Source organism: Halohasta salina (genome assembly GCF_024178165.1).
Taxonomy (GTDB): Archaea; Halobacteriota; Halobacteria; order Halobacteriales; family Haloferacaceae; genus Halohasta; species Halohasta salina.
Genome location: NZ_JAMZIE010000002.1, coordinates 55,962 through 279,641 on the forward strand (window position 1 = coordinate 55,962; position 223,680 = coordinate 279,641).

Here is a 223,680-nt window from a genome sequence, read left to right on the forward strand (position 1 = left end):
CCAGCGCCGCCTGAGGGGCGGCGGTCGTCACTACTCCGACCCGGTCTTTCGGAGCTATTGCGTCCAAACCGACGCTCGGAGCCGGATTTGAACACTGTGGAACGGAGTTCCACAAGCTCACGCTCGCTTCGCTCGTGTGAACCTCACTCGCAGCAAAGCTGCTCGCTGGTTCAAATCCCTCTTGAGGTATTTGCGGCTCACGGCGATCCTCGCACACGTTCCGCTCACGGCTTCTTTCCGCGGGCCACCGGCCCGCTCAAATGGTCCGCGGAACTCCGTTCCGCGCTATCGCCGTTCGCTGTCGTGGCGCTACGCGCCACGCTCGCGGTGCTCGGAGTTGTTGTTCGCCACAAAAGTACGCCCGGAGCGGGATTTGAACCCGCGTCACGACCGTGACAGGGTCGTATGATGGGCCACTACACCATCCGGGCTTGCTGCAATCATTCGTTTCCCGGGGAGACGTTTAAGCCTTGTTAGTTGGCCCGACGCCGTCGGCTCGTTTTTTACCCAAATGTTTGTTCACGACCATTATTGTTAACTAATTATTGGCAAGGAATAAGTGGTCACTAGCAAAACGTTAGCTACCCACACGATGGGGGCACTATCATGTCTGACAAACACAGTCAATTCTCACGTCGTACTGTTCTCAAAACGAGCGGTGTCGCTGCAGCTGTCGGATTGGCGGGCTGTACCGGTGGCGATGGCGGTGATGGCGGCGGATCGGGCACCGAAAACGAAGTCGAGGTCGTCCACTGGTGGACCGCAGGCGGCGAAAGCGACGCCATCCAAGCGTTGATCGAGGGGTTCGAATCGGAGTACTCGGATCTCAGCGTCAACAACAACGAAGCGCCGGGCGGGGCTGGCTCCGCGCTCAGTACCGAGATCCAGGACCGCGTGCTCCAAGACAACGCTCCGAGCACGTTCCAGATCTGGCCCGGCGGCTCGCTCCAAACGTACACCGAATCGGATGTCTTGGCCGACATCAGCGACAGCGTCTGGGACAGCGAGATGGAAGATGCCTACAAGGAGGGCGTCAGGGACCTCTCGCAGGACGACAACGGCAACTACGTCGCCGTCCCGCTGAACATCCACCGCCTCAACAACCTGTTTTACAACGTCGACGTCCTCGACAGTGCGGGCGTCGACCCCTCGACCCTCTCGTCGCCGGCGGACCTCCTCTCGGCGATGGAGACCATCGACGCCGAGACCGACGCCGCGCCGATGGCCCAGTCGACCCAGTCGGCCTGGACGGTCCTCCAGCTCTGGGAGGACGTCCTCGTCGGCGAGGCGGGCGTCGAGACCTACGAGGCCGTGCTCGAATCCGGCGTCGAGGAGAACGAAGACGCGGTTCGAAGCGCCCTCCAGACGGTCGTCGACTACAGGGAGTACTTCAACGCCGACGCGGGGTCGGTCGCGTGGGACGAGGCGAACAACGACGTGATCAACGGCGAGGCGGCGTTCATGCATCAGGGAGACTGGGCGGCCGGACAGTACGAATCCAGTGAGGGCTTCGACTTCGAGGACAGCTGGGATCACGTTCCCTTCCCCGGCACCGAGGGCGTCTACCACATCGTCACCGACTCCTTTGTCAAACCCGAACCCAACCCCTCGCCGGATGCGACCGATGCGTGGCTGAGCTACGTCGGCTCGGTCGACGGGCAGGAGCGATTCAACCCGATCAAAGGCTCGATTCCGGCCCGGACCGATGTGCCCGACGACGCGTTCGGGCCGTTCCTCTCACGGCAGCGCGAGGACTTCGACAACTCGAACGCCCAGCCGGCGACCATCGCCCACGGGACGGGCGTGAGCCCACAGGTCAAAAGCAACTTTGAGGAAGCCTTCGCCTCCTTCGCCGGCGAGTGGAACGTCGACAGAACCTACAGCGATCTGACGGACGCGTTCTAACCGCTTCGGTCGCCGCTTGATTTCAATGGATACAAACCAATCACCGGATTCCGACCCGCCGACGGAGACGGTCAGTACTGACGGTGGCCTGCCAGTCGAGGCGACGGAATCGACCGAGTCGACCCTCCAGCGGTGGAGGCGAAGCGAACTCGTCAAATCCCTTCCGTTCTGGCTTCCGGCGACGCTCCTTGTGGGGTTGTTCGTCTACGGCGCGATCGGCTGGAACTTTATCATCTCGTTGACGGACTGGCAGGGGCTGCGCCGGGTGACCTACAACCCCGCCGAGTTCGATCTCGACAACTATTTCGAGTTCTTCGGGAAGGTCGCCGAAGGTGGCCTGCTCGGCGGGCCACAGGAGTACTGGGCGTTCCGGAACACGTTCGTCCTCCTGATCCTCTTTACCGTGGTCGCGCTGATCGTCGGCCTCCTGCTCGCACTGTTGGTCGACCAGAAGATCCGCTTCGAGAACTCCTTCCGGACGGTCTTCCTGTTGCCGATGAGCCTCTCGTTCGTCGTGACGGCAGTGTTCTGGGCGTGGATGTACAACCCCTCCTCGGGAATGATCAACGAGGGCCTCCGGCTCGTGGGGTTGGGCGCGATCACGCAAAACTGGATCAGCGATCCCCAGTTCAAGCTGTTCGCGGTGATCTTCGCGCTGATCTGGCAGTTCAGCGGCTACTGTATGGTCGTCTATCTGGCCGGCCTGCGGGCGATCCCGACCGACCAATACGAGGCGGCCAAAGTCGACGGCGCGAACACCCTCAAGATGTACTGGCGGGTGATCATCCCACAGCTCCGGGCGTCGACGACCAGCGCGGCGGTCGTGCTGATGGTGTTTGCGCTGAAGGCCTTCGACTTCCTGTTCGTCATGTTCGGCACCCAGCCCGGCCGGTCGGCCGACATCCTCGCGCTGATGATGTATCGTGAAGCCTTCGCCGGGACGGCCAACTGGGCCTACGCTTCGGCGATCGCGACGATCCTCTTCGTGATGGCCCTAGGGGTCATATCGCCGTATCTCTACCGGCAGTACAAACGAGGTGCACTCTGATGTCCACGTTTTCAGCACTCACCGACAACCGCCCCGACTGGAGTCGTATCGCCCTGTATGCCACCCTGCTGGCGATGATCGCGTTCTATCTCTCGCCGCTCGAAAGCGGACTGATGACCTCGATCAAGACACAGGCCGGCTTCCAGCAGACCTCGCCGTTCGTCCCGCCGCTTCCGGGACAGTTCGCGATCGAGCCGTGGATCGAGGCCTTCGGGCGGCTGCAGTCCGGACTGGTCAACAGCGTGCTGTTCGCCATTCCGGCGACGATCCTCTCGGCGACGATCGGTTCTATCACGGCCTACGGCCTGACCAACACCAAGTGGCGGGGCCAAGCGCTCGTCCTGATGGTGCTTATCGCGGGGATCTTCATCCCCTACCAGTCGGTGCTCGTCCCGCTGTCGCGCTTCTGGACGATCGTCGACCTCGGGAGCCTACTGGCGGTGATCCCGCCGCTGGCCGACCGCTCCGAACTGATCGCGCTGACGATCACCCATACGGCCTACGGAATCCCGATCTGTACGCTGCTGTTCCGGGCCCACTACAAATCGATCGACTCCTCGATGATCGAGGCCGCGCGGCTGGATGGGGCGACCATCGCGACGATCTACTACCGGATCATCCTCCCGCTGTCGATCCCGATGTTCGCGGTCGCGCTCATCTACCAGTTCACGAATATCTGGAACGATCTGCTGTTCGCGATCGTGTTGATCAGCGACAACAGCAACGACGTGGTGACGATGTCGCTCCAGAAGCTGACCGGGTCGATGGTATCGCAGTACAACATCCAAATGGCGGGGGCGTTCATTACGGCCCTGCCGACACTGCTGGTGTACATCGTCTTCGGCGAGCAGTTCGCCGAGGGTGTCGCCGGCGGAGGTACCTAACAATGGCCGAACTACAACTCGATCACATTACCAAGACGTTTCACGATGACGACGAGGGCGAGATCGTCGCCGTCGACGACGTGAGTATCGACATCGCCGACGGAGAGTTCCTCATTTTGGTCGGCCCCTCGGGCTGCGGGAAGTCGACCACGCTCAGAATGGTCGCCGGACTCGAATCGATCACCGAGGGGGAGATCCGCCTCGGCGAGGCAGTCATCAACGACAAACGCCCACAGGAACGCGACACCGCGATGGTGTTCCAGAGCTACGCGTTGTATCCGCATATGACCGTCCGCGAGAACATGTCGTTCGGTCTCGAAGAGTCGACCGATCTCTCCGATGAGGCGATCGACGCCCGCGTCACCGAGTCGACGCGGATGATGGGCATCGAGGACCTGTTGGACCGCAAACCGGCCGAACTCTCCGGCGGCCAACAACAGCGAGTCGCGCTCGGCCGGGCGATCGTCCGGGAACCGGAGGCGTTCCTGATGGACGAGCCGTTGGCGAACCTCGATGCCAAACTCCGCTCGCAGATGCGGACCGAACTCCAGCGGATCCAAGAGGATCTGGGCGTAACGACGATCTACGTCACCCACGACCAGACCGAGGCGATGACGATGGGCGACCGGATCGCCATCCTCAACGACGGGATTCTCCAGCAGGTCGGCACACCGCTCGAATGTTATCACGAGCCCGAAAACCTGTTCGTCGCGGGCTTCATCGGCGAGCCCTCGATGAACTTCTTCGAGATGCGCCTTGAGGGAGACCGACTCGTCGACGACGGGTTCGAATACGCACTCACCGAGGCCCACCGCGAGTCGATCGGCACGACCGACCGTGTGGTCCTCGGGATTCGACCCGAGGACATCGAGGTCGGCGTCGACGGCTCCGGATCCCACCACTACGAGGTCGGTATCGACGTGATCGAGCCACGCGGCGACGAGAACAACGTCCACGTCACCTTCGAGCCGGCGGCCGCCGACCCAGAGACGTTCGTCGCCACGATCGGCGGGATGCGACAGGCGACCCCCGGTGAGACCATCACCGTCGGCTTCCCACCGGAGGCGATCCACCTGTTCGATGCCGCGACCGAACGGACGCTCCACAACCGATCGCTCGAAACGATCGAGGACGTCGAGGTCGTCACCCAACAGTGACTCGCGGTCGGCGGGATTCCCAACGGTCTTGGGCCGCGGCTGACTGGGTCGAGTACGAATGATCCCTGCGCCGTTTCGGTACCCGTTCCGAAGCGACCGTGGGGTCGACACGCTTCTTATCGGTGGTGGACTCCACCTCGCAGCCGTCTACATCCCGATCGTGCCGCTGATCGTCGTCGCTGGCTATCTGGTGACGGTACTGGCCGAGACCGCAGGGAGGGATCGACTCACACGGTTCGAGTCGCTTCCACCGTTCGAGGACGTGCGCTCGATGACGCGACTCGGTATCGGTGGCTGCGCGATCGCCATCGCCTTTCTCCTGCCGGCGGGTGGGATACTCCTGGTCACAGTGTTCGGGATCACGAACCAAGCTCCCACGCCCACCACCGTCGACTTCGGGACCTCGCTGGGCTTCGTCGCCGGGTCGACGGCCTCGCTGTTGTTGGCACTCTCGGTGCTGTATGTTCTCCCGGCAGCGCTCGTCAGCTACGTCAGCCGCCGTCGCCTCCGCGCTGCCTTCGATACACGGGTGTTGGTGACCGCGGCCACGGATGGCACGTACTTCTATAACGTGACCGTCGGCCTCGTCGTTGGCGCGCTGCTGCTCACGCTCGCGAGTGGGCTGGTCGACGTCGTCGTCGGCTTCTTTCTGGCGTTTTACGCCGAGTTGGTGATGGTGGGCTACTGGAGCCGCGGGGCCAGTCTGGCCCTCCCTAGCGACGCCTCGTGACGGTCAGTCGTCGAACGACCGGAGCCCCTCGAAACAGGCCCCGATCGGGTGATAGCCCGGCTCGACCTCGGGACCCGGTTCGGTGTCGGCGGGCTCGCCGTCGACGCGTTTCTCGTACCAGTTGCCGCCCGGCGCGGTCAGGTTCGCTTCGGCGTACTCCCAGAGCCGGTCGTACCACGTCCGATACTGGTCGTCACCTGTGCGCTCGGCCAGTGCGGCGGCCGCACCGATACCCTCGGCGACCGGCCAGCCGTATCTGTCCTCGACGAGCGGCGCCCCGTCGCGGTCGAAGCTGTAATAAAAGCCGCCGTCGACGTCGTCCCAGCCGTGCTCGATCGCGGCCGCGAACAGCTCCTCGGCGCGGTCGAGTGCCCAGTCGGTATCGGTGTCGCGGTCCAGCACCGCCAGCAGTTTCGCCCACTCGATGTGGTGGCCCGGCTGGTAGCCCCACGGCCGGAACTGGTGGCGCGGGTCGTCGCGATTGTAGGCGAAATCGTGGTCCCACTCCGTGGTGTAATGCTCCCAGAGTAGGCCGTCGGTCTCGGCCGCAAGCCGGACGGTCAGCGCGTGGGCGACCTCGCGGGCCCGATCGAGATACCGGAGGTCACCGGTGGCCTCGTAGGCCGCCAGCATCGCCTCGCAGGTGTGCATGTTGGCGTTCTGGCCGCGGTAGGGCTCGCTCTCGGCGAAATCCCCGCAAAACTCGCTTTTGCAGAGGTCGTACTCGGGTTCCCAGAACCGGTCGACCAGCAGGTCGTAGGTGTCTTCGAGCGCCGCCTTGGCGCCGTCGACGCCGGCCTCGTGGGCGCGGGTGTACGCCAGCAGGACGAACGCGTGGCCGTAACAGACGCGTCGGTCGTCGACCGTCTCGGTCCCGTCGAGGAGCCAGTCGTAGCCGCCGGTCTCGGCATCGCGGTGGTGCTCCTGGAGGAACCTGACGCCGCGTTCGGCCGCCGGGAGCGCCCATTCGGGGCCGCCGTGGCGTGCGGCCAGCGAGAAGTTGACGACGAACCGGCTGGTCGCCACGAGGTGTTTCGAGCCGGCATCGTAGATCGCGCCCGTCTCATAGTCGAGTTGGGCGATGTAGCCGCCGTGGTCGTCGTCCAGACAGTCGGGGTAGTAAAACGAGAGGATCTCGTGGAGACGCCCGGTGAGCCACTCGTCGTCGACATACGGAGAGTCCATACCCTCACAGTTTCGCACACAACACCCTGTAGATTTCCCCCGCCGTGGTCGACTCGGAGTTCGGGGCGTTGATCGGGAGCGGTCGACGTGTAACATCGGCCGGAGCGGGATTTGAACCCCTGTCGTTCAAATCACTCAGTGAATCGTTTTCCGACTCACGGTGTTGCTGAGCACATGCTACGCAGTGCTCAGCGTGTTGTTCGTCGGGAAAAGCGCCCGGAGCGGGATTTGAACCCGCGTCACGACCGTGACAGGGTCGTATGATGGGCCACTACACCATCCGGGCTTCCTGTATCGATACTGGCCGGGTGAGATAAATAAGCCTTCCTTTTCACCCGCCGTGTGGGTGGCGGTGGCGAACCGTCGACCACATCGCCGGCCGACCAGTCGAACGACAACGACAACTGGTATATCCGTCGCTGTCCTATCGCCGGCCGTCCGCTCCCACGCCGCTGCCGGACGGTCGACGCCCGGGCGTGGGGGCTCGCTCCATCATGTCCCGACCCGTCGTCATCGTCGTCGCCCTGTTGCTTGTCACCGCGGGTCTCGCCCCGGCGGTCGCAAGCACACCGGCCGCCGCGTCGACCGCCGCCCACACCACGGCGGTCGATCACGGCTCGATCGCGTCGACTGCCCCGGCCCCGCCGACACAGCTCACCGAAACCGAAGACGACCGGATCGGCTGTGTCGACGGGGTGTGTCACGACGACGATCTCGACTTCGAGACGACGACGAACCTCTCGGCGGCGGAACTCGACGTGCTGGTCGACCGGACGATGGCCCGCGTCGAGGAACTCCGCGGCGAGGAGTTCACCGAGGACGTGTCCGTCGAGGTCCAGAGCCGCGCGGCGTTCCGCAAGGAGGGGCTGGTGGGGAACACGCCCGCAAACGAGACGTTCGATCGGTGGAACGACGTGGTCTGGAAGGCGCTATTCGTCGTCGGCGACGACCGCGAGGCCGCCGACGCGATCGATTCGACCGTCGGCGGCGCAGTCAACGGGTTTTACGACCCCAACGAGAACCGGATCGTGATTATCACGCCGAACGCCGAGGCGCCGACCGTCTCCGAACGCACCCTGCTGCACGAACTCACCCACGCGATGCAGGACCAGCGCCACGACCTCGGGGCCGCGGCGCTCGCCCGTGACACACAGGATGCCGACCTCGCGGTCGACGGCGTTGTCGAGGGCGAGGCAGTCTACCTCGAAACCCGCTACGAACAGCAGTGTGAGGACGGCAACTGGGCGTGTTTCGACGATCCCCGAACCGGCGGTACCGACGACGGGGGCGGAAGCAACTCCGGGCTGTTGTTCCTGCTGCTCCAGCCGTACTCCGACGGCCCCGGCTACATCCACGAGACGGTCGACACCGAGGGCTGGGACGGCGTCGACGAGCGACTCCAGGCTCCCCCACGGACCACCAGCGAGATCATCCACCGCGAGCCGGTCGAGTCGACCCGGCTCGACGTTCCCGACGAGTCGACCGCCGAGTGGGAGCGGTACCCCGCCCATGGGGTCGGCGGCGCTGAGGTCGCCGGCGAGGCGTCGATCTACGTGATGTTGTGGTATCAGGCCCGCACCTACGACGCCGAGACGATCGACCCCTCGTCGATCCGCGACACCGACAGCGAGTTCGACCGCTACAACTACGTCTCCGAGCCCTCGGATGGCTGGGTCGGCGACGAACTCGTCCCCTACCGCCGGGGCGACGACGACGGCTACGTCTGGACGACCGAGTGGGAAACAGCCGCCGACGCCGCCGAGTTCCAGCGCGCCTACGGCGCGATCCTCGATGCCCACGACGCGACCGAAACCGAATCCGGCGCATACGAGGTCTCGAACGGCTCGTTCAGCGGGGTCTACGCCGTCGAGACCGACCGAACGCGGGTCCGGATCGTCCACGCCCCCACCGAGGCGGGGCTGTTCGAACTCGACCCGACCATCGAACCCACCGACGTCGACGACCGGGGGTCGACCGACGACATCGTCCCGGGATTCGGCGTTGCGGCCGCGGTGGCGGCGCTGCTCGCGGTTGCAGCCGCGGGTCGACGGCTGTCCTGATGTCGGGCCGGACAACACCCCTTTTTGAGACGCCCGACCCAATCGGCTCGTATGACCGACCTCGACTTCGATATCGTCCCGCCGTCGGCCGTCCGGTCGGGCCGGGCGACCGACGCCTACTTCGACCGCACCGAGTCGACGCTCCGGGCGGCCGACCGGAACCCACGGGTCACCGCCGAAGTGACGGCCGACCAGTTCCCCGACGGCGAGTTCGAACTCCTCGCCGGTGTCAAAGACGCCGCCGCACTGCTGGCCGACCGCGCGGTCGACGTGGATGCGATCCCGCCGGGCCGGCTGTTCGACGGCGGCCCTGTGCTCCGGATCGAGGGGCCGTATCTCGAATTCGCTCGCCTCGAAACTTCGTTGTTAGGGCTGCTCTCGCATGCCTCGGGGATCGCTACCGCCGCCCTCGAAGCCCGACGGGCCGCCCCCGACTCCTCGGTGCTCTCGTTTGGCGCGCGCCACGTCCACCCTTCGATCGCGGCGGTCGTCGAGCGCAGCGCGCTCCTCGGCGGCCTCGACGGCTTCTCACACGTCGCCGCCGGCGACGTCATCGGCCGGGAGGCCGGCGGCACGATGCCGCATGCGCTCATGCTCTGTTTCGGCCGAGGACATCAAGAGGACGCCTGGCGGGCTTTCGACGAGACGGTCCCGGAATCCGTCCCGCGGATCGCGCTCTGTGACACCTTCAGCGACGAGAAGGACGAGGCGATCCGCGCGGCCGAAACTCTCGGAGATCGTCTCGACGGCATCCGGATCGATACCACCGGCTCCCGGCGTGGCGATTTCCGGCACATCATCCGTGAGGTACGGTGGGAACTCGACGCCCGCGGCTTCGAGGACGTCGACGTCTTCGTCAGCGGTGGCCTCGGCCCGGCGGACCTCCGCGAGCTTCGAGACATCGTCGACGGCTTCGGCGTCGGCGGCTACGTCTCGAACGCCGATCCGGTCGACTTCGCGCTGGATATCGTCGCCGTCGACGGCGAGCCGATCGCCAAACGCGGCAAGCTCTCGGGGGTCAAATCGGTGTACCGAACGGCCGACGGTGGCCACCACGTCGGGCTGGAGGCGGCAGCCGCCCCGACCGATGGCGAACCGTTGTTGGAGCCACTTCTCCGGGACGGGACGGTAGCCGACAGCTTCGACTACTCGCTGGAGACTGCGATCGAACGCGCAGAACGGGACGCGTCGCTCGTCGGCTTCTAGAGTTCTTCGACGCTACCACCGTCGGGCCGCTCGCGGTAGACCTGCCCTTCGAACAGCGTGATCATGGTGTCGTCGTCCTGCCACGCCATCGGCGAGACATCGGCTTTTCGGCAGACGAGGGAGAGGTACTTCTCCTTGCTCCAGTTCTGTTCGACCGGCAGTGTCGGATACAGCCACGCGTGTTTGTTGCCGGTGTCGATGGCGACGCCGTGGGTGCCGAGTTCAAGGTCTTCGAGCGGGTCGTTTGTAAGTAGGGTGTTGCTAACGACACAGACCGAAATCGAGAGGTCGTCCAGTTCCTTCGAGCCGATCTCCGAGCCCGCCGAATCGGCCGAGGCAGCCTGAATGGCGGCGTCGACGATGGCGTGGCCGAGCTGATCGGAGCCCTGATAGGCCCCGGCACAGCCGCGGAGTCGTCCCCGTCCGCGTGTCGACTGGATCCGGACGAACGCGCCCGTTCTCGCATAGAACGCATCCCGCATACTACCGGGCTGCTCGCGCTGACCGTGGAGAACGTACGATTCTACCGCTTCCCGTGCAAGCTCGACTGCTCGTGCACCGTCATCATAGCTCAGCTGAACGGTCTGTGCCTCGGACATAACAGTATCGATGACCGGCACCGACTTCAATTCTTCCCATTTGTTTAGAACAGAGTAACCGGCCTCGGATCGCCCGACCGAACGGGTTATGTAACGCCTACTCGTAGTATCTCCGGGTAGAGAGAGCCCGACTCCCGTGGGGGTTCAACCCCTATGAGGAAAGTCCCCCCACCGTTCGGACAGGTGACCGGGCCCACGCCCGGAGTCGGAGACGGCTGGCACTGAAACAGAAACGAGACCACCCGTGTCGACCGATGATGTGCGTCCGGCCGCCGACGGCGGCCGACGGCGCTTGCGGCCCTGCCGCGAGCGCGCGAACCGACCCGTAAGGGAAGGGAGTTAACCCACAGAGGGCGTGGTGCCACGCACCACGTTTGCGAGCGGGCTTTGCCCGCGAGCCGACACACGGGAACGGATGGAACGGTGAATCCTCACCGGTGCAAGTCCGCGTCAGACGACCGACCGGCCGTTTCGGTCGGTCGTCGAGGTAGTCCGAACACGACGACGGACGCTCAGCCGAATGTCGGGTCGAAACAGAAGGGGGCTTACTCCTCTCAGCCCGTTTTACTCGCCGAGCGGCCGCACCGCCAAACGGACGTGCTTTTAGGTATGCACCAGCTACCTACGGAATATGATTTTCGAGAGCCTCCCGACGACACCCCGGTCGGAGGAACTCATCGACAAGGCCTTCTCACGGGCCGCCCGCTCGGGCAAGGCCAAAGGCGGCCTCGAAGCCCAGCAGTCGATGCTGACGATCGCGGTCAACATCACCTCCGACAACCTCGAAAACGTCGTCACCGCGTGGCCGGATTTCGACTACGTCGACCCCTTCTACTACGAGTTGGCTGATGCCATCGTCGACGTCGACGAACTCCGGCAGTCACTGTCGGAGGTCACGTGGGCGAGTCGACAGATCGAGGAGCTCGGCCGGGAGTACCAGCCCAAACTCCGGAAGACCGATCCCGAGGTCGCGCGCAAACACCGCAAGCAGGCCTTCGCCCGGATCGCCGACATCATGGACGAGATCAAAGACGACCTCCGGGCGGTCGGTGACGCCCGCGATGCGCTCAAAGACCTCCCCGATATCCGCCCGGACGAGCCGGCCATCGTCATCGCGGGCTACCCCAACGTCGGCAAGTCCTCCTTCGTCAACCACGTCACCCGGGCCTCCAACGAGATCGCCGAATACCCCTTTACAACGCGGGGTGTCCAGATCGGCCACGTCGAGCGTGACCACATCCGATACCAGCTGATCGACACGCCGGGGCTACTCGACCGACCCGAGGAAGATCGGAACGACATCGAGCGGCAGGCTGTCGGCGCGATCGAGCATCTGGCCGATACGATCCTGTTTTTCCTCGATGCCTCCGGCGACTGCGGCTACCCCCTCGACGTCCAGTTGGAACTCCGCGACTCGGTCGAAGCCCGGTTCGCCGAGCGTGACATCCCCGTGTTGACGATCTGTAACAAGAGCGACCGGTCGACCGACGTCGCGGCCGACGCCTACATGAGCGTCACCAACGACGAGGGTGTAGAGGAGGTGCTCGATCTCGCCATCGAGGCGGTCGGCTTCGAGCCCGACCTCCCCTCACGCGAGGAGTAACGTTTCGACCCCTATCCGACAGCAAAGCCCTGCTTACTCCGTCCACCGGTGCGGGTGAGCACGCGTAACGGGGGACCACTGATCGGCCGGACTCCCGATATCGCGTGGCTATGCAGGTTCTCGCTTACTCGACTGTCGCTGCGGTTGCGACGTACAGGTGGGTGTTAACAAAACCCATGGGTCGACAAGCCTCCACGGCATGTGTGACATCCACCCCGTCGAGCGACGAACGGCACGTATCGCCACCGCTGGATACCACGCTGCAGTGATCACCCCGGCTGGAGGTGAGCGCCGATGACGTCCGATGTGGCGGTCTCCCAAGGGACGGTTCCGTCGTGGCTGCAGGAGGCCGTCGGGTCGACGCTGGCGTTCGTGCCCCGACTGATCGGCGCGGTCGTCATTCTGCTGGTCGGCTGGGTCGTCGGCCGGGCGGTCGCCACAGTCGTCGGTCGGCTGGCCGATGCGGTCGAACTCGACCGGGCCGTCCTCAGCACCCCGATCGGCGATATGTTGGGTGGGACCGAACAGTCCGTCTCGAACGCCTTCGGCACGTTATCGGCGTGGTTCGTCTACGCACTGGCGGTGTTGGCGGCCGCCAACGCGTTGGCCATCGAGACGCTGTCGACGTGGGTTGCGACCGCGGTCTCCTACCTTCCGGCCTTTATCGCCGGGCTGCTGGTTATCGTCCTCGGCTTCGTCGTCGCCGACTTCCTCGGTGACGCGATCAAGCGGACCCAAGCCGCAACCCAGAGCGCCTACGCCGGAGCGTTTGCGGCCGGAACCAAACTGTTCCTCTACTTCATGGCCATCGTCATCGGCCTCGATACGATGGGGATCAACGTCGAAATCCTCTACGTGTTCGCCCGCGCCCTCGCGTGGGGTCTCGCCGCCGCGATCGCTATCGGTGCCGGCATCGGGTTCGGATTGGGCGGTCGGGAGTACGTCGAAGAGAACATCGCCCGCTGGATGGGCTCGGCCCGCGAGGCCGCGCCGACCTACGGCACCCACCAATCCGGCGCGGAAGGCTCGACGGCGGACGACGACTGACTCGCTTAGCCCACGGTTTCGACCTGTACGAACTGTACTTCGACGGAGACCTCGTAGCCCAGCGCTCGAACCACCGCATCGTGGACGGGATCGGCGACCGATGGCAGTGGCTGATCGGTCGGGACCGAGATCCGGATCAGCACGTGGTCGACCTCGCTGAAGACGATTTCGTCGGTGCGGCTCACCGTGATCTCGTCGACCTCTGCGGTATCGTAAGGCGGCTCCGAAAGCACGTTTCCAACCGCGTCCTCGACGGCTCGTTCTTCGACAGCGGTCCTGTGGGAGTCGTAGGTGATCCCACCAAGAAACACCGAGAGGAGCAGAATCGAGACGACCAGCAGGACGATCCGCTTGACCACCGCACTCCGAACATCGGACACCCGGAACCACGCTTCGGGACGGTAGCCCGCGTACCACAACACCAGCAGCGCCGCGAGGTTGATCGACAACACATTAACCAACACGAACACGCCGGCACCGAGCGTCAGCGAGGGCAGGCCGTAAGCGATGCCGATTCCCATCGCCGCGGCGGGCGGAATCAGTGCCACCGCAATCATCACCCCAACAAGTGAGACCGAGACGCCGGTCATCAGGCTGAGGATCCCGGCTACCCCCGAACCGAGGGCGATCGCCAGCGCGAGGATGTTCGGGGCGAGCCGCTCGCGGACCTCGCCGATCGTCAGCGGATCGAGCCCGGGCGGCACGAGGTTGCCGAAGCGGAGCGCCGCCGCGAACAGCGCCGCACTACCGACCGCCACCACCATCCCGGTGATCTGGAGCCGGACCCCACGGACGAACAACGCGTGGTCGTCGACCACGGTGCCGACGCTGGCGGCCAGCGCGGGGCCGATCAGCGGCGCGATCACCATCGAGCCGACGACGGTGGCCGCCGAGTCCAACAGCAGGCCCGCGGTGGCGACCACCGAACTGATGACCGTCATCACCAGATAGGTCCGTGGTCCCGACACCAGGTTCTTCGCGTCGGTCTGGATCTCCTCGCGGGCGACCTTGTTCTCACCCGACTCCCTTTGGATGTACTCCTCGGTGAGTTCGTCGAAATGCCGCGAAATCACCGTTTCAGCCTCGACGATGACGGTGTAGGTGTTCTCGTCGATCCCCACCTCTCGGAGGTCTGCCAGCACGGATTCGACGGCGTTCGTCGGCAGCGGAAAGGTGACGATCGCGCTGAACTCCCGGCTGCTGATCTCGTCGGTCACGACGTAGTCGACGTCGGCATCGTCGAGGGTCTCGGTGACCGCCTGCTGGCTCCCTGACGGGATCCGAACCTGGACGAGTCGCACAACGCAGCACTCCATGCGGTCGACTAAAGAACTCAGTGTGCCCTCGGGTGACTGTTCGCAGATTGGACAGCAGGCTATGGCTGGAGCCGACCCAACACGGGGATCTCCGCGATCGTCTCCGCATCGAGATCCGCCCAGTAGAGCCCGGCCGGCCGACGCCCGGTCGACTCAGTCCGGATGGTCCGTGTCGGCGTTACGATCAGATCCAGCGGTACGTCGTGGCGGTCGGTTTCGATGCCGCCGACGACCTGGCAGTCGTGGACAGTCGTGGCGACTGTGGTGGCCTCGTCGACGCGGTCGAACCCCCGCAGAACAGCGAACTCGAGGTCACTGTACCCTTCGCCCTTGCCGACGCGACTTCCCGTCTCGTCTACGGCGACGCTCCCGGAGACGATGAGATCGATCCGTGGCATCTCTGCGGGGTCGACCGGCACCCCGTGTTTCGAACTGCCGGAGACGGTTGTGGCGGCGTCGATGTCGTCGACCTCGTCGGGGTCCAATCTGAGAAACGGCTGCTCGTCGCGGAGCCGCGGGACCGCCATATACACCGTCTTGCCGTCGCGGAGGGCCCGTCGACGGACCGGAAGCTGTGGCGCATCGGGATTACATTTGAGCGTCTCGGCCCGCTGCCACGCTTCGGTGTCGGCCAGTCTATCGGCAGCCTCGCGGTGGTTTTCGAAGTTCGGGATCCGGCCATGGGGCGGAAACGGAAACCGCGCGATTCCCTCCGTTTCGAGGTGGTCCCAGATCCGCTCGCGGAGGTCGTCTTTGGTCATACACACGGACTGTTCGGCTCGTGGAAAACGGTGTCTCTCGAACCGGGTCGACCCCTGACTGGGTCGCCCAGTAGCGTGGTTCTCCGATTAGACAGGTAGCTGCTTGCGGACACACGGGTCGATCAAACCGCCGTTTGGGTCTCCCCTGTTTTTTAGCTCTCTGTGGTAGACGAACGGGGTATGACCGGGGATTCTGAACTACTGCTCTACCTGCTGGTCGGAGGGCCAGCCCTGTTCGTCCTGTTTTTGTTGTTCCTGATGGGCCCCATCGGATGGTTCGTTGCTGCATTTCTCGGGATCGCCGCCATGGTGATCCGCTCGCTCAGCGGTACCGACACCGACTCCCCTTCGACACGAAACTGTCCCGCCTGTGGGGCCCCGAACGAACCCGCCCGAGAGCGCTGTAACTACTGCGACGAGCCGATCTGACGTCCCCTTCCCAGCCGACTCGGTGGACGGATCCCGATCTGTTGATTCGATCCGATCGAACTACGGACCCTATAGAGCAGTATATATTTTCTGAGCGGAATAGCAAAGAGGAGCCCACACGAACCCTCGGTATGTCGACTACGATCGCCTTCGTCTGTGTTCAGAACGCCGGCCGGAGCCAGATGGCAACTGCATTCGCCGAGCAGGCCCGCACGGAACTCGACGCCGAAGACGAAATCGAGATCGAAACCGGCGGCACCCAACCGGCCGACCACGTCCACCCCGAAGTCGTCGACGTGATGCAGGAGATGGGGATCGATCTCTCGGAGCGCACGCCGAAGGAAGTCACTCCCGACGATCTGCGGGCGATGGATCTCGTGGTCACGATGGGCTGTTCGGCCGAGGGTGTCTGTCCGGCCGCGTGGAACGGCGAGAACCGCGACTGGGATCTCGACGATCCGGATGGACAGGATCTCGACTCGGTTCGGGCCATCCGTGACGACATCGAACGACGCGTTGAGGCTTTATTTGAGGAACTCGTGGCGACACAGTAAGATGACCGCCGAACTGACCGAGACGGCGACTGGCCGGGACTGTGTTGCGGAGTCGACCGCCAGCGCGAAGCTGTGTTACACCGTGCTCTGCCACGAGGGCTCCCACACCCAGTCGGCGCTCGCTGCGGAGACCGGGCTCGATCGCAAGACGGTCCAGCGGGCGGTCTCGCTGTTGGTCGACTGCGGGGTCGTCCGCGAGACGGTCGATCCGACCGACGCTCGCCAGAAATGCTACCGACCGATCACGGATCGCTGTTGATTACTCGGAGGGCGACACGCAAGCCGTTTAGCCGCTGGCCGCCCTACCAACCCTATGTTCGAAGATCGCCCCGACCGCGACAGCGAGATCGTGCTCGTCGGCCGGTCGAACGTCGGCAAGTCGACGATTATGCGGGAACTAACGGGTCACGCCGTCCCGACGGGTAAAAAACCGGGCGTCACACGCAAACCGAACCACTTCGATTGGACCGGCGAGAGTTTCATGTTCACCGACCTGCCGGGGTTCGGTTTCATGTCCGGCGTCGAAGGCGATCATCAGGAGGCGATTCAGACGGACATTGTTCGTTATTTGGAGACTAATGCCGACTCGATTCTGGCTGCCGTCCTCGTCGTCGACGGCAAGAGCGTCGTCGACATCATCGACCGCCACAGCGACCGCGGGAACATACCTCACGACGTCGAGATGTTCCACTTCCTCGAAGAGCTGGCTGTCCCGGTCGTCGTCGCGGTCAACAAGATGGACAAGGTCGACGACAAAGACGAGCGGCTTGACGAACTGTGTGATCGGCTCGGGCTCTTTCCGCCGTGGCAGCAGTGGAGCGACGACACAATCGCCCCGATCACGGCGAAGAAAGGTCGGATCAACTCGCTTCGGGAGGTGCTGTCCCACCACCTCCACGAGGCAAAGCGTGACGATCTGCTAAAATTCGTCACAAAGTAGTCGGTGACTACTGAAGCTCAGTCGACCCGGACAGTACAGAGTCTCAAGGTCGTGGCGACACGAGGGCGGATATGGCTCGCAACACGACCGCAGGCTGGTCGCTGATCAGTTCGGGGCTCGTGACACTGCTATTGACCGCACTCCCCGGCGACTCCGTCTGGTGGGGGATCGGGCTGCTCGCTGTCGGGGTGTTCGTGCTTCTCAAGACGTGATCGTGAGCGATTGGTTGCACCCACCATCTCATGGCGGGTTACAGAAGATGGTGGCTCGGAATACGACCTCGTCACACGGGGGTTGGAGGATGGTACGAACCCACTAACAGTTCGAGCGAAAGCATGGTTTGTTGCCTACGCATAATTTATGCAAATAAACAGGCAACTTTGACATTAATTTTCTTGGCACTGTATAGTTAAGCCAATTTGAGAAGTGAGCAGTTCGTGGTTTGAATTGTTGATGCTGTCGCCAGAACTGCTCAGAGAGACGTTGGAAACGGCAAATCTTGAATGTCGGGAGTGAGAGCGGACGGTGACGCCCGTCAGGGCGTTGGCCGTCCGGCTCCACGGGACCGGCTGTTCGCTTAGAGACACAAGCAATTCTTCGACTATTCGGCGTACAACACTCTCATCAGGCGATCTTTCAATGGGTGCATCGAGTAGCTGACAGCGTTCCCGACCCGTCTGAGGCGCAGCCGAAGCGGGTCGCCGTAGACGAGACTGCTGTCAAAATTAATGGCGAGTGTTGGTTGTATGCTGCAATAGACCTCGACACCAAGTTGATTCTGGGTGTCGACCTGTTCGGATCTCATGGGACCGATCCCGCTGCTGCGTTTCTGCATGGGCTCTCTGAGAAACACGACCTCTCCGAGGCCGTGTTTCTCGTCGATGGCTTCGGCTATCAGACTGACATTGTTCGATTAGGACTCAGCGGTCAGCGTGATTATACAGACCGAAACCTAATCGAAAAGTGGTTTCAGATATTTAAAATGAGGATCGACCGCTTCCATAATTCGTGGGTGGGCGGTCGGTCGAGCGTTCGTCGCTGGTGTTCACAGTTTGTACATTATTATAACCGCCAGCGACCGTATCAATCACTCGGTGATCGAACGCCAGCTGAGGAAGTCGTTAACTAGACTGTGCCGACAGTATATAATAATAAATATTACATGAATTTGTTATTATGCATCAGTAATCAGAGGCTACGATCGATCGCTGTCGGCTCTCGATAACGTCGATGAGAAGCAGCGGCGTCGTCCGATAAAAATACCTTGCCGATAGTATTCTATGCTTGTTATCAACATTATCGGAAATTGAATTGTCGACTGTATCTGGTTATGAGATGGTCTTAATATAAGATTATAGTTTGAATTCTTTAGGACTATATTATCAATATTCTTTTACAAAATTGTGAATATATCTATAAAAGAATGAGAATCATACCTGTCCATGGCAGATAGGAATGAGACGCCTACCGCCGACGACACGGAGTACAACAATATACCAACCGATAATCCGAAGGGCTCAGGCTGGCTGCGAAACACAATCACACAACGAATAACCGAGACTGTTGAAGATATTCGAGATCTGCATGATACTCCAGTAGCTGGCAAGGATCGAGCGTCTACAATAGGGACGCTAACTAAGGGTTTTGGGGGATCTCGTCGGAACTTTCTACAGGCTTGCACACTAACAGGGCTTGGTGCCTTTGGGTTACAAATGACTAGTACTGTTGCTGGGGCGACATGTATCAAGGAGGAATGTAATCAAGGGAGACTTGATATCAACGATTATTTTCAGCTCATCGATAACCAGTGGGGAAATCCAGACGCCTCCCAGTGTGTCTGGATAAATGAAGACGGCACGTACGGTTGGGACTTCGACGCTTCGAACACGGAGTCGGGAATCAATTATCCGGAAGTGTTTATCGGAACGCGACCGTGGGGATCTGATACGGGCGTTTCTGAGTTTCCGATTCGGCGTCGGGATATCTCCGAGTTCGTTCTCGATGTCCAAGTTGAGTCATCGATATCTGATGGTGAATGGGATTTCGCACAGGAGTGGTGGTTGATGGAAGAGCCGCCGAGTGTGCAGACAAGAACGTACCAGTACGAGGTCATGCTGCTGCTCGACTGGGGTGGCGGCCACGACCACGGGTCACCGTTATATACTGACCTTTGGACAGATAAATACGGGAACACAATCGATCTCTGGACGATTTATGACTCCGGCGGGACGAGTGCAAAGTTCTATATCTTCCGGGTTCAGGGCGGTCACGACGGTGGCAAAATCGATGCCAAGCGCATTACGGACTGGCTCACACAGCATGAAGGAGTCTCTGAGGATCTCTGGCTCAGTGGCTCGGAACTCGGGAACGAATACTGGCCTCCTGCGGCTGGCCAGACGACGTTTACCGAGTTTGGTGTCACAATAAACGGGTGTACGTACACCAGCACTGGGTCAGCTGAGACGGCTGATAGGACGGCACCGCCAGCTCCGACGACCCTCTCGTCTCCGAGTCACGGCGAAAACACGGTAGAACTTACGTGGGACTCGGTCACTGACTCCGGTGGGTCAGGGCTCGCAGAGTACGTCGTGTATACGGACGGCACTGAAAACCATCGCGTCGACGCCGGAACGACTTCGACGACAGTGTCCGGGCTCGCAGTGGAGACCACGACGCAATTCAGTGTCACCGCGATCGACGGGGCGGGCAACGAATCAGCCACTTCGAACACGATTGCAGTTACCACCGACAGGCCACCAGAGCCCGCTGATATCCAGTCCGGTGGCACCTACAAGCTGGAGAACAAAAACAGTGGACTCGTTTTGGATGTCGGCGGCGATACCGACACCAACGGAGCAACGATCGTCCAGGAGCCGTGGGCAGATACGGAGACAAAGCAATGGGTCGTCCGGGATAACGGCGACGGCAGCTATCGACTTGTAAACAAAGAGAGTGGGAAAGTAGCCGATGTCGAAGCGTGGGCGACGAGCGACGGAGCGGACATCCACCAATGGGAATGGGTAGAAGGCCGGAACCAACGTTGGACACTACTGGACAACGGCGATGGGACGGTTCGGCTACAGAACCGACACAGCGAACTGGCGTTGGAAGTAGCGGACGATTCGACCTCGGCGGGAGCAAACGTACAACAGGGTCACTGGACGGGCGATGACACACAGCGGTGGCACTTCACGCTCCTCGATACCACGGCACTATCTGTCCCGACCGGCCTCGCCTCACCGACCAATGACGATTCGTCAGCCGAGATCGAGTGGGAGGCGTCCACCGACTCCGGCGAATCCGGACTCGCCCAGTACATCGTGTATGTTGACGGTACTGAAGACCATCGTGTCGCCGCCGACACGACCTCGACAACGGTTACAGACATCCCCTCGGAGACCACGGTAGCGCTGACGGTCACAGCGATCGACGCCGAGGGCAACGAATCGGCGGCGTCTGAGCCGATCACCGTCACAACTGACAGCAAGTCCGAATCGTCAGAGATCCAGTCTGGAACAACGTACCGCATCGAAAACAAGAATAGTACCTTGGTGCTGGATGTGGCCAGCGAATCAGCGTCGAATGGGGTGACAATCGTCCAAGAGTCGTGGACGGGGGCGGACACACAACAGTGGGTCGCTCGGGATAACGGCGACGGCACCTATCGACTCGAAAACAGAGGGAGTGGGAAGGTCGTAGATGTCGAATCGTGGTCGGCCAACCAGGGAGGTGACGTTCATCAGTGGTCGTACGTCGGTGGGGCAAACCAGCGGTGGATTCCCATTCGGAACGACGACGGCACGTATCGCTTCGAAAACAAACATAGCGGACTCGTGCTCGACGTGAGGTGGGCCTCAACAGAGACTGGCGCGAACGTCCAGCAGTGGGCGTGGAACGGCGGCGATGGCCAGCGGTGGCAACTCGTCCCCGTTGAAAGCTGAATATGACGGGTTAGTCGTCGTCTAAGCGGATCGTTATTTGCTCGGAGTCCGGGTCGACGATGGTGGATCTAACGGTCTGTGACCTGTCGTCGCTGGTGACCGTGATCTCGTGATCACCATGAAAGACCTGCGTCTCGTACTGCCCGTCTTCGTCTGTGGTGCCTGATTCGTCAGTCCACCACTCATCGAAGACGAGGTCAGTATACACCTCGTAGGCGGGTTTCTTCGACCAGTCGGTGCGGAACAGTGGTGCGTTGTCCTGCCAATGGGCCCCATCCCAAAACCCCCACATCAGGAATCCGACTACTGCGGGGTGACTAAACGCAGTTCGCAACACGATATTGAGATGTTCGGCTTCGTTTGCCTCCGTCCAGCCGTCCCCGTACGTATCGTATTCTGTTATTTTCAGCTCTACGTCTAGTGAGCCAAAGCGGTCGCAGAGTTCACGGAGTCGCTCCGGACTGATCGCCTCCGAGCGGGTGTTGAAATGGCCTTGCATCCCGATTCCATCAACCGGCGCACCCCTGTTCTGTAGATACTGCACCAACTCTTCCATTTTCTTCCGATGGTCTTCATACTCCCCAGTAGTGAGGTTGTACTCGTTGATATAGAACTCCGTCTCCGGAGCGGCGGCTTCGGCTGTCCAGAACCAATCAGCTATCTGTGGGGACTGTTGTGGTGGTTCCTTGGGTGTGATCGCTTCTGTAATGATATGATTGTGAACATGCTCATTGAGTATTTCCCATTCGGTGATCTCGCCCGCGTGCTCCTTGACAATATCCCACGTATGCCCAGTTGTTCGCTCTGTAAGGTAGTCTCCCCGATCGGGATCATCCGATTCTAACTTCGCAACGACATCATCCGGTAGTGTCTTTATATCTAGCCGCTGCCAGAGCACATTATGACCTCGAACATCGATATCACTCTCTAACAGCCATTTGGTCGCACTGTTGGCGACAGCCCGCTTCGTGTCAGATTCCCAATTGTGCCACTTGTGATAGTTTTCGAGCACAGCCGTATTGAATAGATCACGCAGATGAGTCCGGTATGGATCTCCCTCCTCACTGCGATCTATGAGGTGGACAGCGTTGACAGCGGTTCCGAAACAGAACTCGTGGCCCTGCATTGTGATATCGACGAGCGCGTCAGGCACAGGGGCCCCTGTTGGATCCTCAACCGTGACCGAAAGATCAGTTGTTCGAATGTTTTGGATAGCAGCATCAGCTCGTTTTTCCCAGTCGTCTGAACGCTGTGTTTCCTCCTCGGAGCCATGAGACGAAGCCTTCTCGGCGTTCTGGGCGTCACCCAGACAGCCGGTGAGGAGTGGTGTTGGAGTCGTTCCGACAAGCGTGAGGAGTCGACGCCTGTTCACGACAGCCCCCTGAAACGCTTGACAAGTGAAGGATCATCTGCTTTTAACCGCTGAGTTGATACTGACCCACGCTTTGTAGAGCGTATCCCGTCGAACAGTTGGATACAATGATCCCTGATGAAATCAGTTTTGTCCGTATTGATAGGAACTACATCAATACGATCCATACACACAAGTAGTACAGGGTGTACAGTTAGTTAATCATTGGCTATACCAAATATAGTACCAACAAATAATTCAAAATAAACTTTGGTTTATCGAGTTACGCACCTGCTCGGCTCACTCGTGCAGTCGCTAACTAACAAACCTACACAGAGGTTGGTCTCGTCGCTAGTAAGAAGACAATATACTCGTCAGTGACCTTATACTCACAATATAATATCTGTTTCTATGAAACATAGTTACCAAGCAGCATCGGATGGTAGAGTCGGGGAAGACAACGCGCCGATCCGTTCTTGGGATGATAGCTCTCGGTGGGGTCAGTAAACTAGCCGGTGTAACAGCTGGTCAATCAGCAACGACGATCGAACTCACGGGAGGGGTCGGTGGGTGGGAGGGGGTGGCTCCGGACGCCATTGAAGATGAAACCAACCCAACGCTACAGCTGGAGCCAGGAACGACATACAAGATTGTCTGGCGGAACATCGATGGGCTGCCACACAACGAGTGCATAATGGGGGCGAGCACGCCTTCGGCCCGGACGAGTATCTCTATATCGGGTTCGGTGACGGAAGCAGTCAAAACGGTGCTGAAGAAGGGCACGTTGAAGACTGGTACGACGGAAATCCGGGCGGAAACGCCCAAAACGTGACGGAAAATCTGTTGGGGAGCATCCTCCGCATCGACGTTATCGACCAGAGCAACAGCCAACCGTATGAGATTCCGGAAGACAATCCGTTAGTCGGTAGAGATGAGCTCAACGAATACTGGGCGTGGGGGCTTCGAAACCCATGGAAACTCTCGTTTGATTCGACCGGGCGACTGTTCGTCGGAGATCCCGGTGGCCGAAAGTACGAATCTGTGCTCCGCATTGAAAAAGGGAGTAACTACGGCTGGAACGTGAAAGAAGGGACCCACTGCTACGATACGACCGGCCCGGATAGATCGTTCGAAGACTGCCCGAGTCGAACACCTGACGGTGTCCGCGGTGGGGAACCATTCCGTGATCCCATTCTGGAGTATCCACACTGGGACGAACAAGGCAACCCAATCGGTATCGCAACTGTCGGCGGACATGTATACGAAGCCGAAGATATCCCAGCAATAGAAGGAAAATATATTTTCGGTGATTTCAGCCGCTCGTACAAGTATCCTGCTGGATCATTGTTCGCAGCCTCACAGAGAGAAGATGGCAGCTGGGAGATGAGTAAACTCGTTGTCGAAAATAGGTCCAATGGTCAACTGGGTCAGTACCTGCTGGGCTTCAGTAGCGATCAAGATGGACACATCTACGTCCTGACTAACGAAACTGGCGCACCGAACGGAGACTCTGGGTCGGTCCATCGGATTGCTTCGCCGGAGTCTGCGTCTCCAGAGGTCGGTGCGGACACGGATTCGAATCGGCCTGTCGATCGCACTCTCGGAGTAGCAGGTATTCTTGCAGGACTCTCTGGTGTGGCTGGCTATTTCTTATCCAAAAAGGATTCTGAGAATGATTAATTTGCTGAATGGCTGGTAAATAACGGATTGTTGGACATTGGATACTATGTTGTCTCAAGCGGAGTTCTAGAACAGGGAGATCTGCTCGATACTGAGATGAGCACCGTCGGATTCATTCGACGAGAATCGTCAATCGGGTTATGCTAGAACTCGATCAGAATGATTAAGACTGGAGTCCATGCAAGCCATCTATCTGAGTTGATCACTTCTTAATCGTATTCTCTCGATTAACAATCTATGGCTGAGGACCCAGTCAATCCTCTTGAAAACCCCGCGTACAAAGTCGATTTATAGATGGTGGTGGCTCAGTGTGTTACCTCGTCACAAGGGGCTCGGAGGGGGTAACTGTCGTCACTGCCACCACCAGTCGACAGCCGTGGCGGCGATAAAAAGTCGTTTATCCCAAGCGGGCTGGCTCCGAACCGGTCTCGATCTCGGAAATCGCGTCGAGGTCGTCTGCGTCCGCGAAAAAGTGGCTCTCGTATCTGACGATGTAACGGTCCGGTTCGAACTCCTCGGGCGGACTGACCCGCTCGCCGAGCGCATCGCGGATCAGGAGGTCGAACTCGTCGACGCCCGCCGCGACCGTGAGACACGAGGTCGAGGAAAACCGGGGGTTGATCTCGATCACCCGCGGCACGCCATCGTCGCCGACGATCTGCTGGACGTTCAGCGGTCCGGCCGGAGCGAGCGTCTCAAAGAGTTCCCGACAGCTCTCCGCGATCGATGGCGCCCGGCGGGTCGCTCCGAGTACCGTCGACCCCTCCTTTTCGATGGCCTCCTTCGGCACCACGCCGAGCAGCCGGTTGGTCGCGGTGCCGACGACGCTCGTCGTGTATTCGGTGCCGGTGACCCACTCCTGACAGAGGAGTGTCTCAGGGTCGTGTGGCGTCTCCGAGAGGTGTGTCGCCAGTGCGTCGGGGTCTTCGACACGTTCGACACCCCGGCTCCCACGTCCCTGACGCGGCTTGACGACGAGGGGAAACGCATCGGGGTCGATCGATTCGGCCTCCGTCGCCAGCCACGTCTCCGGCACCGGATGACCGGCCGCCGACAGCCGTTCGGCCGTGCGATACTTGTCCATCGCGAGGTCGATCACCTCCTGTCTCGGTGCGACGATCGGAACCTCGCCGGATAGCGCCGCCGCGAGTGACGGAAGGACAGCGAGTTCCTCGTCGACCGTGGGGACGACGACGTCGGCGTCGAACCGATCGACGACGGACGCCATCGTCGCCGGCCACGCCTCGTCGGTCGCCGGCGGGACCGACGCACCGTCGTCGGCGAACCGGATCCCGGCAGCGGTCGGATTCATGTCGACGCCGATGACGCGGTGAGCAGTCTCCGTCGTAAGTGACCGGATCGCACCCAGTCCACAGGCACCGCCGGCCCCTGTCACAACGATCGTTGCCATGGCCGGTCGTGGCGATCTATTTATTTATTTATACACTCACTACCGAGTTTCGTGGCAGTAGGGAGAGGCTACTGAAGTGTCGACCGGTCGAGTGTGGAACAGACGATGGCCGAGGCAATCCTTTTCGATCTCGATGGCACCCTGTTCGACGACCGGCAGTATATCCGCGGCGGCCTGCGGAATGCTAGCAGTGTCCTCGCGGCCCGAACCGGCGTCGACCTCACCGACGAACTGCTCGATGCCTACTTCGAGCGGGGCTGTACGGAGTCGACGTTCGATACCGTACTGAACGAACACGGGCTGTCGACAGAACTGGTGTCGGAACTCGTCGACACATATCACGACAACCACGCCGACCTATGGCCGTTTCCCGACACAGTGCCGGTGCTTGACGCACTCACGGACTCCTGCCGGCTGGGAGTGATCACCGGTGGCACGAACGGACGGGCGAAACTCGATCGGCTCGGGCTGACCGACTACTTCGAGATCGTCTACGTAACCACCGAGCGCGACAGTTCGAAGCGGAGCCCTGCTGTCTTCGAGTCGGCCCTCGATGCGTTCGATGTCTCCCCGACGGCGGCGATCTACGTCGGCGACCGTCCGGCGCTCGATTTCCCGCAGCCGAACCGGCTCGGGATGACGACCGTCCGCATCGTAAGGGGCCGCTACGCCAACGCTGACGCCACCGGGGACGCACGACCGGACTACGCGGTCGACGGGCTTGACGAACTCCTCGCACTCGCTGACGTTTGACTCTATACGGATCCGTCGACCAGCCGTGACCGCGGACGTTCGCCAGAACTACGGCCGTTGGGTCGTTCCGTGCGCGATTGGCGCGCCGGGGTTGGCACGTTTAATCCGAATAACCTGGTAGGATTCGGCGTACCGGGTGTTCGCCTGCCGGCCGCGGAACCGTGCGAGCCCCTTCATCGCTTCGGCTTCCAAATACTTCTTTTCGCTCTGGCTTTCATGGGCCCTGATCGCTTCGATCTTCTGTTCGAGCACGTCCTCGGTCAACGAATTGTAGTACTGGGGATTGAACGACGACCGTGTCGACGGTGACTCGAACGCGAGGACCTCGTCGATGTTTCTCGAAGCGGCGATCGACGACAGCGCGGCCCGGCGGTGGTCTTGGTGGGTGTCCTCCTCAGTGTGGACATAGACTCGATCGGCATTGACCGCTGTGAGGTGGTCGTTGATCCGCTTGATGATCTCGTCGTTGTACGGGACGCGCGTATCCTCGTAGCCGAGAAAGTGGATGTCGTCGACGCCGAGGATGTCGGCGGCGGTTCTGGCCTCACGCTCGCGCTGTGATTGGTCGGAGAGCTCGCCGCCTCTCGTGAGAACGAGAAACCGCACTGCGTCCCCGTTCTGTCGGTGCAGCGCAAGCGAACCGCCAGCCCCGAGTTCGATATCGTCCGGGTGGGCACCGATTGCTACGATATTCATCATCCCAATCGAGAGATCCTATTGTGAAAGTTAATTACCTCTTGTAAACCATGCAATCTAAAATTACTAACCATCTACAGAAGTAGCCTCGTACATACTCGGTGGGGAGCAGCTCCGACACCAATCCGAACGGGATTCAACGCGACCGGAATCCGATCGTCGACCGCCTCCGGCAGCGAGCTCCCACACTGACGTGCTACCGAGGTGGTCTCCCGACCTCGGAGGTTCTTTCCGATCGCCTCGCTCGTTCGTCGGCTGTTGTTTCGTTCTCATACCACTCCATTTCAAAGAACGTATTTTGTTAGTTACTGTTTATTGACCATTTATGCGTGTTAGTTACTGCATACTCTGACGTCAATGCCGTTTGGTCAACTATTTGTTTCCGTCTGAACCACTCTCTCGTTCACCTGTGCGAGACGGACTATCCCCACCGGTCGGATCGGCTGTTAATCGAATCATACTATCTTTTATACAGAGTTATCAAATTCAGTGGCTTTTTAGCTGGTTTGTGGTTGGATAGTATCTACAATCTAACAATGTAGTACCGACATGTGATTTCCCGTTAGGTCATGTACACGGATACCCGGATCGTCGACGCAACTGTAACAGCGACGGCAGTCTCACGGAGGCCGAACCGATGAGTGAAGAGGCCGCAACTGTCCGGTGTGGGATCGTCGGGCTCGGCTACGTCGGGCTCAATCTTGCGGAGCTGTTTACGGCCGCGGGGTACCCGACTGTCGGCTACGACATCGACCGGCAGAAGATCGCTGCGCTGCAGGCGGGCCGAGATCCGACCGGCGAGTTCCCCGACGGAACCTTCGCTGACCGGCCGGTCGAGTTCACGAACACGCCGGCGTCGATCGGCGACTGCGAGTTCGTGTTCGTCGCCGTTCCCTCGCCGCTCGACGAACACTCCGAGCCCGATCTCTCGACGCTCAAAGCCGCCAGCGAGACGGTCGGCGAACATCTCGGGGAGGACGCGATCGTCGTCTACGAGTCGACGCTCTACCCCGGGACGACACGCGAGGAACTCCGCCCGGCGCTTGAACGCGGCGCGGCCCGACAGGGCAGCCCGTCGTTCAGCGTCGGCTACTCCCCCGAGCGGATCGTCCCCGGTTCCGCCGGCAAGCCAGCGGCTGAGATCACGAAGCTCGTGAGCGCCGAAGACGAGTTGACCCGCGATCGACTGCAGGCCCTCTTCGTAGACGCGATTGCGGGAGAGGTTCATCCGACGGAGACGATCGAGGTCGCCGAAGCAGCCAAATGTCTCGAAAACACCCAGCGAGACATCAACATCGCCCTCGTCAACGAGTTCACGATGGGGGCCCACCAGCTGGATTTCGACCTCGATCCATACGCGGTCCTCGAAGCCGCGGGCACGAAGTGGAGTTTCCACGACTACCGGCCCGGGATCGTCGGCGGCCACTGTATCCCGGTCGACCCCCACTACCTCCGGCACAGCTTCGAAGAAGCCGGCTTCGAGCCGGCGGTGCTCAACAGCTCCCGGCGGGTCAACGAACGGATGCGATCCCACGTCGCCACGATCACCGTTGACGCCCTCGAATCGGCGGGCAAACACGTGCCACCGGCCGAAGAGGGGCTTGTGCGCGGCGACGGCAGCGGTCAGCTGTCGCCCCCGCGGCTCCTCCTGCTCGGGCTTGCGTACAAACCCAACGTGAGCGACCTGCGGAACTCACCGGCACTCGGCGTCGCGGACGAACTCCAAGCCGAGGGCATCGAGGTCGTCGGCCACGATCCGCTCGCCGACCCCGAGGTCGCCGCCGACGCCTTCGACTTCGAGATCCAGCCGACCGCCGACTTCGAGGGGTGTGACGGCGTCGCCGTCCTCACACCCCACGACGAACTCCGTTCGCTCGATCTGGAGTCTACCGCCGAGTCGATGGCCGACGAGCCGGTCTTCGTCGACGTCGGCAACGCCTTCGACCGGGACGACGTGGCCGCCGCTGGCTTCAGCTACCGGAGGCCCTGAGATGTACGAGGGTCACTCGGTCGGCGTCGTCGTGCCGGCGTACAACGAAGCCGGGCTCGTCGAGGACGTCATCGACGAGATGCCCGACTACACCGATCGACTCTACGTCGTCGACGACGCCTCGATCGACCGGACGTGGGCGGCGATCCGGGAGGCCGCAGCGCGCCGAGCCGGAACTGCCGGCGTCGACGAACCCGCCGAGCCGATGACGACCGACGGCCACGGCGGGACAGTCGCGGCCGAACAGCTCCCGGAGGCGGCGGCCGAGGCCGGCGGCGGGGCAGGAGTGGTAACCGCCCCGTCAGTGTCGGCGGACGACCCCGCCACGACTGGCCCCGTCTCGAACGGCTCCGCCTCGAAGGAAGCCGTCGACTCCGAGTCGGAGCAACTCGGCGGCCAGCACGCCGAACAGGTGGTCGGTCGGCTTTCGGCCGCTGAGACGATCGGCGAGGTGATCTGTCTCCGCCATGCCAAAAATCGCGGGGCCGGCGGCGCGATCAAGACCGGCTATCTCGCAGCGATCGACGACGGCGTCGACATCGTCGCCACCGTCGACGCAGACGGACAGATGAACTGCGAGACGCTTTCGGAGCTGCTCGATCCACTCGTCGACGACGAGGCCGACTACGCCAAGGGCAACCGGTTCCACGACACGGAGGTCCTGCGGAACATGCCGCCGTTCCGGCTGACCGGCAACCTCTTGTTGACCGGGCTGACTCGGATCGCCAGCGGCTACTGGGGGTTGCGGGATCCACAAAACGGGTTCACCGCCACGACACGGGAAACCCTCGTCGAGGCCAATATCGGGACGCTCTGGACATACTACGGCTACATGAACCAGCTGATGGGCCGGTTCAACGCCAACGGGGTTCGGATCGTCGACGTGCCGATGGAGACGATCTACGATAAAGAAGAAAGCAGCATCGAGTACGGCCCCTATATCCGGAAGGTGTCGCTGTTGCTGCTCAGAACGTTCGTCCTGCGGCTCGTTTCCAAGCGAGGGATCGCCGCCCGAACCACCGCGGCCTGTTATCTGGCTGGCACGTTCACTGTCGGTACCAGTCTTCTCGCGGCTATTCGGGGCGACGACGGCGTCGACGGCTGGGGGTCGCTGGTCGGTGTCCTCGCGTTCCTCGCCGGGATCGTAGTCGACGCCGCCACACCGCCGGGCGTTCTCAGGTGGGAAGACCGATGATCGGCCCGACCGCCGAGTTGGCAGGTCGGTCGATCCGTACTGCCGGAGCGTGGGTCGACCGTCACCGGGCCGATAGGCCGGACGCGTAACCGCTCGCACAACCCGATCGATGATTTCGCTCTCGAACCTCTCGCGGGACGTCACCTCGGAGGCCAGCGCCCGACTCGTCTACTACCTGTCGTCGGCCGCAGTGATCGTCTTTCTCTCACGGCGGCTGGAGCCGTCGGCCTACGGGACGCTGTTTCTGGCGATCTCGGTGTTGACCGTCTTTCGGCTGTTCAGTAGTCTGGGACTGGCGAAATCCGCCGCCAGATACGTCTCCAGCTACACCGGCGTCGACGACGGCCAGATCAGACACGTCGTGGTCCGATCGCTGCGGTACAACCTCGTCACGATCGCCGTCGTCACCGGCGTTGCCGTGGCGGGGGCGGGGCCCATCGCCGCGGCACTCGGGAACCCGGCGCTCGAACCCCTGTTGGTTGTCGGCGGCTGTTACATCGTTGCCGCGACGCTGTACAACTACACCCGCGTCGTACTACAGGGGTTTCAGGCGATCGGTGCCAGCGCAACGGTGTATGCGAGCGAAGGGATCGGCCGGATCGTCGGCGTGCTCCTGTTGGTCAGTTTGGGCTACGAGCTGTTCGGCGCACTGGTCGGGTTCATTCTGGGATTTGCGATCGCGGCGATCCTCGGGGTGTGGCTGCTGTACAGGCGGCTCCCGTCGGCGGCCGACACCGACCCGATCGAGGACGGGCTCGAACGCCGGCTCCTGCGGTACAGCCTGCCGCTGGCGGTCACCCGCGGGGCATGGGTACTCGACCGCGAGATCGACCTGATCCTCGTCGGCTACCTCCTCGAGTCGGCGGTCGTCGGCTACTACGCCATCGGTAAGCAGGTCGTCACCTTCTGTAGCGGGATGGCCGGCTCGATCGGGTTCTCTCTCGGGCCGCAGTTCGACGAGTCGACCGTCTCGAAGAGCACGCGTCACGCCCGACGGACCTACGAGACGGTGTTGACCTATGTCCTGTTGGTCTACGTCCCGGCCGTCGCCGGGCTGGCGATCCTCGCCGAGCCGGTCGTGACGGCGGTCTTCGGTGCGGCCTACCAGGACGCGGTCCCGATCCTTCAGGTCTTCTGTGCGGCGATCATCCTCATGTCGATCACGGAACTCACCGAGGACATCTTGGACTATCTCGGGCGTGCGAACACCCGCGCGGTGTTCAAAATCGCCACCTCGGGCGGGAACGTCGTTCTCAGCGTCCTGTTGATCCGGTCGTTCGGCGCGGTCGGTGCGGCGGTCGCGACGGTCTGCATGCAAGCGATCTACGCCGGTCTCTGTCTGTTCGTCGTCAAAAGCGAGATCGGGCTCCGGACCCGACACCTCCTGACACAGACCGCCCGCATCCTCGGGATCACGGCCGTCATGTCGGCGGTCGTCGTTTTCCTGACCCGATATGTGAGTGGTCCGCTCACCATCGGCGCGACGATCCTCTCCGGCGTCGTGGTCTGGGGGCTGCTCGCAGTGATGACGGGATTCGTCTCGCCGGCATCGCTTGGCAACATCGGCCTCTCGGAGCAGAACTGAGGCGACCGAAGCGATTGGGGCGGTCGACGACTCCGGTAGCCGGTCACTACGACCCCCTCCGGGAGTACTGTTGGAATCGAACCTCCCGCCCCGTCTGCGGCGAAACCTCCCTGTACCGGTGCGTTTCGGACGGTAGTCACTGTTTACTGAACTTGGCGTCGACCACTCGACCTGTGTGTACTGTAGTATCCGCTTCATAACCAAGGTGATCCGTCTCCGGTGGTGACGTATGCAACCGGAACTGACCGTCCCCATCGGCCGGCTGGTTCGATCGACCGCGGCAACCGATTTAGGTGGTACGCGAGGTTTCGATTCGCCATGACTGCGCTGTCGACAGCGCACCGACTGCTGCCGCCCTACCGGCAGCTCACGCGGCTCGTGCCCTATCTCGCCGTTACGGCCGCGCTCTGCGGGACCGCCCTCCCGTTGTTGGTCGGGCTCGACACGTTCGCGATCGTCTCGCTGTATGCGACGGTGCCGATTCTCGTCGCCTCGGCGACCTACTTCGTGACCAACGGCTCCCTCGCGATCGACCAGCCGATGGCCCACCCGCTGTCGTGGCTCGGCATGAAGTTGTTCGTCGCTATCTACTTTGTCGTGCACGCCACCGCCGTCCTTCTGGCGGCGACCGCCGAGGTTCGACCGTTTGCCTACTACGGCCTCATCGCGTTTGCGGCCGGGCTCATCCTGTTTCAGATCCTCCGCTCCAGTCTTGAACGGTCCCACGTTGCGGTGATCCTCCTGCAGACGAGTCTGCTGTTATTGGGGCTGATCTGGTCGGTGACACTGAAGTACGACTACTTCTTCGGCCGGACGGACGTCTTCCCACACCACGCGTTTATCACCGAGCTCCTGTCGACCAACGCCATCACTGCCGCCTTCGAGGCCTACCAACCGTTTCCGCTGTGGCACCTCTTGGTCGGTTTTCAGGCGATGTTGTTCGACGTCGACCCGCTTACGCTCTCGTATCTAACCACTGGCCTGCTGTACGGGCTCGTCCCGATCGTGATCTACGCGCTCACACGCCGGTTTCTGTTTCCCAAGCGGACCGCGCTCGTGGCGGCACTCGGGGTGTGCTTCAACCCCTTTGTGATCCTCTATGGGATGTACTCCATCCCCCGGAGCGTCACCTCGTTTCTCACGGTGTTCTGTCTCCTCGTGCTCCTCGTCGAGGGACGCCGAGCGGCAGCCCTCTACCTCGGGCTGTTGGGTGGGATCGCCGTCTACCACACCGTCAGTCTCCCGTTCGTTTTCGTCGTCGTCGGCTGCTGGTTCGTCGCCGAACGGGTCGTTGCGGCTACCGTCGATCAGTCGGCCGCGTTCCCGACGGTCGTCGAACCGTGGCAACTCCTCGCTATCCCAGCCATACAGGCTGGCTACTGGCTGATTAGCGGCTCAGAGATCGTCAGCCGGCTCGTCGACCTCGTCAGCGGCGAGACCACGTTTTCGGCCGGCAGCGACGGCGCGACGCTGGCGAGCCAGTTCGTCGGTGCACCCTATCAGGAGTTGATTAACTATCTCGTCTTCGGGCTGATCATCTTCTTCGTGCTCGTGGCGGTGACACAGGGCCACACGGCGCTCGACCTCTCACAGCGCGGGAAAGCGTTGCTCCTTGCGGCGCTGGCGTTGGCGACCGTCTCCGTGCCGGGACCTGCGCTGTTGGTCGGTGCCGTCTCAGATATCACGCCGGATATGATGTTCCGGTTCGGCCAGTACACCTTCCCATTTATTTCGATCGCCGTCGGCGTCGGGATCGTTTCAGTAGTCAGAACCAACTGCCCGATCGGCGGTCAACGAGCCAGAACGGCGGTCGTCCTGCTACTCGTGTTCTCGGCAGCCTTCTTGGCCGTCTCGAACGATTTCGTCGCCTCCGACAACCCGCTGGCCGAACGGGAAGACGCCTACTCGTTCCACCTCTCGGAGGCCGAGACCACGAGCCTGACGACACTCGGTGAACGCTCCGAGGGGGCGGTCACCGGTGATTACGTCACCTGCCGGTATCTCGACTACCCCGGCAACAGCGGCTGCGGGATCATTCAGGCCGACCTCACCGACGACCGGCTCCATTTCCCCGCGGAGTCGGTGTTCGTCCTCCGGACGGGCGAACTCGAACGGCGTCCCCTGAGCGTCTACCCAACCAGCGAGCCGGTCGACGAGCCGCCGTACTCGAACAATCGCGACTCCGTGCCGTCGACCGCCGGGCTCTGGAACGAGCTGCCGGACCGGAACAAGGTCTACGATTCGAGCGAGGTGTCGGGGTACGCCGCCCGGTAGCTAGCCGGGCCGTGGCCGCCGATGATGAACCCGGCGTTATGCGGTCGGTATCTATGAATAATTTTGTAGTATCGGATTTGTTTTCCGCACATATATTTAAATATGAACTTATTACAATCTGGTAAAAACGACAGTTGTGGCGAATAATCACGACTACAATACACCTGACGAAGGACGGACCGATTGGCATCTCCCGTTGAACGCCAACTTCGAGCAGTTGGACACCGATGTCGAGATCAGGGACCGCGAGGACGCCCGCGACTCCTACCAGCCGAAAGACGGCGCGAAGTTCTTCGCCGTCGACACGGGGGCGGTGTTCCTGGGGGACGGCGACCAGTGGTCGACAGTGCCCCAAGCGTCGCTGTCGGTCGAGGAATCGTTCCGACTGCCGGTGACGGAGTCGGATCCCGACGCGCCGACCGCCGGCGAGATGTGGTTCCGACGTGATCTCGGCGAGGTTCGGGTCGGCACCCCCGACGGTGTCCGATCGCTTCCGGGCGGGACCGACGAGTCAACCGACGAGGAGCCAGCCGACGACACCGTGAGCTACGACGTCGTCGAGCCGTTCGACGACTCCAGTTGGATCGAGACGTTCGGCGAGGAGTGGGACTACGGCGTCGACTCGAACGCGTCGATCCGAAGCGTCAGCGGGCGGGACGGCAACCAGCTTCAGATGCGGGTTCCCAGCGGGGAGAACCGCGGCGTCTATACCGTCCACAACCACCGGAAGCGAACCGGCTCCGGGCTGAGTGAGTGTTATCACTCGTTTTATCTGCGGTTCGAGCCGGGGTTTTACGACGGTCTCAACGACGACGGGAAGCTTCCAGGCTTCGCCGGACGGGACGGCACCAGCGAGGGCGCTGGCGGGAGTCCGGCACGCGGCACCGGCTGGTCGGCTCGCATGGGGTGGGACGACCCGTGGGACCACAGCGGCTCGGATATTCCGCTCGACTGGTATATCTACCACATGGATGCCGGCGGTTCCTACGGCGAGCACAACTTCATCGCGCTGCTCGAAGAGGGTCGGTGGTACAAAATCGAGCAGTATCTCGACATCGGCGAGCCGAACACCAACGACGGGGTGTTGCGCTGCTGGGTCGACGGGGACCTCGAATACGACCGGCAGGACCTGCGCTGGCGGAAATCCGGCGGCAACGACATCCAGTGGACGTGGTGGGACTTCTACCACGGCGGCGGCAACAGAGCCGGCGACGACATCTACGTCCAGTTCGACGACCTCAAGATCAAACGCGGCGGGATGCCCTAATCGGTCGGGGTAGCCGTCGACTACCCGGTTCGTCAACGGGTCGACCGCGGCAGTAGGCGGCGTACAACAATGGTCGCGTCCGGTCTCGGGGACGGTACGAAACCATGGCGTCTCAGAAACGAACCGAGCCCGAACCGACCGTCCAGATGATCGGGACGCTCCCGCCGTGGAAGGGGATCCCTGCCTACTGCAAGGAGATCTTTCAGGGGATCGACCAACAGTTGGAGTCCTTCAAGTTCACGGGGTGGACCGATCTGTATCCTGCCTCGCTGTACCCCGGCGGCGAGCCGAAAACCGACGAAGAGCCGGTCGAAGCCGACAACATCGAGCGGGAACTCTCGTGGTACAACCCGCTCAGTTGGATCTCGGTCGGCCTCGACAGCGACGTCGAGCTGATCCACGCCCAGTGGTGGTCCTACCCGCTTGCCATCCCCTACGTCTCGATCTTCACGCTCGGCAAACTCCGGGGGAAGACGGTGCTCGTCACGGTTCACAACGTCGAGCCACACGAACAAAACGCCCTCACCCGGTTTCTCAACGATCTGGTGTATCGCTTCGCCGACGAGTACGTTGTCCACAGCGAGGCAAACAAATCCCAGTTCAGCCGGACGAAAGGCGTCGACCCCGACGACATCCACGTAATCGCCCATCCGACGATCGGCCCCGAACCCGAGGGGCTCACCAATGCTGATGGGCTCGAACGGCTCGGACTCGATACGTCGCTGAACACGATCCTCTTTTTCGGCAACATCAGGGAGTACAAGGGGCTCGAATCGCTGATCCGGATGACCGACTCCCTCAACGAGGACCGAGCGGTCGACCTCATCGTCGCCGGCAAATGCTGGGACGACTGGACGGACTATCAAGAGCTGATCGACGCTCGCGGCCTCGACGATCGGGTCCACCGGTATCAGGGATTCATTCCCGAAGATCAACTGGAGGCCTTCTTCGCCGCGGCCGACGTGGTCGCGCTCCCGTACGAGCATTTCGACGCCCAAAGCGGAGTCGCGGGGCTTGCCAACCACTTCGGGACGGTGTCGGTCGGCTACGACGTCGGGGGGTTGGCCGAACAGGTCGACCTCGTGGCGGCCGACCGCACCGAGTTCGAGCAGTTGCTCCGGACCGCCCTGTTCGCCGAGGTCGAAAAGAGGGAGGTTACCGACGACAGCGTCGCGAAACACGTCGATCTCTACGATCGGCTGCTCGACGGCGGCTCCTCCTAACCGCCAGTCGTCGGCACACGCTACAGCAGTCGGTCAACGAGCGATCCCCGCTCGCCGGTGGTCTCCGCGGTCGCGTGGCCGACTGTCTCGCTGGTCGGAATCTCGCTGGGACAGGCCGCCGGTTGGGGGCCGTCGAACCCCTCGACCTGGTTGCCACAGACGATCCCTTGGTCGTCGACGATCGGCGTATCCGATCGAATGATGACGGACTCACGCTCGATATCGCCGATCCGGCAGCCGTAGATGTCGTTGCCGGCCACCGGCTGCTCGTCGGTGGCGGGAGCGAACTCGACGCCGATCGGGCTGTCGGCGATATCGCACCACCGAGCGGTGCTATCCTGACTCTTGAAGCTGATTGCTCCCGGCGTCTCGTCGGTTCCGACGTGGCCGGCGTTGCGGTCGGTCAGGTACTCGACGGTGACGTTCCGGGTGCCCTCCTTCAGGTCGACGGCCATGGCGTGGGGATGGCCCTCGCTGTTGTCGATATGGTGGATCCTGACGTCCCGCGTCTCGTCGAGTTCGGTCCACGGATGCCAGTCGGCACCGAGATTGCTGTGGGAGGTCCCGATGTAGAACAGCTCGCCGTTGCGGCTCTCCTCGCCGCCGAGTTGGTAGTTGCCGCCCGCGAGACCGGATATCCGAGTCGGGCCGAGCTCGGCGCCGACGGTCCGTTCGAGTCCGACGAGGCTCCGCCGGCTGTAGCCGATGGCGTGGGGGGCGACCACGATATCCCGGAGGTAGTCGTCGGTCGACAGCGGCGGACGCGTCTGGACGAGTTGTCCCGTCACATAGGACGCGAGCCGGTCGGGGTGGTCGGGATCGAGGAGCCCTTCGATAGTGAGTCCACGCAGGTGGATGTGACTGTGATTGATGCGGACGATCCCGTAGGCACCGCGTGCGCCGCGGAGAACTGCCGACTCCGGGCCGACGATCGTGATCGGCTCGTCGGCGGTCCCGCTTCGGGCCGTCGTGATCTTCTCGCGGTAGGTGCCGGCGGGAACGGTCACGGTGTCGCCTGCGGTCGCCGCGTCGACGGCCGCCTGAATCGTCTCGAAGGTCTCATCGGGCGTGTGCTCGCCGGCCGCGGTCAGGGTGCGGCCTCTGACGACACCCACCTCTTCGGTCCGGGAACTACACCCCGCCAGTACCGCCGACAGCCCGGCTGCGACTCCGGAGGCAAGCAGCCGTCGACGCGACCGATCGATCCCGGTCATCGTGGCGTCGACCCGCCGGGCGGACTCGTCGTCCACAGGTGTACGTCGTAGCTCGCGGTCTCCGGCGAGGGTTCGGCCGGCGGATCGCCGGTGTACAGGAACCAGACGATACGGTTTCGGTCATCGGCCGTCGGCGTGAACGCGTACTCTCGGACCCGCGTTTCGCCGTCGTCGACGGCCATCTCGAAACGGTCAATCTCGGTTCGTTCGTCGACGGTTCGATCACTACTGTCGCCCGACACCTCTTCGGCAACGACGACGACCGTGTAGGTTAGGTCCCGTCCCTCGTGGTTACTGACGCTGACACCGACGGTCGGACTCGTCGACGACGCGAGCCGTTCGGCGGCCCCGTCGCCGACGATTCGCTCGCCGTCGTCGACGAGCATGAGTTCGGAGTAGCCGTCGGCCGCTGACGGATCCGTCGCCGCATAGCCGACGCTGGCGGCGAAACACACGACCGACAGCACAAGCAGGACGGTGAGAGTGAGGCTCTGATATCCGTCGTAGGCGAGCCACTTCGAGCGGAGTTCGGTCAGCCAGCCGGGTGGCTGCAGTCGGAACCGGACGTCGGCGGGGCGGCGTCGCCGGCGTATCGCGGCGAGGCCGATTAGCGCGACCGTCACGGCGCTGACCGACAGCACGAACGGGGCCAGGCGGACGCCGACCGACGTGCGATCGAGGACGAACCCGACCAACGGTACGAGGACGATACTGGTGGCGATCGCCAAAAGGTATCGCTCGGTCGGGGTGATCGCAGACAGCGGCGTATCGTCGTCCGTCGACACGTTCTCGGTCGGCTCGTCGGTTCGGGACCGCTCGGGATAGAGTGCCGCAAGGAGAGCGTAGCCGGGGACGACGAAGGCGACGGCGAGTCCCAATGGAATCCGAAGGGGGGTCTCGCGGAGTCCCGGCGCGAAGACGGCGAGGTTGAGCGCGATCACGATCACGACTGCGACCGCGAGGTCGGTCGACCAGTGATACCGTCCGGGTCGTCTATCGGATGGGCGGGCGTCCATGTAGCCGCGGGTTCGGTCGACTGGCTAAAAGTATGTCACCGACTACTGACCAGTATGGAGTGCCTTACACTCGCCGTCACTCCATCTCGGGGGTCGTGGGGTACTGCTCGCAGACCATCCGGAGCCCCTCTTCGAAGGAGACCTGCGGCTCCCAGCCGGTCGCCGCATGCATCTTCGCGTAATCGGCACAGGTGTCGTGGACGTACACCGATTCGGGGATCGGGTTTGCGACGTACTCGGGGTCGACGTCGGTGCCGAGGATCTCGTTGAGCGTCGCCACGACGGTGTTGAAATCGTGGCTCTCACCCGTGCCGAGGTTGTAGATCCCCGACAGCTCGTGTTCGGCGGCCGCTTCGAGCCCACGAACGATGTCGGAGACGTGGGTGAAATCCCGCGTCTGGCTGCCGTCGCCGTAGAGAACCGGCGACTCTCCGCCGGCGATATCGTCGGCGAACTGTGCGATCACGTTGGCGTATTCCCCTTTGTGTGCCTCCGAACCGCCGTACCCTTGATAGACCGAAAACAGGCGCATCCCCGCCATCGACATGTCGTAGTGGTTCCCGAAGTACTCCGCGTAGGCCTCTCGGGCCATCTTCGAAGCTTCGTACCCTGTGTTAATCGAAATCTCCATATCTTCCGGCGACGGGTGTGTCTGGCTGCCGTAGATCGACGACGTCGACGCGTAGACGACCGTCTCACAGCCGTCGGCTCGGGCCTGTTCGGCGGTGTTGACGAACCCCTCGACGTTGACCCGTGCGCCCGTGGTCGGATCGTCCTCGTGCATCGCGTACGACGAGAGGGCCGCCAAGTGGAAGACGACGTCAACGTCCGTCGGGAGTGACTCGTCGACGACGCTCCGTTCGAGGAACATCACTTCGTCGTCGAGATTCGTCGGCGTCCCGAGATAGCCGTTGTCGACGACGGTCACATCGTTCCGTTCGGCCAACCGATTGGCGAGGTTCGAGCCGACGAACCCCGCACCGCCAGTGACTAGTATGTCTCTATCTGTAATCATGTGTTTCGAGATGGAACCCGGATACCGACCGGAAGACCATCCCTCTACCACCGATTTTGACAGAAACGAATTAGTTAGATGTCAGCTAATTTGACATTAGCGACCGGTTAGCTAGCGATCACGGTCCGGCAGACGGCCGCTCGGATGGTTTTCGGGGCTGCAGTGGCTGCCGCCGTCGGAGCCGTGGGGCTAATCGAGGACGGTTTCGCGGCGCACCGTCTGGTTGCCGGCGGTGTCGGTGGCGCTCACCGTCACTTCGTAGTATCGGTCGTCGCCGACGTCGACCCGGAACGGCTCGATGCCGCTCGCCGTCGCGCCGTCGGTGTAGACGAGTTCCCACTGGATCGTCTGCCGGTAGTCCGTGACGAGGATGATCACCGACTGGAGGTCACTATCGGCGTCCGAGACGCCCCAGTCGACCAGCAGGTCGGCCTGTCCGTCCGACGCCGGCACGTCCTCGACTGCGAGCCGGTCGATCTCGGGGGTCGTCTCGGCGGCCGCGGGTGTGGTGACGGTTGCGACATCCCCGGTAGCGGTCTCGTCGGCTTCGGCGACCGCCCGGTACTCGTAGGTCGTCGACGGCGAGAGCCCCGAGACCGTCCGGTCGAAGGAGCCGCCCTCCGTCAACTGCTCGGTCGCGGTCGTCGACCAGCCGTCGGCGTCGGCTTGTCGGTACTCGAAAAACACGGTCGCTGGCTCGGAGAGCTCTGCAACGGTCCCCGTGACCGTCACCGACGACGGGGAGGTCGCATCGGCCCCGTCAGTCGTGACGGCCAGCGTCGGCTCGTCGACCGTTTCGTCGCCATCCGAATCGGAGCCAGCACCGGGGAAGCCGAAGCCGCCAGCGCCGTACTGGCCGGTTCCGTACCCCGGTTCCGTCTGTGCGGCGACCGACCCGCCGCCGATAACCGGTGCGGCAGCCCCAGCAGCCCCGGCGGCCGCCAACGAGAGATATCCTCGGCGGCCGATCGTCGTGGCCGATCCGCTGCCGGCAGTGTCTCCATCTGTCGTGTCCGTTTGGCTATGCGTCGACTGTTCGCTGTGGTGCCCGGTGGGATTCACGGGTAGTGGTTCGAAGTGGAATATATAAGGTTTCGGAACAGTGTTTTATTTATGCTACTTTAGGTTATATATGAGGTCTTTTGAGAGTATTTATACAGCACTATAATCACGAAAAATGTGTTTTTAATTCCTCTCATACCAGTTATTACGGTATAAGTAGGTACACAGTAATTACCAGTTGTATACGGATAGTATATCCCGGTAAGCTGCCGTGTTACTATTTATCTGGTATGTATAGCTAATGATGTGTCCGTATGTATGCTGTATCCGATACGTTCGCCGTCGAACCGGCATTCTGGCGCGCGTTCTACTCGTCGACGATCCAGCCGTCTTCGGTCGGGGCGATCGCGCCGGCATCCAACTTGTCGGCGACTTCGCCGAGTGTGAGGGCCTTGGTGTCGCCCGCCGTGGCGTACTCCACCAGTTCTTCGAGGGTCTCCCGCTGCTGCTGATCCGCATAAAAGTAGTAGTGCAGCATGATCACGTTCAGCCCCGAGGCCTCGTTGTTCCGGTCGATTCCTCGTTTCAGCGTCTCGATGTCCCGTACCGACTCGGTATCCCAGTCCTCCATCGAGAGGTTCATCGGCAGATGTGTGAGGTCGCCGTCGAGCTGGTATCCCTCCACGTCGAACTGGTCTTCGAGCGTGTACCAGTTCCCGGAGACGAGGCTGAACCCCTCGTCGGCCAGCACGTCAGCAGTCGTCTCGTCGTAGGTGTTGTACGGCGGGACGAACACGTCCGTGTCCCAGCCGTGGTCGTCGAACAGGTCGGTTGCGGCAGTGATCCGGTCCCGCTGGGCGGCCGCGTTGAGCCCGCCGAACTCGCTGCGGCCGAGGAACTCCGTCTCCTTGGTGTGGGTGTAACCGTGGACCGCGAGGTCGACCAAGTCGCCGTGGTCGGCCCGGAGGTCGTCCAGATACGCCGCAACTGCGTGGTCCGCGTCGAGCCGTTCGTCGGCGTTGTCGTCGGAAACCACGACCGAGTAGGTCACCGGGGTTTCGGTGCGCACGAAGACGTCGGTGACGGCTCGAAGCGTTTCGAGATCCGTCCACGGGGCCGGGTCGTCGTTTCTGAACACCACGATCGAGTCGTACTCCGTCCCGTCGACGGCCAGGGACTCCGAAGACGTCGACCCCCTCACCGGTCCGTCGTCGCGACTGCCGAGACAGCCGGCTCCCGCAACCGCCGTACCGCACAGTGTCGCAAGGAGTCTCCGTCGACCGAGTGCTCGTGTCATCGTCCGTCGTATCGGTCGATAACCGAAATTTAACCAGCCACTACCCGAACAGTAGCCACCTACTTACTTCGTTTCTGTGGGTCGACCGAGACGGCTCAGCGGTCGTCTACCCATTCGGCGTCCGACCGGTGTTGGGCGGCGACAACCGAGATCCCGCGCCCGTCGAGCAGGCCGTCTTCGGTCAGCACGCCCGTCACGAGTTCGCCGGGAGTGAGATCGAAAACGGGGTTTCGGACCGCGATGTCGGCCTCGCCGTCGTAGACCGTGACCGCCGGTCCCGACTCGCTGTGGAAGGTGTCGTCGGTAGCGACCTTGTCGCGGGCGGCAACGACATACACTGGAACGTCGGCGCGGTCGGCGGCCACCGCGAGGGCACGCGTGCCGACCTTGTTGACGATGTCGCCGTTCGGGAGGATCGTGTCGGCGCCGACCAACACGGCCCCGAACTCCCGATTCGACAGTACTGCAGGGAGCGCCGCGTCGGTCGTCAGCGTCACATCGAGGCCTTCGCTGGCCAGCGATTCGGCGAGGTCGACGCCCTCCCGGTCGGGTCGGGACTCGGCGACGGTCACCGGCGCGCTGAGGTCGACCAGCGCGTCCCGGACCGTCCCCGACCACGACAACGTGGCGATCGGCCCTTCGAGCCGATCGGCGGCGGTCGCGGCCGCGCCAGCATCGGCGTCGACGGCGGCCTCGATCTCGTCGATCGCTCGGTCGTGGACCGCCTCGGGTGAACGCTCGGCGGTGTTCATCACCCGGTTGATCCGGTTTTCGAGGACGGCCATGCTCGGCCGGGCGTCCTGCAGTTCGAGCGCCGGATCGATCAGCGCCGCCCAGTCGTCGGCGACCGCTGCCCGATCCCGGAGCACGCCCAGCGCCCGGATCGACAGCGCCGCCGAGCCGTGGATCGTGTCGGCGGCGATCGTCGTCGGCGAGGGGGCGACCCGCTCGTAGGCACTCCAGAGCCCCGGTACCGTCTCCCGATCCAACATCGCCGTCGGCGGTACCCACTCGGCGGCGTCGGCACCCGCTACATCGCCGGTCTCGCGGGTCGGCGTGTCGAACAACACCGGGTAGATCGTCCGCTCGCCGCCGTCCGCCTCGACGGTGAGCGATTCGCCCGCGTACGCCAGCGTGAGCGACGACAGCCCGGTTGTCTCACGGACCAGTCGACGGGCTTCGGCGGCGTGGCCCGCCGAACCCTCGGCGGGGGCCGAAAGGCCGTCCCAGCGCCCGCCCGACTCGGCCGGACGGGTCAACAGCACGGCACCACGGTTTCGAACGAAGGCTGTGACGACGGCAGTCGACGGCCCCCTGGTGTCGTCGGATACCATGAGTTGTCAGCCAACGGTTGGCGCCCCACGAGAATAAAACCAGCCGGCCGACACCGGTTCGACCGGCCCCTACCGGCGGCCTTTTTGAGCCGACACCACCTACCCACTCTATGGAGTTATTCGCCGTCGACGACGTTCCTGAGATCCAACCGGGAGACGATCTCGCCGCCCTGATCCGCGAGCGAGTCGACCTCCAACCTGACGACGTGGTCTGTGTCGCCAGCACAGTCGTCTCGAAGGCCGAAGGCCGGATCGCCGATCTCGAGGAGTTCCCGGCCGGGCCGCGGGCCCGTGAGATCGCCGCCAACCTCTCGGAACTCGACGACCGCGAGAAGGACCCCCGCTTCGCGCAGGCAGTGCTCGAAGAGAGCGTCGAACTCGTCATGGAGTCGCCCTTTTTGCTCACCGAGACGCGGTTCGGCCACGTCGGTGTCAACGCCGGCATCGACCGCTCGAACGTACCGGATGGCGACCTCCTGCTTCTGCCGAAGCGCCCCAGCGAGAGCGCGGCTCGGATTCAGTCCGAACTCCCTGCCGAGCAGGTCATCGTCACCGATACCTGCGGTCGACCGTTCCGCTACGGCCAGCGTGGGGTCGCCATCGGCTGGGACGGGATGCCCGCCAGCCGCGACTGGCGCGGACAGGTCGACCGTGATGGACGGGAGATGGGTGTCACCGTCCAGAACGTGATCGACGAACTGGCCGCGGCGGCCAACCTCGTCGCCGGCGAGGGCGACGGCGGCACCCCCGTGGTCGTCGTCCGCGGCTTTGAGTTCGGCGACCTACCGGGGAGCCAGAACCACTTCCGCGACCTCGAAGGCGACTACGTCCGACAGGCGTTGCGTGGCTGGTCCCACAGCCCAGAAGGAGGGAAAGCCTGATGTTCGGCATCGAACTCACGCCCGAACACCCCATCGAACGACTGGTCGACCTTGGCGTCCAAGCCGAGGAAGCGGGCTACGACACGCTGTTTTCTTCGTGCCACTACAACAACCGCGACGCCTTCGCCGCACTCCACCACATCGGCGCGGCCACCGACGAGCTCCGTGTCGGACCGGGCGTCGCCAACCCCTTCGAGATCCACCCCGTGACGCTGGCCTCGAAGGTCGCCACCATCGACGAGGCCACCGGCGGCCGAGCCGTCTTCGGTATCGGCCCCGGTGACCCTTCGACCCTTACCAACCTCGGCTACGCCGACGACCGTGGCCTCCGGCCGGTGCTTGAGGCGTTCAAAACGGCCCAGAAACTCTGGGCCGGCGAGCGCGTCGACAACGACGGCACCTTCGAGGCGACCGACGCCGGTCTCAACTACGAGCCGCCGAGCGGCGCGGACATCCCGGTCTATGTCGGCGGCGAGGGGCCGCATATGTGCCGGATGGCCGCCAAACACGCCGGCGGGCTCCTGTTCAACGGTTCCCACGAGGCCGATCTGGCGTGGGCCCGCGATCAAGTCGAAAAAGGACTGGCCGACCGCCCCGACTCCCGCGGCGAGTTCGACCTCGCGGCCTACGCCAGCGTGAGCGTCGATGAGGACCCCGAGGCGGCCCGCGAGGCCGCCCGGCCGCCGGTCGCCTTTATTACTGCGGGCGCGGCCCCGCCGGTGCTTGACCGCCACGGGGTCGACAAAGAACTGGCCGGAGAGATCGGCGACCACATCAGCGCAGGCGAGTTCTCCGCGGCCTTCGACCTCGTGACACCCGAAATGGTCGACGCCTTCTGTATCGCCGGCGACGTCGAGGCGGTCGCCGACCGGATGGCCGCCGTCCTCGACCACGCCGACAGCATCGTCGTCGGCTCGCCGCTCGGACCGGATCTCGAAACCGCGGTCGACCTCGCGGCTGAGGCCTACGACCGCGTCGAGTAACCAAGTAGCCACCGCCTACGACCGGCGTAGTCACCGTATTCTCACATACCCCTCTCGGACCGGCGTGCGTCGCCAGCAGCGCCGCGACGGGCAACCGAGTACACATACGGTTCCGTCGACAACCGTCGTCGATGACTGATCTCGGGTGTGCGAACGCGGGGTATCGACGACTGTTCGATTCGTCGGGGCTCTCCTTCGGGCTGGGGTTTCCGCTGACCGGCGAGCGGGAGTCGACACCAGCCATCGACGAGGAGACCCGACTGGCGATCCACGCCGAAGCGGTCGGCTTCGACGGGCTGTGGGTGCGGGACGTGCCGACCTACTGGCCCAAGTTCGGCGACGCCGGCGGCGCGTTCGACACGTGGCCGCTGCTGTCGCATCTGGCGGCCCACACCGACGAGATCGCCCTCGGCACCGCAAGCGTCGTCCTCTCGCTGCGCCACCCGATCCACGTCGCCAAGTCGGCCGCGAGCGTCGACCGCCTCTCCGGTGGGCGGCTCGTCCTCGGGGTCGCCTCGGGGGACCGCGACCCCGAGTATCCGGCCTTCGGCGTCGACCCCGACAAGCGGGGGCAACTGGTCCGGGAGGGTATCGAAGCGATGCGGTCGCTCTGGAGCGAGGAGTACCCGACCCTGGACGGCTCGTGGGGGCAGTTGGACGGCGACCTCGACGTGCTGCCGAAGCCGACGACCGACACCCTCCCGTTGCTTCCGACGGGCTACGCCCGGCAGTCCATCGACTGGATCGCCGATCACGGCGACGGCTGGCTGTTTTATCACTTACCGGAGGACACACTGCAGACGTATCTCGACGACTGGCGGGCCCTCGCGGGCGACAAGCCGTTCGTGATCGCCGTGCAGGTCGAACTGGCCGACGACCCCGCCGCAGCGCCCGAGCACCTCCATCTCGGCTACCGGGCCGGCGTCGACTGGTTTCGGGACTACTTCCGGAAACTGGAGTCGCTCGGCCTCGATCACGTCATCGTCGGCCTGCGAGCCGACCGGCCGCAGCAAGCGATGTCGACGTTCGCCGACGAGATCGTCGACGAACTGTAAGTAGAGCGTATGCGGAGTCTGAAACTCGGTTCCGGCCTTTATTCCCGGTCGCCCGGAAGTCGTCGGTGATGGTAACTCGAACCAACAGATCGGTTCTCGGTATCGGTATCACCGTCCTGCTGCTCGTGACGGCGGGGTGTATGGGGCTCGCAACCGGCGACCCCGACCCCGAAGAGATCGCCTCGGAGATCGAAACCCGACACGAGAACATCGATTCGGTCGAAGGCGTACAGGTAACTGAGGTAGAGACGGACGGCGAGACGGTCCGTACCACGACCGAGATGGTCGAGGTCCCCGGCGAGGTGTCGAAACGTGTTATCACCGAGTCGACCGGCGAACAGATGGGAACCGAAGGATTCGCCACGATAACCAAAGACGGCGTCACGCGGACGTACGACCCCGAAGCAAACACCGTCACCGAGTTCGAACACGACTCCGAGATGGCCGGCGGAATCGCCGGCAACGCGATGGACGCCGACCATATCGAACGGATTCTCAACGACAGCAACGTCTCCTACGAGGGTACGGACACGGTTGCGGATCGGGACGTCCACGTGATCCGGATCGACAGCGACGAGGGCCAACCGACCTCGGCGGTCACGGCCTACGTCGACCAGGAGTTCTGGTATCCGCTCCGCACCGAAACGACGTTCGAGTCACCTGACGGCGAGTCGACGACCACCGTCTCCTACTTCGAGCGCGTCGAGTTCAACGGCGACGTGAACGCGGCGGACGTGACTCTGGACGTCCCCGAGGATGCGACCGTCGAGGAGTTCGAGGGCCCCGACACTCGCGAGTTCGATTTGGCGGCGGCGGTCAGAGAGGCCGCCCCCTTTGCTATCGGTGATCCCGACCTCGGCGAGGCCTACCAGTTCGAGCGCGGGAACGCGATCGCTATGGACGGCCACGTGAGCTACACGCTCACTTACGAGTCGACGGACAGCACGATCCGCTATACGGTCAGCAACCAGAGCGACTACGAACTGGACGGCGAGACGGTCGACCTCAACGGCACCGAGGGGTATCTCACCGAGTACGGCGAGTCGAGGACGGTGCTGTGGGAGCACAACGACCTCCGGCAGACGATCGGCGGCGACGCCGACCGTGATGTGATCGTCGAGGCGGCGACCGCCGTGGTCGACGAATAACAGACGGTAGCAGTATCAATACCGTGTTCCGCACGGCGGAACCGCTCGATCACTCCGAGCGTTACTCAATCCGCTTGCCGGGGCCGCGGCCGAGGCTGGGCAACGGGATGCCGAGGGCGCCCAGAAGACTGTAGCCGAACACGCCGACCGCGCCGAGAATGAAGAGGCTGCCGGTGGCGACGATTACCGTCGAGAGGGGGCTACGGAGCGCGACTTCCGCGAGCATGCCCGGCATCGCGACGGCGTCGAACAGGAGGCGAACGATGAAGTCGATGAACGCGTTCATGATCGTCGATTTGTCTCCCTGGTATTTGTGTGTTGGTGTCGCGGGTCGACCGTGACCCGAACTGCTTTCCTGTGTGGCCGACCTACACAGGGCAATGAGTACGCTCCTCTGGGTTCTCGTCGGCGTGTTGGGCTACTCGCTGGCCGCCGTTGCCCTCGACCGTCGCGGGTTCATCCCCGAGTACATCAACGTCTCCGGGCCGCTGATGACGGTTCATACCGGTCGTGGCCGGGTGTTTTTGACCCGTCTGGCACGACCGAAACGCGGCTGGCGAGCGCTGGCCAACGTCGGTGTCGGGATCGCCCTCGTCACGATGGTCGGCACGTTTCTGCTGTTGATCCTCCAAAGTGTCTCGATCCTCCAGTCGCCGCCGACCTCGACTGTCCTCCAGAACCCCCGGAACGCGCTGGTGATCCCCGGCGTCAACGAGTTCCTCCCGCTGTCGGTCGCTCCCGAGATCGTCATCGGCCTGCTGATCGGGCTGGTCGTTCACGAGGGCGGCCACGGGCTGCTGTGCCGCGTCGAGGACATCGATATCGACTCGATGGGTGTCGTCCTCTTCGCGCTGCTGCCGATCGGTGCGTTCGTCGAACCGGACGAGGAGAGCGCCAACGCGGCCTCCCGCGGGGCCCGAACCCGGATGTTCGCGGCCGGTGTCCTCAACAACCTGATCGTCACTGCGGTCGTCTTCGCGCTGCTGTTCGGCCCGGTTGGCAGCGCGATCGCGGTCGCCCCCGGTGCTGGCGTCGGCGGCGTTTTCCCCGGCAGTGCCGCCGACTTCGCCGGGATCGAGACCGGCGACCGCATCGTCGCCGTCGACGGCGAGCCGATCGAGTCCGACAGCGATCTGTCGTCAACCCTGACAGACAGCGATGCCGAGACGCTGACCGTCACGCTGGCCAACGGCAACGAGTCGGTCGTCGAGCGGTCGGCGCTGATCACCTCGCTGGCCGCGGACTCGCCGTTCGCCGGCGACGGCGGGCTGGCGATCAACGACACCGTCACCGCCGTCGACGGGACCACGGTCGCCAGTGAGCGGGCGATCGCCGATGCTGCGGGCAACGCCTCGGTCGTGACCCTGACCTACAGCGACGGCGAGACCGGCGAAGAGCGGACGACGACAGGGCCGCTCGGTGTGTTGACGACGGTCGCCGAGGACGGCCCGCTCGACGACGCCGGCGCGCCGACCGACGGACGAGTCGTGATTACCAGCATCGACGGCGAGCGGATCGTCGGCTTCGACGACGTCGAGGCGGCGCTCACCGACCGCGAGCCGGGCGAGACCGTCCCTGTAGTCATCGCCGACGGCGAGGCATCAACCGAGTACAGCGTCGACCTCGGGACCCACCCCAACGACGACGGTGCTTACATCGGCATCATCGGGAGCGAGCCCCTCAGCGGGATGGGCGTCGACAGCTTCGGTGTCACCCCCTACCCGGCCGAGAACTTCCTCGGCATCCTCACCGGCGCGGCCAGCGACGGGCTGGCCGGCGCGCTTGCACTGCTGTTGATCCTCCCGTTTGCCGCGGTGATCGATCCCAACCTACCGTACAACTTCGCCGGCTTTGTCGGCAGCAACGCCGGCTTCTACGAAGTGGTCGGCCCGCTCGCCGCCCTCGGTGACGGCGGGGTGTTCCTGCTGGCGAACGTCCTGTTTTGGACCGGCTGGATCAACTTCAACCTCGCGCTGTTCAACTGCATTCCGGCGTTCCCCCTCGACGGGGGGCGGATCCTCCGGGCCGCCGCGGAGTCGGTCGTCTCGCGGCTGCCCGTCGGCTCGAAGCCCGCCTTCACGCGGGCGATTACCACCAGCATCGGACTGGTGATGCTCGTCAGCCTCGTGTTGATGATCTTCGGGCCGCAGCTGTTGAACTAAAACGGTGACTCCACAAGCCTTAGGCGACTACTCGTCGTCGGTCTAGTATGGCAACTCGTTTCGCGCAGGCGGTCGAGGGGGCACAGCTGGACCGCCCGCCGGTGTGGATGATGCGACAGGCCGGGCGCTATCTCCCCGAATACCGCGAGATCCGCGAGGAGTACTCCTTTCTGGAGGCGATCTCGACGCCCGAGATCGCCGCTGAGATCTCCCTGCAACCCTACGAGCGATTTCAGCCCGACGGCGTCGTGATGTATTCGGATATCCTGACCGTCCTCGAACCGTTAGGCTTCGACTACCACCTCGAATCCGGCGTCGGCCCGGTCGTCGAGAACCCCGTCGACTCGGCGGCCGACACTGATCGTCCCCACGGTGACGTCCGCGAGGAGCTGTGGTACGTCGGCGAGCTCATCGAGCGGCTGACCGCTGCCGTCGACTCGTCGACGGCGGTACTCGGCTTCGCCGGCGGCCCCTTCACACTGTCGGCGTACGTCTGTGAGGGCCAGTCCTCCCGGACGTTCATGTCGCTCCGCCGGCTCCGCGCCGAACAGCCGGCGGCCTTCGAGCGGCTGCTGGATGCCTTTACCGACGTTCTCATCGAGTACGTCGAGTATCAAGAGGACGCGGGTGCGGACGTGATCCAACTGTTCGACACCTACGCCGGACTACTGTCGCCGGCCGACTACCGGGAGTTCGTGCTGCCGCGGCATCAGCGGATCTTCGAAGCGGTCGACGTCCCCACCATCGTCTTCGCCCGCAATATGGGCGGCAATCTCGACCTACTGGCCGACAGCGGGGCCGACGTCGTCGGCCTCGACTGGACGGTCGACGTCGAGACGGCCCGCGCCGAACTCGGCGAGACGCCCGTTCAGGGCAACCTCGATCCGGCACTCCTGTACGGCGAGCCGAGCGAGGTCAAAGCCCGAACGAAAGACGTGATCGACGCCGCGGGTGACCACGGACACATTCTGAATCTCGGTCACGGCGTCGACCGCAATACGCCGGTCGAAAACGTCGCGGCCTTCTTCGAGGCCGCCCACGAGTACGCCGACTAAAAAGCAGTGCGGCCGTTCAGTCGCCCGCCTGCGGCGGCAGTTCGGCGTTGAAACAGAAGGTCCCTTCTTTGTTGCGACACTGGCACTGTCGAAGCTGGTAGTAGGATGGCGCGAAGCCCGAGAGGAACGGCTCGGCGACGTCAGCAAGCAGGTCGGGGAACCGTGGGTCGTCGTGGGGCACCGGCACCCGGTAGAGATCGAGTCCGACTTCGGCGGCGTCCTCGGCGAGGTCGACGTCGAGTTCGACCAGCGTCTCCGACTGCTCGTGCATGAAGCTCATCGGCTCGACGATGACCCGTTCGGCGGAGTCGCCGAGGCCGACGACGACGTCTTCGGTCTCGGGTTCGGTCCACTCGATGCCGCGGTTGGTGTGGTTCTGGTAGCCGATCTCGTAGGACTCGATGCCGAGCATCCCGGCGACAGCGGCGGCGTGTTCCTCGACGTACTGGTCGTAGCGACTCCCTTCGTCGAGATACTTCCGCGGCGTGCCGTGAGCCGAGAAGACGAACGTGGTGTCGGGATCGTTGGGGTCGAGGCCCTCCTCGTCGAGGAACGACTGGATCCCTTCGGCGCGGAGTCGGTTGTAGACGGGGGCCCGATGCCAGCCGGTGATCGCGGTGAACTCCGGATCGTAGTCCGACTCCTCGTCGATGGCCTCCTCCAGCGAGTCAATTGAGGAGACGGTCGTCGACGGCCCACACAGGGGGTAGATCGGGACGGCAATGACGCGTTCGATGCCGTCGGCCGCCAGCGTTGCCGGCAGGTTCGTGATCAGCGGCTCCATGAACTGCATGGCGTGGTAGACCTCGACCTCGTGGCCGCGGGCTTCGAGCGTCTCGACGAGGGCATCGGCCTGCCTGCCAGCCTGTTCCTGCAGCGGCGAGCCGCCGATCTCGTTGTACTCCTCCATCAGCCCGGGGAGTCGACGCCCCGCGAGTTCGCGGGAGCGCTCCCAGGCGGCCTCCTCGCTTTCGGCGTCCTCCAGTGAGGCGTTGTCGTAAAAGATCCGAGTCAGATACTCACGAACGACCTCTTTTTCCGGGACTGCGGGTTCGCCGAAATTCAGCAGGACAATCGCTGTTTCCATGTTTTCTCGTTGGTTCTTCGCTGGTAAATGTACTTCGCATAGCGCGTCGACCGCCCGGTTTCGCCGGTCGGTTTTCCCGGCCGGTCGCCGCCGATTTCTCCCCGATTCAGTCGCCGAGAATCGACCCGACGATCCCCTTCGCGCTCCGGATCCGCCCGGGGATCCCCGCCCGGCCGACGAAGTTCGTACAGAAGTGGATCCCGTCGGGGGTCGAGAGGTCGTCCATCGCGGTCCACGAGCCGTCGTAGGCCGGCATGCCGGGGTCCCAGCGGTGGACGCCGATGGGGGTCGCCGACGCACCCGATAGCTCCTCGAAGGCCTCGGCGGCCACCTGCCCGAGTTCCTCGTCGGTGCTCTCGGGCATCGCGGGGTAGCTGTTGGGGTCGACGTAGCAGGTAAATAGCCCCTCGCGGTGCAAGAAACTCGCGTTCCACGTGCTGCCGCTGATCGGGAGTTCGCCGCCCGAGGGGACGAGCGCGCCGATTCCTTCGCGGTCGTAGTCTGATTCGAGGAACACCATCGCGATCGGGTTGTAGTTGAACCGCCGCAGCGTCGCGGCGAGGTCCGAATCGACCGGATCCAAGAGGTCAGCGCTGGTGGCTGCTGGCGTCGTCACCACGACCTCGTCGACGTGCTCGGTGCCCGTGTCGGTCTGTAGGTCGTACCCCTCGCCAGCCGGCTCGATTGCGGTGACGGGTGTGTCGAGCGAAATCGCGTCGGCGTGGGCCTCGTAGAGCGCGGTCGTCAGCGTGCCGAGGCCCTCCTCGAACGTGCAGATCGGCGGCGTCTCCCGGCCGTCGATCAGTCGACGGAGCACCCACACCAGCAGGCTCCGGTCCACACCAGCCGAATCGAGGGCCCGTCCAAGAGAGTACTCCATCAGCATCTCGCGGGGATCGGTGCCGTACAGCCCGCTATAGAGGGGCCCCATATACCGGCGAGCCGCCTGCTTACCGAACCGCCGGACGAGAAAGTCGTCGACTGTCTCGCCCTCGCGGGCGGGGCCGGTCAGCGGCTCGGCGAGGATCCGGAGCTTGCCGAGCGGGCTAATGAGGTCGGTCGTGATCGCCTCCCGAACCGACAGCGGGACGACCCGGAGTTGGCCGTCGTGGTAGATGTACAGCGGCTGGTCGTCGTCGCCGAACCGGAGCTCCTCGCGGAGATCGAGTTCGTCGACCAGCGACTCGATCCCCGGCGTCAGCCGGAGGCGCTGGGGGCCGAGTTCGACGAGATGGCCGTTCATCCGCCAACTGCGGACGATGCCGCCGGGTTCCTCGCGGGCCTCGAAGGCGACGACCTCGGCCTCCCGAGCGGCCAGTTCGTGGACCGTCGACAGGCCGGAGATCCCCGCGCCAACCACGCCAACCCGCACGATCAGGCCCTCCGGGGGTCGACCGCACCGGTGGTCAGTCGGCTGTCGCGTCGGATATCCATTGTGTGGTCAGTTGCCCCGCGTAATCAATAACGGTTCCGTGTCTCGGCCGACCGGCCTCCGGTCGGCGACTACCCGTCGACCGGCTCGAACTCGTGGAGCACGACCTCACTGTCGTCGTCCCACTCGGTGTCGTGGGTCCGTTCGATCCGCTCCTTGTAGGCCGCAAGGTTCGGCGACCCCTCGGCGCGTGCGTCGGCATCGGTCAGCTCGCCGAGCCGTTCGGTCTCGACGGTCGTCACCTCGAAGGTCGTGCCGTCGATCTCGAAGGTATCGCCGGCGTCGGCATACTGTTTTCCGCGGTGGAGCTGTGTTACCTCGCCGGCGAGGACGGCCTGTCTGATCCCCTCGGACGGCAGCAGGTCGGCGGCATCGATCTCGGCCATATCCCTGTTGTGGCGTTCGGACCCAAAGACTCCCGTCGACTGCTTCCACTGGCTGGGAAGACACGTAAACCCCAAACCACCTGAGGCCCTATACCACGCATGGTCGAAGTCCCACAGACGGACGAAGGGTGGTACTCGCTGCACGATTTCCGGTCGATCGACTGGGACGCGTGGCGTGAGGCCCCCGAACACGAACGCGAGCGGGCACTCGCCGCCGGAAAGGAGTATCTCGCGGCTCACGAGTCGCTGGCCGACGTCGACGACGGTGAAGGCGCAACGGCGATCTTCTCGATCCTCGGCGACAAGGCCGACTTCATGATCGTCCACTTCCGGTCGAGCCTCGATGCACTGTCGCGGGCCGAACGCCAGTTCGAACAGACGCCGCTGGCCGGCTTCACGACCCAGCCGACCTCTTATCTCTCGGTGACGGAGGTCTCGGGCTACGTCTCGGACGACTACTTCAAGGGCGACATCGAGGACGTCGACGCCGGGCTCAGAAACTACATCGAAGGTAAACTCAAACCCGACATTCCGGACGACGAGTACGTCTGTTTCTACCCGATGAGCAAGCGTCGTGGCCCCGAACACAACTGGTACACACTTCCCTTCGAAGAGCGCGCCGACATGATGCGCGGCCACGGGAAAACCGGGAAATCCTTCGCCGGGAAGATCAAGCAGATCATCGCCTCCTCGGTCGGCTTCGACTCCCACGAGTGGGGCGTGACGCTGTTCGCCGAGGATCCCGTCGAGATCAAAAACGTCGTCTACGAGATGCGGTTCGACGAGGCCACCTCGAAGTACGGCGAGTTCGACACCTTCTACGTCGGGCGACGGTTCCCCGTCGCCGACCTCGATGCCTACTTCGCCGGCGAGACGGTGCCGACCGGCGACGAGGGCGGCCACCACGGCCACGGCAAGGGTCACGGCGAGGGCCATGGCCATGGCGACGGCCACGGTCACGGCGACGGCCACGGCGAGGGTCACGGCCACGGAGGGGACCACAGCCACGGCGGCGAGGGCCATCACGCCGAACCGGAGACCGAGGATCCGGCCGACGAGGAGTCGATCCGCGGCGAGTTGGCCGATCTGGACATCTACGCCGGCAAACCCCACGGCGAGGACGTGTACGCGACGGTGCTGTACTCGGAAGCCGACACCGAGGAACTGTTCGAGGAAGTAGACGGCCTCCGGGCGAACTTCGACCACTACGACACCCACGTCAAGACCGCGGTCTACGGGGCCCGCGACGGGAGTCGACGAGCGGTTGTCTCCATCTGGGAGACTGCCAGCGCCGCCGACACCGCCGCCGGGTTCCTCTCGGAACTCCCGGAGGTCGTTGAGCGAGCAGGTGAAGAATCCGGCTTCGGGACGATGGGGATGTTCTACACGGTCAAACCCGACTCACGGGAGGAGTTCGTCGACAAGTTCGACACCGTCGGCGAGGTACTCGCCGAGACCGAGGGTCACATGGACACTGATCTGATGGTCAACCACGAAGACGAGAACGACATGTTCATCGCCAGCCAGTGGGCCTCTCAGGAGGACGCCATGGGCTTTTTCGGCTCGGATGCGTTCCGCGACACCGTCCAGTGGGGCCGTGACGTGTTGGCCGACCGCCCGCGGCACGTCTTTTTGGCCTGACGCTCACGGTACCCCCGTTTTATTGCCGCCGTTCGAAGTCGACCTCGATCCGGTCGCGCCGGTCTAACTCCCGAGTGAGTTCGTCGGTTTCGAGCAGCGTTTCGAGCCGCCGCTCGAAGGTCGACTCGTCGATTTCGCCGCGCGCATACCGGTGTTTGAGCCGGTCGACCGGATCGGTGGGCTCGTCTACTGACTCGGTGTCGGCGTCCGGAGCGTCGACCAGCCAGCGGTAGGTCCCGTAGATCACGTACAGTCCGACAATGATCGGCGGGCCGAGCGTGACTGCCAGCGCCGCCGAGACCCACAGCGGAACCCCCGGAATCACCAGCGTCGGGAGGACGAAAAACAGCGTCACCGCCACTCCGGTCCACAGCGGCGACTGCAGTACCCACCGCCCGCCCGCTTCGACGCGGGACTCGATCGACATGTTTCGAGTTCGGCTGGCGTCCACTTACCCGTTTCGTCGCCCGGAACGGCCACCCACAGGCGTTTGGTAGTCGGGATGGAACAGCCGGGTATGAACGGTCTCGAAGTCGGCCTTCGACTGCTCGCAGGGGTGGCTCTCATCGCCGCGAACGCGGTGTTCGTCGCCACGGAGTTCGCCCTCACCCGAGTCCGGCAGTACGACGAGTCGGCGTTCGACGCCCCCGGCCTCCGACGAGCCTGGGAGATGACGACCGATCTAGAGATCTACCTGACGAGCTGTCAGGTCGGTATCAGCGCGACCAGCATCGCCGTCGGGATCATCGCCGAACCCGCGCTGTCGACGGTGCTGTCGCCGCTGTTCGAGAACACGGTGCTCGCGTCGATCGGGGCCGCTGGGCTGGTCGCCTTCGGCATCATCAACCTCCTCCACCTGACCCACGGCGAGCAGACGCCGACCTACCTCGGGGTCGAGCGCACCCGATTCGTCGCCCGCTACGGGACACCGTTTCTCTACTGGTTCACCAAACTGATCTATCCGGCCATCTGGGTCGGCGATGGCGTCGCCAAATGGACCCTCCGACTGTTCGGCGTCGAGATGACCGGCGCGTGGCTCGAGACCAACACTGACCGCGTCCAGTCGCGCGCGGAGCTTCGCCACCGCCTCACCTCGCTGCTCGACAGCGGTGATCTCCCGCGGGAGCGTATGGAAGAGGTTCTCAATGCCTTCACTATCGGCGAGATCCCGATCGCAGACGTGATGACTCACGCCGAGGATGTCGCCTTCCTCTCGACGACCGAGTCGGTCGACGAGACGCTCGACCGGATCGGAGCGAGTCCGCACACCCGGTTTCCAGTGCTCGGTGCGGACGGCGAGCCTGTCGGCGTCATCTACGTTCCGACGATCGTAGACGCCATCGACGACCTCCGGGCGGGAGAGACCACCCTCGAATCGCTCGCGGTCCCACTGCTCGAACTGCCGGCCGAGATGCACGTCAGCGACGCGGTCGACCGGTTGCAGGACGAGGGCCACGAACTCGCGGTCGTGGTCGACGACGGGGAGTTAGTGGGGCTAATCACTGCGACCGACGTCCTCGAAGCGGTCGTCGGCGATATCGAGGATCCACTGGAGATCGAACTCGGCGGGCCGAAATAGTGGGTCGAATCCGTCGGGCTACCCGTCGAGCAGGTAGCCGGCGACGCCGAACAGCCCGAATCCGAGCGTCAGCGGGATCCAGATCCCGGCCTCACGGTCGGTCAGCCGGCTGTGGGCCACCACGGCTGCGGCGAGGATCGTGTGAGTTATCGCCGTCAATTTCAGCAACGAGCGAAGCATACACTTCAGTAGTCGATGAGTACTTTTATACATGCAGTTCGGGCCGATTGCTGGCGTCGACGACGTCCCTAGCCGCCGCGCCACTCGTCGGGGTCACGGGGGCCGTGGCCGGTTTCGAGGCTCCGGGCCTCGTTGAGGAGTTCGCCGTGGTTCATAATGATGTCGGTCATCGTCAGGATGCCGACGAGATCGAACCCCGAGACCACGGGCAACTTCTTGATCCCCTTTTGGCGCATCCGACCGATGGCGACCTGGACGGTTTTCCTCGGCTCGATGGTGACAAGCGGCCGACTCATTACCTTCCGGACCGGCACCTGCTCGAAGGGACGGTTGGTCGCGTAGCCGACCCGGAGGGCGTCCATCTCGGTGACGATTCCGGCCGGCGTCCCGTCGTTGATGACGATCACACAGCCGACGTCGTTGTGGAGCATCTGGCCGGCCGCGCCCTTCATCGTGGCTCCCGCCGGGACCGTCACGACATCCCGACTCATCAGCTCTTTGACGCGCATACCGCCGATGTTGGAGAGCCACTGTCTTCGTTTTTTCTGCCGGTCGACCCCGCATCACCGGTTGATCGGGGTCAGCAGGTGGTGGACGAACACCACGACCCCATTGGTCTCGCCGGCCGCACAGATCGCCCGCTCGTTGTCGCCGGTCGGCGTCGGGGTCGTCCGAACCAGCGCCCGTCGGCCGTCGACCAACAGGAGCGACGAGAGTACGGCTTCGGCCGACGGCAGGGCGACGGGAGGAAAGCCGAGTTCGTCGACCGGCGAGACGTCGATGCCGAGCGAGTCGACGGCCGGAACATCGGGCGTCGAGAGCCCGTCGTCGTCGATCACGCCGGCGGCAGTGGTCACGCCGCGGTCGGCAGCGGCCGCCAACTCGCCGGCTACCGAGTCGTCGACCCCGGTGGCGGCGAGCAACCGGACCTCGCTGTCGGCCGCCGACAGCAGCCGCTCGATTCTGGTGGTGATCGCTTCCGCGCCGGACAGACTCCACACCTCCGTCTCGACGTCGGTCGTCTCTTCGAGAGTGATGGGATCGATCGTTTCCAGCGACTCCTCGACCGACCGGAGCCGCGATTCGTAGGTTCGACGGAGCGTGTCGACGGCCTCGGAGATTTCGACCGCGCGAAACACCTGTGGGTTGGTGTGTTGGACCGTGACGAGTCCGTTCGTTTCGAGGACTTCGACGGCGTCGTACACCCGTGTTCGCGGCACGTCGCTGATCTCGCTGATCTCCCGGGCGGTTGCCTGTGGCACCCGCGAAAGCGCCACGAAACACTGGGCCTCGTACGTCTTCAGTCCGAACTGCTGTAGCTGTTCGACAACGTCTGCGGAGGTACCGGTATCGTTCATGGGTCCCAACCATCGCCGGCTGAACCGGCATGACCTGTGCGTTGTTACCGAATACAAAAATGAGTTGGCTTTCATGACAACACTGAATCAAAATCGGCGCTGGCAGTCGCCCCACACCACGCCGCGTCCGACCGCTGAGTATGTAACTCGAATAATCACATATTAGTGCCCGTTTTGCATACGTTCGCCCGTGGTACGCCGCCGGTATCCCGGTCCCAACCAGCTACCGAGCGTACCACGGGCGTGACTGCCCACCGTACAGTCACGCTTCGACCGGTGTCGACGCCGGCATGCACAACCGAATTCCTTTATATACTCGCGGTCGTTCATTTGTACAATGACGAAGCGACACGTGTCTCTACCCGCGGACGCGGCCGTGGGTGTCCGAGGGTTCATCGACGAGGTCGACGAGCGGTTGTCCTCGGACGAAGAGACCTGCGCGGTCGTCGAGGACGTGCTGGTCGACCTGTTCGGCGACAGACAAGCCTACGAGGCCTGGCAGGCCGGCCAGTCGGTCTCGCCGGCGACCAGAGTTCGTCTCCAGGGGTACGACCCATGCAACGCGACCGTCGAAGCCGAGTACTACGCCGAGAAAAACGAGGAGAAGTTCCAGCGATCCAAACACCTCCAGTGGCTCTGGCGACAGTTCGACGCGACGCCGATGGCCGACAACGTCGAGTTCGCCCTCCAGTTCCGTCGGATGCTCGCCGATCACCTCTTCGAGGAGTGCGGTGACAACTGCCGCTTTTTCAAGGGAATCACGTTCACCTACGGCCACAACATTTCCGTCGGCGACAATACCGTAATCCACGATGACGTCCACCTCGACGACCGCGGCAAACTCACTATCGGCGACCGGGCGTCGATCTCCGACGGCGTCCACATCTACAGCCACGACCACGACGTCGTCGACCAGACTGCGGTTCGGAACTACCACACCGTCGTCGAGGACGATGCCCGTCTCACCTACGACGCGATGATCCGAGCGGGCTGCCGCATCGGCGAGAACGCCATCGTCGGCGCTCGCGCCGTGGTTCAGGGCGACGTGCCCGACCACCACGTGGCCGTCGGGATGGCGGCCAAGAGCGTCAAAATCAAACCCGGCTGGGAGTCGGCAGCCGAACCGGTCGACGACGGTCGACTCCCGAATCGGCAGGCCGACCGCGAGATCGAATACGAGATCGACAACGAGATCGAGATCTTCGACGAGTTCCAGCGGTCGCTGTCGCCGCCGGACGCCGAGCCAGCGATCCCCGACGAGCCGGACCCCAACCAACCGGACGCCGAGTAACCACCCCTGCCCGTGGCCAAAAGTATCGCGATCAACGTCGCTGCCAACACCAACCTCCCGGGGTTTCGTGGCCCGATCTACCCCGACGGGCAGTTCGTCTACCTCCCGATCCCCGAACGCGAACCGACCGTCGAGACGGTGCCGACGTACGGCGACCTCCTCCCGAAGCTCGATCCGCTGCCGTTCTCGGTCGACGACAACCTCCACGACCGGCGGGTTCATCTCGATCCGGAGTTCGCCGAGTATCCCGCCTGCAGCCGGTACACCTACGGCGACGAACACGGCGTCAAAGCCGGGCCGCTGGCGGCGTTGGAGCCGGGCGACTCGCTGTTCTTCTATGCCACGCTCACCCGCCACGAGCCACCCGCCGGGGTCGACACCGGTCCGCCGGTCGACTGGGTGGCTCCCGACTGGGGTGCGTATCTGATCGGCGAGTTCCGCGTCGACCGCGTGTTCGATGCCGAGGCCTGTGCCGACCTCTCGGCGTTCGATCGCCACGGCGTCGCATCCAACGCCCATTGCGAGCGCGACCCCTTCGACGCGAAGGTGCTGGTGGTCGGCACCGACGACTCGCGGCTGTTCGACCGGGCGGTCCCGCTGAGTGCTCCCGAGGCGGGTGCCACCGCCAACCGACTCGTCACGGGCCTCTCGAACGACTCCGGGAAGGGACCGTGGTGGCGTCGACGCCTGTGGTTCGACGCCGAGGCGACCGACCGGCTCCGAGCGATCGTCGACGGCGAGGTCCCGATTTGAGCAGCAAAGAACTATGCCAGTCGTGGCTGAACGGCCGGTATGTACAGCAGCTACGTGTCATTGCTGTCGACCGCCCGATGGAGGCGCTGACTCATGCCGAGTAGCGACGACCTACTTAAACGGCCGGTCGTCCCGATCGCCGGGGAGGACGACGCCGCGGCGACCTATCCCGCGCTGGTCGCCCACGGTGATCCCGCGGTGTGTCGACCGCTCGTGATCCACGTACTTGGCGAGGACGCACCCGAAGCCGAGACAAACCGTGCCCACGAGGCAATCGAGCGGTTCGAGTCGCTGGCGGCCGCCGACGGAATGACGGTCGATTCCGAACTGTCCCACGGCGACTCGATCGTCGACACTATCTTGGAGGCCGCCGAGGCAGCCGACGCCTCGGCGGTCGTCTTCTGTTCCCGCGGCGGTAGCGCGTGGTTCGATCTCTTGGCGGGCGGCGTGCGGACCTCGCTGCTCGCCAAAAGCGACACCCCGGTCGTGATGCTCCCCGTCGAGGGCCAGTAGCCGTCGACTACCGACGCCTCAGTCGGGGCCGCCGACCGGCGGTTCGGTTACGGTTCCCTCGGTTTTGAGCCGGAGATACAGGTAGGCGAAATGGACGATTGCTGGGAGGACGAGCCCGCCGATAGCCCAGCCTGCGGCGACGACGACCGACTTGCCGCGGCGGAGCGCGTCACGAAACAGCCACAGCGAGACGGCGACCGTAATCAGGTAGATCACGGCCAAAATCGGGCGATCGAGGAAGACCGAAACGACGAGCGGATCGAAGGGGTAGTCCATAGCAACTCCTGTTCGGTGAGGGGAAAGAACCCAGCGGTTCGGCGACCGTTAGTCGGTGCCTACCGCCACGGTTGGGACTCTTCGGTGATCTCGCCGGCCAGTGATCGTTCCATCGCCGCGGCGGGATCGTCACGGTTCGCCAGTGCCCACATGAGTTTGACTTTCGCCGTCCCGGGGAGGGTGTCACCGGCTTCGACAACACCGGCGTCGAGGAGATCGCGGCCGGTGTCGTACACCCGGTCGCAGACGCGGCCTTCGAGACACTGGCTCGTCATGGCGACAACCGTCCCGTCGTCGACCAACGCCTCGATCCGCGGGATCAGATCGGTGTGGACGTGGCCGAGGCCGGTGCCCTCGATGATCACGCCCGCCTTGTCGTCGAGGTAGTCCCACGCAGCGGGGTCCATGCCGGGGGTGAACTTGACGAGTTCGACCTCGGGGTCGAGATCGTCTGCGAGTGCGAGGTCGACCGCGCCACGCTCGGCGTATTCGCGGTTGAAATCGAAGGCGTCGGCGGTCTCGCCGTCCGCCCCGTCGTCACGGGCGTCGGCGTAGTCGACTGTCGCCAGCGGCCGGTTGCCGACGGTCTCGAAGGCATCCCGACGCGAGGTGTGGTTCTTGCGGACGCGGGTCCCACGGTGGAGCGCACACTGCTCGTCGCTGGCCGAGGCGTGCATACAGAGTAGCACTTCCGCACAGTCGTGTTTGGCAGCCTCGACCGCACAGACCGCGTTCATCACGTTGTCGGAGGACGGCCGGTCGGCCGACCGCTGGCTGCCGGTGAAGACGATCGGCACGGGGGTATCGAGCATAAAGGAGAGCACCGACGCGGAGTACTGCATCGTGTCGGTGCCGTGCATGACGACGACGCCGTCCGCGCCGGCCTCGATCTCCTCGTGGACCGCCCGAGCGAGTTGCTGCCAGATGGAGGGGTCCATGTTCTCGCTGAGGATGTTGGCGACGACACGCCCCCGGTAGTTGGCGCGCCCGGCGAGTTCCGGAACCGCCCGGAGGACGTCTTCGGCAGTGAACTGCGCGGTGACCGCGCCGGTTCGGTAGTCGACCGTCGAGGCGATGGTTCCGCCGGTCGAAATGAGCGACACGGTCGGCAGATCGTCGTCGAACTCGATCTCCGAGACGCCGTCGTCGTCCGGCTTGTCCTCGTCGCCGACATCGTACACGTCGGTTTCGAGCACGTCGACCGTCGCGTCGTCGCGGTCGATACCGATGTTGTAGCCGCCGTCGAGCTTCAGTACGAGGTGGTCGGCCGTCGAGGAGGGCATCAACACGCCCTCGTTTTCGACGCCCGCGTGGGTGACACGGATCCGGTCCCCTGGATTCATACCGAGGGCTTGCCCAGCGGCCGACTTGAAACCACCCTTTCGAGCCGGCACTCGCCGCCGACCACGGCACAACAGCCATACATCCGGACCGCGAACGGTGGGTATGGCGCGTTCCGACGAGGAGGTGCTCGACGAGATCGTCGACGATGACATCCACAGCGGCGAGGTGGCTGGCGATCGTTCGGGGTCCGACGCCGAAGCCGTCGGCGAGAGCGACGGTTCGGCCGGTCGACTCGCGGGGCTGTTTTCGCTCAAAGCGTTTCTGCTGTCGACGGTCCTGATCGCTGTCGGCGTCGTCGGCGGCGGGGCGATCCCATTTGTCGGCACCCTCGGGTCGCTGGGTGGGCTGTTCGTCGCCGCGTTCGCCATCGGCCTCGTGGCCAGCGAGCGACGGTATCTGGAGACCGCACTCGCCGGCGGCGGGATCGTCGGGCTGAGCTTCGCGGCGAGCCTGCTGACGACCGGCGTCCTCCCGGTCGGGATGCGGTTTTTCAGGGAGTACGGTCTCGCCTTCGGCGGCCTCGGCGTCGGTCTTGGCGTGGTCGTCGCCCTTCTCGGTCACTACTTCGGCCGGGATCTCCGCGATGGGCTGACCCGAGAGATCTGATGGTCCGGGTCGACGCTGCCCGCCGCCTCGATCCAGTCGTCGGGAGCGAGCGGTGGCGGCAGCGCGGCGTCGAACGGACGATCCCGGAGATGGTCTTTGCCGGTGTTCGGATAGCACCAGCAATCGAGGCGGCACCGTGTTCGTCGCCTCCCACGGCGGTGACCTGCGAGCGATCGCGGCCGACGGGACGGCGTCGTCAGCCCCGGATCGTCCACTGCTCGCCGTCCCGCCGCAGGATACCGGCCTCCGCGAGCCGGCGGAGCGCCTGATCGACGGCCTCCGGCGGGGCGTTCAGCGCGGCCTCGATTGCTTCCGTCGAACTGTCGCCCTCGGCGATGGCGGCCAGGATCTTGGCATAGAACCGGCCGTCGGCGTCGATACCGGTACGTTCGGTCAGCTCGTCGAGCGTCTCGGTGAGCCGACCGTGCACCCACCGCTGGGCCAGTGATAGCTCCCGATCGAGCGACTGGAGCCGGCCGAACTCCGCGGCGAGTGACTCGATCTCGCGCCCGTCGTCCCGGTCGTCGGCGTGGTCACCCTCGGCCGGGCCACAGCCGTTTGTGACCACCTCGTCGAGCGAGAGATGAGGACACCGTCCGGACATATCCAGCGTCGAACTCGCCGGATAGGCGCTTTTCGCGCCGAAACTGTGTGGTGAGAGGTCGACCTCCAAGCGGAGGCTCCGGGTGATGTGGAAGTACTTCCGGCGCTGGTCGTCGGTCCGGCTCTCAATCAGCCCCGCCTCCTCCAGCTTGCGGAGGTGGTCGATGACCGCCTTGGGACTGACCCCGAGATAGTCGCTAATCTCGGTGACATAACAGGGTTTCTGGGAAAGCAGCCGGAGGATCCGTCGACGGTTCTCGTTGCCGAGGAGATCCAAGAGTACCGCCGAATCCATACCCGAGATTACGTGACCGCGAATAAAACGTTGTCTACCGTGTGAGTGACAGACGCCACGGGTCGACTACAACCGCCACACTGTACAGCGATTGCAGACTGTCACTGTCCATGATGCGTATCGAACTGCCAGGCCGCCAGCGCGACGACACCGACCGAGAGGGCGACTGTCAGGCTCGGTAACACGCCACCCGGTTCGTAGCGGAGCGGCGGATGGAGACCGAACCCGTAGTCGACCAGATCATTGACACCAAGGAGCAAAAGCGAGAGCCCGAGGGCACCCTTCGTCGTCCGGCCGTAGTGGAGGATTGCGAACGCCAACAGGACGAACAGCAGGTGGGTGCCGATGATGAACCAGTAGTCGTAGAGTGCCGCCGGATCGAAGCCGACGTAGCGTTCGGGGCGAAGATTCAGCGCGATAGCCGTCCAGAGGCCGTACTTGACGAGCCAGACGAACGCCAGCGTGTGGAGATACGCCAGCGGGCGGTTGATCGGAGCCTCACGGAGCCGACTGCCGAGGTTCGGCAACAGGGTCGCCAGCGATAGCGTCACCAGCGCGATGGCGGTCGGCGAATCCGCATACAGCGGCCACAGCAGCGTCGGCACGCCGGGCATGGTGTCGACGTAGAACCGCACGCCGACCAGAAAGGCAGTCGCGGTGACCACCAGCAGGGCGACCAAACTCGGGCCGTCGGAGAGATACGCCTCGGCGTACCGGTATGGGAGGGGTCGACGGGGGGTCGGCGTCCGTGGCTCACGATCCGGCATACGAGTGGGTTCGTGGGTCCGCCTCAAACCCGTTTCCGTCCGAGACAGTCGACGACATGAAGCAAAGGTAATTAATCGCGGCGGGCGAGGTCCACCCATGCGAGGCGCACTTATCGTACTCGACGGCTGGGGACTCGGCGACCACGACCACCGCGACGCCGTCCGCGCCGCCGAGACGCCGACCTTCGATCGGCTCCGCGAGGCAGGGGCGTTCGGCACCCTCCAGACACACAGCCGAGCGGTCGGCCTCCCGGAGGGACAGATGGGAAACAGCGAGGTCGGCCACCTCAACATCGGCGCGGGCCGGGTCGTAAAGCAGTCCTTTACACGGATTCAGGACTCCATCGCCGACGGCAGCTTCCGTGACAACGAGGCGCTCAACGCCGCGTTCGACTACGCCGAGGCCCACGACGGCCGGGTCCACTTCATGGGGTTGGTCAGCGACGGCGGGGTCCACTCCGATATTACCCACCTCGAAGCCCTGATCGAACTCGCCGGCGATCGGGATATCGAGGCGGTCACCCACGCCTTCACCGACGGCCGGGACACCGCCCCCCACTCCGGGGCGGGCCACCTCGAAACCGTCGCCGAGGCGGCCGCCACACACGGTACCGGCGATGTCGCCACCGTCTCGGGTCGCTATCACGCGATGGATCGGGACCAAAACTGGGAGCGAACGAACAAGGCCTACGACGCGATCGTCAACCGCGAGGCCGAGTATACCGCCGAGACGGCCGTCGACGCCGTCGAGGCGAGCTACGAGCGCGGGGCGACCGACGAGTTCGTCGAGCCGACACTGATAGAGGGGGGCCCCGCCCTCGCCGACGGCGATGCGGTGGTCTTCATCAACTTCCGGGCCGATCGAGCCCGCCAACTGGTACGGATGCTCGCCGACATCGACCCCGTCTGGGATATCGAGACCCATCCCCCCGACATCGAACTGGTGACGATGACCCAGTACGACAAAACGTTCGACCTGCCGGTGGCCTACCCGCCACAGCAGCCAGAGAACACCCTCGGGGAGATCGTTTCGGATGCCGGACTCACCCAACTCCGGCTCGCCGAATCCGAGAAGTACGCCCACGTGACCTACTTCCTCAACGGTGGCCGTGAGGTCAAGTTCGACGGCGAGCGCCGCGAGATCGTCAAGAGCCCCGACGTACCGACCTACGACCTCCAGCCGGAGATGCACGCCGAGAAGGTGACCGATACGGCGATCTCGGTGATCGAGTCCGACGACCCAGACCTGTTGGTATGCAACTACGCCAACCCCGACATGGTCGGCCACACCGGCGACTACGAGGCCGCCATCACCGCGGTGGAGGCCGTCGACGAACAGCTCGGGCGGCTGGTTGAGGCCATCCACGCGGCGGGCGGTCACGCGGTGATCACCGCCGATCACGGCAACGCCGACGACATGGGGACCGCCGACGACCCCCACACCGCCCACACGTTCAACCCCGCGCCGGTGATCTATCTCACGCCCGACGGCGACGACGGCGGCCACACCGTCCGGGAGGGTGGCGCGCTCTGTGATCTCGCACCGACGCTGCTCGACGTGATGGATCTCGATCGCTCCGCGGAGATGACCGGCGAATCGCTCCTGCAGTAGCCCGCCCGCAGGCGAGAACCGTCGGGTCGACCGAACAGGCCACTCCGGACGACTATTTTCTCATCTGATGGGAAGCGTACTGATGTTTAACACCTGCATTCCGAACAGTCTAGCCGATGAGCAACGACCGTTCGGCTCGGCACGGCCACGAGACGCGGTCGCCGCCCGCTGGGCGTTCGTCCGCGGAGCCGACCGTCCTCTACGTCGACGGCGACGAGGGGCGGCGCGAGACCGAGACCACGCGGCTCGCAGCGGCGCTCGATCCGGTCGCGGTACGGGCCGCCGAGAGTGGCGCGGCGCTGGGCGAGTCGCTTGCGGCGGCCGACTGCGTGGTGAGTCGCTACGAACTCCCCGATACCGACGGGATCGCGCTCAGCGAGCGCGTCCGCGACCGGGCTCCGGGGCTCCCGTTCGTGTTGGCGGTCGGTGATGGCTCGGAGCGACTGGCCAGCGAGGCGACGGCCGCGGGGGTCACCGACTACGTTCCGGTCGATGGGATCCCCTCGGAGCGGCTGGTCGACCGGGTGGCCGCCGCGCTGGCCGAGCGCCGGCGACTGTCGACCCGTGATGGGATCGAAAACGCCGTCGAGCACGCCGCCGACGCGATCCTGCTCACCGACATCGAGGGGACGATCGAGTACGTCAACCCGGCTTTCGAGGAGCTGACCGGCTTCTCGCGGTCCGAGGCCGTCGGCCGGACGCCGCGGATCCTCAAATCCGGCGCGCAAGACGAAGGCTACTATCAGGAACTGTGGGCGACGATCCTCGACGGCAACGTCTGGGAGGAGGAAGTCGTCAACGAAACCAAGAGCGGCGAGGAGTACGTGGCTCACCAGACCATCGCGCCGGTCACCGACGCCGACGGCGAACTCGAACAGTTCGTCGGGATCCAGCGGGACGTCACCCGACGGTGCCTCCTAGAGGAACAGATCGAACGCTCCGCCGAGACGCTCGAACGGCTCTACGCGGAGGTCGCCGACGAAACCACGGATCTCCAGTCGAAAATCGAGTCGCTGCTCGATATCGGGGCGACCCACCTCGACTACCCGCTGGGGTACCTCACCCGGATCGACGACGACACACAGCGGATCATCGCCGCGGTCGGCGACCACGACGCGATCCAGCCCGGTGCGACCGACCCGATCGAACGGACCTACTGCCGCCGAACCGTGACGAGCGACGAGCCGACGATCGTGAGCGATGCGCCTCGGGAGGGGTGGGCCGACGACCCCGCCTTCGAGCACTTCGGGCTGCGGTGTTACGTCGGCGCGCGGATCGTCATCAACGGCGAGGTCTTCGGAACGCTCTGTTTCGGCGGCGAGGAGCCCCGCGAGGAGCTGGTGTTGGAGGCCCAGCAGTCGACGGTCAAAACCCTCGCCACGTGGCTCGGCTCCGAACTCGAACGGCATCGCTACGAGGCGCGGCTCGAACGGCAGAACACGCAGCTCGAACGGTTCGCCAGCGTCGCCAGCCACGACCTCCGGAACCCGCTCAACGTCGCCTCCGGCCACCTCGAGATGGCACGGGAGACCGGCGCGGACGAACACTTCGAGGCGGTCGCCGAGAACCACGACCGGATGGCGACGATCATCGACGACGTCCTCACGCTGGCCCGTCAGGGGACGTTCGTCGAGACGACCGAGCCGGTCTCCCTGCAGTCGATCGCCACCGAGTGCTGGGAGGGCGTCGAGACGGAGGGCGCGGAGCTGGTCGTCGACGGCGAGACGACGATCCAGGCGGACGCCGGCAAGCTCAGACACGTCTTCGAGAACCTGTTTCGGAACGCGCTCGAACACGGGACGACCGCCGACACCGACCATGCCGGCGAGGGACTGACGGTGACGGTCGGCCCCACCGATGGCGGGTTCTACGTCGCCGACGACGGTCCGGGGATCCCGCCGGCGGACCGCGAGCACGTGTTCGACCACGGCTACTCCGGTAGCGACGGCACCGGCTTCGGGCTGGCGATCGTCGACTCGATCGCCGACGCACACGGCTGGTCGGTCCACGTCACCGAGAGTCGCTCCGGCGGCGCGCGCTTCGAGTTCGTCGTCGACGGCACGGGCCACGCGGATGGGGACTCCCCGACGGCTGCCACCATCGAGTGGCTCCGCTCGTCGCTCGATGAACTGTAACCGCCGACCAAGCTACTCGACGGCCGACGGCGTCGACTGCCGGTCGGCGACGAGCCGATAGCTCGGCCCGGCGAGCAACAGGACCGCCAGCGCCGACATCCCGGCCAGCAGCCACGGGTCGACCGCGCCGGCAAGCGACCCCGTGGTGAGGTGGTCGACCGACCGGCCGACGACGAGGCCGAGGACCGCCCACGGCAGTTCCCCGAGGGCGGTTCCGACGAGATACGGGCGGAGCCGAACCCCGATCCCCCCGGCGGCCACCGAGATCACGTCCGACGGCAGCGGCAACAGCCGGGCGGCCGCGACACCGCGAACCCCACCCGTTTCGGCGAGTAGCCGCCGACCGGCCGCCGTGAGTCGACCGCCTCCGGCCATCGAAGCCCCGAACCAGTAGGGTGGCAGGCTCGTGACCACGAGCGCGGTCAGCGCGAGCGGCAACCCCTCGAGACCGATGGCGTAGCCGACGCCGATCGACACCACGAGCGTCGGCCACGCACACGCCGGGCGGACCAGCGCCACCGCGAACACGGCCGCGGCGAACGCCAGCGGTCGGTCCGCCAGCGCCTCGAAGCCCGCAAGCGCGGCCGCCGGCGAGCCGGCCCACGCCGCCAGACCGACCGCCAGCAGCGTCCCGGCCCCGACCCCGAGACGCGTTCGTCGCTGCATACCTCTCACCACTCGTGTACTGTGATACGCTTTGTGTTCGGCGACACACGAACGGTTATGTGATCGGATTGCGAACGCCGGAGCGTGACCGAGCCGAAGCCATCCTCGCGGCAGGAAACGATCGAACTCGGCGTCGACCTGCTGGCCCATCTCGAAGCCGACGATCTCGATTTGGCTGCGGTTATCGATCGGCTCGAAACCGTCACGACGAACCCAACGCTCACGCGAGAGATCCTCGATACCGCCGACAAACGAGGCGTTATCGACCGCGAAAACGGTCGGATTCGGACCCGCCGCGGCGGCACCTTCGTTCGGTTCGAGAGTCAGGTGACCGTCCGCGAGGGCGACTTCGAGTGTCGACGCTGTGGGGCGGGACTTTCGACGGGCCACTTCATCGAGTTCGAGTCCGGAGAACTCGGCCCGTTCGGCTCGTCGTGTATCAAGAAAGTCGTCGGCCGCGAGGAGTAGACAGTGCCTACCGGCCGCGCCGGAGTTCCTCGATCAGGGTTTCGATCAGCTCTGCCTGTCGGGCGAGCTGTTGTTGTTGGGCTTCGACCGTCTCGGTGAGCGCCGCGAGCTGCGCCGACAGATCGTCCTCGTCGACCGGGCCGGCGGACTCGAACGGCGAGCCTTCGAAGGCGTCGGCCGGCTCCTCGCGCTCGATGACGGCCTGCGACTGGTCGGTCGACCCGGCGTGGTCGATCGATCCCTCGCGGTCGGTCGGCTCGGAGTGGTCGATCGACTCCGTGTTCTCGGCCGGTTCCGCGTGGCTGGCCGTCTCGTCGGTCGAGTCGTCGGCTTCCAGCGAGGCGACGAGCCCCTCGTCGACCGACGACGTCTCGCCGTCGCCCGACTGCGTGCTGTTGGCCGGTTCCGACTCCAACTCACCCGGATCCGCACTGAGTGGATCGGGACCGTCCCCGAAATCCAACCGGTCTACGGCTTCGCCGTCGGCGTCTTCCTGGTTGGCCATCGCCTCGCGAAGCTCCTCGATACTGGTGACGCCGTGGAACTCACAGACCGCCTCGACGATGGCCTCCCGGACCGCTCTGGCGTCGCTGTTGGGGGTTTTGAACCGGTTCTGCCGGCCGTTGTGGGTGAGGACGACCGACGTGGCGACGCTGCCCTCTTCGAAGTCGACGTCGGTCAGGCCGCCGTACTCGAAGGCCTCGAAATCGGTGTCCCACACTGGCGAGCCGATGTGTTTGATGACGCGCTTGCTGGTGACGATCAGCGTGAGATCGCTGAACCGGAACGTCTTGTGGACCGTCTCGCCGGCTTCGGTGATCCCCGCCGCGCTGATGACGCCTGCCAGAATCGGGTGGAGGACGTTGTCGACCCGCTTGGCCGGAAACGACAGCGTCTCGCTGCCGTCGAGTCCGTATTCGAGGGTGAGCTTGGCCTTCCGCCGGCCGACCGAGAGGTCGACCTGCTCGGCATCGTGGGGGTAGCTCTCGACGGACTCGTCGGAGAGCAGTCCGTCCGCGCGGTAGACGACCGTCCGGCTCGGGGTGACGACCAGCACGTCCTCCCCGCCGAGTTGGACCTCCGCAACCGATGGTTCACCGTCCAGTTCGGACTCGAGTAGCTCGGGCAGGCTCATTGTGATGGGGTACCGTCCGTAGCTGATAAATCCGCGGGTATGCGTATCAGTGTTTCGTGATTGTTCACCGCCAGCAACAGCGCCACGTGGCTCCGACTCGGCACTCGATACGGGGGCTGATCGCACGCCACGAAGCCGACCGAGATGAGAAGGTTAAAGAGTATCATCGGGGTATAGGCAGGTGAGGCCGGGTGGCTTAGCTGGACATAGCGCCGCACTCATAGGGTTACTGAGATTCGGTGCGGTCACCGCCTTGGAAGCGTCCGCCCCACAGAGGCCTGCCGAGCCTCGTACCTGGGTTATGCGGAGATCGCGGGTTCGGAGCCCGCCCCGGCCATTCTTTCCGACGACAACCGAAGCGAGTAGCACGCCGACCCCGTCGACGGCGGGTAGTAAGCACTGACTACTGTCGGTCTCAGCAGATAACAATCGGTAACGACTAGCTACTATCGTCAGTTCGACGGTGCTGTGGCGGCGCTAAACCGACCGTCCGGAGCCGCTGGTGCCGAACAGATAGGTCCCGGCGGTCAACAGCAGTGCGGCGACGACCAGCGACGCGAGGACGAGGCCGCTCGATCCCACCGTAGCTCCGGGGATGAACAGCAGCCCCCCGACGATTATCAGTCCGATACCGACCGCCGCCTGGTTCGGTACGTCTACCATACACTGTCGACCGAACCGACCGATATTGAGCTTTCTCCTTCAGTCGATACAGAGTAACGCCGACAGTTACTGGTCGACGATGGATTCGGGCGGGCTCTTCTCGCCGGCCGGGACGACAACGTCCAGCCAGTTTTCCTCGGGCGGCAGCGGGCAGGCGAACGTCTCGGCGTACGCACAGAAGGGGTTGTAGGCGAGGTTGAAATCGAGAGTGACCACGTCGCCGTTGACGAGGTCGTCGTCGGGTTCCATCTCCATGTAGCGCCCGCGGTGGTAGGTCTGCTGACCGGTCGTCTTGTCGCGGAACGGGATGAAGATCGTCCGGTCGTCGTCGCTCTCCTGTCGGTAGCCGGCCATCTGGATCCGTTCGCCGCGGAGTTCGAACTCGAAGATCACCGCCCGGAGATACCGAATCGGTTGGCCCGCAGTCACATCGAGTTCGATCGGATCGGGGTTGCCGTAGACCCGTACGCGGGCGAGGACCCGAAAGTCGGGGTCGGGCTCGAAGTAGTTCAGGCCCTCGAAATCGTCGCGGTAGTCGGGGTCGATCGGCGACTGTGGGTGGTCGGTGAAGAACTCGTCTTTGTCGGCGCGCATCTGTCGTACCTCGGCCATCCACTTCTCGGGATCGGTCGGTCGGTCGCCATCCGGCGTTGTCATACCCCGATTCAGTCCCGAGGGAACCTAATCCCATTGGAACGCCTCGCCCGGCGGGTCGACGCGGTGCGCGCTACTGCTGGTAGGAGTGACCGACGACCAACACGACGACGTGTGCGACGAGCAGCCCGACGAGCATCTCTATCGAGAGGCCACCGACGTCCAATATAAACAGCGGCAGGTAGCCAAGCGGGAGGGCGATCGCAGTCCAGAACGCGAGGCCGCAAGCCGAGGCCCGAAGGCGGGCAACGATCGCTGGGAGACTGTTCGAGAGACGGCCGAGGGGGCCGAACGAGGGCGGGAACGACATCTGTGGGACCACCATACACGAAACGGTCGGCCAAGCGAATATACCCCACACAGCGTTTGCCGTGCTTGTGACTGTTGCAGCGACAGTAGAAACAGCTTACCAGCAACTGAACGAGCCGTTCGTACGGTAATCACGACCTACTAACCCGGCGTCGACGCAGGAGTCGAGTGAAACCGCGGCGGTTTACCCGATCGGCCGCCAACAGTCGGTATGGCGGATCTCAATCCGATCGCGAAACGGATTCACAACCTGACACCGAAGCCGGTTCGGCTCACATTAGCCGACGGCACCGAGGCCGTCTTCGAGATGGCGTGGACCGAGTTCTTCCAACAGGAGTTTCAGGCCGAAGCGACCCGTGAGGACGACGACGCCGACTATCGCCTCGTCTCCAGCGAGGACAACGACGCGGTACTGGTCGGCCGTCAGGCGGTCGACGAAGACGAGTGGTCGATGATCGGCGCGGTTGAGTCGGTCGAGGCCGCCGAATAGTCGGTGACAGTCGGTACCGGGAGTTTCCACGGCTGCCGTCGGGCAGCCCTCGCCAGTCAGTGTCTGTTGACGGCCTCGACCAGATTGAACGCACAGGTGATCTTCTTGTGGGCCGTCGAGAGGTGATCCTCCAGCAACCGTTCGGAAACCCCCAGCAGTTCAGCGGCCCTCGCCGCCTCGATGTTCGCGATCCGACAGAGGGCGTAGGCTTCTTCCTGCCGGACAGTAAGGATGCGGACGTCCTCGAAGGAGGCGACGTTCCGGAGGAACTCGCCCAGCCGGTTCAACGACCAGCAGCTTCCCTCGCGTTCGGTCCGGTGGATATACTCGCCGACCGTCTCCGCCGACAGCTGACAGACGTCGGCTGCCTCCGGGTCGACTGCCGGCGTATCGATCTCGGCGAGCCGGTTGGTCGGGACGTGCCAGTAGACGGCGATGTCGTCTCGCTCGCCGATCCGAAGCGCACCGTCGAACTCGCCGGTCTCGATCCGCTCGGGCAGCCGCAGTTCCGGCCCGTGGTCCGCCATGGTTGGTATAGTATCAAATTTTGTTATAAATCCATTGATGGATTTCAGACCCGCTTACTCCTGTTGGGCGTCGACGACGGCCACCCCCGCCAGATTCACGATGTCTTTGACCTCGTCGCCGCGCTGGAGGACGTGGACGGGTTTGTCCATCCCGACGAGCATGGGACCGATGGCTTCCGCGCCGCCGAGCCGCTGGAGGAGTTTGTAGCCGATGTTGCCGGCCTCAAGATTGGGGAAGATCAACACGTTCGCCGGGCCGTCGAGCGCCGAGAAGTCGTAGGTGTCGTCGATAATCTCCTCGACGACGGCGGTGTCGGCCTGCATCTCGCCGTCGACGGGGAAGTCGACCGTCGAGTCGTCGTGGAGGTCGGCGACCGCCTCCCGGATGGTCGCCGTCGACTCGTTTCTGACACTGCCGAAGTTGGAGTACGACAACATTGCCGCCCGGGGCTCGACGTTGAAACTCCGGGCCAACTCGGCGGTGTGTTTCGTGACCTCCGCGAGTACTTCGGCGTCGGGGTCCTGATTGACCGTCGTGTCCGCACAGAACACGACCTTGTTTTTGAACGTGAGCAGGTAGACACCCGCCGCGTAGTCGGCGTCGTCGGCGGTGCCGATCACCTGCAGCGGCGGTCGCAACGCCGAGGGGTAGTGGTGGGTCAGCCCGGTCAGCATGGCGTCGGCGTCGCCCATCTCGACCATCACGCTGCCGAGGTAGTTCGTGTCCTTCGCGACGAGTTCGGCCGCCTCTCCGCGGGTGATTCCCTTCCGGCGACGGCGTTCGTAGAGTCGGTCGGCATACACGTCGAGACTCCGCTCGGCGGGGTCGACGACCTCCGGATCGAACGACAGCCCCAACTCGGCGGCGATCCGGCTGATCTCCTCGCGGTCGCCCAACAGAACCGGCTCGGCGATCCCCTCTTCTTCCAGTTGGTAGGCCGCTCGAATCATCTTCTCGTCGGTGCCCTCCGCGAGCGCGAGCCGCTTGGGGTCGCTTTTGGCCTTGTTGAGGACGACTCGCATCATCTCGCGGGATTTGCCGAGTCTGGCTTCCAGCTTCTCGGCGTAGGTCTCGCGATCGATCTCTGTCCGGGCGACGCCACTGTCGACGGCGGCCTCGGCGACGGCGGGGGCGACCTCGAACAGCACGCGGGGATCCAGCGGTTTGGGGATCACGTAGTCGGGGCCGAACTGCAGCGGCTGGTCGCCGTAGGCTTTGACCACAGCATCGGGAACGTCCTGTTTGGCCAGCTCCGCCAGCGCCATCGCCGCCGCGCGCTTCATCTCTTCGTTGATGTCGGTCGCCCGGACGTCGAGCGCGCCGCGGAAGATGAACGGGAACCCCAGCACGTTGTTGACCATGTTCGGGTAGTCCGAGCGGCCGGTGGCGACGATCACGTCGTCGTCGCGGGCGGCCTTGGCGTCCTCGTAGCCGATCTCGGGGTCGGGGTTCGCCATCGCGAAGATGATCGGGTTGTCGGCCATCGATCGGACCATCTCTTGGGAGACGATGCCGCCGACCGAGAGGCCGACGAACACGTCGGCACCCTCCATCGCATCCGCGAGGCTCCCATCGTCGACGTCGCGGGCGAACTGCTGTTTGTACTCGTTGAGGTCATCGCCCCGGTCGGTGGTGATGATCCCCGAGGAGTCACACATCGTGATGTTGGACTCGTCGGCCCCCAGCGAGACGTAAAACTGCGCGGTAGCGAGCGCCGATGCGCCCGCCCCCGAGAAGACGATATCGAGTTCGTCGAGTGATTTGCCCGTGATCTCGGCGGCGTTGAGCAGCGCGGCCCCCGAGATAATCGCCGTCCCGTGTTGGTCGTCGTGGAACACGGGGATGTCCATCCGCTCGCCGAGTCGGCGCTCGATCTCGAAACACTCCGGAGCTTTGATGTCTTCGAGATTGATGCCGCCGAAGGTCGGCTCCATGGCGTCGACCGTCTCGACGAGGGCGTCGACCGAATCGAGGTCGAGTTCGATATCGAAGACGTCGATGTCGGCGAACCGCTTGAACAGCACCCCTTTCCCCTCCATGACGGGTTTCGAGGCCTGCGCACCGATGTCGCCGAGACCGAGCACCGCCGAGCCGTTGGAGACGACGCCGACGAGGTTGGATTTGGCCGTGTAGTTGTAGGCCTCGTCCGGCTCGGCGTCGATGTCCCGACAGGGGGCGGCGACACCCGGCGAGTAGGCGAGGCTTAAATCCCGCTGAGTGTTGGTCGGCTTCGTCGTCGCGATCTCGATCTTCCCCGGCGGATCACGCCGGTGATACTCCCGTGCGTCGTCGTCAAGTCCCATACCACAGCGGTTCGCTGGATTCATGAAAAAGCTGTGTGTATGTCGATTGTCAGGTTCGACGGTTGTCGAACTGACGAGTGGAGTAGGCAGCGACTACTCCGCCACCGTCGACGGGTCGCCCCCGTCTGCGGCCGGGAGGAGTCGGAGCTCCTCGTCGGCGGCCCCGAGTACCGACAGCTCGTAGCTGAAGACGTAGGTGAGGACGACGATGTTGATCGGCAGTGTCAGGACGAAGACGATCAACAGCGTCACCGCCGCGATCACGCCGAGGGCGACGAGGCCCGCCGTCGACGCGACGGCCGCGCCAAAGCCGCCGAAGACGCCGAGGACCACCACGAGCGCGGCGATCCCACCGATGATGCCGACGATCCCGAATATGATGAACCCGATGATCGACTGGCCGATTGAGATCGCCAGCAGTACCAGGAAGTGAACGACGACGTAGACGCCGAACTGGGCGAGGTTCCCGCGGAGCACCGGCCAGAACCGCCGCCAGCCGTCGAGGACGCCGCTGTCGGTCACCACCATGATCGGCGTGACGAACTCGGTCGTCGCCCGAGCGACGATCAGGTAGACGAGGCCCGTCACCGCGGCGACAGCCACTGCAAGCAGGCCGCCGACGAGCATCGCGGTTTCGCCGAGTTCTCCGGCCGCTCCGGCGAAGACCGCCACCCCGATGAGGACGATCGGGATCGCAGAGACGACGTTGAGCACGAGCTTAAACAGGAACAACCGGAGCGCCTGTCCGAAGCGTCGCTTGGCCGGCCCGCGGATCCGTACGGTGTCAGTCCGCAGCCCGTCGTAGAAGACCAGCCGAAGGATCTCCGAGAGCAGCGACACCGCGAGCCCGAGGAGCAACAGCCCCGCGACGATGGCGGCGATCACGACCGGTTCGACGGGGAGCATTTCCGGTGTGGGTTCGGCTGGTGCCGGCGCAGGCGCACTGTCGGGACCGGTTCCGGAGGGCGTCGACCCGGCGTTGAAGAGGTTGAACACCGACGAGATCCCGCCGCCGCCGACACCGACGAAGATCGCGATCAGGCCGAGCCGGAGCCACTGGCCGAGGTCGAAGGGAAAGAGGAACGAACGGGTGGCATCGATCGCGTCGTCGACGCTCTCGATCGCGTACCATGACATATCCGGGTGGTGGCCGGGTAGTGGCAAATAGGTTGGTGGTCAGTTTCTCCTCGGGCGACTCGGTTCGCAGGGATTTTTCGCCGTCGACCCCGTGGAGGCCGGTATGGACCCGATCTGCGTCACCGACTCGGCCGACGTGTTCACCTGTAACGCCTACCTCCTCGACGGCGAGGTGACAACCCTCGTCGACGCCGGCGCGATGGCTGGCGTCGAGGACGTCGTCGCCGACCACGTCGACACAGTGGACCGCGTCGTCCTCACTCACCAGCACGGCGACCATGTGGCCGAACTCGACGCCGTGTTGTCGGCGTTCGACGCCGACTGCTATGCCTACGACGACCACCCTCACCGGACCCACAGCCTCGACGACGGCGACCGAGTCGAGATGGGCGACGAAACCTTCGAGGCCGTCTACACGCCGGGCCACGCGACCGATCACCTCTCGTTTGTCGGCGAATCGATGCTGTTCAGCGGCGACGTGGTCGTCTACAACGACGGGGCATTCGACGACGGGAGTTTCGGCCGGACCGACCGGCCCGGCCAGTCCCGCGAGCGACTCATCGAGAGTCTGGAAACGCTGCTGGATCGACTTCCCGACTCGGTGACGGCGATGTACGCAGGCCACGGCGATCCGTTCCATGCCGACGGCGAGAGCGTCCGGACGGTCATCGAGCGCGCGCTCGAACGGGCCGAGCGTCGCGAGCCGAAATATCCCGAGTAGTGACCATCTACGAGCCGTAGTCGGCAACTAACTACAGTCCGTGATTCGGGGAGTTTCGAAACCGAGCTCGCGAACCGTGGCTGTTGGTCGGTCGATGGCCGAGTTGTCGGTAAGAAAGGATCGGTGAGCGATCAGGCTGCGCGTCGCTCTTTGGCCTTCGGGCGGAGTCGGTCGTAGCCGCACTTCCGGCAGCGGTTGGCCCGCGGTGAGTTGCGAGCGTTACAGCGCATGCAGATCTGTTTGTTGAGGGTTCGCTCGGTCGCGTTCTCGTTGCTTGGCATACGGCTCTATCGTCGACGTCGCTGTTTAAGCGTTCCGAGACTTCCCGGCCTCACGCGCCGGCTTCTTCGAGGGCGGCTTCGAGGTCCTCGCGCTGGGTGACGCCGACGAAGCGGTCGACGATGCCGTCGTCGTTCTCGACGACCAGCGTCGGCAGCGACCGAACCTGATACTGGTTGGCGACGTCCTGTTCTTCATCGACGTCGACTTTGGCGAACTCGACGTCCTCGTAGTCGGCTTCGAGCTCTTCGAGGATCGGGTCCTGTGTCTTACACGGGCCACACCAGTCGGCGTAAAAATCTGTGAGTCGAACCGTCATTTGTGTTCCCGCCCTCGTTTTGCCGAGGGTGGCGCATAAGCGTTTCCAAGCGCGCAGTCGGAAGCCGAAACCCTTAGGAGACCAACGTGCAGTAGTTCGACTATGAGCTCAGGCGACAATTCCGGCGGGCTGATGTCCAGTGCCGGGCTGGTCCGGTACTTCGACTCCGAAGACCGGAACGCGATCCGTATCAATCCGAAAACCGTCATCGCGTTCTGTTTGCTGTTCGGCCTGCTCGTCCAGATCCTCACCATTTCGGTGGCGTGATCCCGCGAACGCGGTCTTTTTCCCCACCGCCTTCGGTCGACTAACCATGATAGCTGGCGTCATCGCCGTTCAGGGCGACGTGAGCGAACACGCCGCCGCGATCCGACGGGCTGCGGCCGCACACGATGCCGACTGCGAGGTGCGGGAGATCCGAACCAGCGGCATCGTTCCCGACTGCGACGTACTGCTCATGCCGGGCGGGGAGTCGACCACGATTTCCCGCCTGTTGGCCGACGAGGGGATCGACGACGAGATTCGGGCCCACGTCGAGGCCGGCAACCCGATCTTGGCCACCTGTGCGGGGCTGATCGTCGCCGCCCGCGACGCGAAGGACGACCGCGTCTCGACGCTGGGACTGCTCGATGTGACGGTCGACCGCAACGCCTTCGGTCGACAGAAGGACAGCTTCGAGGCCCCCCTCGACATCGAGGGCCTCGACGAGCCGTTCCCGGCAGTCTTCATCCGCGCGCCGCTGATCGACACGGTCGGCGACGACGTCGAGGTGCTGGCCGACTGGGAGGGCAACCCCGTCGGCGTCCGGCAGGGACCGGTCGTCGCCTCCTCGTTCCATCCGGAGCTTACCCCTGACACGCGGCTCCACCAGCTGGCGTTTTTCGACGAGACGGAAGCCGTCGTGCCCACGGAGGTCGACGGATGAGCGACACCGAAGAACAACTGGACAGCGAGGTGCTCGATGAGCTGTTTGCGACGATCAAACAGCGGCAGGCCGAGCTACCCGAGGACTCCTATACGGCCTCGTTGTTCACCCACGAGAAAGGTGAAAACGAAGTCCTCGAAAAACTGGGCGAGGAGTCGACCGAACTCATTCTGGCGGCCAAAGACGACGATCTCGACGAACTACAGTACGAGTCGGCCGATTTCGTCTACCACTTGCTCGTGTTGTTCGCGATGAAGGGGTTGGACGTCGACGATCTGCGGGCCGAACTCGAATCGCGGTTCTGAGGCTGTCGGCGTGTTCCGACCACTTCGTTAGTCATCGCCTTCGGTGTCGTCCGACCGGAGCCAGTGATAGAGTTCCGCGGACAGTTCGGCCACCACCCCGAGACCTTTGAAAATCCCAATGAGGAGATCGTCGATCATTAGCTACACGCTGTGTAGATCGTCCACATATATCTATTGGTGACTGAAACACGGCACAGACGGCCACTACCGGGAGTATCCGACGCCCGGATCGTGGTGGCTGGATCCTCTCGACGCCGACGCCCTTTTCAAACCAGTCGACCAAACGCGGCCAATGGATGCCGTTACGCTCGGTCCCGCCGGGACCTACTCACACCGTGCCGCCAGCGCTGTCGCCGACGACGTCTCGTTTCGTGAGTCGGTGACCGCCATTATCGAAGCGGTCGACGACGGCAGCTTCGAACGGGGCGTCGTCCCCATCGAAAACAGTATCGAGGGCAGCGTCACCGAGACGCTCGATGCACTCGCCGACCGGGAGGTCGCCGTCGTTAGCGAGATCATAACGCCGATTAGACACGCCCTACTCGCCCAGTCCGACGAGTTCGAAACGGTCGCTAGCCACTCCCAAGCGTTGGCCCAGTGTCGGAGTTACCTCGAAACGAACTATCCGGGGGCCAATCAGGAGGCCGTCGCCAGCACTGCCCGCGGTGTCGAACGCGCCCGCGAGGACCCTTCGATCGCGGCGATCGGCCACCCCTCGAACGCGACCAACGGCACCGAACTGGAGATCCTCGCTGAAGACATTCAGGATCAAGACTCCAACGCGACGCGATTCTTCCTTCTTGCGCCCGCCGCCGAGCGATCCGACGCTGGCGGCAAGACGACGCTGATCGTCTACCCGAACGTCAACTATCCCGGGCTGCTGTTGGAACTGCTGGAGGCCTTCGCCGACCGCAACATCAACCTCTCGCGGGTCGAATCCCGGCCCAGTGGCAACCGCCTCGGCGACTACCTGTTCCACTTCGATATCGAGGCCGGCGTCTACGAGAGCCGCGTCCAGGAGGCGATCGCCGAGATCGAGACGATCGTCGACGACGGCTGGATCCGGAATCTTGGATCCTACGACACGAAACACGTGCTGTACTGATTCTCGGGGGCCGCGGACAGTCCGGTCGTTCCTGTTGGGTTCGTGTCGACAATATTCATGTCTCTCAACGCCCAATTTGTAGGTATGGCTGGACGACCCAACCCGTTCCGCGAACTCGACGAACTGATCGAACGAATGAACCGCCAGTTCGGCGAGCTGAGTGGCGGCTTCGAGGCCGAGAGCATGCTCTCGGACGTGAGCGTCGACGTCGCCGATCAGGGCGATCAGCTGGTCGTCACCGCCGACCTTCCCGGCTTCTCCGGGGACGATATCGACCTCCGTGTCGACCGGGAGAGCCTCACGCTCAGCGCCGAGTACGAGGCCGAAGAGAGCGAAGACACCGGCCAGTTCCACCGCCAAGAACGGCGGCGGGAGTCGGTGCACCGACAGCTCCCGCTGCCCGAGGCGGTCGAGGCCGAAAACGCCTCGGCTAGCTACAACAACGGAGTACTGACAGTGGAGCTCCCGAAGCTCGACCCCGAGGCGTCGAGTGGCTACCGGATCGACGTCGAATAGCGACGCCCCCGTATTTTTCCCCGCGGCGAGTAGCTAGCATGGCTCCATCTCCCTTTAAGCCATCAGCGAGCATATATGTTGGCTGGTGAAACACACGATGAAACGCGCACTCACACCGTTCGATGGATTCGACCAGTTCTTCGGCCAGTTCGGCCGCGGCTTCGAGCCGATGACTACCAACGACGGAACGGGAATGGCCGTCGACGTCGCCAACAACGACGACGAGTTCGTCCTGACGGCCGATCTGCCGGGGTTCGATCGCGAGGCGATCGAGCTCAGGATCGACGACGCGGTGGTGACGATCAGCGCCGAACGTCACAACGAAACCGACGGGACGAACGCGGAGTACCTCCACCGCGAACGCCGCACCGAGTCGGTCCAGCGGCAGCTTCGGCTCCCGGAGGCAGTCGACGACGAGGGCGCGACGGCGACCTACCACAACGGCGTGCTCACCGTGACGGTCCCCAAAGCGTCGACCGACGTGGTCGACGACGGCCGACGGATCGAGATCGAATAACCCGCCGGCCGGTTGGCCGCGGCTACGGCCGCTGTCGGTAGCGGATCGTCCGCGAGCCGCGGAACATCGGGCCCGTACCTGCGGTTTCGAATCCCGCGGCCTCGACGGCCGCCTTCTTGTCGGTCGCCTCGGTTTCGACCAGTACCTCGACGTCCATGTTCTCGCTGGCCGCAAACCGGACGGGCTCGCCCAGCAGGCGCTCGCAGGCGGCTTCGGTGCCGCCGAACTGCGTGACATGTACTGTTCGATCGTGGGCATCGAAGCTGACGAACCCCAAGAGTTCGGTGTCGTCGGCCTCGGTGTCGACGTTCGGATCGCGGTTTCCCTGCTGGCGTTCGGCGACGCGGACGCTCCGGTCGTGGACCAGATTCCGGACGACGTCCGCCGGTGCATCCGCCAGCGCCGCGATCGCCTCGGCGTCGTCTTCGACCGCATCCCGCACGTGCATACCGCCCCTACCATCGCTGCCCGCATAAATCAGGGGGCCGAAGCGAGATTGAAGGCTTTATTTGGGAGCCACCGAACCGTAGCGTATGAGCAAAGCTACCAAGATCGTGGTGGGAACGGTCGGCCTCTCGGCGCTGCTGGCGGTCGGTATCATCCTCTCGTACGTGGGCGCCTGATGTTCAGCGAGCGATCGCTGTCGCCGCCGCTCGCAGCGGCCCGGACAGCGTACGCTCCGGAGTCGACGGTGCTCGATGTCGCACAGGATTTCGAGACGCTACCCCCGGCGGTCGCCGAGGACCTCGGGCTGTTCGCCGACGCGCTCGATCCGGCAAGCTATCCGGTCGACTGGCTGCCGGCCGATGCGCCGACGGCACTCCAACGGTATGCGGGCCCGACATTCACGATCGGCATGCCCGGCGACGGCACGGTCGTCTGGACCGCCCAGACCGAGCCGCCGACGGTGCTGTTGAAAAAGCGTGCCGACGGGACGCCCGAGACGTTTCTCGACTTCCTCGTCGCCGAAGCGTTCGTCCGGATCGACTCCGGGGTTCCCGAGCATTTCGTGCCGTTTTTCGGCTCACAGTACACCGAGCTGGCCGACGCGACCGGACTCGGACCCGCCGACGTCTACCAGATCGCCGCCGCGCTGTTCGACGGCTGGGTCGGCCTCCAGACCCGCAAGGTGTTCCGGTCGTGGGCCGAGGATCCCGAGTTCGAACCGCTGTACGAGGCGTGGGTCGACGCCGGCGAGCGGCTCGAACCGCGGCTCGACGAACTCTCGGCGTCGGTCGCCCGCGGCGAGATGACGTTCCCCGAGGCCACCGAGTACGCCTGTTCGGCGATCAAACACGATCTGGACCTCCCGACGCCGTTCGGCGCGCTTGATACCGATGCCTTCCGGGAGTACGGGGCCGACTACGCGATTCAGTGGGCCGATAAAACCGTCGCGGCACTCGCCGAGTAGGCAGTCTCTACCAGCCAGTAGCCGCTACCTACTGGAAGTCGACGCTCACGCTGCCGTCGTCGCCGAGGTCGACGACGCCGTCGAACAGTTCGGTGAACTCGTCGAGGGTCGACTGATCGTGGACCTCCTTCGAGAGGTGGAAGATACCGACCGCGTCGTGGTCGGCCAGCAGTTCGAGCAGTTGTTTGGTCGCCTCGTAGACGCCTTCGTCGTCGGCGTAGTAGATCATCTCGGTCAGGGAGTCGACGCTGACCCGTACCTTGCCGTCGTGACTCGACAGGAACTCACGGGTCTTCTCGACGATGCCATCGAGGTCGTCCGGCGAGGAGACGTAGTGGACGTCGTCGGCCCCGCGACGGGAGTAGCCCCGCTCGACCGACAGCGTATCGAGGATCACGGCCCGATCTTCGTCGACGTCGTAGTGTTCGAGCTTCTGTTCGACCTCGCGGGCCGTGGTGCGTGTCGAAACGACGAGGAAGTGGTCGGTGTCGGTCTTCAGGAAGTCGGTGTCGATCCGGTCGGTCTCGCCGATACTTGGATGGAGCAACAGCAGCCCCGTCCCGCTCGCAATGGTGTCGGGTGCGTTTTCGATCGCTAGCGTGTAGTCCATATCCATATCTGCGACTGGGTGAACTTAATCATACAGGCCTTCGGTTTGCCCGTCGTCCGCCAGCCACCTTTTTATTCGTCCCATACCCACGTCGAGACGGATGTACGGACAGGATACGGCCAAAGACGTCTACAGAGACGCCCTGCCCGTGATTATCGTCAGTCTCGTCGCCGGACTGTTCGCGGGAACGATACTTGGCAGCGAGACGATGCGCGAGGGAATCGAGAGTGTTCCCGGACTCCTGTTGTTGCTGCCCGCCTTTCTGGCCACCCGTGGCGGCGTCTACGGATCGCTTGGCGCACGGATCTCCAGCGGTCTCCATCAGGGGATCATCGAACCCCGGTTCGAACTTGACGAGCGGCTTTCGAACGCCATCATCGCCTCGTTTATCAACGGAATGACCGTCTCGGTGTTCATCGCTGTCGTCACCTTCGGCGTGCTGACCGCGACCGGTCAGTCGGGGAGCCTCCCCCGGCTGGTCGGCATCATGATCGTCGCCGGCTTCCTGAGTGCCGTGCTCATGTTGTCGGTGCTCGTCTCGGTGATCATCCTCGGCTACCGCCGCGGGCTCGACCCCGACAACATCATCGGACCGGTCGTGACCACTCTCGGTGATGTCTTCGGCGTGCTGTTCCTGCTGGTCGGCGTCTACGTGACGGGGGCGGTGCTGTGAGCACCGGCGGCGACGTCGACGGCGAGTGGGCGATCCGGAGCATGGTCCGGACGATGGTGCCGTTGTTGGCCGGACTGTCGTTGCTCCAGATGGCTTCCGGCTCGGTGCTGGAGTCCTTCGAGGCGACGCTCGTGACCCAACCCTCGCTGCTCGTCCTCGTCCCGGTTCAGATCGGGACCGCGGGCAACCTCGCGTCGATCATGTGTTCGCGGCTGTCGACACAGCTCCACCTCGGGACGTTCGAACTCTCGCCGTCGAATCCGGCGATCAGGGCCAACACCGGCGCGGTCTTCGGGCTGGCGGCGACCGTCTTCGGCGTCGTCGGGGTCGCCGCGTGGGCGATCGGTCGGGTGCTCGGCGGTTCGTTAACTCTCATCGAGGTACTGACGATCTCGCTTGTTAGCGGGATGCTGTTGGCGCTGGTGGTGGTCGTGCTAAGCGTCGTCTCGGTGACCGCCTCCTACCGGCTGGGGTACAACCCCGACGACACGACGATCCCGGTGGTCACCAACCTCTGTGACATCACCGGTGTTCTCATCCTGTTCGGTGTCGTCGTAGTCGTCCTCTAACCGTCTGTAGCCGGTGGCTACTCCCGATCCAATCGTGCGGAGCCCGCGCAGTTCCCCGTAACAGTTTGGAGGATCGACGCCGAACCGTCGGTATGGCAGCGTCAACACCGCAGTTAGAACTCCACAACCTCCAAGGCTGTCCGTACTGCAAGAAGGTCCGCCGCGCACTCGCCGATCTGGAACTCGAATACGAAACCCACTCGGTCCCGCAATCGCGGAGCGAGCGCACCGCGGTCTACGAGGCCAGCGGTCAGTACGGCGTGCCGGTACTGGTCGACCACGCCAACGGTATCGAGGGGATGGCCGAAAGCGACGATATCGTCGACTACCTTTACGCGGAGTACGGCGATGGCGAAACTCCTCCGCCGTCGGGCATTGTTGGGCGGCTGCTGTACCGATTCTTTTGACGGTAGTCACCGATTACTTACAAGACGCTGTCGGCGGTGGCCGCGCCGACGACGCTGAACACCGAGCCGACGCTAATCGCTTTGAACGTGGTTTCGGCGAGTTCGCGTGTCGACAGGCCGTTGTCGCCGAGGAACGTGGCGGGGGCGTCGAACACGAGCGCCAGAATCGCCACCGAGCCAAAGGAGACAACCATCAGGGAAATGAACCGGATCGGGATACCGACGACCTGCTGTTCGCTGTCCGGATCACGCTTGGTGTCGGCCTGATACAGCGCCGCGTAGCCGATCAAGCCGACGATCGTTACCGTGAGGACGGCCTGTAGATTGCTCATGCTGCCCGCCAGCACCCAGACCTCCTCGGTGACCACGAACGGCCCGGCCAGCAGAAAGCCGCCGACTACTTGTTGGGCGGAGTCGGCGATCCTGAATGTCGGCCGTCGGAGCCTCATTCGTGGTCGTGGTCGCATACACCGGCCGAAGTCAGCGGACTCATATAAATGATGAGGCTGCGCCCCGCGCGGTCGGTCCGTAGAGCAACCGATTTAGCGATTCGTCGACCACACCCCGTATGAGCGTACGCGAGGAGTTCGACAGTTGGGCCGCAAGCGGCCGCGACAAGGGGATGGAAGACCGCCACTGGCACACCGCCAAACACGCACTCGCGCGGATGCCGGTCGAAGCGGGCGAGACCGTCCTCGATCTCGGCTGTGGCAGCGGTTACGCGCTCCGGGCGCTGCGAGAGACGGCGGATATCGGCCACGGGGTGGGCCTCGACGGCTCCCCGGAGATGGCCCGCAACGCGGCGGGTTACACCGACGACGAGGCGGTCGACTTCCTCGTCGGCGACTTCGATTCGCTGCCCGTTGCCACCGACAGCGTCGACCACGTCTTCTCGATGGAGGCCTTCTACTACGCGCCGGACCCCGCCCACACCCTCGAAGAACTCCGGCGGATCGTCCGGCCCGGCGGGACGTTCTACTGTGCGGTCAACTACTACGAGGAAAACGAGGCCAGCCACGCGTGGCAGGAGGACATCTCCATCGAGATGACTCGCTGGGACCGCGGGCAGTACCGCGCGGCGTTCCGCGAGGCGGGGTTCCACGTCGCCGAACAGGAGACGATCCCCGACCGCGAAATCGAGATCCCGCCCGTGGATGCGTTCCCGACAGACGACTGGGAGACGCGTGAGGCGATGGTCGACCGGTATCGGACGTGGGGAACGCTGTTGACCGTCGGTGTCGTCCCCTAACTCGGCTCCAATTCGGAGCAATTGGGCCTAATTCGGCGCGAGAAACTCACTATTTTAGGAGTGTCTGGCGACTGGATAGGAACGCAATGACTGACCAGTCACCCACCGATCGAACCAGCGGAGACACAGGAATGGTAAACCGACGACACCTCCTCGGCGTTGGTGCCGGTGTCGGCGTCACGCTGCTGGCGGGCTGTGCGAACCAAAGCGACAGCGGGACCAGCGGTGACGATGGCACGACCGATGGATCGTCCGACAGCGAGACGTCGACGGGTACGTTCCGGCTACTTATCAGCGACCAGCCGGTCGCGATCGACGACTTCGACTCGCTGAACGTCTCCTTCGACAGGGCGCGGGTCTTCCGCGGCGAAGCGGACGAAGACGAGGCGGACGACTCGACGAACGAAAGCGAGGAGACCAACGAGACGGACCCCAACGAAACCGAGACCAACGGGACAAACGAAACCCGAACGAACGAAACGGAGACGGACGACTCCGAGACCGAAACGATGGACGACGAGTCGGACGACGACGACGAGGAGGAAGAGTCCGACGACGGAGCCAGCGGCTTCTCGATCATCGATCTCGATGGCGCGACCGTCGACCTCACGCAGGTCGTCGGCGACAAAGCCATCGGCGTCTTCGAGGGCGAACTCGAAGCAGGCCAGTACTCGAAGATCGAACTCTACGCCAGCGACGTCGAGGGCATCGTCGACGGCGAGACGGCCGAGGTCAAGATTCCCAGCGGGAAGCTCCAGATCGTCAAACCGTTCGAGATCGTCCCCGACGAACCGGTGAGCTTCGTCTTCGACATCAACGTCGTCAAGAAGGGCAACAACGGCTACAACCTCCTGCCGGTGATCTCCGAGAGCGGCGTGGCAGGCAAAGACGTCGACGTCGAGGAAGTCGACGAGGACGACAGCGACGACGCCGATGAGAGTGCCGACGCTGGAAACGAAACCGACGCCGACGAGTCCGGCGACAGCGAGGGCGATATGACCGACGGCAGCGACTCCAACAGTACCGACACTGGCGGTAACGAAACGGACGAAAGCGGCCAGTAGACCCTACGCATCCGGCTCGCCGACCGACTCCGACTCGGGGTTCGAACTTGAGGCCGTGTTGGGTGGTGAGCTTCGCCGTCTAGTGGCCGGTGACGCCGGCGGCGATCCGGTCGCGTTCCAGCACCGCGACTGACAGGCCGGCGTCGACGAGTTGCTTGGCCGCGGTCAGCCCGACGATGCCGCCGCCACAGACCGCCACGTCGACGGTGATTGGCTCGGTCAGCGGTTCGTATCGCGTTTCGGGGTTGGTCGCCAGCCACAGCGACAGCGGCGTTCCGGGCAGGGACGATTCGTCCGACTGGTCGGTGGGGGAAGACTCGTCGGCCATAGTTGCCCACGCCCGTCCCGTCGACACGGCGAGCACCCACACATCGACACACGACTGCGGGGACGATGCGCATCACGGTTCGGCTGCGGAGCGATTAGCTCTCTCGTCCAGTATCCGAGACTGTCTCTGTGAATGATCTGACAATCAAACCCATCGGATGCCGAACTGTTTTGTGGGCCGGTTGCCCTCATTCCGTATGAGCCGTCGACTCTACGTGCTCGGTGGCGTGTTGGCGGCGGTCGCCACCCTCGCGGCCGTCATCCTCTTCGAGGTGTTGGGAACGGTGTTTCTCGCACTCTCGGTGGCCTACCTGTTGGTGCCCCTGCGCCGGCGGCTGCGCGGCTATGGCTTCTCGCGGCTCACATCAACGCTCGCGGTAACCGCAACCGCCGTAGGTGGTGTCCTCGCCCTGTTCGGGCCGCTGGGGTATCTCCTGATCGTCCGGTTTTCAGAGGTGAGAGCGGTCATCCGTGGCCTGCCCGAATCGATCCCGCTAGGTGTTGGGGGCCTCACTTACGAACTGGTCGTCTCGGATGCCATCACGGTTATCAGTCGGGAGCTGACCGCTCTGGCGGGGTCGATCGCCGCGTCGCTGCCCGTCCTGTTGATCAAGCTCACGCTGTTCGTGTTGTTGGTGTTCTCGCTGCTCCACAACCAGCAGGATATCCGTTCCAACGTGCTGACGGTGGTGCCACCGAACTACCGCGATATCGCGGAGGCGCTCCATACGCGGGCCCGGGAGACGCTGTTTGCCCTCTACGTGTTACAGGCGGCGACCGCGGTCGGGACGTTCCTGATCGCGCTGCCGGTCTTCGTCCTGTTCGGATACAGTTCGCCGATCGTCCTCGCAACGACCGCCGGCATCCTCCAGTTCGTGCCGATCGCCGGCCCGAGTCTGTTGATCGTCGTGCTCGTCGGCGGTCGACTCGTCGCCGGCGACGTCGCTGGCGCGCTGGCGGTCGGGTTGATCGCCGGCGGGCTCATCGCGTGGCTGCCCGACCTGCTGATCCGCCCCCGGCTCGCCAGCCGGACGGCCGATCTCTCGGGGAGCCTCTACTTCATCGGCTTCGTCGGCGGCCTACTGAGTCTCGGCGCGATCGGCATCATCGTCGGCCCGCTGGTGGTCGCTCTGTTGGTCGAGGCCGCCAGTCTCGTCTCCCGGGAGTTCGAGCCCACCAGCCAGACGCCGGTCGGCGACGACGAGCCGGGCGTCCCTCCGGAGGGAGCCGAACCGACCGACGCCACCACGTCGACCGGCACCCCCGAGACCGACTGACACCCCCGAGACCGACTGACGCCGTCTCAGCCCAACACGACCCCGGCAATCGGCGGCGTCAGGAACGCCTCGACGAACGCGGCGACGACGAGAACGATCGCCAACCCCAGCAGCACGCGGTAGGCCAATCGGAGCCCCGCGGCGAGTTCCGCCGAGGTCCGGTTACCGCGGAGGACGCCCGCCACGAGCACTGTGAGGTGGAAACCGAGCCCGCCGGCGACGACGATCGCCGGCAGTTCGATCACGCCGTGGGGGGCGACCAGCGCAGCGAACACGAGCGGGTCGACGACCCCCGCGAGCGCGCCGACGATGAAGCCGTTGAGCAGCATGTCGGCGGCCGTCGGGAGCCCGAGGACGACCCCGCCGTAGGCGGCGGTCGCCGAGACAAGCCAGTTGTTGGCCGCGATGGTCACGAAGACGCCGGCCGGGAACGTTCCGAACACCGCGCCGGGATCGCTGCTGGCCGGAAGGTCGACGGCATAGGCGGCGGTGAGCCGCCAGCCGCCGGCGACCGCGAGCCCGAAGAGGGTCGTCGCTGCCAGAATCGGTCCCGGGTGGTGGCGGACGAAGCCGCCGACCGCCGCCAACCCCTCACGGAACGCCGTGACGATCCGGCGTCGGTAGGGCGGACGGGCTGTCGAGTCGACCGGGGTGCCGCCGTCGGCTTCCGCGGCATCGATCGCCGCGATCCGGCCCTCGGCTGCGGCGGCCGGCTCGAAGGACCGCTCGGCGTACAGTGCGGTCTTGAACGCATCGAAAAACGGGATTGCGGCGAGCGGACCGACGATCCCCGAAAGCTGCGAGACGCCGAGCGCGCCGGAGATGCCACCGAACACACTTAGCCCACCGAAAACGCCGAGGGCGACCAGTAGATAGGCGAGAAACGGCACTGGTCGCCGGAAGGGGAAGCCGACGCTCCGCCGGAGAGCGCCCCCGAAACCAACCCCGTCGACGACGACCGACTGACCGGCGAACGCGAGCGCCGCCAGCCCGACGAAGACGATCACGGCCGAGAGGAGTCCACCGACGAGCGTCGCCGCGATGCCGGCGGTCGTCGAGACCGCAAACAGGCTCGCCCCGAGCGCCACGGGGACCACTCCGACGAGGATCACCCCGAATTTAGCGAGGCCGAGCCCGACGAACGGTTTCCAGTCTTGGCCGACGCCGACGACGGCGTCGGCGACCCCATCGCCGCGATAGAGACAGCCGTAGATCCCGTTGATCGCCGCGGCACTGCCGACGCCATTGGCGACGAGGCCGACCAGCAGCGACGCCACCCCCGCCGCGACGATCACGACGACCACCTCCGGCGTGACGAGATCCGCGGCGGCGGCTTCGAGTTCGGGCGGGATCGCTTCCGGGGTGGGTTCCTGTTGGTCCAGCGATTCGAGGTCGACGGCTTCCAGTGCATCGAGCAGTGCCTGCAGCCGGCCGTCGGCCGCCAGGAGGGCGATAACGGCTCCGATGCCGGCGAGGATCGGCACCCGTGTCGCCGCGTTGAGACCGACGACGAGCAGATAGACGGGCACCACGCTCGCCGGCCGGTCGACGAGGACGCGGACGGCGGACTGGAGCGAGGTTCCTACGGTCACGGTCGACCGGTCGTGTTGCTGGGTAGTAATTTCACGGGGTTCGGTTCGCAGTCGGCAACCCCACCGTCGCGGTAAAGTATGGCGGTCCCTAACGTCCGCTAATGAGCGACACGCAGTCGGGACCCCTCCAGCCGGACCGCCCCGGCGAAGATCGCCCGTTCGTGGTCGACGCGCCTTTCGAGCCAGCGGGCGATCAGCCCGAGGCTATCGAGCAGTTAGTCGACGGCTACCGACAGGGGATGGATGAACAGACGCTGCTCGGCGTGACCGGTTCCGGGAAGACGAACACGGTGTCGTGGGTCGTCGAGGAGATCGAACAGCCGACGCTTGTGTTGGCCCACAACAAGACGCTCGCCGCGCAGCTATACGAGGAGTTCCGCAACCTGTTTCCCGACAACGCGGTCGAATACTTCGTCTCCTACTACGACTACTACCAGCCCGAAGCCTACGTCGAACAGACCGACACTTATATCGACAAGGATATGTCGATCAACGAGGAGATCGAGCGACTGCGGCACTCGGCGACGCGGTCACTACTGACGCGGGACGACGTCATCGTCGTCGCCTCGGTGTCAGCCATCTACGGGCTGGGTGATCCGGGCGTCTATCGGGATATGGCCCTCGAACTAAGCGTCGACCAGCAGCTCGACCGCGACGAACTGCTCGCGCGGCTCGTAGACCTCAACTACGAGCGCAACGACGTCGACTTCTCGCAGGGCACCTTCCGGGTGCGGGGCGATACGGTCGAGATCTTCCCGATGTACGGTCGGTACGCCGTCCGCGTGGAGTTCTGGGGCGACGAGATCGACCGCCTCCTGAAAGTCGACACCCTCGCCGGCGAGGTGAAGTCGACCGAACCAGCCGCACTGATTCACCCGGCCGAACACTACTCGATCCCCGACAACACCCTCGAACAGGCGATCGCGGAGATCGAGGGGCTGATGGACGAACGGATCAGCTACTTCGAACGACAGGGCGATCTGGTGGCCGCCCAGCGGATCGAGGAGCGGACCACCTTCGATATCGAGATGCTCCAGGAGACGGGCCACTGTTCGGGGATCGAGAACTACTCGGTCCACCTCTCGGACCGCGAGTCGGGCGAGGCTCCCTACACCCTCCTTGATTATTTCCCGGATAACTTCCTGTGTGTGGTCGACGAGTCTCACGTCACCCTCCCACAGATCAAGGGGCAGTTCGCGGGCGACAAATCCCGGAAGGATTCGCTGGTCGAAAACGGGTTCCGGCTCCCGACTGCGTACGATAACCGCCCCCTGACCTTCGAGGAGTTCGAGGAGAAGACCGATCGGCTGCTGTACGTGAGTGCGACCCCCGGCGACTACGAGCTAGAGAACTCCGGGCAGGTCGTCGAGCAGATCGTTCGGCCGACCCATCTGGTCGACCCCAAGGTCGAAACGGTCCCGGCGACGGGGCAGGTCGAGGACTTGCTGGATCGCATCGACCAGCGTATCGAGCGCGACGAGCGGACGCTGGTGACGACGCTCACCAAACGAATGGCCGAGGATCTCACCGAGTACTTCGACGAGGCCGGGGTCGACGTCGCCTACATGCACGACGAGACCGACACCCTCGAACGACACGAACTGATCCGAAGCCTGCGACTCGGCGAGATCGACGTGCTCGTGGGGATCAATCTTCTGCGGGAGGGGCTGGACATCCCGGAGGTCTCGCTCGTGGCGATCCTCGATGCCGACCAGCAGGGGTTCTTGCGCTCGGAGACGACGCTCGTCCAGACGATGGGTCGGGCCGCCCGCAACGTCAACGGCGAGGTAATCCTGTATGCCGACGAGACGACCGACGCGATGGAAGCGGCTATCGAGGAAACCCAGCGCCGTCGACGCATCCAACAGGAGTTCAATGCCGACCACGGCAACGATCCGACGACGATCGACAAACCGGTGAGCGAGACGAACCTGCCGGGATCGAAGACCGATACGAGCGGGCTGTCTACCGACGCGCCGTCGACCGACGACGAGGCCCAAGCACAGATCGAACGGCTCGAAGAGCGCATGCAGGAGGCCGCCACCAACCTCGAGTTCGAACTCGCCGCCGACATCCGCGACCGGATCAGGGAAATCCGACAGTCCTTCGACGTCGACGGCGGGGATCTGGGCGTCGAACCCGAGACCGAACCGGAGTTCTAAGCCGGTCCCAGCGACCGGTAACAGCGGAAACGTCTTTGTCGGAGCACGACATCGGTGTAGGTATGACCACTGCTGACGCACCGGAGCGCTCGGAGCCGGCGACCGATCCCTCCGAGGTCGACGACTGGCTGGACCTGATCGACTACCTCACCGGCGAGGCTGCGGCCCGCAATCAGGCGCTCGAATGCGAACTCCAAGAAGTGAGCGTCGACGTGCCGATGAGTATGCGCGAGGACGCGAAAACGGCCAACTGGCGGTTCGACGGCGGCCTGACGATGAGCGTCGGCGAGGTCCGCGTTCCGTTACGGGACTGGATGCAGTACTGGGAACGACGCTCCGACTAGCCCTCACTCCGTTTCGACCGATTCGAGTTCGGCCGCGATCGGTTCGTCGTCGGTCCCCACCTCGGCGAGGTCGTCGACATCTAGATTCGTCAGTAGCTCCTCGATGTCGTCCAAGCCGAGCATCTCGCGGGTCTCCGGATCGAACTCGCGGCTTTCGAGTTCGTGGCCATCGGTCGGGATGTCGCCGCCGGTGAGCTGGCCGCCGTACCGACCCACCAGCGAGGTGAGTTCCTGCGGAAGGATGAACGTCGACGAGTCGCCCTGACCGATGGATTCGAGGGTTTCCATGCCGCGTTCGATGATGGCGCGCTCGCCCATCGCTTCGGCGGATTTCGCGCGCAGGACCGTCGAGATGGCCTCGCCCTGTGCTTCGAGGATCTGGCTCTGTTTTTCACCTTGGGCGCGGATGATGTTGGACTGTTTGTCACCCTCGGCCTTCTCGACTGCCGAGCGACGCTGGCCCTGTGCTTCGAGGATCATCGCGCGTCGACGGCGCTCGGCGGAGGTCTGTTCCTCCATCGCGCGCTTGACGTCTTGGGAGGGGCTCACTTCGCGGACCTCGACTGCCTCGACACGGATCCCCCACTCGTCGGTCGGCTCGTCCAACTCTCGGCGGATCCGGCTGTTGATCCGATCCCGCCGCGAGAGGGTGTCGTCGAGTTCCAGATCGCCGATCACCGCACGCAAGGTTGTCTGGGCGAGGTTCGAGATCGCGTTCTCGTAGTCGTCGACCTCCAGAAACGCCTTCTTGGCGTCCATGATCCGGTAGTAGACGACGGCGTCGGCCCGAACTGGGGAGTTATCTTGCGTGATCGCCTCCTGTGGGTCGACGTCGATGATGCGGGTCCGCATGTCGAACCGGTAGGTCCGGGAGACGAACGGCGGCACCAGCTGCAGTCCGGGTTCGAGTAGCTTGCGGTACTCGCCGAAGACGGTCAGCGCGCGCTTCTCGTAGGCGTCGACGAACTCGACGGCGCTGGCGAGGGTGACGCCGGCGACGACCAGCGCCAACAGTCCGACGGCGAAGATCGGCGAGAGGCCCGCAAACAACAGGATGCCAACGATCCCGGCGGCGAAGACGGCGAGGGTCGTCCAGACGATGTCCGGAATCCGCGGCACGTTCCCGCCGATACTGGGTCCCGTGTTCATAGCTACTGTTCGGACCGTGCACACTTACGACTATCCCTCACCCCGATCGGAGCCATTGTTCGGTATCCGCGTGTTTTTGCCCGGTCGACCCTATCGTCGACCGTGTTCAGTCTCAACGTCCCTGTTCCGGGGGCCGTCGCCCGGGTGGCCGCCGAGCTTCACCCCCAACTCGTCGGCTTCGATTCCCGCCGTGAGCAGCACACGCTTGTGGTCAAGCGGTTCGACGAGTCGACGCTCCGGGCCAGCCAGCCCGAATTGCAGTTGGCGACCCTCCAGCAGCAACTTCCACAGAAGCTGACCGGGACCCCGGCATTTGAGGCTGCAGTCCGAGAGATCGACTTCTTCGCCGAGCCAGCCCGCGGCGAGGGGCCGGTCGTCTATCTGGCCGTCGAGAGCCCCGGCCTGCGGGAGCTTCACGAGGAGTTAGTCGACGCCTACGAGGCGATCGAGGGGTTGGAAGGCGTCGACTACGTGCCGCACGTGACCCTCGCGCGTGGGGGATCGGTGGTCGATGCCGAGCGGGTGGCTGGGGAAATTGAAGGGGTTTCTTGGGCCGTTTCCGAACTCGTGATCTGGGATTCACGGTACCGTGAGGCGGTCTCGCGCTACTCGCTTCCGGCCTAACGCAACCGGATCTCACACACAGATTGTACTCTTTCGCAACTAGTTTATTTACTGTAATACGATAGGTAGTATATGGCTGGAAGGAAACTAAACGTCGGTCGCCGCGACCGGATCGCACGAGCGATCCTCACACCGGTTGTCTTAGTCGGTGTGTTCTGGCTCTACAATTCGGCTCCCCGCGACCCGCTCACGCTAGCGGGCATCGGTGTGTTAGCTATGGTTGCTCTCATTCTCGGAACTGGTGCCCTGACCGGTACCTGCGGGGTCTATGCAGCCCTCGGCATCGATACCTGTAGCTGCGAAGACGAGTATAGCGGCGGCAATACGTGGGGCTGACGAACCGGTCAGTCGGCCTCTGATTTCGGCGTCGGATCCGACTCGTTATCCGGCGTCACGGTGTCTTCCTCCAGATCGGAATTCAATTCCAAGAGGGTTTTTGCACTCGCCTTTCCCGGCGTCTTTTCGGTGATCTTGAAATCCGTCGCCGGGCGGAGTAGCCCCCAAAACGCACCAATCGCATGAAGTGTCACAGCGAGGGGAGTCAAGATAAGGAACACCGGCCACACCTCGGGGTATTTCCGGTATTCCATCAGCCCGGAAATCATGTAGACAAACAGCATGCTAAACAGAGCAAGCGAGGCGATTTGGTAGAGGCCGTGTTGGGGCACCAGTTCCGGGTATAGAAACGCCAGTACGGACAACACCGGGATCACCGGCGACAGCGTCCACGTGATGATTCGGGCGAACTGCAGCGGGAGATACCGCCGTGGGAGCCGATACATGTCCCGTAGCGTCCCCGACATCCATCGCCGTCGCTGGTTGAACATCTCCCGAATCGAGGGCGGGGCTTGGTTTCTGAACCGCCGGTTCAGCAGTCGGTATTCGAAGCGGCCGCCCTGCTGGTCGACGTGCTTGGCGGCTCGCCAGATGTAGGTCGTGTCCTCGGTGATCGTCGGCACGTCCCAGGTCACCTCGTTTTCGAGGTCGTGACGAACCGCAACCGCACCACCCCACGCATACAGTGGGTAGGCCATGCGGTGGAACGCACGCTGTTCGCGCTGGTAGCCGACCCGAAACACTTCACAGAGATAGACCCACCACGAGCCGGTTTGCAGCGGGTGTTCGGAGATCTGAATCAGATCGGCCGCCGGGAGCCCCTCGAAGTTGACCAGAATGCTATCCTCGTCGAGATAGAGGATGTACTCCTGGTCGCAGTCGACGTGCCGTCTGGCCCACTCGATAGCCCGGCCCTTCTTTTGGGCTGCACATTCGAAGGACTCGGGGACGACGTGGACGTCCGCGCCGTCGATCTCCATCTCGGCCTCGGCGATCACCTTCGTTTCGGCGATCCCGGCGGGGACCGAGTTCACAGTCACCTGGACGGTCGACGGCGAGTTGTAGGTCAGGATCCGCACTTGGATGTTGTCGAGGCCGATTTCGGTCTCGTCGTCGGCCCGCCAGTTGTACGCGAGCACTGTCACTTCAAGGAGCCACCAGAACGACGAAAAGCCATACAACAGGAGTATCAGCCAAAACACGAGCGCAATCGCTATCCCGACGGGTGAGGCTATCATCGACAGCCCTCACCCACAATCATCGTTCCTCTTGCAGTGGATTCCGTTCCCATTACTTGTCCGTAGTAGCAGATTCGTTGTCTGCCATTTCAAACTACTGTCTAAAGAAGTATGATAGATTCCCTGCGTGACAGTACGGTCTGTGGTAGACTACAGCATGCCAGTGGATAGTAAATCACTCAAACTAACAACATTCCGGCAACATCGCCAAGCGCCTTCGTCGACCTACCGCTCCCGAAGCCGCATCGCAACCGGTTCCTCGGGATGCATCGTCAGCGAGCCGCGAAGGCTGAGATCATCGGAGCCGAGATACTCCATCGTGTACTCTTGGGCCACGATCGACAGAATAACGGTCGCCTCTAACATTGAGAACTGCTTGCCGATACAGTGTCGTGGGCCGCCGCCGAAGGGGAAGAAGGCGAACCGGGGGCGCTCGCTGCTCCGTGCTGACTCCCAGCGATCCGGGTCGAACGTCTCGGGGTCGTCGTACCACCGCGGCGACCGGTGGACGACCCACTGCGGGAGCATGAGCCCCGAGCCAGCGGGCAGTTGGTAGCCGCCGAACTCGGCGTCGACCGCTGCCTCCCGGAACAGCGTATACACCGGCGGATACAGCCGCATCGCTTCGTTGAGCACGTTGGTGGTGTAGGAGAGCCGTCGACTGTCGGCAGCCGTCGGCCTGTCGCCGCCGAGGACGGCATCGAGTTCCGCGTGGAGGCGTTCTTCGACCTCGGGATGCTGGGAGAGCAGATACCACGTATACGTGAGCGTGAGCGCGGTGGTGTCGTGGCCCGCCAGCAGCATCGTCATCATCTCGTCGCGAATGTCGCCGTCGGTCACCTCGCCGTGGCGCTGGGCCCGCAGCAGGATCGACAGCAGGTCCATCGGCTCGTCGCCGTCGCCCCCTTCGGTCCCGCGGCGTTCGGCGACGATGTCGTCGATGATCGCCTCCAAGGCGTCGACCGCGGCGCGAAACTCCCGGTTCTTCTTCGTCGGGGCCCAGTCGGGAACGAGTCGACCGAACGGATCCGGCTCGAACCGTCGTCCGAGCGGTTCGAGGTGGGTCTGGATCGCCTCGACCCGCTCGGGATCGATGTCGGTGCCGAACATCGCCGAGACGATGATCCGCACCGTGAGGCGGGCCACCTCGACGTGGACGTCGACCCGGTCGCCGTCGTTCCAGTCGGCCACCATGGCCTCGGTGTGGTCGACCATCATGTCGGCGAGGGAGTTGATTCGGCCGCTGTGAAACGCGGGGTTGGCGCGCTGGCGCTTGTCCTGCCACGCCGCCCCCTCGCTGGTCAACAGCCCCTCGCCGAGCAGTCGGTCGACCGCGTCGTCGCCCAGATCCCGTTTGGGGAACGACGACGCCTCCGCGACGAGCACGCGCTCGATATCGCGGGGGTTGGTCAGCATGTAGAGCGGTTGGGGGCCGAGATCGATCCCGATGACGTCGCCGTAGGCGTCGGCGCAGGCATCCATGAACGCAAAGGGGTCGTCGGCGAACCGGTTGCTGTTGCCGAACACGGGCACCCCCTTGGGGCCGGGTGGCTGGGGTCGCATTGGCTACAGTAGGGCGCTCACCGACCTAAGGGTTCGGCCGCCGGCTCAAATCTCGTCGTTGGGATCGTGTTCGGCAGCCATTTTCTGGGCTTCGGCGGCGAACCGCTCGCGGTCGCGCTCGTCGACCGCGCTGAGTTCGTCGGCGTCGGCCTCGATGGCGGCGGTCATGGGGCCGCGCCGACGGAGCAGCGTCATCGACAGCTGCTTGCGGAGCTGCCGGCTGCCGTCGGGAGTCGCATACGTAAACGAAACGAGGTTCCGGTCGTCGTAGGCTCGCTCGACGAGCCACAGCCGTGTCATAGCCTCCCTTCGGCCTCCAGCCCGTTGTGGGTGTCGATACCGCGATGTATGTCGGTTCGTTTCGGGCTGCTGTCGGATGGTCGTCGGTAGGGGCAAGCTACTTCTCCCTCACAGCGAAATGGCTGTACACACGTTGTCCAATCGTTCCCCGGTTCCAGCCCCATGTCCTCTAGGGTAGCCCTCCACGCGCTGCTGACCGGACTGCTAGTCGTCCTGCTGGCGGTCTGTCTGAGCGCCGGCAGTGTCGCCGGCCAACAGTCGACCCCCGGGTTGGTCGTCGAACAGCACGGCTCGGGGGTCGCCCTCGAAAACGAATCCGAGACCTACCTCTGGCAGTACAGCCCCTACGCCGTGACGGTCACGTTCTCCGCCGATAACGACGAGACTCACACGGTCTGTCTCTCGGAGGTCGACGACGGGACGGTCGAGGAGCCGCTGGGCTGTCAGTGGACCGCCGTCGACGCTGACGAGCCGACAAGCGTCACCCTCTCCCGGCCGGAGTGGCCCGAGAACATCACCGGCGAGACGACGCTGGCTGTCGAGATCTACTCCGGCCGGACCACCAACGGCGAACCCACCGACCGTGCACACCTCCCGGTGTACATCATCGAAAAGGACGGCGACCTCGCGGGCAACGGGCTGACGAACGAACGCGAGATCGAACTCGGCACCCACCCCGCCCGCGCCGACACCGACGACGACGGCATCACCGACGGGATCGAGGTCATGCTGGGCACCGGTCCGCGGAACCCCGCGACACCCTACTGGATCGCGGCCGTTACGATCGGCTCGATCGTGGTCGGCGTCGTCGGCCTCATGCTCGTAGCGGGCCGGTTCGTGATGGCACTCGAAGCACTCGGCCTCCGATCCGACCACGAGGACGCCGACGAGCCGGTCGACCCGACAGCCGACCGGTCATTCGAGCCACCGATCCGGGACGAAGAGCGGGTCCGTCGGCTGCTATCGGCCCACGATGGCCGGCTCAAACAGTCTCAGATCGTCGAGGCCACCGAGTGGTCGAAATCGAAGGTCAGCCGGCTGCTCTCGTCGATGGAGGACGACGACCGGATCACCCGTATTCGACTGGGTCGTGAGAACCTCGTCTGTCTCCGCGGCCACGAACCGCCGGATATCAACCCCTCGTGGACCGACGACAACGATACCGAATAATCTGCCCGCCACCCGTGCCGGCGGTCGACGGCCGGCTCAGCCACCCGACGCCGACCGCTGTCGATAGGCCCGGTCGAGCAGTTCGTACCAGTCGGTCGCGAGTTCGAGGAACGGCTCGTCGGTGTAGTCTTCCGGTGGGGCCGATGTGGGGTCGTCGAGTTCGTCTCTGACCTGCTCGAATTCGTCTCTGGCGGCTCCCAGTTCCCGCACCGACCGCTTCCGTAGCTTGTGGGCTCCTTTGGAAGTCACGAGACCGGCAAACATCCGCTCGAGGAGCGTGAGCTGCCACGCCTGCTGGTCGTATTTCACTTGGAGTTCGTCCATGTAGACCTCAAGTTCTTCCATCACCTCGCCGAGATCCTCGTGGTGACGTCTCGCCTTCTCGAGTTCCGAGGGGGCGCTGGCGTAGAGCGTCCGCTTGTCGGTCGAATCGATGTAGCTGTAGACCCGGTGGATGAACCGCTGGATCCGCGCGAGATCGCCGATCCGGTCGTCGTAGGTTCGGTACTCCCGGACGCGCTCGCGGTCGGCCTCGGTGTTGGCGTAGTCGCGGGCGTCCTCCCAGAGGATCTCGCCGGCTCGATCGAGATACGCCCGTGCGTTGTTCGTCTCCACATCGGTACTCGGGTAGACGTGAAGAAACGTCGCGTCCTCGATATCGACCGCCCCGGCATACTCAGCCAGCCCGCGGCGATACTGGCGTTCGGCGCGCGCGAGCGCACGCTCCAGCTCGATCGCGTCGTCCGGCGATCCCTCGTCTTCGCTCCCCCCGTCTTCGCTTCCGTCGTCGGACGCTTCCTCGGTCGGCTCCGGTTCGGTATTCGATACCGAGCCGCCGGTCGACTGCTCACCGTCGGGATCGGTGTCCGCCTCCGAATCGGCGTCGGCCTCCGAGTCGCCCTCAAAGAACCCGAGACATCCGGCGACAGCTACCGTCCCGCCTACCGCGAGGTATTTCCGACGGTCCATACTAGGTACGTGTATTACAAATATAAAAGAATCAATGTTACTATCGGATAGTTAGTCGGTTCATACTGCTATCCACGGGCGCTGTCGCTACTCGGTCAGTGTCGGTAAGTTTGCGAGGGAAGAACGCTCCAAGAGCGGTCTTCCGCACTGTTGCCAGTGCGAGGGGAGGGATTTGAACCCACGGACCTCTACAGGAGCGGAGCTTGAATCCGCCGCCGTTTCCGGGCTTGGCTACCCTCGCACGCAGTGCCAATCGTCCTGCGGGTCCTCATCCGGTTTCTGTGACCGCCGTTAATAAAGACTTCGTGGTCGACTCGTCGGTGACATCCAGCGATCAGACCCATTAGCGCACAGGGACGCCGATACCAGTCGGAGGCTTCGTGGTTACCACGCATCGCGGAGGACGTGGTACGGAAAGATAAGCAGCGAAATACAGACCGCGAGAGCAAGGATGCTCCCCGTGACGACCAGCGAGTAGTCGCCGGAGAGATGGACGACCGCAGCCAAGATTAGCAGCACCAAGACACTGTGTGATCCATGATAGTATTTATCAATTCGAAGGGATGGATCTATTTGCCCCGACCCCTCGATACTCCGCGTGTCCTGTTGTGACTCGTCTGTGGTATCGTCAGTCACGACGGTGTCCAGTAGACACGACCGGGTAGTAAAACTGCGCCACCAACAATAGAGGGGTATTGAACGGGTTAGGGCAGTTCGCCGTCGACGATCCCCGCGTCGGTGATCTCGAAGGTCGTCTGTTCGCCGGCGGCTTTCGACCGGTGTTTTTCGAGTGTGGCCCGGCGGTTGCCGCCGCGGAACCGGTCGAGTCTGAGGACGACGCCTGTCCAGTGTTCCAGCGTGTGGCCGCCGAGGGCGCGCGTCCGGTCGCTGTCGGGGTCGGTGAACACCTGATTGGTGACGACGACCGCGATGTCGTGTTTTCGCGCCAGCGACAGCAGTTGGGTGACCTGTCGAGCCACGGCTCGGAGGGAGTCGCCGCCCTGTTCGTCCTCGCCGCGCTGGAGCCGGTAGAAGCCCGTCGCGCTATCCAGCACGATGAGGTCGACCTGCTCGGCGAACTCCGCGGCGTCCCTGACGGCTTCCTGCTGTTCGTCGAAGTCGACGGCATCGGTGATGATGAGCCGTGAGGCGACCGTCTCGACGGGTTCGCCGGCACTCGTCTCGATCAGCTGGCGAAACCGGTCGACCGACAGTCCTTCAGTATCGATATAGAGGGCCTGCCCGCCGTCGGCGGCGACACCGACTGCCGCCGAGAGCGCGACGTTGGTTTTGCCCGCCGCCGGCGGGCCGTAGAGCTGGGAGACGGTCCCGCGCTCGAAGCCGCCGCCCAACAGCTCGTCGAGTGCCCCACAGCCGGTCGAAACTGGCTCGCTCACAGTCGGCCAGTCGACTGGTCGGCGCAAAAGCCCCTCGGTCTCGGGCAGTCGGAGGGGTCGTCCCACCAACTGCCAGCGGGCACGACAGGCTCGGCAATCCCGCCGATGGTGAGTGGTCGACGACGGACCATTCGGGCAGCCCTAACGGTGGTCGACGACCGACTCTTCGGGCAATTGTAACTCGTGGTGCTGACTGGTACGTTCGGCCGCAAATAGACTGATACGGTCCGCGAGCGAAGCCGGAACGCATGACCGAAGAAACACTGCTGTCGATCGAGGGATCCCATGACAGGACAACGATTGCATCGTACTTCCACCAGTTCGCCGAACAGCTCGAAGCCGACGGCTCGGTCACGTTCAGCACGGACAAAAACGAGGTGAGCCTGTCGGTCCCCGAGACCGCGGAGTTCGAACTCGAAGTCGAAAGCGAAACCGAAGAGGAGGGAACCGAGTACGAGGTCGAGTTCGAGATCGAGTGGTCGACCGAGGAAGAAGAGACCGCCGAGGAGGCGGTTCTCGAAATCGGCGGTGAAACTGAACACGAACAAGAGACGATCGACGAGTCGGTCGACGAACCCGAAGGCGGCCAAGAGCCCGCAGCCAGCGACGAGGCCGAAGCCCACAACGAGGAAGGCGAGGCCGGCAGTGACGCGGAGATGGAGCCACCGGACCCGCCGGAGGGCCGGAGCGAAGTCGACGCCGCCGAAGACGACGAGAGTAGTCAGGCGACGGACGAACACCAGTAGGCAGTGCCTAACACGAGTTAGTATCCGTCTTCGAGCGCCGCTTCCGCCCGGCGCATAAGTTCGCCGATCGGTCGACCCGTCTCGGCCGCGACCGCGGCCGCGTCGTCGTATTCGGCGCTCACATCGTAGACCTCGCCGTCGGTCGTGCTGGCTACTTTCACGTCGATGGCGTAGTTGGTGCCATCGACCGTGAGGTCGACTGTCTCGATCCGTCGATCGGCGGTCCAGCGGTGGCCCGCGCCGTGTTCGCGGACGCCCAGCGTTCCGGTCTCCAGCGCCAGCCGATGGGCGACGCGCTCGGCGTCCTCGGGCTTACAGATTACTTTGACGAGGTGGCCCGGTCTGGATTTCTTCATCGTCGCCGGGAGGATCGACACGTCACGGGCACCCGCGTCGGCCAGCGTCTCCTGGAGCCCGCCGAGCAGTTCCGGCGGGGCGTCGTCGAGGTTCGTCTCCAAAACCGTGATCGACTCCCGGTCGAGCCGCTGGCCGTCGTCACCGACAGTCGACCGGAGGACGTTGGGATAGCTCTCGAAGGAGCGGTCGCCAGCCCCGTAGCCCGAGGCCGTGACCGACAGCGCCGGCAGCGTGTCGACGCCGGTGGCGATCTCGGCGAGGATCGCCGCCCCGGTCGGGGTCAAGAGTTCGGCCTCGATCGGCCCGCCCCGGATCGGCCAGTCGGCCGTCTCGGCGATCTCGACGACCGCCGGCGCGGGGATCGGGTAGGTGCCGTGGCCCATCGCCTGCTGGCCGCCGCCGACCGATACCGGCGTGGTGACGATCCGGTCGACGTCGAGATCCGCAACGAGCAGCGCCGCCCCGACGATGTCGGCGATGGCGTCGTCCGCACCGACCTCATGGAAGTGGATCTCCTCGAGGGATTCGCCGTGGACTGCCGCCTCGGCCTCCCCGAGTCGCCGAAACGCCCCGAGGGCAGTGGTTTCGACCGCCTCGGGGAGGCCCATCCCCTCGACGATGTCGACGACCGTCTCGTAGTTCCGGTGGGGGCCGCGCCCCTCCGCCTTCCGGTCGTGATTATGATCATGGTCGTGATCGTGAGTATGACCCTGATCGTCGTCGTTGTCGACCGTCCCGTCTGCGGCCTCTCTCCCGTCACCACCGTCGTCGGTGACGACGACGTCGACCGTTGTCGCGGCGATCCCGTTTGTTATTGTCTCCTCGACTACGTACTCGACGGGGAGGGCGGACTCGACGGGATCGAGCGCCGATCGGTCGGCACCGGCCGCCAACAGCGCGCCGAGAATCATATCGCCACTGGCACCCAGTCGGCCGTCGAACGCGAGCGTTCGCATAGGTAGCGTTCGCCCCGCCAGTCAAAAACGAGTCCGATTTCGGGTCCTGATTCTTTAGTATGCAGTGACTACTCTCGGTCGACGATCGCTCCGAGACGCGATCCCTCGACCGGGGGAGCAGACGCCCATCGTGAGAAACATACACAAACCGAAACTAGTAACCGTTCGTATCGTGGGGCTTTTTTAACTCGTCTTGCCAACTTCGGGGCATGAGAAACGCGAAAATCGTCTGTACACTCGGTCCAGCGTCGAGCGACACCGAGACTATTCGTTCGCTCGCCGAGGCCGGGATGTCTGTCGCCCGTCTCAATGCCAGCCACGGCTCGACCGAGCACCGCGCGACGGTGATCGACCGCATTCGTGAGGTCGACGCCGAACTGACCGAGCCGCTGGCGGCCATGGTCGACCTCAAGGGACCGGAGGTCCGAACCGCCGAGATCGACTCGCCGGTCATGCTGGAGACCGGCTCGGAGGTCGTCTTCGCCGAGGGCGACACCTCGACGCCGGAGTTCGTTGGCCTGACCGTCTCGATCGCCGAGTGCGAGCCCGGTGACACCATCCTGCTCGACGACGGTCGCATCGAGGCCACCGTCGAGCGCGTCGACGGCGAGGAAGTCGTCGCCGAGATCATCTCCGGCGGCAAGCTCCAGAGCCGCAAAGGCGTCAACATCCCCGGCGTCGACCTCGATATCGAACTCATCACCGAGGCCGACCGCGCGGAACTCCAGCTTGCGGCCGACAAGGGCGCGGACTTCGTCGCGGCCTCGTTCGTCCGGGACGCCGAGGACGTCTACAAGATCGTCGACAAGCTCGACGAGTTCGGCGGCGGCGAGATCCCCGTCATCGCCAAGATCGAACGCGCCGGTGCGGTCGAGAACCTCAAAGAGATCGTCAGCGCCGCCGACGGCGTGATGGTCGCCCGCGGCGACCTCGGCGTCGAGTGCCCGCTGGAAGACGTCCCGGTCATCCAGAAACGCATCATCAAAACGAGTGTCGACGCCGGCGTCCCCGTCATCACGGCGACGGAGATGCTCGACTCGATGGTCCACTCCCGGCGGCCGACCCGCGCGGAGGCCTCCGACGTGGCCAACGCCGTCCTCGACGGCACCGACGCCGTCATGCTCTCCGGGGAGACCGCTATCGGCGACCATCCGGTTCGGGTCGTCGAGACGATGGCCAATATCGTCGAAGGTGTCGAGGAGACCGACGAGTACGCCGAGAGCATCGAACAGCGCGTGCCGACGGCCACCGACCAGTCGCGGACCGAGGCACTGGCACGGTCGGCACGCTATCTGGCCCGCGACATCGGGGCCTCCGCGGTGGTCGCCGCCAGCGAGTCCGGCTACACCGCCCGGAAGACCGCCAAGTTCCGCCCACAGGTCCCGATCCTCGCCACGACACCCAACGACAGAGTGCGCCGCGAGCTGGCACTCGTCTGGGGAGTTATTCCGCGGTACTGCGAGTACAAGGAGAACGTCGAGACGATCCTCGAAGGGAGCGTACAGAAGGCGATCGACGCCGGAGCCGCCGAGAGCGGCGACACCGTCGTTGCCATCTCCGGCATGATGTCGAACCTCGAACGGTCACAGACGACCAACATGCTGAAGGTCCACGTCGCCGCCGAACAGATCGCCACCGGCAAGCAGATCGTCGGCGGCCGGGTGGCCGGGCCACTGGCCCGGCTCGACGACGGCGACCTCTCGGCGGTCACCGAGGGAGCGATCGTCTCGCTGCCGACCGACTTCGACGGCGAGTTCACCGGCGACATCGAGAAGATCGGCGGTATCGTCGACAGCCGCGAGGGGATGACCGGCTACCCGGCAGTTGTCGCCCGCGAACTCGGGATCCCGATGCTCAGCGGCGCGACGATACCCGAGCGGATCGACGAGGGTGAAACAATCAGCGTCGACGCCGAACGCGGGATCGTCTTCGAAGGGGACGTCCGCCGAACACCCAGACGGTAGGCCTATGTGTGCGGCGACCCTGTCTCCGGTATGAGTCAGGGCCCCGAATCCCAGTCGGACGACGACCACGAGTGGCGGTTCGGCATCGACGACGTCGGCCCCGAGGCCGAGGTCGACGAACCGGAGCCCGATCCTATCGAACCCGAGCCGATCTCGGTGGAACACGCCGTCTTCGTCGGCCTCGGGATCGCACTCACCGTCGGGCTCATCGCGACCGCTCTCTAGCTGCCACCGCATCCCCGGCATGCAAGCGTTAAACGGATCGAACACCTACAGGTGGTTATGCTCCAGTTGGACCTCGTGAGCCCGGAGACACTCCCCCTGTTGCTCGTGACGGCCGGGCTGTTGATCTCGCTGGTCGAGGCGCTGGCCCCCGGAGCGAACTTCATCGTCGTCGGGATCGGCCTGCTGGGTGCTGGCCTCGCTGGCCTGCTTTTGAGCCCACTGATCGTCCTCAATCCCTTCGTCCTCGGACTGCTGGTCCTGCTGTTCGGCGGGATCGGCTTCTACCTGTACAACGAGTTCGACTTCTACGGCGGGAAGGGCCAACAGCAGACGCGTGACTCCGGGGCGCTGCAGGGCAAAACCGGTCGGGTCACCGAACGGGTCACCCCATCGGGTGGTGAGGTCAAACTCCAAGGTGGTGGCTTCAACCCCTACTACTCGGCCCGCGCGCTCGACACCGAGATCCCCGAAGGCACCGACGTGATGGTCGTCGACCCCGGAGGAGGGAACGTCGTCACCGTCGAGGCGCTGTCGATCATCGAAGACGACATCGACCGTGAGTTGGCCCGCGGCCGCGCCGAGGCCGAGTCGCCGCCCCAACAGGACGAATCGGCCGCCGAAGAGTTCATCGAACGCCAGCCCGACGCCGCAGAACGCGAGCGCGAACGGTAGCTGTTCGTATTTATATTTATCTCTACGTGTCTGAATGAAATACTGAAGCCAACCCTTATGCCCCTGTCAGTCCAAAAACTGGTATGGAACCACTCGTACTACAGGGCGCGCTGACGTTCACGGCCGTCGGGCTGCTGTTCCTGTTTTTCGCCATTATCGTGGTCTGGCAGACCGTCGAGATCGTCGACGCCTACGAGAAGGAGGCGTTGACCGTCTTCGGGGAGTACCGCAAACTGCTCGAACCGGGGTTCAACATCATCCCGCCGTTCGTCTCCCGGACCTATCCGTTCGACATGCGAACCCAGACGCTGGACGTGCCGCGGCAGGAGGCGATCACCCGTGACAACTCCCCTGTCACGGCCGACGCGGTCGTCTACATCAAGGTCATGGACGCCAAGAAGGCCTTCCTCGAGGTCGACGACTACAAGAAGGCGGTCTCGAACCTCGCCCAGACTACCTTGCGGGCCGTGCTGGGTGACATGGAACTCGACGATACGCTGAACAAGCGCCAGCAGATCAACTCGAAGATCCGGACCGAACTCGACGAACCCACCGACGAGTGGGGGATCCGTGTCGAGAGCGTCGAAGTACGGGAGGTCAACCCCTCGAAGGACGTCCAGCAGGCGATGGAACAACAGACCTCCGCCGAGCGCCGTCGACGCGCGATGATCCTCGAAGCCCAAGGTGAACGGCGCAGTGCCGTCGAGAAGGCCGAAGGTGACAAACAGTCCAACATCATCCGCGCCCAGGGTGAAAAACAGAGCCAGATCCTCGAAGCACAGGGGGATGCGATTTCGACCGTGCTGCGCGCGAAATCCGCCGAGGCGATGGGCGAGCGCGCCATCATCGAACGCGGCATGGAAACCCTCGAATCCATCGGTCAGGGCGACTCGTCGACGTTCATCCTCCCGCAGGAACTCACCTCGCTGGTGGGTCGGTACGGCAAGACGCTCACCGGCAGCGACGTCCAGGAATCCGAAAGGCTCGAAGGAAAAGAGTTCGACGAGGAGAGCCGGAAGATGCTCGGTCTCGACGACATCGACGAGATTCTCGGCGAGATCGATCAGGCCGCCGAGATGGACATCGAACAGCTCGAACAGGAGGCCGAACAGGTCAAAGCCGGCGACGCGAACATCAAGGGTGCCGAGGAGGTCATCGACGAGGAGACGCTCACCGAATCCGAGCCCTCGGCCGACGGCGGCCGCGAACGCGAGACCGAGACCGAACAGTAGTCGGTCACTACCGGTCGCCACTCGCTGCCTGTCGGTATGTACACCGACAGTAGTCGGCCGAAAACACGACAGTAGCCGGCCCCTACCAGCCCGTCAGAACGAATTAGGGTCGAAGTACTTTTAGTGTGGATGTCGCCTACGGACGGGTAATGGGAGATCCGGTCGACGAACGAAAACGGACGACACTTCGGCGGTTCGCCGCCCTCGGCGCGACCGCCCCGTTCGCCGGCCTCGCCAGCGGTGCCGAGGGAAGCGGCGAGGAGTCGGCCTCCCGCAGCGAGGTCCCCGACGCGATCCGGGGGTATCTGTCGACCACACCCGGCGCACACTTCTCGAAACTCCGGGACGATCTCAAGCTCGGAACGGGCGAGACCCAACACCACCTTCGGGCGTTGATCGATGCGGAGGCCGTCGAGGCCCGCCGGGACGGCGAGTACCGACGGTTCTTCCCGGCCGGGCAGTTCTCCGAGTTCGAGCGGACCGCTCTCGGCTACCTTCGGCGGGAGACCCCCCGCCGCATGGTGATCGAACTGCTCGAATCGCCAGCGGAGACGGGAAGCGAACTCGCCGATCGACTGTCGGTCTCCCGGGCGACCGTCAGCACCTACGCGGGCGACCTCGAAGCCGCCGGCCTGCTGGACCGCTCGGAGCAGTACGTCGTCGCCGAACCCGAGACCGTGCTGATGCTGTTGCTCAGGTATGCGAACTCCTTCGGCCCGGATGCCGTCGACTTCGCCGCGAGAGCCGACGACCTCATCCGGGTCGACCGCGCCTGACTACTCGTCGTCGGGCGCAGCCGAGAGGTCGACGTCGGCTTCGGAGGCGTCTGTCACGTTCTCCCGTGGGATCACGTCGAGACAGGCGACCCGGTCGCCGTCGTCGAGTTCCATGACGATGACACCCATCGTGTTGCGGCCGACGATCGAGATCCCCTCGACAGGCGTGCGCATGATCTGGCCGGCCTCGCTCATTACCAGCAGGTGGTCGCCCGGGCCGACTGTCTCCATCGCACAGACGTCGCCGTTCCGACCCGCCGTCTTGATGTCGATGAGCCCCTTGCCGTTGCGGGACTGCACCCGATAGTCCTCGATATCCGAGCGCTTGCCGTAGCCGTGTTCGGTGACGGTCAGCACCCAACTGTGCCGGTCGACGTCGACGCCGGCGACGCCCGCGACCGTGTCGTCGTCCTGAAGATCGATCCCCCGGACCCCCCGGGCGCTGCGGCCCATCGCCCGCACGTCGTCTTCGTCGAAGCGGATGGTCATCCCGCCGGCGGTGGCGACGACGAGCGTCCGGTCGCCGTCGGTGACTTCGACGTCGACCAACTTGTCGCCGTCTTCGAGTCGGATCGCGCGAATCCCAGTCGACCGGATGTTCTGGAACTCGTCGACCGAGGTGCGTTTGATGTAGCCGTCCCGTGTCACCATCGTCAGGAAGCGGTCGCCGTCGATCTCCTCGCTTGCGATGTCGTCCATGTTGACGACCGCGGTCAGTTCTTCCTCGTCGTCGAGATCGAGCAGGTTGACCGCCGACTTGCCGCGGGCCGTCCGGCTCATCTCGGGGATCTGGAACCCCCGAAGCGTGTAGATCTGGCCGTGGTTGGTAAAACACAGCAGGTAGTCGTGGGTGTTGGCCACGAACACCGACGACACCGCATCTCCCTCCTTGAGATCGGTGCCAATGATCCCTTTGCCACCGCGGTTTTGCGCGCTGAACGTCGACAGCGGCATGCGCTTGATGTAGTCGTCGTCGGACATGACGATCACCGACTCCTCCTCGGGGATCAGGTCCTCGTGGGCGACGGTGCCGGTGTCCTCGACGATCGAGGTCCGACGGTCGTCGGCGTACTCGTCCTTGATGTCGAGGAGTTCGTCTTCGATGACGCCGAGCAGTTCCGACTCGTTTTCGAGGATCTCGGTCAACCGCTCGATGCGGGCCTGTACCTTCTCGTACTCGGCTTCGATCTCCTGGGCCTCCATCGAGGTCAGCGAGCCGAGTTGCATGGCGACGATGTGGTCGACCTGATCGGCCGAGAAGCCGAACTGCTCGCGGAGGGCAGCCTTGGCGGCGTCGCGGTCCGCGGCGTCTTGGATCGTCTCGACGACCGCGTCGACGTTATCGAGGGCGGTCAACCGCCCCTCAAGGATGTGGGCCCGGTCTTCGGCCTCGTCGAGTTCGAACTGCGAGCGCCGCCGGACGACCTCCCGGCGGTGGTCGAGGTAGTGTTTAATCGTCTCCCGGAGGGTGAGCACCTGCGGCGAGCCATCGACCAAGGCGAGATTGATGACGCCGAAGGTGCGTTCGAGATGGCTTTCGAGGAGTTGGTTTTTGACCACGTCGACCATCGCATCCCGCTTGAGATCGATGACGACCCGAATCCCGTCGCGGTCGGACTCGTCCCGCAAGTCCCGGATCCCCTCTAGTTTGCCCTCGTTGACATCGTCGGCGATGCGCTCGACGAGTCGGGATTTGTTTTCCTGGAAGGGGAGTTCGGTGATGACGATCCGACCGTCCTCCTCGTGGGTCTCGAACTCGGCCCGTACCCGGACCCGCCCCCGGCCGGTCTTGTAGGCGCTGTGGATCCCCCCGCGGCCGACGATGTTCGCGCCGGTCGGGAAGTCCGGGCCCTTGACGTGGTCCATCAGGTCCTCGACGGTCGCTTCGGGGTTGTTGATCAGATGAACCGTGGCGTCGACTACTTCGCCGAGGTTGTGCGGTGGGATGTTGGTCGACATTCCGACGGCGATCCCGGAAGAGCCGTTGACCAGCAGGTTGGGGAACGCCGACGGCAGGACCTCGGGTTCTTCGAGGCGGTCGTCGTAGTTCGCACTGAAGTCGACGGTATCGGCCTCGATGTCGGCGAGCAACTCCTCGGCCATCGGGGCCATCCGGGCCTCCGTGTACCGCATGGCGGCCGGCGGATCGCCGTCAACAGATCCAAAATTCCCCTGCCCGTCGACGAGCGGGTAGCGCATCGAAAAGTCTTGGGCCATCCGGGCGAGGGTGTCGTAGATCGCGCTGTCGCCGTGGGGGTGGTAGTCACCCATCGTCTCGCCGACGATCGAGGAACTCTTGCGGTGGGTCGACCCCGAGGAGACCCCTGCCTCGTGCATGGCATAGAGGATCCGGCGGTGGACGGGCTTGAGGCCGTCACGAACGTCGGGCAGTGCGCGGCCGGCGATGACCGACATGGCGTAGTCGATATACGACTGCTCCATCTCGTCTTCGATCCGGGCGGTGTCGATACGGGCGGCTGCAACGTCGGGTTCGTCGGGTATGTCTGCGCTCATATATCAACCCATTCGGCTTCGGTGGCGTGTTCCTTGATGAACTGCTTCCGCGGTTCGACCGCATCCCCCATCAGAATCGAGAACATCCGGTCAGCGGCGGCGGCGTCCTCGATTGTGATCCGCTTGAGAATGCGGTTGTCGGGATCCATCGTCGTCTCCCACAACTGGTCGGGGTTCATCTCGCCGAGTCCCTTGAACCGCTGGACCTGCGTGGGGTTGCCGTTACATTTCTCGGCGACGATCTCGTCGCGTTCGGCCTCGGTCATCGCGTCGTAGGTGTTGCCACGGTACCGCACGCGGTACAGCGGCGGCTGGGCCGCATACACGTAGCCCGCCTCGATCAGCGGCTTCATGTGGCGGTACAGCAGGGTCAGCAACAGGGTCCGGATGTGCGCGCCGTCGACGTCGGCGTCGGTCATCAGGATGATCTTGTGGTAGCGGGCCTCGTCGATGTCGAACTCCTCGCCGATACCAGCGCCGATCGCGGTGATCAGCGCCCGGATCTCGTCGTTTTCGAGAATCCGGTCGAGCCGGTGTTTCTCGACGTTGAGGATCTTGCCCTTGAGCGGGAGGATCGCCTGATTGTGGCGGTCCCGTCCCTGTTTCGCCGAGCCGCCCGCCGAATCACCCTCGACGACGAACAGCTCGCTGTCGGTGGGATCGCGAGTCTGACAGTCGGCGAGCTTGCCCGGTAGGGCGGTGGATTCGAGGGCGCTCTTCCGGCGGGTGAGCTCCTCGGCCTTCTTGGCGGCCTTCCGGGCGCGAGCGGCCTCGGCGGCCTTGTCGACGACCGCTTTTCCGGTGTCGGGGTGTTCTTCGAGGTAGGTCCTGAGGTGTTGGTGGGTCGCACTTTCGACGATCCCCCGGACTTCGCTGTTGCCGAGTTTGGTCTTGGTCTGGCCTTCGAACTGCGGGTCCGGGTGTTTGATCGAGATGACTGCCGTCAGTCCCTCGCGGACGTCCTCGCCTTTGAGGTTCTCGTCGAGATCCGAGACGAGGTCGCGATCGTCGGCGTAATCGTTGACCACGCGGGTCAGTGCCGTCTTGAACCCGGTGAGGTGGGTCCCGCCCTCGCGGGTGTTGATGTTGTTGGCGAAGGCGTGGATCGACCCCTGTAGCTCGTCGGTCGCTTGAATGGCGATCTCGACCTGAATGTCGTCGGCCTCGTCGTCGAAGTAGATGACGTCCTCGTGGATCGGTGTCCGGGTCTCGTTGAGGTAGCCGACGAACTCCCGGATCCCGCCCTCGTAGCGGAACTGCTCGCTCTCGTCGGAGCGCTCGTCGACGAGTTCGATGGCGACCCCGGAGTTGAGGAACGCGAGTTCCCGGAGCCGGTTGGCCAACGTCGAGTAGGTGAAATCGATCGTCTCGAAGATCTCGTCGTCGGGCCAAAACCGGATCGTCGACCCGGTCTCCTCGTCGGCCTCCAGCGGTCGGACGCGCTCGAATGCCGACTCGTCGGGTTCGCCGTGGTCGAAGCGGTGAGTCCAGAGGTGGCCGTCACGCTTGACCTCGACGGCCAGTTCCTTCGAGAGCGCGTTGACCACCGACACGCCGACGCCGTGTAGCCCGCCGGAGACCTGGTAGGACTTGTTGTCGAACTTGCCGCCGGCGTGGAGCACCGTCATGATGACTTCGACGGCGGGGCGGTCGTACTGTTCGTGTGTGTCGACCGGGATCCCACGGCCGTCATCCGAGACCGACACCGAGCCGTCGTCGTGGATCGTCACCTCGATGTGGTCACAGTAGCCGGCCAACGCCTCGTCGATAGCGTTGTCGACGACCTCGTAGACGAGATGGTGGAGTCCGCGGCCGTCGGTCGACCCGATATACATCGCCGGGCGTTTCCGGACGGCCTCGAGGCCTTCGAGAACCTGTATCTGTCCGGCCCCGTATTCGTTTTCGCCTGACATAGAACTAAACTCTCCTAGTCGTTCCCGTGGCATAAAGGCCTCGCACGCGCGGGCGCGGTATCAATACAGGGTTTCGGACGGGCGAACAAAAGTTTCGAGATCGACAACGTGTGTTTGCTCGCTACGGCTGGCAGGTGAAACGAAGCCGGGTCGGGACCGCGGCGACCGCCGGCAGTCCGCGGGCGACAGTCCACCCGGTGGTGCGGCGGGTCGTAGTCGACAGGTGGCTGTTTCCCCGGCCAACACCGGGGTGTCAAGCCGGCGCGAGGGGGTCGCGGTCGACGCCGTCTCGGCGGTCGGTTTCGCGGCCAGCATGGCAAACACGTTTTAATCCCTCCGTCGAAAAGAGGGTCATAGAATGACGTCATTTCAGGCGGAACTCGGTGCCGACGAGGGGATCGCCGAAGAGTTGGCCAAGGGCCAACGGGAGATCTCCATCGCCGAGTTCTTCGAGAAGAACAAACACATGCTCGGCTTCGACTCGGGCGCCCGGGGGCTCGTGACGGCTGTCAAGGAGGCCGTCGACAACGCCCTCGACGCGACCGAGGAGGCCGGCTTCCGCCCCGACATCTACGTCGAGATCGCCGAGGTCGGCGACTACTACCGACTCATCATTGAGGACAACGGGCCCGGTATCACCAAAGAACAGCTCCCCAAGGTCTTCGGGAAACTACTGTATGGCTCGCGGTTCCACGCCCGCGAACAGTCCCGCGGCCAACAGGGGATCGGGATCTCGGCGGCCGTCCTCTACTCCCAACTGACCAGCGGCAAGCCCGCCAAGATCACGAGCCGGACACAGGAAGCCGAGCAGGCCGAGTACTTCGAGCTGATCATCGACACCGACACCAACGAGCCCGAAATCCGGGCCTCCGAGTCGACCACGTGGGACCGAACTCACGGGACTCGGATCGAGTTGGAGATGGAGGCCAATATGCGGGCCCGCCAGCAGCTCCACGACTACATCAAACACACGGCGGTCGTCAACCCCCACGCCCGCATTGAACTCCGTGAGCCCGGACTCGACGAACCCCTGAAGTTCGAGCGGGGGACCGACCAACTGCCCGCCGAGACCAGCGAGATCCGCCCGCACCCCCACGGGGTCGAACTCGGGACGCTGTTGAAGATGCTGGCGGCGACCGAATCCTACTCGATCTCCGGCTTCTTGCAGGAGGAGTTCACCCGCGTCGGCAAGAAGACCGCCTCCAAGGTGCTCGATGCGTTCCGTGACCGTCACTACGGCCGAGAGGTCTCGTGGCCGACACCCTCCCTCGACGTCGACATCGAGGCGGCAGTCACCGAGGCGGTCTCGAACAAGGGCGCAGACGCCACCGCATCGTTCGCAAGCGAGGTCGAATCGGTGCTGGCCTCCCGCGAGCGAACGGCCCGCTTCGAACTCCGCGAGATCGTCGACAACGTTGCCGAAAGCGTCGCCGCCGACACCGGTCGCACCTTCGGCTCGACGGTCCGCGAGAAAGCGGTCGACGCCGCGTGGGGCGAACTCACCGCCTTCGAGCCGGACGCCGAGGACGGCCGGGACCACCTCACGCCAGCGATCTACACGCTGGTCGACGAGGCCACGAGCACCCGCAAGGACGACGCGACGGTGCAGGCGCTGGCCGAGCGGATCGCCCGGCGACTCGGCAACCGCGAGGGGGCGGCCTTCCGGCTGACGCACACGGAGCTAGAAGGGCTGGTCGACGACGCGGCCGACGCGACCGTCGAGTACGACGACGTGACCGTCGGCGACACCGCCCGCGAGAACATCATCGAGGCACTGTGGAAGGTCTCACGGACGGTGCCGGACGACCCGCCGAAGGTCCGCGAGATCGCCGACAGCCGCGATACCGCCAGCGAACTGCTGGAGGCGATGCGGGAGACCAACATCCTCGCGCCGCCGACCGACTGTCTGTCGCCGATCACGGCCGAACTGGTCGAGGCAGGGCTGAAAAAGGAGTATGACGCCGACTTCTATGCCGCCGCGACGCGCGACGCGGACGTCCATGGCGGCGACCCCTTCATTGTCGAGGCCGGGATCGCCTACGGCGGCGAACTCACATCGGAAGGCAAAGTCGACCTCCTCCGGTTCGCCAACCGCGTCCCGCTGGTCTACCAGCAGGGAGCGTGTGCCATCACCGACGTCGTCAAGGGCATCGGCTGGCGGAACTACCGGCTCGACCAGCCCGGCGGTAGCGGGATCCCCAACGGCCCCGCAGTCATTATGGTCCACGTCGCCTCGACAAACGTTCCCTTCACCAGCGAGTCGAAGGATGCGCTGGCGAACATCCCGGCGATCGAAGACGAGATCGAGCTGGCGATCCGCGAGGCCGCCCGCGAGCTCAAATCCTACCTCAACAAGCAGCGCTCGCTCCAGAAGCGCCAACAGAAACAGGACGTCCTCAGTCGGATCCTCCCGGAGATGGCCGACAAGGTCGCCGAGGTCACGGGGCGAGAACGACCCAACATCGAGGGGGCGATGGGCCGGATTATGAACAACCTCTGTATCGACCGCGAGGTCGACGACGGGACGGTGACGCTGTCGGTGGAAAACTACTCCGACCGGAGCGAGACCCCCGAAATCACCGAGATCGTCAGCGTCGAACCGCAGGATCTCAACGGCGATGCGACCGTCGTCGACCTCGACGGCGAATGGTACGTCCAGTGGTCGCCCGCCGTCTCGGCCGGCGAGGAAAGCGAGATCAGCTATTCGGTCGACGGTGAGGCCGATTTCGAGATCACGGTCGACGGGATCGAAGACGAGAAACTAACCCTCAACGCCTAACATGAGCACACAAACCAACGAAGAGCGAGCCCGAGAACAGCTCATCGACCTCGCCGCCGAGTTCTACGATCAGTTCGCCGGCGGCCAAATCCCCGAGATGACCCTGCCGACCCGGACCAAAAGCAACATCGAGTACGACAAAGACTCCGGGGTGTGGGTCTATGGCGACCGCACTTCCTCGCGGTCGGCCAACTCCGTGCGGGGGGCGCGCAAGCTCCTGAAAGCCGTCTACACCATCGAGTTCCTCGCCCAACAGTTGGACGAGGACCGGTCCTCTACGCTGCGAGAGCTCTACTACCTCTCCGAATCGTGGGACAACACCGAGGCCCACTTCTCCGATCAGGACGAGTCCAATCAGCTGATCGAGGACCTCGAAATCGTCTCGGGGGTCACCCGCGAGGACTTCCACATGCGGCCCGAGGAGTCCGGCGCGACGCTGATGGGCCCGCTGCAGATCCGCGAGCAGACCCGCCGTGGAGAACGCGAGATCCACTGTCAGGAGGACGTCGGCGAGGGTGGGTATCAGATCCCGAACAATCCCGATACCATCGAGTTCCTCGACAACGACATCGACTTCGTCCTCTGTGTGGAGACCGGCGGGATGCGCGACCGGCTGATCGAAAACGGGTTCGACGAGCAGTACAACTGTCTCGTCGTCCACCTCAAGGGCCAGCCCGCCCGTGCCACGCGACGGATCATCAAACGCCTCCACGACGAACTCGACCTGCCCGTCACCGTGTTCTGTGACGGTGACCCGTGGTCCTACCGCATCTACGGCTCGGTTGCATATGGGTCGATCAAGTCCGCCCACCTCTCGGAGTATCTGGCGACGCCGGAAGCGGAGTATATTGGCATCCAGCCGCAAGATATCGTCGACTACGATCTGCCGACCGATCCACTGGCCGATTCGGATATCAATGCCCTCGAATCCGAACTGACCGATCCGCGCTACCAGACCGACTACTGGGAAGAGCAGATCGAACTCCAACTCGACATCGGGAAGAAGGCCGAACAGCAGGCACTGGCAGCCCGTGGGCTGGATTTCGTCACCGAGACGTATCTCCCCGAGCGGCTCGACTCGATGGACGTTATCTGACCCGGTCGACGATCGATGTATCGCTATCGAACGACGGTGACTGGCGCCGGTGATCGCCTCGCAACAGTTTCTGCGACACTGCCGAGGAGCACTCGTGACACACCGGATCGACCGTGGCTCCCCAGAATCACGTGGTCGACGTCGTTGTCCTCGACGTAGTCGAGAATCGCGTCCGCCGGTCGGTTCGGCCCCCACTCGACGGCAATTGTCGACGTTACGTTGGCATCGTGTTCTTCGGCGAGCGCTTCCGCGTCAGCCAGCAACTCCTCGGCGTCGGTTTTGATCCGTTCGTAGGCCTCCTCGGAGTGGATCAACTGCCCCTCGCCGTAGTGGGTTTCCATCGGGTCGATCGCGTGGAGAATCGTAGTCTCGACGTCTGGAAAGACCGAAAGGGAGTATTCGAGCGCTTTGTGTGACTGTTCGGAGCCGTCGATGGCGACGACGTGGTGCGTCGTGCCGATCCGCTGGTGTGGGTGGACGATCGTAACCGGTACCGGTGCTCGGCGAAGGACGCGCTCGGCGACGCTCCCCAAGAGGACCCGTGCAGGCAGCGTCCGACCATGACTACCCATGATGATTTCGTCGACAGCAGCGTTCTCGGTAAAGCGGAGGATCTCACGACTCGGGTGGCCGACACGGACCTCGGTGTCGACCTCGATCTCGTTGCGCTCGGCGGTAGCGAGTAGATCCGCAAATTTCCGTTCCGGCTGTAGCTCGTCGTCGGTAGCCGCAGTGTAGCGGGAGTCGATGACGTACAGGAGCGTGATGTTCCCATCGGGAAACGCAGTGATGGCATGTTCGAGTGCGTCGGCAGCGAGTGGAGAGCCGTCTGTCGGTATCAACACATCCCGGGGCATACCAGACGATTCGGTGCGGTATGTGTTAGGGGTTGTCGCAGTATTGGTGAAATTCTACAACGGTTGGGCCACGGGTTCGGTCGGATCTACGAGCGATCGGGTCGTCATCGAGGAGTCAGTTGGTCGTTGGGACCGAGAAGGATCGGGGTTCTGTCAGGCGATTTAACCCATGAGATCACCGATGGTCTGGGCAGTATCAACCACACGATCGACGACATAGGTCGCCGCACCGCCGACGACTCCAGTCGATTCGATCTCGATTCGATCGTTCGCATATGCGGTTTGGAACGTTCCAACCGGATCATCAGCGGTTGCTAATTCACATGCGGTTCCACGATCCGTTTCGACGATAACGTCCGGATCGGACGGCTCACCGGTTTCGATGCCCGTAACGGTGAACTCGTCGTCGGTCGACACCGTATAATCAGTTGTCTCTGCGCCCTCGATGTGGAGATGAGTCGTGTTCGATGAGAGGGCTGGTTTGATCGCACCCGGGATCTGATCGGTATTCGATTCGAAGAGTGACACAGCGGTTTCGATATCAACCGTTGCCTGCGTTCCATCACAACGGATCTCTGTTGTCCCAGTCGGAGCAGTCTGCCCATAGACGGGCATCATCAGCACACCCGCCGAAACCACGAGCGCGATTCCGACAGCTATCGACTGTCTCATAGATGGGATATTACTTTCCGGTCACATAGTCTTTCTTCGGTACCCGCCTTGCAGTCAAGTGGTTCGAGAAACGATATAGCGTGTTCGGCCCCCTGTTGGAGATCGAGTTTCGTTATACGGCTGTTGGAGACAAAACAGCATTCGGGCCGGGCCAGCAAACGTTCGGTCGGTCGACGCTGTTCGATTGCGGGCCTCGGTGCCATTTGTTGTGGCTGGATTGGTACCCTGTGGCCACCGGTCGACCGAGTCGGCGAGAAGGCTTAGGTGGCGGTTCGTGGTAGCCACCCCCGATGAGCCTCCAAGACGCCATCGAACGACGACTTCACAGGACCGCGCGGGACGACGACCGGTTGCCGGAGAGTTCCCGTGGGATTCATGCGGCGGTCGCGGCGGTTCGCGGCCTCCAAGCGGGGTTCGTGGCGACACTGATCATGACTGCCTTTCGGCTCCCGATCATGCGGTCGCTGCCGCCGTCGACGAACTTCTGGGCACGGTACATCGGTTGTGGTGATACCGGCGACTATCCCGTGATCGGCCTCCTGTTGCACCTCCTGTATGAGACCTGCGGCGGAGCCGTCTTCGGCGGACTGTTCGCGTTGTTGTCCGCGGAACGCACCATCGAACCCGAACAACGGGGGATCGTCTGGGGATCAGTGTTCGGCATGGTACTGTCGGTGTTCGGGACACAGGTCGTCCTTGAGGGGTTGCTGGACAGCCGCCTCGATGCCGACGAACTCACGTTGTTCCACGCCGGCCATCTCGTCTACGGTATCGCCCTCGGCGCGTGGGTCGGCTCCCGAACCGAGGGGGTCGAGAACGTCCAAACCGAGTACGATTACGAACCCGACGCGTAAGCATATACCCTGAAAATCGGTGGCGATCTCCCGGAACACTCGGGCCACGCACGTCGGCAGCCCGTTGGTCGACAACGAATTCAATGAGCCGTCCCCTCGACACCGCGCTCCCCGAATGGCTGCGACGGGTCGACGACGAATGGGTCGACCTCTCGATTGGCAACGAACCTGCCGGAAGGCGTGTGGAATTCGAGAACTAAACCAGACGCTTTTCATCGGACCGAGCAGATGTGTGCGTATGGGTGTAAACCAAACAACGCAGTCGGATAGTCTCATTCAGTGGCCGTCCAATCCGGTCGGCTACGTGGCGATACTGATGGCCCTCATTACGGGCATTATCCACCTCGTGGCGACGACACGAGCCATCGAGATGAGTGTCGTGCTCGCCGTCCTGTTCGTGCTCAACGGACTGGGATTCCTCGGCGGAGCCGCACTGTATCTCACGCAGTTCTGGCGACGCTGGCTGTTCCTCGCGGCTGCGGTGTACTCGCTGGTGACGATTCTCGCGCTGTTCCCATTCCGCGGCTGGGGAATCGAGGCGTTCTACATGGACGGATCGATCAACCCGATCGTCGTCGTCACGAAGGTCGCCGAGGCCCTCCTCGCGGTCGTTTCGATCTATCTGTACCGTAGCACTGCCGAGTAAGACGGATGCCGCATCGGGCGCGTCGACCGACGGAACACGCCCGATCTATCGTGTACTATTCACACAGTACTGGGCCAGTAAAACGGCGGTCGACTACGGGGAATCGGCGTGTTCGGCGGCCGCCTCAGGTGTAGTTCTCGACCAGCGTCGTGAGTTGGGCTTTGGGTTTGACGCCGACGGTCTGTTCGACGGCCTCGCCGTCGCTGAACAGGACCATCGTCGGCACGCCACGGACGCCGTACTGCTGGGCCAGCGGCTGGAGGCGGTCGATGTCGACCTTGGCGACGGCGGCGTCGGTCTCGGCGGCGACCTGTTCGACGATCGGTTCGAGCTGCTGGCAGGGCCCACACCAGTCGGCATAGAAGTCGACCAACACCACGTCGTGACTTTCCGTGACCTCGGAGAAGTGGTCGACGCTCTCGATGTGAATCGGCGTGTCGGGTGCCCCGGCTGCCGAGTCGTCGTCGGCACCGTTGTCGGTGCCGAGCTGCTCCAACAGCTGTTCGCGTCGGCGCTCCTTGATTTCCTCGATGGTATCGGCGTCGCTCATACGGCTACCGATACGTGACTGGACTTTATAATTGTGTCTTTTGAGTACAATACTGTTGCGTGACTGCTCCGAGAGCGAGCGGTGATGAACGGAAGCGAACGGTCTGTGCTGTGGTTGTTGCGTACTCCCCGTGATGTCGTGGATTCGACGCCAGCAGTTATGTGCTTGGGTTACAATACAAAGTCGACAGTACCTGTGGTGGCCGTTGTGGTCGGCGGCGGCACCAACGGGAACCAGTATCGGTCGGTAGGGCGGCAACGATACATATTAACTTTGTTCCCGCGTGGCGACTAACGATAGACGTTATGTCCACCGAACCCACTTTCGGCGAGGAGTTAGAGTCCCTCACCGAGACGTATCTCGACCGGCTCGGCGACTGTATCGGCCTGCTTCCCGACCTCCTCGACCAGTATCGGGCTGGCGAGGACTACGAGTCGACGCTCGACGAGATCCAGGAGATCGAAAGCGAGTGCGACCGACTCAACCGGACGATCAACGGGACGATCACCAACGCCGGCGCGGAGGATATCGGGCTACTCAACTCCCGGGTCCACTTCAACACCTCCTCGCTGATCAGTTTCTACGGCAGCCTCGACGTGGTCGCCAACCTCACCGAACGGATCGGCCAGGAGCTCCACATGATCCAGCCCGACCACGACAACGCGTGTTTCGAGCGGATGGTCGAGATGGCCGAGAGCGCCGCCGACGGGATGGCACCGCTGGCCGACGTCGTCGTCCGGTTCATCCACAGCCTCAGTACGACCGACGAGTCCGACACCCTGACCGAGGAGATCGACGCCGTCCGGCGGATGGAAAGCGAGTGCGACGAACTCCGCAACGGGATCATCACCGACGCCTTCGACGGCGCGGTCGACGACCCACTTCTGTACCGGGAGTTCGCCATCCTGCTGGACAAACTCGCCAACACGATGGAAGACGTCACCGATCAGGTCATCGTGATCGCGAGCAACGAGCCCGGCATCGTCACCGAGCCCGACCCGCAGTGGGAGTAGGCTCCCGTCGACTAACTGGTCGCAATAGCGTCCCGATCCGACGAAAACACCGTTGCTGATGCGGCGACACTGTCGGCTATGGGACGCGACCTCGATATTATCGACCGGAAGATCCTCTCGAGTCTCCAGGAGGACGCCCGCAACAGCACCGCCCAGGAGCTCGCCGATACGGTCGGCGTCTCGGCCAGCACCGTCCGCAACCGGATCGCCCTGCTCGAATCCGACGGGATCATCCGGGGGTACTATCCCGAGATCGACTACGAGAACGCCAACATCCCGCTCAAGATGACGTTCGTGCTCACCGTGCCGCCGACAGAGATGACCGACTACTCCGAGCGGGTGCGCCTGATCCCCGGCGTGATCGACATCCGGGAGATGGTGACCGGCCGCCGGAACCTCTACGTCGACGTGGTGACCGGGGACTCCTCAAAACTCACCACTATCACCGACGAGATGCACGAACTCGGCGTCGATATCGAGAGTTCGGAGCTGATGCGCCGCCGCCGCGTCCAACCGTTCAACTTCTTCCGGCCGGACTCGGCCGAGGGCCGTCGCCACGATGATGCCGGGGACACGACGGTGGACCGAACGTGACAGATCGCAACTAGTACGACGGGATCGAAACGAACCAGCGATCACACAATCCGGCCGACATTCAGGTTCGGATCCTGGCCTTGTCGGTGTGGATTGCACAGAAAACACTGTCCGAATACGACTATTACACAACAATCAGCAAATATTGAACGTTATATTTATCTTCTCAGGAGTGTTCGGATCGATAGGGAACAACGCCGGTATGCGTACGATCGGCAGCCCGATGTCGCTGGTCCGTTCCCACCTCCCCTTCCCCCACCCCCGGTCTCTGCCCCGGGACCCCACCCCCGGTCCCGACCCACCCGCCGGATCAACTCGTTTTCCGCCCTCTTGGACTCGGTTTCCCTGCCGCCAGGCTTTCCAAGTGTCGGTCGTCCGGACTGTCACACGGCCGTCGACTCGGCCTCGTCGCTCTCGGATTCGGTCCGCCCGTCCAACGTCTCGAAGTCGAAGGTGGCGAACGCTTGTGGCACCGTGCCCTCGGTCGCATAGACGTAGAGCGCGGTTTTGACGATCCCCTGGACCGTTCGACCGACGAGGTAGACGCCGACCGAGACGGCCGCGACGCCGACGAGGACGGTCGTTGTCCCGACCCACGGCACGAGGCCGAACAGCCCGACGCCGACGGCGACGACCGCCGCGACGCTGCCGAGCCAGACGACGAACTGCAGCAGGCCGATCCCGAAGTTCGACCCCAGCGTCTCGCCCCACGTGCCCCGAAACGTTGCAGCACTCCGGGCGAACAGCCCGCGGGCCGAGACGTCTTCGAAGACGATCACCGGAACGACGAACAGCGTCGCAATCGTCCAGCCGACGGCGAACACCGCTCCGACGAGCCGCGAGAGCAGCGACTCCGAGCGTTCCAGCGACCGCAGAACCACCCCGACGAACGCCGAGATCGCCGCCCAGACCGCCAGCGGGCGTCGCTTCTCCCAGGCGGCGGCCAGCCCTGCCCGCAGCGTCGGCTCTCGGCCGTGGAAGGCCTCCCCGACCGACGCCACCAGCCCGGCGGTGACGAACGCGGCGACGAACGTCGTGGCGAAATACACGCCGAAGAACCCCACGACCGACTGCCAGCCCGTCGTCAGGTCGACGGTGAAGACGGCGACGTACAGTCCCACCCACAACAGCAGGCTCGCGCTCCCGCCGACCAGCGGGAACGCCACAAGCGTCGGATGGCGGCGGAGGACCTGCAGGCTGCTGCGGGTGAGCCGCAGCCCGGTCGTAAACCGCCGTACCAGTCGCATAGACGATACGTCTCGCGTCGACTACTAAAAGGGTACGTCCAGCCACGGCTCGGAGCCGATCAGTCGGTTACACTCGGGTTCCGTGGTCAAGCGCAGTGTGGGCTGTCGGCGCGGCGGTGACGTCGACGCCCAAGGTGGCTTCGAAAGCTATCGAGCGTGGATCGAAAGCAAGCGGAACAGCCGACGCCTACCCCTGCATCAGGTTCATCACTTCGTCGGCGACCTCGGGTTCGACGGCGATGACGTAGCGACGGCCAGCGGTCAGCGTGGTGTCCGACCGAGCGACGCGGTTGCCATCGTCGTCGGAGACGACCAGTGCGCCGGCGGGAAACCGGACCTTGCTGAGCTGTTTCCCGGCCGCGGGGGCTCCCTCAGTGACACGGACGAGCATGATGTCGAGGGTGCTGGTCACGTCGGCCAGCGTCTGCATGTCGCGGCCGATGATCTCGTCGGCCGCGACCCGTGCACCGGCGTGTTCGGGGAAGACGACCGCGTCGACGAACCGGGTGTACTCCTGGCCGGTCGCCCGTTCGATCCGGGCGACCGTCCGGATCTCGGGGGACAGCTCCGAAGCGGCCAGACAGACGCCGAGGTTGAGTCCCGTCTCGCCGGTGAGTGCAGCGATCACATCGGCCCGTTCGATCCCCGCCTGCTCGATGATGCCCGGATCGGTCGCATCGCCCTCGATGACCGTCGCGACCCACTCGTCGGCGATCTCGTCGACGATACGCTCGTCGCGTTCGATGATCGTTACGTCGTGGCCATGGTCGGCGAGCAGTGCGGCAGTCTCGAAGCCGACGCGTCCGCCACCGGCGATGATGACGTCACGACTCCCTGTCATGGGTCAGCGTTCGGCCTCCGGACCCATGTCGATACCGGTCTCGGCTCCTTCCTCGGCGGGCGTTCGGACCCGATCCAAGAGGAAATAGGCCACCCCGCCCAGCAGGATCCAGCCCGCGCTGAGTCCGAGCGCCAGCGGATCCGTCCGGACGAGATACACCACCAACACCCCGGTCAACAGCAGATTCAGCGCGATCCCGATCAGCGGTGGGGCGGGGTAGAACGGCATCTCGTAGGGGCGGTTCATATTGGGGCGTTCCCGGCGCAGTCGGATGACGGCGACGTTGACGACGATAAACGACAGCAGGAAGAACAGACTTGACATGTTGCCGGCGCTCTGTGTCGGGAGCGCGACCGAGCCGAGCATCACCACCGCGCTCGCGAGGATCGCCACGAAGGGCGTCCCGTAGCGGTGGTGGAGCTGGCCGAACGACGGCAGGAGCTGGCCCTCCCGACCCATCGAGAACGCCACCCGCGAGGAGGCGATGACGACCGCGTTCAGCGCGGTCAGCGTCGAGAACACCGCCCCGAAGACGATGAGCGCCCCGCCGTTTTGGATGATCGGGAGCCCGGTCGGCATGAACTCGGTCGCGGCGGTGGCGATCCCGGCCTCGCCAGCCTCGGCCAACCCCTGTGCGCCGAGAGTGCCGACCGCCACGGCGACGACCGCCAGATAGACGATCACCGTCGCGATGAGGCTCAGGAAAATCGCCTTCGGGATGTTTTCCCGCGGGTTTTCCACCTCTTCGGTGACGGTGGTGATGAGGTCGTACCCTTCGAAGGCGATGAACGTCAGCCCCATCGCCGGCAGGATCGCCGCCGGGCCAGCACCCTCCGCGAACAGCGGCTGGAACTCGGCTTCCGAAAACATCGGCGAGGCCAGCCCGAAGCCGACGAAGACCACGAGGATCCCCACCTTGATGATGGTAAACACCGTCTCGGCGCTCCCGCTGGCAGCCGTCGACACCGCGTTGAGCGCGACCAGCGCGAGGACGGCGACGAACGCCAACAGGAACCCGACCGGAAGAGCGATGTCGACGACCGGGATCGCGAGCGCGTCGACTGCGTCGGGCGGGGCGACGAATCCGTACACGTGGAGCAACTCGAGGAAGTTCGGCGCGAAGCCCAGCGCGTACAGCGCCCCGGCGATCATGTAGGCGAACCAGAGCATCCACCCCATCAGGAACGACGGGAGGTCGTCGAAGATCTCACGAACGAAGGCGTAGCCGCCACCGCTTTTCGGAATCGATGCAGCGAGCTCCGCATACGAGAGGCCAGTAAACGCCGTCACGACACCGTTGAGCGTGAACACGAGGATCGCGGCAGGACCGGCGATCTCGGCGGCCAGTCCCGTGAGCACGAAGATACCGGCACCGATCATCGCCCCCATCCCGATCATCGTCGCATCTAACAGTCCGAGCTCGGCGTTCGGAGAGCGGTTGGAGCCGTCCATGGCGTCCTATGGGCATAGTATCCATCGGCCCTACATGATGGTTCGGAAATCCGCTCTAAATATAGTATATATGTACTGTTCGGACATTTGACCTGTGTTCGTGAGCATGCAGTCGTCCTCAGACAGCGAGTCACCCACTGTCGGACGTCACAGTGGAGTGTCACCACCACGCCGCTGCCGACAACCGCCGACACTCGATCCGATTGCGCGACGCGTCGACGCCGTCGAAAGCCGCCGCAGGGGAACCGATAGCGACGACTCACAGCGGCGCGAGGCGGCGTCGGAAACGTGCGTCGACAGGGGCCATTCGCGGCGGAATCGCGGTACTCGCCGTGTCAGCGGCCGCGGCCGTCACGATGGTCTCGAAAACCGGAGTATTGACTCGGCACCGATCGATAAAAACGGGAGTAACGGACGCGGAGTTAGGCTTCGTCTTCGATCTCTTCGGCGAGTTCGTCGGCGTCGAGGTCGACGTCATCGAGGTCGACGTCGTCGAGGGCCTCTTCGACGTCCTCGCCGCCAGCACCGCCGAGGCCGCCCATCCCGCCCATGCCGCCGAACATGCCGCCACCGCTGCCGTCGAGGATCTCCTGGACGACGATGCGGTCGATGCCGGTCTTGGCGATGACGTCCTGGGCGATCTGGCCTTTCGACATCATCCACTGCTGGTTCATCGTTAGCTGGGGCGTCGACTCGATGTAGAGCGTCTCCTTTTCGACGGTCTGGGTCTCGAATTCGGGCTCTGCGTCCTCGTCATCGTCATCGGAGTCGACGGGGACCTCCTCTTCGACCTCGTCGGTCTCGATCCACAGCGGCGGCGCGTGCTGGAGGTACATGCCGAGCATGCCCTCGGCCTTCCCTTCGTCGTCGTCGACCTCGTCGAGGACCTCGTATTCGTATTCGAGCTCCTCGCCGGCCAGCGGGTGGTTGAAGTTGACGCGGGCGCGGCCGCCGATGATCGTCTCGACGTGGCCCTGCTCGTTGTCGATCTGGACGTTCGCGCCGGGGTAGCGGTCGTCCTCGGGGATCTTGTCGGCGCTGATGGTGCGGACCTGATCGGGGTCGTACTCGCCGAAAGCTTCCTCGGGGGAGATGACGACCGAGCCCTCGTCGCCGACCTCGCTGCCGACCAGCGCGTCGTCGACCGACTCGAAGACGTGACCCTCGCCGATGATGATCGTCCGCGGCTCGAACTCGTGTTCGTCGGTGTCGATGCCGGCCTCTTCGGCGACCTCGAGGATGGTGGTGTCGACCACGTCGTCGTCCTCGGTGGTCCGGAGCGTGTAGTCCAGTTCGACGAAATCGCCGTTCTGGAACCCTGTCTCGGTCTCCGATTCAGCATCTGCAGACTCATCAGCCTCGGCAGCCTCTGCCTCGGCCTGTTCCTCACTCATACCCTGACCAACTGTCGATGCACCCTTAAGAAGCACGGTTCGCGGTGGCCAACCCACAGAAGCTTTCGGGATACAGTGGGAGCAACGGGTATGTACGAAGTCGAACTCAAATGCCGGGCCGACCACGACGCCCTCCGCGAGACACTCGCCGAACTAGGAGCCGACCACGTCGACAGTCGCCAGCAAACGGACACCTACTACGACGCTCCCCACCGCGAGTTCGCCGAGACCGATGAGGCCCTCCGCATCCGCCACGAAGCGCCGGCCGACGGCGAGGCGGTCACCAAACTCACCTACAAGGGGCCACTCGTCGAGAGCGAGTCGAAGACCCGCGAGGAACACGAGACCACCGTCGACAGCGAGTCGGCCCTCGAAGGCGTGCTTTCAGGGCTGGGCTTCGAGCCAGCCGCAACCGTCGAAAAGGACCGGGAGTTCTACGCGCTGGAGGGGTATACGATCACCCTCGACAGCGTCGACGGCCTCGGGGAGTTCGTCGAGGTCGAGCGGGAGGCGACCGAATCGGAGGTCGAGCGTGTGCGGGAGGGCGCAGTCGACCTGCTGTCGAGGCTTGGCCTCGATCCGGGCGAACAGATCCGGACCTCGTATCTCGGCCTGCTGTTGGCCGCCGATGACGCCTGATATTCGTGTGAGTTATTTTAAAAGGATATTAGGTTTCCGCAAGTTATAGAATGGCGGCCTCCGAACGGTCGGTAATGAGTCGGAACATTCAGGTTAGCGAACTCGACCGGTCGGCGGTCGAGGATCAGGCGGTCGAGATCGTCGAGCGGAAGGGCGTCGGGCATCCGGATTCGATCAGCGACGGCATTGCGGAAAGCGTCTCGCGGGCTCTCTCGCAGCTCTATCTCGATCGGGTCGGCAAGGTGCTGCACTACAACACCGACGAGACCCAGCTCGTGGCGGGCCGGGCCGCCCCCTCCTTTGGCGGCGGCGAGGTCGTCGAGCCGATCTACATTCTGATCGTCGGCCGGGCGACCAAGGAGTACGACGGCCAGCAGTTGCCCGTCGACTCGACGGCGCTGGCGGCCGCCCGCGAGTACCTTGCTGAGACGATCCCCGAACTGGAGTACGGCACCGACGTGATCGTCGACGTCAAACTCGGCGAAGGCTCTGGGGACCTCCAGGAGGTCTTCGGCGAGGACGGCGCGACCGTCCCGATGGCCAACGACACCTCTTTCGGCGTCGGTCACGCCCCCCTCACCGAAACCGAAGAGATCGTCGCCACTGCCGAACAGGAACTGAACACCACCTACGCCGACGAACATCCCGAACTCGGCCCCGACGTCAAGATCATGGGCAAACGCGAGGGCGACCACATCAACATCACCGTCGCCGCCGCCATGATTGACGCCTACATCGAGGATATCGACGCCTACGCGACGGCCGTCGACGACGTCGAGGCCTATGTCACCGACCTTGCTGAGGAGATCACCGACCGCGAGGTCAGCGTCGACGTCAACACGGCCGACGATCTCGATGAGGGATCGATCTACCTCACGGTAACGGGAACCTCGGCCGAACAGGGAGACGACGGCTCGGTGGGCCGAGGCAACCGCGCCAACGGCCTCATCACCCCCAACCGACCGATGAGCATGGAGGCCACCTCCGGCAAGAACCCCGTCAACCACATCGGAAAGATCTACAATCTCCTCTCGACGGAGATCGCCGAGTCCGTGGTGGCGGAGGTCGACGGCATCCGCGACCTGCAGGTTCGCCTGCTGAGCCAGATCGGCAAACCCATCGATCAGCCCCACGTCGCCGACGCGCAGGTCGTCACCGACGAGGGCGTTGCCGTAGCCGACGTCGAGGGGGAGATCCGCGAGATCGTCGACCGCGAGTTGGGCAACGTGACCGACGTGACCCGGAAAGTCATCGACGGCGACATCTCGACGTTCTAAAAAAACAGTACGCTTTTGGGCTCCGATCCGTCTGTGTAGCTAGATGCGCCGCCGTCTCAGTGCGGGGACGATCGCCGGAGTCGGCATCGCAACCGCCCTCCTGACGCTGCTGTTCGTCGGCAACCGGACGCCGCAGAGCGACATCGTTTTCGTGACCGACGCCGTCGTGCCGCTGTTGTTTTCGGCGTTGTTGGTCGGCGCGAGCTACTGGGCGCTGTCGGACCGCTCGGACGACCGGGCGATGGTGCGGCTGACGCTGTGGTGTCTCGCCGGCGGGACGGTCGTCGGGGGCTTCGAATTCCTGACGCTGTTCTCCCAGTCGGAGGGCGGGGTCGTCATTCAAAACGAACTCCAGACGCTGAACGCGGGGGTCGCCCGTGGGGCGGTCATGGGGTTGGCCTTCGGCTTTTACGACGTCGAGCGGCAGCGGACCAGACGCCGCGAGCGGCAACTCCAGCGGCAGGTCGACCGGCTCGAGGAGTTCGCTTCGATCGTCTCCCACGACCTTCGGAGCCCGCTGACGGTCGCCCGTGGACGAATCGAGTTGCTGAAGGCGACCCACGACCTCGACGACGAACACGTCGACCAGATCGAGTTCGCCCACGAGCGGATGACCGAGATCATCGAGGACTCCCTCGCGCTGGCCCGAGGCGGCCACGAGGTGACCGATCCCGAGCCGGTGGCGATCGACGAGATCGCCCAGAGCGCGTGGCAGACCGCGGGCTCGGCGTCGGCAACGCTGGTCGTCGACGCCGAGGGGTCGATCGAGGCCGACGCCGATCGGCTCACACGAATGTTCGAGAACCTGTTTCGCAATAGTGTGGAGCATGGCTCCACGAGCAGTCGGCCGCAGGCCGACGACAGCGTGGAACATAGTCTCGACAGCGGCTCGGTGGCCGACGAGCCGGTCGACGAGACGGTCGACCACACCGCCGAAACCGACGTCGACCTCACGGTCACGGTCGGCTGGCTGGCCGACGAGGAGGGCTTTTTCGTGGCCGACGACGGGACGGGGATCGATCCCGACACCCGTGAGTCGGCCTTCGAGGCCGGCGAGACCGGCGGCGGCTCCGGCAGCGGTCTCGGACTGGCGATCGTCCGCCGGATCGCCGAGGCTCACGGCTGGACGGTCGAGATCACCGAGAGCCGTGAGGGCGGGGCGCGTTTCGAGTTCCGAATCTGATACGGTCCGTCGTCGGACGTTCCCGTCTCGACCGCCGCTCTGTGGGCGGTCGAGCGGGAACCGTCTACAACAGACAGGAAACCCAAACCGATTTACTCGGCGGCTGGCTTCTCCCGCCTGTGACTCGTGTCTGTCTCATCGGGGCCGGCGACGCCGACCTCCGCTACGAACTGCTGTCCCGTGAGACCGCCCGCGCCGCCCTCGCTACCTACGATCTCACCGAACCGTACGACAACACCATCGCCCTCGAGACGGTGAGTCTCGGGGCCGCAGTGGCCCTGCTGAACGACCTCCAGTGGTATCTCGTTCGGTTCACCGACGCCGCGCTGGTCAAGGAACCCTCCATCAGCGAGACCGAGTGGCTCTCCCGCGATCTCGCCGCACAGGTCCGCGATCGGGAGCTGCCGCCTGAAGAAACCGATCGCCGGTTGCAGATCTTCGGCGTCGACGACGGTCGGCTGGTCGAACCCATGTATGCCACCCGCGTCGCCGGCTCGGTGCCGAGCTACGACCTCCGTGCGGTCGACGAGACCGTCATCGTCCGGATCACTGACGACGAATTCGGCGGCTGAGCCGCCGGTCGACCGCGAGAGCCGCCCCCATCGATCCCTGCAACCGTCCCGCAACCCCCTCTCCAACGACGGTTTTCTGACCGTTCGTGGTCTGTACACAGTATTCGTGGATTGTTTCTAGAACACAGTCTATAGACGACAAATTACCGAACGTATGTTGTCTATTTAACTCTTACACGTATTATAATTCAGAAAACCATCAATAACTTTATGGTTGCGAACTGTACCTTTTGCAGTATGAAAGCGATACGCTCACACGGGTCGACGATCAGGCCGGGCCACCAGCATCTGTCGACTGTCGGTATATCGTTCCCCACGGAGGGATCCGTATAGTATGCAGCAACCTTCCGAGCGGCTGACGGGCTGTTTCAGGCACTTCTTCGAGGAGCTCAACGACGCCGCCGTGAAGTTCGAACTCGTCGACGGCGAGCCGGTGATCCGAGAGGCCAACGACGCCTTTCGGGACGTCTTCGGCTACGACGCCGGGCCGGTCGCCGGCGAGCCGCTGAACGACCTGATCGTGCCGGCGACCAAACACGAGGAGGCCAAACAGTTCGATGAGCGCACGCGGGCCGGCGAGTCGAACGCGGCGATCGTCGAGCGGATGACCGACGACGGCGAGCGGAAGTTCGTCTACCGGGGGGTCCCCTACCGGGACGACTACGGCTTTGCGGTCTACTCGGATATCACCGACGAACTCCAGCGCGAGCGGCACCTCGACGTGCTCCACCGGGTGCTCCGGCACAACCTCCGGAACGATCTCACGGTGATCCTCGGGATGGCCGCGAAGATCATCGAGGAGGCCGACGATCCCGAGATCCAGTCGACCGCCGCGAAGATCAAGCGGACCGCCGGCGACCTCTCACAGCTCAGCGACGAGGCCAAAACCATCGAGAAGGTCCTCGGCGAGTCCGCCGATCTACAGCCGGTCGAGCTCCGGGCGCTGGCCGAGGAGGTCGCCACGAGCTGTGCAGCCCGCTTCGAGACCGCCGCGATCACCACCGACGTGCCCGCAGGCCTGCGGGTCAGCGCCAACGACAAGCTCCGAATCGTCCTCCGGAGCCTCGTCGACAACGCGATCCGGCACAACGACGCGGCCGATCCGCGGGCCACCGTTTCCGCAACTACGATCGACGACGGAACGGTCCGGCTCGCGGTCCGTGACAACGGGCCGGGGATCCCCGCCGCCGAACAGCGGATCATCGTCGACGACGCGGAGATCACGCCCCTCAACCACGGCAGCGGGCTGGGGCTGTGGCTCGTCAAGTGGATCGTCGACTCTTACGGCGGCACCGTGGGAATCGAGACCCCCACCGACGGCGGCACCGTCGTCGAACTCCGGTTGAACCGCGCCGTCGACTGAGCGTTAGAAGAGTGCCTCGTCCTCGTCGAGGACGTGGGCGGGGCCGCCGACTTCCCAGATGTCGGTTTCGATGCCGATCTCGGCAATGCGGCTCTCGACGCGGTCGACGCCCTCCTCGCGCGTATTCACGTAGACGCTCGCACCCGTATCCGTCGAGAAGTAGACGTCGACGCCCTCCTCGCGGAGTTCCCGGACCGCGTTGAAGACGGCGATCGTCTCGGGCTGCCAGTAGACCCATCCCGAGGGGCCGGTCATCGTCGCGGCGGTCAACGATAGCGAGTCGTGTTCGGCGAGCTCGAAGACGCGCTCGAAGGAGGCTTCCCGCAGGGCGTCCCGCATCTCGACGATCTGGTCAGGGATGTGGGCGACTCGCGACTGAAACATGTGGCTCTCGGCGGCTTCCCGGTGTGCTTCTTCGGTCTCTTTATATGAGGGCACGTGGGCGGCGACGATCTTGAGGTCGTCTTCGAGTTCCGAGTCGAGCCGGTAGGACCGACAGTCCTCGTCGTTGAGTCCCGCATACAGGTGGGAAAAGGCCCCCGTCACCGCGCGGGCGGCCGACGACGAGCCGCGGCGGGCGACCGTCGAGATCTCGGGGAGGCTCATATCGAGTCCGGCGGCCTCGACGAGGGCCATCGCGGCGGCGGCGAAGCCCGACGACGAGGAGCCGAAGCCGATGTTCGATGGGAAGGAGTTCTCGCTTTCGAAGCGAACCGCGTGGTCGAAGCCCGCCAACTCGCGGACGTGGTCGACGACCATCGCGATCCGTTCGGCCGCCCGTCCGTCGACCTCCTCGCCGTCGATCAGGTAGGTATCTTGCGCGCCACCTTCGGCGTCGACGTCGTCGAGCCACTCGACGGTCGTCGTCGTGTTGGTGGGGGCGGTACAGACGCTGATCGAGTCGTGGTACGGCAGGCGGAGTTCGGGGTCGCGCATCCCGTGGTATTTGACGAGCCCCTGAATCGGATGGGCCCGTGCGGTCGCTTTCATGGTCATTGATGGGTATGGCGGACGGTCGGGGGTTAGGCGTTGCGGATCAGTCGTGGAATTCGTCCGGAGTGGGTCGACAGAACCGATAACAAGAGTTTAGGGTCGCCTCATCGAAGCCCGCGGTATGACCGAGTACACCGTCGAGTTCGTCGGGACCGGCGAGACGATCACGGTCTCCGACAAGCAGACGATTTTGAAGGCCTGTCTGGAGGAGGGAATCGCCCAAGAGTACTCCTGTCGCGTCGGCATGTGTCTGGCCTGTTCGGCCGAGATCATCGAAGGCGAAGTCGCCCAGCCGGCCGCTCGCGGATTCACCGAAGCAGAGCGGGAAAACTACGCGCTGACCTGCATGGCCCGCCCGCAGTCGGACCTCAAACTCGAACGTGGTGTCTACCCGCCGAGCATCGAGGACGATATCGCCAGCGGTGCGGCCGACACTGCGGCCGCCGACGACTGACTCAGTTCGCCTCGAAGCGGTGGCGAACGATCTCGGCGTCGTCGTTCCACTCGAAGTCCCCGCCGTGGGCTCGAACCAGCCGTTCTTTGTAGGCCTCCAGATCGGCCGATCCCTCCCGTTGGGCGTCTTCGTCGGTCATCTCGCCTAAGGTGAGTTCGTCGACACCGACCACGACGAACTCCTCGTCGTCGATCTCGAAGGTGTCTCCCTCTTCGGCGTAGGCCTGCCCGCGGCTGATCTGGGTCATCTCGCCGGCCACTACGGCCTGTTTGACGTGGTCGTTGGGTAACAGCGTCTCGGCGTCGATCGTTCCCATAGACTTCGTTAGTCGGCGACTACCAAAATACCCGCGTCTATCTGACACCGATCGGCACATCGTGGGGTCGACCCGCGGGATTCAAGACCGTTGGGCGACCCCACTCAATCAATGCGTCAGGACCACCTCATCTCCGCGAGCCAGCTCTCGCGGGCCGACATCGAGGCGGTGCTCGACCGGGCCGCCGAGATCGACGGCGACCCGGCGGCGTGGGGCGACACCCACGACCGGGCCGTACTGGGCCTCTGTTTCTTCGAACCGAGCACACGCACCAAAATGAGCTTCGACACCGCCATCAAGCGACTCGGCGGCACCACCACGGATATGGGATCGGTCGACTCCTCCTCGGTAAAGAAGGGCGAGAGCCTCGCCGACACCGTCCGCGTCGTCGAAGGCTACGCCGACGCGCTCGTCCTCAGACACCCAAGCGAGGGGGCGGCCAAACTGGCCTCGGAGTTCGTCGACGTCCCCGTGATCAACGCGGGCGACGGCGCAGGGCAGCATCCGAGCCAGACCCTACTCGATCTCTATACGATCCGCGAGAACGTCGGCCTCGATGATCTGTCGATCGGGATCATGGGCGACCTGAAGTACGGCCGGACGGTCCACTCGCTGGCCGAGGCGTTGACGAACTTCGATGTGCGCCAGCACTTTATCAGCCCCGAGAGCCTCCAACTCCCCCGCGGGGTACGGTTCGATCTCCACCAGTCGGGCGCACAGGTCAGGGAACACACCGAACTCGACGGGGTCCTCCCTGACCTCGACGTGCTGTATGTCACCCGGATCCAGCGCGAGCGGTTCCCCGACGAGACCGAGTACGAGAAGGTCGCCGGCGAGTACCAGATCGACACCGAGACCCTGAACGCAGCCAAAGACGACCTCGCGGTGATGCACCCGCTGCCGCGTGTCGACGAGATCGACCCCGCCGTCGACGCCACCGACCACGCGACCTACTTCGAACAGGCGCACAACGGCGTGCCCGTCAGAATGGCACTGCTGGACTCACTCTTGGAGGCTGACCAATGAGCGACCGTGAACTCCGCGTCTCGAAGATCCGCAACGGTACCGTCATCGACCACGTCACCGGTGGACAGGCGCTCAACGTGCTGTCGATCCTCGGCATCGACGGCTCGGAGGGACTGGGCGTCTCGGTCGTGATGAACGTCCCCAGCGACCGACTCGGCCGCAAGGACGTCGTGAAAGTCGAGGACCGCGAGCTGAGCCAGTCGGAGGTCGACGTCATCTCGCTGATCGCCCCCGAGGCCTCGATCAACATCATCCGGGAGTTCGACGTCGTCCAGAAGAACCGCGTCGACCGCCCCGAGAGCGTCGTCGGGCTGCTGTCGTGTCCCAACCGCAACTGCATCACCAACGAACCCGAGCCGGTCGAAACCGACTTCACCGTCGTCGAAGAGGGCGTTCGGTGTACCTACTGCGGAACGATCATCCGCGAGGAGCTGGCCGACCACATCGACCCCGAGTAGCGATCCGGCAAGAAAGAATTTTAACCGGGCCGTGCGTTTGCCAGCGTATGTCTACGAAAGTAAAACTCGTTGCCGTACTGGTCGCCGTCGTCGTTGCCTACGCCCTGTTTTCGGGCGACACTGAACCGGTCGAAGTACAGGTCGAAGAGTAGCGAGTCGAACGACTTACCCACCGCCGCCGCCAACCCTCGGCTATGTACGGGGTCGTCACCCGAAACGTACCCGAGGTCGACTGGCCGGCGTTCGACACCGCTTTCTACGAGGTCAAAGACGTCAGCGGCCGCCCCGCCGACCCGATCGACAGCGCCGTCAACATGGTCTCGTGTTTCGGCGACAACGCCGCTGCGGGCGAGCACCCCGAACTAGTGCCGGTCGACGCCGCGGGCAACGAGGCGACCCGCGACCGACAGTACTTCGACTGGGCCTACATCTGTCCGACCCACGACGCCTACCGCGAGGGGCTCCTCGAAATAATCGGGGACTGCGCCGACGCGAACCCCGATGTCCGGCTCGACGACGTCGGCTTTCCGCGTGAGGGCTACTGCCGCTGTGACCGGTGCGACCGCCGGTTCGCCGACAGCGAGTACGACGACCGAAACGCGTGGCGCGCGTCGGTCATCACCGAGTTCGTCGCCGAAGCCAGCCAGCGTATCCCCGGCCGGACCTACCTCACGCTCTACCCCGACCCGTATCCGGGCCACCTCTACGAGCGGGCCGGTCTCGACCTCGACGCGCTGAGCGACCACGTCGACGAGTTCGTCGTCCCGCTGTACGACACTGAGTACGGGACGACCTACTGGCTCGAAAGCCTCGCCCGCGGCTTTCGCACCGCGTTAGGCGGCGACTACGATGTCAATGGCAACGAACCGGAGACACCCTTCTCGGTGGAACTGTACGCGGTCGACGTCGACGTCGACAACCTGATCCACGCCGCCGACGTAGCCGACACCTACGCCAAGGACGTCCTGTTCGGCTACGACGCCGCACAAGCCGCAGCAGCGATTCGCCGGAAGAACGCCGACGCCCGCGAGGGCGAGAGCCACGGTCCGGATTCCTAAGCGATCGTAGTCAACGCTTACCGCCGTAGCGACCGGACGGCTCGTTTGATCCGCCGACCGGCCTGCCACGCGGTGCTGGCTCCTTCGACGACCCACCCCATCGGCAACTGGTCCGACGGGACCAGCGGCCCGACCCGGGAGGTCGCCACCGTCCGGGCCTCCAGATACCGTTTGATACCCTCATCTCCCTGTCGGCGGCCGATCCCCGAGTCGCCGAACCCGCCCATCGGGGCGTCGGTCGCTCCCCAGCCGACCGCGAAGCCGTCGTTGACACAGACGGTCCCGCAGTCGACCTGCCGGGCGACCCGCTGCCCCCGGCTCCGGTCGCCGGTCCAGACGCTGGCGTTGAGCCCGTAGGGCGAGTCGTTGGCGGCCGCGACCGCAGCGTCGGTGCTCTCGACTGGCTGCACCGTGACCACGGGGCCGAACGTCTCCTCGCAGGCGATCTGTGAGTCGGGGTCGACGCCGGTGAGGATCGTCGGGTCGTAGCAGTAGGGCCCGACGTCGGGGCGGTGGCGGCCGCCCGTGTGGACGGTCGCCCCCGCCTCGCGGGCCGCCTCGACACGACTCCGGACTCGGTCGAGTTGGGCAGCGTCGATCAGCGACCCGATCTCGGCGTCGTAGTCGTACGCCGTGCCGAGGGTGAGCTGCCGGGTGCGCTCGACGAACGCCTCGAGGAAGTCGTCGAACACCGACTCGTCGACGAGGATCCGTTCGGCCGACAGACAGAGCTGGCCGGCGTTCGCAAAACAGGCAGTGGTCGCTCCACGGGCGGCCTCCTCGACGTCGGCGTCGTCGAGGACGATGAGGGGATTTTTGCCGCCGAGTTCGAGCGAGCAGTCGATCAGGTTCCGGCCGGCCCGTTCGGCGACTGCCCGACCGGTTTCGGTGCCGCCGGTGAAGGCGACGTAGTCGACCCGATCGATCAGCGCCGGGCCGACAGCTCCGCCCTCGCCGGTGACGACCCGAAGCACGTCGTCGGGAAGCCCCGCTCGCTCCAACAGTTCAGCCAAAAAGAGCGTGGCGTACGGGGTCTTCTCGTCGGGCTTGAGCACGACCGCATTCCCCGCAACCAGCGCCGGGATCACGTCGGCCATCGAGAGCGTGACGGGGTAGTTCCACGGCGAGATCACGCCCACCACGCCGACCGGCTCGTAGGTGACCGTCGCGGTGGTCAACAGCGGAATCCCGCCGCCGCGTGGCTCGTCGGCGACCGCCTCGGGTCCTCGATCGACGGCCTGCTCGCAAGCCGACGGCACCGAAAACAGCCCCTCGGCGGCCGTCTGTCTGGATTTCCCGGTTTCGAGCTGGAGCAGGTCCAGTAGCTCGGCGCGGTGGTCGACGACCAGCTCGCTAAACCGGTCGATGACCGCTGCTCGCTGGTCGACCGGCGTTGCGGCCCAGTCGGCGTGGGCCTCGCGGGCAGCCGCGACCGCGGCGTCGACATCGGCGTCGGAGCAGTCGGGGACCGACCCGATCCGGTCAGCGGTCGCCGGGGCCTCGACGGCGATGGTCTCGTCCGTGGTTGATCTGACGCGGTCGGTCAGTCTATCGAGACGGTCGACTGTGAGTGACGTGTTCGCGACGGCGACGGACGAACGGCCGGAAGACATTGTATGTTCGTCGGTGATGTCGCTGTAAATACCTGTGGCAACGGGGCCGCAAACCGCCTGTTCACGGCCCGTAGCTGATGTAGTAGATCACGCCGATGCCGAGCAGGAAGACCACGAGTGCGAACCCACCGAGAGCGAACATGAGCGTGATCCCAGCCCCGTTGTCTGAGTCGTCGGAACGCATTGGATTCGGTAGGGGTGGCAGCCACTTAGCTGGTAGGACACTGGCGTCTCTCAGTGGACGGTCCGGTCGTCGCTCAGGTCGATCTCCTCATGTGGCTGGCTGTTGCCGAACGTCGGCGTCGGCCCCTCGCCCGGCCCAGCCCAGTCGACCGCGTTGACGAGCACCTGCTGGATGGCCTCGTTGTGGTAGATCGGATACGTCTCGTGGCCCGGCCGAAAGTAGAAGACCCGACCGTTGCCCCGGCGGTAACAGCAGCCCGACCGAAACACTTCGCCGCCCTCGAACCACGAGTTGAACACGAGCGTGTCGGGGGCTGGAACGTCGAACCGCTCGCCGTACATCTCGGTCTCGTCGAGTTCGATGTATTCCTCGATGCCATCCGCAATCGGGTGGCCCGGCTCGACGACCCAGAGCCGCTCGGTCTCGGCGGCCTCCCGCCACTTGAGCGAGCAGGCGGAGCCCATCAGCCGTTTGAATATCTTCGAGTAGTGGCCCGAATGCAGGACGATAAGGCCCATCCCATCGAGAACACGGTCGTGGACGCGGTCGACGATCTCCTCGCGGACCTCGTCGTGGGCCGCATGCCCCCACCACGTTAGCACGTCGGTCGAGTCGAGAACGTCTTCGGTCAGCCCGTGGTCGGGCTCGTCGAGCGTCGCCGTTTGCGTCTCGAAGCCGGCGGCTTCGAGGGCCTCGGCGATAACGGCATGGATGCCGTCGGGGTAGATCTCGGCGACGACGTCGCTCTCGCGTTCGTGACGGTACTCGTTCCAGACGGTGACGGTAGTCATACCTCCTCAATGCATTCCCGCCTCAAGAGTGATTGTATGTGAACGGCTATCCGATTCCCATCGGTTCACCTTTCCGAACTGAACTGTCTCCACAGCATCGAAACACAGCTAAACCGCCAGTCGTCGTAACTAGCGGTCGACGCCTACGACCGGTATGACCCGATCATTCGTCGAAGTGAACGTCCTGCTACCGATCGCCGACGAGGAGGACGCCGACAACACCTGTGAGGCCGTGGCACCGTATCTGGCGGGCAAAGACTGCCGCGTGTTCGTAATTCATGTCGTCAAGCAGAAGCGAAAACGGGCCGACACCGACGCCGTCGAAGCCCGTGCGGAGATCGTCTTCAAACACGCAACGGCCTGTTTCGACGCCGTCGACATTCCGACGACGGGAGAGATCTGGTACGGCACCGACGTCAGCGAGACCATTCTCGATGCAGCCGCCGAACACGCCGCCGACTCGATCGTACTGACACCACGCAAGAAGTCGGTGTGGCGTCGGCTCCTCTCGGAGAACGTCATTGGGCAGCTCGCACAGCGAGTCGACAAGCCGCTGATCGTTATTCCGGCTGAAGCCGCCGACTAACGCCGGTAGCCACCGGTTACCGCGTATCGACGCTGCCGTAGCCATTGGCTACTCGACGTTCAGTCCTGCCTCGGCGAACGTCGACATCTCGGTGTGGACCGCACAGGCCGCCCGGTAGACGCCGATGGCGACCGCCGCGCCGGTCCCTTCCCCCAACCGCATTCCGTAGTCGAAACAGGGATCGAGGCCGAGGGCATCCAACTGCGCCTCGTGGCCGGGTTCGGCCGAGGCGTGGGAGCCCAGCAGGTAGTCCGCTACTCGGGGATCGATTTCGGCCGCCAGCAGGGCGGCTGCGCCGGCGATGACGCCGTCGACGACCACCGGCATCCGGCGGCTCGCGGCTTCGAGAGCGACGCCGACGAGCCCGCCGATCTCGAAGCCGCCGACCGATCGAAGCACGTCGACCGGATCGGTCGGATCGGGATCGGTCGTCTCGATGGCTCGCTCGATGACGTCGGCTTTCCGTGCTCTGGTCTCCTCGTCGATCCCCGTCCCGTGGCCGGTCACCTCGTCGACCGACCGATCGGTCAGGAGGGCCGTGATCGCCGCGCTGGGCGTCGTGTTGCCGATTCCCATCTCGCCGAGGCCGACGATCCGGGCGGCGGTGTGGTCGGTGACGACCGACCGCCCGGCAGCGATGGCCTCGTGGGCTTGTGTGCGTGTCATCGCCGGTCTCTCGGCGATGTTGGCGGTCCCGTCGGCGATAGCGTGGTCGACGATATCGTCGGGTGTCTCGCCCGCGACCCCCATGTCGACGACGACGTTCTCGATTCCATCGGCGTCACAGAGCGCGTTGACCGCCGCGCCACCGTCCTGGAAGTTCCGAACCATCGCTGCGGTGATCGACTGCGGGTAGGCGCTGACCCCCTCGGCGGCGACGCCGTGGTCGGCGGCCATCGTCACGACGACTGCGGGGTCGACCGTCGGCTCGGCCGTCGATTGCATGGCCGCGATATCGGCGGCCATCGTCTCCAGTCGGCCGAGACTCCCCGGCGGCTTCGTGAGTTGGGACTGCCGATCGGCGGCAGCCGCGCGAGCGTCGGCATCGAGCGGCGGGATCGTCAGATCGGCGGCGAGGTACGCCATAGGTGTTCTTCGTTAGCCGGCGGCTACTAACGTATCGAAACCCCGCTCAGTCGAAATCGGGCAGGTCGTCGGGAGCTTCGTACTCGGTTTCCCAGTCGACGTACTCGTCTTTCAGCACGTCGCAGACGACCTGGCCGAGTTCAGTCAACCCCGCGTTGATCGACGAGACGGTGCCCCACGAGTCGAGGCCGGGGTGGATATCGCGTTCCTGCCAGTCCTCCGGGATGCCGGGGGCGTGGTAGCCGACGCGTTCGGCAAAGGAGTCCCAGAAGAAGTCGTACCGATCGACGAGATCGAGTTCGAGAACGATCTCGAAGACGGCGGCGTCCATCCCGGTGTCGGCGGCCCACTGGTCGAAGGCTGCCTCCCATGCGCCCTCGTGGAGAAACGCTTCCAGTTCGGCGCGTTTGTAGTCGGTGTCGCCGACGATGTCGGCATCGTCGTACTCGTTGGGATCGATCTCGTCGAGTTCGGGTGGCGCAGGCGGGTCGACGTCGAGGCTCATAGCACAACGTAGCCCACCGCCAGCATAAACGTGGCTGGTCCAACCGGTAGCGACCGATCGCCGGAACCGGCGCTCAGGCCTCGGATTCGAGCCGGTCGACGAGCTCCGAGAGCTGCTGTTTCCGCCCCTCGACGGCGTCATCGCGGAGCGCCGCCTCGGCCTCGCTCGGACACGTCAGGTCGGGGACCTCCGTCGGCACGCCGTCGTCGTCGAGAGCGACGAACGTGAAATACGAACTGGTCGTCGCCCGCTCGTCGCCCTCGACTGGGTTCTCGGCGCGGACGTCGACTTTCACGTCGATGCTCGTCCGGCCGACGTTGAAAACGTAGGCCTCGACGACGACGACCTCGCCGATGTCGATCGGGCTAATGAAGTCGACGTGTTCCATCGAGGCGGTTACACACTGCCGATTCGAGAACCGCATCGCGGCGATCGCGCCGCAGATGTCCATCCAGTGGAGCACCGCCCCGCCGAGCGCCCGCCCGAGGTTGTTGGTATCGTTCGGCAACAGGAGTTCGGTCATCTCCGTAAACGAATCGCTCAGCGTCGCAGTCTCGTCCATGATCGCGCTCGGCAGCCGACTACGGAAAGTCCGTCGATCGCCCTGCGACGGCGGGTCGGCGACGCCGGTAGGCAGTGCCTACTCGTCGGGGTCCTCGGAGAAGGGATCGGACATGCTGTCGTCGTCGATCCGACCAACGTCGACCTCATCGGGCGAGCGGCCCGCGGCGTCGAGGATCTCGTCGGAGACGGTGATGGGGCATTCGACCCGGACCGCCAGCGCGATGGCGTCGCTCGGGCGGGCGTCGAAGACGAACCGCTCGGGCTCGCCGTCGTCGTAGCGTTCGGCGTCGATCTTGGCGTAGAAGGTGCCGTCGGCCAGATCGTCGATCCGGACGGCATCGACCGCGCCGCCGAACTCCGTGACCATGTCGACCAACAGATCGTGGGTCAGCGGCCGCTCGAACGGTTCGCCCGAAAGCGCCAGTTGGATCGACTGGGCCTGATCGGCGGTCACGAAGATCGGGAGGTACTCGTCTCTGGCGGTGAGAATGACCGCCGGAACGTTCTCGCCCTCGGGTCCGACACCCATGCCGATCCCCGTGACCGCCGCGGAGTGTGCCATACCGTCCGTTCGGGCGAGGGCTATGAATAACTGTTCCCGGCCGAACCGTCGCTTCCGACACTGGTAAACGGGACCGAACGCTACCGTGGCCAATGAGCGAACCAGCGGACCGACCGCCGGCCCCCGACCCCGGCGACGGCGAGGGCCGAGTGAGCGTCGTCGGGACCGCCCACGTCTCGGAGGCCAGCGTCCGCGAGGTCGAAACGCGGATCGCCGACGACCAACCCGACATGGTGGCGGTCGAACTCGACGAGGGACGCTACCGACAGCTGCAGGGCGAAGAGCCCGAGGACCTCGACGCCAGCGATCTCCTGCAGGGCAACACCGTCTTCCAGTTTCTGGCCTACTGGATGCTCTCCTACGTCCAGACTCGCCTTGGCGACCAGTTCGACGTCGACCCCGGCGCGGACATGATGGCCGCCGTCGACGCCGCCGAGGAACACGGCTGCGGGGTGGCGCTGGTCGACCGGGACATCCAAGAGACGATCCAGCGGTTCTGGGCGCGGATGACGATCACCGAAAAACTCCGGATGGTCGGCGGACTGGCCTTCGGCGTCACCGACAGCCGGGTGGTCGGCATCGTCGTCGGCCTCATCGTCGGCCTGCTTGCGGGGCCCGTCCTCGCGCTGTTCGGCGGCAGTCTCGGCATCACCGAAGCGGTCTATCTACGGGCCGCAAGCGGCGCGTTGCTCGGCCTCGGGGTCGCACTCGTGGTCGACCAGCTTGCCGGCCTCGCCCTCGACGGCGACCAGCGGTTCGCCGCGGCCCTCGGCAGCGGCGGCGCAGTCGGCGTCGTTGCGGCGACCACCGGTCTCGTCGACGGCCTCGTCGGTAGCTATCTGGGTGGCTTTACGGTCACCATCGTCGGCAGCCTCGCCCTCGGCCTCGTCGGCGGGCTCCTGTTCGGGCTGGTTGCGGCCCTCCTCATCGGACTCCGGGGGTCGACCGCGCCCGAGGCCGAGGGGCTCGACGAGATGGACATCGAGGACCTAACTGACGCCGACGTGGTGACGGTGATGATGGAGGAATTCCGCCAGTTCAGCCCCGGTGGCGCGGAGGCGTTGATCGACGAACGCGACGCGTATATCGCCCACCAACTAGTGGGACTCCGGCAGGCCGGCTACGACGTGCTGGCCGTGGTGGGGGCGGGCCACCGGGAGGGGATCGAGCGCTATCTCGCCGACCCCGCGAGCCTGCCGCCGATGGAGTCGCTGACCGGCGAGGAGACGGGCAGTCGACTGCCGTGGGGGAAGATCGTCGGGATCGTGCTATCGGTCGGCTTCGTCGGCTTCTTCATCCTGCTGGCGATGGCCGGGGTCCAGGACGCCTTCCTGCTGCGACTGTTCGGTGCGTGGTTCCTGATCAACGGGATTTTCGCCGCCGGCTTCGCCAAACTGGCCGGCGCGCGCTGGTCGTCGGCCGGCGTCGGCGGCGCGGTCGCGTGGATGACCTCGATCAATCCCGCCCTCGCGCCGGGCTGGTTCACCGGCTACGCCGAACTCCGCCATCTGTCGGTCAACATCGGCGACATCTCGACGCTCAACGACCTGCTGTCCGACGAGACGAAACCGATCGGCGAGATCCTCTCGGAGATGTTCGAGGTCCCGCTGTTCAAACTGATCATGGTGGTCGCGCTGACCAACGTCGGTTCGATCGTCGCCAGCGTCCTGTTCGTCAGCTACGTGCTCCCGCAGTTCGGAACCGAACTCGGCGGCGTCGAGGGCATCTCGCGGCTCATGGTCGACGGGGCGACCAATAGCGCCGAACTCATCTGGGGGGCGCTGACGTGAGCCTCGGCTACCGGATCGCCGGCTACGAGTTCAGTCCGACGGAGGTTCGTGACCTGCTGGTCGCGTGGCTCGCCCTCGGAGTCGCCTTCGCGGTCTTCTTCGCCGGCGGCGGCCCCAACATCGCCACGCTACTGGTCGTCCCGGAACTGCTGGTCGTGAGCCTGCTGACCGCCGGGGTCGCCTTCTTGCTTCACGAGGTCGCCCACAAGGTCGTTGCCGTCCACTACGGCCAGATCGCCGAGTTCCGGGCCGACTACAGTATGCTCTTGTTGGCACTGATGTCGGCGCTGATCGGCTTCATTTTCGCCGCGCCGGGGGCCGTCCACCACCAAGGGTATCTGAACGCGGAGGAACACGGCCACATCGCTCTTGCCGGGCCGGCGACGAACCTGCTTCTGGCGGCCGTCTTCCTCCCGGCGTACCTCGGGGGGACCGGGCTGGGTGTCGACCTGCTGGCCACGCTCGGCCGGTTCGGGATCGTCATCAACCTGTTTCTGGCGGCGTTCAACCTCGTTCCGTTCGGCCCCCTCGACGGGAAGACGGTCAAACGCTGGAGCACGTCCGTCTGGCTCGGCTCGTTCGTCCTGTCTGCGCTGCTGACCGTCGGCTCGCTGCTGACCGTCGGGCTCAGTTTCCGAATCTAACGACGCCACCGGGGTGTTTGCGTACGGACCGGGATTCCAACACGTAGAGTCCAACCCGTACAGTCATACTGTGTTGGGCGAACTGCTACGCATGCGGAGACGTCGGCTCCTCGGCTGGATCGGTGGGCTCGGTATCGGCATCGCCTCGGCGGTCACGCTGGGTTCGATCCGCCTCGACCGCAAGACGGAGCGACGCGTCGACGATCTGCTCGCGGCGGCCGAACCGGTGTCGGCCGGGCGACTCGGAAACGTCGACCGCAGCGAGCTTCCGGCCCCCGTCCGGCGCTACTTTGAGGCCGTCCTCGACGACGTGACCCACGTCCGGTCAGCACGGCTCGAACAGCAGGGGGAGTTCCGACTCGGCGGCCGGTCCGGCTCGTGGAAACCGATGACGGCGACCCAGCACTACACCGTCGACCCGCCGGGGTTCCTCTGGGATGCCGAGATCGCGGTCGCGCCACTGCTCTCGACGCGGGTAGTCGACGCCTACGAAGACGGAAAGGGGTCGCTCCGGGCGGTGGTCGGCTCGCTGGTTCCGGTTGCGGACGCGGCACCGAGTCCGGCACTCGACGAGGGCGAACTGCTGCGGTATCTCGCCGAAGCGGTCTGGTTGCCGACCGCATTGCTTCCGGAAGCTGGTGTCGACTGGGAGGCGGTCGACGCTCACGCAGCCCGAGCGACTATCGAAGACGGTGACACGACCGCCTCGCTCGTCTTTCAGTTCGACGACGAGGGGTTGGTCGACCGCGTGATCGGCGAGCGGTACCGCCAGGAGACCGACAGCTACGCGTCGTGGGTCGGCCACTTCGACTCCTACGAGTGGCATGACGGCATGCGAATTCCGACCGCAGCCGCGGTGGAGTGGTCGCTTCCCGAGGGTGATCTTCCCTACTGGCGGGCCCGGATCACCTCGACAGAGTACCGACGTGCGTGAGCACGTTCCGGTCGCCCGACCCGACCAGCAGTCCTTCCGCCAGTACCGGTTCCAGCCCGTCGACGGTCGAATCACGGTGTTTTTGTGTGCACTCCGCGCCCCTTGAGACATGACTGCCGAAGACGGATCTGCCGACGAGGAGGAACTCACCTACGCCGACTCGGGCGTCGACATCGAGGCCAGCGAGGCCGCCACCGCCGCGCTCATCGGCGCGACCGGAGACAGCGAGGGCGATTATGCGGGCCTGCTCGACATCGGCGACCGCTATCTCGCACTCGCGACTGACGGCGTCGGCACCAAACTCCTGGTCGCCGAAGCCCTCGAAGACTACTCGACGATCGGGATCGACTGCATCGCGATGAACGTCAACGATCTCGTTGCGGCGGGGGTCCGGCCGGTCGCCTTCGTCGACTACCTCGCAATCGACGAACCCGACGAGACGTTCGCCGAACAGGTCGGCGAGGGACTCGCCACGGGAGCCGAGCAGTCGGACATCGAACTCGTCGGCGGCGAAACTGCAGTGATGCCCGACGTGATAAAAGGCCTTGACCTCGCCGGCGCCTGCGCCGGACTCGCGGCCAAAGACGCCCTCTTCGAGGGCGCAGCCGAGCCGGGCGATGTGCTCGTCGGCTGGGAATCGTCGGGCATTCACTCCAATGGCCTGACCCTCGCGCGAACCGCCGCGACGAAGAACCACGAGTACACCGATTCGTTCCCCCACGACGGCTACGAGACGATCGGCGAGGCCCTCCTAGAGCCGACGCGGATCTACACCCACCTGCTCGATCCGATGCGCGAGGCGGGTGTCCGCGGAGCCGCCCACATCACCGGCGGCGGCTGGACCAACCTCGAACGGCTCGGCGAGCACCGATACGTCATTGAGGAGCCGTTCGACGCCCAGCCGGTCTTCGAGTTCGTACAGGCGGAGGGCAACGTCTCCGACGAGGAGATGCACACCACCTTCAACATGGGCACCGGCTTCGTCGCCGCAGTGGAAGACGAATCGGCGGCCGAATCGCTGGCCGAGTCGACCGACGGCCGCGTAATCGGTCACGTCGAAGACGGCGACGGCGTCTCGATCCGCGGACTCGAACTCTAACCGGCTGGCTGAACTAATCGTGCCGGTCACACTCAGCCATCCATGACGGGGTAGACGAAACGACGTGGAACACGTCGCACGTCGATACGGTCCTCTCTTTTATACTCGTTGGCGTGGTGACGTGTGTGATGGTCACACACGAACCGCGACTCACACGGCGTCGGGTGATGGGCGTCCTTGGCGGCACAGCGGTCCTCGGGACGACAGGAGTCCATCGGTCGACCGGGCCTGCGGCTGGCCAGTCGCGTCCACAACAGGACGGGACCGACGTGACGGACGTGAGCCTCGTGGCCGCGAACGGACAGGCCGAGATCGGACCGGATGCAAGCGGCGAGACGTGGCAGTACAGCGACCAGTTCCCGGGGCCGGAAATCCGGCTCAACGAGGGCGAAACGGTCCGAATCGACGTCGACAATCAACTCTCCGAGGAGACGACCGTTCACTGGCACGGGATCCCCGTCCCGAACCCGATGGACGGCGTCCCAAATGTCACGCAGGAACCGATCTCATCCGGCGAGACGTTCACCTACGAGTACGACGCTTCACCGGCGGGTTCCTACGTCTATCACAGCCACGTCGGGCTTCAACTCGATACGGGGCTCGCCGGGCCGCTGATCGTCGAGGAAGACTCGCCCCACGTCGAGTACGACCGGGAGTATACGCTCATGATCGACGATTTCCTCTTCGGTCGACCGACACTCGACTCGATCGAAGCCCCACCCGGAGGCGGGCCGGGAGGGAGCGGCCCCGGAGATGGAGGCCCCGGTAGAGGACCCGGAGATGGGGGCCCAGGAGACGGAGCCCCCGGCGGAGGTGGTCCGGGCGGTGGTCCGGGAGACGGTATGGGGCCTGGCGGCGGTCGAGGCCCCGGCGGGCCCGGAGGCGACGGTCCGGGAGGCGGCCCCGGTGGCCGAGGTCCTGACGGTGGCGGCCCCCCGAGTGGAGATGGACGAGAGGGAAACAACCCGATGCAGGGCCAACGCCCGCCATACGAGGGACTCCTCATCAACGGCCGTCTCCCGTCCGATCCACCGGCCTTCGACGTGCAGGAAGGCGATCGTGTCCGCCTTCGACTAATAAATCCAAGCAGCGCGACGACCTACCGGGTCGGAATCGGTGGCCACCCGCTGACCGTCACACACGCCGACGGACGGCCGGTCGACCCGATCGAGGTCGACTTCCTCGAACTCAGCATGGGCGAGCGGTACGACGTGCTCGTTGAGACCGACACGCCCGGCGAGTGGCCGATCGTCGCCGCACCGGTCGTCGGGACCGAACAGCCCGCAGAAGCGAGACTCCGGTACGAGAACGCCAGCGGCGGGGAGACTGCCGACCGCCCGCAGTTCGACGGCCGAAAGCTCCAGTACGGCGACCTCAGCGCGCTCGACCCCCTCGACGTCGACGGCACGCCCGACCGAACCTTCCAGTTTACTCTCGCCGGCGGGATGATGCAGAGCGACCCCGAAGCGTGGACGATCGACGGCCAAGTGTATCCGGACGCCGAGCCGTTAGCGATCAGCGAGGGCGAGCAGATCCGAGTGGAGATGGTCAACCGCAGTCCGGCGATCCATCCGATGCATCTCCACGGGCACTTCTTCCAAGTGGGTGAGGCGGTCAAAGACACCGTGCTGGTGCCGCCCTACGGCGGGCAGGTTTCCTTCGACTTCCGTGCAGACAACCCCGGCGACTGGCTGTTTCACTGCCACAACGTCTATCACTTGGAGCGAGGCATGGCTCGCGTCTTCGAATACGTATAAAAACAGTCGCGGAACCTCACAGCGGGACGCCCGAAAACGACTGCCCGGCGGGCGTTAGCTCGACGAGGGCGTCATGTCGATGTTGAGGCCCTTCTGGATGACCTGCTGGAACGCCATCGAACACAGGAAGTACCAGACGATCCAGACCTGGATCGGGCCGAGGATCGCGGTCGTCCAGTCGACGGCACCGGCCAGCGGAATGACCATCGACCCCACCTCGTGGTGGGCGACGCCGCCACGGTAGCCGACGACCCAGTACATCCAGAGGAACGCCGGGATCGTGAGGAACATGATCCAGACCATCGGGCGGAACTGCTCTTTGAACATGCCGAGCTGGTCGCCCATCATCTCCATCTGCTCCTCTTGGATCTCGTCGAGGGCCTCATCGTCGCCGCGCTCTTTGGCCGCCTCACGACGCTCTTTGACTTCCTCCATCTGTTCTCTGTACTGTCCCATCTTCTCCATATCCATCAGCGCGACCCGTAGCAGCGTCGAGTAGAGGCCGGTCGCGACTGCGATGATCATGATGACGGCGTAGAACGGGAGGATGCTGAGAACCGGCGCGAGGATGACGTCGACCGCGTTGCCAACGACGTCTCGGGCGGGGGCCCACGCGTAGCCGGCGAACATGGTGAGTGTGACCGCCGCAGCGCCCTTGTCCCACTTCGACCACGTGCTGTCTTCGATCTCCTCGTCGTCGCTCGGTTCCTCGAGCCCGGCCTCGATGGCGTTGGGCTCCTCGAGGCGGAATCCCGACTCGCCGTCGACGAGGATCCCTTTCTCGATCAGCCGACCCCACTGGCCGCTGGTGATCGAGTCACGGACGTCGACCCACTGGACCTCGCCATCGGTGGCGCTGTCGAGGACGGTCCGAATCGCCGATTTCATCTCGGCGTCCGAGCGGACCATCGACCGGACTTTGCGTTCGATCCTGCTCATTACCGGCCGGTAGGCAACGAGCGGTTAAGAAGGTTGTACTCTCGATGTGGCGTTCCGATCAGGCGTCGTCGACGATCTCGCTGATCCGCTCGAAGACCTCGTCGGGGTGGGCCTCGCCGTCGACCTCGACGAGTTCGCCCGTCTCCCGGTAGTGTTCGATCACGGGCTCGGTGTTCTCGTAGTAGGTGTCGAGCCGGTCTTTGACGACCTCTTCGGTGTCGTCGTCCCGCTGGACGAGTCGTTCCTCGACTTCCTCGTCGTCGGGCATGTTGAATTCGGTGTGATAGATGTCGCCCGTCTCGGGGTCCATCCGTCGACCGGTCAGTCGGCGGACGAGTTCGTCCTCGCCGACGTCGAGGAAGATCGCCGCCGTCAGGTCGGTCTGCTCGCTGAGGTACTCGGCCTGCGAGAGGTTCCGTGGGTAGCCGTCGAGGACGAAGCCATCGGCATCAGACAGTGCGGCGTCGACGATCTCGTTGACGACCGGATCCGGAACGAGGTCGCCGGCCTCCATATACTCCCGCGGCGTGCCGTGTTCGGTCTCCATGTCCTTGTTCGCACGGAGCGCGTCACCGGTGGTGATGTGTTCGATGTCGTAGGCTTCGGCCAGCCGCTTGCTCTGTGTCCCCTTCCCCGCGCCGGGTGCGCCAAGCAACAGGATTCGATTGCTCATACCCTCTCTGTCTGCGGCCGGGGTTAAATGCTTGAAGAATCGCCCGTGAACCGACCGGCCCGAGCCGACCTTTTTGAATCCGGTGGCGAATGGGCACGTATGGACCTCACCACATTCGTCGATGACCTCGTCTACGAACCGACCCAAACCGACTCGCCGGGCCTAGATCTGACCGTCGACTCGATCAGTCGGATCACCGAACCCGGCCGCGTGGATTTCGGCGGCGGCGAACTCGATCCCGCCGGGACGGAGCCGGTCGAAACCGAAAAACGCGATCCCGACGACGAGTACGGGTGGTGGGAACTTTCGGCGGGCGTCTATCTGGTCGACTACAACGAGACGCTGAGGCTTCCTGCGGACGTGGGCGTCGTCTGCCAGACCAGAGCCGCTGTCCGGGTCCGCGGTGCGTTCCATCCGACGCTCCACCTCGGCAGCGAGTCGACGCTGGAAGCGGTTCCGCTCACGGTTGGGCAGGGCGGGATCGAAATCAAGGAAAACGCGCGGCTGTCGACGCTGCTCGAGGCCTAACGCTCCCGGCGAGCAGTTCCTCGCGAACGGACACCGCCGTCGACCGATCCACACCCCTTTTGACTGGTCACGCGAAAGCCACTGCCAATGGACGACGAACTCCGCGAGCGTGTGAAACAGGAAGCCGAGAAACACGCCCTGTTCAACGCGCTCAAACACGACAGCGACCCCGACGTGGGCGCGATCATGGGCCCACTGATGGGCGAGAATCCCGACTTTCGACCACACGGCGACGAGGTACCGGGCGTCGTCGGGCAAGTCGTCGGCAAGGTCGGCGGCCTCGACACGGAAGCCCGCCGCGAGCGACTCGCCGAGTTGGATCAAGCGCTCGTCGACGAACTCGACGCCGACGACGAAGCAGACGACCACACCCTGCCCGACCTCCCGAACGTCGAGGACTACGAGACGGTCCGCCTACGGGCCGCGCCGAACCCCAACGGTCCGTGGCATCTCGGCCACGCCCGCATGCCGTCGGTGATCGGCACCTATACCGACCGCTACGACGGCGAGTTCGTCATCCGGTTCGACGACACCGACCCCGAAACCAAACGGCCCGATATCTCGGCCTACGACGCCATTCTGGAGGACATCGAGTATCTCGGCTTCGAACCCGACGAGGTCTACCGGGCCTCCGACCGCATCGAGACCTACTACGACCACGCCCGCGAACTCATCGAGATGGGCGAGGCCTACACCTGCGATCTCCCCGCCGAGGAGTTCTCCGAACTCAAACGCGAAGGTACTCCGTCGCCGAACCGCGACAAGGACCCCGAGACCGTCCTCGAAGAGTTCGAAGCGATGGTCGACGGCGACTACGAGTCCGGCGAGATGGTCCTCCGCGTCAAGACCGACATCGAACACAAGAACCCCGCCCTCCGCGACTGGGTGGCGTTCCGCATGATCGATACGCCGCACCCACGCGAGGAAGCAGCCGACTACCGCTGCTGGCCCATGCTCGACTTCCAGTCGGGCGTCGACGATCACCTCGTCGGCATCACGCACATCATTCGGGGGATCGACCTCCAAGACTCCGCGAAACGCCAGCAGTTCCTGTATGACTACTTCGGCTGGGAGTACCCCGAAGTGCTCCACTGGGGCCACGTCCAGATCGACGCCTACGACATCAAGATATCGACGTCGACGATCAAGGAGTTGATCGACGCCGGCGAACTCGACGGCTGGGACGATCCCCGAGCGCCGACGCTCCAGTCGGTTCGTCGCCGCGGCATCCATGGGGAAGCCATCGTCGACTCCATGATCGGCCTCGGCATGTCGACCACCGACGTCGATCTCGCCATGTCGTCGATCTACGCCAACAACCGCGATATCGTCGACGACGAGGCCAACCGCTACTTCCTCGTTCGCGACGGCCAAGAGATCCCGGTCGTCGGTGACGCCAAGCCCGAGGCTGGCCATCCGCCGCTGCACCCCAACCACGAGGATCGCGGCGACCGCGAGATCCCGGTCGACGACGCCGTGTTGGTCGAACCCGACGACATCCCGGCCGACGGCGAGCGTATCTGGCTCAAAGGCTACGGCTGTGTCCGCTACGAGAACGACGCGTTCGTCGCCACCGGCGACGACATCTCGGTCGTCCGCGACGGCGACGTAGGCGTGATCCACTGGGCCCCGGCCGACGACACGGTGTCGGTTACGATGCGGACCCCCGACGGCGACGTCACGGGGGCCGCCGAGCCGGCCTTCGCCGACACCGCGGTCGACGAGATCGTCCAGTTCGAGCGGATCGGCTTCGTTCGGGTCGACGAACACGGCGAGGAAGGATCAGTGGTCTACTACGCCCACCCGTAGTCCGATTCAGCAGACCGGTTTCGGATTCACTCCCATCGACTCCAACGACTCGGTGTACTCGTCGTAGGCCGCCTGAATCGCCTCGCTGGCTGCGGCTCGTGCGGCCTCCCGCTCATCGTCGGTCCCACAGACTGCCTCGATCAGTTCCGCTCCGCGGTCGATCTGGTCGTCGACGTCGCCGCCGAGATCCCGGAAGACCCCTGCAGTCTGTGGATCGGCATCGCCGACGAAGTAGCCCGTATACTGCTCTTTCGACTTCTTGGCGACCAGACAGCGACCGACGAGCCCACCGGCGCGTTCGACGGTCGACTCGAAGCCCCGGAGCGTCGACTGGATCGCCGGGAGATCGGCGTCGGCCGCGGTCGGTGGGTCGTCGAGTTTCCCTGCAACGGTCTCGTAGTGATCGGCCTCCTGCTCGGCGAGGTCGGCGAACAGGGCGGCGGCCGCCTCGTTGGCTTCGTCGTCGGCCCACAACTCGAACGTCTCGCGGGCGGCGTCTTCGGCGACCGCCGCGGCCCGAAGCACGGTTTCGGCCTCGATATCGCCGCCCGTCTCGGCGTACAGCGATTTCGAGGAGCCGAGCCGCGAGAGGGCTGTTTTGTTCTCAGTGCGAACGTCGTCGACGAATTCGTCGCTGGTCATGGTCGACATCATGCCACGGTGGGCCTTGAGTCTGTGCGGTTTGGCGCTGGCGAATGACAGCGGAGGCGGAATAACAGCAAAGCCGCTTCGGTACTGTGATACTGTGTGGCAATCGATCCGGCCGATTTCACGACCTACTCGAGAGATCTGCTTCGGTGGTTCGTCCTCACCACCACCTACTTTCTGCTCGCCTTGTTCCTGATCGGCCTCTTCGATCTCGGCCTCGGGCTGTACGGGCTCATCGTGACCGGCGAGTACACCGATCCGGTGGCCGTCGTCAGCCTGATCGATACGGTCCTGCTGCTGTTGATCGTTCTCGAAGTCCATCGAACGCTCATCGCCTACGCGGCCGACGATCCGGTGTTGCCGATCGTCGTCAGCGCGGCGATCATCGCCGTTGCTCGGCAGATCATCAGCTTCCGCGTCGACGAGTTCGGGTCGACCGAGAACGTCCTTCCTGCGGCCCTCGGGCTCGCACTGTTGCTCCTCGGGTTGGTGATCGTCTTCATCGCGGTGCGGTGGGACACGGCAAAAGAACGGGAATCGCTGTCGTCGTTGCGGGAGTAGTCAGTAGCCGGGGGCTTTGCTCTCGCGGGCAGAGCCCGCTCGCAGTTTCGAGACTCTCCAGTCGGTCGGGTCTCGCTTCAGTCGTCAGCCTCGCCTTTCTCCGCGGGCCGGCTTCGCCTCCCCGCTTCGATTCGAGGCTTTCTCCTTCGCTACGCTCAGTCGTCAGCCTCGCCCTTCTCGATCGGCGCGCCGACGAGGTTCCCCCACTCGGTCCACGAACCATCGTAGTTGATGGCGTCCTCGTAGCCGAGCAGTTCGTGGAGCGCGAACCAGGCAACCGACGAGCGCTCGCCGATGCGGCAGTAGGCGACGGTCGTTCCCTCGCCGTCGATGCCTTCCTCGGCGTAGAGCTCTTCGATCTCCTCGGCCGATTTGAAGGTGCCGTCGTCGTTGGTCACCGCGGCCCACGAGATGTTCCGTGCGCCGGGGATGTGGCCGCCGCGCTGGGCGGTCTCGTTGAGTCCCGGCGGCGCGAGCACTTTGCCGGAGAACTCCTCGGGCGACCGGACATCGACCAGCGGCAGGCCCTTGTCGATGGCGTTTTCGACGTCGTCGCGGTAGGCACGGATCGACTCCCGCGGCCCGGAGGCCTCGTAGTCGACTTCGGAGAACTCGGGGACCTCGTCGGTCGTCGGGTAGTCGTTGTCGAGCCAGTACTCGCGGCCGCCGTCGAGTAGCTTCACGTCGTCGTGGCCGTAGTACTTGAACTGCCAGTAGGTGTAGGCGGCGAACCAGTTGGCGTTGTCACCGTAGAGGACGACCGTCGAGTCCTCGGTGATGCCGTGGGCACCCAGCAGGTCCTCGAAATCCTCCTTCGTGAGGATGTCACGGGTGGTCTGGTCCTGCAGGTCGTCTTCCCAGTTGAAGCCGATCGCACCGGGGGCGTGGCTCTCGTCGTAGGCTTCGGTGTCGACGTCGACCTCCACGAGTCGATAGTCGGGGTCGTCGCTCTGGAACTCCTCGAGGTGGTCTTCGGCCCAGTCGGCCGAGACCAGCACGTCTTTCGCATACTCAGTCATACACCCACTGGTTGGCCCCCCACCATCTTAGTACTACTATCGACGGTGCTTTCGGCCGGTCCTGAAGGATGCCGGAGAGTATTGCCAGCGGTTGCCGGTGCGGCCGCCACACACCGCCTCGAGCGGTACCGGTGGCCCATCACGGACGGTCATGCCGACAAAAAACCGGCAACAATATCTGGTATCCGGGAACCCCGGCGGCGGTCGACACCGCCGGATGGTTAACCACGCGCGGTCCGTATGATTGGGTATGTCCACAGATCTGCTCGTCGACCCCTCGTGGGTCGCCGACCGCCTAGACGAGCCGTCGGTCCGACTCGTCGACGTCCGTGAGGCGTGGGAGTACGACGCCATGGGCCACCTTCCCGGCGCGGTCTCGATCCCCTTCGACCGCTACCGCGAGGACGACTCGCCGGATCCGGGGACGCTGCCGGGCAGCGAGGCCTTCGTCGACCTGCTCGCGGCCGCCGGGATCGCCCCCGACGACACGATCGTCGCCTACGACGACACCCACGGCGTCTTCGCCGCTCGGCTGGTGCTCACGGCACTCGTCTACGGCCACGGCGACGTCCGACTCCTGAACGGCGATTTCAGCGCGTGGCGACGCGAGTACGAGGTCACCGACGCCACACCCGACATCGAGCCGGCCGACTACGAACCCCGAGGGATCGTGGCCGACGCACCGATCGTCGACCGCGCGGCCGTCGCCGACGCCATCGACGGCGGCGAAACGACGCTGCTCGACACTCGTGAGGCGTGGGAGTACGAAGAGGGCCACCTGCCCGGGGCGATCCGTCTCGACTGGATGGAACTCGTCGACGAGGAGACTCGGGGGGTCAAATCCCGCGACGACATCGAGACGCTGTTGGCCGACCGCGGTATCCCAATCGACCGCGAGCGCCGCATCGTTCTCTACTGCAACACCTCCCGACGGCTCAGTCACACCTTCGTCGTCCTTCGGTCCCTCGGCTTCGAAGACGTCGCCGTTTACGAGGGCAGTATGAGCGAGTGGACCGACGCTGGCGGCGTGGTCGAGACCGAACGCAGTGACTAACCGGGAGTAGTCGACGGCTACTCGAAGCCGCGGTCGACGCCCGCCTCGTCGATCAAGTCGTCGAGTTCCTTCGAGAGGAGTTCGTTGGCGTCCTCGAACGTCTCGGCGAGGTCATCGAGGCGGTCCGGCCGGTCGTCGATGTCGTACTCCATGGGACCGAACGCCGGGCTGTTGACGGCCTCCATCAGATCGGTGAAGAAGTCCTCGGCGGTCGTCGGTGCCTCGGCGTGGACCTTGATCGTCTCTTCGAGCCGGGTGGCCATCGATTCGGCCGCGGACTCGTCTTCAGGTGGCTGCTGGATCGCAAAGCGGCCGTCGTCGTCCGTCCGGCGGGGGAACAGTGGATCGAGCTCGTCGTCGACCTTTCGAGCGACCTGCGTGCCGACGCCCTGTAGCTCGTAGGGGTTTTTCGCGTAGGTCTTGAGCAGGTACACTCCCGCGTCGGGATGGCCGAGATACAGGTCCTCGCCGACGCCTCCTCGGCGGTGGCCGGCGACGGCGCGCCATCCATCCGGGTCACGATCGTCTTCGCTGACGTCCGAAAGGATATCGTCCCAGTCTCTGACGCGCATACCCGACTCATACACCGATGGATGAATGAGCCTGTCGGTCACGGCTGCCGTAGTCACTGGCTACGTCGCGTAGGGTGCGACTACGGTTCGGTTGAGCCAACTGATACCGTGAACCACAGTTTCAAGAGGGATCGTTTCGTTGTCGCCCGCATGGATACCGAGGGGCTCTTCGCGGTCGACCCCGACGATATCCCGCTGCTGGGAGCGACGTTCATGATCGCGGTTGGCTGTATCCTGCTGATCACCGATATCGCGACCGGCCACCCCTTGGTCCCGTTTCTGATCGTTTCCGGGACGATCGCCTTCGTCGCCCTGACGCTCCAACGGATCCCCGAGCGCGATCTCACCGTGGTCGCCGCTGGAGTCGGGATGATAATCGGCAGTACGCTGGTGAGTGTCGACCTCCCGCTGCTGTTCGATTTCGACGGTCCGATCGGCGCGGCCTTCTTCCTGTTCGGCGCGATCGGGCTCTCCCGATATCTCGACGACTAGTTTTCCAGTCGACGTAGCGCCGCGGCGATCCGTGGCGGGGTCGCTCCCTGCCCGTCCCGCACGCGGTGATCGGGGAGGAAAATGGGGATCGGGTTCGCTCGGAGGGCGTCCCGGACCGCTTCGAGATCGTCGTCGTCGCTCGGATCGAGGCCGGCGAGCCGTGCCAGCCGCGAGACGGTGACCGTCGACCCCGTCGCAACCGAGTCGAGGGCTTCGAGGACGTCCCGCTGGTCGGTCGGCACCGTCAGCCCGATCTCGGCGCGCTCGACGGGTGTCGGGTCACCGTGTAGATACGCCTCGACGGCGTCCAGCAACTCGTGGTCCGTCTCGGCGTCGGCTGGGACTTCCTCGGGGAACGAGACATCGATCACCCGGCCACCAGCGACCCCCAGCTGGACGACGCCGTCGAGGGAATCGAACCGTCGCGCGTAGATTCCTGCGGGAGACATTCTACCTCTGTCCAAGCCGCGGGTGGTTTCAAGGGTTCCGTCTCGTGGCGCAAGTGTTATGTACATATACGTACATCAGTGTACATAGATGAACTACACTGCGGAGGAGTTGGCACCAGCGGTCCGGGAGATCCTCGCGTCGGCCGCCGACCGTCCGGGAGGCGACTCGCGGGTCGACGTCGAGGCTCGGTCGCTGTCGGCGGCGTTCGCGGCCGCCGAAGATGACGGCCGCGTGCCGGTGATCGCGGAGGTCAAACCCACGAGTCCGACGACCGAGGGGACGACCGAGGCCGATCCGGTCGACCTCGCCGAGGCAATGGTCGAAGGTGGGGCGGCGGCGTTGTCGGTGCTCACCGAACCAGACCACTTCGGCGGCTCCGTCGAAAACCTCGAACGGATCCGTGCGGCGGTCGACGTGCCCGTCCTGCGCAAGGACTTCCTCCTGCGTGAGTCCCATCTCGACGCCGCCGAAAGCGACCTGATCCTGCTGATCGCCCGTTTCCTCGGCGACGATCTCGAACCGATGCTTCGGGCCGCGGAAGACCGCGGCTTTCAGGCGCTGGTCGAGGTCCACACAGAGGACGAACTCGCGGCGGCGATCGAGGCCGGCGCGTCGATCATCGGGATCAACAACCGGGATCTCGGTCAGTTGGAAGTCGACCTCGCTACCTTCGAAAAACTGGCGCCCAACGCGCCAGCCGACGTGACCCTGATCGCCGAAAGCGGCGTGTCGACGGTCGAAGACGTACAGCGAATGCGTGAGACGGGGGCCGATGGACTGTTGATCGGAACTGCCATCATGGACGGCGATCCAGAAACGAACACACAGCGGTTTACAGGAGCTACCAATGAGCACTGACGGCAAGTTCGGCGACTACGGCGGACAGTACGTTCCCGAGGCACTGATGCCCGCGATCGGGGAGTTAGACGACGCCTACCAGCGGTACGTCCTGAATAACGAAGACGGATTCATGGACGAGTTCCGCGAGCGGCTGGCTGATTTCGGGGGTCGACCCACCCCGCTGCAGCGTGCGGACCGGCTCTCGGAGCGCTACGACCTCGACGTCTATCTCAAACGCGAGGACCTGTTGCACGGTGGCGCACACAAACTGAACAACGCCCTCGGGCAGGTCCTACTCGCCAAATATATGGGCAAAGAGCGGATCATCGCCGAGACCGGCGCGGGCCAACACGGCACTGCGACCGCGATGGCGGCGGCGCATCTCGATATGCCCTGTACGATCTACATGGGCGAACGGGACATCAACCGCCAGCGCCCCAACGTCTTCCGGATGAAGCTCAACGGGTCGGACGTCAAACCGGTGACGGCGGGTCGCGGCACGCTCAAGGAGGCGATTTCGGAGACGATGCGCGACTGGGCGGCGACCGTCGAGTCGACCCACTACGTGATCGGATCCGTCGTCGGCCCCCACCCGTTCCCGGCGATGGTCCGGGACTTTCAGGCCGTCATCTCCGAGGAAGCCCGCAGGCAGGCACAGGAGAAGATCGGCGGCCTCCCCGATTCGGTCATCGCGTGTGCGGGCGGCGGCTCGAACACGATGGGGACGTTCGCCAACTTCGTCGACGACGATGGCGCGGAACGGAGTTCCGCGGACGACCCGAGCGGCGACGAGCCGCGAGGGCGCGTCGACCTCTATGCGGTGGAGGCCGGCGGCTCCTCGCTCGCTGTCGACGAGGAGGCAGGTGTCGCACCCAACTCCGCGTCGCTGTCGACGGGCGAGGAGGGCGTCCTCCACGGCGCACGCACCAAACTCCTGCAGGATTCGTTCGGCCAGATCATGGAGTCCCACAGCATCTCCTCGGGGCTGGATTACGCCGGTGTCGGGCCGGAGTTGGCCCACTTGGTCGACACCGACCGCGTGACGCCAGTGGCGGTCGACGACGACGTGGCGCTCGAAGGGTTCCATCGGCTCTCCCAGACGGAGGGAATCATTCCGGCCTTGGAGACCGCTCACGCCTTCGGCTACCTCGAAGAACACCACGCGGAGCTGTCCGGAAGCGTGATCGTCAACGTCTCCGGTCGCGGCGACAAGGACCTCCAGTCGGCGATCGAGGAGACCGACGCCCGCGACGTGCCGAACGCGCCGGACATGTCGATGTTCGCGGAGGGAATCTAGATGGCCGAAAACGAGGCGATCGCCGCGGCGTTCGCCGACGGCCCCGCCTTCATCCCGTATCTCGCGGTCGGCGACCCCGACTACGAGGCCTCGAAAGCGTACGTCGAGGCGCTGGCCCGCGGCGGCGCGGACATCATCGAACTCGGCCTCCCCTTCTCGGAGCCGATCGCCGAGGGCTCGACGATCCAGAACGCGATCGTTCGGGCGCTGGAAGGTGGGATGACCCCCAGCCGCTTTTTCGAGTTCGTCACCGAGTTGGACGTCGACGTTCCACTCGTCTGCATGACGTATTATAACCTCATTTACCAATACGGACGATCCCGAGGGGGTGCTCCCGGTCCCGACGCCTTCGTCGAGCGCGCCGCCGAGGTCGGGATTTCAGGGCTCGTCGTCCCGGACCTCCCTGCCGAGGAGGCCGACCCGCTTCGGGAGGCCTGCGACGACCACGGGCTGGACCTCGTCTTTATCGTCGCGCCGACGACCGAAGGCGAGCGGCTCGAACGCATGATGGAGCGCGTCTCGGGCTACGTCTACGTGCAGGCTCGACTCGGGACGACCGGCGCCAAGACGGACGTCTCGGACCAGACGACCCGGAGTCTCCAGCGGCTCTCGGAGTGGGACGTACCCAAAGCAGTGGGCTTCGGGATCTCCTCGGGCGATCAAGCGGCCAGAATCGTCGCCAACGGGGCCGACGGGATTATCGTCGGCAGTGCGCTGGTCGACATCGTCGCGGAGGGAGCCAGCTCCGAGCGGCCGGTCGAGGAGACCGCCGCCGAACTGGAAGCGAAGGCCCGCGAACTCGCCGAGGGAACACGGGAGGGGGCGGCCCGACGCTCCCCCGATGTCGACGCCATTTGAAGCCACAGAGTCGCAAGCTACATAGCCCGCGGCTGACAGAGAGTGACACAACAACCATGTCCGCAGGACTCACCGCTCGGCTCGAACGGGTTTCGACAGACGGCCGCTACCTGATCGTCCCGATGGATCACGGGATCACGATGGGGGCCGTCACCGGACTCAAAGACCTCGAAGGCACCGTCGACGGCATTACCAGCGGCGGCGCCGACGCCGTCCTCACCCAGAAGGGGGTCGCCGGCCGCGTCCACCCGCACAAAAACGGCAGCGGCTACATCGTCCACGTCAACGGGTCGACGACGATCGGTCCGGACGAAAACGACAAGCGGGTGACCTGCTCCGTCGAGGAGGCCATCCGTGCGGGTGCCGATGCCGTCTCGTTCCATATCAACGTCGGCTCGAACTACGAGCCAAAGCAGATCGAAGATCTCGCGGAGCTGACGGGGGAGGCCAGCCGCTATGGGCTTCCCGTGTTGGCGATGGCCTACGCTCGCGGGCCGGGTATTCAGGGCGACGAGCCCGAATACCTGGGTCACGCCGTCCGGCTCGCCGAGGAACTCGGTGCCGACGTCGTCAAAACAGGCTACAGCGGCGATGCCGAGAGTTTCCAGCACGTCTGTGAGTCGACGAATCTCCCGATCGTGATCGCCGGCGGAGCCCGGGGAACGGACGCCGAAACCGTCGAGATGGTCCGCGGCGCGATGGATGCCGGGGCGGCGGGTGTCTCGATGGGCCGATCGATCTTCCAGCACGAGGATCCCGAATCGATCACTCGCGCCGTCTCGGCGGTCATCCACGACGATATGGACGCCGAGGACGCGCTGGTCGCTGCCGGACTGACTGTCGAAGCCTAACAGCGTACAGGAACCCTTTTGCCGGATTCCGGTTAGCTTCCCGAGAACACATCAGTCCGCCGAGCAGTGTCACGAGCAGGATCGGAACGACCCACCCCAGCCCCTGTCCCGATTGCATCCGATCAACCGTCGGCTCACCGACCGAAAAGCGTGGTGGAGGGTAAAAGATCGGACCCCCCGATGGCTGTGCTTCCGTCACGTTCAAGCCGTCCCACCTTGACCGACAGGTAATGACGCGAACGGTCTGGTTGAAAGCCGACGACACGGTCGGCGACTGGGAGACACGCAAGCATCGGATCACGGCGGCGATCGAAGCCGGCGTCGACTGGGTACTGGTCGACGAAAGCGACGTGGGGCGGGTCCGCGAACTCGGCGATATCAACGTCGCGGCGTTCCGGTCGGACGCCGATATGGTCGACGAGGCGGAATCCGAGACGGCAGTCGCCGACGCCTACTTCGTCGGCAAGGACGGCGAGGGCGACGGGACGGTCGACCTCCCCTCGGATTTCTCCGGTTCTGCGGATCTGACGACGCTTCGTCACAGCGACGACCGAGCACAGGGGGCCTACGTCCGCATCTTCGACCAGGACTACGAAGCCTTTGCTGAGGCCGCGGCCCGCGATGCCGATTACACGATCGTCATCGGCGAGGACTGGACGATCATTCCCCTCGAAAACCTGATCGCCCGGATCGGCGAGGAGACCGATCTACTGGCCGGTGTGACGACAGCCGACGAGGCCCAGACCGCCTTCGAGACCCTCGAACTGGGGGCCGACGGCGTGCTCCTCGACACCGACAACCCCGACGAAATACGGGAGACCGTCGAGGTGCGGGACGCCGCCGAGCGCGAGACGCTGGATCTCCAGTACGGCGAAGTCCTCGAGGTCGAACGGACCGGGATGGCCGACCGCGTCTGTATCGACACCGGGAGCCTGATGGACCACGACGAGGGGATGTTGATCGGCTCGATGTCCCGTGGGCTGTTTTTCGTCCACGCCGAGACCGCCGAATCCCCGTACGTCGCCTCCCGGCCGTTCCGGGTCAACGCCGGGGCGGTCCACGCCTACGTCCGGACGCCGGACGGCGGCACGAAGTACCTCGCGGAGTTGAAAAGCGGCGACGAGGTGCAGGTCGTCGACACCGACGGCAACACCCGCGAGGCGATCGTCGGCCGCGTGAAGATCGAGAAACGGCCCATGTTCCGGGTCGAACTCGACGTCGACGGCGACCGGATCGAGACGCTGCTCCAGAACGCCGAGACGATCAAGGTCGCGACGAGTGAGGGCCGGAAAGCCGTCACCGATCTCGAAGCCGGCGACGAGATGCTGATCTACTACGAGGACGTCGCCCGCCACTTCGGTGAAGCAGTCGAAGAAAGTATTATCGAAAAGTAAGGTTTTACTGACCACTCAGGCGAGAATCACTGTATTTTATACCCGATTAGCACGCAGAACGCGTATGATGATCGGGGTCTCGAACGCTCAGGAGCCGTCCGACAAGCACGTGTCGGGCGGTTCCTGTCTCCTCGGCCCGATCGACGACGAGACGGCCCGGCGGCGTGCCGTCTCGATCGCTCACGCACTCGCCGCCGACCGCGGCACCGAGTTGCTCGTTAGCGCCACGGACGCCGACGCACCCGGGGTCTTGCCGGAGAGCCACCGCGAGCGCCACTGTTCGTCGGTAACGCCCGTCGAACCTGCGGCGACGCTCGATCCGATCGTCGACCGGTACGATCCGTCGGTGATGGTTGTCAAGCGCCGTACCGATCAGCGACTGTTCGAGGAACTGTTCTCCGACCGCGCCGAACGACTCTCGACGAGCGCCGACGTGTTGACCGTCGACGGTCGCGGCGAGACCGACCGGATCGCCTCGGTGTTGATCCCGATCGCCGGCGGCGACCACAGTCGGCTGGCCGTCGAGGCCGGGGTCGCGGTCGCCCGCGCCAACGACGCCGCCGTCGACCTGTTTCACGTGGTCGACGGCGACGACTCGGCGGCCCGCGATCGGGGGCGTGTCCTCCTCGAGGCGGCCCGCGACGCCGTCGCCACCGACGGAGTCGACGTCGACACGTGGCTCTACGAGGCTCCCGATGCGCCGGCGGCGATCACCGAGCAGTCACAGTACTACGACCTGACGGTGATGGGCGCGCCGACCAACGGCCCGCTCGAACGGTTCGTCTTCGGGTCGACCTCGAAACAGGTCCAACGTGAGGCCGACTCGCCGGTGATCGTCGCCCACGCCGGGGGCGGCACACGGGAGTCGCTTCCGGTACCGGAGCCGTAGCCACCGACTACCGGCGGCGGCAGCCTGTTGCAGTGTTTAGTCGTCGCCTCCGTCGGCCAGTTCGTCGGCGATCCCGGTGTAGCCGGTCGGGGTGAGCGCGAGCAGTTCCTCGCGGACCGACTCCGCGACGTCTAGCGACTCGAACAGTTCGTAGAAGTCCTCGATCGTCACCTGCTTGCCCCGGGTGAGGGCTTTGACTCGCTCGTAGGCCTCTGTGTCGCCCTCTCGTCGGAGGATCGTCTGAACGGCTTCGCCGATGATTTCCGGCGTCGACTCCAACTCCTCGGTCATCACCTGTTCGTTGGGAACGATCTTGTCAAGCCCGGTGGCAGCCTTCTTGTAACCGATCAGGCAGTGGCCGAACGCCGCGCCGATGTTGCGTTTGACCGTCGAATCCGACAGATCACGCTGGAGCCGAGAGGTCGTGATGTAGTCGGCGAGGAAGGTGAGATCCGAGTTGGCCTTCGAGAGGTTGCCCTCGCTGTTTTCGAAATCGATCGGATTGACTTTGTGGGGCATCGTCGAGGAACCGGTCTCGCCGTCGACAGTCTGCTGGCCGAGGTACCGATCCGAGATGTAGAGCCACATATCCCGATCCATATCTGTTAGAACGTTATTGACGCCGCGCAGGGCGTCGAAAACGGCCGCGAGATCGTCACAGGGATTGACCTGTGTGGTGAGGTCGGTGTGATCGAGGCCGAGATCGGTGACAAAGGAGCGCGAGAAAGCTGGCCAGTCGACGTCCGGGTAGGCGGCGTGGTGGGCCGCGTAGGTGCCCGACGCGCCCGCAAGCTTGCCCGACAGATCCTCGGCTGTAGCCTGCAGACGGGCGACCGCCTTGCCGAGCCGCGAGGCGTAGACGGCCATCTCCTTGCCGAAGGTGGTCGGCGTCGCGGGCTGGCCGTGGGTCCGGGCGAGCATCGAGAGATCGCCGTGTTCGTGGGCGAGGTCGACCAGTTCGTCACGAAGCGCCTGCAGTTCGGGGATCAGCACGTCTTCGACGGCAGGCTTCACGAGGAGTCGGTGGGCGAGGTTGTTGACGTCCTCGCTGGTCAGCCCGAAGTGGATCCACGGGTAGAGGCGCTCGGCATCGTCGACCGCGTCGGCCTCTGCCAGTCGGATGCGAAGGAAGTACTCGACGGCTTTTACGTCGTGGTTCGTCGCCGAATACCCATCTGCGCCGTCGACTTCGAGTTCCTTGATCAGGCGGGCGTCGTCGGCGTCGAAGTCCTCGTAGGTCGCTCGCAGGGTGGTCGACTCGGCGTCGGTGAGGTCGATCGGGACCACATTGAGGCCGGCCAGCGCGAGCAGATAGTCGGCTTCGACCTGCACGCGAGCACGCATGAGGCCGGACTCGCTGGCATAGGGGCTGAGCGGGGCCGTCCGCCGGGCGTACCGCCCGTCGAGCGGCGAGACCGCCGCCAGCGGGTCGGATCGTGGGAGTTCGGTCATACCCGATGTGGTGGCGGTGCTCGCAAAAGAATGTCGAAAGAAAAACCCGCAGTCCCGTGCATACTTTTCGGCGTGCGGCGACGATCTACCGTCTATCTATCCACAAACGTGTATTCGACTCGAAGTCGACCGCAACTGTTTTTCGGTCGCCGTGGGTGGCCCACGTATGGTCAAAATCGCCGGTTTAGCCAGCAATCGCGGCCGAAACCTGCTGCATATCGCCGACCGCGCCCCGGGCGGTGCGGAGCTGTCGATCGTTTTGACGAACGAGGACGGCGCCCCCGTGATCGAAGGTGCCTCCGAGCGCGGGATCCCGACCGAGGTCGTCGCCCGCGAGGACGGCGAGTCGCGTGAGTCCCACGAGCAGCGCATCCTAGATACCCTCGACAGCTACGACTTCGACATCGTCTGTCTCGACGGTTACATGCGAGTCCTGACCGAGGAGTTCGTCGACAACGCCCCCACGACGCTCAACATCCACCCCTCCCTACTCCCGGCGTTCCCCGGCATGGACGCCCACGAGCAGGTGCTGGAGTCCGGTGTCCGAATGACCGGCTGTACGGTCCACGTCGTCACCGAGGAGGTCGACGCTGGACCGATCGTCACCCAAGAGGCCGTCCCGGTCTACGAGGACGACGAAGCCGACGACCTCAAAAGCCGGGTGCTCTACGAGGCCGAGTTCACGGCGTATCCGCGAGCGGTCCGGTGGTTCGCCGAGGATCGGGTGACGGTCGACCACGAGGCCGAAACGGTCGCAATCGACGGTGACACCGGCGGTGACTTTCCGCAGCGTCGACTCGTCTCCGACGACTTGGCCGACACGCTCCGATACGGCGAGAACCCCCATCAAGATGCGGCAGTCTACGCCGACGCCACCTGCGAGGAGGCGAGTGTCGTCTCCGCGCCGCAGCTCAACGAGGGCGCGAAGGCGCTATCGTACAACAACTACAATGACGCCGACGGCGCGCTGAATCTCATCAAGGAGTTCGACGAGCCCGCCGCCGCAGTGATCAAGCACACCAACCCCGCGGGCTGTGCGACCGCCGACTCGATCGCCGAGGCCTACGACAAGGCGCTGCGGACCGACGCCAAAAGCGCCTTCGGCGGCATCGTCGCGCTCAACCGCGAGTGTGACGCCGAGACCGCCGAGCAGGTCGTCGACTCATTCAAGGAGGTCGTCGTCGCCCCCGGCTACACCGACGCCGCCCTCGACGTGCTCACCGATAAAAAGAACCTCCGCGTGCTCGACGTAGGCGAACTCGGCGAGGTTAGCGAGCGCCTAACTGAAAAACCACTTGTCGGTGGACGGCTCGTCCAAGAGCGCGATCTCGGCGATCCCGCGATCGAGGACTTCGAAGTCGTCACCGAACGCGAGCCGACCGACGAGGAACTGGAGACGATGAAATTCGCGTGGCAGACGCTCAAACACGTCAAATCAAACGGGATCATCTTCGCCGACGGCACCGAGACGGTGGGCCTCGGCGTCGGACAGGTCTCGCGTGTCGACGCCGTCGAGCTCGCGGCCAAAAAGGCCGAGCGTGACGCCGACGGCAAAACCGCGGAGGGTGCGGTGATGGGATCGGACGCCTTCTTCCCGTTCCCGGACGGGATCGAGGCCGCCGCCGAAGCAGGTATCGAGGCCGTGATCCAGCCCGGCGGCTCGGTGAACGACGAGGACGTGATCGAGGCCGCCGACGAACACGGGATGGCGATGGTGTTCACCGGGATGCGGTGTTTCCGGCATGACTGAACAGAGTGAGGGAATGCCGGAAATCAGCGAACGAGCGTAGCGAGTTCGCGCGATTTTAGACACGATTGAGTGGAACGAAGGAGTGTCTAAAGCCAGTGAGTGAAATCACGCATTTCCAAGAAGCAGCCGCCAGTGGTCGACTTCCATTTATAAATAGCTGATACAGCCGTAGGTGAGTCCAGTAGTCGACGACTACTTATAAACAACCGACAGAAAGTAGTTCAGCCCGTTCAGTCGTCGCCCGTTTTTGGTGTTTCTCCGGAGAGATACCGGTCGTGGACGGCCTCGAAGTCTTCATCGTCTTCGGTGAGGTCTTCCCACGCGGTCAACCCACGGCCTTCGGGGGTTCCTGGAATCGTGAGATCCAGCAGGAAGCCGATTATCCCGCCGACCGCGATGCCGGTCGTGCCGACGACGAACACGGTCTGCGCGACGAGTTCGGTCCCGAGAACGACACCCGCGACGGGCACCTCCGCGAGCAGTGCTTGGATGGCCGCAGCCCCCGAATCACCGGCCAGATTCGAGACGTACGAGGGGATCGACAGCCCGCTGAGTAGGGTAATGCCGATGATGAACACGTTGCGGTTCTCGTTGAGGTCGACGTACTGGAGCTGTGAGAGCCCGACACCGATGATCTGGGCGAACATCACGAGAAAGAGGCCGCCGACGATGGGGCTCGGGATCGTCGTCACGAGGCCACCGACGACGCCGAGATAGCCCGCAATGAGCATGACAACCGCACCGACCTGGACGACGTAGCGGGAGGCCACACCCGTAATCCCGATCGCGCCGATGTTCTCGGAGTAAGAGGTCGAGCCGTTGCCGGTGCCCATGAGCCCGGCGAAGACGTTGCCGATCCCCTCCATGCCGAGGCCGTGGTTGATCCGCTGGGCGCTCGGGGCCTTCTCGCCGGAGATCCGGGCGACGGCGTAGTAGTCACCGAAGCTCTCGATCATCGAGGCGACGACGCCCGCGAAGATACCGACGATGAACGCCGGGGTGAACTGCGGCATGCCCCACTGCAATGGGACGATCGGCTGGAGCAGGCTCGTCTCGGTGGCCCGGCTGAGGTCGACGAACGCGCTTGAATCCGAGGGGATGATTCCCGTTACCGAAAGCACGGCGGCGATGAGCCACGCGCTGGCCAACCCGAGCAGGACTGGATACAGTTTAAATATCCGGCTGGTCTCGCTGAGATACTGCGAGAAGCCGATGATCAACAGGAGTGTGAGCCCGAAGAGCCAGAGGCTCTGCATGCTGGGATCGGTGATCTGTGGCACGTCGAACAGGGCCAGTCCGATGAGCGCGATGATCGGTGCGATGACGACAGGGCTCAGAAACCGTTTGAGATAGCCGAACAGCCCTAGATAGCCGATGAGTATCTGGAGCGCGCCCGCGACGATCATCGCACCCTGGAGTTCGACGATCATCGTCTCCCAGCCGCCGCCGGAGGAGGCGACGACGCCAACGATGGCCAGCGCGGGTGCGAGGATCGCAAAACTGGCCCCCTGAACCAGTGGATAGCGGTTGCCGATCGTGGTCTGGGCGAGCGTGGCGATCCCCGAAACGACGAAGAAGGTGCCGACGAGCCGCGCAGTCGCGTCGGCTGGCATCCCCATCGCGCCCGCCAACACGAGCGGGACGGCGATGTTCGACCCGATCATCGTCAGATAATGCTGGAGCCCCAGCGCTATCGACTGACCCGTTGGTGGTTTCTCCTCGATTCCGTACTCGACCATCTGCCCGTCCGTCGACTGGTGGTCCGATTGATTGTTCACGGTGGCGTACCCATTAGGTTCAGTGATGTGACGACCGGTCGACTCGCCACTAACACTGTCTTGCTATTCGTTCTCGGAGTAGAGTACTTTTATTAATCGCTTTACGATCCGGCAGTAGGACTCCAGAAATGTGACGTTAGCAAGAAATACGGGTCGGAGCGTGCGAGACGGGCGGCAGCCGGCAGCGGCTGGCGTCGGCCCTTACGCACCGGGCACGCCGAACGCACCGATCCCGAGGCCGAGGACGGTGTTGACGACGAACAGGATGAGGAGCGCCGAAATCCACGCCCCGGCACCGATGATCGCGGCCTTCGTCCAGCCGCCGGGGTACCGCCAGTTGATGACGCCGACCCAGACGACCAGCGCGATCACGGGGCCGAAAAGCGGAATCCACGCGGTAAATGCCCAGCCGACCGCGCCGAGAACCGCTGTCACGACCGCGCGGCCGTAGTCGTCGACATCGACGAGGACTCGCGCACTGAGGTAGATGGCAAGGCCGCCGATGAGGAGGGCAATAACAAAGGCAACAATTGAACCAACGAATGGGATTGGCATACCTACCGAACGTCCGCTGGCGGGGAATAGTTGACGTGTATCGGATAGCTACGAGCAGGCGGTCCGATCAGGGCGAAACGGTGGTCGACAGCGTCCGAAGGATACCGGCTACAGGAAGTCTTCGATCGCGTCGGCGACTTCCTCGGGGGTGTCGCCGACCGGGACGCCGGCGTTGTTGAGCGCGTCGATCTTCGATTCGGCCGTTCCCGTCCCGGAGCCGGAGACGATGGCTCCGGCGTGGCCCATCCGCTTGCCCGGCGGGGCGGTCCGGCCGGCGATGAAGCCCGCGACCGGCGTGTCCATGTTTTCGGCGATATACTTTGCTGCTTGCTCTTCGTCTTCGCCACCGATCTCACCGCACATCACGACCGCGTCGGTGTCGGTGTCGGCCTCGAAGGCTTCGAGGGCGTCGACGAACGACGTCCCGATGATCGGGTCGCCGCCGATACCGATCGCCGTCGTCTGGCCGATCCCGCGGTCGGTGAGGTTCGAGACGACCTGATAGGTGAGGGTCCCCGACCGGGAGACCAGACCGACGTTACCCGATTCGAAGATGTTGCCCGGCAGGATGCCGAGTTTGGCCTCGCCCGGCGTGATAATGCCCGGACAGTTCGGGCCGATGAGGTTCGTGTCGACCTCACGGAGTCGTTTGTTGACTTTGGCCATGTCTTGGGTCGGCACGCCTTCGGTGATCGCGACGACGAGGTCGAGATCCGTATCGAGAGCCTCGAAGATCGCATCGCCCGCGAACGCCGGCGGGACGAAGACCACCGAGGCGTTGGCGTCCTCGGCTTCGACCGCCTGGTCGACGGTGTCGTAGACGGGGACGCCCTCGACCTCTTGGCCACCCTTGCCGGGCACTGCGCCCGCGACCACGTTGGTACCGTAGTCGAGCATCTGCTGGGTGTGGAACTTCCCTTCGCCGCCCGTGATACCCTGTACAACTACTCTGGTGTCGTCGTCGACGAAAATACTCATTGGGCCACCTCCGATGCGTTCTCGACTGCACGCTGCACCGCGTCCGCCAGCGTCGCTTCGACCTGCACGAGGTCGGTGTTCAGGATCTCCATCCCCTCTTCGGCGTTGGTCCCCGCAAGGCGGACCACGACGGGTTTGGGGATCTCGTCGAACTGTTCGAGGGCTTCGTTGATCCCTTTCGCGACCTCGTCACCGCGGGTGATCCCGCCGAAGATGTTGAAGACGACGCTGTCGACGTTCTCGTCGGAGAAGACCATATCCAGCGCGTTGGCCACGCGCTCGGCTTTCGCGCCGCCACCGATATCGAGGAAGTTCGCCGGTGTGCCGCCGTAGTAGTCGACGAGATCGAGCGTGGTCATCACGAGCCCCGCGCCGTTGCCGATGATGCCCGTGTTACCCGAGAGCCGAACGTAGTCGAAGCCGTACTCGCCGGCCTTGCGTTCGAGATCGTTCTGGTAGGAGTCCTCCTCCATCTCGGCGAGGTCCGGGTGTCGGAACAGCGCGTCCTCGTCGATGTTCATCACGGCGTCCGCAGCGATCACGTCGTCGTCGCTCGTGATCATCACGGGGTTGATCTCGATGTCGCTGGCGTCGTTCGACTCGTAGAGGTCGTACAGCGTCGAGAGGATCGACGACACGTCGCGGGCGTATTCGGCGGGCACGCCGGCGTCGTAAACGACCTTCCGGGCCTGGTAGGGATGCAAGCCGAAGGCGGGGTCGATGTGTTCTTGGGCGATAGCCTCGGGGTCGTCCTCGGCGACCTGTTCGATATCGACGCCGCCCTTGGTCGAGACCATGGCGACCGGTTTGCCCGCACCGCGGTCCATCGTCACGCCGACGTAGTACTCGTCGACGAAGTCGACGCCCTGTTCGACGAGCACCTTGTCGACGGTGTAGCCTTTGAGGTCCATGCCGAGGATCGACTCGGCGGCCTCGCGGGCTTCGTCCTCACTGGTTGCGATCTCGATCCCACCGGCCTTCCCGCGGCCGCCGACGTGGACCTGTGCCTTGATCGCTGCCGGATAGCCGATTTCGGCAACGGCGTCGAGCACGCCCTCGACACTGTCAGCAAGTTGAGATTCAGGTACTGGAATCCCTGCGTCCGCAAAGATTTCCTTTGCCTGATACTCGTGAAGTCTCATACGTCCATACGGCGGCGTGACAGACGCTTAAATCCCGTCGGTTTCGTGCTGTCGACGGGGTGACAGTCGGCGCGGTATGACTCTCCGGTGTCGCTGAACTGGGCCTTTGGGGCCACGGCCCGAAGAGGGCCGTATGGCATCAGAGATACTGGTCCCGGTCGACGGCTCACCGCTCTCCGAGCGGGCGCTGTCGGTCGCCCTCGAAGAGCACCCTGAGTCGACGATCCGGCTACTGCACGTCATTGACCCGACCGAACCGGGGTACAGCTACGTCTCGCTGGGCGTCGACGCCTACGACAGCCCGCGGCACGGCAGCGACGAGTGGTACGACCGCGCCGACGCCTACGCCGCGGAGTTGTTCGAAGCCGCCCGCGAGACCGCCGCCGACTACGACGCCGACCTCGCGACCGAAACGCGGGTGGGGCGACCCGACCGCGAGATCGTCCGCTACATCGAGGAGACCGATGTCGACCACGTCATCCTCGGGAGTCACGGCCGGGATCGCGAGTCCCAGACGCTGGTCGGCGGCGTCGCCGAGGCAGTCGTCTTCCGGTCGCCCGTGCGCGTGACACTCGTGAAATAGTGGCTCAGTCGGCGGTCGACCACTCGCGAAGAACGCCACCGCCCCCGACAACCACCCCAGCGACGGCGAGGAGCGCGCCGCTGGTAACCAGCGGGTTCACCGAGTGGGTATTGCAGCCGTCGGCGTACTGGATCGAAGCCCCGTCGACGCCGGCGAAGCTGTAGCTCGGGTCGTGGTCCTCGCAGAACACTTCGGTCGACCCCCAGACGAACCCGAAGGCGACCGCCGACAGCAGTGCCACCGCAAGCCCGACACCCACCAGCAGGACGCCAACACGTTCGAGGTCCATACCCAATGCTTCGTCGGTGACACTAAATGCGCTGTGGGTTCAGTCGTCGACATCGGCGTACCACCGAACGAGGCCGCATTCGGGGCAGATGTAGGCGGCGACGTCGAGGGTCTCTTTCGCACCGAGCGAGCCGAGGATGCCCTCGCGGGGTTCATCGGTGCGGAGCCGGACTTTCTCGCGGTCGAGGGCCGTCATGGGTGTGGCGCGTTCGAGACTGACACCGCAGTCCGGACATCGGGGGGTCATGACTGGCGTGTCGGGCGGAACGAGTGTATGTCTGTGGGTAGCCCTGACCAGAGTGAAAAGAAAGGACTATGTAAATCGGTAGCCCGAGTTGTAGATGGAGTCCCGTGGTGTAGTGGCCAATCATATGGGCCTTTGGAGCCTATGACGGCGGTTCGAATCCGCCCGGGACTATCTTCTGCGAGCGGAAGCGAGCAGTAGTAGCCACGACGCGGATTCGAAGCAGGGAGCGACGGTACGGAGCGACCGCGGTTCGAATCCGCCCGAACTATTCGCCGTCGAAGACCTCGGTCACCTTCTCCCGCGGGATCCAGTGGATACCGGGGTCGGCGTCGACCTTGACCCAACTCTGGTAGATTTCGACCGGCACGTCGTTGTACTCGCCCATCTGGGTCTGGACGGCCCCGGACTCGATTCGCGTGACGAAATCCGTCTCACTCATTGGTGTCACCACTGTCCGGTTTCTATTCAACCTACCTTACTGTTTTGCCGTCGACCAATGGGAACGTCCTTTTGTACTGGTCGCCGAAGACGACAGTGACGAATGCCCGCGCCGACCCACCCCGAGACCGCGATCACGTCGACCGCGAGCCACATCGCGGCCGCACTCGCGGCCGGCGTCGATCCCGACCTCGATGCCGCCATCGAGACGTGGTGCGAGCGGCAGGGCCTCGACCGACTCGCAGACCCCCACGAGATCGTCGCCCGGCAGGCCGCTTTCAATACCCTCCTGAAGTCGACGCTGTACGAACGCTACCACCGGCAGGGTCGACTGCCCGAGTTCCCGGCCGACCCGCGAGCCGCCTTCGAGACTGCCCGCGCGGAAACCGATGATCCGGCCTTTTCCGAGTACGTCCTTGACCGGGTGGCCGGCGTCGTCGAGACCGACGCCCTCGCCGACCTGCTCGCCGCGCGCCACGACCTGCTGGCGGCCGACGAGCCGGCCGAGCGGATCGGGTGGTTGTTCGAATCGATCACCCCCCAGTCGGCCCGCCGGAAACTCGGCCAGTTCCGCACCCCGCCGGCGATCGCGGAGCTGATGGCCGCGTGGCTCATCGACGACGGCGACGAAACCGTTCTCGATCCGGGGATGGGTGCTGGAGCGCTGGCAGCGGCGGCCTACCGACGCAAGCAAGAAGCGATCGACCAGCCGCCGCTGGCCGATATCCATGGCGTCGACCTCAACGACCTCGCGGTCGTGATGGCCGCGACCTCGTTGGCCCTGCTGGATCACGGCGGGTCACACAGTCTCCGCGTCGGTGACTTCCTCGATCTCGACCCCGACGACGTCGGGCCGGTCGAGGCAGTCATCTCGAACCCGCCGTACTCGCGGCACCACGAACTCGATCCCGGCTACAAAGAGCGGATCAACAGGCAGGCCGAAGCGACGGTCGACGGGACGGTCAGCGCGCTGTCGCCGCTGTATGCCTACTTCTACTACCACGCCGCCGACTTTCTCGCGCCCGGCGGCCGGCTCTCGTTTATCACCCCCAGCGAGTTCCTCGAAACCGGCTACGGCGAACCACTCAAGCGGTTTCTGGCCGCCGAGTTCGACATCCGGGCACTCGTGTTGTTCGACCGGGACGACGACTCGAAGTTCGACGAGGCACTGACGACCAGTCTGGTGAGCTTTCTCGAACAGCCGGATGGCGACCCCTCGGTGCTGACCCGGATCGTCCGCGTCGACAGTGAGCCGAGCGAGGCCGACCTCCTCGCAGCCATCGACGGCGACCGTGAGGGCGAGACCGACTGGGGATTCATCAACGTCGTCCCGCAGGCCGACCTCGATCCCGCCGAGAAGTGGACCGGGCTGTTCGATCCGCTCGATGTGGAGACGGGCGATCTGGTTCCGCTGTCGGAACTGGCGACCGTCACCCGGGGGATCGCAACCGGGCAGAACGACTACTACTGTCTCACCCGAGATGAGGTCGACGAGTGGAACATCGACGAGCGATACCTCTCGAAGATCGTCCGCAACGCCCGACGGGTGCCGGGGTACGACTACACCCCCGAAGACTGGCAGGCCGACCGCGAGGCCGGCCACGAGGTCTGGGTGCTGTACCACCTGACCGACCTCGACGCCGATGCAGCGGGGATCCAACCGACCGAGACCGGGACGGATCGGACGCTCGCAGCGTACGCGGAGGGGACCGACGACGAGACGAACGAGGCCGATAGCGGCATTGTCGACTACCTGCGCCACGGTCTCTCCGAGGAGGTGGCGGCCCACGACGGCTATCTCGCCCGCCACCGGAGCCCGTGGTACGTCGTCGACCGGCGGGATCTCCCACCCGTGGTCGTCACCTACATGAGCCGCGGCGGGAGCCGGTTTATCGAAAACCGGACCGACGCGCGCACGCTGAGCAACCTTCATGGCCTGTATTTCGACGTCGACCTCACCGACGCCGAGCGGCGCGCCCTGCTGGCCTACCTCAACAGCGAGTTCGCCAGCGAGGTCGTCCGGCGGTCGGGCCGGACCTACGCCTCGGGGATGGACAAGATCGAACCCAACGAACTGGAGGGCGTGCCGGTGTTGGACCCTCGTGGGCTCGCCGACGAGGCAGTCGACGAGTTGGCCGAGCGGTTCGACCAACTGCGGCGGACCGCCCGCGAGGACGGCGACGTCGACGCGGCGATCGCGGCGATCGACGCACTGTTGACCGACCTCCGCTAGGTCGACAGTTCGAAGCTCCACGAGCCGAACGAGAGGATCTCGACGTACCCCACGCCAGCGATCTGCTGGGAGACGGTCTCCTCGCCCTCACCGTCGAGGTTGACGACCGTCAGCGACTCCTCGCCCTCGCGGTCGGTGAGGAAGACCCGGTGGAAGCCCTCGCCACTCACCGAGAACGAAAACTCGGTCGACGACTGCTCGCCGAAGTCGATCGGCCCGATTACGTCGTATTGGTCGCCCTCGCGTTCGATCGGTGGCTCGGTTCCGACGCCGTCCTCGTAGACCGGTAGATCGTAGATCGTCGCCGACCACGACGCGTCGGCCTCTCTGATCCGGAGGACGTACTCACCCGTTTCGATCAACTGGAGCGACCGGCCGTCGTAGGGACCGACCGCCGTCGCGACGGTCGTCACCGGATTCGGTCCCTCCGAGGCCTCCCCCTCGTCGACTGTCTCGCCCGCGGTGACGGTAGCGTTGCCCGTCTTAGAGGTGTTTCCGGTCACGGACTCGTTGTCGGTCGGTTCCGAATCGCCGTCCTCGGTGTCGGTGGCGTTATCGGCCGAGTCCTCGTCGACCGAGTCGGCACGGTCGAGTGTGACGGTGAAGTTGTCGGCACCGTCGTGTTCCATATCGATCAGCGTCGGGCCGCCGCCAGTGATCTCGAAGGCTTCGCTGACGCCGGGGCCGTCGCCGGAGCGTTCGATCGTCTCGCTGTCGGGGTACGGCGGGAACTCCCGACCGTCGCTGGCCGACGTGCAGCCGGCCAATCCCCCGACTACACCGGTCGCCGCGAGCCCGAGATACGTTCGTCGCTGCATACGCCGACCAGATTCCATCCCCGCCTAAGTCTGTTGTCCCGATTCTCAGCACTGAAAGCCCGCCCACGGGCGGCGGTTACGGCTCGGCAACGGCCTCGGCGTAGTCGACCGCCGCCTCGGGGGTGTCGACGGACTCGATCCACGGCAGGTCGTGGGTTCGCAGGCCGGCGACCGGCCGGTCGTAGACGGCCGCAAAGCCGAGTTCCGAGAGCGTGCCGCCGGCCCCAGTGATGGCGATGACGGCATCGCCGTTCAGCGGGACGAGCACGTTTCGGGCGTGGCCCATCCCGGTGGCGATCGGTGTCGTGACGTGGTCGTTGGCCGCCGCGCGGTCGTCGACCGGGAGGATGCCGATCGTCTCGCCGCCGGCCGCCCGGGCCCCCCGGCAGGCCGCCGCCATCACCCCGTCCATCCCGCCGCAGACGAGCGTATGCCCGCGTTCGGCCACCAGCCGGCCGACCGCCTCGGCGTCGGCAGCCGTCGACGCGTCGAGTTCCGAGCCGCTTCCGATCACGCTGAGTCGCATGGCCCGAGGTCGACCGGCCGACGGAAACCGCTGGCGATCCCGCGAAACAGCTACCATCCCGGCCCCGAAACGCTTCCTATGCACGGACTCGGCGACGTTCGGTTCTTCGACCGGCTGGCCCCACTGTACGATCTGGTGATGCCCGCAGCCGACCAGGCGGCGTTGACCGCGGGGCTGGCCCGCGCCGAGCGGTCGGTCGACCACCTGCTGGATCTCGGCGGCGGCAGCGGCCGGGCGACGATCGCCGTCGAGGCCCCCGAGCGAACCGTCGTCGACGTCTCCCGGCCGATGCTTCGGCGCGCCCGGAGTCGCCAACCCGACGAAACCGGTCGGCGGCTCGGCCGCCCGGCGGACGGCGGCCCGGTCGGTCCCTTGGGCGCGGTGCAGGGCGACGCCCGAGAACTGCCGCTGGCCGACGACGCAGTCGACGCCGCGATCGTGGTCGACGCTTTCCACCACATGCTCGACCACGCGACCGTGGTCGCAGAGGTCGCCCGCGTGGTCCGACCCGGTGGGGTGTTCGTCGTCCGGGAGTTCGACCCGAGCCACCCGCTGGGGTGGGGGCTCGTCCGCGCCGAACACGCCATCGGCATGGGGTCGACGTTCCGGACGCCCGACGAATTGGCCGGATTGCTGGCCGACGCCGGGTTCGACGTTGCGCTGCTGGACGGCGGCTTCCAGTATACGGTCGTCGGCAGCGTGCCGTCGGTCGACGAGTGACGATCAGTCCAGCCGCCGGGCGATCTCGTAGGCGACGGTAGTCGGTACCGTCACCCACAGAAGGACGAACAGCACCGTCTCGACGGTGGGCGTGCCGTCGACCAGCGCGCTGTAGAAGACGAGCGCGCCGACCGCGAGGACGCCGACGACCGCGGCGACGTAGTCGGGATCGGTCCAAGAGACCGAAAACGCGTCGTCAGCCATTGTGGTCTCCGGTTTCGTCGGCACGAATATAAAACGGATCGTCGCGCCGAATCACTGGAGATTTTACCAGTCAGTCGAACCGTCGACCATGTCCGCACTCGAAGGACGCGTCGATTCGGCCGCCCTCCCGCTTGCAGTCGGGGATCTGCTGGCGATCCTCGGTGTACTGACCATCGGAATGATCCAACATTCGACGTTCGGCCCCGAGCGCGCGGCCGGCGTCTACGCGCCGTTCCTGATCGGCTGGGCCGCCGCCGCCCTCGTGATCGGGGCCTACTCGGCCGGGGCCGCCGAGTCGGCGAAGGCGGCGATCCCACTCGGCATCCGGGCGTGGGTGCTGGCGGCGCTGGTCGGATTCGGCCTGCGCTGGACGCCCGTCTTTCCCGGGAATCTGGCCGTCGCGTTCGTCCTGATCACGCTCCTGCTGACTGGCGTCCTGCTCGGCGGTTTCCGCTGGCTCTTCTTCAAAGTCGTCGGCTGAGGTGCCGGCGCGCGATCGTATTCCCGATTCAGTCGAACTTGAACCGGTCGACACGCTGGATCGCGTAGCCGGTCGACACCGCGCCGAGGACCGCACCCACCACGGTCGAGACGCCGATGCCGACAGCGGCGATCGCCACCGGGGGGACCGCGAGGAAGCCGGCGACGGCCGAGACGTGGCCGACCACCAAGGGGAGCGCGACGATCCCGATCACGACCGAGTAGATCCCGAACGCGAACGTGCTCGGGATGACTGCCTCGCTGCTCCGGGAGACACTGACAGCCTCGTAGCGGGGCAGCAGCGCGCCGATCCCGGTGGCGATCGGGCCGGCGGTTGCGGCGACCAGCAGGCTGCCGATCGTCAGCGTCGCGACCGCCGCGCCCGACAGCGGGCTCACGAGCCCGGTGGCCGCGACCGCCACCCCGGTCAGCGGGAGGCCGACCAGCGCGCTCGCGGCGATGTGGCCACCGACGAGCGCCCGGCCGGGATTCGGAGCCAGCAGCGTCGACGGGAGCACCGACCCCTCGTTGCCGACGACGTTGAGCGTGAACAGCGCGCCCGTGATCCACGGCCCGCAGGCCGAAAGCGCCAGCGGCAACAGCCGGCCGACCCGGCCGGTCTCGATCGTCTCGGCGATCGGCACAAACAGGAAGAACAGCGGGTAGAGGGCATACGAGATCGACACCGGCGCACGGCGGGCCCGCGTCCAGTCGACGGTCACAACGCCGGCCATCGGTCCGGGGAGCAGCCCCCCGAGTCGACCGGCGCCGACCGACGACGCCGAGTGCTCGGTTTCGATCCCGTCGGCGTACCAGAGCCACGCCGTCAGCTGCCCAAGCACCGGCGTGCCGACAGCGAGGCCGGTGACCCCGACCACGACTGCACTGCCGGCCAGCAGCGTCGAGGCCTCGATCCCCATCGCTACGAGGACGATCTCGCCGAGCCAGCCGATCGGCGTCGGCATGAACAGCCAGTAGAGCGGATCCAGCACCGCGCCGACCGACTGGGTGAGAAACACGCCCATGTAGGCCGCGAACAGCACTGTGAACGCTAACGTTCGGAGTCGGGCGAGCAGCCGCGAGCGTACGCCAGCGTTTTTGAACAGTAGGACGACCGCCAGCCCGGTTCCGAACCCGGTCGACAGCAACAGCGCGGCCGCGACCAGCAGTGCCGGCGCGGCCAGCGGCGCGCCAGCACTCACGGCGAAGAGGGCTCCGGCCGCCGAACAGACCAACAGCGCCGGGAGGCCGAACAACGCCGCCTCGGCAGCCAGCAGTCCTGCCAGTAGCTGGCCGTGAGAGACCGTCGTCAGCAGGCCGTCCCGGCAGTCGGGATCGAGCAGCATCGTATACCCCCGGAAGCCGCCGAAGGCCGCGGCCGCCAGCCAGATCGTGACCGCCACCCGGCGCGTGCCGTCGACCGGCGCGCCGATCGAACCCTCGGCCAGTATCCCTCCGCCGAAGTACGCCGCCACGGGGAGGCCGATCGCAACCGGCAGCAGGAACAGCACCGACAGCGCCATCCCGGCGAGTTGGGCCGGTTGGGCCCGCAGCGACCGCCAGCGGCGGCGGATCTCGGTTCGGCCGATCGATCGTGTCCGGCCCAGCGTCACCGACATGCTCACCGGCCCGCAGGCGGCTCGTCGACCGCCGACTCGCCTTCGCTGTCGGTCGTCGGCCCACGTTCGGCGTCGGCCGACCCGTCGCTGCTGGTCGACCGACCGTTGGCCGCCCGGTCGACCGCTCCGCCGCTCGTCCCGGCCGCCGCGTCGGTCGTCACCGCGAGGAACACGTCTTCGAGCGTGCCGGCCGTGCCGTCGGTCTCGCCCCCGGCGTCACCGACAGCGTCGACCTGCGCAGTGAGTTCGGCCGGCGGCCCCTCGGCGACGAGTTCGCCCTCGAACAGCACGCCGACGGTGTCGGCCAACTCCTCGACGACCGAAAGGATGTGGGTCGACAGAAAGACCGTCCGGCCCGCGGCGCTGAGTTCGGCGATCACGTCGAGGACCGTCCGGGCGGCCCGCGGATCGAGGCCGCTTGTCGGTTCGTCGAGGAAGACGACCGCCGGCTCGTGGAGGACCGCCACGATCAACCCGAGTTTCTGGCGCATCCCCTTCGAGTAGTCGTCGATCCGACGGTCGGCGTCGGCGTCGAGATCGAACCGATCGAGCCACTCGTCGATCCGCTGGTTGGCCTCGTCCGGCGGAATATCCCGGAGCCGGGCCGTGTACTGGAGCTGTTCGCGGCCGGTGAGTTCGTCGAACACCGGCGGCTCCTCGGGGAGATAGCCGAGCTGTGAGCGGACGCCGTCGCGGTCGTTGACGGGCGTGCCCAAGATTTCGGCTTCGCCGGCAGTTGGCGCGGTCAACGTCGTCAACATTTGCATCGTCGTGGTCTTGCCCGCGCCGTTGGGCCCGAGAAAACCGTAGACAGTCCCCGAGTCGACGCTCAGGTCGAGGCCGTCGACGACGGTCGTCGAGCCGAACTGTTTGGTGAGATCGGTGGCGCGAATCGCCGGCTGCGAGTCGTCGGTCGTCCGCTGGGAAGAGGGTGACATAGAACGCGATCGTTCACCGAACGGTTCGACCAGCGGACACTTTAATAGTCGTGGTCGGTTGCTGGGGCTGTAATCGCCTACCGGATCAGGGCGACAGCGCGTCGACCGCATAGACGCTCGGTTCGGGGGGCTCGTCGCTCGCTGCTGCGACGAGCGCCGCCTCGGCGTCGACCGGGGTCGTCGGATCGTCGGCGAAGACGGCGGTCGCGCCCGCGGCCAGCGCGGCGAGGAGCCCGCCGCCGATCGTTTCGGGCCGCGACAGCGGCGTCCGAATCGCCAGCCGCGACCCCTGCGTGAGCGAGAGTTCCTTGATCACCGCTTCGGCCATCTCGAGCAGCCGCCGATGGCTGTATTCGTCGTCGCCGTCGACGAGCACCGTCGCCTCGGGGTCGACCGACGTCGGCGGGAAGGCGGGGTTCTCGCTCCAGACCTCCTGTTCCCAGTGAGTGGTCGCCGTGGCCTCGGGTGGGCCGCCGAACACCGCGAGGCGTCCCTCCAACGACTCGTAGTCGGCCTCGTCGTCGACAGCCACGAGTCGCACCCGTGCCTCGGCAGTCGGATCGAACGTCGTGGCGGCGCCGAGTTGGGCCGCCCCGAGGAAGGCCAGCAGGGGTTCCGGACGGAGTGCGGGGTCGACCGCGAGTCGGGCGTTGCTGCTGAGCCCCAGATACCGGAGGGCGTTGCCCGACTTGTAGGCGGTGGTGATGAAGTCGTGGTAGCTCATCGCGCGGTCGACCGCCGGCACCGCGACCGCGGATTGGCTCCGTCGTTCGTCGCGCCCCAACAGGTCACCGAGTACAGCCGCGTCCATGGCGGATGTAGGCCACACCGACGCAAAAACACCCCGTTGTCGCTGGCGCGTGCCAACGGAGCCCACAGACACCGCGTTTCCGGTGAAATAGGCCACAACAGCCGCTATCGAGCCCGATATCAACGGCTTGGGATCAGCAGTCGACCGCTCAGAAACTGTTTTTGATCTTCTCGAAAAAGCCCTCCGAGACGTCGACCTCCTCGCCGCCGGCCTCGGCGAACTTCTCGAGGGCCTCCCGCTGGTCCTTGTTCAGCGAGTCGGGCGTGACGACCTGTACCGTGACGAACAGGTGGCCCGAACGCCGGCCGCGCAAGCGGGGCATCCCCTCGCCGCGGAGGCGGAACTGCTCGCCGCTCTGGGTGCCCTCGGGGATCTCCATCTTTTTGGTGCCGTCGAGGGTCGGGATCTCGACGGTGTCGCCGAAGACCGCCTGCGGGAAGGAGATCGCGTGGTTGTAGTAGAGATCGTCGCCGTCGCGTTCGAAGGTGTCGTGGTCGGCGATCTCGATGTCGATCAGCAGGTCGCCGTTCGGCCCGCGGTTCTCGCCGGGCGCACCCTCGCCGTCCATCCGGAGCGTCTGGCCGGCTTTGATCCCCGCGGGCACTTCGACGGTGAGCGTGACCTCGGAGTCGACGATGCCGTCCCCCCCACAGGTCGAACACTGCTTGTCGGCGGTCTCGCCCTCGCCGCCACACCGGGGACAGGTAGAGCGCTGCTGGACGCGGCCGAAGGGGGTCTGCTGGACGCGGGTCACCTGTCCGGTGCCGTCGCACTCACGGCAGGTCGTGACCTCGGCGTCCGGTGGGTGGCCCTCGCCGTTGCAGTCCGAACACGTTTCGGGGCGGGTGATGGTGAATTCTTTTTCGGTACCGTGGTAGGCCTCTTCGAGGGTGATCTCCATCGACGTCCGGAGGTTCCGGCCCTGTCGGGGCTGGTTGCGCCGCTGGCCACCGCGGCCGCCACCGCCGCCGAAGAACTGCTCGAAGATATCCTCGAAACCGCCGCCACCCATACCGCCCATGCCACCGCCGCCGAAGCCGCCAGCGCCGCCGGGACCCTGCCCGTCGAAGCCGCCGCGTTTTTCGGCCTGCTCGAAGCGGTCGTGGCCCATCTGGTCGTAGGCTTGGCGTTTCTCTTCGTCTGTGAGGACCTCCTTGGCTTTCTCGATCTTCTTGAACTTCTCCTCGGCGTTCGGATCATCGCTCACGTCGGGATGATACTCGGCCGCCTTCTTTCGGTAGGCCTTTTTGATCTCGTCTTCGGAAGCATCACGGGAGACCCCGAGCGCCTCGTAGAAGTCCTCGCTCATCAGTTATCAACTGATATTGGGCGGGACTACTTGAAAAACGCGGCTCTCCCGTCGTATGTGAGGCTGCCACGTAGAACGGCCGCCGTCGACCCTGTCAGTCGCCGCTGTCGAGCGATCAGGGCTCGCGTCGCCAGACGACGGCCCCGCTGTCGACCAACTCGACCGTCGCTGCGGCCTCGCCCACTTCGGCGTCGACACTCGGCGCTGCCAGCGCGACTTCCCAACCCTCTGTCGGGAGGTTCGGAATCTCGTCGGCGAGAATCTCGGGTGAGACGTCGACCGGTTGGCCCTCCATGTTGGCCGCGAACAAGAGTTGTTCGTCGCCCGCAGGCGACTCACGCAGGCCGTAGTAGAGCACCGTCCCCTCGGTCGGGTGGCGGTAGTCGAACGTTTCGAGCGACTCGCTGGTCGGATCGGCGGCGGTCCCGGTCTCGCTGTCGGCGACATCGTCGCGGAGCCACGGCCGCTCGTGGCGGAAGGATCGGACCCCCAGATCGAAGGCGGTCCGGTCGTCGTCCTGCTCGTCGACCCAGTGGCTCAGGTTGGCGTACTCGTGGACGTCCGCCATCCACGCTTTGCCGAACTCCTTGAGATCTTTGTACGTGAGGTCGTCGCCCATCGGCGTTCCCATCGACGACAGCAGGAGCGCCATCGCGTCGAGGTCGTAGTCGGTGGCGTCGACCGCGCTGAGCAGCGACCGGACGAACCCGCGGAGCTCGCTTTTGTTCTCGAATCCGAGCGATTTGAGTCGGGGGAAGAAGCGGTCGTCGGCAAAGGCCTCCTCGGTGAGCTGCCAGTCGACGAAGTAGGCCTCCTCGGCGACGACCTTGACGTTCCATGTCCCGTCAGTGTCGCGGATGAACCCCCACGGCCCGCGCATGTTGGCGTTGAGGAAGTCCATCGGGACGCCCGGCAGCATGCAGTGGAACAGCATCGAGGAGGCGGGGTTGTTGTAGGCCGCATCGAGGGTTTCGGGGAGGGTGTCGCCCAGGTTGGGGTTCTCCTGTGGGACGTCCCAACTGTCGCCGACCGCGACCTGCGTGCCGCGCCGGACGGTATCGTGGTTGGCGACGCCGGTCAGCCACTGGCTGCCGAAGTCGGCGACCTCGCGGACGCGCCACCATTTGGTCGCCCAGAACGTGAGCAGCGCAGGCGTGTTGTGGGCGAACGTGACCGGCGACCACTGGAACGAGTGGGGATGCTGTTCGATCAGGCTCCGATAGGAGGAGGCCAGTTCCCAGTCCTCCTGTGGCCACGGTCGACCGTCCTCGTAGATCATCCACGGGCGGTACTCGGTGCCAGCGACCTCCTGCGTAATGGCGTCCATCTCGGCGAGGAACTCGTCGTCGTGGATCATCTCGTCGCGCTCGGGATCGTAGTAGCGGAAGTCCTGCGCGCCGTCGACGCGAATCCCATCGGCGCCGTAGTCCATCTTGCGGCGCTGGAGTTCGAGCAAGATCGCCCGCACCGTAGGCTCCTGATAGTCGAGATGCTGGCCGTACATCCCCGGCCCCTCGAAGAAGTCGTCAGCCAACAGCGGGATCGCGCCGTTGTCGGCGTGGCCCAGCGCGATGTCGAAGACGATCTTGATGGGGTCGGGGAGGTTGTGGCAGGCGGCGATGAAGTCGACGAGTTCGTCGGGTCGACCAGTTTCGAGGACCGAGGGGTTCGGCGCGGAGAAGGCGGAGATGACGATGTCGTACCCCCAGTTGATCATGTCTGGTCGACCGATTCGCACGCCGACCGTCTCGGAATCCGTACTTCGGTCGAGATCGAGCGGGTCCCAGAAGTCGTGTTTTCCGTAGTTCTGGGTCAGCGGCTCGACGGGCATCAGCTGGATCGCGTCGTAGCCGACGAAGTTGCGCTCGGCGGGGGTCAGCGCCTCACCAGTCTCCTGTTTGCGGCCGATCTCCCGGTAGCGCCGGGCCAGCCCGGCGAGGCTTCCTGATTCCGTTGCAGTGCCGGGATGAATTTCGAGCATGCTGACCGCGGGGTCGACCCGCGGCAGGCCGTCGTGCTCGCTGGTCGACACGCGCTCGTCGTCGGTGCCGAGTGCCTCGAAATACTCGCGATCGGCGCGTTCGGCATCGAGCCGGTCGGTGTCGTAACATTCGGCAGGCGCGTAGACGCCGAAGGGGACCGAATCCGCCAGGGGATCGGGCACCACACCCCAGCCGTCGCGGTCGAGGCTGTCGTCTCGGCCCGGCACCTCGCGGCCGTCCTTCTTATAAACGAGCTGGTAGAGCGAGCCCAACTGCTCGCGCGTCCCGACCTGTAGCCCCTCGATGACGCCCCAGTGGTACTCACCCTGTCGACGCAAGGGGACGCGGTGGCGTTCGAACTCGGTGGTCGCCTCCTCGACGGCGGGGTCGACCTCGTCGGTCGGGGTGAACACCTCTAGGTAGACATCGGATTCGGGGATGCCGGCGTCGACGATAGCCGGTGTCCAGAACCCGACCGCGACGGTCCCGTCGTCCTGTGGGTGTGCACCGAGATGCGGGGCGATCCGTTGGGCCGCCTTGAAGGGAGGATGGTCGGCTTCGATTTCGGCCTGCCAATCGAGTCTGTCAGCGGTCGGTTGGGGTTGGAGCTGTGGAGTGGGCATAGTTAGTGGCGTGTTTGATGCAGATTGAGTACTACTACTGTAAATAATAACTAACACCTCCGTAATGTAGTTATTGGATATTCGTGATGGAATTGTTCGTGTGATTGCAGATCGTCGACGCCGTCGATATTCGCAGCTATTGACCGCTGTCGGCTTTGACCGATACACTGTTTAAAACGAGTTATTGACAATTTTTTGTATTATCGGGGACTGATACGAGTATGGCCTCGATGATCAAACGGTTCGTGTTCAGCGAGCCAGCGGGTCGACTCAGCGCAGCGATGCTGTTTTCCGGCTCGTTCGTCTTTCTGAGTGTTTATATGTACTATGGCATTCTACGCGACGTTTCCTCCGGCGAGTCGCTCGTTATCGCAACTGGATTCGCGCTGTCAGGGTTCGCTGAATCACTGCCATCGGAGCGACGACGGGCCGCAGGCGGGTTGCGTCTCACGGCGAGCCTCCTGCTACTCGGTCTTATTGGGCTTCTCGTATTCGCTCCCGAGGTCGTCATCGGGCCACGGTAGGCACCTTATAAAAGCGGCCGGTGGGCTGTCGGCCCATTAGTCAGCCGGTTAAAATGGTGGTGCTGGGTCTACTCGTCGACTTCGACGACCGCGACGTCCTCGACGGTCAGGCCTTCCTCGGCGGCGATGGAGTCGCCGGTCACGAGGTCGGTCGCGTCGACGGTTTTGTCGATGCCGACCGTCTCGGTTCCCTCGCCGAAGTTCAGGAGGACGACGTACTCGGTGTCCTCGCCCTCGCGGCCGAAGGCGACGACCTTCTCGGCGTCGTTGGCCTCGTACTCGATGCGTTCGAGGTCGCCGTTCTCGCCGAGCGCCGGGTGGTTCTCCTTGAGTTCGATCAGGTCGTCGTAATGCTCGCGGATCTCCTCGCGAGCGTGATCCCACGCGAGATGGTCGCGTCGACCGCGCTGGCCGAGTTCCTGCCCACCGTACAGCATCGGAATCCCCGGCAGCGTGAACAGCGCGCCCGCAGCGGCCTTGGTGGCGGCGTCGCCACACTCGACGACGTACCGCGTCTCGTCGTGGTTCTCCATGTAGAGCATGAAGGCCGCGTGGTCCGGGAACGCCGAGCGCTTGCGGCCCTCGACGGCATCGAGGATCGACTCGGCGGGCTGGTGGCCGTTGCCGACCTGCCGGAGCGTGAAGTAGAGCGTCGTATCGAAGTGGATGTCGAACATCCCCTCGTGGAAGTCCGCGATATACGGAATCGTCTCGTCCAGCAGGAGGAATTCGGGGTCTTTCGATTTGACGCGCTCGCGCATCTCCTTCCAGAAGGATTCGGGGACGGCCCACGCCATGTCACACCGGAAGCCGTCGGCGATTTCGGCCCACTCGTCGACCGCCTCAAGCAAGTGTTCGCGGACTTCGAGGTTCGAGAAGTCGAAGTTGGCGATGTACTCCCAGCCGAAGTAGGTGCCGGGCTCGCCGTTGTCCTGCCACTCGTACCAGTCGTAGTACTCCGAATCGGGGTTCTGGTAGGCGTCCTGGAAGTACGGATGGTCTCGTGCCGAGTGGTTCATGACGAGGTCGAACAGCACCGACATGCCGCGGTCGTGGGCAGCGTCGACGAACGACTCGTAGTCCTCGCGGTCGCCGAGGTCGTCGGCGATCGAGAAGAAGTCGGTGATGTTGTAGCCGTGTGGTGCGCCGTCGTGCTGGAGGACAGGGGTGAGCCACAGGCAGTCGACGCCGAGTTCTTCCATGTAGTCGAGGCGGTTTTCGAGGGCCTCGAAGGTGGTATCGGCCTCCTCGTCGTCCGCGGCGTAGCCACGGACGTAGATCTCGTAGAGCGTGACGTCTGTGCCCCACTCCGGGGGATCGTTGGGACGCTCGACGCCGAAACTGCCGGTGGTGGCGACGCCGCCGTCGGTGGCGAGGTCGGTTTCGGCCAGCCGGTCGACGGTGACGGTGTCGGCGACACTGTAGCTCTCGCCGATGGCGACCGCGTGGACGCGGACCTGCTCGTCGATCACGTCGAGCGGGATCCGGAGTTCGCGGTCGTCGATCGCGACATCGCTTTCGGTGACGCCGTCGCGGTCGTCCAGCAGGAACTCCACGTCGAGGTCATCGGGGTCCCGCGTCGAGTCGGGATGGGGCGTCGGGGTGGCGGTGACGACGGCCTCCTCGCCCTCGATGACGGCATCGAGCCGGATGCGCGGTCGACCCGAGCCTTCGCCGCTGGATTCGCCGAGCGCGCCCGAGCCGGAGCCCGAGCCGCTGACGCCGCCGCTTTTGAAGGGTCGCGCCGAACCGCTCTGGCCGCTGTAGCCGCTCATGCCACTCATGCCGCTGCGGCCCGCGCCGGAGCCTTCGCCGGTCGGTCGACGGTCGCTCGGGAAGACGCGGATCGTCAGATCGAATCGGTCCGTGGGGGTGCGGAGCGTCGCCGTGTAGCGGCCGGGGACGTCGGGGACGAACTCCTCGACCGCGTCGTCGCCGAGGGATGTCTCGCTCGCAAGCGGTGCTTCACTGATCGTCCACTCGTAGTCGGCGTCGGGATCGGGATCCCGCGGAGCCAACTGCAGGCTGTCGCCGACTGCGAGGAACTGCGGTGGTCCTGGGTGGTCCATATCCATACTAAAAACACTCCCTCACTTTGGTCTTATGTATTTGGAATGTACAGATAGAGCGAATGTATCTCCGGTTTTCCCCTATTATCTAGTACAGTTCGTCCGTGGTTTTATATGTCGACCCGTCATCGTAACCGTCCGATCCGCGGGAAACGTTCATACGAATTCATGAAGAATTGGGACGTTCGAGCCGCCAATACTTTGTTGTAGACCCCCAATCAGGGGGTACATGCGACTTCGCACTGCGCTGAACCAGTACAAGCGCCATAGGGGTCGACGCTTTCCCGAGGAGTGTCGAACCACCGACGGCGCGTTTTCGGCCCACGGCGATCGACTCGTCTACGTCGATCCCGAGGGCAGTCTCCGCGACTATTCGTCGGCGCTTTCCGGACTCTACGGTATCGACCGGTCACGGCTGGGCATCGAAACCGCCGACGGCACCCGGTGGTTCGACGAGTTTTCGACCGTCAGACAGCACTACTACCGCGAGACGAACGTCGTCGAAACCGAGTACGACGCCCGCGGGTTCACCGTCCACCAGTACGATCTCACGTTGGGGCGGGCCCACCTCACTCACGTCGAACTCCGGGGAGCGATCCCTGCCGACGCCGAACTGACGGCGTTTCTCACCTTCGCCCCCGAGGGCAAGGAGACGCAGGTCGGTCGACTCATCCACGAGGACGTCGGCCCCGACGACACCAAGACGGTTGAGGTGTTCCACCGCTCGGAACACGACTACGTCACCGCCTCCAACGGGATCACCGACGTGCGGGGACAGATTCCCGAGCGGTTCGAGGAGATGCTCTCGGAGGACGCCTACGAGTTCCCGCGGGACGCCGTGATCGACCGCTTCGAGGATACCCACCTCAGCGGCGACGTGGTGGTCAACGCGCCGCTCAAGCAGAGCGGCCGGGCGGCCAGAACCACGCTGGTAACCCAGTTGTCGGACCACGACACGCTTGGACGCGAGGACGCGCTGACCGACATCCGTCGCTGTGCGGAGGCCCACCGGACGGCCGACGATATCCGGGATGCCGGACTGGAGCGCACCGAGGTTTCGGTGCCCGACTCGGCCCCCAACGGCGCGGTCGTCCGGTCGGATCTCCGGGCGTTATCGCTTTTGACCGCCCCGACCGGTGCCCACATCGCGGCCCCCGAGTTCGACCCCTTCTACAGCCATTCGGGCGGCTACGGCTACACGTGGTTCCGCGACGAGGCCGAAACCGGCCGCAACCTCCTGGAGGCCGACAGTCTGCTCGATCTCGACCTCCAGCGGGATATCGAGACCACCGCCGCGTTCTTCTGTGACACCCAACGACCAGACGGCTCGTGGTCCCATCGGGCGTGGGCCGTCGACGGCTCGCTCGCGCCGGGGTGGGCTCACGGCCGCGTCGAGGGCGCGGGCAACGACGAGTATCAGGCCGACCAGACCGCCAGCGCCGTGGCCTTCCTCGCCACGCTGCTGACTGAACGCGGCGAGAGCCTCTCCGAGGGGCTCGAACGATCGGTCGAGGAGACGATCCACGACGCCCTCGACGTGCTCGACGAGACCCTCGAAGACGATGGCCTCCCGGGACGGTGTCAGAACCTCTGGGAGAACATGGACGGCCGCTTTACCCACACTGCGGCGGCCTACCTCACCGCGTATGCAACGGTCGCCGACGCCCCGGTCGACCACCACACCGCGACTCACGCCCGCGAGCAGGCCGACACGATCGTCGAGAGCCTCGACAAGCTCTGGAGCACACAGCGGGAGATCTACGGGCTCCGGCTCAACAAAAGCGGGAAGATCGACAGCCGCGTCGACTCGGGGACGTTCGCGCTGGTCGACGCCATCATCGCCTACGACCGGATCGCCGACGTCGAGACGTCGACGCTCGACCGACTGACCGACCACATCCGCAACGTCTTCGATACCCTCTATCGGGATCCGGAAGACAGCGACGTGGCGGGACTGGCCCGCTTCGAGGGCGACACGTGGCGCTCGGCGGGTCAGTCCGGCGAGAAAGTCTGGAGCGTGGCGACCGCGTGGGGCGTCAACGCCGCGGCCGATCTGGGCGTGCTCCTGTCGGCCCACGACCACGAGGACGACGCCGAGGACCTCTTCGAGATCGCCGAAACCCTCTATACGCACCTGCTGCCGGACGGGCCGCTGGCCAGCGAGGCGGGCTATCTCGCCGAGCAGGTCTTCGACGACGGCACGCTCGACGGCGCGGCCCCGCTGGGCTGGTCCCATGCCCTTCGGCTCCGGGCGACCGCCGTCCTCCGCGAGCAGAACGCCCTGCCGGTGTCGACGCCAGCCCCGTCGGGTCCCGAAAGTCGGCCACGGTGGACCACCGGCGAGAAGTACGGCGTCGCCACCGTCGCCGACCACGGCGACGAAGACGCCTCGAAGGTCTGGTACACCCTCACCGAGGGCGCGCTGACCGAGGTCCGGTTCCCGCGTGTGGACCTGATGAACCTCCGGACCGTCGACTTCCTCGTCGCCGATACCGACACGAAATCGGGCTACACGGCTCGAACGCATAACGAGACCCGGCGGGACGACGACGCCGACACCATCGAGCGCCGCGTCGAGCCGACCGACGACGACGCGCTACTCTTCCGCCACGTCATCACCGAACGCGGCGACGGCCGTGGCCACGAGTGGACGCTGACCGTCGAGTACGCCATCGACCCGAACCACGACGCCATCGTCGCCGACGTCGACTTCGAAGTCGACGACGACAACGAGTACGAACTGTACGCGATGGCCGACATCGCGCTGACAAACACTGGCACCCGCGACCGGGGCTACCGGCTCGGCGAGACCGGCAACTACCATCTGGCCGCCCGCGATGCCGAGGCCTACGACACCGGCTCCGAGCCGCTGTTGGCCGACGAGAACGGCGACACCTACAGTGTAGCGATGGCGATGACCACCGCCAGCCGCTTCGACTGGGCGACCGTCGGCTCGGCCGGCTCCGAGCGGCTCTCGAAGCTGTTCGCCGACGGGACACGGCCGATCCCCACCGACCGCCTCGACGACGACAGCATCGTGCTGGTCGGGCGGCTCGGCAGCGGCGACCTCGAGGAGACGCTGGCGCTGGGGTTCGGCGAGAACGCCGACACCGCCGCCGCCCTCGGCGAGGCCGAAGGCGCACTCGCCCGCGGCTACGAGAACGTCCGGTCGGACTTCGCCGAGACGTGGCAGGAGTTCCTCGCCGACAAGCCGTTCCCCGACTCGGTTCGGGGTGACGACAACCTGCTGGCCCAGTACAAGAGCTGTCTGATGGCCCTGCGGGCGGTCGAAGACAAGACCTACATGGGTGCTGGCATCGCCAGTCCCTCGGTGCCGTGGGGCGAGGCGGTCACCGCCGACGAGCCCAAGGGGTACGGCTACAACTTCGTCTGGTCGCGGGATCTGTATCAGGTCTTTACCGTCTTCGAGGCGCTCGACGACCTCAAGACGGCGACCGACGCGCTGCAGTACATCTTCGAATACCAGCAGGACGAGGAGGGGTTCATCCCCCAGAACACCTACGTCAACGGTCTCACCCGGTGGGGCGGCGAGCAGATCGACAACATCTCGTTCCCGCTGATCATGGCCTATCAGCTGGCCGAAAGCGGCGTCGACTTCGGGGACGTCGAGTACGACTACATCAACGTCAAGCGCTCGGCGGACTACGTCGCCCGCAATGGGCCAGCCACCGCCCAAGAGCGCTGGGAGGAGGAGGCGGGCTACTCGCCGTCGTCCATTGCGGCGGAGATCGCCGGCCTCGTCTCGGCGGCCGATCTCGCCATCGACTCCGGCGAGCCCGGCGACGCACTGCCGTGGCTGGCGCTGGCCGACGAGTGGACCGACCGCGTCGAGGAGTGGACCGCGACCGAGACCGGTACCGACCTCCACACCCACACGCCGTACTACGTTCGCGTCACCCGCGACGGCAACCCCGAGGCGGGTCATCTGCGGACGCTGGCCAACGCCGGGCCGACGCTCGACGAACGGGAGATCATCGACGGCGGCTTCCTCGAACTCACTCGCCTGGGGATCAAACCCCACGACGACGAAGTGATCGAGAACTCGCTCGTCGAGGTCGACGAGACGATCCGGGTCGACACCCCACAGGGTCCGGCCTTCTATCGGTACAACGGCGACGGCTACGGCGAGCGCAGCGAGGAAGCCGAGGGTGCGCCGTGGTCGGTCCAGACGAAAGGCAAGGGCCGGCTCTGGCCCATCTTCACCGGCGAGCGCGGCGAGTACGAACTGCTGGCGGGCACCGACGAGGGACCGCTTGAGCCGCAGTCGCTGCTGGAGACGATGGCCGGCTTCGCCAACAGCGGGCGGATGATCGCCGAACAGGTCTGGGATCGCCACATCGAAAACGACTACAACTGGGATATCGGCGAGGGCACCGGCGCGGCCACGCCGCTGGCGTGGAGTATGGCCCAGTTCATCCGGCTGGCCCACGGGATCGACGCGGGCGAGCCCGTCGAACAGCCGACGGCGGTCGCCGACCGGTATCTCGGTCGTGACCGCGGCGAGGAACCCACGCTCCGTGTCGAGACGCGGATCGTCGACGACACGCTCCGGGTGACCGGTGAGACCGACGCCGAGCTGGTCGCGGTCAAACTGACCGCCGACAGCGTGATCGCCGAGGTCGAAGACGGAACCTTCGAGCTGACGATCCCGATCGGTCACGGCGAGGTACCGGTGACGGTTGCGGCCGCCACCGATACCGACCTGCGGCAGGCAGCCACCGCCGTCGAGCGCTTTACGATCTGAGGCGACGCCGCGTTTCTTTTTATGCCCCCGTTCGTAGGATCTGTATGTCGACCTACAGACGCCGGACCAGAATCCGGGCACCCCTCGAAGCGGTCTGGGAATTCCATGCGACGACCGACGGACTGGAGGCGCTGACCCCCGGCTGGATGGGCCTCGACGTGGAGTCGGTCCGCGGGCCCGATGGCGAAGCCGACCCCGAGGAACTGCTCGCGGGCAGCGAGATCGAGATGCGGTCCAAACCGTTCGGCGTGCTGCCGGCAAGCCGGTGGCTCTCCCGGATCGTCGACCGGCGCGAAGAGCCGGGCTACTGTATGTTCCGCGACGACATGCTTGGCGGTCCCTTCGCGCTGTGGATCCACACCCACGAGTTCTACGGCGACGGCGACGAGACCGTCCTCGTCGACAGCGTCGAGTACGAACTCCCCGCACCGCTTGGCGGCCGGGTCGACCCCGCGGCAGTCGTCGGCTTCGAACCCATGTTCCGGTATCGCCACCGCCGGACGAAGGAGTTGCTCGAAGGCGACCACTGAGCGACGGCGGCGGCCGGAGCGAACCCCAACCTGTTTTACGAACCGGCTGCCAACGGGTGCCTATGGCAGACCACGCACACGAATCCGAGTCGGGGCGAGTCACCTCCCCGATGCAGTCGTTTACGACCGAGCAGGCGATGACCGGCGGCGCGGTGTTGCTCGTCGGCCTGCTGATCGCCTTCGGGCTCCCACTGCTGCTGTAGCGTTCGACGGAGCCGCGGTCGGGGCGAGGCTGTTGTCCGCGGTGTGCCCGCCGCGTGCCTAATTCAGGACCCAAAACCGGTAGTTGAGGAACGCGGCGAACGAGACCCACAGGAGGTACGGCACGAGCAGGACGGCCGCCCGACGATCGACGCGGCCGAACGTCCACATCGTGACGACGATAAGCAGCCAGAGGACGCCGATCGTCGCCAGCCCCCAGCCGATCGCCTGCAGCCCGAAGAAGACCGCCGACCAGCCCAGATTGAACGCGAAGTGGACCGCGAAGACGCCGCCCGCGAGCCGGACTCCGCGGGGTGAGACGTCGACGCGTCGCCAGACGAGCCACACAGCCGTCCCGATGAGCACGAACAGGGCGGTCCAGACGGGGCCGAACACCCAACTCGGCGGCGCAAGCGCCGGTCGCTGAAGCGTCTCGTACCACATGTCGAGGCCTTGGGCGGTGAAGACGGCCCCGGAGGCGCCGACGATCTCAACGGCCAGAATAGCGACCGCGAGCGCGAGTATCGGGCGATCGTGTGGCAGGCGGCCGAACCGAGCGCGGAGGGATGCCATGCGGTCCGATTCGACCGGTCGACACAAAACAGGTATGTCAGGAGTCGAGTGTGGCCGACGAACACCGGCCGTTGCTTCTCAACACGGCGTTCGTCTCCGGTCGTCTCGGGAATCGAACAGTCACGACCCCCGTCGCGTCCATCGGTTTATCGGCTCGCCCGACGAACATGTGACTGAGTGCCACAGGCACGTGATTCCACATGAACGACGCCGACAACTACTACCGAGAGCTGATCGAGGACCGATGAACCGGCTGGCAGCCGTCCGCCGCCGACTCGGTCGACCGCGCGGCCGCAGCCATCGGCGAACCGCTGTCGCCGCCCGACGCCGACTACGTCTGACATTTCGCACCGACAGTCGGCTCAGGAGAACAGTTCTTGTCGGAAGTTGTCGACCGGAGAGGGCTCGTCGTGATCGCCCTCTAGCCGCGGGAGCTGGCGATCGAGTGCGTCGACGACCGCCTCCAGATCGTCGACGCTTTCGCGGTCGTAGGCGACCGTGCCGAACGGCCAGACGTTCCCGTACAAAATCAGGTCGTCATCGGTGAGTTGGTAGCCGTCAAAGTCGTCCCACGGGAGGTGGCCGAACGTCGTGACCAGCCCCGCGTCGATGATCTCGTACTGCCGGCGGCGGAGCCGGCTGAGATCCTGCACGAACTGGAGCCCGCCGATCGCAACCCACAACAGCGCCATCCCGGGGCGTCCATCGAGTGCGTTCCGGATCACGAACCCGGCTGCGACGACCGCGGTGGCCGCTTGGAGGAGCCGAACCCGTCCCCGCTCGGGGCGTCGTTTGGCGTGCCACGTGAGCCGGCTGTCGGTCTCGGCCCGGCTCCGGTCGACGATCGCACGGTCGGCGACGTAGCCGACGAGAAACGCTGCAGCCAGTCCGAGGACGAACCCGACACCGAACGGGAGCGCAGCCACGAAGCCCTCGGTCGGCGTGGCCACGAAGCCGACGAGCGGCACGATGCCGGCGACGGCGAGAAGCCCGGCGAACTCGATGCCCTTGCGGAACCGCCGGGCCGGATCGTCGACCCGTCGGAGGCCGCGTTTGGCACCGACAGTCCCGAGGGCGAACACGCTGACAGCGAGGGCCGTGTCGACGACGGTTATCGAGCCATCGAACGGGCCGCCGATCGCGTACCCCAGCGGCGGCACGACGACGCTGACGGCCACCACGCCGAACAGCATCGCAAGCCGGTCACGAAGGTGTCGCATGCGCCACCGTTCATCAGTCGATCACAAATAACTGTTCGAATGACACGATGGGTTCGGTGGGTGGGGTCGGCAACGCACCCACAGTTACGACGACAACAGGTCCCGAAACCCGTCGACGACCGAGGGATCCTGTTGTACACCGTCCTGTCGTGGGAGATATCGATCCAACGCCTCGACGACGGCCTCCAGATCGTCGACGCTGGCTCGGTCGTAGGCGATCGTGCCGAACGGCCAGACCGAGCCGTACAACAGCAGCGCGTCGTCGGTGCATTCGTAGCCGTCGAACGTCGACCACGGGAGGAACCCGAAGGCCGTGATCAACCCGTCGTCGACGAGTTCGTAGCGGCGGTGGCGCTGGCTCGCCACGAGATGCCCGAACAGCAACAGGCCGACCAGTGCCCAAAACGCCGCCAGTAGCCGCCCGCCGGCCGTGCCGACGAGGATGGCGACGACGAACGCCGCGGTCGCGCCGGCAACCCGCATCGCCCGGACCCACGTAGCTTCGGGTCGTTTCGTCGCCCGCCAGACGAGTCGGTGGTCGGTCGCGGCCCGCGAACGCTCAACGACGGTCCGGTCGGCGACGTAGCCGACGAGAAACGCCGCCAGAAAGCCGGCGACCCCACCGACGCCGAACGGGACCGCAGCGAGGAGCCCGGCGATGAGACTCACCGGAAACGCCGCGATCATCGTCGCTCCCGCAAGGCCCAACAGCCCGCCGAGTTCGGTGCCGTTGCGGAACCGCTCGGCGGGGTCGGCCAGCCGCGGGATGCCGACGGCAGCCCCGCCGGCACCGACGGCGAACAGCCCCACGACGACGCCGGCGTCGACGGCGGTCAGCCCGCCGTCGAACGGGCCGCCGATGAGATATGCCACCGGCGGCGCGGCTGTACAGGCGGTCCACACCCCCAGCAGTGCCCCGAGGCGACCGACGAGGGAACGCATAGCCGAACGTTCACTGCGAAGAAGAAAGTAGTTCCGGACGACAGGTCAGTCGACGCGTTCGATCCGCTCGCTCGGTTCCGAATCGAGGTCGACCGCGCCGTCGCCGGCGACTTGCCAGACGGTATCGAGGAGGTTCGTCTTGTAGCTCGCCGGGCCTTTGTGATCGAGGGCGGCGGCTCGCTCGCCGATCAGCCCGAATGTGAGGGTGGCGTGAAGCGCCGCCGTCAGCGGGTCCTCGACGCCCCCGCAGAACGTCGCCACGGTGCTGCCGAGCAGACAGCCCGTGCCGACGACCTCGCCCATCATCTCGTGGCCCGCCTCGACGCGGTAGGCCGCCTCGGCGTTGGCGACGACGTCGACCGAACCGGAGGCGACGACGACGGTGTCGGTCGACGCCGCCAGCGCTCGGGCGGTCGCCTCGATCTCCTCGTACTCGCCGACTGACTCGACGCCCTTGACCTCGGCCTCCGCGCCCGCCAGCGCGGTGATCTCGCCGTAGTTGCCCTTGATCGCCGCGAGATCAGCCTTGTCGACCAACTGCTCGACGAGGTCGTTACGCGTGGGCGTCGACCCCATCCCGACCGGATCGAGGACGACCGGAATCCCGCGCTCGCTGGCCGCGCGGCCGGTCTCGACGAGCGCCTCGTTGATCGAGGCGTTTACTTGGCCGGTGTTGAGCAGGACCGCATCGGCGGCCTGCGCCATCTCCGGACCATCGTTCGGCCCGTCGGCCATCACCGGCAGCGCCCCCCAATTGAGGGTGCTGTCGGCCAGCGCACTGATCGTCACGCGGTTGGTGAGATGCTGGACCAGCGGCTCGGCCGCGCCGACGGCGGCGATCGAGTCGGTCAGTGCGGCCGCCGAGCAGTCGGGGGCGTCAGTCATCGCTGGCGTCGACGGGTTCGGCCGTCGCCTCCTCGCCGTCGCTGCCCGTCGCGCCGTCGACGGCCGCCCGGAGATCGGCCGTGGCGGCTGCCGGGTCGTCGGCTGCGGTGATCGCGCTGATGGCCGCCACGGCGTCTGCCCCTGCCTCGATGGCTGCCGCGGCGTTTTCGGGGGTGACCCCGCCGATGGCGACGACCGGAATCTTGACCGCATCGGCGATGTTCGCGAGGGTGTCGAGCCCGAGCGCGTCGTCGACCGATTCGGCGTCGGCCTTCGAGTCGGTGCCGAACACCGCCCCGACCCCGAGGTAGTCCGCGCCAGTGATCGCCGCGAGTCGGGCCTCCGAGACCGTCGCGACCGACGCGCCGATGGTCGCCTCCGGACCGAGGATCTCGCGGGCCGCCGAGACGGGGAGGTCCGACTGGCCGAGGTGGACGCCATCGGCCCCGACTGCGTGGGCGAGGTCGACCCGGTCGTTGACGATGAGGTCGACGCCCGCGTCGGTGGTCAGGTCGCGGATTTCACGGCCCAGCTCGTAGCGTGTCTGGAGGTCGGTCCCCTTCTCGCGGAGTTGGACGGCGTCGACGCCGCCGTCGATGGCTGCCTCGACGATCTCGGTCGTCGACCGGCCCTTCGAGAGCGACGCCTGCGTGACGAGGTAGGTATGCCACTGGTCGGGATCCATGACTGGTCGTTCAGCGTGGTGACTCAAGCGGGTTACGGTATCGTGTAGCACCACCCCAGCGGCAAAACCAACAGACGCAAGCACCGGGAGTCGAAGGCCCGTGTATGGATCGGCTCCGCCGGCTGCTGGCGTTCGTTGCCGCCCTACTGGAGCGGGCCGGCATCATCGAACGTGGCCGGCTCCGCTCGACCGTCGACCTCGCGTGGCCCCGCGTGGTCACCGGCTTTGCGATCATGTCGAAACAGACCGCCGACCTCGCGATGGTCGGGATGGTGCTGGGTGCGCCCGCGGTCGCCGGGCTGGCCTTCGCCGGGGCCTACTGGACGCTCGGCAAGTTCGTCGCCATCGGCCTCGCAGGGGGGACGGTCAGCCTCGTCTCCCAGAACTACGGCGGCGACGAGGCCGGCCGAGCGGCGCTGGTGGTCAAACAGAGCGTCTGGATCGCCCTCCTCTTGGCGGTGCCGGTCGTCGGGGGGTACGTCGCCTTCGCCGGCCCGCTGATCGGCCTGCTGAGCGACAACGCCGCGGCCGTCGGCTACGGCACGACCTACCTCGCGGTCGTCGCCCCCGGCCTCGGCTTCGAGTTCCTCAACATGATCGCCAGCCGGACCTACGCCGGGGTCAGCGACACCGTCACGCCGATGGTGGTCCGGGCCGGCGGCGCGGTCGCCAACGTCCTCCTCAGCGGCAGCCTGATCTTCGGCTTCGGGATGGGCGTGACCGGCGCGGCCATCGGGACGGCAGTGTCGACCGGGCTCGTCACGCTGGTTTTTACGTGGGGGATGTTCGGCCGCGAGTACTTCGGCCGCGGGGCGAGTCCGGTGGCCCTGTCGGTCGACGGCCCGCAGGTCGACCGCGAACTCGCCGGCCAGTTGGTCCGGGTGTCGACCCCGCTGGTGGCCCGCCGGCTCGCACAGGGGTTGGTCGTCTTTCCCCTCCTCGGTATTGCCGACCGCTTCGGGCCGGAAGCTGTCGCGGCCCTCGAGGTCGGTCGCCGCGTGCGAAACCTCGCCAACAGCGTGACGTGGGGGTTTTCGATCGCCGCGAGCACGCTCGTCGGCCAGCGACTCGGCCGCGGCGAGGAACGCGACGCCGGAGCCTTCGGCAGTGAGATCATTCGGCTGTCGCTGGTCGTCTACCTCGTTGTCGCCGCCGTCGTCGCCGCCTTCGCCGGGCCGATCGCGGGCGTGTTCGTCGACGATCCCGCCGCGGTCGGCCTGACGACCGAGTTCGTGATCGTGGCGGCGGTGAGCGTGATCCCGTTGGGCGTCGGCGGCTCGGTAACGGGTGTGCTCAGAGGGGCCGGCGACACCCGCGTTCCGTTCTACGCCTCGCTGATCGGTCTCTATCTGTGTGCGCTGCCGACGGCCTATCTGGGCCTCGTAACCCCGCTCGGCGTGACCGCGCTCTATCTCGCACTCGTCGTTGAGACGACCGTGCCGGCGGCGATCATGCTCCGGCGGTTCCGCACCGACCGCTGGAAGGCGGTCAGTCGGGCCTACCGTCCCTCGGCCGATGACTGAGTCGACCCCGCTACCGGAGTTCGGCGGCGAACCAGTCGGCAGCCACGTCAGCGACTTCCGCTAGTTCACCCTCTCCCGAAAAGAGGTGACCGGCTCCCGCAACGACGTGAAGCTCCGTCTCGCAGGCTAACTGCGCGTCGGCCTCGCGGTTCAGATCGAGGACTTGGGTGTCGTCGCCACCGACGATCAGGAGCGTCGGGCTCTCGACGTCCGCGAACACGTCACTGGCCATGTCGACCCGACCGCCGCGGGAGACGACAGCATCGATGTCCTCCATGCGGGCGGCTGCCTGAAGGGCTGCGGCCGCGCCGGTGCTGGAGCCGAACAGCCCGACGGCTGACCCGGTGGCCGCCTCCCGTGCATCGAGCCAGTCGACCGCGCCGACCAGCCGGTCGGTCAGCAGCGGGATGTCGAATCGGTTGGCTCGGACTCGATCCTCTGCCTCGGTCAGAAGGTCGAACAGCAGCGTCCCGAGGCCGCGGCTGCGGATCACTTCAGCGACGTAGTTGTTCCGCGGGCTATGGCGGCTTGATCCGCTGCCGTGGGCGAAGACAACGATACCTGGCGCGTCGTCGGGCACGGCGAGCTTACCGTCGAGGGTCACGTCGTCGAGTTCGATCTCGACACGGGATTCGGTGTGCTGTGCCATGCTGTGACTAGGTAATCGAGTGGCATTACCGTAGGGATCGGTCGACTCGCTGGAAGAACCGGTCCGGTATTATCGGGGTGCTGGCTCGTAGCCCTCGCCGACCGCGACGCGGAGCGACCGCGGGCGGATGCGGAGCGCAAGCCGACTGCGGCGGACGATCTCGCCGTCGAGGCTGAACGCGACCGGCCCGTCGTCGACGGTGATATCGATCGCTGCCACGGTGTACCGGGCGGTCCACCGGCTTTCACGGTTGAACAGCCGCTCGGCGGTCGCGGTTTTCAGCAGTCCGACCGATCCCCGGTCCCTAACGAGGGTGATATCGAACCGTCCGTCCTCCACGTTCGCTTGCCGGCTGCCGCTCGGGGGGAACCGCCGGGCGTTGCCGATGAGGACGCCGACGGCCTCCCCAGCCCACACCGGACGGCTGTCGGGCTCGTCGTACATCTCGACGGTAATGCGGATGTTGTCGAAGCTGCGAACGGTTCGAAGCGTCGACAGCAGGTAGGCCGCCGTCCCGAACCGACGTTTCAGCTCGCGGCTCGTCGCGGCGCTGGCTTCGGCGGTCAGCCCGCCGACACAGGAGTTGACGAACGGTCGACCGTCGGCGAACGCGAGGTCGATCCGACGGCGCTCGCCGCGATCGAAGACGTCGAAGGCCTGCTCGATGCCGGTGACCCCGATGTTCCGGGCGACGTTGTTCCCCGTCCCGCAGGGGACGACGCCGACGGTAACCTGGTTGAGCCCCCCGGTGGCCGCGACGCCGCGCACCACCTCGTTCAGCGTGCCGTCCCCGCCAGCCGCGGCCACGAACGTCGTGCCCCCCGCGACCGCCTCGCTGGCGAGGTCGACGCCGTGGCCCGCGTGGTCGGTCTCACGGACCCGAAACCCGTGGTCGGCTGCCGCCGCCCGGACCGCCGGAACGTGGTCGCCGCTACCGCTCACCGGGTTGCAGACGACGACCGGCCTGTCGGTGCCGCGTGGAACCATTCGGGAGCCGACCGCGGGGCCACGGAGGGTGACGGCGGGCATCCTCAAGACAGTTGTTGCCGGCGGAGTCGCAGGCGCGGCCGATCTCGGGCTCGGTCGACTCTCGGGCTCGGTCGACTCTTCACTGTCTTCGAGTCTCCCCCGAGCCGACCTATCTTTCAGTCGGGAATCAGAGCTAAGTAATTCAGCGGCGGCCGTACTAGACGGATAATTATGAGCAATACAGACACCGGTCCCCGTAATATCACGACCGATCACGAGACGATCAGGGAGTGGGTCGAAGACCGGGACGGGCGGCCTGCAGGCGTCCCCGGAGAGACCGACGACATCGCCGGGAGCCTCTATATCGTCAAGGAGGGAGAGGCGATAGAGGGGCTCGAACCGATCTCGTGGGAGGCGTTCTTCGAGACGTTCGAGGACGGGGGGTTGGCCTTCGTCTATCAGGATCGGGACGTCGGCGAGGCCGACGACTGGCGCTACGACCTGATCGACCGCGAAGAGGTCGCCGAACGGGCGTCGCTGGAGACCACCGACGTCGAGCAGTCGCTGCTCGACGGCGAGGTCGTCCGGAGCGAACTCACCGAGACGAAAGTCATCGAGACGACGGTCGTCGAAACCGACCGGATCGAAAGCGAGGTCGTCGACAGCGAGATCGTCGAGCGCAATCCCGTCGACCGCGAGACGCTCACCCGTGAGGTCATCGGCGTCACTTTCGCGGACGCGCCGGCCGATCTCACGCCGCGGCTTCGATCGGAACCGACCGACGAGCCGCCGGCCGCCGCCGACGGTTCCGATCACGACCCGACGACCCCGGAGGACAGCCCGGTCGACGAGCCGGCCGACAAGACGATTCCGGACCCGCCGGTCGAGCGCCGATCGACCGACCGCGAGGAGGCCAACCGAACGGCGACGAGTCAGGAGTCGATGAAGCGGGACGCAACCGGCCAACAGCCCGGCGACCGGCGGGCGAACAAGCGCCGAGCGGACGCCGACTCGTCGGCCGATCGACAGCCCGAGGACACCGTAACCGACCGCCAGCCGGTCGACGAGACGACCGCCGAGCCCGCGACCGGAGGAGCCGATGCGGAGCCGGCAGTGGGGCTGGCAGTCGGCGACGGCGTCGTCCTCGAGGTCCACGACACCGTTCGGACGACCACCGAGCTGTTCGACCGCAAAACCGTCGAGAGCCGCGTCGTCGACCGGGAGATCACCGAGGCGGATACCGTCGAGAGCGATGCGATTGACATACAGGGGATCGAAGAGAGCCTCCTCGAAAGCAGTCTGATCGAGGGGGAGATCGTCACCGGTGAGACCGATGAGGCCGACACCTCGGCGGCGAGCCTGCCGAGCGGGGCGATCGAAAGCGAGCGAACCGAGGGCGAGACGGTCCACAGCCAGTTCGTCGAGCGCCGACTCGTCGAGACCGAGTCGACCGAACACCGCCAACTGACGTGTGACATCGCCGAGCATCTGCTGGCCGATACCGTCGACAACCGGCGTACGGTGGTCGAGCGAGCGATCGTCGACCGGGAGGCCGGCGAGGAGGTCATACTCCAGCAGCCCGAAGCGGGCGTCCGGACGACCGACGAGACACCGGCTACCGAGGAGTCCGCGACGCCGACCGCCGGAGCCGACGCGGAACTGGCGAGCGAGCCCGGCGGCGACGCAGGCGAAGCGGGGTCGACCGCCGACGAAGCCGCAGCGAAGCAGGCGCTCACCGACGACGAGATCGGCAAACAGGTGATCTCCGGCACCAAAGACATCGGGGTCGTGAGCGACGTCGACGCCGAAACCCAGACGCTGTACGTCGACCCCGAGCCGAGCCTCGCCGATCGGGTCAAAGCTGCCCTCGACTGGGGCGATACCGACGAGGACAGCTATTCGGTCGGTGCGGACCAAATCCAGGCCGTCGAGGACGACGAGATACGGATCTCCGACCGCTGAGGCGGCGTCAGTCCGCACGAACCCGACCCGTCGACCGGCCGGGAGTTCGTCCGCTCGCGGAACTCGGTCCCCGCCGACGCACGGAAGTCGACCCCCAGGGGAGAGTCTCGCGAACAGCGTGTAATTGGAATCCTATCTCACTAAATAGCAAGCAACTAATATTAATAATAGAAATATCTAATCAAAACTTCTGGAAGAAGTGTAATGCAGTAACTACTATATATCCACCCGATAATCCCAAAGCATGAGCGACCGGGCACTCGTCGTCGACGACTCCTCGTTCCAGCGGACTATCGTCTCGAATACCATCGAGGAGTGGTTCGAAATCGTCGCCACCGCCGAAAACGGGAAAGAGGCCATCGACCAGTTCAAAGAAGAACGGCCGGATGTCATCACGATGGACATCATGATGCCGGAGATGGACGGCATCACCGCCGTAAAGAACATCAAGGAGATCTCTCCGGAGACGATCATCGTGATGGTCACCAGCGTCAAACAGAAACAGAAGATGCGGGAGGCCGCCCGTGCAGGGGCCGACGGCTACGTCACGAAACCGGTCAACACCGAAAAACTCCGCGAGGAGTTCGCCGACGTCCTCGACTGGCCCGCCGCGAGCCAACAGAAGTAGCTTCGGTACGCTCGTTGCTTCGGTTGCCGATAGCGGATGGTTTCAGCGGTCGACGAGCAGCGCCTCGGCAGTGTCGACGCCGTTCCAGAACGCCTGGTGGGCCCGTCCCTCGCCGACGAGCCAGTCGCCGGCGAGGAACAGCGACTGCCCACGGAGGGCGTCGACGATCCCGTCGTCGAGACCGGCATCCGGCAGGGCATACCGCCAGCCTTGATCGTCGACCCAGCCCGGCTCGGCGAGCCGGTCGTCGTCCAGCAGGTCGGCGACCATGCCGGCGGCTTCGTCGGCCGCCGAATCGAGAGGGTCGTCGTAGTGGGCGGTCGACCAGTCGGGGGCCATCTGGACGACCAGCAGGCTCTCGCCGTCGGGGACGTGGCCCGCCTTACAGGATTCCCGTGCCAGCCACCCGATGGGGTGGTCGCGGTCGGTGTTGACCAGCGCGTAGAACGGGCGGTCGATCTCGAAAGGATACTGGAGGACTACGGTTCGGATCGTCCGGAACGGCACCTCGCGGACGGCCTCGGTCGCCCCCTCGATTGTGGCCGCTACGTCGCTTTCAGCGTCCTCGACGGCCGTCGACGCCAGCAGGTCGGCGGTCTGGGGGGCCGGCGGCGTGAGGACGACCGCCTCGAAGGGACCGTGACTGTCGCCTTCGGTGTCCGACAGCCGCCAGCCGTCGGCCGTCCGGGTGAGACCGTCGACGCGAGTGGTCTTGTGGACCGTGGCGTCGGTCTCGTTCAGGACGCGCTTAGCGAACTGGGTGATCCCCTCGGTCCACGTCCACTTGTGCGCCTCCCGGCGGTCGCCCGGCGAGATCTCGCCGTCGGCGTCGAACGTCCAGACCGGTTGGTCGATGTCGACCAGTCCCTCGTCGCCGAGCTCGCGGACCAACTCGTCGGTCCGGTCGCCGCCGTCCTTGATGTAGTTCGCGCCGTGGTCGTAGCGACAGCCGTGCTTGCGGCGGGTCGCCGCCCGGCCGCCGACGCCGCGGCTCTTCTCGAGGATCGTCACGTCGACCGGCTCCTCGCGGAGTCGGTACGCGACGCCAACACCTGCCAGTCCTGCGCCCACGATACAGACCTCGCCGTCGCCCGTTGCTGCTGCCATACTCGCTGTACGGTGGCCACGGGCTAAAATCCCCGTTCCATCCCGTGTTCTCGCTGCCGCTGTTGCACACAGTTTTCCCCCTACCGTTCATTGATTCCGATATGTACGATGCGGTGATATTCGATAACGACGGGGTGTTGGTGTCACGGACACCCTACGACGTGCTGCAGGAGGCGACGTGGGCGGCGTTCGACGCCGCCGGCGTCGACGACCCCGACCCGGCGCTCGTCGAGTCGCTGGCGGTCGACGTCTCGCCCGCGGACGTTCGGGCGGTCTGCAGTAGGTACGGGCTCGACCCTGAGGCGTTCTGGGCGCGGCGAGATCGGCTGTCGGCCGAGCGCCAGCAGGCCGAGGCCCGCGCCGGCCGGAAAACCCCATACGAGGACGTCGCGGCCCTCGATCGGCTGTCGGTCCCGGCGGGGATCGTCAGCTCGAACCAGCAGTCGACCGTCGATTTTCTCGTCGAGTACTTCGGTCTCGGCTCCTACTTCGGCGTCGCAGTCGGCCGCGAGCCGACCCTCGAAAGTCTCGTCCGAAAGAAGCCCGCCGCCTACTACCTCGATCGCGCCGTCGAAGCCCTTGGTGCGGAGTCGCCCCTCTTCGTCGGCGACAACGATTCGGACGTCTTGGCGGCCGCTAACGCCGGCATCGACTCCGCGTTCATCCGCCGACCTCACCGTCGCGACCACCAGCCTTCGCCGACGCCGACCCACATCGTCGACGACCTCCACGATGTCGTCGGACTCTGCCGGCCGTCCACCCAGTCGATGACCCACGACTGAGGTCGTGTGCCTCCGTCTGAACTGATGTGACTCTGATATTTTTCTCGCCGCTCCGTCAGTATCGCCGAACCCACCATCATATATAAAGAATTGAAAAGGGACTCGTCGGTCGATATCATAATAATCGCTGAATCTGTCGAATAATTTATGTATTTGTCACTCGATTGTGTTTTCGAACCATATGGCAACACACACACGACGGAGACTACTGAAGACGGTCGGTGGCGTCGCGGTGGTCGGTAGCCTGGCCGGCTGTGCGGACACCGGCGGCGACGGCAACGAGACCGAGGAACCGGCCGACGGAGAGCCGGCTGACGAAGAACCAGCCGACGGCAACGAGACCGAGGAGCCGGCCGACGAAGAGCCGGCCGAGGAGGACGTCGCCGGCGTCCGCGTCGCCCACCTCTCGCCGGACGCGCCGAACGTCGACGTCTACGTCGACGGCGAGCCGGCCTTCGAGGACGTCGCCTTCCGGGACGTCAGCGAGTACGCCGAACTCCCGCCGGCGACCTACGACGTGCAGATCACCGCCGCGGGCGACGAAGAAGAGGTCGTCTTCGAGGATTCGATCGAGGTGTCGGCGGCCGACTACACGATCGCGGCGATCGGCGAGATCGGCGAGGAGAACCAGCCGTTCGCAGTCGAGGTGTTCGAGGACGACCTGAGCGATCCCGGCGAGAACGCCCGGATTCGGGGGATCCACGCCGCCCCCGACGCGCCGGCAGTGACGGTCACCGACGCCGACACCGGCAGTGCGCTGTTCGAAGACCTCGCGTTCGGCGAAGACCAGACCGGCGAGGCCCCACCCAACGAGTACACTCTCGAAGTCCGGCCGGCCGACGCCGAGGCCGACAGCGAGCCGGTCGCCAGCTTCGACGTCCCGGTCGAGGCCGGCACCGTCTACACCGCCTTCGCGGTCGGCTACCTCGAACCCGACGATGCGCCGGCCGACGAGCCGTTCGACCTCGAAATCGTCGAGGACAGCACCGGGACCGACGCCGGCGGAGCCGACGGCAACGAATCGGACAACGAAACCGCCTGATCCCGTCGGCTCGGCCCCGCTCAGTCGAGCCGGTAGCTCACCGTCGCGGTCGCTCGAACCGTAACGTCGTCGGGCTGGAGGTCCGTAGACCGGCCGGCGGCGTCGTCCTCGGCGGTCTCGTAGACCGGCGAGATCCGGTCCCGGTCGGTGTCGACGGTCACGACGTCGCCGACCGAGGCGTCGACCTCGCCGGCAACGAATTCGGCTTCGGTCCGGGTGGCTGCCAGCGCCGACTGGAGCGCCTCCTCCCGGAGTTCGGCCTGTCGCTCTTCCGAGAGCGTGTAGGCGATGCGGCCGATGTTGTCGGCTCCCGCTTCGATCGCCGTGTCGACGATGTCACCGGCGGCATCGGCGTCGTCGACCTCGATCCGGAAAGCGTGGCTCCCCACGTAGGCGGGTTCGGACGCGTCGGTGTCGTCGGTCGGTTCGACAGGTCGCCGGTCGGTCCGCTGGCGGATGCTGAACCGGTCGGTCGTGATCGATTCGGCGTCGACGCCGGCGGCCTCTAGGGCGTCGGTCAGGCGCTCGGCGCGCCGCGACAGTTCGTCGCGGACCGCCGTCTGACTGTCGCCGGAGGCCTCGATGGCCGCCCGTACCACGGCCATATCCGGCTCACCAGTGACCTCGCCCGATTTGCTCACCGTGATCGTCCGTTCGCTGCCGGTGTCGCTCCCGCCGCCTGCACCGCCGACGCCTGCACCGCCGAGACAGCCTGCGACGGCGGCCGCCACGACCGCGCCAGTGCCACCGAGGAGTTGTCGCCGTTTCATATCCGGATAGATGCCGGCAACGGATATGAAGCGTCCCATGAGTGAAACGGGCGTTTGGTCGGCCAACTGTCGACAGTTCGCTACCGGGGCGCTGTTAGTCGATGGCTACTGCCGAGTAGCCACCAGCTACCGTCCCGGCTGTTCGTCGACGGCCGGCCGGCGTTCGAGTCGGGTTGCGAGGGCCCAAAACAACGGGGCGATCGTGAGGACGACCGCTCCCCACGCCGCCAGTTGGAAGGCCGACGCGCCGAGGGCGATCTCGGTCGTGTATTCGACGGGGATCGTCGTGTGATGTGGGTCGCCGACGATCGGGATGAAGTAGTCGACTGTCAGGTCGACGGTGTACCACAGGGTTGCGAGGCCGACCGCCGCAACCGGGAAGTCGGTAATCCGGTGGAGGACGAACGCTTGGACGACCATCGCCAGATGGCTCACAAGCAGGAAGGCGTACATCGGGACGGCAGTGAACTCCAGGAATGCATCGCTGAATACGACCAACACCCACGGCGTCCAGAGACCGAGTTTGATGTTGCCGAAAAAGGCAAGCGCGGTCAGGTAGTCGTTTTCGCGGCCGAGGGCCCACAGCGCGAACGCGCCGGCGATAAACAGGGTCGCTACGGGGCTGTCGGGGACGAAGAGCCACATCTCGGGTGGGGTCTGGGAAAACTGTGGGAGGTAGTACCAGAACCCGAAAGCCGTTCCAGCGAGGTTGACCGCGACGACGAGCCAGACCAGCCGCAGGCCGAGGGTTTCGAGCGGCTCGGGGACCGGTGCGAGCCAGCCCGGTAGCCGGTCGACCGGCGGGCGGTCGGGATCGTTCTGCATAACGTCCATACGGGCTATTCAGTCGTCGACAGAATAAGTAGTCGGGACGACGACGGTCAGTTGCCGGTTTTTTCGACGTGGTACCACGTCCCGTCCCAGCTCACGACGTATTCGAGGATGGACTTGATCGACAGCAGCCCGAAGACGGGGTAGACGAACGGGGCACACAGCGTCACCGGGAGGACTGATTCGATCGCGCCACAACGGCTGTCCGCGAGGCCGACACCCATCGCCAGTACGGCGACCGCCGCGATAGGCAACAGGAACAGGAGCTCGGCGTCGGCGACCACCAACACCAGCCACTTCGCGAGAACGACCACGGTGAAGACGCTCCCGGCGAGGCTTGTCACCATCCGGCCCAGCGACAGCCCTCGACGGTGGAGCGGGCCGTCGGTGAGCTGGCCGCGGAGCGTCGCATCCAGCACTTCGACCTGTCCGATCCGCCACCGCTTGCGCTGGCCCCAGAAGTCCGCCAGCGTGTGAGGGGCTTCCATCAGGTTCGTGTAGTTTCTGGCCTGCCGGACCGCGAGGCCGTGGCGGAAACACTTGTGTGCGAAGGCCAGATCCTCGGTCAGCAGGTCGTCGTAGCCGTCGACTCTCTCGAAGGCCGCCCGTGTGAACAGCGTCGAGGAACTCCGGCAGTTCTGGAAGCCGGTCGGCTCGACAATCTTGTAACTGGCGTGAAACATCACCCGCTCGCAGTAGGCCAACGCCTCGACGATGCCGGTCGGTTCGGGGATCCGGCGGCCCTGAAACACGTCGTACCCCTCGTCGCAAAGCGCGCCCATCCCTGCCGAGAGGAACGCCTCGTCGACGACCTCGTCGGCATCGAAGACGGCAAACGAGTCGGCACTTGAGGCCTCGACGACTGTTCGGATCGCCCCGGCCTTCGAGCCGGGGTACTGATTTTCGATCACCGACACCGATCCGCCGGCCAACTCCGCGGCGGCGGCTTTCGTTTCGGTGTCGTCGGGTTCGCAGGCGACGACGATTTCGAGGTTCGCGTACGCCGAGTTCCGGAGGCTCTCGACGCTCCGGTGGAGGACACCGCCGTCACGGTAGACGGGGACGATCGCCGTCAGTGTCGGCCCGTCGTCACGTCGCGTCACGTTGGTCGGCGGGGTCCAGACCTCCCGGAGCAGCAGCCCGCCCGAGACGGCGACGAACGCGAGAAAGACGACGCTGGTGGCGGCCGCATCGAGCCAGACCACCTCCAAGGAGAGCCACAGTAGCTCGACGGAGAGCACGTTCTGCTGGACTCCCTCATACAGCCCGAACAGGACTAACAGGCCGACGGCTCCGGCGACACTGACGGCCTCGAATCCCCTCGTGAACAGGCGTTTGATCGGATACACGTTGTCAGCGGACTCGTCACGACCAATAAAAAGCTCCCGGTACGGTTTAAATAATCAACCGTGAGGAACCACGCCGTGGCGGCCGCCCACCCACAACCAACGGTGGCCAAGCGGGTAACGATTTAACCCACTTGCGCTTGTAGCCAACCCATGACCACGAGTCCGACGATGGAGGCAACCGGATGACCGAATTCGTCCGCGTCGACGAGGGGGCATCTACCGGCGAGACTGACTCACGACACGTCAGCAGCCGCCCAAGTAGTCGACGCAACCCCGTCAACCGGAGCCAACGGACGCTTCGTCGACCCTCACGGGAAGCGTACTCCACACGCACGGTCGAGTTCGACAGCGGCGGTGAGAGCTGTTCGGGAACGCTGTATCTCCCCGACCGACCCGAACAGCCGCCGGTCGTCGTGATGGCACCGGGGCTCGGCTTCTGGCAGTCGTTCGGCCTTCCGGCGGTCGCCGAGCGGTTCGCTGAAGCGGGGTACGCCGCCTTCACGTTCGATTACCGCCACCACGGCGACAGCGACGGCGAGCCACGCGGGCTCGTCAGCCCCGCCAAACAGGTCGACGACTACGAGGCGGCCATCGACGCCATGCGCGCCGACAACGCCGTCGACAGCAACCGACTGGTCGTCTGGGGCCACTCGCTGTCGGGCGGCCACGCGCTGTCGGTCGCCGCCGAGAACTTCCGGGTTGCCGGCGTCATCGCGACCTGCCCGTTCGTCGACGGCCGTGCCCAGACGCTCGGGATGCTCCGGGAGCCGAAACGCCTCCTCAAATCGTTAACGAGTGGACTCCGCGACGCTCTCGGCTACCGATTCGGGCTCGGAAGCGAGGCGCGGATCGTCGACGAGGAAGACGGCTTCGGCGTGGTGACCGCCCCCGGCGCGAAGCGGGCGGCCTTCGACCTCGTCGATCGCCACGCCGACTGGGCCAACCGGGTGCCTGCCCGGATCTTCCTCTCGCTGCCGCGCTACCGACCGATCACCGAGGTCGAAGAGATCCGGTGTCCGGCGCTCGTCATCGGCGGCCGTGACGACGGGGTCGTCCCGGCCGACGGCGCGGCCGCGGCTGCCGACGGCATCGCCGAGGCGACGTATCTCGAACTCCCCGTCGACCATTTCTCCGTCTTCAGTGACGACTTCGAAACCGTCGTTGGCCACCAACTCACATTCCTCCGGACGGTCGTCGGTCACCGCTGATCCGCTGGGCGGGACGGACCGACAACCCTTAGCAACCGCCGCAACGAAGGACGGCCATGACCGCAGACGCCGATCCGGACGCGACCGAAACCGACGACGCTGGCCCCGCAGCCGTCGACTTCGAGCGGGCTGCCGAACTCGCTGCCGCGATCGACGACGGCGAGTACCGCTTACACGAACTCGACGACCACACCGATCCCGACACCGCCGCGGCCGCCCGCCGACTGCTCGTCGAAGACCAGTCGGGCGCTGACCTCTCGTCGACCGGCTCCTATGGGTTCCCCGCCGAGGCCGCCGAACCGAACATCGAAAACATGATCGGGACCGTGCAGGTCCCACTGGGTGTCGTCGGCCCTGTCGATATCAACGGCGGTGCGCTTGACGGCGAACGGTACCTCCCACTTGCCACGACCGAGGGCGCGCTCTTGGCCTCTGTCAACCGCGGCTGTTCGGTGATCAATCGCGCTGGCGGTGCGACCGCCCGGGTCACCAAGGCCGGGATGACACGCGCGCCCGTCTTCCGCGTCGACGACGTGGCCGAGGGACTGGCGCTCGTCGAGTGGGTCCGCGAGCACGGCGCGGACCTCCGGGAGGCCGCCGAGTCGACGACGAACCACGGCGAGCTACAGGACGTCACCCCCTACGTCGTCGGCAACAACGTCTATCTCCGTTTCCGCTACGACACCAAGGACGCGATGGGAATGAACATGGTCACCATCGCCACGAAAGAGGCCTGCGGGCTGGTCGAAGAAGAGACCTCGGCCTCGCTGGTCGCGCTGTCGGGCAACCTCTGTACGGACAAAAAGCCCGCCGCGATCAACGCCGTCGAGGGCCGCGGGCGGTCGGTGACGGCCGACGTAGTCGTGCCCCGGGAGGTCGTCGACGCCAAACTCCATACGACGCCCGAAGCCATCGCCGAAATCAACACCCGGAAGAACCTGATCGGCTCGGCGAAGGCTGGCTCCTTCGGGTTCAATGCACACGTTGCCAACCCAGTTGCAGCGATGTTCCTCGCTACGGGGCAGGACGAAGCGCAGGTCGTCGAGGGGGCGAACGCGATCACGACCGCCGAAGTCACCGACGACGGCGATCTCTACGTCTCGGTCTCGCTTGCCAGTCTCGAAATCGGTACCGTCGGCGGCGGCACCAAACTCCCGACCCAGTCGGAGGCCCTCGACATCCTCGGCGTCCGTGGCGGTGGCGATCCGGCTGGCAGCAACGCCGACGCGCTCGCCGAAGCCATCGCGGTCGGCTCGCTGGCGGGCGAACTCTCCCTGCTCGCCGCACTGGGCTCCCGACATCTGTCGAGTGCCCACGAGTCGCTGGGGCGGTAGTCGGCGTCTACGACCCGGTAGCCGGCTTATAACAGTCGGTACCGACCGCCACTCTCGGAGGCCTCACCCCGTCGACACAGTTTTCGAAGTAGCTCGCTTGCCTTCTCGGCTGGCACGCCCCGCTGGCTGGCGTAGTCGACGATCTCGGCCTCGGTCGGCCGGTCGTCGCCGCCCGCCGACTCGACGGCCTCGCGGACGATCTCGTCGCGGGACTGTGAACCGCTGGCCGACTGGTCGCCTGCTGCGGCGACCGCGTCGGCGTCCAGCCCGGCGGCTTCGAGGTACTCGCGGTCGTCGACGACCGGTTGGTCGGTCCGGGCTTCGAGGTCGGCGACGTTGTCGACGTCGGCGAAGGTGGCCGACTGACCCTGCTTCTTGGCGAGCAACGCCGACCGCGCCTGTTGGGCGGCGCTCCGGTCGTCGGACTCGTACAGTCGCTTGAGTTTCGTCGTCTGGTGGGTCCGGCCGCAGCGAGGACACTGGGCGGTGTTCGACTCCCGTGGGTCCGACAGAAGCCACAGCATGCTACAGTTGGTGCAGCCGACGACCGCGTACATGGATGGTCGTACTCGGCGCTCGTATTTATGCGACCGGACGGTCGACCCGGTCGATACGGGGTATCCGGTGTCTACCGACCGGTAGTCGACGCCTACCGACGGCGTTTGTGTGCGCGCAGCGGCCACACCACGGATGCTTATACTCGTGTGTCTCCTCTATGCTGTATGGTCGACCAGTCGAATCTACCCCAAACCGACGCCGAGTGGAAAGCACGACTCAGCGACGAGGAGTATCGGCTCCTCCGAGAGGATGGCACCGAACCGCGCGGCTCGTCGGAGCTCCTGAAAGTCGACGACGACGGCGTGTTCCGGTGTGCGGGCTGCGGGCAGGTCCTGTTTACCAGCGACGAGAAGTACGGCTCGGGCACCGGCTGGCCGAGTTTCTACGATCCGGCCGACAGCGACGCTGTTGAGACCCGACAGGACCACAGCCATGGCATGGTTCGGACCGAGGTCGTCTGTAGCACTTGCGAGGGCCACCTCGGCCACGTCTTCGATGACGGCCCCGAACCAACCGGGAAGCGCTACTGCATCAACGGCGGCGCGCTGGAGTTCGACGAGTCCTGAGCGACGACCGCTGCCACCACGCGTCATGAGTCTCACGACATCCACCATCGAGGAGTACGACCGGCGCGCCCCGACGCCGGAGTCGACCGAAACTGCCACGTTCGCCCTCGGCTGTTTCTGGGGCCCAGACGGGCGGTTCGGCGCGCTCGACGGGGTCGTCCGTACCCGCGTCGGCTACGCCGGCGGCACCAGCCCCGACCCCACCTACCACGATCTCGGCGATCACACCGAGGCGCTGCAGGTCGACTTCGATCCCGAGCAACGCTCCTTTGAGAGCCTGCTCAATCTCGCGTTTCACGGCCACGACCACACCCGACAGCCCTCGAAGCGGCAGTATCAGAACATCGTCTTCGCGTCGACGGCCGCACAGGCCGACACGATCCGGTCGTATCTCGACGCCCGCGGGCTCACACGGGAGGGGATCGCCACACGGGTCGAACAGCTCTCGGCGTTCCATCTCGCCGAGGCCTCCCATCAGAAACACAGCCTCAGCGGTCGACAGTCCCTTTCAAACACGTTCGAACAGGCGGGCTACGACGACGCCGACCGCCGGGAGTCGCCCGCGGCAGCCAAGCTGAACGGGTATGCTGCGGGGCGCGAGCTTCCGGCGGGACACGACCTCGGGACGTCGACAAATCGAACGGTCTACTGACTCCGTCTGCCAGCTATCCGCACCGTCCTGCGAACGGCTCAGTCGACATATGTGACAAAAAGTTGAATCACATCGCCGTGGACCCATGGGTATGGACGTAGCCGACGTCACGACCGTTTCGGTGCTCGGTGCGGGGAATATGGGCCACGGCATCGCCGAAGTGGCCGCGCTGGCGGGCTACGATGTGCGATTGCGCGACATCAACGACGACCTCGTACAGGAGGGGTACGACGCCATCGAGTGGAGCCTCGAGAAGTTCGTCGACGCCAACCGGCTCACCCCCGAGGAGGCCGACGCGGCCCGTAATCGGATCGAGCCGGTGGTCGAGATGGAGGCCGCAGTGGCCGACGCTGACGTGATCATCGAGGTCGTTCCCGAGGTCATGGACGTCAAGCGTGACGTGTTCGGCGAGGTCGCCGAGCATGCCCCCGAAGACGCCGTCTTCGCCACCAACACCTCCAGCCTCTCGATCACCGAACTCTCGACGGCCACCGACCGGCCCGAGCAGTTCTGTGGGATGCACTTTTTCAATCCGCCGGTCCGGATGGAGTTGGTCGAAGTGATCGCGGGCGACCACACCAGCGAAGAGACGCTCGCAGTCGTCGAAGCTCTCGCCAAATCGATGGACAAAACGCCCGTTCGCGTCCGTACGGATCGTCCCGGCTTTATCGTCAATCGGGTGCTTATCCCGTTGCTCAACGAGGCCGCGTGGCTCGTCGAGGAGGAGACCGCAACGATCGCCGAGGTCGACGCCACGGCGACGTTCGACATGGGGTTGCCGATGGGTGCCTTCGAGTTGGCCGATCAGATCGGCATCGACGTGTGTTACCACGTTCTCGACCATCTTCAGTCGGCGGTCGGTGACGCCTACCGACCCTGTCCGCTCCTCGCCGCGAAGGTACAGGCCGACGCGATCGGCCGGAAGGCCGGCGAGGGGTTTTACGACTACGAGGACGGTGGTGTCGATATTCCAGCCGACGCCGGACGGCGGGCGGTCGCCGACCGGCTGCTGGCAGTGATGGCCAACGAGGTCGCGGGGCTGATCGAGGGCGGCGTGGCCGAGGCCGCGGCTATCGACCGGGCGATGCAGTTGGGCGCGGGGTTCCCCGAGGGCCCCGCGGCGATGGCCGACGATCGCGGACTGGAGCCGCTGGTGGCGGTCCTCGATGGGCGCTTGGCGTCGACTGACGAACCGCGGTACGAGCCGGTCGACCACCTGCGGGAGTTGGCCGCGGCGGATCGTGGGTTCTATCCCGCCGGCGACGACGAGGACGTCATGGCATTCGACACGATCCGGGTCGACCGCGAGGGGCGAATCGGGCAGATCGTCCTCAACCGACCGGAGCGGATGAACACGATCAGCACCGAGCTACTGGACGAACTGGCGGCCGCCGTCGAGGAGTTCGACGCCGACAGCGAGATCCGGTGTCTCCTGCTGTCTGGCGCGGGCGACCGGGCGTTTTCGGCCGGAGCGGACGTTTCGGGGCTGGGCGAAGACCCCGACGCGCTGGATGCCACGGCGTTCTCGCGGACCGGCCAGCAAACCTTCGGCAAACTGGAGGCCTGCGAGACGCCGGTCGTCGCAAGCGTCGACGGCTACTGTCTCGGCGGCGGGATGGAGCTGGCGGCCGCGGCGGACCTCAGGATCGCCAGCGAGCGCGCCGAGTTCGGCCAGCCCGAACACACCCTGGGGCTCCTTCCGGGATGGGGCGGCACCCAACGACTGGGCCATCTCATCGGGGAGAGCCGAGCCAAAGAGATCATCTTCACCGCCGACCGGTTCGACGCCGGCACGATGGTCGACTACGGCTTTCTGACCGAGGCCGTCGCGGCCGACGACCTCGATGATGCGGCGATGGCACTCGCCGAGAAACTGGCTGCAGGGCCGCCGATCGCCCAGCGGTTCACCAAGCGAGCGATGCTGGCCGGTCGGGACGATATTGAGGCCGGGCTGGAGATCGAAGCCCAAGCTTTCGGCCTGTTGGCAACTACCGAGGACCTCCGGGAGGGACTGCGGGCGTTCGCGGAGGACGACGAACCGACGTTCACCGGCGAGTAAGTCGACACTCGCTGGCGCGGCTTGCGGTCTGATAGGCCGACACACGGGGCGGGCGATTGATGAGATTTATATGTCCGTACTCCCTCGGTGGAATTGCAGCGCTCGATTGGTGTAGTCCGGCCAATCATCTTGGCCTTTCGAGCCGAGGACCAGGGTTCAAATCCCTGATCGAGCATTCTGACGTGATCAATCGGATAGCGTCGTCTATCCGGCGAGCCAAAGTGACTTTATCCGTGCCGTGTGAGATAGAGCCATGACTGGCGAGGAGATCGACGACGTCGACCGGGCGATCATCCATGCGCTACAGGAGGACGCCCGGAACATGTCCTCTGGCGACATCGCCGAGCGGACCGGCACCTCCGACAGTACGGTCCGCAAGCGGATCCAGCGGCTCGAAGCCGACGAGATCATCAAGGGGTACAGCGCCGACGTCGACTACGAGCGGTCGGGGTATCCGCTCCGGATGCTGCTGTTCTGTACCGCGCCGATCTCCGAGCGGGGCCGGTTGCTGCCGGAGATCCTCGCCATCGACGGCGTCGTCTCGGTACAGGAGTTGGTCACCGGCGACAAGAACTTACTCGTGACCGCCGTCGGGGAGTCCGATGGCGATATCACGCCGGTCGCACAGGAACTGATCGATATGGGACTGACCGTCGCCGACGAGGTGCTGGTGCGGAGCCACGAGACGACCCCGTTCGGCTCGTTCGCCCCCGAGTAACCCCGACTACAGCACGACACGTTTCACGTCGAGACCGGTCGCCCGCCGGACTACCGCGCTGCGGGGGTTTTCGGTCCCCGCGAGGTTGTCCGAATCGCCATCCAAGACGAGCAGCGCCGCCCGTCGACCGGGCTCGATGACGCCGCAGTCGAGGCCGGCGATTGCCGCACCCGCCGTGGTTGCCATCCTGAGGACCTCCCGGTCGGTCACATCGAAATTTTTGGCCGTGTACTCCATCTCCCGAAACATCGAGGGACCGTTGAGCATCACGTTGTCAGTTCCGAGGGCAACCGTGGTGTGATCCAGTAGCTCACGGATCGGTGGTCGACCCACATCGAGGACGGCGTTGGTGCGGGGACAGGCGACGATCGGGACCGACTGGTCGGCGACGCGTTCGAGGTGGTCGGCCTCGGCGTGGACCATGTGGATCAACAGGTCGGGCTCCAGATCCAGTGCGGGGTGGATGTCGGTCGCGTCGGGCTCACCGGCGTGGATCGCGAAGGGGGCGCCGGCCTCGCGGACCGCCGCCCGCTCGGCGCTAAAGTCGGCGTCGTTCGCGCCGCTCGCACCGAACCCGTCGGCGACCGCCAGCACCGCGGGATCGTCGCTGCCGAAGATGAACGCCGAGACGTCTCGTCCGTCTTCGGCCGCCCGGAGCGCTCGCGCCCCTTCGAGCCCGAACTCCCGGAAGTCGAGGAACGCCGCGGTGCCGGTCTGCTCCATGAATCCCATCGTCCGGCCCATCGCCGCGACCAACTCCTCGCGGCTCGCGGCCGCCAGCCGGCGGTGTTTCCGGCTGTCGGGTGGGGCAACCGCCTCCTCCAGCGAGAGCCCGACGGCGGCGTCCTTGGCGACCGAATCGCCGATGTGGGTGTGGGCGTTGACAAACGCGGGGAGAACGATGTCCGTCGACTCTGTGTCGACCGCCTCGACAGCCGTGATCTCTCCGTCGTCGACCACTACCCGGCCCGCCATCGGTTCGAACGCGCTTCCGGCGAGGACGGTCCCCTCCAACTGTTCCATACGTCGATGCGGTGGGTGGCCCCAATAGGCGTTTCCATCCCCTACCGGCGACACTCACGCTATCCAGAACAAAGACTATAATGTTCTTCCATGTGCAATTTTACGAACGATTTGGGAAGATAAAAGGATTTAATAGGCAGTTCGTTCGTAGTAGAGGGTGACGACGACCGGCCTGCGCCATCCGGCATGCCACGAGGTTCGGGTGACGTGGGCCGTCGACGGAGCAATCGATGACGGACCAAGATCAGCTGACGACGATAGGATCGCTTCCGAACGGGACGCCAGCGACGGGCTCGCTGCCCGCCGTGCTCACGCGGCTCGTCTGGCTGCTGTGGGTCGCCACCCTCGGTGTGGCCGGCCTCCGGCTGTCGACGGACGCGAGTTGGTCGCTGGCGGGCGTGGTCAGCGTCGACGGGCTGACGGTCGTGATGTGGGTCGCCGTGACCTTCTTCAGCGGGATCGTCCACAGCTACTCGCGCCGGTATCTGGCCGCCCACGACCGCGCTGATCGGTTTTTCGCTACCGTCTTCGGCTTCACGCTGGTCGTGATGGTTCTGGTGGCGGCCGACCACATCGCGCTGTTCGCGCTGGCGTGGGTGGCGATGGGACTGGCGATGGCCGAGTTGATCGGCCACGTCAAAGGGTGGCCGCAGGCCCGCGCTGCCGGCTCGCTGGCCCGTCGCTACTTCCTCGCCAGCGGCGGTCTACTGGTCGTCGCGCTCGCAGTGCTGTGGTCGGCGACCGACGCGACCACCGTCTCCGGGATCGGAGCAGCCGCCGACACGGTTCCACAGACGCTCTGGTTTGTCGCCGCGGGCGCGCTCCTGCTGGCGGCGATGATCCAGTCGGCGCTGGTGCCGTTCCACACGTGGCTCTTGGCCTCGATGACTGCGCCGACCCCGGCGTCGGCGCTGATGCACGCCGGGTTCGTCAACGCCGGCGGGGTCCTGTTGGTCCGCTTCGGGCCCGTGATCTCGGTCGACGCCGGCTTCATGCTGCTGGTCGTCGCCGTCGGTGCGACCAGCGCGCTGCTCGGCAAACTCCTGAAATCCGTCCAACCCGACATCAAGAGCCAACTCGGCTGCTCGACGGTCGGCCAGATGGGCTTTATGATCATGCAGGCGGGGCTGGGCTTCTTCGGGGCGGCGATCACTCACCTCGTGCTCCACGGCTTCTACAAGGCCTACCAGTTCCTCTCGTCGGGCGACGCGGTCGCACAGACCAGCCCGACCAAGGGACCCTCGAAACCGCGGTCGCTGACCGCCGTCGGCTTCGTCGTCACCGTGCTGACGGCGCTGGCTGGCGGCGTCCTGTTCGCCGTCCTCACCGGCAAGGGAACGAGCCTCGACACCGGCGTCCTGTTGGCGCTGCTCGTCGTCCTGACGACGCTACACGCGACTCGCACGGCCCTCGCCCGGACCTCGGTGGCGGCGTCGACGCGCTACGCGCTCATCCCGCTGGTGTTCCTGCCAGCCATCGCGATCTACGCGGCGTCCTACAACGCGATTACAGGCGTGATTGGCGAGAGCCTGCTCGTGTCGGCCCCCGCCGAACTGACGGTCGTCCACGGGCTCGTCGCGGCGGCGTTCGTCGTCGCCTACGCCGCCATCGAGACGGGGCTCTACCAGCACAGCCAGCGACTGTACGTCGCACTGTTGAACGCAACCCAACCGCCATCCAGCACCGTCATGACTTCCGCGGAGGACTACAATGAGTACTAACACCTCGATCGAAGACAGCATCGACCAGGCAGCAACCGCAGTCGGCTCGGCGTGGCCGCTCCACTCCTTCGTGACGGCCAACCCGCTGGCCGGACTGGAGGATCACCCGTTCCACGAGGCCGCCAGCGAGGCCGAGCGACTGTTCGGCAGCGACGGCTACCCCAGCCCCGAGGTGTTCCGTAACGCGTGGGACGAGGGCCTGATCGACGCCGACCTCCTGCGAGCGGAACTGGCCGCCCACGGCTACGACGAGTCGCCCGAAACACTGCTGGACCAACTGGCGGCCGCCGACGCCGAGACCGACGCGGAGACCGACGCGGAGAGAGACGACCCCCAGCGACCGGTCGACCACCTGCTGACGAAGTGGCTGGCGGCGTTCCTCGATCAGGGCCAAACCGAGTGGCCGATGCCGAACCGCGAGCAGGGCTTCTATCAGGCGTTCTGTACGGTTGCCCGCCACGACGGCGAGATCCCCGACAGCGGAACGATCGCCGAGTTGCCCGACGATCCGATCGTGGCGATTCGAGAGGTGCTCGGCGACTACCACGTCGGCCGCTGGTCGACGGTCTTCGAGTACCACCTGACGTCGCTGCCGGGGTGGACTGGCCTCATCAAACAGCAGGCCGAAAGCGGCGACGACTGGCAGTCGACCTATCCAATCTCGCTGGCCGGCTACCTCGCCGCACGCCTCGTGGTCGCCGATCTGGTGGGTGCGCCCATCGAACCGCCGGCCGACTGGGAAACCAGCGAGGCGTCGACCGACGAGGTCCCACTGGCCGAACACTGGCTGACTGCGTGGGAACGGGGCTACCGCCGCGAGTTGGTCGATGCGGTCGCCGACGCCAGCCAGTCGCTGGCCGACGGTGACGAAACCGACGACCGTCCCGCGGCACAGCTGGTGTTCTGTATCGACACCCGCTCGGAGATCATCCGCCGCCACATCGAGTCGACGGGGAACTACGACACCCACGGCTACGCCGGCTTTTTCGGCGTTCCAATGCAGTACCACGGTTACGATACGGATGTCTCGGTGGACGCCTGTCCGCCGATCGTCGAGGCCCAACACCGGATCACCGACCGCCCGACCGCCGGGTGCGATCACGAACACGCGGCTCACGACCGCTGGCACGACGCCGTCGACATGGGCAAGGGCGTCCTCAAAGCGCTCAAATACAACGCCGCGACCGCTTTCAGCTTCGTCGAGAGCGCGGGGGCGGGCTACGGAGCCGCACTGGCCGCCAAGACGCTGGTGCCCGACCGGTTTGCGGGGGCCAAGGATGCGGCCGACAGCGCGCCACAGCCCCACGAGTTCTGCGAGCCCTCGGTCGACTACAACCCCGACGCAATCGGCGACCTCCGCGAGGGGCTCACCCTCGACGAGAAAGTCGGGTACGCCGAAACCGCCTTCGAGTTGATGGGTTGGGAAGAGTTCGGCCGACTGGTCGTGTTCACCGGCCACGCCAGCGAGACCGCGAACAACCCGTTCGGATCCAGCCTCGACTGCGGGGCCTGTGCGGGCAACCCCGGCGGGCCGAGCGCTCGCGTGCTCGCGGCGATCTGCAACGACGACGCGGTCCTCGCGGAACTCCGCGCCCGCGGCCACGACATCCCCGACGACACCGTCTTCGTCGCCGGCGAGCACAACACGACGACCGACGGGATCACGCTCTACGACAGCGGCGTTCCGGAAAGTCACGCTGACGACCTCGACCAACTCCGCGCGGACCTCGAAGCGGCGCGCGCCGGCGCGGCAGCCGAACGTGCCGACTCGCTGGGAGCCGACAACGCCGCCGACGTCGACCGCCGGGCGGCCGACTGGGCCGAGACTCGCCCCGAGTGGGGACTGGCCGGCAACGCCGGCTTCGTCATCGGCCCGCGCGAACTGACTGCCGACTACGATCTCGACGGCCGCTCGTTCCTCCACTCCTACGACTGGTCGACCGACCCCGACGGCGAGGCGCTGGAAACCATCATGGCTGGCCCGATGATCGTCACACAGTGGATCAACACCCAGTACTACTTCGCGACCGTCGACACCGCCGCCTTCGGCAGCGGCTCGAAGGTCACCCACAACCCGGTCGGCAACGTCGGCGTCTATCAGGGTAACGGCGGCGACCTCATGACTGGCCTGCCGCTCCAGTCGGTGGCAGCCCCCGACGGCAAGCCCTACCACCAGCCGCTGCGCCTCTCGACGGTGATCCACGCACCGGTCGAGCGTGTGACCGAGATCCTCACGGCCCACGAGGAGATCGCCGAACTGCTGGACAACGGCTGGCTTTCGCTGACCGTGGTCGACCCCACGCAGGACCACACCGCCTTCGAGTACGCCGGCGACATCGAGTGGACCCCGCTGGGCGAGACCGACCCGCTCGCCGCCGACCCCGCGCCGGCGGTCGCTGCCGACGACTAACGCAGCGATTCGGGGCGGCCGTCACAGCAGACGGTATAGGTGGCGTCGCTCGACAGGACCCGTCGACATCGATCGAGGAGGGCGTCGGTCGACGCGTCGGGGCCGAACTTCCCCACCGTCTCGCCGTCGACCCGGAGCGTGGTGATCCAGTGGGTCGATCCGTCCGGACCCGCACGCCGTTCGAGATCGAGGGTTCGGTCGGCGATGACGACCCGGTAGCCAGCGTCCGTCCCCGTGAGCGTCGAGTCGACGCCCTCCCCGAGCGTGTCGGCGGGGAGGGCCGCGAGTCGATCATCGAGTGCCGAGTCGACAGTCATTACCACTGGTTCGTGCTGGCAACAGATAAAGGCTCAAGCGTGAGCCGGTCGACACACAGTACATGTCCGACCGACTACTCTCAGTCAACGCCTACACGACGCTAGATTTACTCGACGGCGAGGCCGAGGGCCACGCGTTTACCGAATCGGCCTACGCCGTCGTCAACGCCACAGCACCGCGGAAACAGCCCGACCACGTGAAACTGGAAATGGAACTCGACAACGCCGAGTTGGAGCATCTGCCGGCCCACGCCGATCGCGTTCGGCTCACACCGGCACAGGCCCGCGAGCTAGCGGCGGATCTCGAAAAGCACGCCAGCCGCGTCGAGAGCCATCTCGACGACAGCGAGGCGTAAGCGGGCGTCTCAGGGCTCCCAGTCGACGCGCTCGCGCCACTCGTCCTGTTGTTGGCTCTCGGTGATGTGGTGGTGGCCCTCGGCGAGGTCGGCCCGTACCCGGTCGTCGAAGTCGGTGATCTCGGCCAGTAGGCCGTGGCGGAACGTCTCGACAACCTCGTAGGTCCACATGTCGTCGACCGCCCCCGACGGCAGGTGTTTCTCCCGGAGTTCGTCGGCGAACTCCTCGTGGCCCGCCTCACGGAGCATTGTTTCGGCGCGAGCCAGTTTATCCATCGCGTGGCCGACTTTGTGGTGGAACGCGATGAGGTCGCCGAAGCCCTGATACATGTGCTCGGTCGCGTGCTGAATATCGTAAAGGGCCTCTTTTTCGGCCGCCGAGAGGTCGGGGTCGGTCTGGTCAGCCATAGGCTCCTAATTGGGGCTGTAGGGCTAAAGGACTGATTCAGGAATGTAGATGGGTTGAGTGGGGAGATGATTACAGCATTCGGATACCACGTTCGACGACCGCATCAGTCACAAAGAGAGATGTCTCGTTCTGAAGCGCACGCATGAGCGATGTCGCGTCGGATTTACTTATACACTCCCGGGAGTAGGCAAGAGCAATAACCCCGATAGATCCGTGGACTTCGATTCCGGTATCGGCTGCTGTCTCTCGGGCAGCGAGATCATCAGTCAGAAGAACGAAATCGCGCTCGTTCGCCACTGCGATTGCGGCACGTTCTCCGGCATCCAAGCTACTGGTCGCTTGCTCTGGACCGGCTTCGACCAGTTCGAAATCGAGGGAGGCCAGCCTATCCGGAAGGCCGCCCCGTTGGAGTTCCTCGTAGACCGTTTGTGGAATACAGAGGTGATCAAAAACAGAGAGCAGTTCGAGCGACTCGATCTCGGCGAGATGAATAAGCGGTCCCGTATCGGAGACGGCCGCAACCCTCACGCGTTCAGGCCCCAGTCGACGTCGTCTTCGACGATCCGTACCTCCTGGTCGGCGCGCTCGACAGTCGACCGTCCAACACGCTCGACAGCCGTCTCCCGGTCGATTTTACCGGCGAGATACCGCGTCAGTACGAGATCCTCCCAGAGGTCTTCGAGGCCACGTTCGAGGGCCTGCTCGAAGACTTCGGACTCTGAAACCCCGCGAGCCCCGGCGATCTCTCGAACCCGGTCGGATAGCTCCGTGGACATACTCCACAGTAGTCCTGCACGCTTCTTAAATCCGCCTCTAGTGTAGCCCTCAGCACTCGACCGTCTTGCCAAGATCAGGCGCCTGTGCCTCGTACCCGTCGGCGCGCAACTCCTCTGCGAACGCCGCACACGAA

The 223,680-nt window shown here is 64.9% G+C and carries 228 protein-coding genes, 6 tRNA genes, 1 other RNA gene and 1 pseudogene (2 of these 236 running past the window's edge); 126 read left to right on the forward strand and 110 right to left on the reverse strand.

Going from position 1 to position 223,680, the window contains the following annotated elements:
* On the forward strand, positions 1-14 hold the end of the coding sequence (locus tag NKJ34_RS04260; RefSeq protein WP_253737040.1) for a succinylglutamate desuccinylase/aspartoacylase family protein. 1,012 nt of this gene lie to the left of the window's left edge; the window shows 14 of its 1,026 coding nt (coding positions 1,013-1,026); its start codon lies beyond the left edge, outside the window; its stop codon occupies positions 12-14.
* 344 nt (positions 15-358) lie between these two features.
* Here the strand turns inward: NKJ34_RS04260 and NKJ34_RS04265 are convergent.
* Positions 359-431, reverse strand: a tRNA-Asp gene (locus NKJ34_RS04265).
* Between the two features lie 175 nt (positions 432-606).
* Here NKJ34_RS04265 and NKJ34_RS04270 point away from each other — a divergent pair.
* From NKJ34_RS04270 to NKJ34_RS04290, 5 genes are read left to right on the forward strand one after another with little or no spacing between them, the layout of a single operon-like run.
* Positions 607-1,905: an ABC transporter substrate-binding protein gene (locus tag NKJ34_RS04270; protein WP_253737041.1), complete on the forward strand. Its 1,299-nt coding sequence runs from the start codon at positions 607-609 to the stop codon at positions 1,903-1,905.
* Between the two features lie 25 nt (positions 1,906-1,930).
* Complete coding sequence (locus NKJ34_RS04275; protein ID WP_253737042.1) at positions 1,931-2,953, forward strand: carbohydrate ABC transporter permease; 1,023 nt, start codon at positions 1,931-1,933, stop codon at positions 2,951-2,953.
* Positions 2,953-3,837: a carbohydrate ABC transporter permease gene (locus tag NKJ34_RS04280; RefSeq protein WP_253737043.1), complete on the forward strand. Its 885-nt coding sequence runs from the start codon at positions 2,953-2,955 to the stop codon at positions 3,835-3,837. The genes NKJ34_RS04275 and NKJ34_RS04280 overlap by 1 nt, the downstream gene beginning before the upstream one ends.
* Before the next feature lie 2 nt (positions 3,838-3,839).
* Positions 3,840-4,994 carry an ABC transporter ATP-binding protein gene (locus NKJ34_RS04285; protein WP_253737044.1) on the forward strand — a complete coding sequence of 385 codons (1,155 nt, stop codon included), beginning with the start codon at positions 3,840-3,842 and terminating at the stop codon, positions 4,992-4,994.
* A gap of 58 nt (positions 4,995-5,052) precedes the next feature.
* Complete coding sequence (locus NKJ34_RS04290; protein WP_253737045.1) at positions 5,053-5,724, forward strand: DUF4013 domain-containing protein; 672 nt, start codon at positions 5,053-5,055, stop codon at positions 5,722-5,724.
* Positions 5,725-5,727: 3 nt separating this feature from the next.
* Here NKJ34_RS04290 and NKJ34_RS04295 read toward each other — a convergent pair whose 3' ends face one another.
* Together NKJ34_RS04295 and NKJ34_RS04300 are read right to left on the reverse strand one after the other, a co-directional pair.
* Positions 5,728-6,909 carry an AGE family epimerase/isomerase gene (locus NKJ34_RS04295; protein WP_253737046.1) on the reverse strand — a complete coding sequence of 394 codons (1,182 nt, stop codon included), beginning with the start codon at positions 6,907-6,909 and terminating at the stop codon, positions 5,728-5,730.
* A gap of 213 nt (positions 6,910-7,122) precedes the next feature.
* Positions 7,123-7,195, reverse strand: a tRNA-Asp gene (locus NKJ34_RS04300).
* A 208-nt stretch (positions 7,196-7,403) separates the two neighbouring features.
* Between NKJ34_RS04300 and NKJ34_RS04305 the strand changes: the two genes are divergently transcribed.
* Both NKJ34_RS04305 and NKJ34_RS04310 read left to right on the forward strand, forming a co-directional pair.
* Complete coding sequence (locus tag NKJ34_RS04305) at positions 7,404-8,969, forward strand: Hvo_1808 family surface protein (RefSeq protein WP_253737047.1); 1,566 nt, start codon at positions 7,404-7,406, stop codon at positions 8,967-8,969.
* Between the two features lie 51 nt (positions 8,970-9,020).
* Entirely contained in the window at positions 9,021-10,175 is a 1,155-nt protein-coding gene (locus NKJ34_RS04310) for a nicotinate phosphoribosyltransferase (protein ID WP_253737048.1), read from the forward strand.
* On the opposite strand, the gene NKJ34_RS04315 is transcribed toward NKJ34_RS04310, so the two are convergent.
* Positions 10,172-10,774, reverse strand: coding sequence for a TIGR00296 family protein (locus tag NKJ34_RS04315; RefSeq protein ID WP_253737049.1), 603 nt, complete (start codon positions 10,772-10,774; stop codon positions 10,172-10,174). The two genes, NKJ34_RS04310 and NKJ34_RS04315, sit on opposite strands and share 4 nt — an antisense overlap.
* 115 nt (positions 10,775-10,889) lie before the next feature.
* On the opposite strand from NKJ34_RS04315, the gene rnpB reads away from it, so the two are divergent.
* From rnpB to NKJ34_RS04330, 3 genes are all read left to right on the forward strand, one after another.
* Positions 10,890-11,334: RNase P RNA component (rnpB, locus tag NKJ34_RS04320), an RNA gene on the forward strand.
* 71 nt (positions 11,335-11,405) lie between these two features.
* Positions 11,406-12,377 carry an NOG1 family protein gene (locus NKJ34_RS04325; protein ID WP_253737050.1) on the forward strand — a complete coding sequence of 324 codons (972 nt, stop codon included), beginning with the start codon at positions 11,406-11,408 and terminating at the stop codon, positions 12,375-12,377.
* 294 nt (positions 12,378-12,671) lie between these two features.
* A complete protein-coding gene (locus NKJ34_RS04330) occupies positions 12,672-13,424 on the forward strand; it encodes a mechanosensitive ion channel family protein (RefSeq protein WP_253737051.1) in 753 nt (250 codons plus the stop codon).
* 5 nt (positions 13,425-13,429) lie between these two features.
* On the opposite strand, the gene NKJ34_RS04335 is transcribed toward NKJ34_RS04330, so the two are convergent.
* Both NKJ34_RS04335 and NKJ34_RS04340 read right to left on the reverse strand, forming a co-directional pair.
* On the reverse strand, positions 13,430-14,725 hold the full coding sequence (locus NKJ34_RS04335) for a TIGR00341 family protein (RefSeq protein ID WP_253737052.1): 1,296 nt from the start codon (positions 14,723-14,725) through the stop codon (positions 13,430-13,432).
* Positions 14,726-14,799: 74 nt separating this feature from the next.
* A complete protein-coding gene (locus NKJ34_RS04340) occupies positions 14,800-15,501 on the reverse strand; it encodes a 5-formyltetrahydrofolate cyclo-ligase (RefSeq protein WP_253737053.1) in 702 nt (233 codons plus the stop codon).
* Between the two features lie 180 nt (positions 15,502-15,681).
* Here NKJ34_RS04340 and NKJ34_RS04345 point away from each other — a divergent pair, with 180 nt between their 5' ends.
* The 7 genes and pseudogenes from NKJ34_RS04345 to NKJ34_RS04375 all read left to right on the forward strand — a co-directional run bounded on the left by NKJ34_RS04345 (position 15,682) and on the right by NKJ34_RS04375 (position 21,365).
* Positions 15,682-15,930 (forward strand): hypothetical protein, encoded by a 249-nt coding sequence (locus tag NKJ34_RS04345; RefSeq protein WP_253737054.1) that lies wholly within the window; start codon positions 15,682-15,684, stop codon positions 15,928-15,930.
* 131 nt (positions 15,931-16,061) lie between these two features.
* The gene (locus NKJ34_RS04350) at positions 16,062-16,484 is read left to right on the forward strand and encodes an arsenate-mycothiol transferase ArsC (RefSeq protein ID WP_253737055.1); all 423 of its coding nucleotides are present in this window, start codon (positions 16,062-16,064) and stop codon (positions 16,482-16,484) included.
* 1 nt (position 16,485) lies between these two features.
* Positions 16,486-16,743 (forward strand): MarR family transcriptional regulator, encoded by a 258-nt coding sequence (locus NKJ34_RS04355; protein ID WP_253737056.1) that lies wholly within the window; start codon positions 16,486-16,488, stop codon positions 16,741-16,743.
* A 54-nt stretch (positions 16,744-16,797) separates the two neighbouring features.
* Positions 16,798-17,424, forward strand: coding sequence for a GTP-binding protein EngB (engB, locus tag NKJ34_RS04360; RefSeq protein WP_253737057.1), 627 nt, complete (start codon positions 16,798-16,800; stop codon positions 17,422-17,424).
* A 71-nt stretch (positions 17,425-17,495) separates the two neighbouring features.
* Positions 17,496-17,636 carry a hypothetical protein gene (locus tag NKJ34_RS04365; RefSeq protein ID WP_253737058.1) on the forward strand — a complete coding sequence of 47 codons (141 nt, stop codon included), beginning with the start codon at positions 17,496-17,498 and terminating at the stop codon, positions 17,634-17,636.
* 241 nt (positions 17,637-17,877) lie between these two features.
* A pseudogene (locus NKJ34_RS04370) lies at positions 17,878-18,553 on the forward strand (IS6 family transposase).
* Between the two features lie 313 nt (positions 18,554-18,866).
* Positions 18,867-21,365, forward strand: coding sequence for an RICIN domain-containing protein (locus NKJ34_RS04375; protein ID WP_253737059.1), 2,499 nt, complete (start codon positions 18,867-18,869; stop codon positions 21,363-21,365).
* A gap of 10 nt (positions 21,366-21,375) precedes the next feature.
* On the opposite strand, the gene NKJ34_RS04380 is transcribed toward NKJ34_RS04375, so the two are convergent.
* Positions 21,376-22,737 (reverse strand): endo-1,4-beta-xylanase, encoded by a 1,362-nt coding sequence (locus NKJ34_RS04380; RefSeq protein WP_253737060.1) that lies wholly within the window; start codon positions 22,735-22,737, stop codon positions 21,376-21,378.
* 633 nt (positions 22,738-23,370) lie between these two features.
* Between NKJ34_RS04380 and NKJ34_RS04385 the strand changes: the two genes are divergently transcribed.
* Positions 23,371-24,396, forward strand: a complete 1,026-nt coding sequence (locus NKJ34_RS04385; RefSeq protein ID WP_256488626.1) for a PQQ-dependent sugar dehydrogenase — start codon at positions 23,371-23,373, stop codon at positions 24,394-24,396.
* Positions 24,397-24,793: 397 nt separating this feature from the next.
* Here NKJ34_RS04385 and NKJ34_RS04390 read toward each other — a convergent pair whose 3' ends face one another.
* A complete protein-coding gene (locus NKJ34_RS04390) occupies positions 24,794-25,807 on the reverse strand; it encodes an ATP-grasp domain-containing protein (RefSeq protein ID WP_253737062.1) in 1,014 nt (337 codons plus the stop codon).
* Between the two features lie 105 nt (positions 25,808-25,912).
* Here NKJ34_RS04390 and NKJ34_RS04395 point away from each other — a divergent pair, with 105 nt between their 5' ends.
* A complete protein-coding gene (locus NKJ34_RS04395; RefSeq protein WP_253737063.1) occupies positions 25,913-26,560 on the forward strand; it encodes an HAD-IA family hydrolase in 648 nt (215 codons plus the stop codon).
* A gap of 48 nt (positions 26,561-26,608) precedes the next feature.
* On the opposite strand, the gene NKJ34_RS04400 is transcribed toward NKJ34_RS04395, so the two are convergent.
* Entirely contained in the window at positions 26,609-27,256 is a 648-nt protein-coding gene (locus NKJ34_RS04400; protein ID WP_253737064.1) for a PIG-L deacetylase family protein, read from the reverse strand.
* A gap of 637 nt (positions 27,257-27,893) precedes the next feature.
* Here NKJ34_RS04400 and NKJ34_RS04405 point away from each other — a divergent pair.
* The 6 genes from NKJ34_RS04405 (at position 27,894) to NKJ34_RS04430 (ending at position 36,790) form a co-directional block, all read left to right on the forward strand.
* A complete protein-coding gene (locus NKJ34_RS04405) occupies positions 27,894-29,246 on the forward strand; it encodes a nucleotide sugar dehydrogenase (protein WP_253737065.1) in 1,353 nt (450 codons plus the stop codon).
* A 1-nt stretch (position 29,247) separates the two neighbouring features.
* A complete protein-coding gene (locus tag NKJ34_RS04410; RefSeq protein ID WP_253737066.1) occupies positions 29,248-30,441 on the forward strand; it encodes a glycosyltransferase family 2 protein in 1,194 nt (397 codons plus the stop codon).
* Between the two features lie 109 nt (positions 30,442-30,550).
* A complete protein-coding gene (locus tag NKJ34_RS04415; protein ID WP_253737067.1) occupies positions 30,551-32,026 on the forward strand; it encodes a flippase in 1,476 nt (491 codons plus the stop codon).
* A gap of 318 nt (positions 32,027-32,344) precedes the next feature.
* Positions 32,345-34,300, forward strand: coding sequence for a hypothetical protein (locus NKJ34_RS04420; RefSeq protein ID WP_253737068.1), 1,956 nt, complete (start codon positions 32,345-32,347; stop codon positions 34,298-34,300).
* A 136-nt stretch (positions 34,301-34,436) separates the two neighbouring features.
* Entirely contained in the window at positions 34,437-35,567 is a 1,131-nt protein-coding gene (locus NKJ34_RS04425; protein WP_253737069.1) for a hypothetical protein, read from the forward strand.
* A 104-nt stretch (positions 35,568-35,671) separates the two neighbouring features.
* Positions 35,672-36,790 (forward strand): glycosyltransferase, encoded by a 1,119-nt coding sequence (locus NKJ34_RS04430; protein WP_253737070.1) that lies wholly within the window; start codon positions 35,672-35,674, stop codon positions 36,788-36,790.
* A gap of 20 nt (positions 36,791-36,810) precedes the next feature.
* Here the strand turns inward: NKJ34_RS04430 and NKJ34_RS04435 are convergent, their stop codons facing one another.
* From NKJ34_RS04435 to NKJ34_RS04460, 6 genes are all read right to left on the reverse strand, one after another.
* On the reverse strand, positions 36,811-38,040 hold the full coding sequence (locus tag NKJ34_RS04435) for a polysaccharide lyase domain-containing protein (RefSeq protein WP_253737071.1): 1,230 nt from the start codon (positions 38,038-38,040) through the stop codon (positions 36,811-36,813).
* Positions 38,001-39,020, reverse strand: coding sequence for a DUF1616 domain-containing protein (locus NKJ34_RS04440; RefSeq protein ID WP_253737072.1), 1,020 nt, complete (start codon positions 39,018-39,020; stop codon positions 38,001-38,003). Before NKJ34_RS04440 ends, NKJ34_RS04435 begins: the two co-directional genes overlap by 40 nt.
* Positions 39,021-39,096: 76 nt before the next feature.
* A complete protein-coding gene (locus NKJ34_RS04445; protein WP_256488586.1) occupies positions 39,097-40,035 on the reverse strand; it encodes an NAD-dependent epimerase/dehydratase family protein in 939 nt (312 codons plus the stop codon).
* Positions 40,036-40,224: 189 nt separating this feature from the next.
* Positions 40,225-41,097, reverse strand: coding sequence for a hypothetical protein (locus tag NKJ34_RS04450; protein WP_253737073.1), 873 nt, complete (start codon positions 41,095-41,097; stop codon positions 40,225-40,227).
* Between the two features lie 307 nt (positions 41,098-41,404).
* The gene (locus tag NKJ34_RS04455) at positions 41,405-42,334 is read right to left on the reverse strand and encodes a DUF2334 domain-containing protein (protein WP_253737074.1); all 930 of its coding nucleotides are present in this window, start codon (positions 42,332-42,334) and stop codon (positions 41,405-41,407) included.
* Between the two features lie 95 nt (positions 42,335-42,429).
* Positions 42,430-43,668, reverse strand: a complete 1,239-nt coding sequence (locus tag NKJ34_RS04460) for an eIF2B alpha/beta/delta subunit family protein (RefSeq protein ID WP_253737075.1) — start codon at positions 43,666-43,668, stop codon at positions 42,430-42,432.
* Positions 43,669-43,778: 110 nt separating this feature from the next.
* On the opposite strand from NKJ34_RS04460, the gene NKJ34_RS04465 reads away from it, so the two are divergent.
* From NKJ34_RS04465 to NKJ34_RS04480, 4 genes are all read left to right on the forward strand, one after another.
* Complete coding sequence (locus tag NKJ34_RS04465; RefSeq protein ID WP_253737076.1) at positions 43,779-44,549, forward strand: coenzyme F420-0:L-glutamate ligase; 771 nt, start codon at positions 43,779-43,781, stop codon at positions 44,547-44,549.
* Entirely contained in the window at positions 44,549-45,532 is a 984-nt protein-coding gene (locus tag NKJ34_RS04470) for a 5,10-methylenetetrahydromethanopterin reductase (protein ID WP_253737077.1), read from the forward strand. Before NKJ34_RS04465 ends, NKJ34_RS04470 begins: the two co-directional genes overlap by 1 nt.
* 131 nt (positions 45,533-45,663) lie before the next feature.
* On the forward strand, positions 45,664-46,587 hold the full coding sequence (locus tag NKJ34_RS04475; RefSeq protein ID WP_253737078.1) for an LLM class oxidoreductase: 924 nt from the start codon (positions 45,664-45,666) through the stop codon (positions 46,585-46,587).
* A 68-nt stretch (positions 46,588-46,655) separates the two neighbouring features.
* Complete coding sequence (locus NKJ34_RS04480; RefSeq protein WP_253737079.1) at positions 46,656-47,735, forward strand: LolA family protein; 1,080 nt, start codon at positions 46,656-46,658, stop codon at positions 47,733-47,735.
* A 61-nt stretch (positions 47,736-47,796) separates the two neighbouring features.
* Here NKJ34_RS04480 and NKJ34_RS04485 read toward each other — a convergent pair whose 3' ends face one another.
* Positions 47,797-48,021 (reverse strand): DUF8024 family protein, encoded by a 225-nt coding sequence (locus tag NKJ34_RS04485; protein ID WP_253737080.1) that lies wholly within the window; start codon positions 48,019-48,021, stop codon positions 47,797-47,799.
* 94 nt (positions 48,022-48,115) lie between these two features.
* Here NKJ34_RS04485 and NKJ34_RS04490 point away from each other — a divergent pair, with 94 nt between their 5' ends.
* Both NKJ34_RS04490 and hemE read left to right on the forward strand, forming a co-directional pair.
* Positions 48,116-49,897, forward strand: coding sequence for a site-2 protease family protein (locus tag NKJ34_RS04490; RefSeq protein ID WP_253737081.1), 1,782 nt, complete (start codon positions 48,116-48,118; stop codon positions 49,895-49,897).
* Between the two features lie 47 nt (positions 49,898-49,944).
* The gene (hemE, locus tag NKJ34_RS04495; RefSeq protein ID WP_253737082.1) at positions 49,945-50,952 is read left to right on the forward strand and encodes a uroporphyrinogen decarboxylase; all 1,008 of its coding nucleotides are present in this window, start codon (positions 49,945-49,947) and stop codon (positions 50,950-50,952) included.
* Positions 50,953-50,968: 16 nt separating this feature from the next.
* On the opposite strand, the gene hemH is transcribed toward hemE, so the two are convergent.
* The 3 genes from hemH to NKJ34_RS04510 form a co-directional block, all read right to left on the reverse strand.
* A complete protein-coding gene (gene hemH, locus NKJ34_RS04500; protein WP_253737083.1) occupies positions 50,969-52,039 on the reverse strand; it encodes a ferrochelatase in 1,071 nt (356 codons plus the stop codon).
* Between the two features lie 106 nt (positions 52,040-52,145).
* Positions 52,146-53,411 carry a protoporphyrinogen oxidase gene (gene hemG, locus NKJ34_RS04505; protein WP_253737084.1) on the reverse strand — a complete coding sequence of 422 codons (1,266 nt, stop codon included), beginning with the start codon at positions 53,409-53,411 and terminating at the stop codon, positions 52,146-52,148.
* A 131-nt stretch (positions 53,412-53,542) separates the two neighbouring features.
* Positions 53,543-53,857, reverse strand: coding sequence for an ASCH domain-containing protein (locus tag NKJ34_RS04510; RefSeq protein ID WP_253737085.1), 315 nt, complete (start codon positions 53,855-53,857; stop codon positions 53,543-53,545).
* A 99-nt stretch (positions 53,858-53,956) separates the two neighbouring features.
* Between NKJ34_RS04510 and NKJ34_RS04515 the strand changes: the two genes are divergently transcribed.
* A complete protein-coding gene (locus tag NKJ34_RS04515) occupies positions 53,957-55,498 on the forward strand; it encodes a heme-binding protein (RefSeq protein WP_253737086.1) in 1,542 nt (513 codons plus the stop codon).
* A gap of 19 nt (positions 55,499-55,517) precedes the next feature.
* Here NKJ34_RS04515 and NKJ34_RS04520 read toward each other — a convergent pair whose 3' ends face one another.
* The gene (locus NKJ34_RS04520; RefSeq protein WP_253737087.1) at positions 55,518-55,925 is read right to left on the reverse strand and encodes an SHOCT domain-containing protein; all 408 of its coding nucleotides are present in this window, start codon (positions 55,923-55,925) and stop codon (positions 55,518-55,520) included.
* 90 nt (positions 55,926-56,015) lie between these two features.
* On the opposite strand from NKJ34_RS04520, the gene NKJ34_RS04525 reads away from it, so the two are divergent.
* Entirely contained in the window at positions 56,016-57,077 is a 1,062-nt protein-coding gene (locus NKJ34_RS04525) for a CNNM domain-containing protein (RefSeq protein WP_253737088.1), read from the forward strand.
* An 18-nt stretch (positions 57,078-57,095) separates the two neighbouring features.
* Here NKJ34_RS04525 and NKJ34_RS04530 read toward each other — a convergent pair whose 3' ends face one another.
* From NKJ34_RS04530 to NKJ34_RS04540, 3 genes are all read right to left on the reverse strand, one after another.
* Entirely contained in the window at positions 57,096-57,257 is a 162-nt protein-coding gene (locus NKJ34_RS04530; protein ID WP_253737089.1) for a hypothetical protein, read from the reverse strand.
* Between the two features lie 68 nt (positions 57,258-57,325).
* Entirely contained in the window at positions 57,326-57,766 is a 441-nt protein-coding gene (locus NKJ34_RS04535) for a CBS domain-containing protein (RefSeq protein WP_253737090.1), read from the reverse strand.
* 54 nt (positions 57,767-57,820) lie between these two features.
* Entirely contained in the window at positions 57,821-58,615 is a 795-nt protein-coding gene (locus NKJ34_RS04540) for a TrmB family transcriptional regulator (protein WP_253737091.1), read from the reverse strand.
* A 337-nt stretch (positions 58,616-58,952) separates the two neighbouring features.
* Between NKJ34_RS04540 and NKJ34_RS04545 the strand changes: the two genes are divergently transcribed.
* The 3 genes from NKJ34_RS04545 to NKJ34_RS04555 all read left to right on the forward strand — a co-directional run bounded on the left by NKJ34_RS04545 (position 58,953) and on the right by NKJ34_RS04555 (position 61,172).
* The gene (locus NKJ34_RS04545) at positions 58,953-59,906 is read left to right on the forward strand and encodes an acyltransferase (protein WP_253737092.1); all 954 of its coding nucleotides are present in this window, start codon (positions 58,953-58,955) and stop codon (positions 59,904-59,906) included.
* A gap of 12 nt (positions 59,907-59,918) precedes the next feature.
* Positions 59,919-60,659, forward strand: a complete 741-nt coding sequence (locus NKJ34_RS04550) for an Nmad3 family putative nucleotide modification protein (RefSeq protein ID WP_425491758.1) — start codon at positions 59,919-59,921, stop codon at positions 60,657-60,659.
* A gap of 93 nt (positions 60,660-60,752) precedes the next feature.
* The gene (locus tag NKJ34_RS04555; RefSeq protein ID WP_253737093.1) at positions 60,753-61,172 is read left to right on the forward strand and encodes a universal stress protein; all 420 of its coding nucleotides are present in this window, start codon (positions 60,753-60,755) and stop codon (positions 61,170-61,172) included.
* A gap of 18 nt (positions 61,173-61,190) precedes the next feature.
* On the opposite strand, the gene NKJ34_RS04560 is transcribed toward NKJ34_RS04555, so the two are convergent.
* On the reverse strand, positions 61,191-61,448 hold the full coding sequence (locus NKJ34_RS04560) for a hypothetical protein (RefSeq protein WP_253737094.1): 258 nt from the start codon (positions 61,446-61,448) through the stop codon (positions 61,191-61,193).
* 59 nt (positions 61,449-61,507) lie between these two features.
* Positions 61,508-62,791, reverse strand: coding sequence for a Glu-tRNA(Gln) amidotransferase subunit GatD (gene gatD / locus NKJ34_RS04565; protein WP_253737095.1), 1,284 nt, complete (start codon positions 62,789-62,791; stop codon positions 61,508-61,510).
* Positions 62,792-62,894: 103 nt separating this feature from the next.
* Here gatD and NKJ34_RS04570 point away from each other — a divergent pair, with 103 nt between their 5' ends.
* The gene (locus NKJ34_RS04570) at positions 62,895-63,398 is read left to right on the forward strand and encodes a hypothetical protein (RefSeq protein WP_253737096.1); all 504 of its coding nucleotides are present in this window, start codon (positions 62,895-62,897) and stop codon (positions 63,396-63,398) included.
* 196 nt (positions 63,399-63,594) lie between these two features.
* On the opposite strand, the gene NKJ34_RS04575 is transcribed toward NKJ34_RS04570, so the two are convergent.
* Positions 63,595-64,296 (reverse strand): ArsR/SmtB family transcription factor, encoded by a 702-nt coding sequence (locus tag NKJ34_RS04575; RefSeq protein ID WP_253737097.1) that lies wholly within the window; start codon positions 64,294-64,296, stop codon positions 63,595-63,597.
* A gap of 101 nt (positions 64,297-64,397) precedes the next feature.
* Positions 64,398-65,063, reverse strand: a complete 666-nt coding sequence (locus tag NKJ34_RS04580; RefSeq protein WP_253737098.1) for a DUF1405 domain-containing protein — start codon at positions 65,061-65,063, stop codon at positions 64,398-64,400.
* 97 nt (positions 65,064-65,160) lie between these two features.
* On the opposite strand from NKJ34_RS04580, the gene gpmI reads away from it, so the two are divergent.
* Positions 65,161-66,675 (forward strand): 2,3-bisphosphoglycerate-independent phosphoglycerate mutase, encoded by a 1,515-nt coding sequence (gene gpmI, locus NKJ34_RS04585; protein WP_253737099.1) that lies wholly within the window; start codon positions 65,161-65,163, stop codon positions 66,673-66,675.
* Between the two features lie 116 nt (positions 66,676-66,791).
* A complete protein-coding gene (locus tag NKJ34_RS04590) occupies positions 66,792-68,810 on the forward strand; it encodes a hybrid sensor histidine kinase/response regulator (RefSeq protein WP_253737100.1) in 2,019 nt (672 codons plus the stop codon).
* A gap of 12 nt (positions 68,811-68,822) precedes the next feature.
* On the opposite strand, the gene NKJ34_RS04595 is transcribed toward NKJ34_RS04590, so the two are convergent.
* Complete coding sequence (locus NKJ34_RS04595) at positions 68,823-69,476, reverse strand: VTT domain-containing protein (RefSeq protein WP_253737101.1); 654 nt, start codon at positions 69,474-69,476, stop codon at positions 68,823-68,825.
* A gap of 84 nt (positions 69,477-69,560) precedes the next feature.
* Between NKJ34_RS04595 and NKJ34_RS04600 the strand changes: the two genes are divergently transcribed.
* Complete coding sequence (locus tag NKJ34_RS04600) at positions 69,561-69,944, forward strand: DUF5830 family protein (protein ID WP_253737102.1); 384 nt, start codon at positions 69,561-69,563, stop codon at positions 69,942-69,944.
* Between the two features lie 7 nt (positions 69,945-69,951).
* Here NKJ34_RS04600 and NKJ34_RS04605 read toward each other — a convergent pair whose 3' ends face one another.
* On the reverse strand, positions 69,952-71,079 hold the full coding sequence (locus tag NKJ34_RS04605; RefSeq protein WP_253737103.1) for a DUF7115 domain-containing protein: 1,128 nt from the start codon (positions 71,077-71,079) through the stop codon (positions 69,952-69,954).
* 185 nt (positions 71,080-71,264) lie between these two features.
* Between NKJ34_RS04605 and NKJ34_RS04610 the strand changes: the two genes are divergently transcribed.
* Positions 71,265-71,416, forward strand: a tRNA-Met gene (locus NKJ34_RS04610).
* 140 nt (positions 71,417-71,556) lie between these two features.
* Here the strand turns inward: NKJ34_RS04610 and NKJ34_RS04615 are convergent.
* From NKJ34_RS04615 to NKJ34_RS04625, 3 genes are all read right to left on the reverse strand, one after another.
* Positions 71,557-71,742 carry a DUF8178 family membrane protein gene (locus NKJ34_RS04615; RefSeq protein WP_253737104.1) on the reverse strand — a complete coding sequence of 62 codons (186 nt, stop codon included), beginning with the start codon at positions 71,740-71,742 and terminating at the stop codon, positions 71,557-71,559.
* Between the two features lie 66 nt (positions 71,743-71,808).
* Complete coding sequence (locus NKJ34_RS04620) at positions 71,809-72,399, reverse strand: DUF1684 domain-containing protein (RefSeq protein ID WP_253737105.1); 591 nt, start codon at positions 72,397-72,399, stop codon at positions 71,809-71,811.
* A 70-nt stretch (positions 72,400-72,469) separates the two neighbouring features.
* The gene (locus NKJ34_RS04625) at positions 72,470-72,721 is read right to left on the reverse strand and encodes a DUF8028 family protein (protein WP_253737106.1); all 252 of its coding nucleotides are present in this window, start codon (positions 72,719-72,721) and stop codon (positions 72,470-72,472) included.
* 195 nt (positions 72,722-72,916) lie between these two features.
* Between NKJ34_RS04625 and NKJ34_RS04630 the strand changes: the two genes are divergently transcribed.
* A complete protein-coding gene (locus tag NKJ34_RS04630; protein ID WP_253737107.1) occupies positions 72,917-73,195 on the forward strand; it encodes a DUF8072 family protein in 279 nt (92 codons plus the stop codon).
* Between the two features lie 56 nt (positions 73,196-73,251).
* On the opposite strand, the gene NKJ34_RS04635 is transcribed toward NKJ34_RS04630, so the two are convergent.
* The 3 genes from NKJ34_RS04635 to NKJ34_RS04645 all read right to left on the reverse strand — a co-directional run bounded on the left by NKJ34_RS04635 (position 73,252) and on the right by NKJ34_RS04645 (position 77,163).
* Entirely contained in the window at positions 73,252-73,722 is a 471-nt protein-coding gene (locus tag NKJ34_RS04635) for a hypothetical protein (RefSeq protein WP_253737108.1), read from the reverse strand.
* 54 nt (positions 73,723-73,776) lie between these two features.
* Entirely contained in the window at positions 73,777-76,026 is a 2,250-nt protein-coding gene (locus tag NKJ34_RS04640; RefSeq protein WP_253737109.1) for an NADP-dependent malic enzyme, read from the reverse strand.
* Between the two features lie 93 nt (positions 76,027-76,119).
* Positions 76,120-77,163, reverse strand: coding sequence for a DUF7544 domain-containing protein (locus NKJ34_RS04645; protein WP_253737110.1), 1,044 nt, complete (start codon positions 77,161-77,163; stop codon positions 76,120-76,122).
* Positions 77,164-77,266: 103 nt separating this feature from the next.
* Here NKJ34_RS04645 and NKJ34_RS04650 point away from each other — a divergent pair, with 103 nt between their 5' ends.
* Complete coding sequence (locus tag NKJ34_RS04650) at positions 77,267-77,884, forward strand: MBL fold metallo-hydrolase (RefSeq protein WP_253737111.1); 618 nt, start codon at positions 77,267-77,269, stop codon at positions 77,882-77,884.
* A gap of 131 nt (positions 77,885-78,015) precedes the next feature.
* Here NKJ34_RS04650 and NKJ34_RS04655 read toward each other — a convergent pair whose 3' ends face one another.
* Together NKJ34_RS04655 and trxA (NKJ34_RS04660) are read right to left on the reverse strand one after the other, a co-directional pair.
* Positions 78,016-78,165, reverse strand: coding sequence for a 50S ribosomal protein L40e (locus NKJ34_RS04655; protein WP_253737112.1), 150 nt, complete (start codon positions 78,163-78,165; stop codon positions 78,016-78,018).
* A 50-nt stretch (positions 78,166-78,215) separates the two neighbouring features.
* Positions 78,216-78,482: a thioredoxin gene (trxA, locus tag NKJ34_RS04660; RefSeq protein ID WP_253737113.1), complete on the reverse strand. Its 267-nt coding sequence runs from the start codon at positions 78,480-78,482 to the stop codon at positions 78,216-78,218.
* 102 nt (positions 78,483-78,584) lie between these two features.
* On the opposite strand from trxA (NKJ34_RS04660), the gene NKJ34_RS04665 reads away from it, so the two are divergent.
* The 6 genes from NKJ34_RS04665 (at position 78,585) to NKJ34_RS04690 (ending at position 81,850) form a co-directional block, all read left to right on the forward strand.
* The gene (locus NKJ34_RS04665) at positions 78,585-78,749 is read left to right on the forward strand and encodes a preprotein translocase subunit Sec61beta (RefSeq protein ID WP_253737114.1); all 165 of its coding nucleotides are present in this window, start codon (positions 78,585-78,587) and stop codon (positions 78,747-78,749) included.
* Between the two features lie 46 nt (positions 78,750-78,795).
* A complete protein-coding gene (pdxT, locus tag NKJ34_RS04670; protein WP_253737115.1) occupies positions 78,796-79,407 on the forward strand; it encodes a pyridoxal 5'-phosphate synthase glutaminase subunit PdxT in 612 nt (203 codons plus the stop codon).
* Positions 79,404-79,712 (forward strand): phosphoribosyl-ATP diphosphatase, encoded by a 309-nt coding sequence (hisE, locus tag NKJ34_RS04675; protein ID WP_253737116.1) that lies wholly within the window; start codon positions 79,404-79,406, stop codon positions 79,710-79,712. Before pdxT ends, hisE begins: the two co-directional genes overlap by 4 nt.
* A 292-nt stretch (positions 79,713-80,004) precedes the next feature.
* Complete coding sequence (gene pheA, locus NKJ34_RS04680) at positions 80,005-80,817, forward strand: prephenate dehydratase (RefSeq protein WP_253737117.1); 813 nt, start codon at positions 80,005-80,007, stop codon at positions 80,815-80,817.
* Between the two features lie 84 nt (positions 80,818-80,901).
* Positions 80,902-81,333, forward strand: coding sequence for an Hsp20/alpha crystallin family protein (locus NKJ34_RS04685; RefSeq protein WP_253737118.1), 432 nt, complete (start codon positions 80,902-80,904; stop codon positions 81,331-81,333).
* 97 nt (positions 81,334-81,430) lie between these two features.
* Complete coding sequence (locus NKJ34_RS04690) at positions 81,431-81,850, forward strand: Hsp20/alpha crystallin family protein (protein WP_253737119.1); 420 nt, start codon at positions 81,431-81,433, stop codon at positions 81,848-81,850.
* Positions 81,851-81,872: 22 nt separating this feature from the next.
* On the opposite strand, the gene NKJ34_RS04695 is transcribed toward NKJ34_RS04690, so the two are convergent.
* Positions 81,873-82,298, reverse strand: coding sequence for a hypothetical protein (locus NKJ34_RS04695; protein WP_253737120.1), 426 nt, complete (start codon positions 82,296-82,298; stop codon positions 81,873-81,875).
* A gap of 85 nt (positions 82,299-82,383) precedes the next feature.
* On the opposite strand from NKJ34_RS04695, the gene NKJ34_RS15945 reads away from it, so the two are divergent.
* Together NKJ34_RS15945 and NKJ34_RS04700 are read left to right on the forward strand one after the other, a co-directional pair.
* On the forward strand, positions 82,384-82,473 hold the full coding sequence (locus tag NKJ34_RS15945; RefSeq protein ID WP_425491759.1) for a hypothetical protein: 90 nt from the start codon (positions 82,384-82,386) through the stop codon (positions 82,471-82,473).
* Positions 82,473-83,261, forward strand: coding sequence for a DUF7089 family protein (locus NKJ34_RS04700; protein ID WP_253737121.1), 789 nt, complete (start codon positions 82,473-82,475; stop codon positions 83,259-83,261). Before NKJ34_RS15945 ends, NKJ34_RS04700 begins: the two co-directional genes overlap by 1 nt.
* Positions 83,262-83,289: 28 nt before the next feature.
* On the opposite strand, the gene NKJ34_RS04705 is transcribed toward NKJ34_RS04700, so the two are convergent.
* Positions 83,290-83,871: a DUF7090 family protein gene (locus NKJ34_RS04705; RefSeq protein WP_253737122.1), complete on the reverse strand. Its 582-nt coding sequence runs from the start codon at positions 83,869-83,871 to the stop codon at positions 83,290-83,292.
* Between the two features lie 100 nt (positions 83,872-83,971).
* Between NKJ34_RS04705 and NKJ34_RS04710 the strand changes: the two genes are divergently transcribed.
* The 3 genes from NKJ34_RS04710 to NKJ34_RS04720 all read left to right on the forward strand — a co-directional run bounded on the left by NKJ34_RS04710 (position 83,972) and on the right by NKJ34_RS04720 (position 85,520).
* Entirely contained in the window at positions 83,972-84,544 is a 573-nt protein-coding gene (locus tag NKJ34_RS04710; protein ID WP_253737123.1) for a magnesium transporter, read from the forward strand.
* A 41-nt stretch (positions 84,545-84,585) separates the two neighbouring features.
* Entirely contained in the window at positions 84,586-85,113 is a 528-nt protein-coding gene (locus NKJ34_RS04715; protein ID WP_253737588.1) for a magnesium transporter, read from the forward strand.
* 92 nt (positions 85,114-85,205) lie between these two features.
* A complete protein-coding gene (locus NKJ34_RS04720) occupies positions 85,206-85,520 on the forward strand; it encodes a glutathione S-transferase N-terminal domain-containing protein (protein WP_253737124.1) in 315 nt (104 codons plus the stop codon).
* A gap of 17 nt (positions 85,521-85,537) precedes the next feature.
* On the opposite strand, the gene NKJ34_RS04725 is transcribed toward NKJ34_RS04720, so the two are convergent.
* Entirely contained in the window at positions 85,538-85,969 is a 432-nt protein-coding gene (locus NKJ34_RS04725) for a DUF2391 domain-containing protein (RefSeq protein ID WP_425491773.1), read from the reverse strand.
* A gap of 119 nt (positions 85,970-86,088) precedes the next feature.
* Between NKJ34_RS04725 and NKJ34_RS04730 the strand changes: the two genes are divergently transcribed.
* Together NKJ34_RS04730 and NKJ34_RS04735 are read left to right on the forward strand one after the other, a co-directional pair.
* A complete protein-coding gene (locus NKJ34_RS04730; protein WP_253737126.1) occupies positions 86,089-86,769 on the forward strand; it encodes a class I SAM-dependent methyltransferase in 681 nt (226 codons plus the stop codon).
* A 131-nt stretch (positions 86,770-86,900) separates the two neighbouring features.
* Positions 86,901-87,833, forward strand: coding sequence for a DUF4382 domain-containing protein (locus NKJ34_RS04735; RefSeq protein WP_253737127.1), 933 nt, complete (start codon positions 86,901-86,903; stop codon positions 87,831-87,833).
* 79 nt (positions 87,834-87,912) lie between these two features.
* Here NKJ34_RS04735 and NKJ34_RS04740 read toward each other — a convergent pair whose 3' ends face one another.
* The gene (locus NKJ34_RS04740; protein ID WP_253737128.1) at positions 87,913-88,161 is read right to left on the reverse strand and encodes an FAD-dependent oxidoreductase; all 249 of its coding nucleotides are present in this window, start codon (positions 88,159-88,161) and stop codon (positions 87,913-87,915) included.
* 196 nt (positions 88,162-88,357) lie between these two features.
* On the opposite strand from NKJ34_RS04740, the gene NKJ34_RS04745 reads away from it, so the two are divergent.
* Positions 88,358-89,437, forward strand: coding sequence for an AI-2E family transporter (locus tag NKJ34_RS04745; RefSeq protein ID WP_253737129.1), 1,080 nt, complete (start codon positions 88,358-88,360; stop codon positions 89,435-89,437).
* 26 nt (positions 89,438-89,463) lie between these two features.
* On the opposite strand, the gene NKJ34_RS15870 is transcribed toward NKJ34_RS04745, so the two are convergent.
* Entirely contained in the window at positions 89,464-91,029 is a 1,566-nt protein-coding gene (locus NKJ34_RS15870; protein ID WP_253737130.1) for a stage II sporulation protein M, read from the reverse strand.
* Positions 91,030-91,130: 101 nt separating this feature from the next.
* On the opposite strand from NKJ34_RS15870, the gene uvrB reads away from it, so the two are divergent.
* On the forward strand, positions 91,131-93,191 hold the full coding sequence (gene uvrB, locus NKJ34_RS04755) for an excinuclease ABC subunit UvrB (RefSeq protein WP_253737131.1): 2,061 nt from the start codon (positions 91,131-91,133) through the stop codon (positions 93,189-93,191).
* Positions 93,192-93,253: 62 nt separating this feature from the next.
* Positions 93,254-93,535 carry a hypothetical protein gene (locus tag NKJ34_RS04760; protein ID WP_253737132.1) on the forward strand — a complete coding sequence of 94 codons (282 nt, stop codon included), beginning with the start codon at positions 93,254-93,256 and terminating at the stop codon, positions 93,533-93,535.
* 3 nt (positions 93,536-93,538) lie between these two features.
* On the opposite strand, the gene NKJ34_RS04765 is transcribed toward NKJ34_RS04760, so the two are convergent.
* Complete coding sequence (locus NKJ34_RS04765) at positions 93,539-94,684, reverse strand: SPFH domain-containing protein (RefSeq protein WP_253737133.1); 1,146 nt, start codon at positions 94,682-94,684, stop codon at positions 93,539-93,541.
* 102 nt (positions 94,685-94,786) lie between these two features.
* Between NKJ34_RS04765 and NKJ34_RS04770 the strand changes: the two genes are divergently transcribed.
* Entirely contained in the window at positions 94,787-95,308 is a 522-nt protein-coding gene (locus NKJ34_RS04770) for a 2'-5' RNA ligase family protein (RefSeq protein WP_253737134.1), read from the forward strand.
* 72 nt (positions 95,309-95,380) lie between these two features.
* Positions 95,381-95,644, forward strand: a complete 264-nt coding sequence (locus NKJ34_RS04775) for a YgaP family membrane protein (RefSeq protein WP_253737135.1) — start codon at positions 95,381-95,383, stop codon at positions 95,642-95,644.
* Between the two features lie 8 nt (positions 95,645-95,652).
* Here the strand turns inward: NKJ34_RS04775 and NKJ34_RS04780 are convergent, their stop codons facing one another.
* From NKJ34_RS04780 to NKJ34_RS04790, 3 genes are all read right to left on the reverse strand, one after another.
* The gene (locus tag NKJ34_RS04780) at positions 95,653-96,882 is read right to left on the reverse strand and encodes a glycosyltransferase family 2 protein (protein ID WP_253737136.1); all 1,230 of its coding nucleotides are present in this window, start codon (positions 96,880-96,882) and stop codon (positions 95,653-95,655) included.
* A gap of 225 nt (positions 96,883-97,107) precedes the next feature.
* The gene (locus NKJ34_RS04785; RefSeq protein WP_253737137.1) at positions 97,108-98,445 is read right to left on the reverse strand and encodes a cytochrome P450; all 1,338 of its coding nucleotides are present in this window, start codon (positions 98,443-98,445) and stop codon (positions 97,108-97,110) included.
* A 45-nt stretch (positions 98,446-98,490) separates the two neighbouring features.
* Positions 98,491-98,745, reverse strand: a complete 255-nt coding sequence (locus NKJ34_RS04790) for a DUF7967 family protein (protein WP_253737138.1) — start codon at positions 98,743-98,745, stop codon at positions 98,491-98,493.
* A 162-nt stretch (positions 98,746-98,907) separates the two neighbouring features.
* Here NKJ34_RS04790 and NKJ34_RS04795 point away from each other — a divergent pair, with 162 nt between their 5' ends.
* Positions 98,908-99,915, forward strand: a complete 1,008-nt coding sequence (locus NKJ34_RS04795) for a helix-turn-helix transcriptional regulator (RefSeq protein ID WP_253737139.1) — start codon at positions 98,908-98,910, stop codon at positions 99,913-99,915.
* 36 nt (positions 99,916-99,951) lie between these two features.
* On the opposite strand, the gene NKJ34_RS04800 is transcribed toward NKJ34_RS04795, so the two are convergent.
* The 4 genes from NKJ34_RS04800 to radB all read right to left on the reverse strand — a co-directional run bounded on the left by NKJ34_RS04800 (position 99,952) and on the right by radB (position 102,281).
* Positions 99,952-100,884 carry a hypothetical protein gene (locus NKJ34_RS04800; protein ID WP_253737140.1) on the reverse strand — a complete coding sequence of 311 codons (933 nt, stop codon included), beginning with the start codon at positions 100,882-100,884 and terminating at the stop codon, positions 99,952-99,954.
* A gap of 157 nt (positions 100,885-101,041) precedes the next feature.
* Positions 101,042-101,125 (reverse strand) — tRNA-Leu (locus tag NKJ34_RS04805).
* Between the two features lie 143 nt (positions 101,126-101,268).
* Complete coding sequence (locus NKJ34_RS04810; RefSeq protein WP_253737141.1) at positions 101,269-101,406, reverse strand: hypothetical protein; 138 nt, start codon at positions 101,404-101,406, stop codon at positions 101,269-101,271.
* A gap of 182 nt (positions 101,407-101,588) precedes the next feature.
* Positions 101,589-102,281, reverse strand: a complete 693-nt coding sequence (gene radB / locus NKJ34_RS04815; RefSeq protein WP_253737142.1) for a DNA repair and recombination protein RadB — start codon at positions 102,279-102,281, stop codon at positions 101,589-101,591.
* Positions 102,282-102,529: 248 nt separating this feature from the next.
* Between radB and NKJ34_RS04820 the strand changes: the two genes are divergently transcribed.
* Complete coding sequence (locus tag NKJ34_RS04820; protein WP_253737143.1) at positions 102,530-103,027, forward strand: amphi-Trp domain-containing protein; 498 nt, start codon at positions 102,530-102,532, stop codon at positions 103,025-103,027.
* A gap of 17 nt (positions 103,028-103,044) precedes the next feature.
* Here NKJ34_RS04820 and larC read toward each other — a convergent pair whose 3' ends face one another.
* Complete coding sequence (larC, locus tag NKJ34_RS04825; RefSeq protein ID WP_253737144.1) at positions 103,045-104,340, reverse strand: nickel pincer cofactor biosynthesis protein LarC; 1,296 nt, start codon at positions 104,338-104,340, stop codon at positions 103,045-103,047.
* Between the two features lie 209 nt (positions 104,341-104,549).
* Here larC and pyk point away from each other — a divergent pair, with 209 nt between their 5' ends.
* The 5 genes from pyk (at position 104,550) to NKJ34_RS04850 (ending at position 109,209) form a co-directional block, all read left to right on the forward strand.
* Positions 104,550-106,304, forward strand: coding sequence for a pyruvate kinase (gene pyk / locus NKJ34_RS04830; RefSeq protein ID WP_253737145.1), 1,755 nt, complete (start codon positions 104,550-104,552; stop codon positions 106,302-106,304).
* Between the two features lie 30 nt (positions 106,305-106,334).
* Entirely contained in the window at positions 106,335-106,529 is a 195-nt protein-coding gene (locus tag NKJ34_RS04835; RefSeq protein WP_253737146.1) for a DUF7312 domain-containing protein, read from the forward strand.
* Positions 106,530-106,586: 57 nt separating this feature from the next.
* Positions 106,587-107,201, forward strand: a complete 615-nt coding sequence (locus NKJ34_RS04840) for an NfeD family protein (RefSeq protein WP_253737147.1) — start codon at positions 106,587-106,589, stop codon at positions 107,199-107,201.
* Positions 107,202-107,284: 83 nt separating this feature from the next.
* On the forward strand, positions 107,285-108,433 hold the full coding sequence (locus NKJ34_RS04845; protein WP_253737148.1) for an SPFH domain-containing protein: 1,149 nt from the start codon (positions 107,285-107,287) through the stop codon (positions 108,431-108,433).
* 149 nt (positions 108,434-108,582) lie between these two features.
* Positions 108,583-109,209 (forward strand): winged helix-turn-helix transcriptional regulator, encoded by a 627-nt coding sequence (locus NKJ34_RS04850; protein WP_253737149.1) that lies wholly within the window; start codon positions 108,583-108,585, stop codon positions 109,207-109,209.
* Here the strand turns inward: NKJ34_RS04850 and gyrA are convergent, their stop codons facing one another.
* Positions 109,210-111,723, reverse strand: a complete 2,514-nt coding sequence (gene gyrA / locus NKJ34_RS04855; protein ID WP_253737150.1) for a DNA gyrase subunit A — start codon at positions 111,721-111,723, stop codon at positions 109,210-109,212.
* The gene (gene gyrB / locus NKJ34_RS04860; protein WP_253737151.1) at positions 111,720-113,636 is read right to left on the reverse strand and encodes a DNA topoisomerase (ATP-hydrolyzing) subunit B; all 1,917 of its coding nucleotides are present in this window, start codon (positions 113,634-113,636) and stop codon (positions 111,720-111,722) included. The genes gyrA and gyrB overlap by 4 nt, the downstream gene beginning before the upstream one ends.
* A gap of 358 nt (positions 113,637-113,994) precedes the next feature.
* On the opposite strand from gyrB, the gene NKJ34_RS04865 reads away from it, so the two are divergent.
* Positions 113,995-116,415, forward strand: a complete 2,421-nt coding sequence (locus NKJ34_RS04865; RefSeq protein WP_253737152.1) for a DNA topoisomerase VI subunit B — start codon at positions 113,995-113,997, stop codon at positions 116,413-116,415.
* A 1-nt stretch (position 116,416) separates the two neighbouring features.
* Positions 116,417-117,511, forward strand: coding sequence for a DNA topoisomerase IV subunit A (locus NKJ34_RS04870; RefSeq protein ID WP_253737153.1), 1,095 nt, complete (start codon positions 116,417-116,419; stop codon positions 117,509-117,511).
* Between the two features lie 23 nt (positions 117,512-117,534).
* On the opposite strand, the gene NKJ34_RS04875 is transcribed toward NKJ34_RS04870, so the two are convergent.
* Both NKJ34_RS04875 and NKJ34_RS04880 read right to left on the reverse strand, forming a co-directional pair.
* Complete coding sequence (locus NKJ34_RS04875; RefSeq protein WP_253737154.1) at positions 117,535-118,368, reverse strand: universal stress protein; 834 nt, start codon at positions 118,366-118,368, stop codon at positions 117,535-117,537.
* Between the two features lie 162 nt (positions 118,369-118,530).
* On the reverse strand, positions 118,531-119,040 hold the full coding sequence (locus NKJ34_RS04880; RefSeq protein WP_253737155.1) for a hypothetical protein: 510 nt from the start codon (positions 119,038-119,040) through the stop codon (positions 118,531-118,533).
* A gap of 290 nt (positions 119,041-119,330) precedes the next feature.
* Between NKJ34_RS04880 and NKJ34_RS04885 the strand changes: the two genes are divergently transcribed.
* Positions 119,331-119,894 carry a DUF6789 family protein gene (locus NKJ34_RS04885; RefSeq protein WP_253737156.1) on the forward strand — a complete coding sequence of 188 codons (564 nt, stop codon included), beginning with the start codon at positions 119,331-119,333 and terminating at the stop codon, positions 119,892-119,894.
* A 238-nt stretch (positions 119,895-120,132) separates the two neighbouring features.
* A complete protein-coding gene (locus tag NKJ34_RS04890) occupies positions 120,133-120,540 on the forward strand; it encodes a DUF7475 family protein (protein WP_253737157.1) in 408 nt (135 codons plus the stop codon).
* 124 nt (positions 120,541-120,664) lie between these two features.
* On the opposite strand, the gene trxA (NKJ34_RS04895) is transcribed toward NKJ34_RS04890, so the two are convergent.
* On the reverse strand, positions 120,665-121,090 hold the full coding sequence (gene trxA, locus NKJ34_RS04895; protein WP_253737158.1) for a thioredoxin: 426 nt from the start codon (positions 121,088-121,090) through the stop codon (positions 120,665-120,667).
* Positions 121,091-121,395: 305 nt separating this feature from the next.
* Between trxA (NKJ34_RS04895) and NKJ34_RS04900 the strand changes: the two genes are divergently transcribed.
* Both NKJ34_RS04900 and NKJ34_RS04905 read left to right on the forward strand, forming a co-directional pair.
* On the forward strand, positions 121,396-122,103 hold the full coding sequence (locus tag NKJ34_RS04900; protein WP_253737159.1) for a DUF47 domain-containing protein: 708 nt from the start codon (positions 121,396-121,398) through the stop codon (positions 122,101-122,103).
* Positions 122,104-122,181: 78 nt separating this feature from the next.
* The gene (locus NKJ34_RS04905) at positions 122,182-122,697 is read left to right on the forward strand and encodes an Lrp/AsnC family transcriptional regulator (RefSeq protein ID WP_253737160.1); all 516 of its coding nucleotides are present in this window, start codon (positions 122,182-122,184) and stop codon (positions 122,695-122,697) included.
* 383 nt (positions 122,698-123,080) lie between these two features.
* Here the strand turns inward: NKJ34_RS04905 and NKJ34_RS04910 are convergent, their stop codons facing one another.
* The 4 genes from NKJ34_RS04910 to NKJ34_RS04925 form a co-directional block, all read right to left on the reverse strand.
* The gene (locus NKJ34_RS04910) at positions 123,081-123,944 is read right to left on the reverse strand and encodes a DUF6159 family protein (protein WP_253737161.1); all 864 of its coding nucleotides are present in this window, start codon (positions 123,942-123,944) and stop codon (positions 123,081-123,083) included.
* A 187-nt stretch (positions 123,945-124,131) separates the two neighbouring features.
* Positions 124,132-124,785 carry a potassium channel family protein gene (locus NKJ34_RS04915; RefSeq protein ID WP_253737162.1) on the reverse strand — a complete coding sequence of 218 codons (654 nt, stop codon included), beginning with the start codon at positions 124,783-124,785 and terminating at the stop codon, positions 124,132-124,134.
* Positions 124,786-124,788: 3 nt separating this feature from the next.
* Complete coding sequence (locus NKJ34_RS04920) at positions 124,789-126,237, reverse strand: APC family permease (protein ID WP_253737163.1); 1,449 nt, start codon at positions 126,235-126,237, stop codon at positions 124,789-124,791.
* A 422-nt stretch (positions 126,238-126,659) separates the two neighbouring features.
* On the reverse strand, positions 126,660-127,631 hold the full coding sequence (locus tag NKJ34_RS04925; RefSeq protein WP_253737164.1) for an FKBP-type peptidyl-prolyl cis-trans isomerase: 972 nt from the start codon (positions 127,629-127,631) through the stop codon (positions 126,660-126,662).
* A 90-nt stretch (positions 127,632-127,721) separates the two neighbouring features.
* On the opposite strand from NKJ34_RS04925, the gene cyaB reads away from it, so the two are divergent.
* The 5 genes from cyaB to NKJ34_RS04950 all read left to right on the forward strand — a co-directional run bounded on the left by cyaB (position 127,722) and on the right by NKJ34_RS04950 (position 132,665).
* Entirely contained in the window at positions 127,722-128,270 is a 549-nt protein-coding gene (gene cyaB, locus NKJ34_RS04930) for a class IV adenylate cyclase (RefSeq protein WP_253737165.1), read from the forward strand.
* A gap of 74 nt (positions 128,271-128,344) precedes the next feature.
* Positions 128,345-129,547, forward strand: coding sequence for a methionine adenosyltransferase (locus NKJ34_RS04935; protein ID WP_253737166.1), 1,203 nt, complete (start codon positions 128,345-128,347; stop codon positions 129,545-129,547).
* A gap of 43 nt (positions 129,548-129,590) precedes the next feature.
* On the forward strand, positions 129,591-130,730 hold the full coding sequence (locus NKJ34_RS04940; RefSeq protein WP_253737167.1) for a sensor histidine kinase: 1,140 nt from the start codon (positions 129,591-129,593) through the stop codon (positions 130,728-130,730).
* Between the two features lie 119 nt (positions 130,731-130,849).
* Positions 130,850-131,302 carry a DUF5804 family protein gene (locus NKJ34_RS04945; protein WP_253737168.1) on the forward strand — a complete coding sequence of 151 codons (453 nt, stop codon included), beginning with the start codon at positions 130,850-130,852 and terminating at the stop codon, positions 131,300-131,302.
* Positions 131,303-131,636: 334 nt separating this feature from the next.
* Positions 131,637-132,665, forward strand: a complete 1,029-nt coding sequence (locus NKJ34_RS04950; RefSeq protein WP_253737169.1) for a sensor histidine kinase — start codon at positions 131,637-131,639, stop codon at positions 132,663-132,665.
* 3 nt (positions 132,666-132,668) lie between these two features.
* Here NKJ34_RS04950 and mvaD read toward each other — a convergent pair whose 3' ends face one another.
* On the reverse strand, positions 132,669-133,655 hold the full coding sequence (mvaD, locus tag NKJ34_RS04955) for a phosphomevalonate decarboxylase MvaD (protein WP_253737589.1): 987 nt from the start codon (positions 133,653-133,655) through the stop codon (positions 132,669-132,671).
* A 124-nt stretch (positions 133,656-133,779) separates the two neighbouring features.
* Here mvaD and NKJ34_RS04960 point away from each other — a divergent pair, with 124 nt between their 5' ends.
* Entirely contained in the window at positions 133,780-134,112 is a 333-nt protein-coding gene (locus NKJ34_RS04960) for a 2Fe-2S iron-sulfur cluster-binding protein (protein ID WP_253737170.1), read from the forward strand.
* 1 nt (position 134,113) lies between these two features.
* Here the strand turns inward: NKJ34_RS04960 and NKJ34_RS04965 are convergent, their stop codons facing one another.
* Positions 134,114-134,428, reverse strand: a complete 315-nt coding sequence (locus NKJ34_RS04965) for an ASCH domain-containing protein (protein ID WP_253737171.1) — start codon at positions 134,426-134,428, stop codon at positions 134,114-134,116.
* Between the two features lie 111 nt (positions 134,429-134,539).
* On the opposite strand from NKJ34_RS04965, the gene pyrB reads away from it, so the two are divergent.
* The 3 genes from pyrB (at position 134,540) to NKJ34_RS04980 (ending at position 136,970) form a co-directional block, all read left to right on the forward strand.
* Positions 134,540-135,454, forward strand: coding sequence for an aspartate carbamoyltransferase (pyrB, locus tag NKJ34_RS04970; protein ID WP_253737172.1), 915 nt, complete (start codon positions 134,540-134,542; stop codon positions 135,452-135,454).
* Positions 135,451-135,912: an aspartate carbamoyltransferase regulatory subunit gene (gene pyrI, locus NKJ34_RS04975; protein ID WP_253737173.1), complete on the forward strand. Its 462-nt coding sequence runs from the start codon at positions 135,451-135,453 to the stop codon at positions 135,910-135,912. Before pyrB ends, pyrI begins: the two co-directional genes overlap by 4 nt.
* Before the next feature lie 194 nt (positions 135,913-136,106).
* Positions 136,107-136,970, forward strand: coding sequence for a hypothetical protein (locus tag NKJ34_RS04980; protein WP_253737174.1), 864 nt, complete (start codon positions 136,107-136,109; stop codon positions 136,968-136,970).
* 17 nt (positions 136,971-136,987) lie between these two features.
* On the opposite strand, the gene NKJ34_RS04985 is transcribed toward NKJ34_RS04980, so the two are convergent.
* The 3 genes from NKJ34_RS04985 to NKJ34_RS04990 all read right to left on the reverse strand — a co-directional run bounded on the left by NKJ34_RS04985 (position 136,988) and on the right by NKJ34_RS04990 (position 139,558).
* On the reverse strand, positions 136,988-138,583 hold the full coding sequence (locus tag NKJ34_RS04985) for a succinic semialdehyde dehydrogenase (protein ID WP_253737175.1): 1,596 nt from the start codon (positions 138,581-138,583) through the stop codon (positions 136,988-136,990).
* A gap of 61 nt (positions 138,584-138,644) precedes the next feature.
* Positions 138,645-138,767 carry a hypothetical protein gene (locus NKJ34_RS15740; RefSeq protein WP_256488588.1) on the reverse strand — a complete coding sequence of 41 codons (123 nt, stop codon included), beginning with the start codon at positions 138,765-138,767 and terminating at the stop codon, positions 138,645-138,647.
* Positions 138,768-138,817: 50 nt separating this feature from the next.
* On the reverse strand, positions 138,818-139,558 hold the full coding sequence (locus NKJ34_RS04990; RefSeq protein WP_253737176.1) for a ThuA domain-containing protein: 741 nt from the start codon (positions 139,556-139,558) through the stop codon (positions 138,818-138,820).
* A 154-nt stretch (positions 139,559-139,712) separates the two neighbouring features.
* Here NKJ34_RS04990 and NKJ34_RS04995 point away from each other — a divergent pair, with 154 nt between their 5' ends.
* Entirely contained in the window at positions 139,713-140,144 is a 432-nt protein-coding gene (locus NKJ34_RS04995; protein ID WP_253737177.1) for a universal stress protein, read from the forward strand.
* Between the two features lie 48 nt (positions 140,145-140,192).
* Here the strand turns inward: NKJ34_RS04995 and cobT are convergent, their stop codons facing one another.
* The 4 genes from cobT to NKJ34_RS05015 all read right to left on the reverse strand — a co-directional run bounded on the left by cobT (position 140,193) and on the right by NKJ34_RS05015 (position 142,861).
* Entirely contained in the window at positions 140,193-141,230 is a 1,038-nt protein-coding gene (gene cobT, locus NKJ34_RS05000; protein WP_253737178.1) for a nicotinate-nucleotide--dimethylbenzimidazole phosphoribosyltransferase, read from the reverse strand.
* Positions 141,231-141,276: 46 nt separating this feature from the next.
* Positions 141,277-141,735 (reverse strand): DUF7992 family protein, encoded by a 459-nt coding sequence (locus NKJ34_RS05005; RefSeq protein WP_253737179.1) that lies wholly within the window; start codon positions 141,733-141,735, stop codon positions 141,277-141,279.
* A gap of 73 nt (positions 141,736-141,808) precedes the next feature.
* A complete protein-coding gene (locus tag NKJ34_RS05010) occupies positions 141,809-142,297 on the reverse strand; it encodes an acyl-CoA thioesterase (RefSeq protein WP_253737180.1) in 489 nt (162 codons plus the stop codon).
* A gap of 78 nt (positions 142,298-142,375) precedes the next feature.
* On the reverse strand, positions 142,376-142,861 hold the full coding sequence (locus NKJ34_RS05015; protein WP_253737181.1) for a bifunctional nuclease family protein: 486 nt from the start codon (positions 142,859-142,861) through the stop codon (positions 142,376-142,378).
* A 92-nt stretch (positions 142,862-142,953) separates the two neighbouring features.
* Here NKJ34_RS05015 and NKJ34_RS05020 point away from each other — a divergent pair, with 92 nt between their 5' ends.
* The 5 genes from NKJ34_RS05020 (at position 142,954) to NKJ34_RS05040 (ending at position 149,085) form a co-directional block, all read left to right on the forward strand.
* Positions 142,954-144,651, forward strand: coding sequence for a TraB/GumN family protein (locus NKJ34_RS05020; RefSeq protein ID WP_253737182.1), 1,698 nt, complete (start codon positions 142,954-142,956; stop codon positions 144,649-144,651).
* Entirely contained in the window at positions 144,633-145,295 is a 663-nt protein-coding gene (locus tag NKJ34_RS05025) for a zinc metalloprotease (RefSeq protein ID WP_425491774.1), read from the forward strand. Before NKJ34_RS05020 ends, NKJ34_RS05025 begins: the two co-directional genes overlap by 19 nt.
* Before the next feature lie 91 nt (positions 145,296-145,386).
* The gene (locus NKJ34_RS05030) at positions 145,387-146,229 is read left to right on the forward strand and encodes a DUF6920 family protein (RefSeq protein ID WP_253737184.1); all 843 of its coding nucleotides are present in this window, start codon (positions 145,387-145,389) and stop codon (positions 146,227-146,229) included.
* Positions 146,230-146,338: 109 nt separating this feature from the next.
* Complete coding sequence (purM, locus tag NKJ34_RS05035; RefSeq protein ID WP_253737185.1) at positions 146,339-147,328, forward strand: phosphoribosylformylglycinamidine cyclo-ligase; 990 nt, start codon at positions 146,339-146,341, stop codon at positions 147,326-147,328.
* 128 nt (positions 147,329-147,456) lie between these two features.
* Positions 147,457-149,085 (forward strand): multicopper oxidase family protein, encoded by a 1,629-nt coding sequence (locus tag NKJ34_RS05040; RefSeq protein WP_253737186.1) that lies wholly within the window; start codon positions 147,457-147,459, stop codon positions 149,083-149,085.
* A 54-nt stretch (positions 149,086-149,139) separates the two neighbouring features.
* Here the strand turns inward: NKJ34_RS05040 and NKJ34_RS05045 are convergent, their stop codons facing one another.
* Entirely contained in the window at positions 149,140-150,024 is an 885-nt protein-coding gene (locus tag NKJ34_RS05045; RefSeq protein WP_253737187.1) for a DUF106 domain-containing protein, read from the reverse strand.
* Between the two features lie 58 nt (positions 150,025-150,082).
* Positions 150,083-150,697 carry an adenylate kinase gene (locus NKJ34_RS05050; protein WP_253737188.1) on the reverse strand — a complete coding sequence of 205 codons (615 nt, stop codon included), beginning with the start codon at positions 150,695-150,697 and terminating at the stop codon, positions 150,083-150,085.
* Positions 150,698-150,796: 99 nt separating this feature from the next.
* On the opposite strand from NKJ34_RS05050, the gene NKJ34_RS05055 reads away from it, so the two are divergent.
* Positions 150,797-151,225 (forward strand): dCTP deaminase/dUTPase family protein, encoded by a 429-nt coding sequence (locus NKJ34_RS05055; RefSeq protein ID WP_253737189.1) that lies wholly within the window; start codon positions 150,797-150,799, stop codon positions 151,223-151,225.
* An 87-nt stretch (positions 151,226-151,312) separates the two neighbouring features.
* The gene (locus NKJ34_RS05060) at positions 151,313-153,034 is read left to right on the forward strand and encodes a glutamate--tRNA ligase (protein WP_253737190.1); all 1,722 of its coding nucleotides are present in this window, start codon (positions 151,313-151,315) and stop codon (positions 153,032-153,034) included.
* A gap of 6 nt (positions 153,035-153,040) precedes the next feature.
* Here NKJ34_RS05060 and NKJ34_RS05065 read toward each other — a convergent pair whose 3' ends face one another.
* A complete protein-coding gene (locus NKJ34_RS05065) occupies positions 153,041-153,676 on the reverse strand; it encodes a transcription antitermination protein (RefSeq protein ID WP_253737191.1) in 636 nt (211 codons plus the stop codon).
* Positions 153,677-153,781: 105 nt separating this feature from the next.
* On the opposite strand from NKJ34_RS05065, the gene NKJ34_RS05070 reads away from it, so the two are divergent.
* Positions 153,782-154,243, forward strand: coding sequence for a phosphate-starvation-inducible PsiE family protein (locus NKJ34_RS05070; protein WP_253737192.1), 462 nt, complete (start codon positions 153,782-153,784; stop codon positions 154,241-154,243).
* 155 nt (positions 154,244-154,398) lie between these two features.
* Here NKJ34_RS05070 and NKJ34_RS05075 read toward each other — a convergent pair whose 3' ends face one another.
* Positions 154,399-155,262, reverse strand: coding sequence for a sulfurtransferase (locus NKJ34_RS05075; protein WP_253737193.1), 864 nt, complete (start codon positions 155,260-155,262; stop codon positions 154,399-154,401).
* A gap of 250 nt (positions 155,263-155,512) precedes the next feature.
* On the opposite strand from NKJ34_RS05075, the gene NKJ34_RS05080 reads away from it, so the two are divergent.
* Entirely contained in the window at positions 155,513-156,316 is an 804-nt protein-coding gene (locus NKJ34_RS05080; protein WP_253737194.1) for a sulfurtransferase, read from the forward strand.
* A 17-nt stretch (positions 156,317-156,333) separates the two neighbouring features.
* Here the strand turns inward: NKJ34_RS05080 and NKJ34_RS05085 are convergent, their stop codons facing one another.
* Positions 156,334-156,888, reverse strand: coding sequence for a hypothetical protein (locus NKJ34_RS05085; protein WP_253737195.1), 555 nt, complete (start codon positions 156,886-156,888; stop codon positions 156,334-156,336).
* A gap of 150 nt (positions 156,889-157,038) precedes the next feature.
* Between NKJ34_RS05085 and NKJ34_RS05090 the strand changes: the two genes are divergently transcribed.
* Positions 157,039-157,380: a hypothetical protein gene (locus tag NKJ34_RS05090; protein ID WP_253737196.1), complete on the forward strand. Its 342-nt coding sequence runs from the start codon at positions 157,039-157,041 to the stop codon at positions 157,378-157,380.
* Here NKJ34_RS05090 and NKJ34_RS05095 read toward each other — a convergent pair.
* On the reverse strand, positions 157,377-157,829 hold the full coding sequence (locus tag NKJ34_RS05095) for an MGMT family protein (protein ID WP_253737197.1): 453 nt from the start codon (positions 157,827-157,829) through the stop codon (positions 157,377-157,379). The two genes, NKJ34_RS05090 and NKJ34_RS05095, sit on opposite strands and share 4 nt — an antisense overlap.
* Positions 157,830-157,917: 88 nt before the next feature.
* Here NKJ34_RS05095 and trpC point away from each other — a divergent pair, with 88 nt between their 5' ends.
* The 6 genes from trpC (at position 157,918) to NKJ34_RS05125 (ending at position 163,959) form a co-directional block, all read left to right on the forward strand.
* Entirely contained in the window at positions 157,918-158,688 is a 771-nt protein-coding gene (gene trpC, locus NKJ34_RS05100) for an indole-3-glycerol phosphate synthase (protein WP_253737198.1), read from the forward strand.
* Complete coding sequence (gene trpB / locus NKJ34_RS05105) at positions 158,678-159,967, forward strand: tryptophan synthase subunit beta (protein ID WP_253737199.1); 1,290 nt, start codon at positions 158,678-158,680, stop codon at positions 159,965-159,967. Before trpC ends, trpB begins: the two co-directional genes overlap by 11 nt.
* Positions 159,968-160,825, forward strand: coding sequence for a tryptophan synthase subunit alpha (gene trpA, locus NKJ34_RS05110; protein ID WP_253737200.1), 858 nt, complete (start codon positions 159,968-159,970; stop codon positions 160,823-160,825).
* A 56-nt stretch (positions 160,826-160,881) separates the two neighbouring features.
* Positions 160,882-161,676 carry a 2-amino-3,7-dideoxy-D-threo-hept-6-ulosonate synthase gene (locus NKJ34_RS05115; RefSeq protein WP_253737201.1) on the forward strand — a complete coding sequence of 265 codons (795 nt, stop codon included), beginning with the start codon at positions 160,882-160,884 and terminating at the stop codon, positions 161,674-161,676.
* 230 nt (positions 161,677-161,906) lie between these two features.
* Positions 161,907-163,070: a 3-dehydroquinate synthase II gene (locus NKJ34_RS05120; RefSeq protein ID WP_253737202.1), complete on the forward strand. Its 1,164-nt coding sequence runs from the start codon at positions 161,907-161,909 to the stop codon at positions 163,068-163,070.
* Positions 163,071-163,134: 64 nt separating this feature from the next.
* Positions 163,135-163,959, forward strand: a complete 825-nt coding sequence (locus NKJ34_RS05125) for a universal stress protein (protein ID WP_253737203.1) — start codon at positions 163,135-163,137, stop codon at positions 163,957-163,959.
* Between the two features lie 36 nt (positions 163,960-163,995).
* On the opposite strand, the gene purB is transcribed toward NKJ34_RS05125, so the two are convergent.
* A complete protein-coding gene (gene purB, locus NKJ34_RS05130) occupies positions 163,996-165,411 on the reverse strand; it encodes an adenylosuccinate lyase (RefSeq protein ID WP_253737204.1) in 1,416 nt (471 codons plus the stop codon).
* A gap of 166 nt (positions 165,412-165,577) precedes the next feature.
* On the opposite strand from purB, the gene purH reads away from it, so the two are divergent.
* A complete protein-coding gene (gene purH, locus NKJ34_RS05135; protein WP_253737205.1) occupies positions 165,578-167,161 on the forward strand; it encodes a bifunctional phosphoribosylaminoimidazolecarboxamide formyltransferase/IMP cyclohydrolase in 1,584 nt (527 codons plus the stop codon).
* 230 nt (positions 167,162-167,391) lie between these two features.
* Here the strand turns inward: purH and NKJ34_RS05140 are convergent, their stop codons facing one another.
* The 4 genes from NKJ34_RS05140 to sucC form a co-directional block, all read right to left on the reverse strand.
* Complete coding sequence (locus NKJ34_RS05140; RefSeq protein ID WP_253737590.1) at positions 167,392-168,900, reverse strand: uracil-xanthine permease family protein; 1,509 nt, start codon at positions 168,898-168,900, stop codon at positions 167,392-167,394.
* A gap of 240 nt (positions 168,901-169,140) precedes the next feature.
* The gene (locus NKJ34_RS05145; protein ID WP_253737206.1) at positions 169,141-169,494 is read right to left on the reverse strand and encodes a hypothetical protein; all 354 of its coding nucleotides are present in this window, start codon (positions 169,492-169,494) and stop codon (positions 169,141-169,143) included.
* Positions 169,495-169,602: 108 nt separating this feature from the next.
* Entirely contained in the window at positions 169,603-170,472 is an 870-nt protein-coding gene (gene sucD, locus NKJ34_RS05150; RefSeq protein WP_253737207.1) for a succinate--CoA ligase subunit alpha, read from the reverse strand.
* Positions 170,469-171,614: an ADP-forming succinate--CoA ligase subunit beta gene (gene sucC, locus NKJ34_RS05155; RefSeq protein ID WP_253737208.1), complete on the reverse strand. Its 1,146-nt coding sequence runs from the start codon at positions 171,612-171,614 to the stop codon at positions 170,469-170,471. The genes sucD and sucC overlap by 4 nt, the downstream gene beginning before the upstream one ends.
* A gap of 133 nt (positions 171,615-171,747) precedes the next feature.
* Here sucC and NKJ34_RS05160 point away from each other — a divergent pair, with 133 nt between their 5' ends.
* Complete coding sequence (locus NKJ34_RS05160; protein ID WP_253737209.1) at positions 171,748-172,197, forward strand: universal stress protein; 450 nt, start codon at positions 171,748-171,750, stop codon at positions 172,195-172,197.
* A 4-nt stretch (positions 172,198-172,201) separates the two neighbouring features.
* Here the strand turns inward: NKJ34_RS05160 and NKJ34_RS05165 are convergent, their stop codons facing one another.
* Both NKJ34_RS05165 and NKJ34_RS05170 read right to left on the reverse strand, forming a co-directional pair.
* Positions 172,202-172,486: a hypothetical protein gene (locus tag NKJ34_RS05165; RefSeq protein WP_253737210.1), complete on the reverse strand. Its 285-nt coding sequence runs from the start codon at positions 172,484-172,486 to the stop codon at positions 172,202-172,204.
* Positions 172,487-172,525: 39 nt separating this feature from the next.
* Entirely contained in the window at positions 172,526-172,732 is a 207-nt protein-coding gene (locus NKJ34_RS05170) for a hypothetical protein (protein WP_253737211.1), read from the reverse strand.
* A gap of 98 nt (positions 172,733-172,830) precedes the next feature.
* Between NKJ34_RS05170 and NKJ34_RS05175 the strand changes: the two genes are divergently transcribed.
* Positions 172,831-172,903: transfer RNA gene (locus NKJ34_RS05175), tRNA-Gln, on the forward strand.
* A gap of 94 nt (positions 172,904-172,997) precedes the next feature.
* On the opposite strand, the gene NKJ34_RS05180 is transcribed toward NKJ34_RS05175, so the two are convergent.
* Positions 172,998-173,171: a hypothetical protein gene (locus tag NKJ34_RS05180; protein WP_253737212.1), complete on the reverse strand. Its 174-nt coding sequence runs from the start codon at positions 173,169-173,171 to the stop codon at positions 172,998-173,000.
* Positions 173,172-173,273: 102 nt separating this feature from the next.
* On the opposite strand from NKJ34_RS05180, the gene NKJ34_RS05185 reads away from it, so the two are divergent.
* Complete coding sequence (locus NKJ34_RS05185; RefSeq protein ID WP_253737213.1) at positions 173,274-175,403, forward strand: HsdM family class I SAM-dependent methyltransferase; 2,130 nt, start codon at positions 173,274-173,276, stop codon at positions 175,401-175,403.
* Here NKJ34_RS05185 and NKJ34_RS05190 read toward each other — a convergent pair.
* Positions 175,400-176,221: a hypothetical protein gene (locus tag NKJ34_RS05190; RefSeq protein ID WP_253737214.1), complete on the reverse strand. Its 822-nt coding sequence runs from the start codon at positions 176,219-176,221 to the stop codon at positions 175,400-175,402. The genes NKJ34_RS05185 and NKJ34_RS05190 overlap by 4 nt on opposite strands.
* Before the next feature lie 76 nt (positions 176,222-176,297).
* The gene (locus NKJ34_RS05195; RefSeq protein ID WP_253737215.1) at positions 176,298-176,747 is read right to left on the reverse strand and encodes an SLOG cluster 4 domain-containing protein; all 450 of its coding nucleotides are present in this window, start codon (positions 176,745-176,747) and stop codon (positions 176,298-176,300) included.
* Between the two features lie 78 nt (positions 176,748-176,825).
* On the opposite strand from NKJ34_RS05195, the gene NKJ34_RS05200 reads away from it, so the two are divergent.
* Positions 176,826-177,467, forward strand: a complete 642-nt coding sequence (locus tag NKJ34_RS05200) for a class I SAM-dependent methyltransferase (RefSeq protein WP_253737216.1) — start codon at positions 176,826-176,828, stop codon at positions 177,465-177,467.
* Between the two features lie 3 nt (positions 177,468-177,470).
* Here the strand turns inward: NKJ34_RS05200 and NKJ34_RS05205 are convergent, their stop codons facing one another.
* Positions 177,471-177,671, reverse strand: a complete 201-nt coding sequence (locus tag NKJ34_RS05205; protein ID WP_253737217.1) for a hypothetical protein — start codon at positions 177,669-177,671, stop codon at positions 177,471-177,473.
* An 88-nt stretch (positions 177,672-177,759) separates the two neighbouring features.
* On the opposite strand from NKJ34_RS05205, the gene NKJ34_RS05210 reads away from it, so the two are divergent.
* Entirely contained in the window at positions 177,760-178,152 is a 393-nt protein-coding gene (locus NKJ34_RS05210) for a DUF3054 domain-containing protein (protein ID WP_253737218.1), read from the forward strand.
* Between the two features lie 28 nt (positions 178,153-178,180).
* On the opposite strand, the gene NKJ34_RS05215 is transcribed toward NKJ34_RS05210, so the two are convergent.
* The 5 genes from NKJ34_RS05215 to gghA all read right to left on the reverse strand — a co-directional run bounded on the left by NKJ34_RS05215 (position 178,181) and on the right by gghA (position 185,433).
* Positions 178,181-179,776: a hypothetical protein gene (locus NKJ34_RS05215; RefSeq protein WP_253737219.1), complete on the reverse strand. Its 1,596-nt coding sequence runs from the start codon at positions 179,774-179,776 to the stop codon at positions 178,181-178,183.
* A complete protein-coding gene (locus tag NKJ34_RS05220) occupies positions 179,773-180,708 on the reverse strand; it encodes an ABC transporter ATP-binding protein (RefSeq protein ID WP_253737220.1) in 936 nt (311 codons plus the stop codon). Before NKJ34_RS05220 ends, NKJ34_RS05215 begins: the two co-directional genes overlap by 4 nt.
* Positions 180,709-180,793: 85 nt before the next feature.
* Positions 180,794-181,519 carry an acetyl-CoA synthetase gene (locus tag NKJ34_RS05225; RefSeq protein WP_253737221.1) on the reverse strand — a complete coding sequence of 242 codons (726 nt, stop codon included), beginning with the start codon at positions 181,517-181,519 and terminating at the stop codon, positions 180,794-180,796.
* Between the two features lie 148 nt (positions 181,520-181,667).
* Entirely contained in the window at positions 181,668-182,828 is a 1,161-nt protein-coding gene (gene dnaJ, locus NKJ34_RS05230) for a molecular chaperone DnaJ (protein ID WP_253737222.1), read from the reverse strand.
* A 115-nt stretch (positions 182,829-182,943) separates the two neighbouring features.
* Complete coding sequence (gghA, locus tag NKJ34_RS05235; protein ID WP_253737223.1) at positions 182,944-185,433, reverse strand: glucosylglycerol hydrolase; 2,490 nt, start codon at positions 185,431-185,433, stop codon at positions 182,944-182,946.
* Positions 185,434-185,654: 221 nt separating this feature from the next.
* On the opposite strand from gghA, the gene NKJ34_RS05240 reads away from it, so the two are divergent.
* Entirely contained in the window at positions 185,655-185,957 is a 303-nt protein-coding gene (locus NKJ34_RS05240) for a DUF8011 family protein (RefSeq protein WP_253737224.1), read from the forward strand.
* Positions 185,958-186,025: 68 nt separating this feature from the next.
* On the opposite strand, the gene malA is transcribed toward NKJ34_RS05240, so the two are convergent.
* On the reverse strand, positions 186,026-188,026 hold the full coding sequence (gene malA, locus NKJ34_RS05245) for an alpha-amylase MalA (protein ID WP_253737225.1): 2,001 nt from the start codon (positions 188,024-188,026) through the stop codon (positions 186,026-186,028).
* A gap of 229 nt (positions 188,027-188,255) precedes the next feature.
* Between malA and NKJ34_RS05250 the strand changes: the two genes are divergently transcribed.
* The 3 genes from NKJ34_RS05250 (at position 188,256) to NKJ34_RS05260 (ending at position 193,524) form a co-directional block, all read left to right on the forward strand.
* Positions 188,256-192,791, forward strand: coding sequence for a DUF7997 domain-containing protein (locus NKJ34_RS05250; RefSeq protein ID WP_253737226.1), 4,536 nt, complete (start codon positions 188,256-188,258; stop codon positions 192,789-192,791).
* Between the two features lie 44 nt (positions 192,792-192,835).
* A complete protein-coding gene (locus NKJ34_RS05255) occupies positions 192,836-193,321 on the forward strand; it encodes an SRPBCC family protein (RefSeq protein WP_253737227.1) in 486 nt (161 codons plus the stop codon).
* A gap of 62 nt (positions 193,322-193,383) precedes the next feature.
* Positions 193,384-193,524: a DUF7550 family protein gene (locus tag NKJ34_RS05260; protein ID WP_253737228.1), complete on the forward strand. Its 141-nt coding sequence runs from the start codon at positions 193,384-193,386 to the stop codon at positions 193,522-193,524.
* A gap of 58 nt (positions 193,525-193,582) precedes the next feature.
* Here NKJ34_RS05260 and NKJ34_RS05265 read toward each other — a convergent pair whose 3' ends face one another.
* From NKJ34_RS05265 to thiE, 5 genes are all read right to left on the reverse strand, one after another.
* Positions 193,583-194,095, reverse strand: coding sequence for a TspO/MBR family protein (locus NKJ34_RS05265; RefSeq protein ID WP_253737229.1), 513 nt, complete (start codon positions 194,093-194,095; stop codon positions 193,583-193,585).
* Between the two features lie 362 nt (positions 194,096-194,457).
* Entirely contained in the window at positions 194,458-195,315 is an 858-nt protein-coding gene (locus tag NKJ34_RS05270; protein ID WP_253737230.1) for a hypothetical protein, read from the reverse strand.
* A gap of 84 nt (positions 195,316-195,399) precedes the next feature.
* Positions 195,400-196,257: a hypothetical protein gene (locus NKJ34_RS05275; RefSeq protein ID WP_253737231.1), complete on the reverse strand. Its 858-nt coding sequence runs from the start codon at positions 196,255-196,257 to the stop codon at positions 195,400-195,402.
* Positions 196,258-196,302: 45 nt separating this feature from the next.
* Complete coding sequence (gene thiM, locus NKJ34_RS05280; RefSeq protein ID WP_253737232.1) at positions 196,303-197,142, reverse strand: hydroxyethylthiazole kinase; 840 nt, start codon at positions 197,140-197,142, stop codon at positions 196,303-196,305.
* Positions 197,135-197,827, reverse strand: coding sequence for a thiamine phosphate synthase (gene thiE / locus NKJ34_RS05285; RefSeq protein WP_253737233.1), 693 nt, complete (start codon positions 197,825-197,827; stop codon positions 197,135-197,137). The genes thiM and thiE overlap by 8 nt, the downstream gene beginning before the upstream one ends.
* Positions 197,828-197,931: 104 nt before the next feature.
* Between thiE and NKJ34_RS05290 the strand changes: the two genes are divergently transcribed.
* Positions 197,932-199,350: an MATE family efflux transporter gene (locus tag NKJ34_RS05290; RefSeq protein WP_253737234.1), complete on the forward strand. Its 1,419-nt coding sequence runs from the start codon at positions 197,932-197,934 to the stop codon at positions 199,348-199,350.
* 10 nt (positions 199,351-199,360) lie between these two features.
* Here the strand turns inward: NKJ34_RS05290 and NKJ34_RS05295 are convergent, their stop codons facing one another.
* Both NKJ34_RS05295 and NKJ34_RS05300 read right to left on the reverse strand, forming a co-directional pair.
* Positions 199,361-199,999, reverse strand: coding sequence for a dienelactone hydrolase family protein (locus NKJ34_RS05295; protein ID WP_253737235.1), 639 nt, complete (start codon positions 199,997-199,999; stop codon positions 199,361-199,363).
* 69 nt (positions 200,000-200,068) lie between these two features.
* Positions 200,069-201,028: a diacylglycerol/lipid kinase family protein gene (locus NKJ34_RS05300; RefSeq protein WP_253737236.1), complete on the reverse strand. Its 960-nt coding sequence runs from the start codon at positions 201,026-201,028 to the stop codon at positions 200,069-200,071.
* 171 nt (positions 201,029-201,199) lie between these two features.
* Here NKJ34_RS05300 and NKJ34_RS05305 point away from each other — a divergent pair, with 171 nt between their 5' ends.
* Together NKJ34_RS05305 and NKJ34_RS05310 are read left to right on the forward strand one after the other, a co-directional pair.
* Positions 201,200-202,930, forward strand: coding sequence for a hypothetical protein (locus tag NKJ34_RS05305; RefSeq protein ID WP_253737237.1), 1,731 nt, complete (start codon positions 201,200-201,202; stop codon positions 202,928-202,930).
* Positions 202,931-203,174: 244 nt separating this feature from the next.
* Positions 203,175-203,558: a response regulator gene (locus NKJ34_RS05310; RefSeq protein ID WP_253737238.1), complete on the forward strand. Its 384-nt coding sequence runs from the start codon at positions 203,175-203,177 to the stop codon at positions 203,556-203,558.
* Positions 203,559-203,600: 42 nt separating this feature from the next.
* Here the strand turns inward: NKJ34_RS05310 and NKJ34_RS05315 are convergent, their stop codons facing one another.
* Complete coding sequence (locus tag NKJ34_RS05315) at positions 203,601-204,665, reverse strand: NAD(P)/FAD-dependent oxidoreductase (protein WP_253737239.1); 1,065 nt, start codon at positions 204,663-204,665, stop codon at positions 203,601-203,603.
* Positions 204,666-204,766: 101 nt separating this feature from the next.
* Here NKJ34_RS05315 and NKJ34_RS05320 point away from each other — a divergent pair, with 101 nt between their 5' ends.
* The gene (locus NKJ34_RS05320) at positions 204,767-205,447 is read left to right on the forward strand and encodes an HAD family hydrolase (RefSeq protein WP_253737240.1); all 681 of its coding nucleotides are present in this window, start codon (positions 204,767-204,769) and stop codon (positions 205,445-205,447) included.
* A gap of 181 nt (positions 205,448-205,628) precedes the next feature.
* The gene (locus tag NKJ34_RS05325; protein WP_253737241.1) at positions 205,629-206,489 is read left to right on the forward strand and encodes a DUF4397 domain-containing protein; all 861 of its coding nucleotides are present in this window, start codon (positions 205,629-205,631) and stop codon (positions 206,487-206,489) included.
* A 20-nt stretch (positions 206,490-206,509) separates the two neighbouring features.
* Here NKJ34_RS05325 and NKJ34_RS05330 read toward each other — a convergent pair whose 3' ends face one another.
* From NKJ34_RS05330 to NKJ34_RS05340, 3 genes are all read right to left on the reverse strand, one after another.
* On the reverse strand, positions 206,510-207,259 hold the full coding sequence (locus NKJ34_RS05330) for an SIMPL domain-containing protein (RefSeq protein WP_253737242.1): 750 nt from the start codon (positions 207,257-207,259) through the stop codon (positions 206,510-206,512).
* Between the two features lie 126 nt (positions 207,260-207,385).
* Positions 207,386-208,093 (reverse strand): DUF1405 domain-containing protein, encoded by a 708-nt coding sequence (locus NKJ34_RS05335; protein WP_253737243.1) that lies wholly within the window; start codon positions 208,091-208,093, stop codon positions 207,386-207,388.
* A 47-nt stretch (positions 208,094-208,140) separates the two neighbouring features.
* Complete coding sequence (locus NKJ34_RS05340) at positions 208,141-209,439, reverse strand: glycosyltransferase family 2 protein (protein ID WP_253737244.1); 1,299 nt, start codon at positions 209,437-209,439, stop codon at positions 208,141-208,143.
* A 182-nt stretch (positions 209,440-209,621) separates the two neighbouring features.
* On the opposite strand from NKJ34_RS05340, the gene NKJ34_RS05345 reads away from it, so the two are divergent.
* Together NKJ34_RS05345 and hmgA are read left to right on the forward strand one after the other, a co-directional pair.
* Positions 209,622-210,647 (forward strand): alpha/beta hydrolase, encoded by a 1,026-nt coding sequence (locus NKJ34_RS05345; protein ID WP_253737245.1) that lies wholly within the window; start codon positions 209,622-209,624, stop codon positions 210,645-210,647.
* Between the two features lie 56 nt (positions 210,648-210,703).
* Positions 210,704-211,981: a hydroxymethylglutaryl-CoA reductase (NADPH) gene (hmgA, locus tag NKJ34_RS05350; protein WP_253737246.1), complete on the forward strand. Its 1,278-nt coding sequence runs from the start codon at positions 210,704-210,706 to the stop codon at positions 211,979-211,981.
* 26 nt (positions 211,982-212,007) lie between these two features.
* Here hmgA and NKJ34_RS05355 read toward each other — a convergent pair whose 3' ends face one another.
* On the reverse strand, positions 212,008-212,538 hold the full coding sequence (locus NKJ34_RS05355) for a DUF5817 domain-containing protein (protein ID WP_253737247.1): 531 nt from the start codon (positions 212,536-212,538) through the stop codon (positions 212,008-212,010).
* Between the two features lie 165 nt (positions 212,539-212,703).
* Here NKJ34_RS05355 and msrB point away from each other — a divergent pair, with 165 nt between their 5' ends.
* From msrB to NKJ34_RS05380, 5 genes are all read left to right on the forward strand, one after another.
* Positions 212,704-213,105 (forward strand): peptide-methionine (R)-S-oxide reductase MsrB, encoded by a 402-nt coding sequence (gene msrB, locus NKJ34_RS05360; protein ID WP_253737248.1) that lies wholly within the window; start codon positions 212,704-212,706, stop codon positions 213,103-213,105.
* Between the two features lie 25 nt (positions 213,106-213,130).
* The gene (locus tag NKJ34_RS05365; protein ID WP_253737249.1) at positions 213,131-213,757 is read left to right on the forward strand and encodes a peptide-methionine (S)-S-oxide reductase MsrA; all 627 of its coding nucleotides are present in this window, start codon (positions 213,131-213,133) and stop codon (positions 213,755-213,757) included.
* Positions 213,758-213,848: 91 nt separating this feature from the next.
* On the forward strand, positions 213,849-215,816 hold the full coding sequence (locus NKJ34_RS05370; RefSeq protein WP_253737250.1) for a 3-hydroxyacyl-CoA dehydrogenase/enoyl-CoA hydratase family protein: 1,968 nt from the start codon (positions 213,849-213,851) through the stop codon (positions 215,814-215,816).
* Between the two features lie 100 nt (positions 215,817-215,916).
* Positions 215,917-215,991: transfer RNA gene (locus tag NKJ34_RS05375), tRNA-Glu, on the forward strand.
* Positions 215,992-216,069: 78 nt separating this feature from the next.
* Entirely contained in the window at positions 216,070-216,534 is a 465-nt protein-coding gene (locus NKJ34_RS05380) for an Lrp/AsnC family transcriptional regulator (protein WP_253737251.1), read from the forward strand.
* A gap of 6 nt (positions 216,535-216,540) precedes the next feature.
* Here NKJ34_RS05380 and NKJ34_RS05385 read toward each other — a convergent pair whose 3' ends face one another.
* Positions 216,541-217,557, reverse strand: coding sequence for an amidohydrolase family protein (locus NKJ34_RS05385; RefSeq protein ID WP_253737252.1), 1,017 nt, complete (start codon positions 217,555-217,557; stop codon positions 216,541-216,543).
* A gap of 230 nt (positions 217,558-217,787) precedes the next feature.
* On the opposite strand from NKJ34_RS05385, the gene NKJ34_RS05390 reads away from it, so the two are divergent.
* Positions 217,788-219,278 carry a proton-conducting transporter transmembrane domain-containing protein gene (locus NKJ34_RS05390; protein ID WP_253737253.1) on the forward strand — a complete coding sequence of 497 codons (1,491 nt, stop codon included), beginning with the start codon at positions 217,788-217,790 and terminating at the stop codon, positions 219,276-219,278.
* A complete protein-coding gene (locus tag NKJ34_RS05395) occupies positions 219,268-221,688 on the forward strand; it encodes a DUF2309 domain-containing protein (RefSeq protein ID WP_253737254.1) in 2,421 nt (806 codons plus the stop codon). Before NKJ34_RS05390 ends, NKJ34_RS05395 begins: the two co-directional genes overlap by 11 nt.
* On the opposite strand, the gene NKJ34_RS05400 is transcribed toward NKJ34_RS05395, so the two are convergent.
* Entirely contained in the window at positions 221,685-222,005 is a 321-nt protein-coding gene (locus tag NKJ34_RS05400; protein WP_253737255.1) for a hypothetical protein, read from the reverse strand. The two genes, NKJ34_RS05395 and NKJ34_RS05400, sit on opposite strands and share 4 nt — an antisense overlap.
* Before the next feature lie 62 nt (positions 222,006-222,067).
* On the opposite strand from NKJ34_RS05400, the gene NKJ34_RS05405 reads away from it, so the two are divergent.
* The gene (locus tag NKJ34_RS05405) at positions 222,068-222,361 is read left to right on the forward strand and encodes a DUF6360 family protein (protein WP_253737256.1); all 294 of its coding nucleotides are present in this window, start codon (positions 222,068-222,070) and stop codon (positions 222,359-222,361) included.
* Positions 222,362-222,370: 9 nt separating this feature from the next.
* Here NKJ34_RS05405 and NKJ34_RS05410 read toward each other — a convergent pair whose 3' ends face one another.
* The 4 genes from NKJ34_RS05410 to NKJ34_RS05425 all read right to left on the reverse strand — a co-directional run.
* Entirely contained in the window at positions 222,371-222,769 is a 399-nt protein-coding gene (locus tag NKJ34_RS05410; protein ID WP_253737257.1) for a hypothetical protein, read from the reverse strand.
* 70 nt (positions 222,770-222,839) lie between these two features.
* Positions 222,840-223,298, reverse strand: coding sequence for a PIN domain-containing protein (locus tag NKJ34_RS05415; protein ID WP_253737258.1), 459 nt, complete (start codon positions 223,296-223,298; stop codon positions 222,840-222,842).
* Positions 223,295-223,546, reverse strand: a complete 252-nt coding sequence (locus NKJ34_RS05420) for a hypothetical protein (RefSeq protein WP_253737259.1) — start codon at positions 223,544-223,546, stop codon at positions 223,295-223,297. Before NKJ34_RS05420 ends, NKJ34_RS05415 begins: the two co-directional genes overlap by 4 nt.
* A gap of 49 nt (positions 223,547-223,595) precedes the next feature.
* A protein-coding gene (locus tag NKJ34_RS05425) for an MBL fold metallo-hydrolase (RefSeq protein WP_253737591.1) crosses the window boundary here: on the reverse strand, positions 223,596-223,680 show its final stretch. The gene runs 1,148 nt beyond the window's last position; 85 of the gene's 1,233 nt are visible here — the last part of the coding sequence; its start codon lies off the right edge, out of view — the gene reads right to left on this strand; its stop codon occupies positions 223,596-223,598.

Coding starts and splice junctions, on each gene's coding strand:
- NKJ34_RS04800 (WP_253737140.1), bottom strand. CDS start 100,884: ATGGACCGTCGGAAATACCTCGCGGTAGGCGGGACGGTAGCTGTCGCC.
- NKJ34_RS04960 (WP_253737170.1), top strand. CDS start 133,780: ATGACCGAGTACACCGTCGAGTTCGTCGGGACCGGCGAGACGATCACG.
- NKJ34_RS04890 (WP_253737157.1), top strand. CDS start 120,133: ATGGGTGTAAACCAAACAACGCAGTCGGATAGTCTCATTCAGTGGCCG.
- NKJ34_RS05330 (WP_253737242.1), bottom strand. CDS start 207,259: ATGAAACGGCGACAACTCCTCGGTGGCACTGGCGCGGTCGTGGCGGCC.
- NKJ34_RS04455 (WP_253737074.1), bottom strand. CDS start 42,334: ATGACACGAGCACTCGGTCGACGGAGACTCCTTGCGACACTGTGCGGT.
- pdxT (WP_253737115.1), top strand. CDS start 78,796: ATGATAGCTGGCGTCATCGCCGTTCAGGGCGACGTGAGCGAACACGCC.
- NKJ34_RS04470 (WP_253737077.1), top strand. CDS start 44,549: ATGTTCGGCATCGAACTCACGCCCGAACACCCCATCGAACGACTGGTC.
- NKJ34_RS04305 (WP_253737047.1), top strand. CDS start 7,404: ATGTCCCGACCCGTCGTCATCGTCGTCGCCCTGTTGCTTGTCACCGCG.
- thiM (WP_253737232.1), bottom strand. CDS start 197,142: ATGACTGACGCCCCCGACTGCTCGGCGGCCGCACTGACCGACTCGATC.
- NKJ34_RS04740 (WP_253737128.1), bottom strand. CDS start 88,161: ATGGCCGACGAGTCTTCCCCCACCGACCAGTCGGACGAATCGTCCCTG.
- pyrB (WP_253737172.1), top strand. CDS start 134,540: ATGCGTCAGGACCACCTCATCTCCGCGAGCCAGCTCTCGCGGGCCGAC.
- NKJ34_RS04490 (WP_253737081.1), top strand. CDS start 48,116: ATGAGTACGCTCCTCTGGGTTCTCGTCGGCGTGTTGGGCTACTCGCTG.
- NKJ34_RS05310 (WP_253737238.1), top strand. CDS start 203,175: ATGAGCGACCGGGCACTCGTCGTCGACGACTCCTCGTTCCAGCGGACT.
- pheA (WP_253737117.1), top strand. CDS start 80,005: ATGGATGCCGTTACGCTCGGTCCCGCCGGGACCTACTCACACCGTGCC.
- pyrI (WP_253737173.1), top strand. CDS start 135,451: ATGAGCGACCGTGAACTCCGCGTCTCGAAGATCCGCAACGGTACCGTC.
- trpC (WP_253737198.1), top strand. CDS start 157,918: ATGAACTACACTGCGGAGGAGTTGGCACCAGCGGTCCGGGAGATCCTC.
- NKJ34_RS04555 (WP_253737093.1), top strand. CDS start 60,753: ATGCCGAGTAGCGACGACCTACTTAAACGGCCGGTCGTCCCGATCGCC.
- NKJ34_RS04480 (WP_253737079.1), top strand. CDS start 46,656: ATGGTAACTCGAACCAACAGATCGGTTCTCGGTATCGGTATCACCGTC.
- NKJ34_RS04315 (WP_253737049.1), bottom strand. CDS start 10,774: ATGTCCGAGGCACAGACCGTTCAGCTGAGCTATGATGACGGTGCACGA.
- NKJ34_RS04875 (WP_253737154.1), bottom strand. CDS start 118,368: ATGCCCCGGGATGTGTTGATACCGACAGACGGCTCTCCACTCGCTGCC.
- NKJ34_RS05080 (WP_253737194.1), top strand. CDS start 155,513: ATGTCCACAGATCTGCTCGTCGACCCCTCGTGGGTCGCCGACCGCCTA.
- NKJ34_RS05050 (WP_253737188.1), bottom strand. CDS start 150,697: ATGAGCAATCGAATCCTGTTGCTTGGCGCACCCGGCGCGGGGAAGGGG.
- NKJ34_RS05320 (WP_253737240.1), top strand. CDS start 204,767: ATGTACGATGCGGTGATATTCGATAACGACGGGGTGTTGGTGTCACGG.
- NKJ34_RS04840 (WP_253737147.1), top strand. CDS start 106,587: ATGCTCCAGTTGGACCTCGTGAGCCCGGAGACACTCCCCCTGTTGCTC.
- NKJ34_RS04735 (WP_253737127.1), top strand. CDS start 86,901: ATGGTAAACCGACGACACCTCCTCGGCGTTGGTGCCGGTGTCGGCGTC.
- NKJ34_RS04275 (WP_253737042.1), top strand. CDS start 1,931: ATGGATACAAACCAATCACCGGATTCCGACCCGCCGACGGAGACGGTC.
- NKJ34_RS04415 (WP_253737067.1), top strand. CDS start 30,551: ATGATTTCGCTCTCGAACCTCTCGCGGGACGTCACCTCGGAGGCCAGC.
- NKJ34_RS05410 (WP_253737257.1), bottom strand. CDS start 222,769: ATGGCTGACCAGACCGACCCCGACCTCTCGGCGGCCGAAAAAGAGGCC.
- NKJ34_RS04515 (WP_253737086.1), top strand. CDS start 53,957: ATGGTCGAAGTCCCACAGACGGACGAAGGGTGGTACTCGCTGCACGAT.
- NKJ34_RS05220 (WP_253737220.1), bottom strand. CDS start 180,708: ATGTCACCCTCTTCCCAGCGGACGACCGACGACTCGCAGCCGGCGATT.
- NKJ34_RS05210 (WP_253737218.1), top strand. CDS start 177,760: ATGTCCGCACTCGAAGGACGCGTCGATTCGGCCGCCCTCCCGCTTGCA.
- gghA (WP_253737223.1), bottom strand. CDS start 185,433: ATGCCCACTCCACAGCTCCAACCCCAACCGACCGCTGACAGACTCGAT.
- NKJ34_RS04625 (WP_253737106.1), bottom strand. CDS start 72,721: ATGGTGGTCCCACAGATGTCGTTCCCGCCCTCGTTCGGCCCCCTCGGC.
- NKJ34_RS04390 (WP_253737062.1), bottom strand. CDS start 25,807: ATGGCAACGATCGTTGTGACAGGGGCCGGCGGTGCCTGTGGACTGGGT.
- NKJ34_RS04995 (WP_253737177.1), top strand. CDS start 139,713: ATGACCCGATCATTCGTCGAAGTGAACGTCCTGCTACCGATCGCCGAC.
- NKJ34_RS05250 (WP_253737226.1), top strand. CDS start 188,256: ATGCGACTTCGCACTGCGCTGAACCAGTACAAGCGCCATAGGGGTCGA.
- NKJ34_RS04325 (WP_253737050.1), top strand. CDS start 11,406: ATGATTTTCGAGAGCCTCCCGACGACACCCCGGTCGGAGGAACTCATC.
- NKJ34_RS04900 (WP_253737159.1), top strand. CDS start 121,396: ATGTCCACCGAACCCACTTTCGGCGAGGAGTTAGAGTCCCTCACCGAG.
- NKJ34_RS05335 (WP_253737243.1), bottom strand. CDS start 208,093: ATGGACGTTATGCAGAACGATCCCGACCGCCCGCCGGTCGACCGGCTA.
- NKJ34_RS05205 (WP_253737217.1), bottom strand. CDS start 177,671: ATGGCTGACGACGCGTTTTCGGTCTCTTGGACCGATCCCGACTACGTC.
- NKJ34_RS05365 (WP_253737249.1), top strand. CDS start 213,131: ATGAGTCTCACGACATCCACCATCGAGGAGTACGACCGGCGCGCCCCG.
- NKJ34_RS05180 (WP_253737212.1), bottom strand. CDS start 173,171: ATGAGTGAGACGGATTTCGTCACGCGAATCGAGTCCGGGGCCGTCCAG.
- mvaD (WP_253737589.1), bottom strand. CDS start 133,655: ATGAAAGCGACCGCACGGGCCCATCCGATTCAGGGGCTCGTCAAATAC.
- NKJ34_RS04685 (WP_253737118.1), top strand. CDS start 80,902: ATGGCTGGACGACCCAACCCGTTCCGCGAACTCGACGAACTGATCGAA.
- NKJ34_RS05390 (WP_253737253.1), top strand. CDS start 217,788: ATGACGGACCAAGATCAGCTGACGACGATAGGATCGCTTCCGAACGGG.
- NKJ34_RS04850 (WP_253737149.1), top strand. CDS start 108,583: ATGGGAGATCCGGTCGACGAACGAAAACGGACGACACTTCGGCGGTTC.
- NKJ34_RS04420 (WP_253737068.1), top strand. CDS start 32,345: ATGACTGCGCTGTCGACAGCGCACCGACTGCTGCCGCCCTACCGGCAG.
- NKJ34_RS04575 (WP_253737097.1), bottom strand. CDS start 64,296: ATGGATTCGGCGGTACTCTTGGATCTCCTCGGCAACGAGAACCGTCGA.
- NKJ34_RS04465 (WP_253737076.1), top strand. CDS start 43,779: ATGGAGTTATTCGCCGTCGACGACGTTCCTGAGATCCAACCGGGAGAC.
- NKJ34_RS05345 (WP_253737245.1), top strand. CDS start 209,622: ATGACCGAATTCGTCCGCGTCGACGAGGGGGCATCTACCGGCGAGACT.
- NKJ34_RS04935 (WP_253737166.1), top strand. CDS start 128,345: ATGAGTCGGAACATTCAGGTTAGCGAACTCGACCGGTCGGCGGTCGAG.
- NKJ34_RS05290 (WP_253737234.1), top strand. CDS start 197,932: ATGGATCGGCTCCGCCGGCTGCTGGCGTTCGTTGCCGCCCTACTGGAG.
- NKJ34_RS04295 (WP_253737046.1), bottom strand. CDS start 6,909: ATGGACTCTCCGTATGTCGACGACGAGTGGCTCACCGGGCGTCTCCAC.
- NKJ34_RS05120 (WP_253737202.1), top strand. CDS start 161,907: ATGACGCGAACGGTCTGGTTGAAAGCCGACGACACGGTCGGCGACTGG.
- NKJ34_RS04440 (WP_253737072.1), bottom strand. CDS start 39,020: ATGGACGCCCGCCCATCCGATAGACGACCCGGACGGTATCACTGGTCG.
- hmgA (WP_253737246.1), top strand. CDS start 210,704: ATGACCGCAGACGCCGATCCGGACGCGACCGAAACCGACGACGCTGGC.
- NKJ34_RS05045 (WP_253737187.1), bottom strand. CDS start 150,024: ATGAGCAGGATCGAACGCAAAGTCCGGTCGATGGTCCGCTCGGACGCC.
- NKJ34_RS05270 (WP_253737230.1), bottom strand. CDS start 195,315: ATGCGACACCTTCGTGACCGGCTTGCGATGCTGTTCGGCGTGGTGGCC.
- NKJ34_RS04690 (WP_253737119.1), top strand. CDS start 81,431: ATGAAACGCGCACTCACACCGTTCGATGGATTCGACCAGTTCTTCGGC.
- NKJ34_RS04905 (WP_253737160.1), top strand. CDS start 122,182: ATGGGACGCGACCTCGATATTATCGACCGGAAGATCCTCTCGAGTCTC.
- trpA (WP_253737200.1), top strand. CDS start 159,968: ATGGCCGAAAACGAGGCGATCGCCGCGGCGTTCGCCGACGGCCCCGCC.
- NKJ34_RS04790 (WP_253737138.1), bottom strand. CDS start 98,745: ATGACACGGCTGTGGCTCGTCGAGCGAGCCTACGACGACCGGAACCTC.
- NKJ34_RS04400 (WP_253737064.1), bottom strand. CDS start 27,256: ATGAATATCGTAGCAATCGGTGCCCACCCGGACGATATCGAACTCGGG.
- NKJ34_RS04700 (WP_253737121.1), top strand. CDS start 82,473: ATGTTCAGCGAGCGATCGCTGTCGCCGCCGCTCGCAGCGGCCCGGACA.
- NKJ34_RS04410 (WP_253737066.1), top strand. CDS start 29,248: ATGTACGAGGGTCACTCGGTCGGCGTCGTCGTGCCGGCGTACAACGAA.
- NKJ34_RS04270 (WP_253737041.1), top strand. CDS start 607: ATGTCTGACAAACACAGTCAATTCTCACGTCGTACTGTTCTCAAAACG.
- NKJ34_RS04570 (WP_253737096.1), top strand. CDS start 62,895: ATGGCGCGTTCCGACGAGGAGGTGCTCGACGAGATCGTCGACGATGAC.
- NKJ34_RS04990 (WP_253737176.1), bottom strand. CDS start 139,558: ATGACTACCGTCACCGTCTGGAACGAGTACCGTCACGAACGCGAGAGC.
- NKJ34_RS04985 (WP_253737175.1), bottom strand. CDS start 138,583: ATGTCTTCCGGCCGTTCGTCCGTCGCCGTCGCGAACACGTCACTCACA.
- NKJ34_RS04280 (WP_253737043.1), top strand. CDS start 2,953: ATGTCCACGTTTTCAGCACTCACCGACAACCGCCCCGACTGGAGTCGT.
- thiE (WP_253737233.1), bottom strand. CDS start 197,827: ATGGATCCCGACCAGTGGCATACCTACCTCGTCACGCAGGCGTCGCTC.
- NKJ34_RS04715 (WP_253737588.1), top strand. CDS start 84,586: ATGGTCCGGACGATGGTGCCGTTGTTGGCCGGACTGTCGTTGCTCCAG.
- NKJ34_RS04350 (WP_253737055.1), top strand. CDS start 16,062: ATGTCGACTACGATCGCCTTCGTCTGTGTTCAGAACGCCGGCCGGAGC.
- NKJ34_RS04965 (WP_253737171.1), bottom strand. CDS start 134,428: ATGGGAACGATCGACGCCGAGACGCTGTTACCCAACGACCACGTCAAA.
- NKJ34_RS05165 (WP_253737210.1), bottom strand. CDS start 172,486: ATGGACCTCGAACGTGTTGGCGTCCTGCTGGTGGGTGTCGGGCTTGCG.
- NKJ34_RS04765 (WP_253737133.1), bottom strand. CDS start 94,684: ATGAACACGGGACCCAGTATCGGCGGGAACGTGCCGCGGATTCCGGAC.
- NKJ34_RS05315 (WP_253737239.1), bottom strand. CDS start 204,665: ATGGCAGCAGCAACGGGCGACGGCGAGGTCTGTATCGTGGGCGCAGGA.
- NKJ34_RS04835 (WP_253737146.1), top strand. CDS start 106,335: ATGAGTCAGGGCCCCGAATCCCAGTCGGACGACGACCACGAGTGGCGG.
- purM (WP_253737185.1), top strand. CDS start 146,339: ATGACTGCCGAAGACGGATCTGCCGACGAGGAGGAACTCACCTACGCC.
- NKJ34_RS04760 (WP_253737132.1), top strand. CDS start 93,254: ATGACCACTGCTGACGCACCGGAGCGCTCGGAGCCGGCGACCGATCCC.
- NKJ34_RS05190 (WP_253737214.1), bottom strand. CDS start 176,221: ATGCAGCGACGAACGTATCTCGGGCTCGCGGCGACCGGTGTAGTCGGG.
- NKJ34_RS05385 (WP_253737252.1), bottom strand. CDS start 217,557: ATGGAACAGTTGGAGGGGACCGTCCTCGCCGGAAGCGCGTTCGAACCG.
- NKJ34_RS05170 (WP_253737211.1), bottom strand. CDS start 172,732: ATGACCCCCCGATGTCCGGACTGCGGTGTCAGTCTCGAACGCGCCACA.
- NKJ34_RS05140 (WP_253737590.1), bottom strand. CDS start 168,900: ATGGTCGAGTACGGAATCGAGGAGAAACCACCAACGGGTCAGTCGATA.
- NKJ34_RS04330 (WP_253737051.1), top strand. CDS start 12,672: ATGACGTCCGATGTGGCGGTCTCCCAAGGGACGGTTCCGTCGTGGCTG.
- NKJ34_RS04710 (WP_253737123.1), top strand. CDS start 83,972: ATGTACGGACAGGATACGGCCAAAGACGTCTACAGAGACGCCCTGCCC.
- malA (WP_253737225.1), bottom strand. CDS start 188,026: ATGGACCACCCAGGACCACCGCAGTTCCTCGCAGTCGGCGACAGCCTG.
- NKJ34_RS05040 (WP_253737186.1), top strand. CDS start 147,457: ATGGTCACACACGAACCGCGACTCACACGGCGTCGGGTGATGGGCGTC.
- gpmI (WP_253737099.1), top strand. CDS start 65,161: ATGCGAGGCGCACTTATCGTACTCGACGGCTGGGGACTCGGCGACCAC.
- NKJ34_RS04940 (WP_253737167.1), top strand. CDS start 129,591: ATGCGCCGCCGTCTCAGTGCGGGGACGATCGCCGGAGTCGGCATCGCA.
- NKJ34_RS04795 (WP_253737139.1), top strand. CDS start 98,908: ATGTCCTCTAGGGTAGCCCTCCACGCGCTGCTGACCGGACTGCTAGTC.
- NKJ34_RS04865 (WP_253737152.1), top strand. CDS start 113,995: ATGACGTCATTTCAGGCGGAACTCGGTGCCGACGAGGGGATCGCCGAA.
- NKJ34_RS04910 (WP_253737161.1), bottom strand. CDS start 123,944: ATGCGACTGGTACGGCGGTTTACGACCGGGCTGCGGCTCACCCGCAGC.
- NKJ34_RS04915 (WP_253737162.1), bottom strand. CDS start 124,785: ATGACAGGGAGTCGTGACGTCATCATCGCCGGTGGCGGACGCGTCGGC.
- trxA (WP_253737113.1), bottom strand. CDS start 78,482: ATGACGGTTCGACTCACAGATTTTTACGCCGACTGGTGTGGCCCGTGT.
- gatD (WP_253737095.1), bottom strand. CDS start 62,791: ATGAATCCAGGGGACCGGATCCGTGTCACCCACGCGGGCGTCGAAAAC.
- gyrA (WP_253737150.1), bottom strand. CDS start 111,723: ATGAGCGCAGACATACCCGACGAACCCGACGTTGCAGCCGCCCGTATC.
- NKJ34_RS05085 (WP_253737195.1), bottom strand. CDS start 156,888: ATGCGCGTCAGAGACTGGGACGATATCCTTTCGGACGTCAGCGAAGAC.
- NKJ34_RS04640 (WP_253737109.1), bottom strand. CDS start 76,026: ATGGGACTTGACGACGACGCACGGGAGTATCACCGGCGTGATCCGCCG.
- NKJ34_RS04665 (WP_253737114.1), top strand. CDS start 78,585: ATGAGCTCAGGCGACAATTCCGGCGGGCTGATGTCCAGTGCCGGGCTG.
- NKJ34_RS04405 (WP_253737065.1), top strand. CDS start 27,894: ATGAGTGAAGAGGCCGCAACTGTCCGGTGTGGGATCGTCGGGCTCGGC.
- NKJ34_RS15945 (WP_425491759.1), top strand. CDS start 82,384: ATGAGCAAAGCTACCAAGATCGTGGTGGGAACGGTCGGCCTCTCGGCG.
- cobT (WP_253737178.1), bottom strand. CDS start 141,230: ATGGCGTACCTCGCCGCCGATCTGACGATCCCGCCGCTCGATGCCGAC.
- msrB (WP_253737248.1), top strand. CDS start 212,704: ATGGTCGACCAGTCGAATCTACCCCAAACCGACGCCGAGTGGAAAGCA.
- NKJ34_RS05185 (WP_253737213.1), top strand. CDS start 173,274: ATGCCCGCGCCGACCCACCCCGAGACCGCGATCACGTCGACCGCGAGC.
- hemH (WP_253737083.1), bottom strand. CDS start 52,039: ATGGAAACAGCGATTGTCCTGCTGAATTTCGGCGAACCCGCAGTCCCG.
- NKJ34_RS04885 (WP_253737156.1), top strand. CDS start 119,331: ATGAGCCTCCAAGACGCCATCGAACGACGACTTCACAGGACCGCGCGG.
- NKJ34_RS04595 (WP_253737101.1), bottom strand. CDS start 69,476: ATGCAGCGACGAACGCGTCTCGGGGTCGGGGCCGGGACGCTGCTGGCG.
- NKJ34_RS04475 (WP_253737078.1), top strand. CDS start 45,664: ATGACTGATCTCGGGTGTGCGAACGCGGGGTATCGACGACTGTTCGAT.
- NKJ34_RS04545 (WP_253737092.1), top strand. CDS start 58,953: ATGACGAAGCGACACGTGTCTCTACCCGCGGACGCGGCCGTGGGTGTC.
- NKJ34_RS05115 (WP_253737201.1), top strand. CDS start 160,882: ATGTCCGCAGGACTCACCGCTCGGCTCGAACGGGTTTCGACAGACGGC.
- uvrB (WP_253737131.1), top strand. CDS start 91,131: ATGAGCGACACGCAGTCGGGACCCCTCCAGCCGGACCGCCCCGGCGAA.
- NKJ34_RS05370 (WP_253737250.1), top strand. CDS start 213,849: ATGGACGTAGCCGACGTCACGACCGTTTCGGTGCTCGGTGCGGGGAAT.
- NKJ34_RS05260 (WP_253737228.1), top strand. CDS start 193,384: ATGGCAGACCACGCACACGAATCCGAGTCGGGGCGAGTCACCTCCCCG.
- NKJ34_RS05125 (WP_253737203.1), top strand. CDS start 163,135: ATGATGATCGGGGTCTCGAACGCTCAGGAGCCGTCCGACAAGCACGTG.
- NKJ34_RS04445 (WP_256488586.1), bottom strand. CDS start 40,035: ATGATTACAGATAGAGACATACTAGTCACTGGCGGTGCGGGGTTCGTC.
- NKJ34_RS04530 (WP_253737089.1), bottom strand. CDS start 57,257: ATGCTTCGCTCGTTGCTGAAATTGACGGCGATAACTCACACGATCCTC.
- NKJ34_RS05015 (WP_253737181.1), bottom strand. CDS start 142,861: ATGGCACACTCCGCGGCGGTCACGGGGATCGGCATGGGTGTCGGACCC.
- sucC (WP_253737208.1), bottom strand. CDS start 171,614: ATGAGACTTCACGAGTATCAGGCAAAGGAAATCTTTGCGGACGCAGGG.
- sucD (WP_253737207.1), bottom strand. CDS start 170,472: ATGAGTATTTTCGTCGACGACGACACCAGAGTAGTTGTACAGGGTATC.
- NKJ34_RS04525 (WP_253737088.1), top strand. CDS start 56,016: ATGAACGGTCTCGAAGTCGGCCTTCGACTGCTCGCAGGGGTGGCTCTC.
- pyk (WP_253737145.1), top strand. CDS start 104,550: ATGAGAAACGCGAAAATCGTCTGTACACTCGGTCCAGCGTCGAGCGAC.
- NKJ34_RS04980 (WP_253737174.1), top strand. CDS start 136,107: ATGTACGGGGTCGTCACCCGAAACGTACCCGAGGTCGACTGGCCGGCG.
- NKJ34_RS05405 (WP_253737256.1), top strand. CDS start 222,068: ATGTCCGACCGACTACTCTCAGTCAACGCCTACACGACGCTAGATTTA.
- hemE (WP_253737082.1), top strand. CDS start 49,945: ATGGCAACTCGTTTCGCGCAGGCGGTCGAGGGGGCACAGCTGGACCGC.
- NKJ34_RS05195 (WP_253737215.1), bottom strand. CDS start 176,747: ATGCGACTCAGCGTGATCGGAAGCGGCTCGGAACTCGACGCGTCGACG.
- NKJ34_RS05200 (WP_253737216.1), top strand. CDS start 176,826: ATGCACGGACTCGGCGACGTTCGGTTCTTCGACCGGCTGGCCCCACTG.
- NKJ34_RS05095 (WP_253737197.1), bottom strand. CDS start 157,829: ATGTCTCCCGCAGGAATCTACGCGCGACGGTTCGATTCCCTCGACGGC.
- NKJ34_RS05030 (WP_253737184.1), top strand. CDS start 145,387: ATGCGGAGACGTCGGCTCCTCGGCTGGATCGGTGGGCTCGGTATCGGC.
- NKJ34_RS05295 (WP_253737235.1), bottom strand. CDS start 199,999: ATGGCACAGCACACCGAATCCCGTGTCGAGATCGAACTCGACGACGTG.
- NKJ34_RS04355 (WP_253737056.1), top strand. CDS start 16,486: ATGACCGCCGAACTGACCGAGACGGCGACTGGCCGGGACTGTGTTGCG.
- NKJ34_RS04870 (WP_253737153.1), top strand. CDS start 116,417: ATGAGCACACAAACCAACGAAGAGCGAGCCCGAGAACAGCTCATCGAC.
- NKJ34_RS05255 (WP_253737227.1), top strand. CDS start 192,836: ATGTCGACCTACAGACGCCGGACCAGAATCCGGGCACCCCTCGAAGCG.
- NKJ34_RS05145 (WP_253737206.1), bottom strand. CDS start 169,494: ATGCCAATCCCATTCGTTGGTTCAATTGTTGCCTTTGTTATTGCCCTC.
- NKJ34_RS04290 (WP_253737045.1), top strand. CDS start 5,053: ATGATCCCTGCGCCGTTTCGGTACCCGTTCCGAAGCGACCGTGGGGTC.
- NKJ34_RS04845 (WP_253737148.1), top strand. CDS start 107,285: ATGGAACCACTCGTACTACAGGGCGCGCTGACGTTCACGGCCGTCGGG.
- NKJ34_RS04725 (WP_425491773.1), bottom strand. CDS start 85,969: ATGAGGCTCCGACGGCCGACATTCAGGATCGCCGACTCCGCCCAACAA.
- NKJ34_RS04540 (WP_253737091.1), bottom strand. CDS start 58,615: ATGAACGATACCGGTACCTCCGCAGACGTTGTCGAACAGCTACAGCAG.
- NKJ34_RS05395 (WP_253737254.1), top strand. CDS start 219,268: ATGAGTACTAACACCTCGATCGAAGACAGCATCGACCAGGCAGCAACC.
- NKJ34_RS05275 (WP_253737231.1), bottom strand. CDS start 196,257: ATGCGTTCCCTCGTCGGTCGCCTCGGGGCACTGCTGGGGGTGTGGACC.
- NKJ34_RS05075 (WP_253737193.1), bottom strand. CDS start 155,262: ATGACTGAGTATGCGAAAGACGTGCTGGTCTCGGCCGACTGGGCCGAA.
- NKJ34_RS04285 (WP_253737044.1), top strand. CDS start 3,840: ATGGCCGAACTACAACTCGATCACATTACCAAGACGTTTCACGATGAC.
- NKJ34_RS05010 (WP_253737180.1), bottom strand. CDS start 142,297: ATGGACGAGACTGCGACGCTGAGCGATTCGTTTACGGAGATGACCGAA.
- engB (WP_253737057.1), top strand. CDS start 16,798: ATGTTCGAAGATCGCCCCGACCGCGACAGCGAGATCGTGCTCGTCGGC.
- NKJ34_RS04510 (WP_253737085.1), bottom strand. CDS start 53,857: ATGGCCGAGATCGATGCCGCCGACCTGCTGCCGTCCGAGGGGATCAGA.
- NKJ34_RS04880 (WP_253737155.1), bottom strand. CDS start 119,040: ATGAGACAGTCGATAGCTGTCGGAATCGCGCTCGTGGTTTCGGCGGGT.
- NKJ34_RS04345 (WP_253737054.1), top strand. CDS start 15,682: ATGACCGGGGATTCTGAACTACTGCTCTACCTGCTGGTCGGAGGGCCA.
- NKJ34_RS05240 (WP_253737224.1), top strand. CDS start 185,655: ATGGCCTCGATGATCAAACGGTTCGTGTTCAGCGAGCCAGCGGGTCGA.
- NKJ34_RS04560 (WP_253737094.1), bottom strand. CDS start 61,448: ATGGACTACCCCTTCGATCCGCTCGTCGTTTCGGTCTTCCTCGATCGC.
- larC (WP_253737144.1), bottom strand. CDS start 104,340: ATGCGAACGCTCGCGTTCGACGGCCGACTGGGTGCCAGTGGCGATATG.
- NKJ34_RS04730 (WP_253737126.1), top strand. CDS start 86,089: ATGAGCGTACGCGAGGAGTTCGACAGTTGGGCCGCAAGCGGCCGCGAC.
- purH (WP_253737205.1), top strand. CDS start 165,578: ATGGTCAAAATCGCCGGTTTAGCCAGCAATCGCGGCCGAAACCTGCTG.
- NKJ34_RS05355 (WP_253737247.1), bottom strand. CDS start 212,538: ATGTACGCGGTCGTCGGCTGCACCAACTGTAGCATGCTGTGGCTTCTG.
- NKJ34_RS05325 (WP_253737241.1), top strand. CDS start 205,629: ATGGCAACACACACACGACGGAGACTACTGAAGACGGTCGGTGGCGTC.
- NKJ34_RS04520 (WP_253737087.1), bottom strand. CDS start 55,925: ATGTCGATCGAGTCCCGCGTCGAAGCGGGCGGGCGGTGGGTACTGCAG.
- purB (WP_253737204.1), bottom strand. CDS start 165,411: ATGACCGAACTCCCACGATCCGACCCGCTGGCGGCGGTCTCGCCGCTC.
- NKJ34_RS04535 (WP_253737090.1), bottom strand. CDS start 57,766: ATGCGCGTCAAAGAGCTGATGAGTCGGGATGTCGTGACGGTCCCGGCG.
- trpB (WP_253737199.1), top strand. CDS start 158,678: ATGAGCACTGACGGCAAGTTCGGCGACTACGGCGGACAGTACGTTCCC.
- NKJ34_RS04365 (WP_253737058.1), top strand. CDS start 17,496: ATGGCTCGCAACACGACCGCAGGCTGGTCGCTGATCAGTTCGGGGCTC.
- dnaJ (WP_253737222.1), bottom strand. CDS start 182,828: ATGAGCGAGGACTTCTACGAGGCGCTCGGGGTCTCCCGTGATGCTTCC.
- NKJ34_RS05160 (WP_253737209.1), top strand. CDS start 171,748: ATGGCATCAGAGATACTGGTCCCGGTCGACGGCTCACCGCTCTCCGAG.
- NKJ34_RS04485 (WP_253737080.1), bottom strand. CDS start 48,021: ATGAACGCGTTCATCGACTTCATCGTTCGCCTCCTGTTCGACGCCGTC.
- NKJ34_RS15740 (WP_256488588.1), bottom strand. CDS start 138,767: ATGCGTTCCGACGACTCAGACAACGGGGCTGGGATCACGCTCATGTTC.
- NKJ34_RS05005 (WP_253737179.1), bottom strand. CDS start 141,735: ATGAGCCTCGACGTCGACCCGCCTGCGCCACCCGAACTCGACGAGATC.
- NKJ34_RS04705 (WP_253737122.1), bottom strand. CDS start 83,871: ATGGACTACACGCTAGCGATCGAAAACGCACCCGACACCATTGCGAGC.
- NKJ34_RS04925 (WP_253737164.1), bottom strand. CDS start 127,631: ATGAGTGAGGAACAGGCCGAGGCAGAGGCTGCCGAGGCTGATGAGTCT.
- NKJ34_RS04645 (WP_253737110.1), bottom strand. CDS start 77,163: ATGTCATGGTACGCGATCGAGAGCGTCGACGACGCGATCGATGCCACC.
- NKJ34_RS04950 (WP_253737169.1), top strand. CDS start 131,637: ATGCAGCAACCTTCCGAGCGGCTGACGGGCTGTTTCAGGCACTTCTTC.
- NKJ34_RS04460 (WP_253737075.1), bottom strand. CDS start 43,668: ATGGTATCCGACGACACCAGGGGGCCGTCGACTGCCGTCGTCACAGCC.
- NKJ34_RS04375 (WP_253737059.1), top strand. CDS start 18,867: ATGGCAGATAGGAATGAGACGCCTACCGCCGACGACACGGAGTACAAC.
- NKJ34_RS05065 (WP_253737191.1), bottom strand. CDS start 153,676: ATGACCAGCGACGAATTCGTCGACGACGTTCGCACTGAGAACAAAACA.
- NKJ34_RS04695 (WP_253737120.1), bottom strand. CDS start 82,298: ATGCACGTGCGGGATGCGGTCGAAGACGACGCCGAGGCGATCGCGGCG.
- NKJ34_RS04580 (WP_253737098.1), bottom strand. CDS start 65,063: ATGCCGGATCGTGAGCCACGGACGCCGACCCCCCGTCGACCCCTCCCA.
- NKJ34_RS04310 (WP_253737048.1), top strand. CDS start 9,021: ATGACCGACCTCGACTTCGATATCGTCCCGCCGTCGGCCGTCCGGTCG.
- NKJ34_RS04745 (WP_253737129.1), top strand. CDS start 88,358: ATGAGCCGTCGACTCTACGTGCTCGGTGGCGTGTTGGCGGCGGTCGCC.
- NKJ34_RS05055 (WP_253737189.1), top strand. CDS start 150,797: ATGGACCTCACCACATTCGTCGATGACCTCGTCTACGAACCGACCCAA.
- NKJ34_RS04605 (WP_253737103.1), bottom strand. CDS start 71,079: ATGAGCCTGCCCGAGCTACTCGAGTCCGAACTGGACGGTGAACCATCG.
- NKJ34_RS04920 (WP_253737163.1), bottom strand. CDS start 126,237: ATGGACGGCTCCAACCGCTCTCCGAACGCCGAGCTCGGACTGTTAGAT.
- NKJ34_RS04395 (WP_253737063.1), top strand. CDS start 25,913: ATGGCCGAGGCAATCCTTTTCGATCTCGATGGCACCCTGTTCGACGAC.
- NKJ34_RS04650 (WP_253737111.1), top strand. CDS start 77,267: ATGGACCCGATCTGCGTCACCGACTCGGCCGACGTGTTCACCTGTAAC.
- NKJ34_RS05020 (WP_253737182.1), top strand. CDS start 142,954: ATGAGCGAACCAGCGGACCGACCGCCGGCCCCCGACCCCGGCGACGGC.
- NKJ34_RS04340 (WP_253737053.1), bottom strand. CDS start 15,501: ATGACCAAAGACGACCTCCGCGAGCGGATCTGGGACCACCTCGAAACG.
- NKJ34_RS04785 (WP_253737137.1), bottom strand. CDS start 98,445: ATGCGACCCCAGCCACCCGGCCCCAAGGGGGTGCCCGTGTTCGGCAAC.
- hisE (WP_253737116.1), top strand. CDS start 79,404: ATGAGCGACACCGAAGAACAACTGGACAGCGAGGTGCTCGATGAGCTG.
- gyrB (WP_253737151.1), bottom strand. CDS start 113,636: ATGTCAGGCGAAAACGAATACGGGGCCGGACAGATACAGGTTCTCGAA.
- NKJ34_RS04615 (WP_253737104.1), bottom strand. CDS start 71,742: ATGGTAGACGTACCGAACCAGGCGGCGGTCGGTATCGGACTGATAATC.
- NKJ34_RS05265 (WP_253737229.1), bottom strand. CDS start 194,095: ATGGCATCCCTCCGCGCTCGGTTCGGCCGCCTGCCACACGATCGCCCG.
- NKJ34_RS05300 (WP_253737236.1), bottom strand. CDS start 201,028: ATGCCCGCCGTCACCCTCCGTGGCCCCGCGGTCGGCTCCCGAATGGTT.
- NKJ34_RS05090 (WP_253737196.1), top strand. CDS start 157,039: ATGGATACCGAGGGGCTCTTCGCGGTCGACCCCGACGATATCCCGCTG.
- NKJ34_RS04775 (WP_253737135.1), top strand. CDS start 95,381: ATGGCTGGAAGGAAACTAAACGTCGGTCGCCGCGACCGGATCGCACGA.
- cyaB (WP_253737165.1), top strand. CDS start 127,722: ATGTACGAAGTCGAACTCAAATGCCGGGCCGACCACGACGCCCTCCGC.
- NKJ34_RS04635 (WP_253737108.1), bottom strand. CDS start 73,722: ATGGCGGACCACGGGCCGGAACTGCGGCTGCCCGAGCGGATCGAGACC.
- NKJ34_RS04430 (WP_253737070.1), top strand. CDS start 35,672: ATGGCGTCTCAGAAACGAACCGAGCCCGAACCGACCGTCCAGATGATC.
- NKJ34_RS05225 (WP_253737221.1), bottom strand. CDS start 181,519: ATGGACGCGGCTGTACTCGGTGACCTGTTGGGGCGCGACGAACGACGG.
- NKJ34_RS04820 (WP_253737143.1), top strand. CDS start 102,530: ATGACCGAAGAAACACTGCTGTCGATCGAGGGATCCCATGACAGGACA.
- NKJ34_RS05305 (WP_253737237.1), top strand. CDS start 201,200: ATGAGCAATACAGACACCGGTCCCCGTAATATCACGACCGATCACGAG.
- NKJ34_RS05380 (WP_253737251.1), top strand. CDS start 216,070: ATGACTGGCGAGGAGATCGACGACGTCGACCGGGCGATCATCCATGCG.
- NKJ34_RS04720 (WP_253737124.1), top strand. CDS start 85,206: ATGGCAGCGTCAACACCGCAGTTAGAACTCCACAACCTCCAAGGCTGT.
- NKJ34_RS04630 (WP_253737107.1), top strand. CDS start 72,917: ATGGCGGATCTCAATCCGATCGCGAAACGGATTCACAACCTGACACCG.
- trxA (WP_253737158.1), bottom strand. CDS start 121,090: ATGAGCGACGCCGATACCATCGAGGAAATCAAGGAGCGCCGACGCGAA.
- NKJ34_RS05400 (WP_253737255.1), bottom strand. CDS start 222,005: ATGACTGTCGACTCGGCACTCGATGATCGACTCGCGGCCCTCCCCGCC.
- NKJ34_RS04620 (WP_253737105.1), bottom strand. CDS start 72,399: ATGACAACGCCGGATGGCGACCGACCGACCGATCCCGAGAAGTGGATG.
- NKJ34_RS05060 (WP_253737190.1), top strand. CDS start 151,313: ATGGACGACGAACTCCGCGAGCGTGTGAAACAGGAAGCCGAGAAACAC.
- NKJ34_RS04655 (WP_253737112.1), bottom strand. CDS start 78,165: ATGCCAAGCAACGAGAACGCGACCGAGCGAACCCTCAACAAACAGATC.
- NKJ34_RS04780 (WP_253737136.1), bottom strand. CDS start 96,882: ATGATAGCCTCACCCGTCGGGATAGCGATTGCGCTCGTGTTTTGGCTG.
- NKJ34_RS05420 (WP_253737259.1), bottom strand. CDS start 223,546: ATGTCCACGGAGCTATCCGACCGGGTTCGAGAGATCGCCGGGGCTCGC.
- NKJ34_RS04590 (WP_253737100.1), top strand. CDS start 66,792: ATGAGCAACGACCGTTCGGCTCGGCACGGCCACGAGACGCGGTCGCCG.